Raw genomic sequence first — 230,686 nt, 5'->3', positions numbered from 1 at the left:
AAAAGTTTATTAATTGTCTTGTTCAACTAACGGATACAAGAGTTAAAGATGAAATCTGTGCGCCTATCGCTCGTTGGTTATTACAACTATTACTGCATCACTGATAACACGCAAAGCGTTAGCAACTTTAAAGAAAAAATCGAATACTTACTGTTTAAATGGCTCAATAGAAGAAGTCAAAGAAAATCCTTTACTTGGGATAAATTCAGCCTCTTTCTTCATAAATATCCATTACCTGCACCAAGAATTAAAGTGAATATATATGACTTAAGAAAAGAGATTAGCTACATTCTGTAAATGGTGACTAGGAGGAGCCGGGTGCATTAATAGTGCAAGCACGGTTCTGTGAGCGGGGAGGAATACAATCTACCGAAAGGTAGAGAGGTTCCCTTCTACTCGACTGATCCAATAAGGATTAACGCTTCTTTTTGTTGAACTTTATTGAAGTAACGGTGCAGATTAGCTGAACAAGAGTAACGAAAAGTCTTACTGTTTTATGTCGATGTTTGAACCATTTGCGACAAAAAAAGGAAGCGTCACTTAGACTCTTCAAAGAAGGAGAGCAACATATGAAAATCTATTGGTCTAGATAATATTATCCAAAATTTCAGCTAAAACAGGTAATGATTGATTCTTCATTCTTTAGCAGTAGCTTTTATTACCCGTTCAATGATTGGATTCCAAATCCATCCTGTCATCTTCACTACTATGCTTGTTAAACTTCCTAGTATCGAACTGCCTAAAATATCCATAGGGTAATGTTGTCCCATCCAAATTCGAGAGAATCCTGTTAGAATAGCGGCAAGGTACATCATACTACCTAAGAAACGCTTATAAAAAAAGACAGAAGTTGCCGCCGCAAATGCTAGAGTGGTGTGTTTACTTGGAAATGAAGAGCTCTTTTTTGATGGAAATGGGGGTAATAAATGTACCCAAAGATTCAAAAAAGGGCGAGGTTTAAAATAAAACAGTTTAATCAATTTATTTAAAACCAACGATAATCCAATGGAAATGATAGTAAATAAAGTGATTTTTTTGTGTGAGTTATTGCGAAACCACATGAAGATTAATATAAATAGAAACAAAAAACGAACTTTTTGAGAGAAGTTGACCACCAATGTATCCAAAAGCTGATAACGACCTGCATATTCATTAATCCTCTTAAATATCCTGTGGTCCATATAAATGTCTCCTTCTTCCCTATTCTTATATCAAGTGTAGTTTAGCTGTTTAAAAACGATTTATGTTCAACTCACCAAAACGGGTTAGGAAAGATGAGAAGTTTAAAGCCTAGCTCTATATAGATTGTGTCATCATAATGTTTTTTAATATATACCCTTACAAAAAAAAATATGTAGTTCATCCATCTGTGCAGATTTCCTAATAATCTTTTCCAGTTATACTTAATACCTTTTATACAGAGAATACACCTGTGGCTCACTATCTAAAAGGGGAGGAATGAAAAATGACAGTAGGAACTCAAGTAAGCCAAACTTTAGCTGGATTAAAAAGTGCACAAGCTAGCTTAGAAACATTTGCTTTAGGGACTGAGAATAAACAGGCAAAACAGTTGTACCAAAACGCTGCTCAACAAACTCAATCAATTATTGACAGCTTAGAGCCCCGTCTTCAACAGATTCAAAAAGAAGAACCTCAATACAATCAGTGATGTATTTTTCTTGGGGTTAGCATTATGCTAACCCTTATCAAATTAAATTTTCTATAAAATTCCCTTACTTCAATAAAAATTCTAATTTAAGGGGGATAAGGATGACTGTATATTCTAACGTAAAACAATGTTTAGCCTCGATTAATGGAATTGAAACACAACTATCAAATTTTGCATTAAATTCCCAGGATGAAAAAGCTCAACAAGCATTTCATCAGGCGATGTTATTAGTAGGAGAAGTTAAAAAGGAGCTACAAATTCGAGTTACAGAACTCGAATTTCAGGAACCTCAATATAAACCAACTTAAAGTTAAAGGTGATGAATGTGCCAGACTGGATTGATGTTTTAATAAGAGGAATTTTGTATATAGTCGTATTATTTATGATGACCAAACTATTAGGTTCAAAACAGATTGCTCAGCTTTCCTTTTTTGAATATATCTCAGGGATTACTATCGGGAGCGTAGCTGGTGAAGTTATTACTGGGTTAGACAAAAATATTTCACATGGAGTAATCGTAATTTTACTTTTTGGTGGTGTAACCTATGCTGTAGACTTTTTTTCCTTAAAAAGCAAAAAATTTAGAGATTTTGCTGAAGGAAAAGCAAATGTTTTTATTAAAGATGGAAAAGTTATGGAAGATAGTTTAAAAAAAGAACATTACACCATTGACGATTTAAATGCCTTACTTAGGAGAAAAAATGTATTTAAAGTTGCCGATGTAGAGTTCGCAGTCTTAGAACAAAACGGTGATTTAAATGTTCTTTTGAAAAAAGAAAACCAACCACTAACTCCCAAAGATTTAAATATAAAGGTTGGAAATGAAAAGGCACCTCAAACAGTCATTATGGATGGGAAAATTTTAGATAATTCTCTTGAACAAGCAAAACAGACCCGCCATTGGCTTAATATAGAATTAGAAAAACTCGGAGTAACACTTGATAATGTATTCTTGGGACAAGTAGATTCTTATGGACAATTAACAATTGATGTTTATGATGATAAAATCAATGTCCCATCGCCCCAACTACAACCATTATTAATGTCAATGTTAAAAAAGAGTCAGGCTGACTTGGAATCTTTTGCATTACAAACGGATGCTGAAAATACAAAAAAAATGTATACACAAACTTCCAAAAAGATACAAGAAGCAATCGATTTACTTACACCTTATCTGAAAGGGTAAAATTAAAAGGAGGGCTGAGGAATACTCACGCCCCTTACCCTTAAATAACTACTCGTTTTTAGATCCTTGATGTTGCCTGCATTACGGTTTTTAGCAGCGTTGTTATTGCCACCAACTTCCTCACCCACTTGGTTACCAAGTGTACCGCCAGCAAGGCCCCCTGCAACAGAGCCAAGTGGTCCAAAAGGAACCTACGGCGGCACCTGCAGCACCACCTCCAATAGTACCTATTGCTTCACCAATGTCACTGCCACCTTGGTTTGCATTTCCGCCATTTCGATTGCATTCGTTATTTTGAGTCATCGTAGTTCACTTCCTTGTTTGTAATCGGGAAGAATCACATCCTAAATGCAGCGTTTCCGCAACATATTTTACCCAAACCGAAATGTTTTACTCACTTATATGGGTCTCCTTAATTAACCTTCGTTAAGCTGCCTTTTTTTACTTTGGCTAGTATCCGTAATAGGGGTTATTACGGCACTTTTATGTTCTACAGTATTAAGTTATACATGTAAAGGAAACATAATCACACTTCATATGGAAGATTGTGAAATATTACACTTAAACTATAGGGTGCGATTGTTCAACAAGAACAGTCGCTTTTTCACTAACGGGGCAGTTTAGCTCAAGAAGGTGATATTCATTAATAGGACGAATTATATATGTAGAGCTCAATTTAAAGAGGTCTCAACCAAAATATGTTACCTTGCCAAAAAATCAAATGAGGTGGAGATTTGTCACACGTAAGAATACGATGTACAGGACTAATAGTCGAAAATAATTCTGTACTTTTAGTTGAGTACGATGATAATAATGGGATTCATTATAATTTACCTGGTGGAGGACTTGAGCCAGGTGAAACTATATTAGAGGGTGTTGCTAGAGAGGTGTTAGAAGAAACTACAGCACAAGTTGATGTTGGTCCGTTAGCATTAATTTATGAGTTTACCCCTCATAAACAGTCTGGAGATTATAACGTCAATGAGAAGCACGGATTGCACCTCATTTTTGAGTGTACAATAAAGAATAATTCAATACCACGATTACCTCAAAATCCAGATCCTCATCAATCGGCGGTTAAATGGGTCACTCTAGAAGAATTAGACTCCATTTTGCTGATACCGAATATTAATAAGCAAATAAAAGACTATTTTCAGAACCAAAGGAATATCGAATTAATTGAGGATTATAGGCTAGATAGACTCCAATTAGAATAGAAGTAATTCATACATAAGACAGTAATTGAAATTTTCCTTGATTGTAGTAATTTCCTTGCTATATTAACTGTGCTTGAGCTCAAGAATGATCGCTGCGGCGGTCTTTTTTCTTATTGAAGTAACGAGGTGGTTTAGTTCAAGAAGGAAACCGATAATGACGAGGAGTTATATTACTAACATTAATAAGATACGGTAAAAAGAAATACCTGCTGAAAGATCTGATGAAACTTTTTACCAATATTTTCGTATTTATATTGATAAAAAAATTGGGGAGATTGAGTTAATGATGAGAATCTTTTTAAGTTTATTCGTGTTCTTTTTTCTTGCAGCGTGTACAAATGAAGCATCGTTTGAAGATAGAAGTGCCCAATTACCAGATGATATTATTAGTGCTATCGAACCTTTACCAGATGATATTAAAGATGATATTCTTATTCCTTCAAAGTTGCTTTCTGATAAATATTCGGTGGACTTCGGGTACACATCTGAACCAGTAAATAATCCAAATGGAAAAATTGTTCTTAGTTATCTAATTTATGCCGATGAAAATAGTGATTGGAATATTACATTAAACACATTTCATAATCCTAGTTCTCCTAGTAACGAATATAAAAATAATGAAACTGTGAAACTTATAAATGGGGCAGAAGCCACATATAGTGAAACAAAGGATGGTTTACAAAGAGCAATTTTATGGACTGGTAACGAAATAACACACGAGATATCTTTGATAGAAAACCCAGAAAGAAGTAAACCAATATATACAAAAGAAGAATTTTTGGACGTGGTAAACTCATTGAAATGAAGATTGATTAGAAAAAAACAGTGTTAGGAATCGTCACTCCAAGTAAAGCATATTTTGATCCCCAACTAAATAAACGTGTAGTAGGACAGGGTGTTGTTACGGCAACATCTTTTTTTAATGCAATAAATTTCAAAATTATTGTATGTTTGTCCAAGGATTTTAATTTCCTTTTGAATTTAATGTAACCAAAAGGGAGGCGGAAAGTAATGAATAATAATGTTGTTTCAATTGGAGCAAATTGTGTAGTAAGAATTCGAACTCGATTTTTTCTATTGGTAGAAATTGAAGTGGAAGATATTGATTTAGAAGAAATTATTTTTATCCGAATTTCCGAGCGGGAGTTTAGAACATTAATAAGAGCCGGTGTCCAACGTTGTACAATCGCAGAGCGTATTCCACGTAACAAGGCAGAATTCAATTGTGTTTTAATAGAAAATGGTCAAGCATTTTTGGTTTTCGACGTGGAAAACAACCAAGACGAAGCTGTCCTTGTTAGAATTTCCTTAACAAGAGCAGAGGAGTTAATCCGTAATGGTGCAATGAGGTGTACGGTTATTAATCGATAGAGAAAAAGAATTTAGGGTTTACAAAGGAAGGTTAATTTAACCAAAAGCGTCGTGGAGACATCCCTTTAAAAAGGGATGTCTATTTCATATAAATAAAGGATATTACGCTCTTTTTCTACCCAATATTCATTTCATTTTCTCTTCTAAAGAAACTTATCATAATTCATCCCAATATAAAAAGACATACTCTGGTTCATGCTCTTTTTTCAACTCGTCAACACTTGCTATTTTATCTGAATTTTTCTGTTTATTCGTTCGTAAAGTATTACTAACGTTCTGTTTTAAACCCTTTTCATCCATGATATACACTCTCCTTTATAATATAGTTTGTGTCCTGACCTTCTTCCTATTCTTGTTTTTGCAACGAATGTATTCAGGTGAAATATTCAAAATAAAAGAAGAAATATGGAATGTCTAAAGAAGTGCTCAAAATTTTGAGTGCTTCTTTTATTTTCTTTTTCAACTTAAGAAGCAGGTTATCGAATAAAAGTTACCCGATTTAGGAAAAGATAAAAAAAATATTGGAGGTTTACTCAATGGGTCAGGTTATTTCCTGGATTGTAATGATAGTACCTTGGTTTTTACTTCTACCACTAAATTCAATTAGGGTAAGAAATTTTTTATCAGTTGCGTTTTTTACTGTTTTATTGAATACAATTTATTTCCAGATGGCGGAAGTTTGGAATTGGTGGACCGTAACAAAAAATGTATTTTTTCTAACAAATATTTCATCGTTTACATATGGGCTACTTCCTGTCACAACAATCCTTGTATTTTATTTTTTTTATCCCAACGTCTGGTTATTTTTCGGAGCTAATCTCATCTTGGATGCAATACAAGCATTTATCATTAGTCCTTTTGTTTTTGAAAAATTTGGACTTTATGAGTTGAACATTATGAGTAATTTGGGGCTCTATTTTGCGATTATTAGTCATTTACCAATAATTTATCTTTATCAAAGATGGTACGATTCTGTATTCAATCATAAAAAAGCTGATTAAATATTATGTTGAACATAACCTACCTACGCTCGGCATTGCCTCAAGGAGCAACGTAGCTTTTTACTGGAACAATATAAAAAAACACTCACAAATGTTGAATGACCAATGTATGGGAGTGTTTTTTTTTTGATAATGATTAGATTATTTGAAACAACGTTATTAGGAAGCCTGATTAGGCTGTTTTGTAAGCAAAATATCCAGTGTATTCACTGGATTTATCGTTACCTTACTTTGAAGATTTTGGTTTTTCTATGGCCTTTTGAAAACCATAGTTCAAAAGAGATAGTGAATAAGCAGTAAGAAAAATGGTTTTAGAGTTGAACTTTTTTAACTTATAGTGACCCATTTTTTGAAAAAGTGCATTTAAAGGATAGGCAAAAAGAAGATCCATGACTAAATTACATAATGCATATAAAGAAAATTTTCCATATGTAAAATGAAACACCCACAAATTCATGGTAAAAAACGGTCCGAATACAAAGGCTAATGTATCAAATATGGTGTATTTGATTCCTCCTTTTACCGTCCACCATTTAAAAATGAGGTTCGGCAGTGATTCACTTAACAAAATGCAGGAGCAAAATAGGGTAACTGGTAAAAATCTTTTAAAGGAATTCTTAGGAAGCAAGAATATGACAGTAGCCCACAAAACGATTGCATTAAAAATTCTAAAAAAATTAGCCAACATGTTCACCATCCTTGGTTATATTTTTTAGGATGCGGTAGCGGATAGATTTAATTCCATCAGAATAGTCCAAAACCCATATGTAAGTACAATCTAACTAATTTGCCTGCTTTCACCAAATTTGTATGTAGAATTTGCAAGCATGCTGAGTATATCCACTACTTATTATCATTTTCTAGATTCGTAAAAATTATGATTCCGTGTGTAACCAATCATAGTACATGACTTCGCCTGTTGCGAGTACATAGCGTGTCGGCTTACTCTCACTCACTTCTGTTACTTGATTGAGAATCAGTTCTTTAAATTTGTTGGTTACAATGCCGTAAAAGAAAGCTATTGGTTTTACTACTGATTTAGTTGATTTAAGTTTACGGATAAGCTGCTTAAAGGACTGAATACCAATACTGAGAATGTCATCTGAATGTTGATCACATTCAAATCGAAAAGCTGCGATTTGAACCATATGCCAGTATTCTTCAATTGTTTTTGCATCAGAAAAGAAGTATTTTACGGTTTGAACAAAGCTTTGAGGAACTTGATCACTGACAAAAGTGTGATCGAGTTCAATCGGCGCTTCCTTACGTTTATTAATCTTTTGATTATTTGTTTTTAAAAGATTATTAGTTTCTTTAGGGTGGTCCAATTTTTTCTCCTTGGGTGGTTCACTCGTTGGGAAACGATTAAAGCTGTAGAGGTTACTCGACTGTGAACCATTTTTCCGTTCGGTTTCATAGATAGTGAGGATTCCTAAATCCTTCGCTTTGAGGATCATCCGTTTAAAAGTAGAGCGGGAGATTCCATTACCTTGATACTCTTCATTGATCGCTTTTAACAGAGTTCCAATTTTCGCATTACAAACTCCAGGGACCTTGGCAGAAAAACGAACCAGACGTTTTAATCCGACGAGCTCACCCTTCGAGAACTCATCCTTCTTCACCGCTAACCACATCTCTATATGCGTATTAAACTCCTTCACACTTTTAAACTGAGAATACTCTTCAAACCCTTGAATTCTGCCAGATTTCAAATTCATAAAACTGCACCACCCTTTCTACCCTCTATATATGGAAATAGGGGGCAAAAGGACATGGTGGTTTGAAAGCAGTTGTTACAGTATTGTGAACGGTTAATATGAGTCCGGGAATAGCTATTACACCTTCAGTGTGGAAAATAGCCTTATACGCTTTAACCTATTCAGTCAGCACAAGCTCTTTTTTCATTCAGCTAGAAGATTTAAAATCAAGATCTAATTGATTGTTATACGATACGTGATAAATTTTTACACGATACGTTATACGATACGTGGGCAAAAAGAAAAAGAAAAAGAAAAAGAAAAACAACAACAAGTTCTTTCTAAAAAAATAGAGGAAAATCCAAATCAGTGCACCATCGTCATATCTTATCGCACAAGGTTTTCCAGAGCTTAACAAAGGAGTCATTGGAACATTCATGCATTTCACAAAATATTCACATCTAGATGAAATTCACCCTGTCGGTTTTAGGCTGTTTTTCATATATAACCTATGAAAGTAATTTTACTAGAAGAAAGGTTAGTGATGGAAAATGGAAAAGTATAGAATAGTTCCAACTGATTTTTGGAAGAATCCGATTGTTTTGGAAGAGATGACTACTGAGGACAAGTATTTTTACCTTTATCTACTTACCAATTCTCAGACCACTCCAATTGGTATCTATAAGATTACCAAAAAACAAATGGTTTTTGATTTAGGCTATTCGATTGAGCAGGTTGATTCATTAATAGAACGATTCATCAACCATCATAAGTTAATTCGTTACAATCCTGAGACGATGGAACTCGCCATTAAAAACTGGGGGGGAAATAACCTGTATAAAGCAGGAAACTCTGATATGGATTGTATTTATACTGAGGAAGACGAGGATACTTCATTTATTTTCGAAGCTCATTTAGAAACAGGAAATTGATAGGAAAAGACAATATCAAATGCCCTAAGGACTAGCCTGGATGGTCCGTTGATGTGTGAACTTAGCCAGATTCCAATAAAATGTTATTATCTTTGAGACGGTTCTCATGTTCTTACTGCCAACAAAGTTTCTCAATAAATGAGTCCAGAAGAACCGTCCCCATGGATAGCAGACAGTTCTCAAAGGTTATTCCAGAAAAAGGACGAAATCATGATAGCAATTTCGTCCTTCTCGTGGCTCCAATTGAAAAAGTAGACAAGGAGAACCGTCCCCATTGTTACTTGTACATTTCATTTTCTAAAATTATCACATTTTCATTGTAGGAGGTGTTCGCGACATGCTTCGTATTTTCCACCAAACGGTAGATATTGTCACAGCATTGTTTGGAGCCTAGAACTAATAAAGGGACGCCGATGACGTCAATATTCAGCCCTCTTGAAAACATTCCCCCAAGTGACATAGCCATTGGAACGGTTGGAGAGGTATTGGAAAAAATAAGCTTTTCTTTTATATGAAATTTTTCCTGAAAAAGTACCGCCAATTCTCTCATGGCAGGCACCGCATATTTGTCTCGTTTCCGTCCAATAGAATAAACGGAGTTCCCTTCCTTATCAATCCCGTGAAAGAGAAGTTTTCCAAAATCCTTTTTCGTTAACTTATTAAAATATTGGACATTAAGGATTTCTTCCTTGGTCAGCTTTCTTTCTGATTGAGGCAATTGTTCCAAATGGTAGGCCGCTGCCAAAGCAGTGGAGTGCGTCCCAGCAAAATCATTATAGATATATAACATCGGAAATCATCCTCTAAATATTCTCTTACCTTTAATATGGTTGTTTTTAGTATTAACATACAAAGAAGTAAATCTATATTGTTTTCTCCTTTGTAAGTACGCACCGGATCAAGGAAATAATTGAGCCCGAACATATAAAAATTCAAATGGGAAACTTTAAAAAAGAGTATCTTTGAAGGGGAAAAATATGGATATGTCTTTTATTTGGCAGTCATTTTTATTAATTTTAGCTGGAATATTGCTATTAAGATTGGCTGGAAGAAAATCAATATCCCAAATGACTCTAGCTCAAACCATCGTTATGATTTCTATCGGAACCATAATCGTGCAACCCATTGTTGAAAAAAGTGTGGAGAGTTCAAGAAACTTCTTGATTTGTATTTACCATTAATCCAAGGAGCAAAGGATGCAACACAAATCTCATCTCAAGAAAAAGGAAATATTTTTGAAGAAATTAAAGAAAGAAAACCCCAAGACGGTTCAGATTTCCTGATGTAAATGAGGTAAAAGACATACATATATAAGAATGGCCGCATCTGCGATTAGATAATAACAGATATTATCGCTTTTTTCAGAGCTATTTTTCTATTTTCTTCTTAATTTTTGTGTAAAATAGAATTGAAAATAAAAAAGAATAGGTGAGAACATGAGTCAATTATCCGATTTTGTATCCAAGCAACATCATGAAAGTGTCGAGGAATTAAAAGAATTATTACGCATTCCAAGCATAAGTTCCTTATCTGAGCATAAAGAGGACATTCAAAAAGCAGCTTCCTGGATTGCCAATAAGTTAGAAAGCATTGGAATGGAACACGTTGAAATCGTACAAACAAAAGGTCATCCGATTATATATGCCGACTGGCTCCATCAGGAAAATGCGCCGACTGTTTTAGTATACGGCCATTATGATGTACAGCCGGTTGACCCGATTCACTTATGGGAGACCCCGCCGTTTGAGCCAGACATTAGAGATGAAAAAATCTATGCGCGCGGTGCCACAGACGACAAAGGGCAGACATTCTTACATATCAAAGCTGTCGAATCACTACTGAAACTAGAAAATAAATTACCGGTAAACCTTAAATTTTGTATCGAAGGAGAAGAAGAAATCGGAAGTCCCAATCTTCCACAGTTTTTAGCAGAAAACAAAGAAAAACTAGCCTGTGATGTGGTGATCATATCTGATTCTGATATGTGGGATAGAGGAGTTCCTGCGATTACATATTCATTAAGAGGTCTGGCTGCTCTCGAGGTTTCACTTAAAACGGCGAATACCGATTTGCATTCAGGTATGTTCGGCGGAGGAGTTCAGAACGCTAACCATTTATTAGTGAAGCTGCTATCTACTCTTCATGATGCAAACGGAAAGGTAAATGTTGAAGGCTTCTATGATGATGTTTTAGAACTGTCAGAATTTGAGAAGGAACAAATTAAAGCACTGGGCTTTGACGAAGAAAAACTAAAAAAACAGTTGGGCTTAACGGAATTAACGGGAGGGGAAAATAATTATCCATATCCCGAGAAAATTAACTCTCGGCCAACATTAGAATTAAACGGCATATGGGGCGGATTTCAGGGGGAAGGGACAAAAACTGTTATTCCAAACGAGGCACATGCCAAAATCACCTGCCGTTTAGTCAACAATCAAAATCCTGAAAAAATCCAGGTGTTAATCAAAAAGCATTTGGAAGAAAAAGCACCAAAAGGATGCAGTGTAAAAGTAACACTTCAAGATACAGGTAATCCATTCTTAACGCCAATCGATGATCCAATGATTCAAAAAGCGGCTGAAGCCTATGAAAAGGTTTATGGAAAAGCACCTGTTTATAAGAGAGAAGGGGGTTCAATTCCGATTGTATCGGATTTCAATCATACCCTAAATACTCCTGTTGTCTTAATGGGATTCGGCTTGCCAGATGAAAATCTCCATGCTCCGAATGAACATTTTAATTTAGAAAACTTTGATAAAGGTATTTTGACGATCTGTTCGTTTTTGGAATTGATCTGATATAGATAGGCAAAGGAGGGGTGCATAGCATCCCTCTTTTTGTAAAAGTGTATGGGGAAGTTTAACAAATTAGTGAACAAAGCATGTAAAACGAATGGAAACTTTTGTTGAAAATATGGAGAAAATGTAATAATTAATCAATGAAAAAAGACAAGTGAATATTAACCTTGTCTTTTTCCTTGTCTATGCTGCTTTTTAGTAGGTAACGGCTTAGTTGCTTCTCTTTTCAATAAATGTTTTTCAAATTGGAGTAAAATACCAATAAGTTCAATTATTTGTGGCAATTCTTCATGTTCGAAGTTATCTAGACGATCCATAGTTGTAAATTCAATTAGTTTTGATAAATGTATGTGATAGGGATCGGAATCTGTTTGATATCTTTTGTCCCTTGTCTTAGATTGGTTATGGAACCCAAAAACTAATTGAGTATTACCATTATAATCTTTACCAGTAAAGTTATAATGGTATTGTTTAATTGAAAAATCATCGTTTAACAATTCTTCACAGGTCAAAATATAATCAGACTCATGGAATTTAATTGTTTTCCGTTGAGCAAAGCGCGAAGATCCAGCATCATCGATTATTCTAATTATTTTGATGAAATCTTGTTCGAGTACATTAAATTTGGTGGCGAAAATTTTCTTTTTAATCTGAAGCATTAAGTTCTTTTAACATTTTGGAAAAATGAAACCATGCACCGTAGTCACTTTCCTGCTCGAATGTTAATTCCTCTTTTAATAGTAGGTTTTCTTTTATGTTGCCATCATATTTTTGCTCTAAGGCATTTAACTCAATTAAAATTTCATCCATTGCATCTTCTTTTGATAATTCTGGAGGATTGTATTCATTAGAAAGATACTGTTCGATAATTTCTTTGACCTTTATTTTTGCTCCATTTGATGCAACCCACTCAACGTTTTCATTAATTTTCGTGTGTTTATTAGGTTCTCTGAAAATTCCAATAAATCTACCCTGGTTAATCCATTTGTTTATTGTGGTTTGACTCACCTGAAAAAATTGTGCTAATTCACTTGTCGTATAAACTAACCCCTCTGATAAATGACTATCATCGGAATTAATTAATGATTCAATCAGCTGAGGCACTGCAATAGATACAGCCTTGCTTTTAATGAGTTCTACAATTCGATCTAAATTCTTCAGATTCGGATTGAGATTGTTAACGACTAATTTAATAAATGTTGGACTAATGTCGGAGTTTTCAATCATTTTCGCGAATTCTTCTGCGTGTCTTTGAAATTCAATTAATTCCTCTTCTGTAACCACAATTCTCACCTCTTTCACCTCCTATTATATCATGTATATTCCAAACTGAAACCAAACTGAAACCTTCTTTTATCCATTTTATTCAAATTAAAATTTTTTAGTCCTTTTATTCAAGATAATATCTGATATAGTTTCTCCGAAAACCTCCTATTTGTCATATAGGCAAGGTGAGATTACGGAGTTTAAGAACCCCAATTGCTAGACAGTGCGATTAATAGACCTTTAGCAACAATGTTTGGAAAGTCATTAGATTAAGGTATTTTTGAAAAAGCGGTTGCTCTCTTTGAACCTCTTGCAAAAAATCATGTATTTCACAATGGAAATAAACGCACTGCATTTGCATACATGACTAATTTACTTTTTATTAATGATCATGTTTGTGTGATGAACGAAAGGAGAGCTGCTGATTTAACGTGGATTTTGTGAATGGTAAGATTCAATTTAAAGAGGTAGTATCGAAAATAAAGCAACATTCTTATAGAAAAAGTATAAAAAATTAAAAGACACCACAAGAAGTTAATATGGTGTCTATTTTTATTAAACAAATTTTCCCTGATGCGCATATTCTATAAATCGTTCTTTCATGAGGATAGTCAATTTATGTATGAACTTAAGAGGGTGAGATAATCCAAGTTAGTCCTTCATTTCTATCTATATTCATTTCCTATTAATCAATTAATTACTTTCATCCCTAGAGATTTTGAAATTTATTCAACGCTCTTAATCGTTTAATAAAATTTTCTAATGCTTCACCTTCAGTTTGGAATTCTTTCTCTGAGATTGGATTTGCCCGCTCGTCTGAAGTATAGACTTTCCATTTATTTGCTTTTTCTCTAATGCCAACTTCATTTGGTTTAATTTTATGATCATCGAACCAATTTAAATTCTGTAATTTCTCATTTTGGATGATTTCTAAAGCATTCTCTCTTGTCAATATAATCACACCTTATTTTATTTTTTCTATTAAGCCTAAACCTTCCAATAAATCAACTGGTTGAAGTGGAAGATATCGATTTAGAAGAAATTTTTTTTTCCCGTTTAGACGTCTCTTTTCTAGTAAACAAGTTTGTAAATATTGTACTTCAACAAAGGGGGTATGCAAAAAGCATATCCCCTCACATTTTTTATTAATGAAATCTACCGTATAATAATTTACCAATCCAAAGCGTAAGTAAAAGCCAAATCAAAATGAATAATATGGCAACAAACCAGTTTTTGGGTTTACCATTTTTCCTGATTTCTTCAGCCTTTTCTTTGTTTTCTTCAATAATGTAAGCAGGTATTAATTTGAGAGCAAGCGAAATGCCCAGAGGAACTATAATTAGGTCATCCAGATAACCTATTACAGGAATGAAATCAGGTATTAAATCTATAGGACTAAAAGCATACGCAACCACACAAATAGCGACCAATTTAGCATACCAAGGAACTCTATTATCTTTGTAGGATAAATAAAGTACGAATAAATTTTGTTTTAGTTTTCTTGCGTAGGTTTTTAACTTTGTCAAAGTGTTTTGTTGTTCCATAAAACTCCCCCATTTAGTAGTGATTATAAAGGAATTTAAGAAAGAACTAAATCTGTGACCATGGGGACGGTTCCGATGGCTTTTGTCTCTTCGGGTAATAGGGTGGGTAAGCTCTCAGTTATTGGATTAGTCCTGAACAAGGATTTTGAAACAATCAACAGGAAAAGAACCGTGAGAACCGTCCCCAAAGTACAAAGTACTCCCGTCTTTTATCCCGTATGTCAGCTAAATAAATGTGAGTATAGTTCCATTTTTTTGAATTTTGGAAATTTAAGGAGGTGAATAAAAGAAGTAAAGAGAATAAAATTTTAGCTTAACAAAAACGAAGGCAGTTATATTTTAATTAAATTAGAGAAGTACGCTGCCTTTAAAGTAAAGGATCTTATTGTCGTAAAAAGAGGAGGAAGCAGGTTTGGATGAGAAAATAAATGCAAACTATCGATTGGTCGACACCGTCAACTCGCATGAAGCTTTTAGTTACCACTCACACGAACAATATGAAATTTATTATTTCCATGGTGGTAACTGTAAATATTTAATTGGTGACCATATTTATCCTTTACAAGAAGACGATATTATTATCATGAATGGTTTAACATTGCACAGAGCATACCCAGAACCAGGTATCCCATATGAGAGAAGCGTAATTGAGTTTTCATCTGAATGGTTACGACCTATTTTAATCAACTTAAACGTTCCTGAATTATTAAATCCGTTTAACCAGCTCAGTAATACTTTATTTCGGGGAACAGACAAAGAGAAATTAGTAGAGATTAAGAAGTTAATAAGAAAAATCGCATGCAAAGATTCGAATACATTGCTTGATAAAGAAAATAGTGTAGAAAGTCGTTTGCGAAATGGTGAAATTTCCACTTTATTCGTACAACTTCTATTTAAGATCTATGAATTAAGCAAACAACAGCTCGTAAAAATACCTCCAGTCGAAACGGAAAAGAATACTCACGTAAAACGTATTATACCCTGGATTGAAAAGAATTTTAGCAGTTCGATTACTTTAGACTGTATTGCAGCCAATTTAAATTTAAGTAAATACCATATGGCTAGGATTTTTAAAGATGTAACAGGTTTTACCATCATGCAATACTTAATGACTTGTCGGATCAACCGTGCAAAATACCTGCTGGAGATCCACCCGGGAAAATCCATTCATGAAGTAGCCTTAGAATCCGGTTTTGAAGATTCATCTCATTTTAGTCGTTTTTTTCGAAAACAAATGAAAATTACTCCATCAGAATATCGCAATAGTAGAGCAATCAGGAAACCTTCAGCGTATTCAAAATAAATCATTTCCCCTAAAAAAAATAGCAAAACAGCAATATATGACAAATTAAAGTCAAAATAACACAATTATAAACAAGCGAAATATTCTAAATTTTTATACCATTTAATTAGAAATTGAAATGGTATCCGCTAGATTTACTAGAATGATTCTTAACAGAAACAGGAGGGCGTTGTCAAAAGGAGATAAAAAAGGCAGTAGTAAAAAGCAACGCCTACATATGAAAAAAATTTTTAGGTTTGTTTGAAAGCGTTGTCATTAAGGAACGGTTACATGACCAAAATCAAAACGGTGAAGGAATTCTAATCAAGAAAGGAGATATTTATGGCGAATAACAGCATGGAAGCGGCCAATACAGCCACTACAAGTGTGAATACAAACACTCACACAGAGTCTAAAACGATGAAACAGAAAAAAAGAAGTTCCCAATGGACATGGTATATTTTCTTAATCCCAAGTTTTGTAGGTATTTTACTGTTTATGGTCTATCCTATCGCAGAATCACTAAGATTGAGTTTTTTTAAATCAAATGGGACGATTGAGACCTTTACGGGACTGGCTAACTTTCGTACGGTATTAACTTCAGGTCCTTTTTGGAATTCCGTTTGGAATACCTTTTATATCGGAATCTTTCAAATCATTATCACTATCCCACTAGGGTTTATTTTTGCAACACTTATCAACTCTGTGTCAAAAGGGAAAAACTTTTTTAAGGTCTTATACTTTCTGCCAAATGTCACTTCCATTGTTGCGGCTGCCATGATCTTTCAATTTGTTTTACACCCTGAAATGGGGATACTCAATTATATTCTTGGTTCTTTAGGATTACCAACACCAGGCTGGTTTTCAGATCCTGCCACTTCTAAATGGGGTGTCATTTTGCTGGCGGTTTGGCATTGGATTGGTTTTGTTATTATTATCTGCCTTGCCAATCTTCAAGCCATTTCGGCGGAAATGTATGAAGCAGCTAAAATTGACGGGGCAAGTGGAATCCAACAATGGTTATTTATCACCATTCCAAATATGACTGGAACGTTTGCCTTCTTATTAATCACTGGTTGGATTGGTGCTCTTCAGCGTTTCAATGAGGTTTACGTCGTTGGCGGACCAAATGGAAGTCCCGCTCGTTCCATCCAAACCATGGGAGCCTTTATTTATGAGCGTGGTTTTACAGGATTTGAATTTGGTATCGCATCCGCTGCCACCTATATCATGTTTATCATCATCTTGATTTTTACCTTTATTAATCTCAAAGTCTCGAAAATGAAAATATAACTTAGAGAGGAGGGACTCTATTGAATAGCACAATGTCAATGAAGAAAATGGAACGGATTACATCTATTATTAAGTTTCTTATTCTATTAATTTTCGGTGTCGTGCTTATGGCTCCATTTATATGGATGGTTAGTGTAGGTTTTGATCGGACAGCCAATATTTCAATGCCGTTTCCGCCTCGATTAATACCAGAGGAACCTTCAAAATTCAACTATGGCATCGTATTTGAGAATGGAAGACTTATTAAATCGTATATAAACTCAACCATTGTTACGGTGAGTTCTGTGATTTTGGCAGTTTCTGCCTCCCTTCTGGCAGGATATGCGTTCTCCAAGGGGAAATTCAAAGGAAAGAAAATCTTGTTCATTGTTGTCCTTTGTACGCTCATGATTCCAATGGAGCCGAGGTTAATCCCCTTATATACCTTGTTTAATAAAATGAATCTATTGAACACGTATTATCCATTGGTTCTTCCCTCTATTATTAGCGGCATGTTGATTTTCCTTTGTAAACAGTTCTTTGATCAGCTGCCAGATACGCTTCGGGAGGCTGCCCAAATTGATGGAGCTGGTGAATTTAAAATTTTCTTCCGTGTCTATTTGCCACTTGCCGGACCGATCGCAGCAACAATGGTGATTTTAGCCTTTATTTGGAGCTGGAATGACTTTATGTGGCCATTAGTGGTGCTTAGCGATTTAGAATTACAAACCGTTCCTCTTTATTTAGCGAGTTTCTCGCTGGAGAATGGTTCAAGTTTAGGGGGCTTAACCATGGCTCTCGCAACCGTTAGTATTTTACCAATCGTCATCTTGTATCTTTTTTTACAACGATACATTATCCAAAGTATTGCCCTAAGCGGGGTAAAGGGAGAATAGTTTATTAGTTTTACTAAAAGAAATGAATAGGGGGTAAGGAAATGCGTAGAGGTATTTACAAGAAGGCAACCATTTTATTTTTTACGATTATGTTGTTAGTAAGTTTTGCACTTGTGGGCTGTGTTCCGAAATCAAATAGTTCTTCTTCAACCAGTAAAACAGAAGGAAAATGGGCAGGACAAAAGATTAAGGTCCAGATGATTGGTGACTTTGCGATGGATGACAAGACAGATCCCGTTTCTGGTGAGACAGCAAAAGGCATGAAAGTAATAAAAAAGGAGTTCGAAAAGCAGCATCCTGGAGCAACTGTTGATTTTGTTTTAATGCCATGGGAAGGATATACAGAGAAAACGCAGGCGATGATCACTTCTGGTGAAGCCGACGTGTACCAAATGCCTGGTGTCGCAGACTTTGCTCCACAAGGTGTACTAGAACCATTACAGCCGTGGATTGAAAAAGACAAAGAATTCAGTCTAGATATCTTCATTGATAACCAAGTTGATGGTTGGAAGGCTTTGGGACCAGACAGTAAGGAATTAGATATTTTTGGACTTCCGTTTTTGGGCGATACTCGTTTTATTGCTTACGATAAGAAGTTATTTGACGACTGGGGCGCAGAATATCCATCTAAAAACCCAACAATGGAAGAAATTGCAGAAAAAGCAAAACAAATGACAGGAAAGAATCCAAAAACGGGTGAACAAAACTATGGAATTTGGTTCCGTGGGGATTGGTCTTCTGCTTTCACACTTGTGGATCTTGCTGAAGGACAAAACGGTACATGGGGAACAGGTTTTGCATGGGATGAAGTTAAGTTTAGCTTTGATTCACCAGAAATGCTCAATGGGTTAAATTGGCTGCTGGAAATGCAAAAATATGCACCAAAGGGAATCGTTAGTAACCAAGGGAATGAAAAATGGTTGTCTAAGGATAACAATATTGCCATTATGTTAAACCAAGGCCCTGGGGATACCGTTAAACCAGCTTATGCCCAAGGACTTGGAGACCGAATCGGGATTGTTAATGAGTTTAAAAATGATGAAGGTCGTGGAGGATTATTTGCAGGTAGTCCGATTACCATTGCGAAAAATAGTAAAAATAAAGAATTGGCATGGGAATGGTTAAAATTTGCTACGAGCGATTTCGTCCAAAAATATGTTTTTGAAGAATATGGAGCAATCCCAGCAGTGAAATCCGCAACTGAATGGGATAGTGTGAAAGAAATGCCATTAATGCTTCCAGTATTTAACGCAATGGAAACACCGATGACTCCTAGATACCCATGGGGATCTTCACAGCCACGTTTTATCTTAACCTCTGAAATTGAGGCTGCATTAACTGGAAATAGAAGTGCGGAAGACGCACTTAAAAAAGCTCAAAAAGAGAGTACGGAATGGGTTGAAAACCGTTAATCTTTGGGGCATTAAAGTTGAGAAGTATACCAGATGATAAACTAGCAGATTGCTAGAGCGGTAGCAATGAAAAGAAGTAACTGTAGAGAAATAGTATACAGTTACTTCTTTTCATAATGGTTGTTCATTCTTTTCATAGATAGAAAGTATACTCTGTAAAATACGAAAAGGATAAGGGAGTGTGTCCTATGCTAAAGGTTGCCGTGATTGGACTTGGAGATGTTTCGAGCGTTCATCTATCCGCTATAAAGGGAAATACGCGTGCAGAGTTGGTGGCAGTTTGTGATATCGATGAAACAAGGAAAGATATCGTGCCAGGTGTGAACTTTTATACTGATTTTCAAGATATGCTGGAAAAAGAAGTGTTGGATTGCGTACATATTTGTTTGCCGCACTATCTTCATTATCCCGTAACAAAAGCGTGTGTTGAAAAGGGTGTTAACGTATTTCAGGAAAAGCCGCTGGCATTGAATTCTGAGGAAGGATATGCCCTCGTCAAACTAGAGGAAAAGTATAACGATTGTAAAATATGTGTTTGCTTCCAAAATCGTTTCAATGAGACCTTTGAAGTGCTGCAGAAAATAGTTGAAAGCGGACAAAATGGAAAGGTGATGGGAATCAAGGGTGTAGTTACATGGGCTAGACCAAAATCTTATTATGACAATAAACCATGGCGAGGGAAATTGGAATTTGCAGGTGGTGGAGTGATGATCAACCAATCCATTCATACGTTGGATCAAATGCAGCTGCTTGGCGGCGAGATTAAATCCATTCGAGGGTCCGTCGATCAGCTTCTAGATTATGGGGTAGAAATCGAAGATACTGCCACAGCGTCTATTCAATTTGAAAATGGGGTGAAAGGATTCTTTTTTGCGACCATTGCCAATGCAAATAATTCCAGTGTCGAGCTTCAGGTAGTTTTTGAGAAACAGAAATTCACCATTAAGGATAGTATTCTAACGAAGCTAGATGAAGAAGGTAAAAAAGTAGAATTGATCGAAGACACCAAGATGCCAGGCTCAAAATTCTATTACGGTGCAAGTCATATGAAATTAATTAATAAATTCTATGAGTGTATTGTAGAGAATACGGACGAGTATGTCCACGTCAAAGATGCCCTTCCGTCAATGAAAATGATTGACAGTATTGTTAAATCATCTGAACTAAAAAGAGAAGTCAAGATGCAAAGCTTAGAAGCTAGTATATAAAACGAGGAAAGTGGAATCAGCTGTAGGCAAAAAAATAGTTGAGGATAGCTGACCATAAATAAAGTAATGAAGTCCCGCTATTTAGATCATGTTTAATCATTGAGTACGAATAATCCTCTTAAAATAGCAATAGGGGTAAAAAAACTCCCTATATTAAACAACCTTAACCAAGTCTATTCTGAATATTCCGTTTAGTATAGACAGTAAGCTATTACACTGTAAAAGAAAAGGAGCTAGTGATATGAGAAATAAGTTTGCAGCCCAATTGTATACGCTACGAGAAGAATTAAAAAGGGGAATTGTACCAGTTTTTAAAGAATTGAAGGAAATGGGCTGGGCCGGAGTTCAGTTGTCGGCGTTACCGCCAGGCTATGATCCAGAAGAAGTCGCAGCAGCTCTAAAGGAAAATCAACTTGGTACGGCCGGGATACATATATCCATTGACCGGCTGGAAAACGATCTTGACAATCTTCTAGATGAAGTCGGCTTATATCAAACAAAAGATATTGTTTGTCCATTCCTTCCTGAGAATTTAAGAAACAGAGAAGGTTATCAAAAAGTAAAGACCCTCTTAAATGAAGTGGCTGAGAAAGCACCTGGATATCGGATTAGCTATCATAACCATGCGTTTGAATTTGACACTGAAATAGAAGGGAAATCTTCTTTAGAATACTTGTTAGAACCAACAGCAGAGAATAAAATTTTGGCTGAAATTGACGTGTTTTGGGTCAAAAAAGGCGGAAGAGATCCACTGCAATTTCTACAAGCCTATGCACAAAGAATGCCTATTATCCATTTAAAAGACATGACAAAGGATGAAAGAAAAACCTTTGCGGAAGTTGGAACCGGCTTGATTGATTTTGCTCCAATCCTAGATTGGTGTGAAAAATCAGGAGTTGAATGGTATGCAGTGGAACAAGATATCTGTCCTGGTAACCCAATGGATAGTCTTCAAACAAGTTTAGAAAACCTAAAAGTACTTGCAAAGCAATTTCAATAAAACAAAGCGGAAGCGCTTAAACCAATTATGAAATAAGGAGAGGGAAAATTTGGAGAAAGTCAAAATAGGAATTATCGGTATTGGCAATATGGGAAGTTCCCATTCACTCTATCTTAATAATGGTGAAGTACCAGGGGCAGTATTAACAGCTGTATGTGATCAGAACCCCGAGAGATTAAAATGGGCAAAAGAAACATTAGGTGAAAATATACAATTGTTTGACAATACGGAAAGCTTTTTCGAATTCGGTGATATTGATGCGGTGATTGTAGCAACCCCGCATTATGATCATCCGCCTTTAGCGATAAAAGCCCTTCAAAAAGGTCTACATGTTTTGGTAGAAAAGCCGGTTGGTGTTTTTACCAAAAACGTTCGTGAATTGAATGAGGTGGCTAAAAAAAGTGGAAAGGTTTTTGGAATTATGTTTAACCAACGAACCAATCCTTTATATCAAAAGCTAAGAGATCTTGTGCTAAGCGGAGAATTAGGGGAAATCAAACGAACCAATTGGATTATAACAGATTGGTATCGCTCTCAAAGCTATTATGATTCAGGCGGTTGGAGAGCAACATGGGCAGGTGAAGGCGGCGGGGTCCTCGCAAATCAAGATCCGCACCAGCTTGATTTATGGCAATGGACAAGCGGCTTAATGCCGAAACGAGTTCGGGCTTTTTGCGGGTTTGGTAAGTTTCATAATATTGAAGTAGAAGATGACGTAACGGCTTATGTTGAATACGAAAATGGTGCAACAGGTGTATTCGTTACTTCAACAGGTGATGCTCCTGGAACCAATCGCTACGAAATATCCGGGGATCGTGGAAAATTGGTAGTCGAAGATGGAAAATTGACATTTTGGAGATTAAGACAATCCGAAAGGGAATTTAACAGAGAATATAAAGGTGGATTTGGAGAACCAGAATGCTGGAAAATTGATATCCCAATTAAAGGAGTAGCAACACAGCATAAAGGAATTACCACCAACTGGGTGAATGCGATTCTTCATGGCACAGAATTATTAGGGCCAGGCGTAGAAGGAATCAAAGGGCTAGAAATTTCGAATGCTATGCATTTATCTGCCTGGACAGACGATTGGGTAGACCTTCCGATAAATGAAGATCTCTTCTATTCAAAATTGCAAGAGAGAATAAAAACTTCTACATTCAAAAAGGAAATCGTTGCTGATAGAACACTTAATATTCAAGGAACACATTAAAGGATTAGCTAAATAACACTTGAAAAGCAGAATATCCCCTATATTCTGCTTTCTTCTTACGATTTGAGAGGAGAAAAGCCTTGTTAGAAAAACCATTTCCGCTTGAAGCGGCAGTATCGAAGTATGTTGAACAATTTGATGAATCACAAATACGTGATTCACAGTACAAAAAAAGCTCATATCTAGACATCATTCAACCTCTTGTTCATTATTTTTATACCTGTATGGATGACGAAGGTCGAATTATCGACCCTTGTATGCATCGTGAGACACAATATTCTACCCCAGCTTTTGCTGCTAGCTCAGCACTTCTTTATACGCAGCAAAAGGAAAATTGGATGTTAGTAAGTGCTTGTAAAGCGTTAGATTCTTCGCTTAAACAAATGGTAGAAGAGAATTGTGCAGACGATCATAGTAATTTTTATACCACCATGGTCACTTTTGCTTATATGAAACTGAAACCTTATGTATCTGACACAAAAGCCAAACAATGGGAAATGTCATTTTCTAGAATGAATCCTGCAAGTTTATATCGAAAAACCATTAACAATTGGAAAGTGGTGGCACTTGCAGGAGAATACTTGCGGGGAGCACATGGGCTTGGAAATCCAATGGATTTAGAAGAAATTGATCAGGAATTAGGCCCCCAAATGGAGCTTTTAACAGAATATGGTCTCTATGTAGATCCAAATGGTCCAATGGCATATGCCATGTTTACACGAAACTATTTTCGATTAATGTTGCTTGCAGGCTATAACGGCAGGCACAAAGAGAGATTGGTAGAATGCTGTAAGCGTGGAGACTTAACGTCACTGTTTATGCAAAGTCCAACAGGCGAAATGCCAACAGGGGGCCGAAGCTCCCAGCATCAATGGAATGAAGCCCAACAAGCTTTTCAGTTTGAAGTGGCAGCAAATGAATATGCCAATAGTGGAGATTTTATAATGGCAGCGGCCTTTAAACGGGGAGCACGGTTATCGCTTGAATCAATCAAAAGATGGAAGAGGCCAACAGGCGAGCTGAATGTGGTCAGAAATTATGCTGACCCAATGACTCGTACTGGTTACGAAACCTACACCTATCATTCTCAATACAATTTGCTTGCCGCGTATTTTTTAGCGCTGGCATTCGAACAGGCTGACGATGAAATTGGAGAACTTCCATGTCCAGCACAAACAGGGGGATTCTATCTTTGGATGGAACCGTATTTCCACAAATTGATTATTAATGCAGGTGGACATTATATTGAGTATCAGACAAAAGGGGATAAAAACTACACTCCTACAGGAATTGTCCGTATCCAGCGAAAAAATGTATGGCCGACCATTGGTCCATCAGATGGAACACCATTAACAAGTAATAGAGCTCTATCATTTGCTCCAGCGTGGATCAATGTAAACAATGTGATGACACGATTAACTGAGATGACATCAAAAGAATCTCCCAATCTGGAAGTCTCTGTAATATCCTGTGACCGAAAAAAAGTCGAGGTGAAACTAGTTTTTAGAGGACCTATGAATGGGGCTTTCTTGATTGAGCAAACGCTTACAGTTACACCGGAAATCCTTCTTGTGCAAGACTCTATTATAGGTGAGATAGAAACGGTGGTACAGGAATTTCCTCTGTTTTTATCTGATGGCGAAACCAGTACTAAAATTAGCTGTACAGAAAACAGGATTGACGTTGATTACAAAGGAAATAAGGTTTGTATTAAAGTACTTGATGATAAGCCTTTTACTGGCATAAAAATGGGACCACAGGTTGTGCGATACCGTAATGGATTATTGACTAGTGCATCCTATCATACAAAGCAAACCGTTTCTCACTATATGGTTCATCTCTATCAAGATGAGGAATTTATTGAGGAGAATACTTTACTAGAGATGATGGGCGTCAGTAAATTTGATCGTTTAGTTGGAAGGAGTTAAAGGATGAAATTGGCTTTTACGACATTAGGTTGTCCCAATTGGGATTTAGATAAAATCATCTCAAATGCAGTGGAAAATGGCTATGATGGAGTTGATTTCCGAGGTTACCTTGGTGAATTGGATCTATTTAAATTTCCTGAGTTCTCAAGTAACGTACAGGAGACTGTTCGCAGATTTGTAGAAGCATCGATAGAAGTTCCCTGTTTTTCAAGCTCGGTAAGGCTGTTTACAAACTCAAAAGAAGAATTTGAAAATTATCGAGAAGAATTAAAGAATTATGCGGCGCTTTGTCAAGAATTTCACACTCCATACATTCGGGTATTTGGCGGCTCCATTGGGGATACAAGCAGAGAAGAAGCTATTTCAATTGTAGAACGAAACGTCTTAGAATATCTCAAAATTGCGGAAGAGTACGACGTTCATCTCCTTTTTGAAACACATGATGATTGGACCAACAGCAAATATATGAAAGAAATTTTTAAAAGAATTCACTCCTCCCATTTTTTTGTCTTATGGGATGTGCATCATCCATATCGAACGCTAGGAGAAGAACCTGTCTTCACTTGGGAGACACTTGGAGACTGGGTTAAATATACACACTGGAAGGATTCTTATGTAAAAGAAGGTACACAAAGAGGGTACCAGCTTTGTCTTCTTGGGGAGGGTGATGTCCCCTTAAAAGAAATATACACTCTTTTAATGAATAATGGATACGAAGGCTATTGCACTTTAGAATGGGAAAAAAAATGGTGTCCGGAGATAGAAGAACCTGAAATTGCATTTAAACAATATAGTTCTTTTATGAAAGATATTCTTAAATAAGGTGGGAGTTATATGAAACTAGGTTGTTGTGCAGGTATAGATAAAGCATCAATTCTCTATCAAGCAGGTTATGATTTTATCGAATGTACGGTTGTTTCATTGCAACCTGAAGCAAGCGAAGCGGAGTTTAAATCCATCCTAAGAACCTATGAAGAATCGCCCATTCCGGTTGAAGCCTGTAATATTCTTCTTCCCAGAGATTTAAAAATTGTCGGCGAACAGGTTAATACCGAACGGATAAAAAATTATTTGTCCTCTGCCTTAGAACGAGTAAAACGAATAGGTGCTGACACCATTGTGTTTGGAAGCGGTGGTGCTAGATCATTGCCAGATGGTTTTTCAAGGGTGAAAGGTGAAGAACAAGTTGTCCAGTTTTTGCATCTGGCAGCTGACGTTGCGGATCCACTTGATTTGACCATTGTCATTGAGCCTCTTAACCGAAAGGAATCAAATATTATTAACAGTGTTCCAGAAGCAGCACAATTTGCTAAAAAAGTAAACCGTAAATCCATTAAGGCTTTGGCAGATTTTTACCATATGGATGAGGATCGTGAGCCTCTGACCCATATTTACGAACATAAAGATTTTATTAAACATATCCACGTTGCAGATTCTGGCAGGTTCTCACCTGGTACAGGAAATTACCCCTATTCGGACTTTGTTAACTTGGTGCAGCAATCTAGTTATAAGGGACGGATTTCAATCGAATGTAAGTGGAATGACTTTGAAACAGAGGTTAAACAATCACTACTTTATTTAAAAGAGCAGTTTCGTATTGCATAGTAGTATCTTATAGGAAAGAAGGGAAAGCATGCTTCGAGGGATTTACTTACTAGATAATTTTGATCTCATATACGGAAAGGCATATAAAGAAATTAACAAACATGTACACATCTATGCAGAACCACAAACAAAGGTATCCATCAAAGAAAATCCTTCCATTTTGTCTGCTGCGGATATTATATTTTCTGGATGGGGTTGTCCAGTAATGGATCAATCATTTCTAGACTTAGCTCCTAATTTGAAAGCTGTATTTTATGGTGCAGGATCTATTAAGACAATTGTAACAGATGAGTTTTGGGATAAAAATATCGTCATAACAAGTGCGTATGAAGCAAATGCTGTACCTGTTGTGGAATTTACGTTATCTCAAATTCTCTTTTCATTGAAACGGGGCTGGTACTTTTTCCATCAAGTAAATAAGAAAGCTGCTTTTCCAGCTAGAGAAAATGTTCCAGGTGGCTATGGATCGACTGTTGGGCTTGTGTCCTTAGGAATGATTGGCCGGAAAGTCGCTGAGATGTTAAAGCAGTTTGATTGTAAAGTCATCGCATATGATCCTTTGGTTTCCGAAATGGAAGTCAAAGCTCTAAATGTTGAAATGTGTTCATTAGAGGATGTGTTTCGAAGAGCAGATGTCGTTTCCTTGCATACTCCTTGGATTAAAGAAACGGAAGGCTTCATTACCGGTGACCATATTTCTTCCATGAAACCGAATGCGACACTTATCAATACATCAAGAGGTGCTGTTATACGGGAGCAGGAGATGATTGAAACACTGCAGCAGCGTCAAGATCTCTATGCGATTTTAGATGTAACATACCCAGAACCGCCAGTAAAGGACTCACCATTATACTTATTAGAAAATGTCATATTGACTCCGCATATCGCTGGGTCCATGTCAGCTGAATGTCAGAGAATGGGTAAATACATGGCACAAGAGCTTGGACGTTATCTACGTGGTGAACCATTGAAATGGAATATAACCAAAGAAAAATCTATCATAATGGCATAGAAATAGATTACTAAAATAGATGTGTACAGGGATTGAGATAGAATCCTGAAGTATAGATTTGTAAATAAAGCTAAAGAACAATCAAGTCATTTAATGAATGGAGTTTTTTACGTGGAAAAACAAGATGGAATGAACTACGCACCAAAAGGACTGGTAAATCATGTTGTAGAGAAAGGAGAATTCCCTTTTGCTGCAATTGGATTAGATCATGGTCATATCTATGGAATGTGTAATGGATTAATAGAAGCTGGCGGCGAACTTGTTGCAGTGTATGATCCCGATCCAAAAAAGCTTGAAAGATTTTGCAATACTTATCCGAATGTAATCCCTGCTGAATCAGAAGAAGAGATCTTAAAAAATCCTTCCATCAAGCTAATTGCTGCAGCCAATATTCCTGTAGACCGTTGTGAACTAGGATTAAGAGTCCTTGATGCAGGTAAGCATTTTTTCGTTGATAAGCCAGGGTTTACAAACTTGAATCAAATAGAACAAGCAAAGAAGAAAACAACAGAAACCGGGTTGAAATGGGGAATTTATTATAGCGAACGTCTCCATGTGGAGAGTGCGGTCTTTGCTGGACAATTAATTGAAGAAGGAGCCATTGGCCGGGTTATTCAAGTGACTGGAATGGGGCCGCACCGTGCAAATCCTGATAGCAGACCAGATTGGTTCTTTGATCCAAAGTATTATGGTGGTATTTTGTGTGACATCGGAAGTCATCAGGTTGAACAATTTCTACATTATACCGGTGCAAAAGATGCAAAAGTTTTGCATAGTAAAGTAGCGAATTACAACTTCAAAAAATATCCGAAATTTGAGGATTACGGGGATGCCACACTTGTTGCCGACAATGGAGCTACGTTTTTCTTTCGTGTGGATTGGTTCACACCAGATGGGCTTGGTACATGGGGGGACGGTCGTGTATTTATTCTAGGAACAGATGGATACATCGAGATAAGAAAGTACATTGATATTGCCAGGGAAAATCAAGGAGACCATTTATATTTGGTAAATCATCATGGTGAAAAACAATATCAGCTATCAGGAAAGGTTGGCTGTCCTTTCTTTGGAGAATTTATCTTAGATTGCTTGAATGGAACGGAAAATGCCATGACACAAGAACATGCATTTAAGGCTGCATCGTTATGTATTGAAGCACAAGAAAAAGCAATTAAGATTGAGACTGCTGAAAGGCTATCGGTTAATTAGAAAAATGTAAGAGAAGAACCGTGGGGACGGTTCCGATGGCTTTTGTCTCTTTGGATAATATGGTAGGTAAGCTCTCAGTTATTGGATTAGTCCTGAAAAAGGTTTTGAAACAATCAACAGGAAAAGAACCGTGAGAACCGTCCCCAAGGTACCTTGGGAAGGTGCTTGTTGGATTAATATTTCAACCGGAACTCCAATTAGAAATGCTGAACAAGAACGTGATACTCATAATAAAAATACAATCCATGACAGTGGAGAAGAAGATAATAGGGAAGTTACCCCAGAAACAAAACATAATTATTCAGGTATTTATATGATTTACAGAGACAATTTCACTTCTGAAACCATGTTCCGATTTATATAGGACAAGCAAAAGACATACAAAAAAGATATAAAAAGCATTTTTCTGAAATTATTGCTTTAAATAGGCTTTCTTATGATGAGTATTATAATTATTTCTTTTCAAAATCTAGTTCCTTTTATGAAGGTAGTTTTAAAGCATGTAAGATTTTTAAATATATGCTAGAAAATAACTGTACTCTACAAGGACTTCCATATGGTTGTAATAGAAGAGGTGGAGGTGGAGGAAGAGTATTTAAATGAGAAATTAGATGAAAAGGAACAGGATTACTTTAAGAAATTATAGACGTTAAGGCTGGATCCAGCCGAAAAGCAAAAGAAGAAAGGAGCTCTTCAGCTCCTCTTTTTATCTTACTGGACTGCCATCCCATCCGAAGTAGTAAATAACATAACCACCCGTTGAACTACTGCCCCAGTTATCTTCGAAAGTAACTTGTTTACCTAATGAAACTGCGTAATCTACTAGTATTTTTATCTTCGACCAATCTTCAGATTTTGGATTATCAAACCTTAATACATGGTCAGCTACAACCATAACATCTGGTGTTAATTCTAATTCTAGTGCTTTCGCTTGCATTTTTTCTACGAATGTTAATTCTACTGGTACTGGTACGATTTCTTGGTGCTTTATCTGTCCGTAATGATTACCGTTATTGCCCTCTAGTTTTGGAGTCTTTACTGTTCCTTCCGCCTGTGTTAATGAACCACTGATTAATAAGCTTCCTGTTAATACGATTCCTATTACTAATTTTTTCATTTAGTTTTCCTCCTCAAATTGTTTTTACACCCCGAAGGGTTCAACCCCATATAAGATTAAGCAGCTTTGTTGATTTCTTCGATTAATTTTTTCTTCGCCCATCTTGTGCAACCTTTAAATCCTAATTCTTTACCAATAGCCCAAAGCTCTTAAATAGTCATTTCGCTTGTAACTCGTACTGTCTCAACTTCAATGTCGAACTCGTCATGGAAGTTTTCGTTTAAGTCCTCAAGATTAATTTCGCTATCTACTTCTTACTCGAAATTCTTCTCTACTGTTAGGGCTACTTCTTCGACGGCTTCTTGGCAGGGACTATAATACCATGAATAAAGGACTATTTGTTTGATGTGTTTGTGGCAAATTTGTAAGTTTGTGGGATATATTGTCGTAAATCTTATTGAACTAAGGGGTGCAATCGTATTATAAGGTTAACCAGTTTCTACTGTGACCTTTTTTAATAGATTCTATTATATCTGTAGGCAGTGTAGGACGTACGGGTGCGTGGGGCATTGATCCAGTCAACTAAACTGTCCGCCCCCTACTTGTAGAAACATGTTTGAGGCTGGTTGGGACGTAGATCTCGTATAACAAGCGAAGCTATGACACTTCAAGATGGAATAGGGGTTACTGGTATCACATACTACTGAGGAATTGACTACTTTACTTCATTTTTTAGAGGGGGGTGGAAAGGGAGGCTAAGGTTAAGCCGACAGTATATTTAGAATCCATAGGGCATAACCACACACCTGTAATTCAGTTTTAGATAAGCAGAATTTCTTATATATTTTGGTTAATTCGTTACTTTCATATAACGCTAAAAAGTCAGGTTTACGAGTAAAAACGGATGAAATTGATGCTTTTCGTTTATGTGAACTGTTTTATAAGGAAGACCTATTAGCTGGTTTAGTTCAACTAGACTAATGTCGTTTTTGACTCTTATCGTGTATTTAAATTAATACAAAAAGAGGCAGTCTACCTATCCCTTTTTATTCATGAAATTTAGTTTTAAAAAACCAATTGTTAAAAGCTTGTGATAAGTAATCTGTTATCCAAATTGTTATAAAGCTCCAATACCAAGTCCATTTTTTATATTTAATTAATTTTGTATATTTCACTGCAATAATTTCAAAGATGACTATTACTGAAGTACTAATAAAGTAATGTAGGGTTTTTAAAAGGTTAGATTTATTTTTTGGGTAGTACAAACTAAATAAAGCACACAGTCCAGGATATATAAAGTATTCGAATGAAAAATTAGCTTTATTTGCCTTTTTGAAAAATAATCGATATGGATAGGAAATTAAGTTTTTTTGTACCACTAGTAATCCAAAAATCCATGTTAGTGCTTGTTTAAATAAAAATATAACTATTGTTTCACGAATTTTATTTTTTGGTGTCAATTTTATTAATAATAGTGACACAATTAACCAGGATGAAATTTCAATCGTTTTCTCTGCTTTGTATTTCATTAATTATCCTCCTTTATTAAATAGTTTTTCCTCCTTGAATTGATTAATGCAATTCTAGTTTGAGAATAAAATTATAATTCGACCAAGGCACGAAAAACACAACAAAAACACAAAGAGTGTGTATTCACAATACGATGATTTTAAGCAATAAAAGTCTGTTGCTTATTCCAAGAATATCTATTTCATTGCTTTAACATCCTAAAACATTTCACTATTTAATAATAGGGTTTTCTCGACAGGTTGAAAGTATCAACCGATACTCTTTGATTTTTTTGGATTACTCGTTTATGTCCATCGTGATTAATTTTTTGGTTTCGGAATTAAATACCGCCCATTTAAAGGTCCAATTGATTATAATCAGAGGATATGCTGACTTCCAAGAGATTTGTCTGTGGTTTGCTTACATTATTTTGTAGCATACTATACAAAGCACTGAGATTTAACCAACGTATAAGAGGAAAAAGGGATGGTGTACGATGGAAAATCAGCTTCCACCTGGCCAATTCGAAACAGAAAAATGGCCAATACTGCATGCAGGTGATGTTCCCAAGTTTGATGAAATCATATGGAATTTCAGAATTTTTGGTGAGGTAAAAGAAGAAAAGTTCTTATCCTATAAGGAAATCATGGAGCTTCCAAAGACCATTTCAAACGTTAACATGCATTGTGTTACCACCTGGTCTAAATTTGATACAACTTTTGAAGGAATTGCACTTAGAGAGTTATTGAAATTTGTTGAAATTAATGAGGGTGTCAAATACATTAAAATATACGGTTACTACAATGGGGACAGATTTGGTTATTCTGCAAACCTGCCACTCGAGCCTTTATTAGGGGACGATTCTTTGTTTGTATACCGTTGGAAGGATAAAAATCATGATTGGCAGGATATTGATCCAAAACATGGTTATCCACTAAGGTTTATTCCGCCAGAAGTATTTTATCTATGGAAAGGCTCGAAGTGGGTGTCAGGGATTGAATTGATGAATGTAGACGAGGCTGGTTTTTGGGAAGAGCGGGGCTATTCGATGACAGCAAATCCATTTAAAGAAGAGCGGTACCGTTAACACAGATTAATCTAAGTAACAAAAAGGATGGTGAGAAATACTTAAACTTATGATGCTTTGTTTCATTATAGAAGCAAGGCATTTTTATGTAACGGGGAGGTAAGTTTAATAACAAGTTCATCTTTTATGAGAAATTCAAATTATTATTATCAATTTTATAATTATCTGAAGATTTCACCAATCAAATAAGGGTCACCTAACTGGAGGCTCTTATTTATGATTTCATTTTATCTTTAGTCTTCTATGTAGACCATGAAGCACTTGCAATCATTCGAAAATTTATTATTGCACCCTTATCCCCACCCAGGTCCTTAATTATACCGTATTCAAAAAAAGGTTGAGTAAGGAAGATTTGGCAAATGATAAGAAGAAGAAGGAGGTTTTGAGATGAAATTTACTATTCGTTGTTTCTTCAGGGAAAACTTTAATAATTCAATATTTGAAAGAGAGCTAAAAAAATCCTTAGAGGAAATTAGTGTATCTGTTTCAAGTATTAAGTTTAATCTATTTGAAGAAAAACACATACATAATAAAAGAAATATTATTGAGGTGAATGTTGAAGTTAAAGGGGACTTCATCGATTACAGAACTGTTTTCGGTTGTGTATTTTTAGTGATAGATGAACTTTCATTAGATTTATCTGGATTAGATATAAATGAATAATGGGCGTCCCTTAGTGCTTTTATATATTTAAATTTTTCCTAATAAAAAAATTTGTTTTTCAAGGAGGAAATTATCAGTAGTCCATGGAAGAAGGTTGAATAAATCCACAACTATTGTTCCAATTGAGAACGAAAATGTAAAGAGGAATATTATAAATTATTTTGATGATTCGTGGAAAGATATAATTTCAGTCAGTTAATAGTTTATATTAATCTATCGTCATTAGTATTTAATGGAACAATGTAGAATATGTGATCCTATATGGGGATAAATCCTTCTTCATGTTTAAAAATCAGTAACAAATGGAAAATATAGAAAGGAGGGATGAGTATGAAAGTACTTATTATTGGTGGAGATGCAGCAGGGATGAGTGCTGCAATGCAAATTGTACGAAACAGTTCTGGACATGAAATCACTGTTTTAGAAAAGGGTGGAGTGTATTCGTACGGACAATGTGGCCTACCTTATGTGATCAGTGGGAAAATTGAGTCAACAGATAAGTTAATAGCACGTACACAGTCTACTTTTAAAGAGAAATATGGCATTGATGCAAGAGTATATCATGAAGTCCAAAAGGTAGATACGGAAAATAAAATGGTAAGTGGAATAAACCATAGTAATGGTGAAACGTTTAGCTTTCCGTATGACCGCCTTCTTATTGCGACTGGCGTTGGCCCGGTCATTCCAAACTGGGAGGGTGTTAAACTTCCAGGTGTTTTCACATTAAAGACAATTCCTGATGCAAAGACAATCATGGATTATCTTGAGAAAGATATAAAAAATGTGACAGTTATTGGTGGCGGATACATAGGACTTGAAATGGCGGAAAGTTTTGTAGAGCTCGGCAAGAAGGTAACGATCATTGAAAGAAATGAGCAATTAGCAAAAATATTTGATAAAGAAATGGCAGAACTTATCCATGAAGAATCTCTGAAACATAACATTGTGTTAAAAATGGGTGAATCTGTTGAAGCATTTCGTGGTAGTGAGCATGTTAATTATGTGAAAACTGATAAAGGGGAGTATGAGACAGATTTAGTATTAGTCGCTATAGGTGTAAGGCCCAATATATTATTTTTAGAAGGGTCTGGAATCAAAACAAGTGTTAATGGTTCTATTCAAGTAAATGCGTATATGCAAACAAGTATTAAAGATATCTATGCTGCCGGAGATTGTGCAACACAATATCATCGAGTAAAAGAAATGGATGATCATATCCCATTGGGAACACATGCCAATAAGCAAGGTCAAATCGCCGGATTAAACATCGTTAATAAACATAAAACATTTAAAGGTGTTGTAGGCACTTCAATCATAAAATTTTTTGATTTAACTTTAGGGAGAACAGGAATAACAGAAACAGAGGCAAAAATGCTGAACATCCCATGTGGTTCAGTAACAATTAATTCAACAGATATCGCTGGTTATTATCCTAATAATAAAAAAATGAATTTGAAACTTGTCTATCATAAAGAAACATATAAAGTTCTTGGTGGGCAAATTATTGGGGAAAATGGGATCGACAAACGAATCGATGTTCTAGCAACTGCAATATTCCATTCGATGACAACCGACGAGCTGCTTGATTTAGATCTTGCGTACGCGCCACCATATAATGGTGTATGGGATCCTATTCAGCAAGCAGCTAGAAGAGTAAAGTAGCTTTAATACTAACTATTAACTATATAATGTACTATCGGGATGCTTCTCCTTAATAACAATGTTCAGCAATCAGGCACATTTGTTAATAAGGAATGTGTCTTTTTTTTCAGATTTAGAGGAAATTAAGTAGACCAGGAAGAACTACGACTAGAATTATGTGAAGTATTATATTTAAAGTAACGGTGCAGTTATCTACAGTATATTTTTTTATTTCATCGTATTTTAAGATACTAAAAATGTCTAAAATTTATCTTTGTGGAAGCATTATCTACAGTTATTATTTATCGTATTCAATGTACACAAACATAGGACTTTACTTGGAGAGGTGGGTATGATAGGCTCGTTTGCCTGAAACAACTGCTGTGTGACCATGGGGACGGTTCTAGTGGCTTACTTTTTGGTTATTTGATAACAAGACAGTAGAGTCCTATTATTGAAACTTTTTCCAATTTTAATCGTACGAATAGTTGAATGATACAAAGAAGTAAACAAAGAAAATTTTATTGGTTTAGGAGGAAGGTTATGATTAAGGAATTCATAAGCAGACAAAAAGTAGAATGCATTGGCGGATTTACTGCTGTATACGCTGATCCAATTATGGCACATGTAAGTCCTAGCGAACTTCACAAAAAAGATATTTTCATTATTATAAAAAGCGATAATACCATCTGTGCCACTATTGTGGACCATGAAGGCAAAAACAAAATAATCAGTGGATAGAAATCATTCGGGATGACGTTAAGAGAAGAGTAAGTCCAATTATGCCAAGGACCAATTACTTTGAAATTAAAAAGGGAGATTTATTTGGAACCTATGTGATTTCGAATGATATTATTTCAAATGAGTCCTTTTCCGACAGTAAAACCTATCTTAGTGCTTTAATAGATAACAATTGGTACCCTTTCCAGGTGTTGATCCTAGAAGGGGTGTTTTTTGTTTTTGTGGCAGTTTTGAACAAAGGTTAATTTATGTCATAGGAGGCACTAATTATTCTAATTAATATTATCGGATTCTTACTATTCGTATTTACAATACTGCTATTTCTCGTTTTTATCATCAATCTAATAATCTTCTTTACCAAAAAGAAACCATTTCCTAAAAAACTACTACTTGCTACTTTGACAAGTGTGATTCTATTTATTGGACTCTTTATATATAGGAACTATTTTTTTACTTTTGAAGCTATCAACAGAGAATATACTCAAAAAGGACCTGGACCTTTATCTTCACCCACAGAAAAATATACGGCAAATGCTTTATTTGAACCATATGGAGGTGCTGCTGGAGGAGTTAATGTTTGGGTTGAAATCACATACAATACTGAGGGAAATAAAGTAAAGACGGTTTATTATGGTGATGCAAATAGCAATTTCTCTATGGAATGGATGGATGACGATACCCTGTCTATTCTAAATAATGAACCTGAGTATCCAACTTCAAATAGAAGTATCGAATTAGAAATCGGAAAAGAAATTTATCATGAAAGTGGGTTAGCTTGTAAAAGTTTGTTAATGAAAGACGAATATGAGAAATGCTATCAAGACTAACAGGAAACAGAATCCGTTATTGTAAGCTAACCCTCTTTTTAAGTAAAAAAGTATTTTAGTTTCGAGTGTGGGTGGGGAATTGATTAGGCAGTGTATCAAGGGGATAAAGCTGAAGTTCTTCCAGAAAGAATGGTAACATTACGAAACTAGGTCATTAATTAATATAACCTATCATGGACATGTGCTTGAACAGTCCTTTGATGTATAATACGCAAGATAGTGCCAGGTATCACCCAAGAAATTGGGAGATGCGTGGCATCTTTTTTGAATGCTTGAAGACAGTTGTTAATTTTCTATTAATCAAACCTATCACTCACTAAGAGTGGATTATATAGAAAAGGCACATTTCTGCACTGACTGGATTGATTCTGTTTGCTGATTATGGGCATATGTGTGTGGGTAATGAATTCAGATTTTTTAAATAAAAATCTATCTCTATATCCTGCACATGGACAAATAATCCTAATATGGTATCCTTTTGGTGTATTTAAAGATTGAAAGGTTGAATGTGATGTACAAAAAACAAGACTTATTAAAGCACCTTAAAGAATTGGGAATCGAAGAAAATGGAACATTACTTGTTCATTCATCAATGAAAAGTATTGGACAAGTAGAGGTTGGGGCTGATACTGTCCTTGATGCACTTTCAGAATATATGAAGAATGGTCTTTTGGTTTTTCCCACCCATACATGGTCGTATATTAATGCGGAGAATCCACGATTTTATGTCAATGACTCACCATCTTGTGTTGGGTTATTAACGGAACTGTTTCGAAAACGTCCGGGTGTTGTTCGCTCATGGCATCCAACTCATTCGGTAGCTGCACTAGGAAAAGGAGCACATGAATTTATTTCGGGAAATGAACAATTCGACACACCTTGTGCACGCAAATCGAGTTGGGGGAAATTACTCGATCAGAAGGCAGCCATCTTGTTAATCGGAGTCGATTTACGAAGATGTACATATATACACGGAGTCGAGGAATGGCTTGATATACCAGGTCGATTGACCGATGAGCACCAAATGCTTTACACCATATTACCGGATAAAACGGAAATTTCGATACCGCAAAGAAGACATACTGGTCATACCTCTGAAAAATACAATCGAGTTGAAGATATTTTTCTAAAAAATCAAGTTATGTACAAAGGACAATTTGGCGATGCAACAGTAAGAGTATGTGACACAGTAAAAATGACAGACTTGCTAAATCACTTACTAAAAGAAAAACCAGATTTATTTTCTTGATTTATAGGGGACAACGGCAAAAAATTGGCATTTCACGAGTGATGGACCTTCAAGAGACATTGATTTATAAAATCTGTGTCTCTTTTTACTGAAGAAATTTTTCACCTCTAAAATATGTTATAATAGGAATGTACGTTCGTCTTGTATGAGGTATACATATTAAGGGAGGTACCGAATGGAGAAAATGAGCTATCCGAGAGTATGGAATTTGGATAATGTTTTTTTGGGGGGAGGCAAATCAAGTCAATTTTCAGATCATATTAATCGATTGGAAGATCTTGTGCGTGAACTAGAAAATAGTGTTAATTCACTTATTACCCCTCTTTCAGCAAGTGAAGTAATCAAATTGGTACATTTACTAGAGAACATCGGAAACATTCGTCTGTACCTATCACAAGCTACTTCGTTTATCACTTGCCTCCTTGCACAGAATCCAAAGGACCAAGATGCTGCGATTTTACGGGGAAAAGTTGCTCAAAAAGAATCCCGTTTTGAAAAAGAATTATCAAAAGTAAAAAGGCTATTAACATATACAAAGGAAGATGTTTGGGAAAGTATACTAGAATCTGAAAAATTACAAGAATATAGATTTATTCTAAATGAATGGCGTGAAAATGCTGATCTGAATTTGTCAGAACAGGAGCTAAATTTAATTTCTGATTTAATGGTTGATGGGTACCATGCTTGGGGACATTTCTATAATGATCTAATAAGTAGTATTAGCGTAAATATTCATATAAATGGAAAGAAAGAAAATCTATCAGTTGGACAATCCATAAACTTACGGTCGCACCCTAAGGAAGAAGTACGTAAGGAAGCTCATTATGTATTAGAATCTATATGGCAAGAAAAAGAAGAGCTATTCAGTAAGATAATCAATCATTTAGCTGGCTTTCGTATACAGGTAAATAACAAACGCGGGATAAAAAGTGCAATAGAAAATCCTTTGAAAAAGAACAGAATGAAGGAAGAAACACTGAATACGATGTGGACAGTAATCAGTAAATATAAACAACCTTTCTCAAATTACTTGAAGCGAAAAGCGGAATTGATTGGCGAATCTAGTATGAAGGCTTATAACTTTTGGGCTCCCGTTACAAATAGTAATCAAGAGATAAAATTCGATGAAGCTGCTGCACTAATTACGGAACATTTTGGTCAGTTTGGAACCGAATTAGAAGGATTCGTTAAGCAAGCTTTCGATGAAGGTTGGATAGAGGCGGAAGATCGTCCAAATAAGTCCGCTATTCCATTTTGTGCTGGTTTTCCACTCACAGGTGAGTCAAGAGTTTTTATGACATTTAGCGGTACTTTTTTAAATGTGTTAACGCTTGTGCATGAGCTGGGGCATGCTTTCCATAATCATGCCATGAAGTCAGTGAATGGGTTGAATAAGCGTTATCCATTAAGTATTGCTGAAACTGCTTCAACCTTCTCTGAAATGATAATTTTTGAAGGTGCTATGAAAAAGGCCAATTCGAAAGAGGAAAAATTATTTATACTGGATGAAAAACTAAAACGCAGTGTAATGAACTTTATGAATATTCATTCTAGGTTCTTATTCGAGCAGAGATTTTACAAGGAACGTAAAGAAGGTATTGTGTCAGCCCAGCGACTGAATCAATTAATGGAAGAATCAATAAATGAGGCATATGCTGAATCCCTAGAACAACCTTCCATTTATTCTTGGGTTTGGACGCCACACTATTATATTACTCAATCGCCTTTTTATAATTTTCCATATACTTTTGGGTATTTATTTGCATTGGGCATTTATGCAAAGGCAAAGGAGAAGGGGAAAGATTTTGAGAAAGATTATTTAGCCTTACTTCGTGATTCAGGAAGTATGACGGTGGAAGATTTAGTAATGAAACATTTAGGAGAAGATATTACTTCTGAAGAATTCTGGGAAAAAGGAATGGAATTATGTGTGAAAGATGCGGAAGAATTTATTAAATTAACTTCTTCTTAAGTTGTTGGATGAGTTATGGTTCAAGTTAATGGGAGCGATAAAGAGCTCAAAATAACTTCTAGGAAAAGCAAAAATTTAATTTTGCCTTGGATTCTAATTTTTAAAAAAGGTTGTACTGAATTCGCTTCCATGATATAGTAAGAAAAAGAAATTGTGAACAATTTGTGAAAGATAATATTCATTATAAATATTATGGAAGATTTAATACGAAACAGCGATCCTGTTAATCGGTTAAATCTAGAAACCTATCTTTTTATAAACAGTTGGTACTTAACAGCGCTCCTGTTAAAGGCGAACCGTTGTATTGATTTCTAGTTTTCTGTAACATTCAGAAAACTCATGGAATCTTACAACGGTTTTTTATTTTTGTTCACAAATTATTATAGAAATGATTTTTAAGGGGGAGATGAAAGAGAATGAAAACGAAAAAAAATCGGTGGTTAATTGCTTTATCTGCTGTTGGAATTCATATTTCCATCGGCTCTGTGTATGCATGGAGTAACTTTACCGCACCACTTAAAGAAATGTTTGGCTGGTCCGACTCACAGGTGGCCATGACCTTCAGTATTGCGATTCTTTTCTTAGGTTTATCGGCAGCATTTCTAGGACATTTTGTAGAGAAATACGGACCAAGGAAAGCTGGGCTATTGGCTGCAATCTTCTTCGGAGTGGGTATCACTGGATCAGGTCTTGCTGTAGCATTAGAATCAAGAACCTTATTATATGTTTTCTACGGGGTACTAGGCGGTATCGGTCTAGGTGTAGGTTATATTGCGCCTGTTTCAACACTTATTAAATGGTTCCCTGACCGAAGAGGCTTAGCAACTGGGCTTGCAATTATGGGCTTTGGCTTCGCAGCTGCAATCAGCAGTCCGATTATGAATATGTTGATTGAAGCGGTGGGGGTAGCCAATACATTTTATATTCTTGGTCTTTCCTATTTTGTGATTATGCTTCTTTCTTCCTTATATCTGGAAAAGCCAGAGGAAGGATGGCTGCCGGAAGGCTATCAAGACAAAATCAACAGTGGAAAAGCAAAGCCGAATATGGATTTATCACAATTGATGGCGAATGAAGCGGTTAAAACGAAGCGTTTCTGGTATTTATGGTTGATGTTGTTTATTAACATTACATGTGGTATTGCGATTTTAGCAGTAGCCAAGCCGCTTGCAATGGAGAGTATCGGAATTGACATGGCACAAGCAGCAGCACTGGTTGGAGCCATCGGAATTTTTAATGGGTTAGGAAGAATTGGCTGGGCTAGTTTTTCAGATATTATTGGACGACCAGCCACCTATACAACATTTTTCATTTTGCAAATGGTGATTTTCTTTGTATTGCCTGATGTATCGGTTAAATGGTTATTTATTGGACTGCTGATTGTAGTTTATACCTGCTACGGTGGAGGTTTTGCATCCATTCCTGCTTATATTGGCGACCTATTTGGAACGAAGCAATTAGGGGCAATTCACGGATACATCTTAACAGCGTGGGCTGCGGCAGGTCTTGTTGGACCATTATTTGCAGCATGGATTAAAGACACAACCGGCAGTTATTCTGGCAGCTTAACGTTCTTCTCTGGATTGTTTGTGGCTGCGTTTATTATCTCGTTGTTGATCCGCTTAGACATTAACAAACTAAAGAAAAATCAACTCCAAAATCAGACTGGATTACAAAATAAGGTAGGATAACTTCTCTTGCAATTTAATGACTAAACTTATAGAATTAACACTATGAACATAGTGAAAACCTTATGAATACAAGCGAGATGACGTAAGTGAATAAATATGAAGCAGAATTTAGTAATATCGTTCGCGCCTATAGAAAGCGCCATATGGGAAAAGGTCCTAGTCAAGTGAGAACAACCTTCTGCAAGAACTGGGCCATTTGTGAGTTAGAAGGAAATTTATCTCCAATCGAAAAATTTATTGCAACGGCTGAAGATGGAAAACAAATGCTGCGCTCGGCTCGTACCGAAATGGTAAAAGAGATTTATAAGAAAAATCATCCTCAGGAAATGGAAGAGCTTCTTGGTGCGAATTTTGTTTGTGTCTTTGTTGATATCGATATTGAAGAGGACAAAGGAATGTCAATCTTCGTGTTTGACCAAGATCTTGAGGAAAAGTTTAAAGTTTAATTGTAATCTAACCAACTATATCTCGTTGGCACTTGACAGCGAACCTGTTAAAGACTAACCACCATGGAGTAAACCGCCTTGTTTTATTAACTAGGCTCTCCTTGGTGGTTTTTTTATGGATTTTTTTGACTAGAGGAGGAAATGAGAATGGGAAAAACACTACATCCAGGACCACAGAAGAAATCAAAGCTACCAGCTCCCAAACATTGGGTAAGTCCAATTCCTTTTGGACTCGGAAAAATCAAACCAAAGCATATTCGCGATACGATGAAAATTGCTTGGGATAATAAAGATAATATCGGGTATGCCACCAATATCATTACAAAAGGAGTATGTGACGGGTGTGCCCTTGGGGTATCGGGATTACATGATCAAACACTTGATGGACCGCATCTTTGTACCACTCGCTTAAATGTTCTAAGGCTAAATACGATGCCTGCCATTAAGCCAGAAATCCTCCATGCTGATATTGATGAACTAAGAAAGTATGATAGCACAGAGCTTCGTAAGCTTGGGCGAATCCCGTACCCAATGATTCGCAAAAAAGGAGAGCGGAAATTCTCCCGCATCACATGGGATGATGCAATGGATATGATTGCAGCCAAGATGAAAACATTAGATCCGAAGCAATATGCTTTTTATCTAACAGCTCGCGGGATTACAAATGAAAGTTACTATGTAGCAGCGAAAGTGGCACGTTTCTTAGGGACCAATAACATCGATAATGCATCACGTATTTGTCATGCGCCAAGTAAAACCGGTTTAAAGCGTTCGATTGGCGTCGGTGCATCCACGTCTAACTATCTCGACTGGATCGGAACAGATGTATTATTGTTCTGGGGAAGCGTCGCCTCAAACGCATCACCTGTATCTTCAAAATACATGCTTGAAGCAAAGAAAAAAGGGACCAAGATCATCGTTGTCAATCCTTACCGTGAACCAGCAATGGATAAGTATTGGATCCCATCAAATCCAGAGTCTGCAATATTCGGAACAAAATTGGCTGATGATTTCTATCAAGTGAACATTGGTGGAGATATTGCCTTTATGCATGGAATTATGAAGCACTGGTTCGATATGGAAGAAAAAGCATTTGGTTCTGCTATAAATCATGAGTTCGTAGAGAAGCATGTGAATGGCTATGACGAGCTTAAGAAAAAAGTTCAAGAGCAATCCTGGCAAGAAATCGTTGAATCCTCAGGTGTAACGAGAGAACGAATTATTGAGCTGGCGGAGCTATTGGCAAACAGCAAGAATGCAGTTTATGCTTGGGCACTTGGTCTAACGATGCACTCTTTTGCAACAGATAATATATCTCAAGTTGCCAATCTTGCCCTTTTACGTGGACACCTCGGACGTAAATATTCCGGTCTTATGCCATTTCGTGGACATTCAAGTGTGCAGGGAAGTGGAGAAATGGGGGCGGACCCGTTCGTTCTTCCTGGCGGCGGATGGGATCCGAAAAATGTGGAACGTATTGAAAAGCTATGGGACTTTGAGCTTCCGAACTGGCAGGGTGATATTGTCGGTGTTACACTTGAGAACATTGTCCTTCCAGAAGATCATGACCGAAAAGTGAAATTGTACTATTTATCGGGCGGAAACTTCTTAGAAACGATGCCAGATCCGGACTTTATTGAAAAAGCATTATCTGAACTTGATATTCGCGTACACCAGGATATAATCTTAAACACTTCAACGTTAGTTGATGCAAAGGAAGCAGTCATTGTCTTGCCTGCAAAAACACGTTATGAGCAAGAAGGTGGCGGAACAAGTACCTCGACAGAGCGGATGGTCTATTTCTCCCCAGAAATTCCCGGGAACAAAAATGCGATAGCAGAAGCCCGTGCTGAGTGGAAGATTTATATTGATTTAGCAAAACGTGTAAAACCAGAAACCGCTCACTTAGTGGATTTCTCTGATGGACAGTCGATTCGTGATGAAATCGCTAAAGGGAACCAGGATTATGACGGCATTCAACATTTGAAAAATCAAGGAGATGTCTTCCAATGGGGCGGAGCATGGCTATGCGAAGACGGGATTTGCCCAACACCAGATGGCAGAGGCAGTTTAATCCCAGTCGACATTCCCGATTTAAATAAAAAACCTGAGCAATTTATTGTGACCTCACGCCGAGGTAAACAATTTAACTCTATGGTCTATAAGGAAGTCGATCCGTTGAATGGAGCCGGACGATATGATGTGTTAATGAGTCCAGTTGATGGGCAGAAATTAAGTATTGCAGAAGGCGAAGGAATTGTCGTCTACAATGGCTTTGGCGTTTTCCAAGGACGCGCCAAGTTTGTCGATATCGCACCAGGTAATATTGAAGTCCATTTTCCAGAAGGAAACTTCCTGTTACCGCGCGGACGCTATGAGAAATTTGCGGGTATTCCTGACTACAATATCACGGTCCATGTGGAAAAAGCAGAACGCTACAATGCGAGAAAAGATACAGAATATGTAGAAAGACCAATTCCAGACCTGGAAACAGAGGTCAGTTAATTTTTCCAAATGAAAGGAGCGACAGTGCCTGTGTCAAAGGAAATCACTACTTCTCAAAATATTGTCAGATATAATGGACAAAGCTTTATTGAGGAAGAGGATGATATCGCCGTCGAATCAGCCTTAACCATCATGTTAAATGGGGAAGAATTTGCCACGATGGTATGCACCCCCTCTGAGTTAGAAGAATTAGTCGTTGGTTTTCTGGCTTCCGAAGGAATGATCCGTACATTTCAAGATATTAAAAACCTTCACATTGATGCCGAAACAGGATTTGCCTATGTCGACCTAGTCAATCCGAACAAAGTGGAAAAGAATTTCCATTCGAAACGATTTATTGGTTCCTGTTGTGGCAAAGGAAGACAATTCTACTTTCAAAATGATGTCAAAACGGCGAAAACGATTATGACGAGGTTTACCATTACACCGGAACAATGCCATAAGCTAATGAAGCAAATGCAGGATGGTTCCTCCCATTTCCAACAAACGGGTGGTGTTCATAATGCTGCATTATGTTCAATTGATGGAGTCGTGATTTCACGAACCGATATTGGCCGACATAATGCTCTAGATAAATTATTTGGGTACTGCTTGATTCATCGAATTCCATTAAAGGATAAGATCATCGCCTTTAGCGGCCGGATCTCATCTGAGGTTTTACTTAAGGCAGCGAAGATTGGAGTCGGGATTATCCTTTCGAAATCTGCGCCAACCAATCTCGCGATCAATTTGGCAGAGGAACTTGGAATCACAGCCGTAGGGTTTATCCGTGGCAAGGGGTTCAATGTATATACTCATCAGGACCGAATCCAGGGACTTGAAAACAAGCCAATACAATCCTCATGTATGTAAGTTAGAGTGTAGAAAATAAAAGTGCCACAGGCACCATCCAATAACTGGTTGGTGCCTGTGGTTCTTTTTTAAATTTGCTATTACCATAATTTTCATTTTTAGTTAATTCTAATGTCGGTATAACATTACATCTGTATAATGACTGATTATATTGAGATTCGTCATGAGCGATATAAATAAATTCAATTGAATATTTACCCAAAATGCAAAAAACGCCTTCAAAAATCATTTTTGAAGGCGTTTTTTGACGTTTCGCGCTAAAAATGCCCTCAAAAGTAGAATAGTGCAGTTCGATTTACTCAGCCAATCCCGTTACTGTAGAAGTACCGACGTGAGCCTTCACATAAAGTTCTCACGAAGGAAAACATTAAACTTGGTGATGAGAGGGCGTTATTGAACATGAGTATAAAATCGGGTAATACGGAAGAATTTAAGCAGTTCTCGCAATTTAGTTCCCTTCAGGAATTTAATCAACATACCGAAATGTGGTTATTAGAACACAAGTATGATTTTACTAAGGGAGAGCTGGTCGGATTAAAAAGGCTCGTGCGATTTGCCGCCAAAGTTCCCGGCGTTTGCAATGCCAAAATCGGAACCATCTTAAAATCCATTCACGCACAATACGATGATAACGGCATTTCAAGATCTACCTTTAAACGAATGATCTTGAAAGCAATGGAATTTGGGATTATTACTGTCTTCGAAACAGAAAGGAAAAACGGTTCACAGTCTAGCAATTTATATCAGTTTAATCGTTTTCCATCGAATGAACTACCCAAAGAGGAAAAAATGAACCACCAATATAAAACTAGTAATCTTATTAAAACTAATAATCAAAAGATAAATAAACGTTACGAAGAACCGTCAACATTAGATTATTCCTATGTAAGCAGCACAGTACCACACCCTTTTGTCCAATTGGTAAAATGCTTTTTCAGCGATGCAAAAACCATTGAAGAATATTGGCATATGGTGCAGATTACTGCTTTTCGCTTTGAGTGTACGAATGACACAGAAGATATACTAGACATCTCCATCCAAGCCTTTAGACAACTGATAGGTAAAATAAAAAGGACCAATCTCGTAAAAAATACGATCGCCTACTTTTATGGCATCTTAAACAACAAATTCATGAAATACTATTTGGAACAGGTATCTGCAATGGAGACTACAACTCCTATATCCCATTCTTTTATAGATGGCATAGATGCAGAATGGGATTGGTTGCAGTTAAATGAATAAAGGATTTTATTGCCCTTGGAGGACATGAAAGGAAGCGATTCAGAAAAAAATGTCGCATCTTTGTCAATATGCACTTGAATTATGACGAATCCTGTTTGATAAAGTCTGAAGTAAAAAAGTCCTAATTAGCGTTTAATAGATTTATGGGGTAACCACATACATCTCTTTAATTAAGGAGTGGAGTATTATTATAATTAAAAATTTCTTTATTGATAAGAAAGTGATCCTTGTGATGGGTGAATATGATCAAAATGGAAAGCTGTTTTCCAGGATCATAGTAGAAAAAACGACTCTACTGGTGGACAGACCGCCACTACATTTATTGGACGATACATTAAAATACATTGGCTTTGATTTACGAGGAGCAATAGCCGGAGCAAAATACATTCTTAATAAGACGGTTATGTGTCCAATCATTGTAAATCCCTATCAAAGCGTTTGCCTTTTTCCGAGCAAATCTCCACAAAAACAAGACTGCATCTGGTTTAATCCCGACCATATTGTCAAGACAAAAGCAATCGGCAACAAGACCGAGGTAGAATTAAGCAACGGTCATTTCATGCTTTTCGATGCAAAATTAACTTCATTTAATAGTAAACTACAAAAAGCCAATCAATTAAAACGACTTTCTAAGGAAAGAGGGATTCAAGCTAGTTCCCTCCTCTTATATCTGGAACCGCCAAAAAAGCATCAGTTTCTTGAGAAAAAATCAGGCAAGTATAATTTTGACATTTTAGAAGAAGAAAAATGATCCCCCTTATTTGATTCCCACTATTTATAGGAGGACTTCCTTGGTGGAGGATGATTCGCACCTGGATTTTGGAAAGGCTTTAAAAAGACTGCGAAAGGACCAGAAATTATCGTAAGGGCAACCTGCTGGCCTGAGAGGGTTAGAACTATCCTATATTAGTATTCTTGAAAGAAAGCTTTTAAATTCTTCACCGTTAACGGTTGCAATCGAACAAATTCTTCTTGCATAAAGGAAATAAAGAGTCAGTCCCCAAGTGAGTTGATACTCTAACGCGATGAGGGACTGACCCCACTCCCCAAGTATCACCCGAGAAATTGGGAGGTGCCTGGCATCATTTTTTGAATGCTTGAAAACAGTTGTTAATTTCCTATTCATCAAACCTATCACTCACTAAGAGTGGATTATATAGAAAAGTCACATTTCTGCCCTGACAGGATTGATTCTGTTTGCTGGTTATATGGTCATATGTGTGTGGGTAATGAATTCAGAATTTTTATATAAGAAATCTATCTCTATATCCTGCACATGGACAAATAATCCTAATATGGTATTCTTTTGGTGTATTTAAAGATTGAAAGGTTGAATGTGATGTACAATAAACAAGACTTATTTAAGCACCTTAAAGAATTGGGAATCGACGAAAATGGAACATTACTTGTTCATTCATCAATGAAAAGTATTGGACAAGTAGAGGGTGGGGCGGATACGGTCCTTGATGCCCTTTCAGAATATATGAAAAATGGTCTTTTGGTTTTTCCCACCCATACATGGTCGTATATTAATGCGGAGAAGCCTCGATTTTATGTCAATGACTCACCATCTTGTGTTGGGTTATTAACGGAATTGTTTCGAAAACGTCCGGGTGTGGTTCGCTCATGGCATCCAACTCATTCGGTAGCTGCACTAGGAAAAGGAGCACATGAATTTATTGCGGGAAATGAACAATTCGACACACCTTGTGCACGCAAATCGAGTTGGGGGAAATTACTCGATCAGAAGGCAGCCATCTTGTTAATCGGAGTCGATTTACGAAGATGTACATATATACACGGAGTCGAGGAATGGCTTGATATACCAGGTCGATTGACCGATGAGCACCAAATGCTTTACACCATATTACCGGATAAAACGGAAATTTCGATACCGCAAAGAAGACATACTGGTCATACCTCTGAAAAATACAATCGAGTTGAAGATATTTTTCTAAAAAATCAAGTTATGTACAAAGGACAATATGGCGATGCAACAGTAAGAGTATGTGACACAGTAAAAATGACAGACTTGCTAAATCACTTACTAAAAGAAAAACCAGATTTATTTTCTTGATTTATAGGGGACAACGTCAAAGAATGGGCATTACTCGAGCGTTGGAAGGCATTACTGGAACCAGGAAACAAAAGAGGAAGAGCAAGCTGAAAAAATTCATTTTGTGATTACCACGGCGGTGGAATGGAAAATGCAAGCAGAGAGTTCAGTGAACGTAAAATCAAAACCATGATTCAACATCAAAAAGAGAACTATGGCTGGGAATTCAAAATTCTAGGTGGAATATCGATGCGGTTTCCGTAGCAGTGCAATTCGGGATAGACGAGGATTTTGCCGTCAACTACATGCTGAAAGAGAGGGAACTCAATAAAACTACCAAGCCGTAAATGAAGCAGTCATGAATTTCCGAAACGAAAAGAAAATCGATCGAAGCTTGAACAATGGATTGAAGAGATTACAAGAGCAGATGTAATCATAGGAATCTATGGGCAGGGTCTTGGTGATCCAAATAATAGAAGTCAAGGGGTACAGTGAGAACCGGACCCCTTGGCCTCTAAATAGTCGTTTGTTAATTTATCCCAATGTCATTCGAGAATTAGAATTATTGGTTAGTTAAGGATATCTAGAATCTGCAGGACCACAGATTTTTGGTTGGTCCCTGTCACTTTTACCGTATATTACACCTGAAGCTCAATGTATGGGTTTGTCGAAGGAACTGATGAACATAATGCTCTACTTCGCCAAGTAACATTATACATATTGTTATTTAGAAACAATGAAGAAACTCGAAACAGCTAATCTCCTTTACTGTAAATTAGGCTTCCAACAACTTGATCAACCAATAGATGGTTCAGTGCATAATGTTATGGATGCTTGGTATTTAAAAGAATTATGAGAAAAATAAATACAGTGTATAGCCTAGTTCATTGGAATAGGCTATTTTTTTAATGGTTGTATGGTTTCGGAAGGCGTTTAACTATCTAGTTAGACATCTTTGAAGAATTCAATGATTAATTAAAGGTCAGTCCTAAGAAAAAAAATCCTTAGCACAACGGGGGACTGACTTCAAATTTCGTAAATGTACTATTAATATTATCAGGAGTACCCTAGTTGTTCTGATAATTCCCGTGCTGTTATTATTAGTTCTCTTACCGCCGTTGATTCCTTTGAAATATCCAGTGCTTCTGTAAGTCCAACGATGTATAGGACAGCAATTAACTCTTTTTTATAATCAAACACAGGAGCCGCAATGGCTGAAATTCCTGATAGATATTCAGAGGTATAAGCATAATTCTCCTTTTTCACAAATGCTAGGATTGATTCCAATTTCACTTGGTCGATTAGTTTCTTTTCAAGTTCCTTTTGAATGATCGTTTCTGTCTTTTCTTCCGGCAAATAGGTTGCAAATATCCGTCCCGCTGCCGTTGTTGTTAATTCAACTAACGTACCAGGTCTTATATTCAAATTAATTGGCTTTTTACTTTCTTCCCATTCAACAATTAAAGGTCCCTCATCTTCAACCCAGATAGCCAAAGCTACTGTTTCGTTTAATCGCTCATTTAGTTTTTTTATATAAGGAAAGGCTTTTGCTGTGATATCTGTTTTTTGCATAGCGAAGACACCCATGGTAACCATTTCTTTTCCCAATGAATATCGTAAATCCGAGTCTTTTTCAAGGGCGCCAACCTTACATAAGCTAATAAGATACCTATACAACTGGCCTTTCGGCATATTACTTAATTTTGATATTTCGGTGATCGTTAATGGTTTATCTGCTCGTGAAACCTCTTTAAGTATAGAAAAACCAAGTTCAATTGATTGAATCCCCTTTTTTTCCTGCTCCATATGTAAACCTCATTTCCCAATTGATTATTATTTATTATTTTATCAGAGAATACTCATTTTTTTTATTTTTTAGAAATAATAGTCAGAAAAATCGAAATATATTGACGTGCTGTTTTGGTTTATACTATAATCATATTGTAAACGTTTGTTATACTGTGTCAACCATTGTTTAACAAAATAAATAAAGAGTTTCAATTTTACAGAAGGGTACCTCATTATCTGGGGGTGTGAGAAAAGATTGCAAACAAGAGTATGAATTGATTAAGTAAAAGAGAACGCTCTTATTTTAGTATGAAAAAAATACTGATTAAACATAGAAAGGAAGTATGCTTTATGGCAGGAAACATTAAACGTCATCAAGTTGTGATAGTAGGAGCTGGACTAGGAGGTTTGACTGCTGCAGCATTTTTACAGAGGTTTGGGATTGATGTGCATGTATACGAGAGAGCCGCAGAATTGAAAGAAATTGGAGCGGGTATTAACCTAGATTCAAATGCAATCAGAGTGCTGTTACGATTAGGGATTACGGAAGAAGAACTTATGGAGGTTGCGGTTCCACTTAAAGAAGTATGGGAGTTTCGAAATGGCAATGATGGTCGAGTCCTGTACAGCGAACCGTTTAAGAAGGAATTTGGAGCTCCACATGTAGTGATCCATCGTGGAGAACTGCACAGTCTGATAAAAAGCAAAGTATCCGAAGATGCGATCACTGTTAATCATGGCTGCTCCAACGTAGAACAAGATGATGAAGGTGTGGTAATCACTTTTGAAAACGGTGTCAAAGTTGAAGCTGACGTATTAATTGGTGCTGATGGCGGACGCTCGGTTGTTAGAAATGCTGTGGTTGATACTCCTCCAAAAATGCGTTTCTGGGCGGCTATGTATAGAAGTCTTGTTCCAATTGATCAAGTTCCGCCTTCTGAGCGTGTTCCAAATCGAACCGCATGGTTAGGATCAAGGCATTTCTTTATGCGTTATCCAGTTTCCGGGGGAAATTACTGAATATCGTAGGTGCGGTTCCCCGCAAGCAATGGGAGCATAATGGTCCAATAGATGCAAACGTAGAAGATTTTCTTTCTGAATTTACAGGCTGGGAAGAAAATATTCAAGCCATGATTGGAGCAGCGCAGGAAACGAAGCTTTGGCCATTATACGACATGGATCCACTTGAGCGCTGGAGCAAAAATAGGATTACGTTACTCGGGGATGCAGCTCATCTATTATTACCTTTCTTAGGGCAAGGAGCAGCGCAGGCAATTGAAGATGCAGAAGTGCTAGCAGGCAATTTGAAAAACTTAACAAAGGGTAGCGACTTATCCGAAATCTTTGCACGATACGAGGGATTGCGTAAACCTCGGGCATCAACGGTTCAATTTATGGCAAGGACCATTTGGCAGTTTATTGATCCGCCATACATTAGCTCAGAAGTTTCAAGTATACCAGGAGACGATATATTTAACCAGTATAAGAGTCTATTTAATATGCATGAATGGTTGAATGGATATGATCTTCAAAAAGACGTAGTTAATAGTTTTTAAGTCTCATAGTAACTCCAATGAGGGATATTGGGTGACTTTTCATTCAAACGATGGATACTCTGGTATTTCTTGGCAGGAAGAGTGAACAGCAGGAATTCCTACACGGTAAGGAGAAAGGTATTTAATATAGGGGGGATTCATAATGGAGGCTAGTATGGAAAATACAAAAAAAACGTCGCTTAATTCCGGAACAAAACTTGTTGTTTTATTATCCTGGTTATTTATGATTTTTGAAGGATACGACCTGTTGGTTTATGGGACCATCGTTCCTTCATTACTACAATATCAACAATGGGATATGACTCCTACCCAAGCAGGACGATATGGCAGTTATGTTGTAATAGGTATGTTAGTTGGAGCGATAGTGGCGGGGATGCTTGCGGACAGATTTGGTCGTAAAAAGGTTTTGATCATTGGTGCAACCATATGCGCTGTCTTCATGATAGGTTCCGCTATAGCACCGACCCCAGAAATTTTCGGACTAAGCCGTTTACTGACAGGCATCGGATTAGGAACGGTAATGCCTGTCGTAACGATATTAACCCTTGAATATGCTCCAACGAAAAGGCGCGCTTTTACGACGATTATCATGTATAGCGGGTACCAATTAGGTGGAGTCCTAGCAGCCCTATTGGGCATGTCATTAATTCCTAATATGGGGTGGCGTGCAATGTTTTGGGTAGGAGCTATTCCTTTGTTACTCGTTGTTCCACTAGCGATTCGTTTTCTTCCTGAATCTTTAGCGTTCCTAATAGCAAAAGGCAAGAAAAAAGAGGCAGTAAGGATTGCGGAGCGATTCGAAATTCCGATGGAAGAATTAGAAAAGGAACAAAAGGAAGAAAATAGCATGAAAAATGGAAAGGAAATGAATTCTATTGGTTCATTGCTATCAAAAGGACAACGTAAATCTACTCTGTTATTCTGGCTTGCTTCATTTTGTGGACTCTTTCTCGTTTTCGGCTTGGGAACATGGCTTCCTACGATTATGATGAAAAGTGGGTATTCAATCGGTTCTGCTTTATCGTTTTTACTGGTCCTAAATGTTGGAACTGTTATTGGTAGTTTTCTAGGAGCTACAGTATCGGATCGATGGGGTCATAAATTTTCGTGTACAATCTCCTTTGTAGTTGCTTTTACAGCATTCCTATTATTAAGCTTTAATCCTTCTTCTATGCTAGTAACCTATTTACTTATTGCTGCAGCAGGAATGGGCTCAATTGGGACACAATATTTAATTAATGCTTATGTTGGAGTTTACTATCCTGCTACTGTTCGTACGACTGCCCTTGGTTGGTCCCTTGGCATCGGAAGATTTGGTGGTATTGTCGGTCCGATTGCAGTGGGGCTGTTAGTTTCTATGTCTTTAGGAACATTCTGGCACTTTGGATTGTTTGCGCTTACAGGATTAATTGGGGCGATTTTTATATTATTCATTTCGAATTCGACAAAAAATGGAAAATCAGTAGATAGCTCGGTCATAGCAAATAAAGATATACCGACCACAAATTAATTGGATGGGATTAAACCCATTGAATGGAGGATTAAAATGGAAAACGAATTAAAAAAATTTGATGTGGCAGAGTTAACTCATATGGAAATCTACACACCGAATCCGGAAGCTACGGTATGGTTTTTTAAAGAAATCCTAGGAATGATAGAAACAGCAAGAGTGGGGCAATCTGTTTATCTCCGGGCTTATGAAGATACCTACCAGCATTCTCTTAAAATAACCGAGAGAAATGAGCCTGGTTTGGGGCATATGAGTTTTCGAGCAAGCTCGAAAAACGCTTTGGACAGACGTGTAAGAGATCTTGAAAAATCTGGTGCGGGTATAGGATGGATAGATGGTGACATTGGTCATGGCGCAGCTTACCAATTTGTAACATCAGATAACCATTTGATGGAAATTCTTTGGGAGATAGAAGAATATCAAGCTCCCGAAAGTGAAAGAACAGTATTAAAAAACCGACCACAAAAACGACCAACGAAAGGGTATCCCGTTCGTCGTTTAGATCATGCCATGTTGATGTCTAAAGATGTAACCGGTAACAAAAACTTATTTATGAATGAACTTGGTTTTAAGTTAAGTGAACACATTTTGAAAGACGATGGAACGGATCTTGGGATATGGTTAAGGGTTACCAATACCGTTAATGAGCTGGTGTTTACTGAAGATGATGGTACAGATGAAAAAGGTCTTGGAAGACTTCATCATTTTGCCTTCTTATATGGTAATACACAAAATTTATATGAGGTAGCAGAAATATTAACTGAAAATGGTTTAGAAATTGAAGCGGGTCCATTTAAACATGGGATAAGCCAAACAACGAGTCTCTATGTTTATGAGCCAGGCGGAAACCGTGTGGAACTTTATGGTGACCCTGGATACCTAATCTTTAATCCAGAATGGAAACCAGTTACGTGGACGAAAGAGGAAGTCGAGAAAGCAATCATGTTCTTTGGCTCTCCTTTACCAGAATCATTCTTTAAGAAGGGGACCCCAGCGGTTAAATCTTCATTATTATCAAAATGAAAATTCTAGTGTAAAAAGGATTCACACCATAAAAATGGGGTGGGTCTTTACACTGTTTCTATCAAGATTTGTCATTGAGAAGGAATTACATAATAGAAAGGAAGGTTTCTAGTGTCTAGTAAAATACAACATTTTGCCGCAAAGTTGGCGGAAGCGGAAGTTACCCGTGTCGGTATTGATCCTCTCACTTACACCGACCCAGACATTACGGTTAATGAAGCTTATCACATTCAATTGGAAAATATTAAAAAGAAGGTAAGTGAAGGAAGAAAAATTATCGGTAAAAAAATCGGTTTAACCTCTGTTGCTGTTCAAAACCTGTTAGGTGTAAATGAGCCGGACTATGGACACCTATTAGACACAATGATGATCGAAAACGGAGGTACTATTTTCTGTGAAACAATGATTCAACCAAAAGTAGAAGGTGAGATTGCCTTTATATTGAAAAATGATTTGAAAGGTCCGAATATTACCGTTCTTGATGTATTGCAAGCGACCGATTATGTGGTTCCAGCTTTGGAAATCGTTGATAGCCGAATACAGGATTGGAAAATAAAACTGCAAGACACCGTTGCAGATAATGCTTCATCTGGATTTTATGTAATAGGAGGCAAGCCTACAAAAATTTCAGAAATTAATCTAGAATTAATTGGCATGGCTTTATATCAAAATGGTGAAGTTGCCAACACGGGTGTCGGTGCTGCCGTGCTCGGAAATCCTGCTGGTTGTGTTGCATGGTTAGCCAACCGATTAGCTGACTATGATATTTCACTAAAAGCAGGGGAAGTGATCCTTTCTGGTGCACTTTCAGGTATGGTAGTGGCAAAACCGGGAGAAACGTTTACCGCAAGATTTGCCCATCTAGGACAAGTGAGCGTTAACTTTAAATAATGATGATCCATTTAATTGAGCAAGACTGGTGTTTCTAAGGAGGAAAAAAGTGATGGCTGTTGAAGTCTTTAAAGAAATTGCTGATTACTTGGTGGCAGCAGAAGTTGAAAAACGTGAAATTGTAAAGGTAACAAAGTCATTTAAACCTGATTTAACGGTTGAGGAAGCATATCAGGTACAGGAGTTGCTCGTACAAAGAAAAGTAGACGAAGGGCACAGAATGATTGGACCTAAAATGGGTTTAACAAGCAAGGCAAAATGGGATCAAATGGGCGTTTCTGAGCCTATCTACGGTTATGTATTCGATTATATGCTGGTCAATAATGGCGGTGTCCTACCTTTCTCAGATTTAATCCATCCAAAAGTAGAGGCAGAAATTGCATTTCTAATTGGGGAAGATATCCAGGGGCCAGGCATTACAGGTGCCCAGGTTCTGGCTAAAACACAGTATGTATTACCTGCTCTTGAGATCATTGATAGCCGTTACGAAAACTTTAACTTTACATTACCGGATGTGGTTGCAGATAATGCCTCTACATCTAGAGTGGTGTTTGGGACTGCACTTAGAAAACCAAGTGAGTTTGACTTGGAATTAATAGGTGCAACTTTATCAATTAATGGTCAATTGAAAGAACTGGGGGCTGGTGCAGCTGTTTTAGGGCATCCTGCCAACGCAATTGCGGTATTAGCTAATATGCTTGCTAGAAAAGGAGAGAAAATTAAAAAAGGGGATATTATCTTATCAGGTGCCTTAACAAGTGCTGTAATGTTGAGTATCGGAGATTTTGTTTCCGGTAAATTTGATGGTTTAGGTGAAGTGACTTTCTCTGTTGGAGAATAAAAACGGTACAAGATCGTTAGATCAATTTTAGAAAGGGGAATACCATTGCCAATTATCCAAGTTAATCTAATCGAAGGCAGACCGCCTGAAAAATTAAAAGCTCTGATCGAAAATATAACAGATACCGTTGTGGAGAGCTTAGATGCACCACGGGAAAGTGTAAGAGTATTAGTAACAGAACTCCCAAAAACCAATTGGGGAATCGCAGGAGTACCAGCTTCTGAAAGAAAATAGCGTAAAGCATTAACAAGCAGTTCCCAATAGAGTGGGAGCTGCTTGTTTGTTGCTTGGCAGTTTTTCGGCAAATGGGGAGATTACTTGATCCTTTTGAGGTCAGTCCTCTAGTGCATTAAAGCTTTACTTCGCCGAGGGACTGACCCCATTTTTGACCCCATTTGTCCAACGAAATCCATACCTTTTATCGTAAACGCTGTCCCAACATTCATTAGTTGTTTTTTAAAGATGGAAGAGTTCTTGTTCATGGTACGAAGGATATTTCCGAAGCGAAGGCGCATAATCATCGGTATCTGGGAAAGTTAGAATCATATGGAAATTACTTAATCTGCTATAATTATAAATAAATAGGAAAGGAGTGTATAGTGATGGGAATAGCTATTCCAGAGGTCATCCTAAATGATGGGCTTGGTATACCGGTGATTGGTTTAGGTACATATAAACTGAAGGGGAACGATGGGGTTTCTTCGATTCAAAGCGCAATAGACCACGGCTATCGGCTTATCGACACGGCTTATAATTATGAAAATGAAGGAACGGTAGGAGAAGCCGTCAAACGCAGTTCTGTATCGAGAGAAGAGTTACGAATTACCTCTAAGTTACCTGGCCGCTATCATACCTATGACAAGGCTGTGACAACTATTCAGGAATCGCTATATCGTGCCAATCTTGATTATTATGATCTTTACCTTATTCATTGGCCAAATCCAAAGCAAGATCAATTTGTGGAAGCATGGCAAGCCTTAATCGATGCTAAAAAAGGCGGGCTGATTCGATCGATTGGTGTTTGTAATTTTTTACCTGAGCATATAGAACGATTAGAAAAGGAAACAGGCGTGAAACCTAGCTTGAATCAAATCGAATTACATCCATTTTTTAATCAAGCATCACAGCGAAAATGGCACAAAGAGCATAATATTACATTAGAATCCTGGAGTCCGTTAGCAAGAGCACAGGACGTTTTACAAAATGCTACGATCAAACAAATCGCTGATCATCATAACAAATCGATTTCACAGACTATTTTACGTTGGCACTACCAACTAGGGGCCGTTTCCATTCCAAAATCGGCATCTCCTGCACGCCAGCTTGAGAATTTATCTATTTTTGACTTTTCGTTAGATGATACAGAGATGCAATTGATTTCAGGATTAACACGGCCTGATGGAAGAATTAACAATCAAGATCCTGCAATTTATGAAGAGTTTTAAATCGGTCAATAGCACTTCACTCTTCCCATGTAGAGAGGTGCTTTATTTTTGTGGTTTCACTCATGATCGAATAAAAGGACAAGAATTTTGGGGTCAGTCCCCCGATGCATTAAAGCTTCACCTTTGCCGGGGGACTGACGTGAATTAATGCTTTAAAGCGATGAGGGACTGAGCCCACATCCCACGCGGCATTCCGTTAATTTATTATTGATTCTACTTCTTTCTTTCATAAATTTCATTACTTCGTTATCATGAAAGAAAAATGTTACAAGGGAAGGGGGAATACCATGCCACTTGAAATCGTCCGTAATGATATAACCAAAATAAAAGTGGACGCGATTGTCAACGCTGCGAATCCACAGTTGAAAATGGGTGGAGGCGTGTGTGGTGCCATTTATAAAGCAGCAGGCAGTATAAAACTTCAACAGGCATGTGAGAGAATAGGGCATTGCCCTGTTGGCCATGCTGTAATCACGGAAGGATTTAATCTTCCTGCCAACTATATTATCCATACACCAGGTCCGATATGGGAGGGAGGCTCCGACCACGAAGCAGAGTTATTAAAGGATTCATACAAGAATTCCTTAGAACTTGCTAGCCGTTATCAGTGTGAATCAATTGCCTTTCCACTCATATCTACCGGCATTTATGGCTATCCAAATGAGAAAGCTTTGCATATAGCAGTTTCGACGATTAGCCAATTCTTACTCGAATCAGACATGAAGGTATATCTTGTAGTATTTGATAAAAAATCATTCGGTCTAAGTCAAAAGCTGTTTGCTACTATTAACGAATACATTGATGAGCATTATGTAGAGGAAACAGATATAATCTTCAACCGGAGATTTGAAGAAATCGAGGAATTGAAGAGTCTTAAAGAAGCTGAACCGTTTCTCAATCAATCATTAATAGACATGATGAATCATTTAGAAGAATCGTTTTCTGAGCGACTTCTTTCGTTTATTGATGAAAAGGGTATGACAGATGTAGAAACCTACAAACGTGCCAATATTGATCGTCGTTTGTTTTCAAAGATTAGAAATGAAGAAGGTTATAATCCCAAAAAGAAAACCGTGCTCGCGTTTGCGATTGCCTTGAAGCTCACTATAGATGAAACAAATGAATTGTTGTCTACTGCTGGTTATACTCTGTCTCGAAGCAGCAAGTTTGATGTTATCATTGAATATTTTATCAATGAACGCAACTACAACATCCATGGAATTAATGAAGCCTTGTTCAGCTTTGACCAACCATTGTTGGGTGCATAAATGTCGCTTGCCAAGTGACCAAACGAAATACGTTAATTGTTATCCTTAGTTTGTAAATGAAAATGAACGGAGGATAATAAGCGATGAAAGAAGAGTTAACTGAATTAGTATTTATTTTGGATAAGAGTGGTTCGATGGCTGGCCTTGAAGGGGATACAGTCGGCGGATATAATTCAATCTTGAAGAAACAGAAAAAAGGGAAAGGCGAGGCGATTGTCACGACCGTATTATTCGACCACGAATGTGAATTATTACATGACCGAATCAATATAAAAGGCATTTCTCCGATAACCGAAGAGGATTACGAAGTAGGTGGGACCACCGCATTATTGGATGCAATTGGTTTTGCGATCCAAAAAATAGTGAACGTTCAAAAGAAAACTATAGAGGAAGAACGAGCAGAAAAGATTCTCTTTGTCATTACAACGGACGGAATGGAAAATGCTAGCCGTGAATTCACTTCCGGTAAAATAAGAAAAATGATTCAACAGCAAAAAGAGCAGCATGGTTGGGAATTCATGTTCCTAGGTGCGAATATTGATGCCGTTTCCACAGCAGCCCAATTTGGGATTGATGAGGATTTTGCTGTAAATTATCACGCTGACAAGGAAGGGACTCAATTAAACTACGAAGTCCTAAATGAGGCAGTCATGAACTTTCGAAAAGAAAATAAAATCGATAGAAGCTGGAAAGAAGGAATTGAGCGAGATTATAATCGCCGGCAACGTGGGGAGGGTTCTCGTGGTTCCAATTAAGAAAGCAGGGGGGACAGGTATTCAGGTCCCCCCTGCTCTTTATATATTTTTAGTTATCTAGAATACTTGCCATACTTGCTGTTGTAACTCAATGTTTCAGCATCAAAACGGGTCGTATTAGGCCATTCTAGTATTTACTCTGTTGTTCCTTTTGCGTTTTTTGACACCTGATTTGTAACAGTCTAAGTGTAGTTTTAAGATTTTATATTGAGCCCTGTTTAATCAATTGGTAATGTAAAACCGATTCAACTAGCAAAACTGTTTCAAATGTCGACTTGTAATCTACTGTTTCCGTTTCTTTGTGCTCATTTTGATAGCCAGCTGATAGATTGACAGAGGGGATGCCGTACTCTGCGAAAACCATCGCATCACTTATACCACCAGGAGTGATTTTCCAATCGTCCATTCCAGCAATTTTGCCTGCCTCCTCAAATAATCTACCATACTCCTCAGGACAAAAGTGTACATAATTGCTCCAGGACGTAACAATATCCCGATTTCCACGGCGGTCAATCACAATGGCAGCATCAACATCCTCAATAAAATCCTGGTCGATGGCACGAGAGCCAAGGCAGCCAATTTCTTCTTCCACTGTAAAAGCTACTTTCAAGGTTCCGCTAAAATTAGTCCTTTTCACTCCAGATAGGATTTCGAGAATAGCCGCAACTCCTGCACGGTCATCGGCTCCAAGAATCCCTACGGAGCTTCTAAGAATGGAATTTTCTTCAATAATTTCTCTTCCTTCCACGATTTCTTCAACCATATCCAACTGTGCGGATAGAAGAACAGTGGGACCATTTCCAAGTTCCACAAACCCGAGAAGATTACCTTTCCGGTCGATAAAGGAGTGATCGATAAGAGAGGACAGTTTATTTCGCACTCTTGAACGAAATCTACTTTCATCGGTACTAGCACCCGGTATATTCAAGCACTCTAATAGCAAACCTTTAAAATGGGCTGCCTGAAGATCCTTTAGTAAACTCGGATTCTTCCAGACTTGGTACAGATTTTCAGCAAAATCAAGTAATAGTAACTGACCTCCTTTCTTGGGATAGATCACTCTGATAATTTTACCTTCAATTCTGATACGTAGACTTGTAGGTATGGCGGCCTTCAATAGCTCAAGGTGTTTCCCATTTGGGTATTTCTTTAGATAAATTCTCGCCTCGCCTCGACCATGCCCGTCACAGCTGCCATAGGTATAAATACCAAGTTCGTTCATCCAGCGGATCACCCCACGGATATAAGGGTCAAAATCAGTAATCGGCAAATCGCCAAGGACGGGATCAATTAGCATCCCTCTCCCAGGGGAATCAATGGTTTTAGCAGATTCTTGCAGGAAGGAAATGAAATCTTCATCGGTAATCTGGTCACCGACTTCATGAAACCATTGTTCTGTACCCATCAGTAGTTTGCCAGCATTGCATACTTCATCATGAAAAGAACGCATTAAATCTCCTTTTTGTAATCCATGTCTAGCCAACAAAATTTCTTTGTATTTCATATTTATCATCTCCTCTTTGTTTATAATCGAAGTATAGCAAGGCAGATGTGACTGACTGTCACAGCAAGAAAAGAAGGTACTTGACAAATAAAAAGGGAATTTTTAAAAAGAGGTGAAAAGAATTATGAGGGATCGTGATGATGAGTTCCATCCGATGATTGAAGAAACAAGATTAAAAGAATTACTGGAGGTGGCACGAAAACAAAGAGATAGAACTCTTGAGAAGGAAATAACCAAGAAGCTTGTGAAATTATATGTTTCCCAAGGGGAGTATTTTAAAATGGGTGATAAGCCTGACCTGAATATAGCTAAAAGATATTTAGAAAAGGCGCTGCAAATGCAAAAGGACCATCCAGTTGCTAATTATCGCTTGGGCTATCTTTATTACCGGAGAAGTGAATACACGAAAGCTGTTTCCTCTTTTGAAAGAGCATTGGACGGTTCAATGGAGGAAGAATTAAATGATACCCAAAGGATGCTGGCAAACATGTTTCTTGTTAATTGCGGCATTAAGATAGCAAAAGAAGCCATTCATGAGATTAACTTTACCGAGGATAATGTTTATACAGAACTGGAAATTGAAAGAATAGAGCGTTATAAAAATGAAATTCTCGTTCTAGATGAAGAAATCTTTAATAAGATGTTTTACCGAAAAATTGAAAATGGAACAGAAGAAAAGATTGGTGAATATGAATTTATCAACTTTAAACCTGATAAAAGCCAAATATTATTAAAAAGATCCGATCAGGGAATGGAAATTCATTTTCAAGATTTCGATCCAATCACGTTGAACCCAAAATTTTTTTATACTTTATATGGAATCGTAACGGCAAAAGGTTTTAGGACTTATAGGGAGTTACAAGAAATTGCTTCGAATGGAAGCGTGCAAGTGGTAAGTGATGATTATATCCGTCAGATTATACTTCGGCTCTCAAGAGATCTTCCTTACTGGGGACATATTATTGAAACGACATCTATCATACACTTAGAATCAAGGAGGCCTATAGCAGCTATTAAGCTGGCAGATGGGTATTCGGCTTGTATACTTTGTCGAGTTGAGGATTATTTACCTGATTATCAGTAGAGTTAGGTTATTACAAAGGAACATATAAGAGGTTCGGATGAGGAAAAACTTTAAAAGTATGAAAATGTTTAAAAGATTGAATGTTGTGGTAAACATCCATAAAGATAGGAGCTGATCGCATGGACGGACAAAAACAAAGTTACTATATCAATATTCAATCTAATGAAATTTTCAGAGGACCTTATGAGGGAGAATGGGATTTTAAAATTGAAGCGACAGAATCTCAAGTAAATTTCCTTGAACGACTTTTCAATCGAAATGATGAAACAGATTGGGAAAGTTATTTTCGATCACACATTCCCTATCTTGGATATCATCATCAGCCTCAAAATAGGGAATATGACCAGCGGATACTATGGATCTATACGACGCTTTATGATTTAGGTGATGAAAAAACCCGTGCACATATTAGAAAAATGGGAATTCTAAATGAAGATAGTGCAAACATGCAATACAAAAGTTATTAATCTTACTTGAACCTGGCAGAATATATTAAAGGTGATTTACTTACACAAGCATTAAACGCGGTCAGTCCCATGCCTTGGGAAACTGGCTGCATTTTTTTTGATAAAAACGCTTTGTTTGTAGCTTAAAGAATTCTGGGAAAAAGGCTTGGTCCTGCATCCGGTCTAAATATCCTTGATACTATCTTGTAGGGCCAGGCATTTATTATATATTCAAATAAACACTCTCCTTTTTTAGTGCTGGTTTTCTTATTATTTTCCTACTTTTGTGTAAAATAGAAATGAAAATAAAAAAGAATAGTTGAGAACATGAATCAATTATCCGATATTGTATCCAAGCAACATTATCAAAATGTTGAGGGTTTAAAAGAATTATTGCGCTTTCCAAGCATAAGTTCCTTGTCTGAGCATAAAGAGGACATTCAAAAATCAGCTTCCTGGATTGCCAATAAGTTAGAAAGCATTGGAATGGAACACGTTGAAATCGTACAAACAAAAGGTCATCCGATTATATATGCAGACTGGCTACGAAATGCGCCAACAGTATTAGAATACGGTCATTATTATGTACAGCCCGTTGATCCGCTTAACTTATGGGAAACCCCACCGTTTGAACCAGACATCCGCGATGAAAAAATCTATGCGCGAGGTGCCACAGACGACAAAGTGCAGACGTTCTTACACATTAAAGCAATTGAAGCACTACTGAAACTAGAAAATAAATTACCAGTATACCTATAATTTTGCATTGAAGGAGAAGAAGAAATCGGAAGTCCTCATCTTCCACAGTTTTTAGCTGACAATAAAGAAAGACTAGCCTGTGATGTGATGGTCATATCCGATTCTGATATGTGGGATAGAGGAGTTCCTGCGATTACATATTCTTTAAGAGGTCTGTGTGCGCTTAAAATATCCCTTAAAACGGTGAATACCGATTTGCATTCAGGCATGTTTGGCGGGGGAGTTCAGAACGCTAACCATTTATTACTGAAGCTGCTTTCTACTCTTCATGATGCAAACGGAAAGGTAAATGTGGAAGTCGAGGACTACCCAGAAAAATTAAAAGATAAAATCAACTATGACCGAATTTGTGACGTTGAATATCTCTATTGTGGTATAATTTATTACAGTCAACCTTATGACTTTGGAAAAGGCATAAATAAGGTAAAAAGATTATCCAATGAATAGACCTTGAAAAAAAGGTCTATTTTTTTTTCATTTATTCTTTCTTCTTGGCTTTTAATATAAAATTAGCAATTTTATCAATAGTACCTTCAAGATTATTCTTAACCTCATGCTCCCAGACCCGTAATATATACCAGCCTATTTTTTTATAATACTCCGTAACTTCCTTATCCCTCTCAATATTCCTCTTTAGCTTCTTTTCCCAATATTCAACATTGGAACTAGGTTTGTTTCCATGAAGGGGACAAGAATGGAAAAAACATGAGTCAAGAAAAATAACAATCCTATGCTTTTTTATTGCAATGTCTGGTTTGCCCATAAGTGTTTTAACATTTTTCCTAAATCTGAATCCTCTCCGCCATAATTCTGAAGTCACCCTTTTCTCCAATGTTGTTCCCGTAGAGCGAATTGCCTTCATATTTTTAGATCGCTGTTCTTTTGTAAACATGTCTGCCATAAAATCCCACTCCTATTTTTTAATATTTGTTACAGCATATCACCATAAGTGGTGATTGTAGAGAACTGTAATCCGATTATGATTAATCCAACGAATGAAATATCAAATTGGATTGGAGGTTAAAGTGATATGCCAAACGAAAATGAGATCTTGCAAAAGTTACTTTTAAAGATTTTGACTTACCGTATCACGCGGAATCTGGATAAAGAACTTGAAAGTCGTAAAATCACTCATCTTGAATTAAGCAGAAACACTGGTGGAAACACTAACTGGTTTAATCGAAGGTTTAATGAATTAAAGGATATAAAATTATCCACTTTCGTGAAGATCATTGTTGCCATTAACAAGATAATTAGCGAAAACAGCAAATTCGAACCAGTGGAAGTTAACTCTGTGCTTACACCAGAAGTGCTCTTAATGGCTTCAGTGAGCATTGATTTAGCAATAAACGACATTGATTACCTTCTCGCAAACGACGAGGATTTTAAAAAGTTTTTCCTTAGTATGCAATTCTATGTGAATAATATCAAGGCACTTAACAATGTAATCGCACAAGAAGAAATTGCTGTTTTTGAAAAAATCATGATTCAAATAAATGATTAAAGGAGCTGGAAGGCAATGTCAGAAAGAAAAATATGGTTCATTACACGTCCAGAACGTGACCCTAAATTCCACCGTGATGCACTTTTAGCGTTAAGGGACGCAACTAATGGATTTACAATTAAATGGTCGGGGAATCGCCAAGCTCACCTTAATTACGAACGATCATTAAATGCTCGTGGAGTAAAGCGAGAAAATGTAAGTAATGACGGTTCTGGCGGAAGAACCTGGGCGGCAATGTTAAAAACCTTTGCCTATATTTACACGGACGACAACGGCTTTTTGGTTCTAACTAAAGCTGGAAGTAAGATCTTAGACGGTGAAAAAGTACCAGAAAACGTGACTAAACAAATTTTAACTCTTCAAATACCCAATGCTTACTTTCTTGAAACTGGCTTCCGTCCGAAATTCGAATCGAACTTTCGAATCCGTCCAGCACGCTTTCTTATCAAGCTAACTAATCAGGAAGTGTTGAACTACTATGTAACCAAAGAAGAAATCACGTATTTTGTTTTAACCGCAAACAATGATAATCAATTGGCGACGGTTACAGACCATATACTTAAATTTAGAAATGCAAATCAAATAACAAAACAGCACATTAAGCAAGTAATCGCTGAAAACTTCGACCACCGTGAACGTTCCGATAAGGGGGCAAGAGATTTTGAAATAGCTCACGGAGACGTAGCCCATACATTTATGTTGATATCTGATTATACTGGTCTTGTCGAATACATCCGTGGTGAAGCACTTCGAGTTGACCCAGCAGTATCAAAGCGAGTCACCGGAGAAATTGACAAGTATGATATGAGGTATCCTTTTAATTCACGTTTCCTTATTTCACTTCAGCGTATGGCAGAAAACAACGGTTTGGATATTGACAGCTATAAGGCTAGTAGCTTTGGTGGGATCAAACCAGCGAGTAATAAACGGAAAACTGCAAATAAAATTAATGAGTTGCTTTCTGACTTTCCAGACTTAGATAATTTATCTCATGAAGAATTAAAAAAAAATCTAATGAATGAATTCCCAGCAAAAGAAGCAGAAAAACACGCAGACGAGCTGAAAAAGCAAAGCTTTAAGTCTCTAAATAATGACTTCGTTGAAGGTTACTTAAATGAATTAGATAATCTCGTATTTGAGGACAAAACTGGGGAAGTGTTCCGAGCTATCGGTTTTGAGGTTGAAATGCGTCCAAAACCACTCGCAGATGTTGAAACCGAAATTGAAATTCTTCTTAAATACCAAGGTAAAGAAATGGGTATTATTGACGCTAAAAATTATCGGTCTAAATTTGCTTTGTCTGCTCACTTATCCTCTCATATGGCTTCTGAATATTTACCGAATTATAATGGTTATGACGGACGAGAAGTATCATTTTTTGGGTACGTGACCGCCGCAAGTTGGAGTGGTGAAAAGAACCTTGAAAAAATTAGCAACCTTGTAAAACGTGCTATCCCAGACCGTGATATTAAGGGGATCATGTTAAGCGCTAATGTTTTACTTGGCTTTTTGGATTATTGTATAGACAATGATATTCCACAAGCTGATCGAATTGAATTATTTTTAAAAGCGATCAATAACCAAGCATATTCAACTATTGGAGAATTTTTACGTGAGGTTACTAACTTACGTGGAGTACTATAAATAAAAACGGAGCGACTGATTTAGTCGCTCCATTTCCTTTTTAGTCAACTAGAACAAGTTCTGGCTGTAAAATGAAATCTTCTGCATTCCATTTGGAATCAATGCTTTCATATTCAATTCCTGCGAAGGTTTTTAGTATGGCTTCAACAATTACTTTTGCACCTTCTGGAGGTACAGCCATTCCAACTTGCTGTCTAACTTTTTCTTTACCACCAATAAAGACAAAATTGTCGGGAAATGTTTGAATTCTCGCACGTTCTCTGTTTGTCAAAGCTCGTGGTTCATCCCAGTGATACATATGTGTACCACCACCGCCGCTACCGGTTACTGTATAGGACGGCTGGTCTGGGTCTAAACGTTTATAGATTTGGCTCATTCTAGCTCCTTTAACATTTAACCTCAAATGTTCTGGAATACCTTCATACCAAGCGTTTTGACCAGGAGGAATATTATTTAACATTTCAATAACTTTTCTAGTGTGCCTTGTCAATTCGTTATTTAAAGCATTTTCTGGAATAGGTGGATCGGTAAGTGCTTGTCCGGCTGTTCTGAAAGGTAATAAACCTTCACCATTTCCATGAGTAGGAGCAGGAACCCGAAATTCTAAGTTAAAATCGTTTCTAATACCAACAATTATTATTCTGTGTCTCGCTTGAGGAACGCCATAGTCTTGGAATTTATACAAATGAGGGGTAACTCTGTATCCAGCTTCACTTAAATCGCGAATAATCCTAGCGAAAGCCTGTCCTTCATTTGCACTTTGGAGTCCAGAAACATTTTCTGCAACAAAAAATCGAGGTTGAAACTCATTAAGAACACGAACACCATAAGTATATAAAGGACCATAGTCACCGTTAAGACCTCTTTGCTCTCCAACAATACTGTAATCATTACAAGGGAATCCGAATGTAAATGCGTCAATTGCACCTAGCTCTCTAAGTATATTGAAATCTAAAGTGCGGACGTCTTCGTGTATAACTGTTTGTGGTCTTGTACGACAAATATTGTGAATAAAAGTTTCACATGCGGATTCGTCAATATCATTTGCCCATGCATGTTCTACTCCCCATTCTTCACCATGTTCATCAATAAAACCTGCCATCTTCGCCCCGAGTGCAAGACCGCCGGGGCCGTTAAAAAACTCACCTTTTTGAAATATCAATATTCTCACCCCGTTTAAATGTGTACAACCCATTATACTCTATTATACTAAAAAATGCAGCAAAAGTTGTCTGAATTTGTCGGATGGCAGAAAATGCGTTCGTGAAAATTCGGTAAATTGAGTCAAAAAAGCTCTTTTGTTTTTAGTCACAGCTTCGTGTACACCTCGTTGGACTTACAAGAGGAAGGAGCTGTTTATATGTATCAAGTCGGAGACAGGGTGATAGTTACTGTGGAACTTTTTGGGCTGAAAGAAGGATTGGCAACAATAGTTTACATTGACTTTCCAACTCTTTTTGCTCATGAGTCTTGTCCAATACAAGTTGAGTTAGACGAACCTTATGACGGTTCAGGACAAATATTGAAAACCTTACTCAACGAGTCGCTGCTCTTGTTCAAGAAATGCTCTACTTTTTGCTCAAATAAAAACAATAGAGGAGCAAAAGAGTCAGCCAAAAGAGGAGGTTGAAAACAATGGATAATTTACGAGTTAAGGAAGTATTGGACTATCTGAATTTTTTTGAGTCAAGTTCAAGGTTCGGTCATTATGTGAATGAAGAAATAGAGGAAGTTGTGAAGGAAATTCGTCAGGAGATAGGTCTGGAGAAAAGAAAGGTTGACACATTGAAAGAGTTTCGTCGTCTAGTCTTTGTTGCTAAACTTGGAGGGGAAGTGAGCCTTGTTCAACACATGTTGTTTGAAGCTGTATTTGGACATTATGAACGAGCTGAAATAATACTAGAATATTCACAGCTTCAGGAAATGAAGAAAGCAATGGAAGTTCTCAAGGGAATGAAGGTGAAGAAAGCAATTGGGATAAATGAGGAAGTTGAGACAATTTCAGTCAACCGTGTTCAATTAATCTCGAAAAGCTTGACGCTTTTCTCGATTAATAGTCTTCCTATTGAAGACATTAACAATTGAAGGAGGTCACTTTGAATGTGACCTTGTTATTTCTCGGACTCCTTTTAAGTATTTCTTTTGTGAGCTTGGTTCACTTCATTGTTAGACCTTATGTGAAATTCACTTATTTAAAATATGAACAGCTTTGTTTTCATTACCTGTATAAGATCAGAAAACTACTAGAAAAAGTAAGTGAAAAGTTCATGAAAAGAGGGTAAAAGTACGGTGTTTTTATAGGTTCGTTGTCACTTTTCTGACACGAACGTTTTTCTTGTAGTTTTATCCAGTAACCCTTATTTTGCAAGGTTTATTTAACGAAATATTGAAGAAAGGAGAGTAAAAAGAATGTCAAAAATACTAAGGAGAAACTCGCTGACGGACACCCAGAAGAGTTGCGCTTAAACTTTAGCAAACAACGACATTCAAAAGAAAACACATGCCCAGATAGCAGAAGAATTTGGAGTCACAGAAAGAACCATTTACCGTGAAGAAGGACCCAGAGTTCATTGCTTACCAGAACTCTGTGCAGAGAGAGCAATGGAAGACTTCCTCACTGAAGCATAATCCAAACTCAAGCAATTATTAAGGGAAGGAAAGTCAGAAAAGACCCAGCTGACAGCTATTAAACAAACTGGTCTTACAGAACAGAGGAAAGCTCAAAGACTCTCATGAACATAATCATGAAATAAAGCAAAAGCAAACGCTTCAAGGCCTTGAGAGAGAAGTCATTGACATGGAGAACGAACTGTTGAATGTAACAAAATATAGATTGTGTGACATTGGAAAAGTCTCAAAACGTTGATAAAACACAGTTCCCTCCAGTCTTCCAAGCTCCTCGGAAAAGGGACTCAAACAAAAGAATGAAAAAGGTTTTATTTCAATCGAAAATTGTGTAAAGAAAAAATTCCTGACAGGGGTACACAAGGGGGGCTGGGGGTCTTTCTCTTACCCTTCTGTGTCCTACAATTTACATACAAAATTCTTAAAGTTCGGGGTCAACCTATAACACAAACATTTCCATTCGTGCTAGAATATTGCCTAGTAAGGAAATAGGAGGAACAAAGAAATGAAGGGGAAACTCAAGATATTATCTATCATTCTCACTTTCGGTCTTTTACTGGTTGGTTGCTCTGAGGAAACGACCGAGTCTGCTCCAAAGAAAGAAGAGCCAAAGACCGAAGCTGTTGAAAAAGAGGATTCAAAGAAGGAAGAACCAAAGCAAGAATAAACAACTCAAGAGGAAGCTTCTATCAAAACAAAAGTATTTGCTTATGCAAAAAAGGTTGATATTACTGACGCTATTGAAATAAACAATCATGTTACGGCAACGGTTTTTATGAATGAAGAACTCACTCCACAATTGGCTACTCAACACGTCCTCAACCAGTCCTATGACTTCTTACAACAAGAAGACCTTGCTGGGGCGAACACGGTTACTATTGGAGTAATGCACGGAGAGACAAGAGTCTTTCAATTTACGGTTGACAAAACAAAGTTCACTCCAAATGATTCCGAGCCAATGGTCAATGTAGTTCTCCAAGCTTCAAAGGTAGATAAGTCTACTCCAGAAATAGACGAGTACGCTACTGCTGTTGAATGGAACATAATTAAATAGATTAGTCACACTCAAGCCTTCTTGTCGTTGTTCAATGTAACAATGACAAGGAGGTTTTTTATTTGAAGAACGACAGAGAACAAGAGCTGTTAAAACAAATTGAAACGATCAAAGAAGAAGTCCTCAAACTGAAGCTCCAGAAAAGAAAACTGTAGAGGGAACTGTTAGAGGAAGAAAAATTTGATCTTTGGAAGGAGTGAAAACAATGGTAGTGGGACTGTCTAGTCTGAAAAAGCTTCAAGAAAAATATGAGCTGTTTCAAGGTCGTCGTTCAGTGAATGGCAACCTGTTCCAAGTCAACAAGCTGTGTTCGAGGTCATTCACGTTGACCGAATGAACGTAAAAGTTGAAAGAGTACAGAAAGGTTCAGGCTTAATTTTGACGCTTCCATTCAGCCGTTACAAGTTAATAGAAAAGAAATAAAAAGGGGCTTGGAATCATTCCAAGCCGATCAAAACTCCTGAAGATACTTTAGAATCATTCACACCCGATGAAGTTATGAGGATGTTGGATATTATTGATGATATTTAGACCTATCCTATGCCATTTATTACGCCATTTTTGGACCCTTCCAGGTCCAGCTGGCCATCTTCTTCAAGTTCATGGCAGCAAAAGTAAGCATCGCTTGCATGGACAATTTTTTTAAACCTCTTAAGGTTGTCCAACGCATACCATGCTTTTCCTTAGCATCCGCAAAGACACGTTCAATCGTTTCTTTACGTCTTGCGTAAATACTTTTATTCTCTTGTGTGTGACGAAGATGATCGGCTTCTTCTATGTAATGCTCCCACACATGCCGCTCAATCAATTTTTTATGGTTCTTTACTCTTGTGCATTGTAAAAGCAATGGACACTTTTGGCATTCAAGCGGATTAGAGAAGTATTGACGCTTTCCATTCTTCGTCGGCGTTTCATATTTCAGTATTTGTACTTGCGGACAAATATAACAATCGTAGAATTCATCATAAACATACTCATGTTTTTTCATATAACCGTCTTTCGGACGAGGGCGTGTATATGGTAAAGCAGGTGTCATATCATTTTCAAATATGTATTGAGCAATAGCAGGCGTTTGGTATCCAGCATCAGCAGCAACTGCTTCGGGTTTCCCGTGTTTTTCATTGACCTTCTCAAGTAGTGGCTCTAAAATGACACTATCATGAATATTCCTTGGAGGTACAATAGCACCCAAAACAAAACCATTTCGATCAGAAGCTGCATGAAATGAGTATGCGAACTGTTTCGTTCGCTCATCCTTTACGTAATAACCACTTTCTGGATCAGTGGTACTTTCTTTAATTTCCTTTAAATCTTCTTTTTCAAATTTATCTGGAGGAAAGGGCTTTTTTCCGTGATCTTCGCGGTCTTTATTAATCTCTTCTTGAAGACGTGTTTCATAAGCCTTAGATTGCTTTCGAACTACTTTCTTCTCGAATTTTCGCTTATTTGCACTAGCCTTAACATGTGTGGAATCAATAAAAACGTGCTCACTACTAATCAATTTCTTTTCTGAGGCTTCCTTTAAGATACGGTAGAAAATCTGTTCAAATAAATCAGTACCTTTAAAGCGCCGCTCGTAGTTTTTACCAAAGGTTGAAAGTGTGGTACCTTATCATAAAAACCAAAGCCGAGAAACCAGCGATATGCAATATTCGTTTCCATTTCTGCAATGGTTTGACGCATTGAGCGAATACCGAGGGTATATTGGATGAAAGCATTTTTATCAATACCACAGGGTCAATACTAGGACGTCCCCGTTCAGATGAATACATATCTTGAACAAGTGAATAGATAAATGAAAAATCAATAGCAGCTTCTATTTTTCGAACCAAATGGTTCGCAGGTACAAGTTGTTCTAAAGCTATCATTTCTATTTGATCACGATTCATCTGTGTATTTTTAGTTAGCTTTTCATCCACCCCAATTAAGTATCTGTATCTTAATTATACAAAAAAGACCGCCGGCAAATCCGATTTTTTTCGAATTTGTCGACAGTCTGAAAGGTTCTCCTTTAATTGAGGAGAACCTTTTTTTTTGAGATATAATTAGGAAAAATAAATATATTTAACAAGATTTTATATATAATTTACGAAAAAAAACTATATCTTTAATATATAGACTCTATTATTAAAATGTAGTTGAAAATAATAGAGTAATAGTTTAATATTTTAGTTAATGAATACAATTAGGGAGTGAATTACATGAACGAAAAACGCGATAAGTTCGAGCGATTAGCAGAAAAACGTGTTACTGATGTAATTAAAAAGGTAAGACTCATTGGTAATTTATCCAATAAAAACAACTACGATTACAATGATGAACATGTAAAGCAGATAATTGATACCCTTGAGTCGGAAGTAAGATTACTTAAAGGTAGATTTAAAGAAGAAAAGGTTAATGACAACCCAAGTTTTTCGTTTAAGAAATAAAAAATTTGGTGCGAGTAGAGGAAGAAAGATTACAGGTTGAATGTTACTAGAAATTGGTTATGGTACTGAGTATGGTAAGAATGATCCTAGGTATTGAAACTTTCAGAGGTGATCCTTATCCATCTCTTGCAAGGGAACCAATTTAGAACGCCTTTTTTACTATATTGATGTGTTAAAATATAGATTAGTATTATGTATGAAATAATGCAGTATTTTTAAAAGATAGAAAGGAAGGAACATAATAATGGCCATGAACATGATAAACGTGATAAATGATTTTTCTTCCCCAAAATATGATGAGCATCGAATGGCAATCGAAAAGTTGCGTAATAAAGGACGCAACTGGGATTTTATTAAATATTACGGCAAGCAGGATGAAGAAGGGCTGCAGAATAAACTCGAACAATTACAAGAAGATGATATGATTCCCGAAGATTTGAATGCACCAATCTGGTTAGCAATTGTAGAGTTTTTGCGGGAAACAGCAGAGCGTGAACAAATGATTGAAGAGAAAATTGCCAATAATCGCATTTTAAGTCTTCGGCAAGATAATGATTTGACAATCCCAAGTGGTGCAGCGAGTAGTTGGCAATTATATAAGAACAAGCTGATCAGACAAGGCTGGACTGATGAATCGGTAAAAGATATTGAAAATACAACAATAAGTATTTTAAGAAAGCTCCGAGTAGAGACTGATAATCCGATTAAAGGTTTAACTATTGGTCATGTACAGTCAGGTAAAACAGCAAGTATGGCAGCTTTAATGGCAATGGCTGCGGATTGGGAGTTTAATTTATTCATTGTTTTATCGGGGACAATCGAAAATTTGCGTAAACAAACAGAAGATCGTCTAATGAGTGATTTAAAAATATCAGGCAATCTTTCTTGGGAACGTTTAAGTAAGCTCTCATTAAAGTCAAATTCTTCGCATAAAGTAAGCAGCCTTTTATTAAATAAAGGGTCACGTGAACGTTACTTAAATGTATGCTTGAAAAATAAAACTCGTTTAAACGATTTAATCCTTTGGTTAAAACAAGATGGCAAAAAGCTTTCACAAATGCGCATTTTAATCATTGATGATGAATCAGACCAAGGTGGAATCAATACAAATGATGTAAATGATTCTTTAGCCGAACGTACCGCATTGAATAAAGCAATTGTAGAACTAGTAGATATTCAAGCAAATGATGGTGCAAAACCGTTAAGTATGAATTACATCAGTTACACAGCTACACCTTATGCTAACTTTTTGAATGAGGCATCAGAAAAGTCCCTATACCCCCGTGATTTTGTTGCGGTATTAAATCCAGCGAAAGAATATTTTGGTGCAAAACAAATTTTTGGATTAGAGAATAATGAATATTATCGCGGGCTACCCATCGTACGTGAAATAACAGAAGATGATCGTGATTTAGTCAATAGTGTTCATAAAGAAGAGGAATCATATTTACCGCAATCGTTTGAAGATGCACTCCATTGGTTTTTATTAGCGACTTCGATTATGCGCTATCGCAAATATAAAAAGCCGATTAGTATGCTTGTCCATACGAGTCAAAAGCAAATACATCATCAAATTTTTGCGAAATTAATTAACAGTTACTTCCGTAGTACACCGAAAACACAAATCATTGAATCATGTCGGGTACTGTATGAACAAGAGCAGAAAAAGTTTACAAAAGAAGACTTCGAAATGGAATTTGAGGTGTACCCAAATAAAGATGAGGTGAAGGATTATCCACCTTTTGAAAAAATCGAAGAAGAGCTAAAGCGTTTAATCCGTAATCAACCTTCGCACATCAATGTGTTAGAAGAGACAAAAAGCTTGGAATATCATGACGGTCTTCATTTATGTATCGATAACTGCGCAAATAATGGGATCACGGAAGATTTAGAGCATGTCCGTTTAGCCTATCCAGATCCCAAATCACCCAATTATCCAGCACCAGCACCAGCATTTATTGTTATTGGTGGGAGTACGTTATCGCGTGGTTTAACAATTGAAGGCTTAGTAAGCACCTATTTTCTCCGTACGACATCTCAGGCAGATACATTACTTCAAATGGGGCGTTTCTTTGGCTACCGTAAAGGTTATGAAATGTTACCGCGTATTTGGCTGACAACAGATACAGAGGCGAAGTTTAGGTTTATGGCGACCCTTGAGGAAGAATTACGTGAGGATATTGAAACCTATATTTTGGAAGGTATGGATGCCAACGATTACGGACCTAAAATTAAAAACTCACCAAAACTGTCATGGCTGCGTATTACAGCGAAAAATCGAATGCAAAGTGCAGAGGAAATCGATTTAGACTTCTCTGGCACATCGACTCAATCGATTCTATTTGAAGATGATGCAGTTATTCAACGACAAAATATTGAAATAACAGAGCACTTTTTACATCGCCTGGGCACACCAAACGAAACACGTAATGGTCGTGGTCTTTATTGGGAAGATGTGCCATTCCAACAAATTTTGGATGACTTCTTCCATAAATTCATGTTTAGTAAACAGAGCGAATTCTCCAATATGGAAACCTTTTATCAATGGTATCAAAAGAAAGAAGCCGAAGCCGGCTTTACGAATTGGAATGTGGTGCTATCTGGTACAGGTAAGTTAGATGATGATGCACATAAACAATGGTTAGTCGGTGGTCGTGGAGTGGGACTGATTACACGTAGTCGTCGTGGTTCGGCAACCGGCGAAAAAATTAATATTGGTGTGTTACGTACGCCATCGGATTTATATGCAGATATGACAAAAGAGATGTATGACTCAATTCCAGATGAATTTAAGTTAACGAAAGCTGGGAAAGAAGAGCGTGTACGTATAGAAGATCAATTAGATGAAATTGATCAAAAACAACCTAAGAAAAGTGTTGTCAATGAAATACGTAAAGCAGCGGGTATTGGGTCAACTCCGCAGCTACTTTTATATCGTATTGACCAAAATTCGAAATTTGAAGGAAAACAAAGCCCAAATACAAAAGAAGCCAATAGACGTTATGACTTAAATGCTTCAGAAGATCTAATTGGTGTTAGCTTATTTGTGCCGGGGTATCGTTCGGGCAAAAATTTAGCGACAAAATTGTCTATTCGTATTGAAAATCCAATGGGAGAGTCTGAAACGGAAGAAGGAAAAGAGTAATGAAAATCGAAATTGCAGAGTTTGGGAAAATGTCCCAATCAGGCAGTTCATTATTAAAACTTATTCAAAATAACGATTTACCGATTTTAGATTTACTTGTACGCGAATCTGTGCAAAATAGTCTAGATGCTGGTATTCGTGTAGAAGGTCATGATTCTGTTTATGTGGACATTGGCATCAAAGATGTCAATGTCCCAAACTTTGCTAAACATTTAGATGGAATTACAGATCGATTAAACGCAAAGTTTGGAGCCACGCCACAAAAGGCGATCTATATTGAAGATGCCAACACAACCGGCTTAACGGGGTCATTAGACTTTAAACATACGCCAAACGGCAATATTTTTAAACTAATTTATGGGATTAGTATGGCACAAGAAACACCAGGTGCCGGGGGGTCCTGGGGATTAGGGAAGACTGTCTATTTCCGTGTAGGCATTGGCTTGGTTGTTTACTATTCACATATTTTAAATGACCATGGTCATCACGAGCATCGTTTAGCTGTGACATTAGTAGAAAATGAGAAATTACCAAATCCAATTATTCCAAAATCTGCTGGAAAAGTCCCGAGCGGAATTGCCTGGTGGGGCCAACGTGTAGCACAAGATAGTAATGATACCATTCCAATTACAGATGAACCAATGATTCGGAATATTTTACAATCCTTATCTATTGACCCGTTTGAGGGAGAGCGATTAGGGACAAAAATCATTATTCCATTTATAGATGAACAGCAGTTGCTTATTAAGCATGACATCAATCCCGATGAAAACAAACCGTGGGAATCGAATGCAGTAGATTATATTCGTATGGCAATGCAACGTTGGTATGCACCGCGCTTGGCTAATAAAAAATATACTTATGGCAAATATTTAGATGGACATATCAATGGAAAGAGACTGGAAAAGGATGATTTTTTACCATTATTCCTTGAGCTACAAATGATGTACAACGCAGCTGTGCTCGGTGGTAAATCAAATCGTTATATCGTCAATGATATTCAAATCCGTAATTATTTTGAACGCAATAAAGTAAATAACGCAGGGAGGGTGGCATATAAAAAGTTCACGAAAAAGGAGTTGGATATGCTAGCGCCACTGAATGGTCCGAGCCCGTTTACATGTGTGAATGAAAAAAATCCGCTTGGCGAGCAAAATGCACCGTTGATGGCTTATGTGAGAAGACCAGGAATGGTTGTCAATTATGAAACAAATGGCGAATGGTGTAAAGGACTTGGAGCTACAGAAGGGCACGAATACTTAGTGGCTATTTTTGTGCCAAATTCCGATACAAAGTTACTGAATCCAGATAAAGATGTCATCGATTTAGAGGCGTATTTGCGGAAAAGTGAAATGGCTGACCATACCTCATGGACAGACATTATTTTACAAAGTAAGCCGCTTGATATTGTTGAGAAAATTCGCTCACAAGTTCGTCGTAAAATTAAAGCTGCATATGAAAATAAAGAAGAAGTAAAAGAAAAGCAAGGTATGAACACACTAGCACGTAATGTTGGAAAGTTGCTATTACCACCGACTGGATTTGGTCGTCGTGCTTCTAGTCGTAATCGGGCTGGAGGTAAGAAGCCTTCTACTATTAAAGGTAGTGGCGGCAATAGTTTTACGATTGTATCACAAAAATATTTAGATACTGGTGCTTTAGAAATTCATTTTCAAATGAAACTAGCGAAAAATGTCACTGTTTTTACAATAGAGTTATTTATTGCTTCTGAAGGTGGAAAAATCTCAGCAACAGACTGGGAATCAGCAGATAGTGTAGGGACACCATTCCCAGCACAAATTACACGCATTTCTTTCCCAGATACGGTTGGTCTATTTGGTCGATCCACGGCTCAAAAAAGCGAAAGCAAAGTGTTGCATGCTGTACGTATTGAGAAAAAAGACAAGACTGTGGAATGTACAGGCATTTTAGTATTCACTTGTACGGACCCTCATGTACAAGTCGAAATGTCGATGAAGCCAGAAGGAAGTGTAGACAATGGCTAATAAGGTTAGTATGAATCGACTTTATGATGAGGCGATGGAAGAGTTGTTAAATGTCTCGGTTGATTTGCAGTTCTTTTATAGAGATGAAGATGGTTCAAAGCATGACCTCATTCAAACAGAAGACTATGAGTATAAAACTTTATTGAGTAATGACGATGATAGCTGGGACTATGTAGAAAAAGGTTTTGGGCTTTCAGGCAATGTAACGTTGAGTAATCCGTCTAGTTTGTTTGGTCCTACGCAATTGGTCAATGCAGATGCAGAGTTAGGGTTAGCATTGCAATGGTTGTCAAAGCAATCTTCGCAGCGAGGTGTAATACCGCTTTCAACCATTACAAGTACAACTCCAAATGAAGTGAATATACCTATTGATTATTATTTCCTAAAGGATAAACTGTTTGGTGAAGTTCATATTTCGCTTGTTGTTTATCTGAAAAGGGCGAGCCGTAATAGTATGCGAGGCCAAGCACAATTAACAGGAACTATTTTAGGTAAGTTAGTAGAATGGGTTGTCATTTTAGATGGTTCTGGCTCGACGTTCCCGATTGTGATTGTTAATGAACCGGATAAACCTTTATGGTATGTCGATTTCAATTATTCGGAGCCGTTAGTCGAACCGTTTGATAAAGAATATATTACGATTTATTTAAATAAAGCGCATGGTGCATACACATCGATTCAAAAACCGAAAACGAAGCTTGATCAAACATTGTATGTTGAGTTTTTAGCAGGTGCCTTGCAGCTTATTTTTCAAAACTTGATGGAATGTCCGGATTGGCAGGATATTCAGGAAGGGAGAAACTGCGAGGAAGGTTCTATCGGGCAAGTCATGCATTATTTTAAAACAACACTAAATTGGGATTTCGATACGCCAGAAAAACTAGCGATGTCTCTACGAAAAGATTTAGAAACAAGAGTAAAGACAGGTGAAATGTAATGTGGGAAAATATAGTCTATACAAAAGCACAAGCAAAATTTAAGTTTCAACAAATTGAGGCCGAACCAGAAAACTGTGCACCTCGACAAGTCAAGGGACCTTTTGATCAGCTGCGTGAAATTATGTTGAACGAAAAGAAAAAATTTTTAATGGATGAAATGAAGAAAATTAATTCTTATGCATTTGATTTGCATATGGGTTTGATATTGTACCGTATGCTAAATGAAGACTACAGCTTTAATGAGAGATTAGCAGCTCAAGATGAGATATGGCGTTATTTATCATTGGAAGTATTTCCTGATTTAGTATACCAACGTTTTGGAATGAATGATCAACGTTTTTATAAAGGAACACGTCGTATCTGGTTGAAAAGTATTTGGTGGTATATTCATCTTTCCTGGCAGGGAACAGAGGAAGAAACATTCGATACATTAAAAGATAATTCGGCAGATGAAATCCTTCAGCTACTCGATCGTTCAGGTAGTGGTGGTTATCGTGTGGAACTAACACGGGAAATGATGCACCAGTATAGATCACATGCTAGTAGCAAAGTGCCACAATTATTTCGTCGTATGTTGAAATTAAACACAGCACGGTTAAATATGATTGAACCTAGTTTAGTAGAAGGTGGCATAAAAGCATATGTAACAGATTTGTATAAGTATTTTTTAAATGACTTTAGCAAAATTAGAGAAAAGAGTCTAGTATATGGAAACCATACAAAAAATTAGAGAAGGCTTCGCTTATTTTAGAACATCTGCAAAACATTCCACTACATTAAAAGAGCAGTATTATTGGATTGTAAAAATTGATGGTATGCAAGGTGTTGCCATTGAAATCCCGGCAGATAAACATGTAAATGAACAGTTCGCCAGTATTGCTTATTATACAAGAGAATATGTAATTGGTGGTGAAGAACGCCATTTATTAATGCTCGTATCAGATCATCCTAAGTTATATGATGATTTTGCGATTATTTGTGCTGGCTTTTTAGAGAAGGTACTCGATGCAGAATCGTATCAAGAAATCCTACAGAATCCAATTTCTTGGTGGCATGCGATGAAAGAATTGTTGGGCAATGCCAATATTGAAAAAGCAGCCTATAGCGTACTAGCTGAAATGTTAAGTTACTATTATTTGTTGAAACAAGAAAAAGAGGTTTCCTGGGTAGGGCCATTTGATGGTTCTGTTGATTTTTATTGTAATGACGGTGGCTATGAGGTTAAATCGACTGTAGCACGTTATGGTTCACAAATTACTATTAATAGTCAATATCAGTTAAAAGCAAATTATTTATTATTCTATCGTTTTGAGCCTGATGTATATGGTATTTCGATTCAAGATATTGTTACAAAATTAGTAGAATTGAACGTAGAAGAATCGGAAATCGAACGTGCACTTGAAAATCTAAAATACCCAATTGGCAGTGAAGTTCGTACAAAATCATATCGCCTGCTCGAAGTAATGAAATATGAAATCGATGAAAGCTTTCCAAAAATCGTACCAGAAAGTTTTATAGATGGCCAATTGCCTAAACATATTAGTGGACTGATTTACAAATTAGACTTAGATGGTTTAAATGGGGAAGTTATTGATTTAAAGGAATTCTAGTAGAAATAGTCGATGTTTTTATAATAGCATCGACTCGACTATCATTGATGCTTCCAACAAAACTCTTAATAACAACTCAAATACTGCGTTTAGTGGAATTGACAAATTAGCCTTGATAGAACTAATAAGGCTGCAATTGACTTTTGATTAGTTTTTTGATGTTTCCATCGGAGTATTTCGAGATATCTTAAATTCCTCTATTAGCTATTATAATGAAATAGTCTTGACTTGATAAAAAGTGCATTAAATTAAGATTTTTACGGCATTATGATAAAACTAAATGGAATCAAAAAAGATAACTTCCCTCAGCAAGTCGTTAATTGCTAGTTGGTGAAAGTCCTACCCCAAGTAAGTACAAGAGGCTGGGTAGCTGGCAGGCGACTTTTGAAGAAATCCTAAGGCTAATGCCCTGTGACAAAGAGATTCTCTTTGAGGATGCAATAATTCCACCAATGGTCATATAGCAAATAAAAAATCTCCATTTCTATCCTCCTCTAGAATAATAATGTTTTTACGATATATTTTTATGTTCATTTTTTCCCTGCATTATAAAACAAAAATCAAGAATATTAAAAGGAAATTAATGTTATATCTATTGATCAATCAACTGTAGCAAAATGAACATTTTTTTATGTTGGTGTTCATTAAACTAAGAGTTGTAGTAGGATATCTGCAAATAATTTAGTTAAGTTATTTTAGTATAAAACAAGACCATCGACGTGAAATGTGTATTAAAATATCCAAGATCCGAAAATGTACTCTGCTATTTCAATTTTAACCGGGAACGCTTTGAGGTTTCTATTTATTATAAGAAATAAGACCATATTCTGATAAATAATTAAATCAACCCACATAAATGTAAATAATTACATGATTAGCTATAATAAAGGTATATTCAATATTGGAGGTAACATTAAATGCCTATTTATAACAAATTAGTACGAGATCGTATCCCTGAAGTAATTGAAAAGACAGGAAAAAAGTTTATTACCAGAATATTAGATAGTGAAGAATACAAAAAAGAAATAAAATCAAAATGCTTTGAGGAACTAAATGAATACATAAATGCAAAAAATGATAAAGATGCAGTTGAAGAGTTAGCTGACCTATTGGAAATTATCCATGCTCTTGCTGAATGTCATGGAACGAACATTGAACAGGTGGAACAGGTACGGCAGGAAAAGGCAGAGAAGCGAGGTGGATTTAAAGAGAAAATCTTCCTAATAGAGGTTGAGGATGAGTAAGATTCAATTAATTACAAGAGACTTCGGTTCACATTTAAATGACAAAATAGAAGAAGCGAATACCATGTGTGTTTTGTCTTCATTTGTCATGAAATCAGGGGTTAAATTTATTAAAGATGCCTTGAAGAAAGCTGCACAAAATGGAGCGGATATTAAGATTTGTACTGGTGATTATTTATATATTACACAGCCGGAGGCTTTAGAAGAGCTGCTTTCAATTGATGAGCGTATTAGCATTCGACTATGGAAAAGTAATGGTACTTCATTTCACCCAAAAGCATATCTTTTTCAATCCAATGAACATGATGTTTTCTTTATTGGTTCTTCCAATCTTTCAAATTCTGCTTTGAATCGAGGCATTGAATGGAATATTTCTGTGAGTGACGAGAAAGAGGTTTTTGATGAAGCACTAATGGAGTTTCTTGATATTTTCTACTCTGATCAAACGGTCCCTTTAAATAAAGAAACCATCGAAGAATATCGAGCTAATTATGATGAGTATAAGCGGAAATATCCAAATCTGGTTCAAAAATGGACGGAACTTGAGGAACAAGAATTAATGCTTCTTGCAAAAAAGGATAGTCCTGAAAAGCCTGAAGTCGTATTAGAACCAAAGGTATCTTATGGTGAGATACTGCCTCGTTTTGCGCAAATTGAGGCTCTAGAAGAGTTAAATAAGACTTTAGAAGAAGAATACAACAAAGCTCTTGTTGTGATGGCTACTGGACTGGGTAAGACCTATTTGGCTGGATTTTTTGCACAAAGCTTTACCAAGATTCTCTTTATCGCTCATCGAGAAGAAATTCTCTATCAGGCAAGAGATTCTTTCAAAAGAATTATGCCTGAAAAGCAGTATGGTATATACAATGGCAAGATAAAAGAAGGTGGAGCAGATGCGATATTTGCTTCGATCTATACACTGAGCATTAAAAAACACCTTGAGCAGTTTAGAGCGGATGAATTTGATTTAATTATTGTGGATGAATTCCATCATGCTGCAGCGGATTCTTATAAACGTGCGTTAGATTATTTTCGGCCGAAATTTTTACTAGGGATAACAGCGACTCCTGATCGAAGCGACAATAAGGATGTATATGCGCTTTGTGATGGGAACGTTGCATTCAGATTAGATTTCTTGGAAGCGATTAACCGTCAATGGTTAGCACCCTTTACCTATTATGGTGTATATGACGATACAGACTATAGTCAAATAACATGGCTGGGAAATCGATATGCAGAAGAGGAATTACTGCAAGTTCAATTAAGAGAAGAATTAGCTCAAAAGATACTACATGCGTGGGAAGATAAGAGGCAGACTAGAACACTTGGATTTTGTTCTTCCATTAGACAAGCCGACTATTTATCAAAATATTTTAATACCCATGGCTATCATACTGTTAGTCTCCATTCTCAGCAAACTGGAATCAGTAGAAATCAAGCCATTTCGCAACTGGCAAAGGGTGAAATGGATATTATTTTCACGGTTGACCTTTTCAATGAAGGTGTAGATATTCCGGCCGTAGACACGCTTTTATTTGTCAGGCCGACGGAATCATTAACCGTATTTACTCAACAGATTGGCCGCGGACTGCGGCTGCATTCTCAAAAGGAAAAGTGTGTAATTATTGACTTTATCGGAAATTATCGTAATGCGGATATAAAATTAGGATTATTTGATACACAACTTAATGAGGGTAAACCTAGAAACATCCAACCAACATTACCGGGCTTTTGTGAAATTGATTTGGATATTAATGTCATCGACCTTGTTAAAGAAATGATCAGAAAGCGACAACCAAGAAGAGAGAAGCTGTTCCAAGATTATATGGATTTAAAGAGGGATATAGGAAGAAGACCTACATATTTGGAATTACATTTAAAGGGAGCTACGGATTCACCGCAATATCGACAGGAGTTTAATTCTTATTTTGGTTTTCTAAAATGGGCTGAAGAATTAACTGAGCGAGAAATTGAAATATTTGAAGGGTATGAAAATTGGTTAGTTGAGGTAGAAAAAACAGGGATGGCTAAAAGTTATAAAATGGTTGTTTTATTTGCCATGCTCGAACGCGGAAAATCGAACTGGTTCAAGCCTATTTTTTCAAAGGATGTAGCACCTTTCTTTCATCACTACCTTATGGAAAAAGAACATCGCAAAAGAATTGATTTTTCCGATAAAGGAGCCAAGAAATTATGGAATTATGATGAAAAAGGTGTCAGCAAACTGATTGCTACCATGCCGATGACAAAATGGAGTGGCAGTTCTAAGGGATTAATTTCCTATGAAAATGATGTTTTTCAATTAAACCTTGATGTAACAAAAGAACATGAGGATACTTTATTCCAATGGACAAAGGAAATTTGTGAATATCGTCTTCATTATCATTTCGAACGGAAAGCACGAACACCATTGAGGCTATAATATTATTAACAAAGGGCTGCTAAAAAAAGCGGCCCTTAGATATTTATATACTTCTATAACCTTACAGTAATTCTTACCAATAAATATGTCTATTATTTTAAATTGATGGGTGTTATGACTGTGGAAATGAGTATCGTAGAAACTCTCTTAATTTTTGTGTTTTGTTATTCCAAAATGAAAGATAGTTGACAGTACACCGTGTCTAAAATTGGTGGTGGACTACAGTGTACATGTTATGTATATATATTTGAACACTTTTATAAAATTAATTAAAATATAAAGAAAAATTTCAGCAGATTTATGCTGATTATTGAATTAGAATATTGTTTATAGCTTGAACTGCAGCCCTTTTTGGGTCATCGTCATCCCAACCATGTCCTATTGGGAACTCTTCTAAAATATGCTGTACTTTGTTAGCTCTTTTATTTGCGAACGCTTGGATGGTACCATCCGAATAATGGAAAATCTCTATGTAGTATTGTTGACCTTTATATTCATAATTTTTCCAGATGTCTAAATTAATAATCTCAATTGTCCTGTTATTCATAAGCCAACCCCATTTAATTAAGAATAATTTCAGTTAATGATTTTGGTATTGTGATCCTTTTTGCTCATTCAAAGTCATCTGTAATATCTTCTAGAAGTTGTAGGAAGTTACTTTGTTTTTCAATTTCTTTTAATAAATCACTAGGTAGCATATTTAGAGCATTAGCATATTTACCAAAGGTTATGATATTTGGAAAATGTTCATTTCTTTCAAGATTTGATAAGGTTTTTCTGCTCAAGTGGCACTTAAAGGCAACCCCTCTTGTGAAAGCTGTCTAACTTTTCTTAATTTCCCTAAGAGTGTTCCAAATTCAACGGTCTCATTATCCATTAAAGGTATTCTCCTTTTTAAGACCATTACATAATGAAGTGTTAATATGCACCACGTAGTAAACTTCTCAAAGTTTGCTCCGTGTTAAAAATTTTGGCCTTTGGAAAGTCGTTAATTGAAACCTTTGGATAAGAAAACTTTACACATAAAAGGATTTTAATAGGGGTATTCGAAAGTATTAGAAAAAAGAAAGGTTATTTAAACAAGAGTTTTAATATTAATTAATCTTTTGAATGGAGTGGTCATCATTAAACGAAGGTACTCTACGAACCTCTAGTATTTGGTTGAGGCAAAAGATAACATTGAAATGATGAGGTCCCGATGATAATTATTTCTCTAAAAATACGCAAAAAATCCTCTAGCCCTTATTTGGGGCCTAGGATTTTTTTGCTTTATTTCTTTTTAAGTACACCCTTTTTCACAAGATTAATAAGCGTTCCCATATTTTTATAGCGATTATAGGCAATTAATCTATTAAGGTCCTTTATGGTTAATCTAGTAGGTTCGATTGCCAGTTCAAATTCCTCTTTTACTTTTTCAATCAACAAAAGCGCATATTCGATCTGCTTTGCTGATAACGTGTATTCTTCATCCTGGTTGGAAACTTGATTTCCCTTTTCAGCGAGTGTAGTTTCTAATGCAGCAGCATGTTCCTTTAACTTTGATTCGACTAATGCCTCCACGTCCGCTTGACTTATTGATTGATTTTGAGGAGTACTAATAGGTTGATTTGATTTAAAAAACTTTTCTATTAAACCTTTTAACAATTCGTTCACTCTACTTTCTTTGTGTCCTAACATTTTTTGTCTGGTCTTATTTTCCCATAATACTATTAATAAAGTAATATAATGTAAAACACAATACTTTTGGGAGTCATTTGTTAATTTTGGTAGAAAGTAGTCATAGAATATCGATTAATTCTTAAGAAACTAGAAGTATTTTGTAATATTATGGGTGAAATGACCTAATTGTAGTATAATGGAGAAAATTGCAATTATTGGAGCGGTTGTTATGGCTATTACGATTCCCGAGACAATTCGATCATCTGCGACAACAGGGGAGAGGCTGTTTTTTCGAACGCTTAAGACCTTTTTACCAGACGATTACATAGTTTATTATGAACCTGATATACAAGGAAGAAGACCTGATTTTGTCATTATTGGGCCCGACCTTGGCATTGTTGTATTAGAAGTAAAAGATTATACGAAAAATACCCTTTTTCAGATTAACCATGATGAATGGCATATCGTTACTACCTCTGAAGATCAAGCGGTGATTAAAAGTCCAATGAAACAGGCAAGGGACAATATGTTTCATGTGGTTGATACATTGAAAAAGGATAAAAGTCTAATTCAATTAGACGGAAAATATAAGTTTCAATTAAAGTTCCCTTATGGTCATGGGGTTGTTTTTACGAGGCTGTATTCTAAGGATTTTGTCCAAGAGGGACTTTATTCAGTCATTGAGCCGAATCTTTGTTTTACCAGAGATGAAATTGACCCAGACAAAGAGGGATTTTCAGAAGAAGTATTAATGGAAAAGATCCTCAATATGTTTGTCGTTCCATTCCGTTTAAAGGAATCGCTATCCATAGAGGATATCAATGCGATTCGTTATCACTTATTTCCGGAAGTACGGATTAGTGCTGAATACAAGCCACCTGTACCATATCAGGACCAGCTTCTGTTATCCTTACATGATATTAAGACAATGGATCTTCATCAGGAGAATTTAGCGAAACAGATAGGGGATAAGAATCGCTTAATACGTGGAGTTGCTGGTAGTGGGAAAACGATTATCTTAGCAAGTCGAGCAAAGATGTTATCAAAACAGAATCCAGACTGGAAGATTCTCATTCTTTGTTACAATATTTCTCTGTCGAATGCGATCCAGCAAATGATCCATCATATGCTCAATGAGCCAGAGGATTTATTTGATTTTGATCCAAACGCTAAGTCTGTGAAAAATGAGAATATCATTGTGAGGAATTTTCACTCCTGGTTAAAGAATGATTTAAGGATAAGGGAGCAGCAGCTTCCAAATATCATAGAAAAACTAGAGAAAGATGAAGCGATTTTACCTACATATGATGCCGTATTGATTGATGAAGGACAAGACTTTGAAGCAGACTGGCTCCGATTAGTTAGTTTACTGATTAATGCAGATACACAGTCTCTATTATTAGTAGAAGACCGCGCTCAGACTATTTATCAGCGGAAGCGTTCTTACCTTGAAGATACAGGTCTAAGTTTTCGTGGAAGATCAAAGGTTCTTTCTATTAACTATCGGAACACCCAGCAGATTGTTAAATTTGCTTGGGAATTTTACCGCAATCATTCGATGTTTAAGAATAAAGTGGTCAATCGTGAACTAGAGGGTGAGATCATTGCCCCACAGAGTACCAAGCGGAGAGGTCCAGAGCCTGGTATCGTAAAGGCAGCTAATTTTTTTGAGGAAATGAGAATTGTAGCTCGCTCTATAAAGAAATTACATATGGATAAAAAAGTACCGCTAGAGGACATCTTAATTCTTTACCGTGTTAAACGGACTCATAAATATCCTATTATTGATATTATTAAGCGGTCCTTGAAGGATGAGGGATTAGCTTACTTTTGGATTACGGAAAACGACATCTCAAAACGCTCTTATGAAAAAGATGATGGTAAAGTTAAAATTAGTACGATTGATAGCAGTAAAGGATTGGATTTTAGAGCGGTTTTTATTGTTAATGTGGATTCTATGCCATTTCCGCTTGAGGAGAATAAGGAAAGGGAAGTTTCACTTCTTTACATTGGAATGACAAGAGCTAAAGAATACTTATGCCTCTCTTATTCAGGAGAATCAGAGTTCACTCTACATCTTGACAGTATTTTGGAAGATAGGAAACAGAAGAAGATTGATATTGGAAAAGTAAATTAATTTTTATACAAAAATGAGCCTATATATTTGTATAGACTCTTTTTGACGATATTAGAAAAGAGTTCTGCAGTAATTATTTTTCGCTTTTTTAAATGGATTAAAGGAACTTAAAAAAAGGAATTATAAAAGAAAGACAAAGGAAAATTAGTGGTTATTGGAAAAATGGAAAGAGGTCTTTTAATTGAAAGATAAGTTAATACATATGAGGGATAAACTTAATGATATTAGTAGGCGTAATCGTTCTATCCGATTATTGAAACTATATAATAAGTGGAGCTTTGATGTAACGGAACTGGATACCCTAGCCTTGTTATCAAAGGAGAAAGTAAGTTCACTTGTTGTTGAGCAAATTATTAATCAGTCTAAAAATGAAATTACTATACTTAAGCCCACCATTACAAATGAAAAGTCCATGATCATTTCTAAAAAGCTTACTGACTTGTATAGAAACATAAAAGCAATTGAAGAGGAAACAGGAATCCACGATTTTTATTTGGGTTTTCCTTTTTTGTCAGGGAAACTTTATGATGGTACGTTTTTTCAAGCTCCCTTATTTTTATATCCGATTAGACTAGAAAGAAACAATGTAAATTCACAAAAATGGGTATTAAAACTAGATGAAGGCAGTCCACAGATTAATCGCACTTTGTTTTTAGCATTCAAAAAGTTAAATAATCTGACGTTTGCCGAAGAATTTTTTGAAAAAGCCGCTGAAATTTCAACGAATTTCAATTATGATGAATGGCTATCCTTTATGAAGGAAAATGAAATGAATGTATCGTTTGTTCCAAAAGGAATAACGAAATTACGTGAATATAAAACAGATGAAGTTCCTGAAGTAGCGAATTTAACTTTATTGGAAAATGCCATTATCGGGAATTTCCCTCAAGGAGGTTCCTCATTAGTAAAAGATTATGAGGAACTAATCGAACTTTCAGAAGAAAGTGATTTGTCTCTCGCTGGAGAACTTATAGACCCACTAGATCATGATCTTGATAGAGATGGAGATCAAGTTGAAAACGAAAAAGACAAGATACCGGAAAAACTCGAGATTTTGAATCTCTTACAAGCCGATGGCTCTCAAGAGGAGATTTTGGTTGAGGCACGCTATAAAAAAGGTATTGTTGTCCATGGGCCACCAGGGACAGGGAAGTCGCAAGTAATTGTTAACTTAGTTTCCGATGCAATTAATCAAGAAAAGAAAGTATTAGTTGTATGTCAAAAACGAGCTGCTTTGGATGTGGTAAATCAACGATTAGAAAGTGTGGGATTAAGTAATCATGTTGCACTAGTCCATGATGAAAAAAATGACCGAAAAAAGCTCTATGCAAAAATTGGTGCCCTGCTTGAACAAAATCAAGTTGCATATGAAAACGCAATAAAAGATTTAGCTTCCACCTCCAAGAAATTATCTACTCAGGAAGATTTATTAAATAAAATTGCAAATGCTTTATATGAGTACCAGGACTTTGGATTAAGGCTTTACGATCTGTATGGATTAGCAAAACCTATTGAAAATACCAATCAAATCATTGATTTAACGGAATTATTATCAGCATTAAATAAAGATGTTTTAGAAGATGTGTCTGAAAAAGCCTATACCTATGCTGAATGGTTTGAACGGTACGGAGATGATGACTACCCATTAAAAGAAAGAAAGTCCTTTGGGAATTTTAATATGAAGGAGAAGTTAGAAGCGATTGAATTGCTGAACGAAATAATTGAAAAGGCAAAAAAGTCAGTTGAGTACCTGGATTCATTAGATCATGAAAAAATTACTCCAGCTTATACGTGGTTAATTGAAAATAAACTCGATAAAATTTATCCGGATATAGAAGATGGTACTAAAAAAACATTACAAGGGCTTAGACTATGGTGGTGGACCTCATTTTCCGGTAAGACGATTATAGAAGAATTATTGGAAGGACAAAAGTTCAAAGGCACGAGTTCGCCGGAATGGTTGAAAATTAAAAAATCTCTCATAATGATGAATCAATTGGGTAAAGTTACAAAAACAATGGCTGAAGAAATGGACAAGCTTAAAAAATATCTAAGTGATTCAACCATTGAGGGTTATAAAAATAGAATATCCGAAGGGGATATCCCTTTAATTGAATTAGATAAAATTGTTGAATATTTCCATCGGGATTTCGAAGATATACAGCAAATGGATGTCTATTGGAATCATTGTTCGGAACTAGAGAAAAAGGTCATTCTTTTACTACAAAAGAAAAAAACAACGAATGAATTAACCCTTTCTGACTATTGGGTTGAATTATTTAGAAACTCTGCGTATGTTCAATGGATTGACCAGACCGAAAAGAAATACCCAGAGGTGCAAAAAGTTTCAACCAATGAATTTTCAAGGATAAGAGAATCTTTCGCAACACTAGTTGAAGAGAAGAGAAAGATTGCCACACATTTTTTAATAAATAAACTAACAAAAAAAGTAGAATCAGCTCAATCCAACCACCCAAAAGGTATCAGGGAGTTAAAGCATCAGGTAGGTAAGAAGAGACAGGTTTGGTCGCTTCGAAAATTAGTCAATCATTTTGCCGGTAATGGACTAGTAGATATCATGCCTGTATGGTTGGCATCCCCTGAAATTGTTTCATCTATTTTTCCATTAAAGGAAGCGATATTTGACATCGTCATTTTCGATGAAGCCTCCCAATGTACAGTAGAAAGTGGCATTCCGGCGGTTTACCGTGCGAAACAAGTTATCATCGCTGGAGATGAAAAGCAGCTACCACCTTTTAATATGTTCCAATCCTCCATGGTATCGGATGATGAGGAGGAAGAACAATATGATACAGATGATTCACTTAGCTTATTAAACTTAGCTAAGAGAAGATTCCCGGAGAGGTTGCTGCAATGGCATTATCGTTCAAAATATGAAGAGTTAATCAATTATTCCAATCATGCCTTTTATAATGGGCATGTTCAAATTGCACCTAATGTTGTTCCTTTCAAAAATCCGCCAGCTATTACATGGAAAAAAGTGGAGGGTATATGGATTAATCAATCCAATGAAGTAGAAGCCATTGAGGTCGTAAACATATTAAAAGATCTTTTAATTAAGCAGCCTGGAAAATCAGTTGGGATTATTACCTTTAATGCAAAGCAGCAAACGAAAATACAGGATGTTATCGATAAAAAATTAATGGAAGATCCGGAATTCAATTCAGTTTATAATCAGGTCATGGCAAAAGAACTGGATGAAAGAGTCTTTATAAAAAATATCGAGAACGTTCAAGGTGATGAACGCGATATTATTCTTTTCTCAATCGGTTATGCCAAAAATGAGGAAGGTAAGGTCTATAACAGGTTTGGTATGTTAAATCAAAAAGGTGGAGAAAATCGGTTAAATGTTGCTGTTACAAGGGCAAAAGAGGGAATCATTGTGGTCTCTAGTATTGAACCCGAAGAACTTAATGTTGCAAACACCGCCCAAATGGGACCCAAATTACTTAAAGCATATTTAAAATATGTTAAAGCTGTATCAAACTCACTTGTTGACCAGATTAAGGCAGTTATTCAAGAAGTAAATGAAAATGTGAATACACATGTGCAAGATTTAGAATTACATTTTGATTCTCCATTTGAGGAACAGGTGTATAATCAATTGAAAAATTTAGGATATGAGGTGGCTACCCAAGTAGGCATGTCAGGTTATCGAATTGACTTAGCCGTTTTTCATCCGCATGACTCTTCCAGATACATCTTGGGAATAGAATGTGATGGAGCCATGTATCATAGTTCTGCGAATGCAAAGGAAAGAGATGTTTACCGACAACGGTTCCTTGAAAGTAGAGGATGGACCATTGAACGAATATGGAGTCGAAATTGGTGGAAGAACTCATCTACTGAGATAGAAAGAATCGATCAGAAAATAAAAGCATTAGTAAAAAGTCAAGATGTTCGAGATAGAGTGGTTCATAAATAATATAAACCGTAGTTCCTATAATAGTGATTTTAAATTGACAAGCCTATTTATGTTTTTATAGGCTTGTTTATTTTCTGACTAAATCGAGGTAAAAGACTATCAAATATTGAGTTATTAAGATATCGCTTAATTTATTACTTTCCATATTTCTCACCACTTAAGAAAATCTATAAGGAGTAAACTTGCATTTATTTTACTAACCGCTATTTTTTGTATAAAATAATACAGTTAATGGTTAACAGTTTCTACATACTAAATAATATTAAAAAGCAGACTTTCCCTATAAAACGTCCACACTAAAAATGAATGTGGGGAGATCAATGGCACACAAGATATAAAAGGTTAAATTGAGAGGGAATTTTTCGATGAATACATCATTAGAAATGCTGATACATTTGTTTGAACGAGCTGCTTTGCTGTTGATTAGTCTGTTTTTCATGATTCGGATTCCGAGATTTAAGGAATCTCTTCAAAAAGATCAACATTCTCTCATAGAGCGGCTTGTGATTACACTTATGTTTTGTTTATTTGCTATTTTTGGTACCTATTCTGGGATTAATGTCGAAGGTTCACTGGTGAATACCAGAATTATCGCCGTTGTTTCGGGAGGTATTTTGTTTGGTCCCTGGGTGGGGATTATTTCAGGTGTCGTCTCAGGCATCCATCGCTATTTGATTGATATTGGCGGAGTCACATCCGTCCCATGCTTATTCACCAGTATTATTGCCGGTATTGTTTCTGGATATATTAATCGTAAGGTGAAGAGGTCGTTGCGTTGGATCTACGGAATCATTGCTGGAATGCTTTGTGAAGTATTGACCATGCTATTGATTCTTGCCATATCAGAGCCATTTTCACTCGGTTTGGATATTGTTTCAAAGATTGCCTTTCCAATGATTGTCGGAGAGGTTAACATTGGTCTGATTATCTTACTTGTCATGAGTGTTGAGGGAGAAAAGGAAACAATTGCGGCACGACAAGCCAAGTTAGCATTGGATATCGCCAACAAGACACTCCCATATTTTCGCTCGATTAATACTGAGTCTCTAAGGAAGATATGTAGGATTATTAATAATGAAATTAAGGCAGATGCAGTGGCCATTACAGATAATCATAATGTGCTCGCGTATGTCGGCTTTGGAGAAGAGCGATATGTGACGGGTCAGGAAATTATTAGCGATTTGACAAAAGATGCGATTCGAACGGGGAAGTCAATCATTCGAAATCAAATTGCGGATGACCAAACGCCTCAAATTCACTCTCTGCTGATTGTCCCTTTTGAGGAACATGGAGAGGTGACAGGAACCCTAAAAATCTACTATCGCAAAGCCAATAAGATGACGTATTCACTTCAGACAATGGCGATTGGTTTATCACAGATTATTTCTACTCTCATGGAGGTTTCCCGAATCGAACAGATGAAGGAAGCAGCAAATAAGGCTGAGTTGAAGGCCCTTCAAACAAAGATCAATCCGCACTTTTTGTTTAATGCCCTCAATGCGATTGCCTCCACGACACGAAAGAATCCGGAAAAGGCCAGAGAGTTGATTATCAATCTATCTGGTTATATGCGCTACAATTTAGAGATCAGTGATCAATTGATTGACATCCATAAAGAATTGGAGCAGGTCCGCGATTATGTGGAAATTGAAAAAGCCCGTTTCGGCAACCGTCTGACTGTAGAATATGATGTTGATGAAGTAAATGTAAACATACCAAGCCTTCTTATCCAGCCGTTAGTAGAGAATGCCATTGTTCATGGCATCTTAAAGAATAAAGGTCCCGGAGTTGTAACCATATCAGTCAAGGATTTGGGAGACAAAATCAGGGTCACCGTCAAGGATACAGGTGCAGGGATCAGTGAAGATGTCATCTACGATTTGCAGCATGATACGGTGCCTGCGAACAAAATCGGCTTGTATAACGTTCATCAACGCGTCAAACTGATCTATGGAAATGGCCTGGTGATTCACCGACTGTTACCGGGAACAGAAGTTTTTTTTGAAATTGTAAAGGAGTAATTATGAAAGCGATCATTGTCGAAGACGAAATTCCAGCTCGAGAAGAATTGGAGTATTTAATAGAAGCCTATAGTGAAATCGAAGTGACTCATTTCTTTGATGATGGCTTAGATGTGTTGAAATTTCTACAAGAGCAAGAAACAGATGTCATCTTTTTGGATATTAATATACCATCCCTTAATGGTATGCTCTTGGCTAGTACCATTAGCAAATTTTCCAAAAGACCGTATATTGTCTTTACCACCGCCTATAAAGAACATGCGGTAGAAGCATTTGAGCTTGAGGCATTTGATTATGTTCTAAAGCCCTATGATGAGAAACGGATTGCTGCGATGTTAAATAGGCTTGAATCTGCTTATAAACGAGATCAAACCGAGGTGTTGATCCCAGAAAGAAGTCTGAATACAAGGGGGCAGGAAGAAAAGGCCCATACAAAGGCTTCTACCCGAATTAATTTAAAAAAGAACGAGAAAATCATCGTAACCGATGCAAATGACATTTATTATGCGGAAGCAAGTGAAAAGGTGACATTGGTTTATACACAGAATGAGGTGTATACGATGCAGATGAGTATCTCGGAATTTCATGCACATCTACCTGAGGATATGTTCCATCGCTGTCACCGATCTTACTGTGTTAACTTAACGAAAATCCGCGAAATTGTCCCATGGTTTAATCAAACCTACGTGCTCCGACTTAAAGATCTTAACGCGGAAATTCCTGTAAGCAGAAGTAAGGTGAAAGAGTTTCGACAAATCATGCAGCTATAATCTCCATTCATTCCGAATAATAAGCATTTCATTCTGAAACCGATTTCTTCCTCTTTTTTCAATGATATGATGATCACGTGAACAAGATAATTAAAAATTACTCATGATAAAATGATCATTTTAGTTGAAAGAAAAGAGGAGAATGTAATGAAAACAAGCTTGGATCGTCGATGGTTGATTGTTATCGGGACCATTATCGTACAAATGGGATTAGGTACTATTTATACCTGGAGTTTGTTTAATCAGCCATTGGTAGATCATTTTGGCTGGAAGCTTAATTCCGTATCATTTACTTTTTCTATAACCAGCCTAGCCTTGGCTTTATCTACGTTAGTGGCGGGCAAGCTACAAGATAAATGGGGGATACGCCGGCTACTTACAGGTGCTGGCATTGTGCTTGGAGCAGGATTAATCATTAGCTCCCAAGTATCATCCCTGTGGATGCTATATATTCTGGCTGGTGTCATTGTGGGTGCAGCGGATGGTACTGCCTATATCACTTCATTATCAAATTTAATTAAATGGTTTCCGGAACGTAAAGGATTGATATCTGGTATTTCGGTTGGAGCATACGGGACAGGCAGTTTGTTATTCAAATTTATTAATGGGTCATTCATCGAATCGGTCGGGGTTACACAAGCATTCTTTTTTTGGGGATTAATCGTCTTAGTTATGGTCGTAGGTGGTTCCTTTTTAGTAAAGGAAGCAAAAATTGCTCAAGAGTTGACCGTCCAAAATGGCATTGTTCAAAAGGATTACACCGTGAAAGAAATGCTGAAAACGAAGGAAGCGTATCTCTTATTTGTGATATTTTTCACAAGCTGTATGAGCGGATTATTTCTGATTGGAATTGTGAAGGATATCGGTGTTAAAATGGCGGGGCTTGATATTGCTACAGCAAGTAATGCCGTGGCATTGGTGGCAATATTTAATACAAGTGGACGGATCATTCTTGGAGCATTATCCGATAAAGTTGGTCGTCTCCGAGTGGTATCATGTGCCTTACTGGTTACATCAGCCGCAGTTACAGTATTAAGCTTTGTCCCTCTTAACTATGGATTGTTCTTTGCATGTGTTGCAGCGATTGCGTTTTGTTTTGGCGGTAATATTACCGTATTTCCAGCCATCGTAGCGGATTTCTTTGGTTTAAAAAATCAAAGTAAAAACTATGGAATTATTTATCAAGGATTCGGTATTGGTGCCATTTCTGGTTCTTTTATCGCCACTTCATTAGGCGGCGTAATCCCTACCTTTAAGCTGATTGCCGTTTTAAGTATTGTTTCGGTCATCATCGCTCTCATGATAAAAGCACCTGGCAATGGAAAACCAACTACGAAGGTTAAAAGGAATACTGGTAAAATCAATAGCCTCACACCGGATACACGTGCAAGTTAATAATGGAAAATTGTGTTGAAGTAAGAAAATATTTTGGTGAGGTTCTCTAAAAAAAAAATCTCTTTTGTGCAGACAGATAGGAAACTGTCTCACAGAAGGGATTTTATTTTTTAAATTATTTGTTAAAATTTACTTAGTTATTACTCTGGAAAAGTATAAGTATGGGAGACAATAATGAAAAAATTTTATGTTGCATCATTTTCAAAATGTAGAGGTAGTTCGAATTGTTAGCGAACAGTTAAAAAATAAGGGCTATGTTCAAACGTATGATTGGACAAAAAATAATAAAGCTTCGACAATCGAAGATTTAAAAGAAATTGGTCAAGAAGAGAAAAAAGCAGTAATGGAAGCAGATTTTTTAATAATGTTACTACCAGCAGGTAAAGGAAGTCATATTGAATTTGGTATTGCGTTAGGGCAAGGAAAAAAGATATATCTTTACTCTCAAAACAATGAGGTAAGTAACTTTGAAACAACAAGTACATTTTATCATTTATCTGAAGTTGAGATAGTGATTGGAACTATTGATGAGTTATTAACCAAAGTGACAAACAGTAAGGAAAAACAAAAAGCAATGGAGAGCTAAATCCATCGCTTTTTATTTTGTTAATTTAATGTTGAAACAATTACTTATTTTTATGCTAATTAGGTTACGAATTAAGATTTTCTACTCGAAAACTGAACCCGTTACTCGGAAGATAGACTCTATTATAATGTCTCAGCTGATATTTATTAACCTGCTATATTATTTGGTTGCTGCTTACCAACCATATCTTTACTCTTTTTCACATTGATTTTATTAATGGAAAGGGTAATGAGAAACGAACTGATTAAACTTCCAGCCATTGCGATGATAAAGCCACTCATATTATTGGATAAAAGTGGTGCCATAAAGGATGGAACATAGGCTGTTCCTCGGACATCAAACAGTCCCACGAGTAATCCGCCAAATCCGGATGAAAGAATGGCTCCCGCAAAGATATATTTGTTTGAAAACATAAACGGATAAGCGGCTTCGACAAATGTACCAAAGCCCATATTAATGGCAAATCCAGGTGCTGCCACCGCTGATTCGCCTTTATCTCGTGGAGAGACAATATTGGCTAGGGTAATGCCAGCTGACACCATTACTAGTCCTACCATGTCAACGGCACCTAAAAAGCTGTTCCCAGTCTGTTCCATTTCTAACAGCACAATGGGCAGGATTGCTGCGTGATAGATGCCGCCTATAATCGCTGGCCAAATTAACAGCCCTGCAATGAGACCAGCGATTATCCCGTTAGTAGAGACAAGCAGGTCCAGTAATGAGCGGATTCCTTCACCCAGCCATAAGGCGACAGGGGCGATGAGGAAGAACACAGCCAATCCAGAAATCAGCCCAGCAATTCCTCCTGCTGCGATATTGACGGTTGTTGCGGGAAACTTCCATTCAACACATTTTCTAAAAATGTATTGGACCAAAAGCCCTGCTAAAATACCACCGATAATACCTCCAATAATTCCGCCTTTCACCGATAATACACCTGCAACAATTCCTGCCACGATTGAAACATCATCAAGGTCTGCCACTTGTTTAGCTGCCACGACAGCAAGAATAACAGGTAGAGCATTAATCATCAGATCAAATACTTCTCCAAGCATCGTTAATCCAGGAATTTTACTCAACGCTAAAACTAGGGCCATGGCAATAAAACCTGGAAGAGAAGAAAGCATCATTCCACGAAGGTTGATCCGTTGAAATGACCGAACAGAGGATGTCTCCAGCTGATTGCTATCTATTGCTTTTCCGATGACAGGACGGTAAGGAACACCAAAATGTTTACTTAAGGAAGTAAGAAAGGTAACGGCACGTGTTCGATTGGTTGTTCCCGTTGTTCCTGATGTGGAGATGACATTTAAACCCTTTGAAGCGATCGCAGCCATGGAGGTTCCACCTGTTCCAGTTGCAGGCAATTTCTTGTCAGCAGCTGCTTCAACGGCGCTTTTATTGGCTCCATTTGGATCCGCACTCATGAAAATTACCGCATCGATTTCATTATTTGTAATCTTTGCTGCAATTTCGGAATCAAGATGGGAAGCAGCTTTGTTTATGTCAGCAATGGTTCCTCTTGCTATGACAGTTGGTTTATGAATACTATCATCCCAACTATACAATTCAGCCGTGGTATCTTCCTTCACGGAATCCATAGAAGCTTTTGCTGCTATGAACTGTAGTGACCCGCAAACCATACCGGCAGCATCGATTTGCAATAGAAGCTCTTCTAATAGTTTTTCAGGTTCTTTTCCTCCCAAATAAAACAGGTTACCGCCGCTGCTTCCCAGAATTGCGACTTTCTTTTTTGTGGATATTGTATCCATATCCATACATCCTTTCTGAAACAGTTCAACTAACTTTAACAAGTTTGATGAGTGTTTAATAGTTTAACTCAATAATAAAGTAAAGTTTTAGTTTATTAAAGTGTTAAATCAAAAAAGATAAAAACTTTGCGAAGTGGTAGAATAGGTGTATCAAAATTGGAGGAGATTTTGTGCCTGTCAGCACCTGACAAACTGTAGCGGCAATTTGGAGAAATTGAATTTTATTAAGATTTTTGTACCTCCCGAATTGCAGTTGTAGCTTTATATCTTTTTGAACAATAAATATTGATGGTTAGCCGAAATGAAATAAGTGAATTATAATGAAAACATGAAAGTACTAGAATATGGAGGAAAAACGAATGAAATTTCCAAATGATGCTGATGGAGATGCTTTACATAGTCTATATAAAGATGGAGTAGATTTTAAAAAACAACAATCAGTGGACTTTTTTGTTGCCGTGCCTAATAAAGCAACAGGTGAAGAATTATCGCAAGTACTAAAAAAAGAAGGATTCAATTGTTTCTTAGAGCAAGACGACGAAACTGAAGAGTGGGCATGTTGCTGCTCTAAAAGAATGATATTATATTATAATGAATTAATTAAAATACAGAATAAATTAAATAACTTAAGTAAACCACATGGTGGTTATACTGACGGTTGGGGTGTTTTTGTAGAATAAAATGATTGAGGGCTCTCTATTATTAGTAGAAGACCGCGCTCAGACTATTTATCCACGGAAACGTTCCTATTTACACATATAAAACCGAGAATAAAGAGTGTCAATACTATTCATTAGACAAGCCTATAACATTTCTTATAGGCTTGTTTTTTACGTTATTTAACTAGGTGTATGTAAATACCATGTACCTGATTATAAATGGCTAAAATGTCCTTATAAGGAAATGATAATGAATAATTATATTTTTTGATTTTGTATAATTAATAAACATTTCATTGAGGGTACAGAATGAAACAAGAAAAAATTAGTACGCTCCAACTTTTTTATGTGATTGTTGGTTTCGAGGTTGGTAATACAATGATTCTTCCATTTGGGGCAGGTGCAAAGCAGGACGCTTGGTTGGCAATTGCTTTAGGTATGATAAGCGGTATTTTCTTAATGTTACTATATAGTAAAATATCTGCATATTATCCTGGGGACACATTAATCCAGATGGTCCCTAAAATCATCGGCAAATATCTTGCATTTCCAATAAATTTATTTTATATCTTTTATTTCGTATTTCTTGCCTCCACTGCGTGCCGAAATTTTGGGGAATTGATAATCTCAACGATATTAACGAAAACTCCATTTGTTGTCATTATTGGGAGCTTTATGGTTTTGGTGATTTATTGCTTAAGGGGCGGTGTTGAACCATTTGGCCGTATGGGGGAATTAATCTTTCCTGTTTATATTATTGCGATTGTTCTGGTTTGGATTCTTTTATTTAGTGTTGAACATTTCAATTTGAATAATCTTACTCCTGTTGTAGGTAATGGTGTAAAACCAATAGTAAAAGAGGCTTTTCCCAATACACTTATCTCATTTGGTGAAACGATCATTATATTAATGTTTTGTCCAGTACTAAACAACAGCCATCACTCCAGAAAGATAGGCATTTCCGTAATTGTGATAGGTGGAATGTTATTAATGTTTAATGCAATGATGAATATAAGTGTATTAGGACCTGAAATATACTCGCTCGTAAAGTTTCCTCTACTAGAGACTACTAGGCAAGTTTCTATAGCAGACTTTCTTGAACGATTTGATGCATTAGTTATTTTGTTAATGGTTTCCGGGGTTTTTTTTAAAATTGGAGGTTGGACTTATGGTGCTGCTATTGGTATTGCGCATTTATTTCATCTAAAGGATCACCGTTCTATTTTGGTTGCACTCGGAACCATAATTGTTCCATTATCCCTATTACATGCATCGAGTGATGTTGAACATTTTTATGTAGTTGGTAGAGTATTTCTTAATATGTATTTTCATATCCTAATGCAAATCGTTTTTCCGCTTATTTTGTTCTTCATTGCATTTATTCGTAAAAGGTTAAATTCAGTAAATTTTACAGCCTAAAATCAAGCTTTTTTGTTGAATTTGTTTGCATAACCGTATCTAGAATCCAGAGAATCCGGACTTATGGGTTGAGGGATTAGGTTAAGCACGAGAACTGATAAATAAACGGAAAAATTCCGCTTAATAAGCAAATATTATTAAAAAGTGCTTAATTAGACGGAGAGATTCCGTCTATTGGCACAAAAAATTAGAAAATGAGAGACTTTGCTTTGAATAAGCGGAAATCCTCCGCTTATATTCCCCGAAATGAGCTCCATGATGAATTTAACCGGAAAATCTCCGCTTATAACACTTTTGCTGGTCAAAAAGATCTACTAGCTCGTACAGAAAACTTAGAAAAAGGCCAGCTGGAATTAATAAGCCGGACGGGAAATTTAGAAAAAGGTCAGAAAGAATTAATAAGTCGGACGGAGAATTTGGAAAAGGGTCAAGATTTATTAACAGCAGGTCAAAATGAAATAAAAGAATTAATTAAACAAACAGCCACACTAATGACTGAAAACTTCACGTATATTCGAGAAGATATGAAATCATTAGCATTGGATGTAAACTCAGATATTGAGCTTTTATTCAAAGAGATGGCTGATGTAAAGAGAAAAGTGAATAAACTGGAACAGAAATAATCATCCTTGAGTTTGGCAGACAGGTGGATTTTTTATCAGGAACCGGCTTTTACTAGACATGACATATAAATGTACTTAAATTATCGTGAGCGTTAATCCATGAAGGATTAACGCTTATTTTTGTTGAACTTAATTGAACAAACGGGACAGTCTAGAAATTCAAAAGAAGAACGAAAAAAATGTAAAAGTAAAACTTTTAATTGAGTTAAACGTCTAAACATCTAGTTAAAATATTGGGGGGAAGAATTTGTCTGATATAAGGGATAAAGAGGTTTTAGAGTGGTACGAACAGTTCCATGAATCAATATTTAAATATATCTATATGATGATTCAAGATTATCAATCTGCTGAGGATTTAAGACACGAAACTTTTTTGAAGGCTTACATTCATTTTAATTCATTTAGGGGAAATTCCAATCCTAAAACTTGGTTGTTTAGTATAGCTCACAATATAACGGTTGACTACATTAGGAAACGAAAGCCATTTACCATTTTACAAGATGTACTTTTGTTAAAAAAAGACCTTAAGCCATTGCCGGAAGAAATAGTAGAGATAAAAGAAAGTTCTCAGCAACTGTATAATGTTTTAGCAGAACTTAAGGATTCTTACCGAGAAGTAATCATACTTAGAAAAATAAAAGAGTTCTCTATCGAAGAAACCTCAATCATTTTGGGATGGTCTGAAAGTAAGGTAAAGTCAACGCTGTTTAGAGCAATCCAAGCTTTAGAAAAAAGGTTATTGAAGGAGAGGATTCTAAGTGAAGAAATTGTCTGAGCATAGCATATTAGATAATGAGCTGTATAAATTGGAGTCAGATATGATTTGGAAAAAAGCAAATAGCAATGAATTAAAGCAGAAACTTATTACTGACTTAAATAAACAATCATATAGGTCTAAATTCAACAGATTTATTGGGCACTCAGTTAGGATTGGGGCATTAGCTGCGGTATTATTCATTGGTTTCATATTTTTATCCGAAAACGTTAGCCATGTTCCATTTACGAATGGGGGCAATAATGAAGAAATAAATCAATCGGAGTTACAGATAAAGAATGGGGATGAAACAATTGCTTTTTCGGCAGAAGAACAAAATTTAATTGAAAGTTATCCTGCTGCCAAAATCCTAACTTTAACTGAAGAAGCAACCATTTCAATGGATTCAATTCATTCTTTTTTACCTAATAGTGGGAAACCGGAGATTATAGCAAAAAAGGAACAAGGAAAAGTTTTGGTCAATTTATTATATCCAGGAGATAAAGGTCTAACTATCCAACCAAAGATTAATGAACAAGATTCAGTAAGTCTTGCATTTGATTCGTTAATAAAGAATTATCCCAAATATATTCCAGTAACAAGCATCCATAATCATTCAGCTATTCTTACCGAATCAGAAAATCAAACAACCCATATATTTATGGTAACTGATAAATTTATTTATGAAATTTCTGGTAGTAATAATTCTGACGACCTAATTAAAATTGCCAAGCAGATAAAAATTAAGAATCCTGAAGGAGATAAAAGCAACCATATTAAAATTGTAAAATTGGGCGGACAAACTGTTTTAAGTGCAACTGTTTCAAGAGTTGGTGAAAGTCTGTTAGATGTCAAGAAACCACACCTTACTTATAAACAAGAAAACCCAAATGAACTTCAGACTCTAGTTGATGCTATCCAAAGAGCAGAAAAAAGAGTTGGTGTTTTTGATATGCTAGCTCCTGATTATCTTTTTATATTGACCTTTGAAGACAAAACAATATCAAAATACTCACTATGGATTGGGAATGATGGTGGGACTATTATGAATGAAAATGATACGCATACACTTTATATGCTACCAAAAGAATTAATCGATGATATAAACACAATCGCCCAATAAAACAGTAAGTGAAAAGGCAGCGGAGTTGATCCGTTGCCTTCTGTTATTTCAGAATTAGGAAACGAAAAGGTAGTTGAGAATTATATACAATACATAAAACAAATTAATCATTTTGTGTATTTTCTTGGTCAATAAGAATTTGCAAAAAAAATGGAAGTAAATATAACCACCAAGTCACCAACCAAAATTATTTTTCTAAATGGAAGGAAAATTAATTCTTAATAGAGAACGTATTACGGTATGTAATAAATTAAGTAGGGGGAGAGAGATTTATGAAAATAAGAAAAAGATTTGTAAGCGCTTTAATTATTGGTTCGCTATTCGTTTCAATCCCATTTACCGCTTCAGCAAAGAATATCAAAAAGGAACATTTTGATTATGTTGCTCTGGGTGATTCACTAGCAGCAGGACGAACACCATTTGGAGTTGATGCGGATGGTTATGTGGACTATCTTGCTAGCCGTTTTGAGCAATCTCAATACAATGTTGAACTCGACAATTACGGTGTGTCAGGGTATAGGACAACACATATTTTAGATGAACTCCTCAATCCTTTTAACAGCAAGAATGCTAGTCTTCAAGAATCTATTGGTAATGCAGAACTTGTTACCATCGATATTGGAGCGAATGATCTACTTGCAGAGTTACCTAGAATTCAAGCAAATCCAGCGTTGGCTCAAACGGTATTAAAAGTAATCGGAGAAAGACTTTTCGTTATCTTAAGTGAAATTGATAAAATCAATCCCGAAACTAAGGTATATGTAATGGGTTACTATAATCCATTCCCTCATTTACCAGAGGAACAGCAAGCCGCGTTACTTCCGTTATTGGATGCTTTCAATCAAACGATCCAAAGTATAGCTAGTAGGAATGGTGATATCTTCGTTCCAACCGCTACAGTGATTGAAAAACATGAGAAGGAATACATTCCAAATCCGCAAGATATTCACTTGGACATAGAAGGATATAAAGTGGTAGCGAAAGAGTTTTGGAAAGCGATTCAAGAAAATAAGTAAAGATTGTTTGTCATATTAAAAGCACACATCTTTCAGCCGATTTTTCTGAAGGAAATAAATGTCAACTGAACGAAGCCCCTTTGATTTTATCCAATCAGAGGGGCTTTGCTTTTGGTTTAGTGTAGTGATAATTACATTTGCATTGTTCAGCAAGATTAACATGTTGGTCAAATCAGGAATTATCCTGCCTGTTTTTGTAAATTACACTTGACTTGATGTATAGTTTACTTTACATTTAGTATAACAAGTTTAACTTATTGTAAAAATAATCATACACTAAAGAGGTGAATTATGACTTATCAAGAAAAGAAAAGTATCGTTTCGGTCATTAGTGCTATTCTCATTTTCGTCGCGTATTGTTTGTTCATGTATCCGCGCTACCCAGGAGAGGGTGTGGACTCGAGTGAGGTTTTTCATTATTGGGGTTCCTTCGTCCTTTACCTGACTTTATTTTCAATCGTCGCGCATATCATCATCAGCATTATTTTCAACATTGTATTTAGACTGACGACCAATGAGAAAGAACCAGCATTTGCGGATGAATTAGATAAGTTAATTGACTTGAAAGCGTTCCGAAATTCATTTTTTGTGTTTGTTGTTGGTTTTCTTTTTGCAATGGGATCGCTGGTCTTCTATCAACCGTTACATGTGATGTTCATTATTCTGATTTCTGGAGGTTTCATTTCAGATGTCACCGGTTCAGTTACAAAACTTTATCACTATCGGAGAGGAGTGTAAGAATGGGTAAAAATCTTGTCGGCAATCACATCCGTAAATTACGATTCAACCATGATGAAATGACACAGCAGCAGTTGGCTGACAAGGTGGGAGTAACCAGACAAACCATCGTAGCTCTTGAAAAGGGAAACTACTCCCCATCACTGGAACTCGCTTTTCGCATCGCTCATGCCTTCAACTTACCATTGGAAGAAGTATTCTTTTATGGGGATCAGACAAAGCAGTAAGAACGATTAATGTTTACAGTTTTTGAATTTATTACGTGAGGGGATAGAAAAATGAATTCAAACAGAAAAGCTGCAAAAATTGTGGGAGTCCTGTTTATCCTTGCTGCTGTAACAGCGGTAATAGGTCTAAACTTATACGATCCGGTCCTAAACGGTCCCGATTATCTAGTTAAAGGTTCCGAACACGCCAACCAAGTGATACTCGGAGCTGTAATGGAATTAATACTTGTCGTTTCAGCGGTTGGAACGGCCACAACCATGTTTCCATTGTTAAGACAGTATAATGAAACAATCGCCCTTTGGCATGTTTGCTTCAGGTTTCTGGAAGCAATTATTATTACAGTTGGTGTCATCAGTGTCTTATCCCTCTTAACCCTAAGCCGGGAATTCGTAGCAGCAGGAGCCCCAGATTCTTCATCTTTTCATTCTTCAGGAATAATCCTTAAAGCAATACATGACTGGACATTCATGCTAGGTCCACTTTTCATGCTTGGTATCAATACTGTGATGTATAGTTATATATTTTACAAAACCAAGCTTGTACCCAGATTTATATCAATCCTAGGTATGACAGGAGCAACTTGTGTTTTCGTTTGTTCCTTGTTCGTAATGTTTGGTGTATTCCCTCAAATTTCTTTTTGGGGTGCTGTATTGGCGGTGCCAGTCGCAGCGAATGAAATGATCTTAGCAGTATGGCTACTCGTAAAAGGATTTAACGAAAATGCGATTACAACCCTCACTCTAAAAAGTAAAAGGAAAGCGACCATATGAGAGCCATGATATGCACAAATTATGGTTCACCGGATGTTTTTAAGCTCCAAGAGGTAGAAACGCCAATCCCTAAAGATCATGAAGTCAGGATAAAAATTCACGCGGCTTCCGTCGGACCATCGGACTGTACCTTTCGAAAGGGCTCTCCCATCGTTAAGCTTGTATACGGGTTTAAAAGACCGAAGAACCCGATATTTGGTACGGAGCTGGCAGGCATAATTGATGCGGTTGGCAAAAAAGTAACATGATATAAGATATGCGACCAAGTATTTGGGTTAAGTGCTAAGACATTTGGCGCCCAAGCTGAATACAAATGTCTGAACGAAAACACCCCTATGGCAATCAAATCGGCAGCAATGTCCTATGAAGAAGCGGTCGCCATCTATTGTGTTAACTTTAAAGTAGTGTAGTCAGAAATATATGTCTCTATAAACAAAAAAAAGAAGTCAGATTACCTACCTGAGTAGTTAATTAACTTCTTTTTTTCTTTTATATGGATTTTTTTAGTGGCTTCTTACCTTCCCTTGGGAACCCCGCGAAACCATAAGAACCGTCCCTTTAGTCCTCCTTTGGTCCTCTATTTATTGAAAATTGAAACTTTTTTGTAAAATAGCCGTAATAAAGCTATAGCCTTATAGAAAGAGGGGGAGACAGCATGTGGACTATAAATAGAATCTATAAAACTGTTGGACTTATTTTTTTAGGCGCCATCCTGGTTATTGTTGGTTTTACCACGTGGTATACGGTCGATGAAAGTGAGCAAGCCGTTATTATTACCTTTGGAAAAGTTGAAGAAGGAGTAACCGAACCTGGGTTACATTTTAAGATGCCATGGCCAATACAATCGGTTGAAACGTTATCAAAGGAAACCTTTAGTCTGCAATTTGGATATGAAGAGAAAGATGGAAAAGTAAAAGAGTTCCCTGAGGAAACGAAAATGATTACAGGTGATGAAAATATTGTTTTAGCGGACTTAGTGGTCCAATGGAAAATAACCGACCCTGCTAAATATTTGTTTAATGCGGAGCACCCAGAAGAAATATTGTATAATTCTACCTCCGCCTCCTTAAGAAGTATAATCGGCAGCTCTAAAATTGATGATGCTTTAACCTCTGGAAAGGCTGAAATCGAAGCCGATGTCCGGGATTTGTTATCTACATTGGTAGAAAAATACGATATCGGGATTTCAATATTGGCCGTTAAGCTTCAGGACGTGGAACTGCCCAATGACGAGGTTAGAAAAGCCTTTACTAATGTAACAGATGCCCGTGAAACGATGAATACAAAGATTAATGAAGCTGGGAAATATCGAAACAAACGAACCAATGAAGCCAAAGGGGAAGAGGCTGCTCTAAAGTCTAAGGCACTAGGTGATAAAGCAGCAAGGATTGAAACCGCAAGAGGGGATGTTTCTGTATTCAATAAGCTGTATGATGAATACCGAACAAATCCTGACATTACTCGCCAGCGGTTAATGTTAGAGACGCTTGAACAAGTTCTCCCGAATGCTGAGATCTATATTATGAACGATAATGGAGATACGTTAAAATATTTCCCGATCAGACCTTTGGAAAACCAACAGCCAAAGACAACTGGGGAAGGAAGTGAAAAAAATGAGTAATGTAGTCAATATGGACGGTCGTGGCCCAAAAGGATTCAACTGGAAAAACTACACAAAAATAGGCAGCATTTTTGTCATCGTCATCATCCTCTTAGCAATACTCATTTCAAATCTCATTGTAGTTAAAGAAGGCGAATATAAAGTAATTCGCCAATTTGGAGAAGTAGTACGGATTGTGAAAACCCCTGGTCTAACCTATAAAGTTCCATTCATTCAAAGTGTAACGACTCTGCCAAAATATCAAATGACGTATGATGTTACCGAAGCTGAGATCAACACCAAGGATAAGAAACGGATGCTCATCGATAACTATGCTATTTGGAGAATAGAAGATCCTAAAAAAATGATCACCAATGCAAGGACCGTTGAAAAGGCAGAATCCCGAATGGAGGAATTTATTTACTCCGTCGTTCGTTCAGAGCTTGGGCAGTTAAACTATGATGAAATTATTAATGATGAAAAATCATCACGTGGTTCTTTAAATGACAGGATTACGGAAAAGGTAAATGATCTTCTCGGAAACGATAATTATGGCATCGTCGTTACAGATGTAAGGATGAAGCGAACAGATCTTCCTTCCGAGAATGAACAGTCCGTATTCACGAGAATGATTTCTGAACGAGAATCGAAGGCACAGGAATATTTGTCAATGGGTGATGCAGAAAAGAATAGAATTGAGGCTGATACCGATCGAGAAGTGCAGGAATTGCTAGCAAAGGCAAAAGCGGAAGCAGAATCCATCCGTGCTGAAGGGGAAGCGGAAGCAGCGAGAATCTATAATGAATCGTTCTCGAAAGATCCAACTTTTTATTCTATGTACCGTACGTTAGAATCATATAAAAAGACAATTAATGATCAGACAGTTATCGTCCTTCCTTCTGATTCTCCTTATGCACGTTTGTTGATGGGGTATACGGATTAAAAATTTTATCAAGAATTAAAATAAATGGAAGTGCCCTGCTAGTTGCTTTGGCATAGCAGGGTTTCTTCACTGTTAAATACTTATAGAGGTGAAACATGGATTACATTTTACCGAAAGAAGGGCAGTTAAAGCTTAAACAGTGGCCAAGAGATACCATTGCTGGGGGGCGTCGCCATACCGTTGGGCTTAACTCTGATGGAACCGTGACAGCTGTTGGTGATAATAAATATAGCCAATGTGATGTAAGCGGCTGGCGAGATATTATGGCGATCGCCGCGGGTTGTGCCCATACTATCGGTCTAAAATCGGATGGCACGGTGATTGCTGTGGGTGATAATGAATATGGCCAATGCGATATAAGCAGTTGGCACGGCATCAAACTGCCTGAAATTAATTTTTAATACTGGAGGTTCAATTAATTGAATGTAAGTATTTTAAGTAAAAGCGATTACGAGGAAATGAAAAAGTTATTCTTAGATGTATTTTCAAACGAACCTTGGTTTGATAAGTGGAATAAAGAGCAATTAGACCTATATATGAAAGATTTAACAGAGAATAATAACTCGCTCTCATTAGCTTTATTTAATGAAAAAGAAGAGCTAATTGGTTGTTCATTAGGATATATTTTTAACTGGTGGGAAGGTCGCGAATATTTTATTAAGGAATTCTTTATTTCAAGAAAAAATCAAAGTCAAGGTGTAGGTAGTACTTTTCTTACTCTAATAAAAGACAGATTAAGAGATGAAGATGTTCAGCATATAACGTTAGCTACTGAAAAGACAGTCCCAGCTTATCATTTTTATCAAAAAAATGGGTTCTCGGTGTTGGAAAATTCAGCGTTTTTAGTGAAAAAGGTTATAGAATGATTGACTAAATAAATGAATATTGATAGCAGTGTTATGTTATTCTCTCATTTTTTTGTATAATGAGAATACTATACAATTCTAATCATGAGGTAAAAGATGAAATTCCACTTCTCGTTTGGGGCTCCAGTTGTATCCCTAGAAAAACAAAAAATGCTGGAACAATTTTTGCTAAAGGAAAACATAATTCGCTGCAAATTATTTGCTAGAATTGTATTATTATTTGAAGCCATTCTAATAGGATTAAATTTAGCCACGACCTATCAAGGTTCCCATGGGATTAATATTTATTTAATTCTATATTTGACTTTGTTCCTAATGAGTATGTTCATGCTCATTTATATAAGGTTTTTTGGTAAAAAGGTTGCTTCTAGTGGGCAGGGAAAATGGTTTCGTGTTGGATTACTTTGTTTTGTTAATTTCTTTTTGGTATGGGGGTCCGTGGTTTCACTCGTTGACCAAAAGGATTACGGGCATATCATGGCATTTGTTGTTAACTTTATGTGTGTGTCTATTCTCTTTCACGCCTCCAATCGTACCATTTTACAGCTTTATATTACACCGATTGCCGTCTTGTTCATTGGGTTACCATATTTTCAACCTTCGTCTACGATTGTAATGGGGCATTATATTAATCTTTTTGTTTTTTTATTTTTTTGTTGGTTAGCTTCTAGAATGTTATATAAGAATGTTTCTACAAATTTTTATAACAAGCTTCTGTTAACAGAAACCAATCAAAGTCTTGCAGCGAAAATTGAAGAAAATGAAAAAATGAATTCTGAATTGGCCAGGGTGAATCAACAACTAAAGAAAATGGCCATTATGGATGAATTGACGAAGATCCCAAATAGAAGAGGATTCCAGCAATATATTCGGAAAGCCTTATCGACAACACATGGTAATCAGAAACTCTCTGTAATGATGCTTGATATTGACTCTTTTAAGTCATTCAATGATCATTATGGGCACTTTGAAGGGGATAAAGTCATCGAGTCCGTCGCTGCCACCATCCAACAATGTATGGATTCTACCAGCAGTATAACCGCTCGATTTGGTGGAGAAGAATTTGTTATTGCTGGATTTGAGTTGAATGAACAGGAGTTTAATAACCTTGCAGAGAGTATTCGGGCAGCCATAATGGAATTGAAGATTCCTCATGCGTTTTCCCCAGTGTCCAATCAAGTTACCATTAGTATTGGTCTTGCCACCGGAAATGTATCTGAAGAGGAAGAAATCACGCAGTTACTGGAGAATGCAGACATTGCGCTATACAAATCGAAAACAAATGGACGCAACCGAGTTGAATTTTTTGAAATACTCCATGCCCACCAAGTTTAATGAATTCGACTATACCATTCTTTCATAATAAACCCCGACATCCATCGGGGTTTACAGTTTATTATAAGGTTTATTAATTAATGGCCGGTTAGAGCTGGTCTTCTCCTGATTATCTTTGTAACTTATGAACATCCGAATATACATATAAGGAAGTGTAGAAGTTGAAAAATGTTTTTTCGGTTATATTAATTGTATCTTTGATGATTTTCACAGGTTGTTCTAATTCCAAAGGTGAAAGTGTTGAAACATCCAATGGTGCGTCGTCCACAAATAAAGAGGAAGTCTCTACTGACTCGCCTAATAAAGAAAATGACGATGAAAAAAACGTTCCTTCAGATGAATCCCCTAATACTAACTCGAATGATAACTCATCGGAAAGTAATTCCACAAATGCAGGCGGTCAGGAGGACAACGAACCACTTTCCCAGTATTCAAGTGAACAAATTGAATACGCACGGGTTTGGTTGCAACTTGGTCCGAATCAAGAAATAGAGGAATTGAATGTTTTACATATTCCGGCTGGTACACCAATCAATCCCGATGATGAAACAAGTGATAATTATCCAGAGAATGTGATTCAGTTAGCAGGTTCTCGCTTAGTAGATGGGTCTGTAACGTATAGTGGGAACGGAGATGGAACGATTAATGTCTACAATGTTCCTTTACGTTGGGATGGCAGTTATCCTGCTGGTGAAAACTTCTACAAAGATATAATTGAAAATACCAAGTTAATCAACGTTAAAAAAGGTGACGATGAAAAAATTATAGCGTTAATTAAATTGTTACATGATCCTTCTAGCACTTATTAATAACGGGTGAATTGGTTTGGTGTTTCATATATTTTATTCGTCTTATACACGTTGGTTGTTGGTTTATGTATATCAAAGGAAAGCATTCTCTTTAAAAAACGAATTACCTCGGTATTCTTTTGGCTTACTTTTATTGGTTCAAATTATGTAGTCTTTATCCCTTTTATCAAAGGGGAAAATCCATTCTAATGAAAAAATAAGAACAAGGCATAGAAACGAAAGTATAGTAAGTAAAATGATTGACTTTATTTTAAAACAATACTCTTTGGTTTTTGTTTTTGCTGAAACCGATAATGATGCAGTGAGTTTCTATAAAAAATATGGATTCGAAATAACAAGTTTAGGAGAAAAATATATTGGCGTTGAACGCTTTCAATGTATTTACAGGAATAATTAACAAGTGTCTTATTGAAGTAATGGGGGCGTTTCTTTAAAAAGGAAGGCTCTTTTCGTATCCAATTAAAAGGAAGTAAATGTTATTATTTTATTAAAGATGGTTGCTCTTCTATTATAGTTGGGGAAAGCTTTAATACGATATATACTACAATATTAACTTTGGAGGCACACCACTGCAATAAGACTTATAACGAAATTAAGTTCTTGATATATCCCGTAAAGGACATATTATGAAACAGTGCTTTAATAAAGGAGTTGTATAAAATGAATGAAAATAATGGTACAGAAATAAAACGCTTTTCAAAAGCAGAAAACATTCTACCTCAGATTAATAGTAAAACTAAACTAGGCGACTTGCGAAAAATCGCGAAGGACATTAAAAAAGATCACGAACTAGCTATGGAACTTTGGTCAACCGAAGAGTTTTTGCCCAGACTATTAGCAACCTTAATTATGGACAAAAAACTTCTTTCACAAGATGTGCTAAATAAGCTTGATAAGGATATGCAGACTCACACTTTTGATGAGCGAAATAACATAATGGATTGGTTAATGGCTAATCAACTCACCAAAGACAAGAAGAAAATTGCAATGATGGTGACATGGGAAAATAGTCCTTCTGCTCTTCAAAGACGAGCTTTCTGGTATTATCAAGGGCGATTGAGATGGACTGGACAAACACCGCCTGATGACACCGCATACTTGCTATCTGCATTAGAAGCTAATATTACGCAGGAAGAACCGGAAGTTCAATGGGCTATGAATTTCACTGCAGGCTGGATAGGCGTTTATGATGAAAAGAATCGTGCACGTTGTATTAAACTTGGTGAGGAAACGGGGCTTTACAAAGATGAAAAAGTAGCAAAGGGATGTACTCCCAGCTATTTACCGGAGTTTATTACAATTGAAGTTAACAAACGACATAATTATTAGTTACCTCTGAAAAATTTATTAGGGTTTAATGAAAAAAATAAAGGAATTTAAAGCCTCAATATGAAATTGTAATAGGCTTGGAACGAAAAATAAAGAAAACAACGAGTTATGGTAGCTAGTTAGTGAAATTGCAAGGAAGATGTAAAGGATTAACCCACTATCTCTTTTTGGTCTGTAGGACGCTTATCTTTAAGAAGAACAACTTTCCAGCTGCACAGTACAACGATACTGTTCAGCTGGAAATAAAAATGGACGATTTCCACATAAATGGTGATCGTCCTTCTTCAACTAATAGGGTCGTTGATCTAAATAGGATTTATGCATTCTCTCATATAGCTTTTTGAAAATTCTATTATTTGTTATGATATTCTTTGTAAGTAAAGTAATTAGAGTATACAGAGGGAGTGCTTAAGAATATGGATTACATAACACTTAATAATGGGTTAAAAATGCCAATTATTGGTACAGGTACAAATACTTATGGAAAAGAAAATAACGAGTATAACGGGGCGTTAACTAATGAAATTCCTGAACTTGTATCAGCACTTGAGTTGGGATACCGTTCAATAGACGCAGCCATCATTTATCGAAACGAAGAACTTGTAGGAAGAGTTTTAGCAGAAAGCACAGTGCCTCGAGAAGAGTTATTCATTACGACAAAAGTTCCAGGCAACGAAGAATATATTTCTTCAAAAGAAGCTACTCGAGCAGCTATCGATAACAGTCTAAAAAACTTCCAAACAGACTATCTCGACCTGCTTCTTATTCACTTCCCTATCGAAGACAAAGTACAACTTAAAAACACTTGGGAAGTCTTTGAAGAATATTACGAAGCGGGCAAACTAAAAGCAATCGGCGTTTCAAACTTTGGAAAAAATCATCTAGATGAATTGAAAGAATTCGCTAAAGTGAAGCCAGCTGTTAATCAAATACAAGTTAACTTAAAAGAACCTAACAAAGATCTCCTTGCCGTATTAAAAGACGAGGGAATTACACCTGTTGCATGGGGACCTATGAAAGCCGAAGCCCATCAAAAAGAAGTTTTGGATGAAATCGGTAAAGCCTATAAAAAATCTGGTGCACAAGTCTTATTAAATTACCAAATCCAACGCGGTGTGATTGTTATTCCAAAATCTCACAACCGTGAAAATCAAGCATCTAATATAGATCTTTTCGATTTCGTATTATCTACAGAAGATATAGAAAAAATTGAAAACTTATAATTAGTTAGTCTTTCATCCTAGTGATATGAATAATATCGCTAGGATTTTAATTTTTTCAAAACAATGAGATTGGAGTAGTACCTTTTTTTTATTGAACTAAAGGTGCAGTTTAGTTGAGGTGTGTTTCTAAAGTGGAGACGCTTTGTTATTAAAAATTAACATAATTTTACTTATGGTAAATATGTATAATAGTATATGCTTGTCTACTAGAAATTTTTAGGAGGTTTTAATATGAAAAGGAAATTAGTTTTAACTCTTGGTTTTGCAGGAGTTTTAGCTTTATCAGTTGTTGGTTTTGCGGAAAACTTCCATAGCACAAAGGTTTCAGCAGAAGAACAAAACAGGGCAGAAAACTCGTCAGCAAAAGAAGGGTTTGTACCACAAGGGAAGCTATTAACTAAAGGAAGTGATATTCCCACAGTTATTACAGTTGAAGAACAAAACAGGGCAGAGAAAATGCTAAAAAATATGCCAATTGGGGTTAAGGTATTTGTACCACAAGAAAATGGAACAGGATTCTACGTTTCAAAAACGAAATAGTTTTGTTCAACTAACTTGGTGCGTTTGTTCAACAGTGGGGGTTGCTGCGGCATTCAGCTAGAGGAGCGGTAAAGGTGGAAAAGGGATTACGTATCTAGTTGTCGAATTGTTTAATTTACATAATCAAGCTGTTCATTCCAAGTGCTTCGTTTGCGGTCCGAGTTGTTCATCTTAGTCGGAAACGACTAAAGTAAAAATTAAATTAATTGAAATGAAAGAAGTGAAGGTTTTGATTAAATATAAATGCCTCCATCATGTAAGTCTTACCGTCACAAATTTGAAAAGAGCAAAAGATTTCTATGGGAATACTTTATGTTTAAAAGAAATACCTCGTCCTGATTTTGATTTTGCGGGTGCCTGGTATGAAATAGAGGGAAAGCAAATCCACTTGATAGTCGATCCCTCTTCACAGACGATTCGGCAGGATAAAAGCTTATCCAGTAGAGAAGGTCACTTTGCTCTTAGAGTCGAGAACTACAATGACACTCTTACATGGTTAAAACAAAATGAAGTTGAAATCATTGAAAAACCGTATGGAAAAAGTGGATTCGCTCAAATTTTCTGTGCGGATCCAGATGGTAATTTGATTGAACTAAATGTTGACAAGAAAGATTTATAAATAAAAAGATAAAAGGCTTCCAATACTGGAGGCTTTTCTTATTGAAGTAACGGAGCAGGTTAGTTTAAAAAAGATATATCGAAAAGGTGCTTTAGTCCGAGTTGGATTAAGCACTTTTTTTAGTAGTAAACAACAAGTTACGTTAAAAAAGAATTGTTTGTTAATTAAAATGAAAAAATAATATTTGACTTGGCAAAAGTTAAGTGTTAAATTAACCTTACGACCGTTCGGGAGGATGAATAGAATGACATCAGATCAAATTAAGGAAGTATCTTTAAAACACTTTGCACAAAATGGGTACGAAGGAGCATCGTTAGCACATATCGCTGAAGATGTAGGGATAAAAAAACAATCAATTTATACTCATTTCAAAGGAAAAGATGAGCTGTTCCTTCAAATATGCAAGGATTCATTCGGGAATGAATTAACCAGCGTTATTAACTTTATAGGAAGGAATAAGGCTCAACCTACTAATGATTTCTTATTTAATTTTCTATTGCACTGTATAGAGCGATATGAAAAGCTCGATTCTACAAAATTTATGATTCGTACTTCTTTTTATCCGCCAATCCATCTCAATGAACACGTAATGATATTCGTTAACGAATACCTGGATAAATTAGAAGAACTTTTTCTCCCAATTATAGAAAGAGCAATAACAAAGGGTGAGATTTGTTCAACTATTGGTGGACATCGAGCCACAACGGCATTTATGGGGGTTTTAGATGGAATATTCGTTGAAATGATATATGGAGGTCCAGAGCGTTTACAAAAGAGATTGGATGCATCTTGGTATGTGTTTTGGCGTGGAATTTCTAATGATTAAAAACTCTAGGAGGGAATTTAAATGAATCGAAATTGGGTTTTTGTAATTATTGCTGGTATTATTGAGATTTTTTGGGCGATGGGGTTAAAGTATTCAACTAATTTGATTTCTTGGGCTGGAACATTTCTTCTTATCTATTTATCCTTTGTTGTATTGCTAAAGGCTACAAAAAAATTACCAGTTGCTACTGCTTATGCAGTATTTACAGGGATAGGTACAGCTGGAACAGTTTTAGTTGAAATGATTGTTTTTGGAGAACCCTTCAGTTGGACTAAAATTTTCTTTATTATTCTGCTTTTAGTTGGTGTAATTGGTCTAAAACTTGTTACTAAAGAATCTGGTGAGAAAGAAGGTGCAGTATAATGGCTTGGATATTTCTTATATTCGCTGCAATATTTGAAGTGGTTGGCGTAACTGGTATGAATTTGATTAATAGAGAAAAAAACTTCAAGTCGTATTTCATACTATTTGTGGGATTTGCTATTAGTTTTAGTTTATTATCTTTAGCTATGGAAAGCCTCTCGATGGGACTGTCTTATGCAGTATGGACAGGAATCGGGACAATAGGGGGAGCAATTGTCGGAATGATGTTTTATGGAGAACCGAAAGATTGGAAGAGAATCTTATTTATAGGACTTATCTTAGCCGCAGTAATTGGGTTGAAACTGACACATTAAATCCGAGTGCTAACCAAAACAAAAAACACCAACCCTATCAATCAATCGTTGGAACTAATAGAACATCTTTGTGTGGCAACTTAGAAAATACGGACACCGTTACTATTTGTTAGCGACAGAAAGAGAGGCATTTTCAATGGGAACATATGAAAATGGAACGGAATATGACACTATCATTGTAGGTGGAGGTTTAGCAGGTTTATCGGCTGCCGCATTACTTGCAAAAAAAGGTAAAAGAATACTCTTGCTGGAACGAGGTAATATAGGAGGAAGAGCAATAACGTTAAATATAAAAGACTTTAAATTTAATTTTGGTGCCCATGCTATTTATGGTCGTGATTCCTCTACACTAAAACAACTAGAGTACGAACTAGGAATTAAAATTGGTTGGCGTGACTTTAATCCCAACAAAGCCAAATATGATTTAGGTTTTACTCTAACCGATATTCCTGCTAACATTATTGGTTTATTCAGAACAAAAGTTATCGATAGTGCTAGCAAAGTAAAATTCACGTTTGAGATTTTGAAAACATTATTGGGTAGAGAAAAGGGTCACCCTCATATTTCAATTAAGAAGTGGATGGAAAATGAGCAATTAGACGAAAACGTTCGGGAAATGATGCTTACGCTTGCGTCTTCTAACTTTTTTACAAAAGAGCCAGAGAAAATACCTTCTGATGTATTTTTCTCTTATTATCATCGTTTATTTTCGACCAACAAACCTGTAGCTTATATTGAGGGCGGATGGCAGGCGTTAATAAATGAATTTGTTCATGTAATTGAGGAGCACGGGGGAGAAATCAGAATAAAAGAAAAAATAGTCAACATAGAAACGGAAAATGACCGTGTAGTATCTGTTGTGACATCAAGCGAAACATTCAAAGGAGATAACTTTGTCTTTTGTATTCCTCCTATAGAATTATCGAAGTTATTTGTTGACACCAAAATTAAACACTTAGTAAAACAATATGCTCAATACAAAAGTAGTTACGTTTTTGTTTATGATATTGGTCTAAAAGAAAGAATAGATACCCCTTACACTTACATTTACGATAAGCATAATAAAATGTTTATTACTGATATTTCCTATTATGACGAAACATGTGTCCCAAGAGGGGGGCAACTTCTCCAAGCAATTGCTTATTTAAATGAAGAAGACTTGGGAAATGTGAAAAAGTTAGACGAATACAAGCAACAAATTGAACAACTATATGACAAGCACTTTCCTGGATGGCGAGATCAATTAGTCGTTCCTCGAATATCAAAAAAAGCCTCTGCTCAAGAAATAAAATGGACAATGAATCAGCAAGCTATGCCAATTTCATTTCCTGATTATCGAAATTTATTTTTTGCAGGAGACTGGTGTCAAGGGAAGGGTCAATTGTCTGAATTATCGTTTTCAAGTGCTTATCATGCATGTAATTTAATTTTACAAAAGAAATAATTCAAAATTTATTAAAGGAAGGAATTAATGGTATGGGAGTATGGTTTACAGAAAAACAAACGAAAAATTTTGGTATCACTGCAGAAATATATAGAAGTCTGCATTCAGAACAAACAGAATTTCAGAAGTTGGATATGATTGAAACAAAGGAATTTGGCAATATGTTAGTATTAGACGGTATGGTGATGACAGCTGAAAGAGATGAATTTGTTTATCATGAGATGATTGTTCATGTTCCTTTATTTACACATCCAAATCCCAAAAAGGTATTAGTTGTTGGTGGTGGAGATGGTGGTACAATTCGGGAGGTATTAAAACATCCTAGTGTTGAAAAAGTAGTTCAGGTAGAAATAGACGAAAAAGTAGTTGAATATTCAAAGCAGTTTCTACCTGACATCTCTTGTGAGTATGGTAATCCACGTACCGAGTTAATCATCGGAGATGGGTTTATGCATATTTTAAATAGTGAAAATGAGTATGATGTTATTCTTGTTGATTCTACAGAACCAGTTGGTCCAGCCGCTGCCTTATTTACCAAAGGATTTTATGCGGGAATTGCTAAAGCATTAAAAGAGGATGGAATTTTCGTTGCTCAAACTGATAACCCATGGTTTAAGGGTGACCTGATTAAAAACGCTATTCGTGATACTATAGAAATCTTTCCAGTGGCTCGTTTATACACTTGTAACATCCCAACGTATCCAAGCGGAATGTGGACATTTACGATTGGTTCGAAATTATATGATCCGTTGCAGGTTGAAACTTCACGAAATATTGATTTTGAAACAAAGTATTATACACCTAAATTGCATGTAGCATCATTTAGTCTACCAAGATTTGTTGAAGATTTATGTAAATAAGTTGAGGTGACTAGAACCAACGTTATAGAAATTCTTATAGTTTGTGAAACTTATCACTTAAACTAACGGGTGCGTTAATCCAAGAAGGATTAGCGTTTTTTGTTATTGTACTAAAGAAGCAGGTTAGTGCAATAAAGGGTCCAAGGGTTATAATTAAGGATGCAGCTTTATTAAAAAACTAGCAAGGTGTTAGAGAAGAGGTTAACAATGAAAAATAGAGAGGAAGCTATCGGTTACTGTATGGGGATGGGTAATACATATGAAGATTATCCATTTCGGGATAAGAATTGGACGTTAATGCGACATATAGATAACAAGAAAGTATTTGCGTGGATATTTGAAAAAGATGGACATATTTGGATTAATGTGAAATGTGAACCCGGTTTTTTGGATTATTGGCGTCAGATTTACTATTCGGTAGTTCCTGCATTTCATCTTAATAAGGACCACTGGAATTCGATAATTCTTGACGGGACTGTTCCAAAGGAAGAAATTTACGAAATGATAAAACAAAGCTATATGTTAACTAAAAAAAGTAATAGTAAAGTTATTTTCAAAAAGTGAAGGCATTGATTAAGCAGGAGGGATTAATGCCTTTATCTGTGGAACTTACTATGATTATGAAATAATCTACTTAAAGTAAAGGTGCAATTTAGTTGTAGTAGGATTCTCTGTTCAGATGTTGAATAACATAAAAAGGGAAGAACTTTTATTCGAATTACTATTTTCAGCAGAAAGCTATAACCAAGCAAGTACAAAGGAGGAGTGACTAATGAAATTTATGATGGTTGTGAAGGCTTCGAAGGATTCTGAAGCAGGGACAATGCCAAAGGAGCAGATGGAGAAGATGTTTGCTGCAATGAAAAAATACAATGAAGAACTGAAGAAAGCAGGAGTTCTGGTATCAGTTGGTGGACTCCATCCAAGCTCCAACGGCATTCGTATTTCTTACCCTATTCCGGGAGAACCGCCGACCATAACAGAGGGTCCTTTCGCCGAAGTCAATGAGTTGATTGCAGGATACTGGTTCATAGATGTGAAATCTCGCGAAGAAGCCATTGAGTGGGCGATGCGTGCGCCAGATCCGCATGGTCTTGGAGAAGGACAGATCGAGCTTCGCCAAGTATTTGAATAGACAAATAAGCTGCACGTCGGATTAACAATGATTCTATTGAAGTGGTTCTAATCAATCATAAAGCTAGGAATTAAAGATATAGGATCAGTAACCATCATGGCTTGATATAAATGCAATGATTTATTTTTTATTTTTAGAATACTGATGTTTGTGAAGTGGTGTACTTAAACTAAAAGGTGCAAGAGTTGAAGAGCATGGCTGTCGTTGCGGCAGGTTTTTATTATTGTGCTAACGAAGCAGTTTAGTTTAACAAGGAATAGAAATGAATTTATAGAATATTTATAGATATTTAAAGGTTTAGGGGGAGGAGGGCAAATGGGACGTTATTTAAGTCTTTTTTTGCTTACGATATTGGTAGCGGTTGTTTTATTTTTTTCATTACCGTTGTTAATTAGCGGTGTCTTTGTAGAAATTGAAATTATTACAGGATTTATTTTAGTTTTATTGGGGGCATTTATTATAACCTAATTATTTTACATTATTGATTTATTAAAGAAAAATAGAAGATAGGTTATTGAAGTAATGGGGTGCTTGAGTTAAAGATGGAGTTGCGGCACGCAGCTCTTTTTTTCGTTGATCAACTAACGTGGCATGTTAGTTGAATAACGAAATGGTAAAATTATGTAAAAATAGGCAAAAAAAGGTAATAAATTTTAATATGTTAGAGTGAAAGTAGGAGATGGTGATATGTCAGAAGATGAATTATTCTTAAATAAGGCATCTAATGTTTATGAAATATATTCGATAATACTCGATTTATTAAAAGAAATTGGACCTTTTGAAATTGAGTTTAAAAAGACTTCTATACATCTTTTGAATAAATCTTCCTTTGGAGGAGTTCATCCAAAAAAGAAATGGTTAGATTTTAATTTAGTAACAAACCATCAAATTGAACACGAGAAGATTACTAAAATTGAACAAGTTTCAAAAAACAGATTTCACAATAACTTTAGATTTCATAGTAAAGACGAACTAAATCAAGAGTTTTTAGTTCTTTTAAAAGAATCATATCAATTAATGAGTTAGTTAGAGAAAGGATATTTATTACTAATGAACAGTATTTTCTTAGGAATTATATCTGGTATAATATTTGGTTTATTATCTGTACTACTTATGCTCCCGATGAAATTTGAAGATAAACGTATTGCTATTATTGGTTCATTTATTAATCGTTTTACAATTGGTTTCTTAATACCAGTAACTGTTCTTCCTATGTATGGTTGGACAAAAGGAATTTTGATAGGGTTGTTAATTAGCCTCCCAGACGCACTTATTACAAGTGCCTATATACCAATCATTGGCATAGGAGTAATCGGAGGAGCTATTATTGGAGGCTTTATTGGCTAAAGTAGATAGGTCAGTATCGTTAAGCTTATTGAACTAACGGGAGCACTAGTTAAAGGCAGCGGAGTATCCGTTGCCTTGAAGTAACGAAGCAGTTTAGTTGAAGAAGTAATGAAAGTCCTTGAACTAAGAAAAAAGCCTCTCTAAGTTCCTTATTTAAGGAATTTACGAGAGGCTTTTTAATATGTTGCTCTTCGAAAAATATTTCCGAGTATCTTCACGTATATGTTTGGGTAAGACACGATCAAGCTCTTCATTTAACCACGAAAGTGTTTTACTACGTAAATAATCACGCATTTTTTCTTCCGCAGAGAGCATAACTAAATTGATAGTACAAAAGGAGGGAGCTGTACAGCAACCTTCTCTATACAAATAACCATTATCTTTAATATTTTTACATTGAAAAATAGGCTTAGGACCTTCAACTGCTTCAACTACATCCCAAAAGGAAATATCTTCTGGAGATTTAGCAAGTTTATAACCACCCTTAACTCCGGGAACTGAACTTACAATACCAGCCTTTGATAATTTACCGAAAACTTTTGAAAGAAATGTCTCAGAAAGCCCTTGAAACTCTGCTAAATCCTTCGATTAAATTAGTCTTTAATTGTAAACCTATTAAGGAGGTAATTAAATTGGAACAACGAGTTGATTATTACAATGTAGCACCAGAAGCACTTAAAATAATGATTGAAATGGAGAAGTATACGAAAACTACAGGTATAGACCGTAAACTTCGTGAACTTATAAAAATTCGGGCTTCTCAAATAAATGGTTGTGCGTATTGCTTGAATATGCACACGGCAGATGCTAGAAAAATGGGAGAAACGGAACAACGTTTATATTGTATTAGTGCTTGGAGAGAGTGTACATTTTACACAGATGCAGAAAAAGTAGCTCTTGAGTTCACTGAGTACGTGACTTTAATCCCGTCAAAACGTGTGCCAGATGAGCTTTATCACCGAGTGCGTGAACATTATGACGAAAGACAATATGTTGACCTTGTTCTAATAATCAATCAAATCAACAGTTGGAATAGAATTTCTATTGCAATGGGGAATACAGCAACTGAAAAATAATAATTCTCAACGAATTTCTTATTGTTTACGTCTCAGTTTGTAGAAAAAAGCATCCAAATGAACCTGTTTGGATGCTTTTCCATTTTATTCTTATAGAGTAATTAACACCAGCTGGTTCTGCCTTAAATCATTTCGGGTCTTTCTATAAGTATGGAGTCGCTTTCTTTCTTAGATTGTGAAGTATCGTACTTAACCTATTGTGTGCTGTAACACAATAAGAAATAATAATAAAGAGCCAATGATATGTAAGTTTTTATGCACTGCTTGCGTATTTTGGCTCTTTTTACATTTATTAAAGATACTGCCATTCATAGCATTTTTTAATTGCCGAATACATCATGCATACAAAAAATGGGAGTTTCATGCAGAAAGTAATATGATATTCTATAGAAGTAAATACGCTCAAAATAGGGGAGAGAAAAACATTGTCTAAAGAAATATTATCCAAACAAACCGCAGGTGTTTTAAGCGCTGTCATTAACCAGCCCCATTGGAAAAAGGACGAGCTTTCACAAAGAATGATTCAAGTATTAAAAGAGATAAAACAGGGTGTGGCTTCGCAAGAAGATTATCTAGAGACACTACTTAAAAACGTGACCTTTTTGATTGAAAATACGAATCGAGCTTTAGCTTTTTTAAAGCATTGTATTAATGAAGAAAAGTTTGTTCCGCAGGAAACTTTTCATACGCTTATGTTGGATGTGCCTAGACAAGTGAGCGAGTCTAACTTCTTCGCCGAAAATATGCCTCGTTTTAAGGAAATGATGTACAAAGGTTCGACGATAGAAGAACAAGTAGCCAATGCTGAATTGGTTTATTACAATATCAGGCTAGTAAATGATCTGTTAATTGATTTTATAGGTACCTTCCTTCAACCAAATAACAAAGATTTTATGATTCACTTTATGGAATATGCTTCCGATGTAGTCGTGGATACCGTCATGCACCATTGCCAAAATATTTCGAACCTGATTGTAAAAGAAATAAACCAGAATATCAAAATTGAGAAATAGGAAACTATATAAAGCAGCCAACCGTAATTGCTAGACCGGACATGTTTCACCATGTCCGGTTTTTTTAATTTATCCTATAGATTCAAAATAAAGGTACTTATTTACTATCAATCCTAGGATTATAAACAGAACCGGATTGATTGTATTTGATTATTTCTAGTAATTGCTCTGTCATGTAACTTGAACTATATTTAAATCCACCATTAATCCATTCTATAATTAATCCAAAAATGGCATAGGCTTGATAACCTGCACTTAATTCAGTGTTAATTTTCGGATTTGGAAAATCTTTATAAAAATCGTTCAATGCTAGTTCTTTGAATATACTGCAAAACCTATGTTGAAATCCGGCCAACGTAGTCGTTTGAACCGTTAGGGAGTAGAAAACAGCAAATCTTTTAACATGATCAAACACCTTAATTGCGGAAGTCGTAAGTTTATTAAGCTCAAAGACTTCCATGTTTTATGCTGTAAAAATCTACCCTGGCGATTTGGGTACAAAAGGAGGGATTGTAGCAAACGAACACGGGCAAGCATTAAGAAATGGTCAGCCAATTGAAGGGTAATCAGCAGCTAACCGAATAAATATAAATACATAATACTAGATAATAATAGGTGTTATTTGAAATTGGAAATATATTACTTTATAATAAATTTATGGATAAACTATTAAATAGGTAAGAAGCCAAAAGTAATTAGGGGTATCAACTCAAACTATTCAAAATTGGGACAGAGCCGGAAAAATTGCTACCGTGCGCACACTAGGAGGACGCAGAAGAATTCCCTTAAGTGAAATTGAAGGATTACAAGGTAATGTGAAGAAAACTCAACGTAAAGTTGCTATTTATGCAAGAGTTTCTTCTAATGAACAAAAACAAAAAGGCGATTTAAAACGTTAAATCTCTTTTTTAGCAGAAAATATCCCACCTGATTTTTTAGTAGTTGAGACTTTGAGTGATGTGGGTTCAGGATTGAATGACCATCGGAAAGGTTTATTAAAATTAATGAACTTGGCTAAAGAACGAATCATCACAGATGTAGCGATTCGATATAAAGACCGTCTAACACGTTTTGGTTACGCATATTTGGATGAGTATTTTAAAAGTCATGGCGTAACTATTCATGTACTAGACTCCGAAGAAACTACTAAATCAGCACAGGAAGAACTGGCGGATGATTTAATTAGTATAATTACTAGTTTTTCTGGTAAATTGTATGGTCTACGCAGTAAAAAACATAAAGGACTACAAAAAACGGCGAAGGAGACGATTGTGTATGTTCAAAACCTATCAGACGAAAATCAAGAACAAAGCAATCGTTCTCAAAAATAAAGAATCAATTCCACTTTATCAATTTTTAGAAGAGACAGCACGTACCTTCGGTACGATAGAACGAAGACTGTTTGTCGATATGTATGTTAGAAAAATGCCAGAAAATGAGTTGAAAGTTTCTTATTGTGCAAAACACCAAATTACAGCTCGTCAATTCAATAGCATTAAGAAGCAATTAAAAGGGAGAATTTCTTCCAAAAACGAATTGAAGAATTTATATATTGAAGAAACCAAAATCAAAATTCAGAATACCTCAGACATCATTAAAAAGAAAGTGAAAAAAAAAGATAAAGCTCATATCTCTCTCCTTAAAATGAAAGGAAATGAGAAAACGTTCCTTAAAAAAGTTAGAAGCTATAGGAAATTGCGAAACGCACTTCACCAAAAAAAACGGAAACTATATGCTCTTACTCATAAACTTGAAAAACTTGAAAGCGACTTAGAACAAAAGGTAGTACGTATTTGTTTTGGTTCGAAGGATTGGTTTCACAAACAATTTAACTTGAAAGAAAATAACCTTACTTTCCAAGAATGGAAAAAGGAATGGCAAGCACGACGTGCAGCCCAATTTACCTTTGTCGGTTCCAAAGACGAAACATACGGAAATCAATCATGTACCTACGATTTGAATAACGACCTGCGCATTCGAGTTTATACAAAGGACGAGCCTGTGTATGGAAATTACGTCGTTATTCCTAACGTGATGTTTCCATACGGACAGGAACAAATTGATAAAGCTAAAATAGCGACTATAGGTTACACAAAAGGAAAAGGCAATAAAGCAAAATATTACAAGGCAACAACGTGGAAGTTCATTCGCAAGAGCGATACTTGGTAAGTAAACGCGTCAGTTGAAGTAGAATCACCACAAAAGACAACGCTTGATCATGTTGGTTCAGTAGGAATCGACTTCAATGCTGGATTTTTATCCATTACAGATGTGGACCGTTTCGGTAACTATCTTCAATCTTTAGAGGTTCGATACGCAAATCATCACACAACGAGTGAACAAATAGAACAAAGCTTAAGTGAAGCTTTAAAGGTAGCTGTAAATTACGCCAAAGAAAAGCAAAAACCAATTGGACATGAAAATCTCAATTTTAATAAGAAAAAACTAGTTTTAAAAGCACACTCTCCAGAACAAGCTAAATTAATTAGCGGTTTCGCTTATTCAACCTATCAAGCTTTGTTAAAGGATAAATGTGAAGTGGCAGGTGTACGATTAATTGGTGTCAGTCCTGCATTTACTAGCCAGATTGGTCATCATAAATTTATGAAAAAATATGGTTTAAACTCACATTCAAGTGCCGCAATGGTGATAGCAAGACGAAGTCTTAAATTTAACAAGATTGAAAGAATGCCTGTTAAACACTTACTAACAGGCAATCCATGCAAAATTGTTCAAATATGTAGGTGGAAGCAATGGAAAGAACTCACTAAACAATGGAAAAAATATACTTTTAAATCGAAGATTTACTTATTAAATCAACTATAATTTAGTTGCCTTTCGGCGGCAATGCCACAGTGAACCTGTAAGGAAGAAAATGTGCTCGTGAAGTCGAAATCAATAGGCAACAAATAGAAATACCAGCAGGTATTGGATTACCTATCAAGGCAGTAAGATACTGGTCCTCAGACGTTTCGATGTCTGCGTGATGTAGCTTTACACCTTTGGTGTGAGAGTGAAATTCTCTCTTGCGAATCCGTAAAGGGTACACCGTCCTTGCCTTTACGTGAGTACATTTACTATGTATTTGTACTTAAATTCGAACGGTTGTATGCGACTGGAAACTGTAGCGCTTCTGTCATGGGACGCGTTTATCCGGGTCCTGGATCCACCCTCGGTCCAACGACCGTATTTGGCTATATTTCTGCTAATCATATTCATCAGCATGTTGCAAGACCAACTAATCCAGAGTTACATGTCGTGTAATGTAAACATTCCTGATAAGGAATCGTGTAGAGTAATTTGGGATATTTCCTAATATTGCAAGGGTAAGAGAAACTTAATTTCGATTCGAACAATCAAGCACATTTCTTAATGAGATGTGCTTTTTAGATTTTTTTAGGGCGCGTTATCCGGATGCTTGATAAGATATATGTATAATGAATAGTAGGGGAAAACAATTTGATATTATTATAGAATCATCTTGGGATACCTATAGGAAATCATATAAAGGATGGTGCTTTGTTTGGAAACAATCCGATCTATGTTTCAGCATTTACATTGGGCTAATCTACGAATTCTAGAAACCTTACAAAACGGTGAAGAAAACAAGCAGGCGAATAATCTCTTTTCACATATTCTTCATGCGGTAAACGTTTGGTTTACTCGATTAAAAGGCGCAGATAGTTCACATTTACCAATTTGGTCAGAGGTTAGTTTAGAAACATGTGCGGAGATGGTAAATCAAAATAATCAAAACTATGGTGAATTCCTTTCAAGGTTATCCAATACCGATCTAGATCAACTAGTCTATTATAAAAATAGTAAAGGTACAGAGTTTCATCATTCCATTAGGGATATCTTAACTCATGTTGCTCTTCATGGTCAGTACCATCGAGGACAGATCAATCAACTTCTAAGGGCAGCAGACAAGGAACCCATAAGTGTTGACTATATTATGTTTAGAAGATGACGTAGGGGTTTTTATATATTTTTCAAGGCAATACTTCTTTAGGTAGGGAAACAACATAATTCTAGAAAAAGTGGGGGAGCAATTTGGGTAAAAAAGTAAATCAAGAGGTAATTCCTTTTGCCGCAAATAAAAAATGGCTGGCCATTCCTGCGGCTACACGAAAGGAACTTGAACGTAATGTCTGGTGTGTAAATTGTATTGATGTCGTACAAATTGTAGACTACGTCGTTCAAGACTCACCTCCTTCAATTGCATTAGCAGGAAAATGTAAAAATTGCGGAAATGATGTTGCAAGATTTATTGATTAAAAAGAGTGCCAGGCACCATTTAATTTGATGCCTGGCACCCAGACTGTCGAGGGGGATTGAGGACAAAACGTACTTTCTGCCAGAAGGGATTAGTCCTAAATCCGGGGTATTGAGGACAAAACGTCCTCTCTGCTGGAAGAGATTAGTCCCTAATCGGGGGTATTGAGGACAAAACGTACGCTCTGCCAGAAGGGATTTGTCTTTAATCCGGCCTCTTAAGGACAAATCGTACTCTCTGCCAGAAGGGATTTGTCTTTAATCCGGCCTCTTAAGGACAAATCGTACTCTCTGCCGGAAGGGATTTGTCTTTAATCCGGTCTCTTGAGGACAAAACGTACTCTCTGCCGGAAGGGATTTGTCTTTAATCCGGCCTCTTAAGGACAAAACGTACTCTCTGCTAGTTGGGATTAGTCCTTAATCCGGCCTCTTGAGGACAAATCGTACTCTCTGCCGGAAGGGATTTGTCTTTAATCCGGCCTCTTGAGGACAAATCGTACTCTCTGCAAGAAGGATTAGTCCTCAATCCGGCCTCTTGAGGACAAATCGTACTCTCTGCCGGAAGGGATTTGTCTTTAATCCGGCCTCTTAAGGACAAATCTTACTCTCTGCCGGAAGGATTAGTCCTCAATCATGGGTAGAGGATTATCATACGCGCCACCGATATTAGAAAAACGCTGAGCTACCAATTATTATATAAAAATACAGAAATTTACACTATTTCGATATACCCATCTGTTCCATTCACGCGTATTCGCTGACCGTCTTTTATAAGTTTAGTAGCGTTCTCGACTCCAACAACTGCTGGTAAGCCATATTCCCGTGCGATCACAGCCCCATGGGTCATCAGTCCGCCCACTTCGGTAACCAGCCCTTTTATCGCTACAAATAATGGTGTCCAGCCAGGGTCCGTAAAGGATGTGACTAATATATCTCCATCTTCGATAGTAGCATCTTCCATGTTTAAGATGACACGTGCTCGGCCCTCTATAACCCCGGATGAAACAGGCAGACCTACAATCGCTTGTGCCGGAAGATTTTCTCGTTTGTACTGACCTGTAATGATTTCACCATCCGACGTGATCACACGTGGGGGAGATAGTTTTTCATAAAATTTGTATTCATTTTTTCGTTTACTGATAATATTGTAATCCAGTTTGTTTGTTCGAACGACTTCGTGAAGTTCTTCAAAAGTAAGATAGTAGATATCTTCTTCTTGATGAATAACTCCGGTTTGTAAGAGTTGTTCAGCTTCTTTCAATAAAGCCTGCTTATAAACGAAGTAGCGATTCATCATGCCGTATTTTGGATATTCTCGGTAACCAATGAAATTCCGAAGGGTGCTGATCGTTCTTTTTGTCTCTTTGACTTTTGCTATACCATCCGGTAATTGCTCCAATCGCTCTACTAACTCTTGTTCTTTTTTCAAAGCAACCTGCAGCCCTTGCTCAAATTTTCGCTTGCCAGCACTAGGCTCATAATTTTTGATGTTACCCAGAATCAAGGGGACAAGTGTAGTTGGCTTTTCACTCCAACGTGGGTTCGTCGTATCAATTTCTCCTGCACATCGCATTCCGTATTTATTGAGATAGGCTTTTATTGCTTCCTGAGCTTCCTGTCCACCTTCAAATGTAACCAGTTCATCCAAAAAGGGATCCTCTTTTACCTGCTGTAAATAACTAATCACTTCTGGATAAGGACGAATCACATCTGCCACATCCAATAGCGCCAGGCCCATTTCCGAAGTAATATTGTTTGATACAGATAGAGAAAGCGTGTCTGCTGCGTTTTTTTCACCTAACCACTCGTTCATTTTTTCATTGATCCATGATGATGCATTCATAGCAGCTTGAATCACACGTGAACTTTGTGGGTCAAATAAAATCTTCTTTAATTGCTGAATATCTTCAAGAATAAAATCAAATAATTCAGATCCTGTTTTCTTTTCGATGTTTTGTTTTAACTCTTCAATAGATGTTTGACTATTCTTAATCAAATCAGAAACGATTACGTGATTGTTCTCGATTTCTGCCGGCATATTTGTATGGCTGCTGCCGGGACGGTGTGCTTTTTCAACATTCGGTAACGATTTTATAAAATCTCCTCGCTCTATAACGGACAGAAGTGCGTCTTTTGTAAGTGGATCATATTGTCCCAGGGTATTTACTATCATTTCAATCATAGGTGTGACATCCACAAACAACCTTCCGCCAGCTGTACGCATGGGTGCAGGAGTTGTTAATAGGTAAAAGGACAATCCCAATGGTTTTATTGGATCGGTCATCATTTGCTGATGGCCAACAGATACATAGACGCGATTTTCTTGATCAGTTGCTTGGGGAATGGGGAATAAAGTCGTGATGGGACGGCTCTGTACGATATAAAAGGTATCATCAACCAAACACCATTCGATATCTTGTGGGCAGCCAAAATAAGTTTCGATCTGTCTTCCGATGCGAGCTAGTTGTAAAATTTGTTGATTGTTAAGTGTTTGAGTCTTTTGCTGATCAGGATTGATTTGATTTGTCTCTGTTCCACCATCTTTTCGTCCATAGATAGCTACCTTTTTGGCAGCAATCAATTTCTCGACGATTTTATCTTCCTGTACCTTATAGGAATCAGGGGAGACTATGCCAGAGACCAAAGCTTCTCCAAGCCCAAAACTGGCATCAATGGACAGCAACTTTCGGTTCGACGTAATCGGGTCAGCGGTAAATAATACTCCTGATGCCTGTGGGAAAACCATTTTCTGAACGATAACGGATAACGAAACTTGCCTGTGGTCGAAGCCGTTTTGCATACGGTAGATTACCGCACGATCCGTAAAGAGGGAAGCCCAGCAATTGCTGATATGCTGCAAGATTGCTTTGTTTCCGATGATATTTAAGTATGTGTCTTGTTGACCAGCAAAAGAGGCATGTGGTAAATCTTCAGCAGTGGCACTAGAACGCACGGCATAAGCATGTTTCTCACCAAACTGAGAGAGATAATGAGTAACAGCTTTTACAACATCTGAAGGAATTTCTACTTCCAGAAGTTGTTCTCGAATCTTCCTGCTGATGACACTAATTTGATTCGATTTCACAACGGTTATTCTATTTAATTGTTCCAACAATGTGTGAAACGTTTCGTTTTGTTCTATAGCTTTCTGAAATCCTGCTGTTGTTACACAAAATCCTTCAGGTACATGTATGCCTGGTATTTTTGATAATTTCGCTAAATTTAATCCTTTGCCGCCAACGAGTGAAAGCTTTGCCTTTTCCATTTCCTGAAAACTGAGAACAAAAGAATTCAATCTACATCTCTCCTAAGTGATCATTTAACATAACTAGAAACGGTATTGCCTATACAAATCACATTTAAAGTTCTATTGCATTTTAGCAGGAGTATTGGAGAATAAACAGTCTATATTGCCCGTTTTTTATGTGTTATAATTAATGTAGGGAGAGTTCAAACTTCAAAAAATAGCATACCCCGTTCGTACCCGTGAAAGCAGTTCGCCCCCAATGATTATCGTTAAATTAACTTTTTTTATATAAAAATATGAGTAAGAAATATGTATGGACTTTACTATAGATGTATCAAACATTTTATCATTGTAATGTAACAGTAGAAGGGAGTTCCTATGCCATTCATCCCAGTACAACAGCGAGATCATGTCAGTACTTACAAAAGTCTTCGTTCATTATTCGAAAAAAATATAACCGTAAACAGTATTTCAGAGGTTTTAGCTACCTGCAATGTGGGAGATCAAGCCCTGCAAGTAAGAGAGCAAATGTTTTCTAAAGATTATGACGTCATCGGAGTAGAAGAGAATGGTATGGTGATCGGATATGTGTTAAGAGACGACTTGAGGGAGGGAAGCTGTAGAGACTTTTTCCGCAGTTTTAGCCCTACTGATCTTGTTTCAGATTCCACACCTCTGCTTCAGACGCTTTTTATTTTTAAAAACACCGAAAGACTTTTCGTTATTGAAGGGAACCGAATTACGAAAGTCGTAACACTAGCTGATCTCCAGAAACCACCGATTCGAATGCTTTTGTTCGGTGTCATTTCGTTAGTGGAAATGCATTTATATCAAATCATTCGTGATTATTTTAACGAGGATAGCTGGAAGAAGCACCTAGGTGAAAAAAGAATTCAACAGGCAGAGGAGTTATTTTTACAACGAAAAGCTCGAAATGAAGGCATTGAACTAAGTGATTGCCTGCAGCTGTGTGATAAAAGGGATATCGTATTAGGCGAACAGTCTTTACGTGAGTTTTTGGGGATTGAATCAAAAAGCAAAGGGAAGGATTTCTTCAAGAAATTAGAAAACCTTCGCAATAATCTAGCTCATTCACAGGATCTTAATACGGAAAATTCCTGGAATGAGATGTTTTCTTTAATTGAACAGACAGAGATTTTATTAGAGAAATGTGAAACTATATAAAAAATATCCCTTTTGTGGGATATTTTTTTTTAGCTTAAGCTATGCTCTTTACGAATTTTTTCTAGCAATGCCTGACAGCCATCTGTAACCAGCTGATAGGTTTCTTCAAAATCTCCTGTGTAATAAGGATCAGGAACATCTTTGTTATATTCCGTTAAATCGAGCAGACGGATGATTTTTGGATGTTGCGGCTTACCAGTGATATCGAAAATGTTTTTTACATTGCTCTCGTCCATCCCAATGATATAATCGAATTTTTCAAAGTCATCCTTGGTTAACTGGCGTCCGACAAGTCCTTCTGAGGAAATATTGTATTTTTTTAAGATTGCAAGGGTTCCTTTATGGGGAGGAGAACCGATATGCCAAGAGCTTGTTGCAGCGGAATCCACGCTTATCTTATTAGAAAAATTTTCTTTTAAAAGTAAGTCGCGAAACACTCCCTCAGCCATTGGTGAACGGCAAATGTTGCCTAAACAGACAAATAATACATGAATCATCTCATTATCTCCTTTAATCTTCTAAACTAGTTTCGTTTCTATAACGACCATTCTAAGGATTTTATCAGAGAATGTAAACAGAAAGGAATGGTTTAGAACTTGCAACCGTGAATTTATGTCAACGAGTAAACAAATGGCCAAGCAATTACTTGGATGGGCACCACGGTCGGCAGAAGAAGCAATTATAGCAACTGGTAAAAGCATGATAAAAATCATCAAAGGGCAGATGAATACAAAAATATAATATGCAGAATAGTTTAATAAGAACTTAAAGTCGTTAATGGAAAAGGAGTTGCTTCTACTCCTTTTTTTCTTTGTGTCAAAATAATATAAAAAAATCTTTTAATAATATTAAAATAGTGTTATTCGTTTAGAACTTGTCCAATTATTCCAGCATAACATGTTAGTGTAAGAGCTCTTTCAATAAGGTTGAAAGGGGGGAAAAAATGTCTATAAATCTAGTTACTGTAGTTCTTGTGTTGCTTCTCTTAGTAGCCCTGCTTGTTGCTGTTTTACTTGGTACTCCAGAACAACAACAAATCATTATTGCTGCTATTACAGCATTACTTGGTGGGTAATTTAATGTAGTGATATAGTTCCCCTCAGTATCAAGCCCCCTTTAATATCACTGCCTATTATGGGTAGTTGGTATTATTGGGGTTTATATTTTTTTAATGGATTATTATTTTATTGTAAAAATATGTTTTTAACCCATTTTTAAGACCTTATGGTTTTTAGCTAACACACATGTAACTTTTTTTCATAGAATGTAACAGCATAGGACAATCAGTCCAAAATATATAAAAGGTGGAGTTTACTACATGACTAATGAAAACGAATCCAAACCAGAGGTTAATAACCCTCTGACAGATATTAAATCAATAGATTTAAGTGGGATCATGAATATTGCAGGTTCATTACTTAAAAATCCAGAAGTATTGAATACCGTTTCAGACGTAATGAAACTTACTAATATCGGTCATGAAACCACAAAAAAACCAGAAGAACTCCAGGATAACACAATTTCAGCGTTGCAGAAACAAATAGCAGAAATGAATCAACAAATCATTGACTTACAAAATCAAATAATTAGAAATAATGAGGAACTAAAAGAATTGATTTTAAAATTGGTAAGCTCCCTTATAAAGCGAAAGTAGTGGTAATCATTTAAGGGATTTTCGTAATGGAAAAATATAAAGTAGTAATGCAACTATTCAATATCAGCATTCTCTAATTATAACGGGTTCTTATTGTAAAGAAGGGTTTCACATAAACTAAATGGGGCTTTAGTTTAAGAAAAGGACTGTCCATAGACGGTCTTCTTTTATTGATAAAGTGTCATAACTTAAAGTAGGGAAAATTTATTTATGTAGTAAGGTTATTGGTGTTTGTTAAAATAAGGTAAATGTCTTCAGTGAGGTGTGAACATGAGTATGGATAAGAAGAAACATAACATCACTAGCATTTTCATAGCATTGTTGTTCTCACTTTTTCCAACAATACCTTCGGAAGAGGGAGATCATTCCTTTGGTATCCCAGCAGAAACTTTAACCGTTTTTGAAGGTTGGTGGGGGTTTCACATTAATCCACTTGCTTTTGTTGTCAATTTCCTTGTTTTCTACTGGTTAACTAAATTCATCATGAAGAAGTGGACTAAGCACTCAATGAAAGAAAAATGATAAACTCCCTCCGGCATTCGCTGGATGTTTTTTTGTTTAATACCTCCTAAGTCCCAAACTGCATAATATAAATAATCTGGATATACGCTATAGTCAAAGTTTGAAATTGTTACTGTGTATTCTATAGTTGAGGGATCATATTTCATTTCATCATTTTTAAAATCTAAAACATTGTTAACATTATTTTGTGAAAATACTTTATTAGCGGAACATAGGAGGTATGAGATATGAAGATCAATAGAATAGATCATGTAAGTATAAACGTAAATGATCTTTCAGAGGCTAAAGCGTTTTTTCTTGATTTAGGACTTGAAGTGCAAGCGGAATGGGAATTGGATGGAGAACAGTTGGACAGAATAGTTGGGCTTAATGATGTTAAAACAGCATGTGTAGGATTGGGGATGCCAGATGGTCAGGCATGGATAGAGCTAGTCAAATTTTATACACCCTCAGATGAAAAAGATATTCAGCAACCTTTTGCAAATACGCTGGGTATCCGACATATTTGCTTTGCAGTTGAAGATATTGAATCTATTGTTGCAAAATTGAAAGAGAAGGGCACGGAAATCTTTAGTGAGATACAGCAATATGAAGAAAGTTATAAGTTATGCTACGTTCGTGGTCCAGAGGGAATTATTTTAGAACTGGCGGAGAAAATCAGATAAATATTGAATGGGACTTTAAATGATTTAGATATCCAACTTTAAAGATTTCTACTTAAACTATCGGGGGCAATAGTTGAAGATTAAAGCTGCAGGGCAGTTTAGTTTAATAAGGTACAAGCCAATTTTAAGGTTTGAGGGGTAAAGCAATGGAGGATGCTGAGGCGCCTCTTTTTTTATTGCAATAACAGTACAGGATTGAAGAAAACCTAAAACCTATTTGAACAGTCTTTATTAATTTAATGAATAAAAGCATAAAAGCATAAAGGCGTAAAAGCGTTAAATCGTTTCATTGCTAGAAAATTCTTAACAGTTTATAATCTCTTAAATGAAAGGAGAAGATTGTTGTGAATCAAGTTAAGTTTTATGCTTCTATGTTAGTAGGTACGTTTATCTTTTATACAAAGAAAATAGAGTTTTAAATGGAGGAACTTAGGTTGGGTAAAAATTATAAAAATGAGAATCTGCAACGAGGTTTAGATAACAGGCATATCCAGTTAATTGCACTTGGAGGTGCAATTGGAGTCGGACTGTTCTATGGTTCCAGTGCAGCCATTCAAATGGCTGGTCCTTCCATCTTGTTCTCATATTTAATCGGTGGCTTAGTTATTTTTATCATAATGAGAGCTCTAGGTGAACTAGCAGTCGATCAACCAGTTTCAGGTTCATTTAGTTCCTACGCAAATCGATATTTAGGGACGTTTGCAGGTTATTTTAGCGGCTGGACCTATTGGTTTATGTGGGTTGTCGTTGGAATGGCAGAAATAACTGTGGTTGGTGTTTATGTGAATTACTGGTTTCCAAATATTCCACAATGGCTCACAGCGCTCGCTGTGCTTGTTGTGATTACAATGATAAACCTTGCTAACGTAAAAGCATTTGGGGAGTTTGAATTCTGGTTTGCACTAATCAAAGTTGTTGCCATTATCGGGATGATCCTGCTTGGATTAGGAATCATCTTCCTGGGGATTGGGAACGGAGGTCAGCCAGTTGGTTTGGACAATCTTTGGAGTAATGGTGGATTTATGCCAAATGGAATTAAAGGAATTTTAATGTCTTTGGTTCTTGTGACGTTCTCATTTGGCGGAGTGGAATTGGTTGGAATTACGGCAGGAGAGGCAAAAAATCCTCAAAAATCAATTCCGTCAGCCATTAACAGTGTTGTATGGAGGATATTAATTTTTTATGTAGGTGCATTGGGAATTATGATGATTCTGTATCCTTGGAATGAAGTAGGCACGAATGGCAGCCCATTTGTATTAATTTTTGAGAAAGTTAGAATCCCTGGTGCCGCACATATCATTAACTTTGTTGTCCTAACAGCAGCATTATCTGCGTTTAATAGCGGGTTATTTAGTTCGGGAAGAATGCTATACAATTTATCACTTCAAAATAATGGTCCGAAATATTTTGGTAAACTTAACAAGAATGGTAGTCCGATACGTGGAATACTGTTCACGTCATCACTTTTATTGGTGGCAGTAGTTCTGAATTACATTGTTCCCGAAAAGGTGTTCATGTACATTTCTTCAGTTGCAACAATAGCGGTGATTACCAGCTGGACAATTATCCTGATTACGCAAATAAAGTTCAGGAAGTCAAAAACAAAACAAGAAATTGAAAAACTAGCATTTAAAGTGCCATTATATCCAGTTTCAACTTATATAGCATTGACCTTTTTAGCACTTGTTATTGTCTTAATGTCGTTTATTTCGGAAATGCGAATTGCATTAATTGTAGCACCCGTATGGTTCATCATTCTTTATTTAGCATATAATGTTAAAAAAAAGAATCGGACTGAAAGTTCCATTGATATGGAAAATGTTATTATACCTAGCAGTGATTGACAAGATATTCAAAAGTATGTGAATAACTACACTTAAAGTAACGGGAGCGTTGATCCAAGAAGGATTAACGCTTATTTTTGTTGATCTTTATTGAAGTATAGTGGCAGTTTAGTTTAAGCTACTGCAGTTATCAAAATATTATATTAAGTAAAATTAAAAGAGAGGCAATTCTTCAAAGGTATCGTAAAGAATTTTTAAATGAACTTGATTCAATTAAATAAGCAAATCAAGGACCTAGCATTGGTCCTTTTTTTATTTTCATTCATCATAGAACTCACGTTCGTGTATAATGTGATGGAGAAAATCGAAATGACAATACACGACCGTGGTAAAATTAAATGGCAGCCGGCTTCATTAATGCCGGAATCACTTGTCTAAACTTTTAAAGCTCTCAATCCTTGTAACCCAATAGGCAGTATAGTAAAAAGTTAAAAAGATTAAAAAATCATATAGAGTCGACCAATTTTTAGGGTTATAAAAATCAATTGCATTAAAGAAATTCATTCCTCCAAAAGCCGCAATGGAAGAAAATATGATTCCTTTTATCAGGTTATTCATTTTTGGTTTTATCTGCAGAGCGAACATTACCGCAACGGGTGCTAAAGAAAAGTGATAGGGTAAAAATAGAAAAGGTGCGAAAGGGATTATTACCATTGGGTATGACCATAACCCTAAAGATAATGCAACAAGATCTACTGAAAGAGATAATAGAATCGTTATGAATCCAGCTAAAAGGAGACGTCCTGTACTATCTTTTTTCCTTAATAAGAACCAAACAATCCATGGAACAATAAACAGTGCGACACCAAACCACCATTGCCAAGTGGATAGAAACTCCCCCTTTACTGTTTTTGCAAATAAAGAACTGACTTCTGTTAATTGGTTATATGCATTTTCTGATTGAATAAGCCCCTTTTGAAATGCCATCTTGATAACACCTCCCAAAAAATTAGTAATAATATATTTTTTTCAGTTAAGAAATAATTTATACAATAGTGTTTCTTAAGTAAACTACGATTTTCTCCCTATTTAGCAGAAAAAAGCACTATTCCAATACGGGAAAAGTACTGATAACTGAATAGAAACCTTTGTTTGTCTTTATGGATTTATTTAATCAGGAGTAAACCTTTTTGCTTTGAAGGTTCCGTTAGCAATGGCCGCAAACCACTCATTTCTCTGAACCATGTGCCAAAGATTTTCTGTCAATCGCTTCAGGTTGTTTTTCTAACCAACCATGTTTAACCATAATATTGTAAGACAATGCACCAGCCTCCATCGCATGGGTAAATACTTTAAAATATTACAAAATCCTTTGGCTTGTCCAATTGTATCCCTCTTTTTGAGGCTGGGAGGGAAAGGACATAAGGAAAAGCCCCTGTTTAAGTGACTCTTTTTATCGAACTAAATAATATACCTATTTTTGAGCATACTCTTTTTGAGGATATTTTTTCCTGTAATGTGATTGGTCGTCAAAACTTATGATACCAAGAGGGGGTAATTTTTTTTGAAATGCCCGCAATGTGTTTATTCTAATCCTGATGAAGTAAAGTTCTGCTTAAGCTGCGGCGAAAAGTTTTTAAAAAATAACGGTTCTGAAGATGAAAACAGCTTTTTTTATGAATTTGCCCATTATGTTGATTTGGTTCCAAATGTTGAACGGTCCATTGAGCCTAAATTTCAAAATATATTTTCCCGTGTTTTCCGAAAGCATAGTGAATTGGAAGCGGAACGGCTGTTTATAGTAGGAACAGCGCTTACGACACCGAAGATTTCGGAAGTTAAGGAGACATGGCCAAAACCTTGGCTTTTTGCCAGGGTGTTCATCATTGCTCTACTTATATTTGCAGGCTTTTACATAGGTGTTACCTATTTTGGAAATTGGAACTTTATACCTGGAGTTATTATTGTTGGAGCATTTGCTGTTCCGTTTTCAACGTTAATGTTCTTCTGGGAGATGAATGCACCGCAAAATATTGCTTTTTACCGAGTTATCTATTACGTGTTGACCGGCGGGATTCTTTCCATGTTAGCGGCTATCGTTTTTTTCGATATTCTCAAAAACAATATCAATGCGATTACGATTGGAATTGTTGAGGAGCTTGCTAAAGCAATAATGGTCATTGCGTTTGTTCGCTACAGAAAATATAAATATATACTAAACGGACTTCTCATTGGAGCTGCGGTTGGAGCAGGTTTTGCAGCGTTTGAAACCGCGGGGTATGCTCTAAGGTCTTTGCTTTCAGGGGATGGCGCAAATCTCTACAATACGATTATGATCCGAGGAATCTTTGCTCCTGGCGGACATGTTGCCTGGGCGGCTCTGACTGGTGCGGCATTCTGCAGAGTACAAGGGGACCATCCATTTCATCTAAGAATGCTATTCCATATTAAATTTTTACGTGTCTTTATCTTAGTAGTTGCGATTCATGCTTTATGGGACTCACCTATAAAAGGAATGTTCCCCTATGGACATATCTTTTTAATGATAGCTTCATGGATCGTTGTTTTTCTGCTCATCCGTGCCGGGCTTAAGGAGATAGGAGAAAGAAAAATTAACGGTCTAAGAATACCCCATATAGATTAGCATTTCTTCATTCATGAGAAATGCTGGTTTTTTTCTGGGGGGTGGCACCTATATTTAGAAAAAAGGCCTCTCTGCCAAAACATAAAATATGTCTTGGATTCATAGAGGCCTTTTCAACTAATCATTCAATGAACCTATAGTTGAAGAATTTCATTTGGCACATATCGGTTACATTGGACTTTGATTAGAAGTTTAATTGTTTAGGTTCACCAGGATTGGAAATATTCTTAAGGGCTTGTCCAGCTTTATCAGTCGACTGATTATTAACAGCTAGATCACCTAAAGAGACGATTCCAACCAATTTGTCATCTTCCACAATAGGAAGACGGCGAATTTGGTGCTGGGACCTAAGTCTTACCGCTTCCTCCACTGACATTTCTTTGCTTCCTTTTACAACATTGTCGGTTACTAATACAGAAATCGTGGAGTCACTCGAAAGATCATTGACAAATCCCTTTATAACAATGTCTCGGTCAGTTACGATTCCTACTAATTTTTCATTATCACAAATTGGAACTGCCCCTACATCCAGCTCTTTCATTTTCATAGCAACCTCTTTACACGTACTTTCCGGACTACAGCTATCAACATTGGTAGTCATTACTTCAGCGACATTCATGCTCATTCCTCCTTTATGATTTATCATTTTATTAACTACCCGCCAGAGCATATGGTTAAACGTGATTTCTGGCATTCTTCTTCTCTAATAACAAAATGAATAGTATTGAACACTTTAACAAAAACTGTTTGTTGAAGTTGTTTTTTCTTTATATAGCGAGTTTTATAATATATTTCATGAGTTTAATAATTTATTGAAGAATATGCCCTTACAATAAACAAAATGATTTATCGGTGTTTGGCACTATGTTGACAATCTAAACTTTTTTTATTATCCTTTAAAAAACGTTAATGAATTTAATAAAATTTCGTATAACTCCAATAATATGGTTTGGAGGTCTCTACCAGGAACCGAAATTCCTGATTACGAAGAAAGTACAAGATTTGTATTTTCTTCGTAGTCAGGAATTTTTTTTTCTGAATTTTAATTAAAAAATTTATTTCAGGAGGTCAAAAATGAACTTTTTAGCATTGCCAAAAATTGAACTTCACTGTCATCTGGATGGAAGCGTTAGGATAGAAACTGTTATCGATATTGCTCAGAAGGAAGGCATTCAGTTACCCACTTTTGATAAGAATGAACTGCAAAAGGAACTGATTGTCCCATTAGAATGTGAATCACTTGATGAGTATTTAAAAAGATTTTCTCTTCCAAATTTGGTTATGCAGTCCAAGGAAAGCTTAAGAAGAATTACTTTTGAGCTATTTGAGAATGCAGCAAGGGAAAATGTTAAATATATGGAAGTCAGATTTGCACCGTTACTTCACACATTAAAAGGGCTTAGTGTTGAAGAAGTTATTCAATCTGTTATAGAGGGGATGCGGGAAGCTGAAAGCTGTTACGAAATAAAAGGAAATATAATCTTGTCTTGCATGAGGACGATGCCTGTAGAAAGCGCATTTGAGGTGGTCGAAAAAGGGAAAAAGTTTCTGGGAAAAGGTGTAGTTGCAATTGACCTATGTGCATCAGAAGAAGAAGGTTTTTGTGAAAGATTCGTAGATCCGATTCTCTTAGCCAAAGAATATGGCTATAGAGTCACTATTCATGCCGGTGAAACGGGAATTGGTAAAAACGTTCTGGAAGCTATTGAACTGTTGGGTGCCCAAAGAGTAGGACATGGAGTATTTATTAAAGATTGTCCTGAGGCTTATAAGATCGTGAAAGAAAGACAGGTAGTGCTTGAAATGTGTCCAACAAGTAATGTCCAAACGAAAGCTGTTCATCATTATTCTGATCATCCGATTTATAACTTTCATAAAGATGGAGTAAAAGTGACAATTAATACAGATAACAGAACCGTATCTGATACTACAATGACAAAAGAAATCCATCTTGTTAACAATGAATTTAAGCTAAGCGAAGAAGATTATCGGCAAATTTATTTAAATAGTGTAGAAGCATCCTTTGCCGACCAAGAAACTAAAGAATGGTGCTTAGCAAAATATTAAAAGAAAATCAGACTTAGCGAAAAAACAGCCCCCGAACTCGAACATAACATTTAACTACCAATAGTAAGGATGATGATTGCTGGAGGTAAAGGTCACTATTCCAGAAATAAAGAAATAGACGTTTAAACACTCGAAAAATCAGTTGCTTATTCCAATTCCTGGATCATTCCCCAGGTTTATTCTGCTCTTCCATTTTCCTGAATTGAATATCATCACTTATTTTCTTTTCATCCAGGTTTTTCAATGCGAGTACTGCCGCCTTCCCGTCACTGGGCGACCCATTTGAAAAATACATAGGAAATAGTGAGAAAAAAAGAATATAAAATGAGAAATAGGTAAACTGAGACCAAAAAACTGACTTATCTAGAATTCCTTGAGAAAGGAGGGCCTGTACCAGAAAAATACTTATCAGGTTGAATAAAGACCCACCAAGGTATATTAAGGTGTTCGTGACACGATTATCATGCCTTAACGATTTAAACTCGCAGGCACCATTCCAGAAGTAGTATTTCCTTACCTCGATATTCAAAATGGAAAATACATTTGGCCCGCATCCGATTATGATTTTTTTCTCTAATCCTCTGAAAAGCGTAACGAAAAAAATATGCCCGCTTAAATGGATTAGAGTAACAAAGGGCAGGATTACGAAAAAAGAAATTAGAAATTTTATTATATCTGCGAATCCGAACATGATTATCCTCCTAAAATATTCTATTTAGAATATGTAATTTCGTAGAGTAAAGAACATTATTTATGTACCCAGTAACAAAGAATGTTAACTAGAAAAAATTTGCTGTATTAGTAGAGTGCTGGATACATTAAAGTTATATTAGAAGGGTTAATATAAAAAGGATTATTGATTGAAAGTGAAGAAGATTAAATAAATCCATCTAATATTTTCTTGTAACGACAAGGAGTTGAGATTATGAAATTACTACTTACATCTGCAGGCATCAATAACAAAAGCATACATGACGCGCTGGTTGATATGCTAGGAAAGCCAATTGCCGACTCCACCGCCCTGTGCATCCCCACAGCGATGTACGGACATCCCTGGGTCGGCCCCGGCGTCAAAGCCTGGCAGTTCATCAGTGGGAAAGAAGAGAATCCCATGGTCAACCTGGGCTGGAAGTCCGTCGGCGTGTTGGAGCTCACAGCGCTGCCAAGCATCAACGAAGACTGCTGGGTGCCGCTGGTCCGGGAGACTGACGTCCTGCTGGTGTCGGGCGGCGACGCCCTCTACCTGTGCCATTGGATGCAGCAATCCGGGCTGGCAGAGCTCTTGCCGTCGCTGCACGCAGTCTATGTGGGAATGAGTGCTGGGAGCATGGTGATGGCACCTAACATCGGGGACTTCTTCGTTGGCTGGACTCCACCCAACGGTGGGGATGAAACGCTGGGACTTGTCGATTTTGCAATGTTCCCGCATTTGGAACACGAGATGCTGCCGTATAACACGATGGCTAATGCAGAGAGATGGGCCGCCGGGATGCAGGGGTCGGCGTATGCAATTGATGATCAAACCGCCATCAAAGTGATCGACGGAGAGGTCGAGGTTGTCTCCGAAGGGCATTGGAAACTGTTTTCGAACTGATAATACTCCGCCGCTAAACATATCAAAAACCCAGGCGAGATTCTTGTGATGAAAATATGATTTCGCAAACTCGGCGTCAGTATATGATTATGGCTGCACGATTCATACGAATGGTACGATTGTAAACAAACACTTCGTGACAGAGAAACTTTCGAGGCGTATGGTAAAATATACTGTGGAACGTGTTACCAATGAAAGTAACCAGCAAAAAATGCTGGTTATTTTTTCTTATAAAGACGGCTTTCTTTGACTTGGGGTATTAATGTCTCATTTGAGTCTCTAGGAATTGTTTAAAGTGAGTTTAGTTAATAAAGATGCCATCTTTTTAAGACCAAATGATCTTAATCTGCTTTTTGTTGCACTTAATCCACCAAATGAGTGGGGGTTAGTTAATGCATTGGAACTCCTGTACCGTCAGAACGTAGATAAATCTTCGCTGAATTATTGTCAGAACCATATACAGTATAAGTCATTCCATAATGTTCTGTTAAAGGAGTTCTTAAGTCCATTAAATTATTTGAAAGGTCTACGTTAACAAGGTCTATAGAAAACTTGTTAATATCGTCATGCTTTGTGATTGTGTACTGGTAGTTTGTACCCAACTCTGCTTGTAAGTTCTCGAAAAACTGAGTAACCTCTGCTTGAGTATCGAATGCTGGAGGGACTGGTTCATTCTTCTTAACTTGTCCATATCCAGTTCCTTTACCACCATATTCTTTACCAACCGCTTTACCGTTGTTAGTTTTGTCAGATACATTAGAAACGTCATATGTTGTGTTTTCACTGATTTGTTGTTTTGTTGTGTCAGTTTGATTACATCCAGTAAGTGTTAGTGCTAATGTTAATAATAGTCCAAGTAGTTTCAATATTGATTACCTCCATTTAAGTTCGTACACATTTAGTTTTCTTAATCTCGTTGTTTGTATTCAGTAAAGAAGGTATCTAAGCTAATTTTTAGAGTGGCTTAATTGAGTGGCAACAATATTCACCGTTCCTAAAAACATAGACATTTGTAGATATTACTATCTATGTGTTCTAAATGGAGACTATCTATCCATTTAGCACGCAAAACGAACAGAGCTTTTTGCGAATCACGTTAGGGAATCTCGCCCTAATTCTAGAATGGAAACATCCGTCTTTAATAGTCTTTCGACTCTTACAAAACTTCAACACTTCCGTCGCAATGCCATGTTTTCCATCCATAGATGAAATTCACGACACAGGATACCATTCGATACTCTAGACTGGCTGTTAGCCACGCTCATTTTTACTTAAATAATAGTAAATTGAAGTACGTGGTCCTATTTTTCCTTTCAGGTAAATAGGAAGCGTTGCTCCAATTCCTCTAGGAAATTCGTTAAATATCTGCCTTTAATAGTTCAATCTTATCTTGAAAGGTATATAGATTCTTTAAATGATTGGTGATTGTCCGCCAATTACTAAAATTGGATTTTTGTTTATCAAAATTCTTTGGAAGAGATAGAATGGTATCATATTTTGGTTTTTCCGTTTTAAAATAATAGCCTCTTCTTGCAATCATACATGCAGCCGAACTATGGGAACTTAGTCCATATCGGGCCATAAATTTCATTTGCCCAATTTGGCTCGTATAAGCAGGGTTTACTTTTCTAATTCTGACTCCCTCTTTTTTTCCTTTAGATTGGATTATTTGATTAAAAGAGGAATAGGCAAAACCCGAAAGCATTCGTGCATATTTAGGTTGCATTTCTCGTAATTTGACTTTCTTCTGGGAGAAATCTAATTTTTCGATGACAACGTCTTTTTGTACCAGAACGGCATAACTAAGAATCTGTTTAATCGCATCACTCAATGAAGCTTTAACCTGTTCTGTTCGCCGATTGTACATTGGAACATCTATGCGCCAACTTTTTATTGGGTTACCGAATCGGTCTATTTCACAGATGGATAAAAAACCTGCATTGAGGTCGACTCCTATCAATCCATTTAAGTTTGATGTTCCTATTTTTGGAATATTTAACTCCACTGTTGCGTTTACATACCATCCTTTTTTCTGTTTTAAGAAACGATATGTGATGGCAGTGTAATATTTTTGAGGTTTACCCGTGCGGGTAACGCCCATATAAGAAACTTTTGCCTGATCAATCATTGCCTGACCGTAGGGGAACTTCAGCTCCGGAAAAGTGATATATTTCCCATATTTCGAAATATAGTGATCCGCAACACGTAGTCGTAACGTGTTTTGCAAATCGTATGTAGCTGTTTGATTCCCAAAAGTTTCATCCTTTGAACCAATGACTAAAAACTGGGAGCTTCTTGCCGCAAGCCATTCCTCTTTCCATTGATTATGATCGGTATATTTATTTTCTTCCAAGCGAAATTGTTTATGGAATAGCTTTTTCGAACCGAAACAGAGACGAATCTTTTTATTCACTTCATCTGATTTCAGCTTTTCTAATTTTTGCTGTAAATTTCTAAGTCTTCGTTTTTTCTGATGAAGATAAGATTTGTGATTTTGATATTTTTTTACTTGTTTGAGAAAAATATGACTCGCTTGAGGAATTCGTAGGAGTTTTTGGTGAAGTTGTTCTGTTTGTGTGGTTTTCTTTCTGATGATTTTCTTTAGGTATGCCGTTTTGGTTTCGAGTTCTTGAATTTCTTGTTTTCTTTTTTCTAAGATAGAAGAGACCTTTCCGTCCAATTGCATTCTTATAGAATTAAATTGCCGTGCCGTTAACCCATATTGTTTTGAGAAATTCTTTTTTAAATGGGAAGAGGAAATACCTTTTATATGGGTTAGAACAAATAATTTTCGCTCTATCATACCAAAAAACTTCCCATATTCTGAAAGATACATATCCGATGTACAATCCGTATTTAGATAATGATTACTAAGTTTGGTCTGGTAAGTTTGTAACATCTCTCCAAATCCCTTCGATTTTTAACTACAATGAAATATATAGGAACATATTAAAAATGGAATTAACGGGCGTAAAATTATCTTTTGCGCGAAACGCTTACCAAATAAATTATTTAGTAAGATAAGTAACAACACAAACATATGTTTCTATGTAAAGGTACCACATAAGTCCACTATTGTCTATCAATATATACTTTTTTGGAAACTGCTAGTAACCCTTTTTTTTATAATAATTCCAAAAAAGCATTGCACTTACACTATCGGGTAGCGTTACTTCAAAAATGAAGACCGCTTTTTTTATTCAGCTAATGGGCTAGGTTGATGCTATATGTATTTACCTTAAAACAAAATATAAATATATTAAAATGTGGAAAGGAGCTGGCTGTTATGAAAGAAAATAAGCCATTTAATGATGTAATAGACCATATGAATAAAATAGAAGGAAATTCAGCAAATGTAAGCAAGGATGCTATAAAAAAATTGCAAAACCGTTAAAATATTTGCGGTATTTTATAACTGGCTTCCTAACCATATCCATATTGCTAATAATTATTTTAAATTTATTACAATAACTGATATTGAATATATAGCAAGGGGACAGGATTTTAATAATAGGGTGTGGGGGAGGTTATGCAATTTAATTAATTTTAGAAAAGGATTTAGCTGAAGGAACTAAGAATTAAATTAACCTTTCAGTCTTTTCTGTTCCACTAACGGGGATGATTGTTGTAAGACATTCGTCATTGACCGCTATCATACTCACTGCCAACTTTAGGTTTAGTAAATATCTTCCCATTGTTTAACTCACACCAATTTTCTAATTCTTCATAAGTTTCCTTGATACCGTATTTTGCTAAAAATGCTTCTTTCGTTTCGAAAACTTCAATTAAACCATTTTCTATGAATGTTACCATTCGAAAAGGATTTAGTTCAAAAACCTCAGAGACAGCTATCAATTCACCTATATGAACAATATTGGCGATATTTTCCATTACTTCATCTCCTTTTACAGTTAGAAATATGCACTGTTCGTTCCATATTTTATAGAAAAGAAACGAAAATAATAACATTACCTCAGTAGTATTATTTTCAGTTTTCACTGTACTATGTATGACTTCACTAGTGGTGCAAGAGTGGGAAATTGGGCATTTATCCAAGGCAGCTTTTGTAATTGAACTAATGGAGAAGTTTAGTTGGAGAAGGAATTGATTAGGAATAAAGCCATTTGTGATGTTTTAGTAGATATCACAAATGGCTAGCTTTTTAGAAAAGTCCTGCTTCTTCTGCAGCTTCTATACTGATCCTAGCAAACTCAGCCGGACTCATTCCAACATTCTCCCAATGCATATACATTAACCTCGGTTCTTCAAAAAGCCAATGGTTATGAAATGCTGTTACGATAATACCTCTGCATCTTAATGCATCGAGCATTGGATTAACTTCTTTTTGAAGAAGTACAGTTTCACCTAGGTTAAGACCATTATTTTCAAAAGATAACATAAATGGAAGTGCTAGGGGAGAAAGAGTGCGACGGCCTAAAATAGTTGCTCGAATATCATCGCGAAGACGCATAACTACACAAACAGGAGTCGATTGAACAACCTCGCCACCGATAATATCTGCAAGTCTTTGACAAGTTGACATATTAAAACCTTCTTTCTATTAATATGTTATACCTTATGACGAATCAAAAAGGCTTGTATAGGTTTTTTCATTAACAAGGAAAAAAATAAATTATAAAAGAGATGCGGCAACACTAACGAAGTTTGCTAGTGGGATAAACTTTCGTAAAAGGCGTTTTTTTCTCTGCTGAGTCGAAGACAGTAGTTTCAAATATATTCAAGAATTATAGAATTTCTTATTCAACTACTGTGGTGCTAGAGTTGAAGATTGTGCTGCCATCAAAGGCAGCTTTTGTTATTGAATCTAAAGAGCAGGTTGGTGTTAGTGCAAAAAGGTAACCCTTCGTTTCATTAGAAATTTATATAAGGATAATCAGGCTGGCTGTTATTACTGTAGCGTGTTTATATTGAACTACTTAGCAAAAAAGTTTAAAAGCACCTGAATTTTCACAGACAAGACATTCGAACTAGTCATAGGTATGCACCTAATGATCCTTAATGAATAATTTGTAGGTAAAGCCATTTTGGGGGGATCGGTGTGGGTTACTATGTTACTGTCGAATCAGGCGTAAAATTATATGTAGAAGATATTCATCCAGAGAGAAGTAAGACGATTGTGTTTTTGCATGGTTGGCCGTTAAGCCATAAACAGTTTGAGTATCAATTTGATGTTCTTCCCATATTGGGATACCGCTGTATCGGAATTGATTGGAGAGGTTTTGGAAAGTCGGATAAGCCGATTAGTGGTTACAGTTTTGATCAATTGGCAGATGATATCCGTTCAATAGTGAGTGTACTTCAACTAGACATTTTCACTCTTGTAGGTCACTCCACAGGTGGAGCCATAGCGATTCGATATATGTCCCGTCATAATGGTTTCGGAGTATCCAACCTGGTCCTTATAGACGCTGCAGCTCCTGTAGGCTTTACGGCAGAAACTGCAACTAAATTCCTAACTCAAGCGTTAAATGACCGTCCAAAGATGATGAGAGAAGTAACAGAATCCTTTTTCTTTCAATATATAACGAGCTCATTCTCTGAGTGGTTTTCTCAATTGGGATTACAAGCAGCAGGTTGGTCAACGGCAGCGATCATCATTACACTAAGAGATGAGAAGCTTTATGGAGATTTGCAAAAAATACATGTCCCTACCTTAATCGTTCACGGTGTTCACGACAAAGTTATTCCATTTGCCCAAGCTCATGAACTTAATAAAAATATAAGAAATTCACAACTTGTTCCATTTCATTACAGCGGACATGGTTGTTTCTGGGAAGAACGTGATAAGTTTAATCAGTTATTAAAGCAATTTGTTGGTTGAATGTGAATATTAATACGACTATATTTTCAAAAAGGAATTTCTAGTTAAATGTTTAATAGAAGTTCGTTCCATCACATATGGATTTATGTCTAACGGAAGAAGTGTTCCTGTTTTAACTATAAATCGATGGATCAACCATACGTTTTCCTCACCCCTTCTTCATTTAAGTTAATTTTACATCTCTTATAATGGCTTTGTTTACGTCTAACTTAGATATTCTTACTGATATTAATTCTGTTATTTATGGATTATCTGCGTTAGGTGTAATTTTAGAGGAATACTTATGTATAAAAAAAGAAAGAAAATATGAAGTTTAGAGACTCTATAATTCACTAACGGATGCTCTTGTTAAGGATGATGATCGCTGCGGCGGTCATTTTTTCTTGTTGAACTAACGGGCAGTTTAACTTAAGAAGTCGAGTTAAGCAGGATTTTAAGCGAAAATTTTGTTACACAAACTCTAAAAAGAAAGAAAATTGCCGAGGTATAGTTTTTATTAAACATTTTCTAATAAATTTATGCGTTTAGACATTTAATAATTTGTCGAGAGGTTTAAGTGTTTCTCTAACTTCTGCTTACCGGTAGGATGCAATAAAATAAAATCAAGAAGTCAAACAAGCGGAGGTGAAAAAATGAAAAATAAAAGTTGGCTTTTTCTCGATTTTCTTAACGTAGATCTGGAAGACGATGAAAAAATCAAGAAGTTCTTAAAACGATGTGAAAGTTATGAAGAATTCTTTTATCCATCTGAACTTGTGGTAAGTATCTACCTGACTATGACGCTATTAAATTCTCCTGATATTCGTTTGAAAGGAAAAGATGCCACTGTTACTGAATTTATATTGAGCCATAAGGAAAAGCTTCTAGATTTACAGTTAGCGTTGAAGCTTTATGTGAGTGAAAACGCTGGTCAAAGTAGTATGGTTGATGAATTTAAAAAAAATGCGTCAAAACATTGGTTACATTATGGTATGGGGGTTCCTAAATATACAGGAATATATCTTCAGCTTAAAAAGTTAATAGAAGAACAAGAGGGAAAAGAACCGAAATATGAATATTTAGCAAATATCTTTGACTTGATTGTTCATAATGTAGCAGATTACAAAAGGACATTTGATACTTATTTACTTTGCTCCTATTGTGGGCAGTGGATTATTTCTCCTACTAAGACCCAAGTAAGTAATTCCAAAAAGGATCTCAACCAGATAAAAGAAGAAGTTCGGAGGTATACGAGTAATTACGTTTACTGTTGTACTAATTGTTCAATAGAAGGCAGAAAACAGAGGCGAGCAGAGAAAAGAAAGTAACAAAAAAGGAAGAAGGGGAGTAAATATAGCCCTTCTACGCCTAATTTGTTCTGTATTGAGAAATTTTGGTTCTCTATTGTTCTTGGTAAGAACAAAGTATCATTGAAAGGAGGTAAATAATTATTCGAGAACCCCACTAATTCTAGTATTTAAGTTTCAAAAACATTAAAAGGGAAAAGGGAGAGATATTGAAATGGAAAATAACTTCACAATAGAGAATGGTTCTATAAAAAAAATGTTATTGCTTGTAATTGCAAGTATTACTTTACTGTTGGCAAGTGTTTTTTCACCTTTTGGGGTTAATTCAGCTAGTGCTGCTACTACAGCAAGTAAAAAATACGAATATACCACTTCTTATGGTAACATTACATTTTTGCACGATGAATACTACGTTGGCGTTTCTGGTAACTATACTGGTAAGATAGAAATGCTTACCTATATCACGGTTAACGAAAAAGGGGTTACTATTAACAAGGTTACACAAAGTGCAAAAGCACTTTATCCATTAGTGATTAGTGGCGAGGGAACAAAGATTATTTATAAGAACTCAAACACATACAATCAAAAAGCTCAATCTTATGCTAAGTTCCGTGCATCTCTTTTTATTAAAGGGTTACCAGTTGGTCATCAAGATTATGAATTGAACACTGTTTTCAGAGTTAAAAAAATTGATAAAGTTAAGAAAAAAGTCACATTTGAAGTTCAAAATCTTACAGCTAATTAATTTTTTTAAATGAAGTAAAATTTAATTTAACCTCTTTCCTATTTATGTAGTAGATTAAACAGGAAAGAGGTTATTTTATGAAAACATCGTTTTCGTTATGCAGCGAATGCTATCGGAGAGGTTAAAGGAAGAGCTAATATAATTAATTGTTGTAAGGGAGAAAAGAAATCAGCTTACGGATTCAAATGGATGTACAAAGATGAATACGAGGTAAAGTACGGAAAAAAATAAAAAAGTTAAATAAATAAAAGGACAGTACAAATTTTATAGACTAATATGTATTGTCCTTTCATTTTGAGCTAACGGGAAGCTTTAGTTCAATCAGACTGCGATATGTAGCCTAAGTTAATATGAACTTGGGCTATTTTTTATAAACAAAAAGCACCGTTTGGAGAAAACGTTACATTCAAAACCGTGTTTTATCTAGCAATTAAAGGGGTGGAAAAAATGACTAAAGATGTTCAAGATGTGCAGCCAATTCGGAATTTGGAAAAACTGGAAGACATGAAGTGGAGTTTGAAGCGGCACTGTTCCGAACGTGATTACATTATGTTTTTACTGGGAATCAATACAGGTTTACGAGTTAGTGATCTTTTACAGCTGAAAGTGAAAGATGTAAAAGGGAAAAAGAAGGTCATCGTAAAGGAAGGAAAGACTGATAAACCAAGAATCATTCACTTGCACAACATTTATGAGGAATTGAATAACTACATAATAGGATTGGATAGTGAGTGGCTATTCCCAAGCAGGAAGGGCGATAAACCCATTACCAGGATCCAGGCTTACAGACAACTAAATAAAGCTGGTGGAATGTGTGATATTGAGGACGGAATCGGAACCCACACCATGAGAAAGACCTTTGGGTATTGGTATTATAAGCAATCAAAAGATATTGCAACGCTACAAAGCATATTAAATCACTCACACCCAGAAATAACATTGCGCTATATTGGGATCACTGATGAGGAAATTGAAAATAGCTTGCAATCATTTAAACTATGAGAGTGTAATCATCATGGAACAGGTGGTTACCTATTCTGCTAAATTGTTTGCAAAAACGGTTATGCAGCAGCTATAAGGCTTTAATTATGGGAAGCGGTACGGGAAATGGGAAGGAATATAATTATAGCGCGAAGATTTGGTGCAATTACAACCACTTGGGTGACAGCAACTAGAAACCGTATAGTGGTTGTAATTCAGGTTCCTAATGTAATTATAGGCGGGGATTTAGGAATCCAGTCGCCATCGCTGTTGTAGTCCTCGTTTTTGAACTAACGTGGCAGGATAGTTGAAGAAGGAATAAATAATAAAAGCATCGAATATATCCTGAATTACTTAATAATAGGAGTATGTCCGATGTTAAATTTATTTCGCAAACTAATGTTTAGTAAGTAAGATAAGTTTGCTAAGAACTAGGTTATCCCTCTTGGAAAGAAGCAGAAGAACATACCTTTTTTATTTTTCATATTCCGATAGATGCAGGATGGTATGCTACAGAATTACCTGATAATAATTGGGCGATTTGGAATGATGAGGGCAAACCTCCTTATTCTTTTAAAGTTATTGAAACGTGGGAAGAAACAATCCAATACTTAAGGGATTTATTTGATGGTAGTGAACTTCCTGAACATCACTGGTTTCCTGAAGGATTTGACCGAGAAGAAGATGTATATAAAACACCTCCTGATAAAGAAAAGAGACTATAACTGCAATAACTAATTGAAGTAACGGGCAGGATAGTTAAAAAAGGGGTAGCGTCAGGAAAACGCAGATTTACGCCGTAAGTAATTCTGAATTTAGGAGCTGTTGTACTTGCAGTTCCTTCTGAGAAGTAAGGTATTATTAATCGAATAAGTAGTATTATAAGCCATCTAACCCACATACAACATTCTGGAACAATCCGATAAGAGGTTGGTCCTTTTTCCATTTATACCTTAGATTATAGAAGGTCATAAAAATCCAATATTTTTTCAAACCAGATGAAGGTTAGCTACGTCTATTATATATGAGAGGGTGATAACAAGATGAATGGACTAAAACAACTGGCGGTGACAGATGAAAGTATGTTGCTTGAGAGAGAGGAAATAATCGATCAATTAATGCAAGAATATAGCGATGATATCCTGCATCTCGTATATACATATGTTAAAAATCGAACGACAGCAGAGGATTTAACGCAGGAGATATTTTTAAAATGTTATGAAAAGTTAAATCAGTTTAATCAGCAGGCAACACTAAAAACATGGGTATATCGTATTGCTAGTAATCATTGTAAGGACTACTTAAGAAGCTGGCATTATCGCAAAATAACGCTTAGCGATATAATTTTGGATTATATACCTTCGAAATCAAAACAGGTTGAAGAAGAGATTATCGCGAATAGTGAAGAAAACATCTTAACAAATGCTGTCATGAATTTACCTCTAAAGTACAGAGAAGTAGTATTTCTGCATTATTATGAAGAACTATCTTTAGCCGAAATAAGTAAGATTACGACAGTAAATATAAATACAATAAAAACTAGATTAAAGCGTGCAAAAGAATTATTAAAAGACAAGATGATCGAGGAGGTTTAGGAGATGAATGATCCATTTACTAACCTGAAGAGTTCGATGAAAAAATCAATTTTCAAGGATTTTTCTTTTTCCAATGAAAGAAAAAATGCGGTGAAAGAATCCATTCGTATGAGACAATCTCAATCACAATTTCATTCTTGGAAGATAGAAACCATCATAGCTATATTAGAATCGGTTCAGCATGAATCAAAGGATGGCTACAATATTTCTACCCAACTTTTTCAAAAAAATGAACGTACTTTCCAAAAAAATGAAGGGCAGCTTTATTCACTTCTACATCTACTAGAAAATAAAGAAATTCTTACTTCAAAATGGATAAACAAAAAGAAATATTACTCCTTAAATTCCAAAGGGGAAAAATACTTAGCTACCTATAAACAAGATAAATCAAAACAAGAGTTATCCCTTAAACACTTACTAGAGGAGGCGTCCTTATGAGTTCTCCCAAATTTGAAGAATTTTTAAGTAAAGTAACGTCCAAAGTGAAATCTAAGGAAGCCCACAACATGATAAAAAAAGAGCTTATTCATCATCTGCAAGAGTTAAGTCAATCTTACAAAAAGAGAGGGTTTTCTAAAGAGGATGCAGAGGAAAAGGCGATTCAAGAAATGGGAAATCCATTTACCATTGGGGAGAGATTAAATCCCCTACATAAGCCGAAAATGGATTGGGTTCTAATTGTTTTATTTGTTCTTTTTGCTGGTATTAGTTTTCTCCCGTTAGTTGATGGGATTCCTGAATTTTCCCTATCAGGTACCTATTTTATGGGGAGACAGGCGATTTGGTACACCCTGGCTATTCTTGTAATCATTGGATTCCTTTTCTTTGATTACCAAAAATTAAAGAACGGATGGATATACTTTTATGCGATAGGCCTATTGATCCATATATATCTTCATCTTTTTGGAATTATGACCAACGGAGCAAAGAAGTGGGTTTCCCTCCCAGGCCTGACGGTCGATGGAACCATGATGAGCTTATTTTTCTTTTTTCTTGCTTGGGCTGGTATTTTTAACAAAATAAATGAGTTTCGTAGTTGGAAAAAACAAGGTTTACTTTTTGTTTTATTTTGGATTCCCATCTCGCTCTACATGATGGTGCCAGACTTTATGGTTAGTATTATTTACTTCTTCTGCATACTTGGGATGTTTGCTTTCGCTCGAATCAATAAGAAATTAGCTGTAAATCTGACCCTAACAAATCTATTGGCTGGTATTATTTTCATTATTATGTTCTACATGACCTCACGTCAAAGTTATTTGTTAACTAGATTATCTGCTTTTATAAACCCTACTGCCGATTCAAATGGAGCAGGATATATGTATAAGGCGGTTAGGAATGTCCTTTCAGAAGCGGGATGGTTCGGTAACGGACTTTCCAACGAGTTGAATTTTCAATTGTTACCAGAAGCACATACAGATTTTGCTTTTCCCTTCCTCGTCTATTCTCTTGGTTGGGCTTTCGGATTCGTTCTTTGTTTGATCCTACTGATATTTATTTCAAGGATCTCAAAAAATGCGTTTAAAACAAAGGACCTCTATGGGAGATTGATCGTAATAGGTGGTGCTACATTGTTTGCGGTTCCTACTACCTGGAACATCTTGATGAGCTTTGGAGTCGTGCCTATAATGGGGGTTTCTCTGCCTTTTATTAGTTATGGAGGCAGTGCGATACTCTTTTACGCTGCTGTTTTAGGACTCATTTTAAATGTTTATCGAAGAAAAGATCTTGTAGAACCCACGATTGCAGATGAAATTAAAAGTTAAAGTCGAACATGTAATTGCTGATAAAAAGGGCGACAGCTAAAGTAATAGTTGTCGCCCTTCCCTTATTGAACTATCGGGTGCGTTAATCCAGGAAGGATTAACCGCCTTTTTTATTGAATTCCTTATTAAGCAAACGGGGCAGGTTAGTAAAATAAAAGAATCATAAATAGACCTATGTGAAGGCAGACTAACACCGAGGTGTTTATATGCAAAGACCATTAAGAATATTAATCTTATTATGTTTTATGGTATTTACTTCTCCCAATTTCTCAAAAGCAATTGAAATACCAGTTAAAGACAAAGAAATTAAATATAACCATAACAGTATGACAATTCCCGAAATTAAACACCACGTCGATTTTAATGTACTTGTACCTAAAAATGTACCTGATGATTGGACATTAGAAATCAAAACATACCCTTGGGAAGCAAAGACTAATTTCACCAACTTTAGATTGCATTATATGGATAAAAACGATGAAAAAATGATGGTTAGTATTGAACAAATAAAGGGTTCAATGAAACAAATTGAAGATAATAACCCAAATGCTAAGACAGTAACCATAAATGGGCATTCAGGCAAGTTAATAAATTGGGGAAATGATGGTGAAGTTGACTATAAAGGAGAAATTGTAACCGGTGGTTTACTTCAATGGACACAAGAAGGAACGTATATAGAAATATATAGTTCAACGACACCTATGGAGAAGATGTTAGAGATTGCACGGTCTATGGAATAGTCATTATAGAACCAACCAAGTGAAAGCGTTGGTCCCAAGGAAGGAACAAACGCCATTTTTTTGGTAATTCCATTTGAACAATATGGCAGGGTACTTAAAGAAGGATGGATCATAACTCTTTTCTATTTGGGGAAATTAGAAAAGAGGTGAATATATTTTGAAGACATGGGTTCTAATGCTCTTAATCATATCCTTTTTTACTTTGGGGTCATTTGAAGTTCATGCACAACCTAAAGAATGTCCTGTGTTACGTGAATTAGAGCAAACATCCAATAAGAATAGAAATGAGGTAATTGAAGCATTAAATACTTTAATACCAAAAACATATGGAACTGGAATAGATGATTTTCCCGACATTTACACTACATGGAAAGTAGTGATCGCCAAACCTTTTCCAAAAACAGTTGGTAATAAAGAAGAAGCCTATTATGGAATGGCAAAGACCTTTTGTGGCAAGCAAATTGCTGATAAGTCATGGCTTGTACGCTTAGATTTCCCAAAAGCACCTGGAACTAACTTAGCCCAAGGTCAAATATTTTTAGCGAAAAGTAAGGAAAAAGGATGGTTTGTTTGGTTTCGGTATCATTAAATTTATCTATTTCTTCTTATCATTACTAAAAAATCTAGCTGCCGACCAGGCAGCTTTTTCTTATTGAAGTAATGAAGCAGGTTAGTTGAACAAGTGGATGATCGATAAATTTCACTTTTGAACCAAATTGCGACGAAAGTAGATATAGTTACTACTCGAGGGCTTATCCCGACTGATGATTCAAAACAAGAAATAGGGCAAACATGAACGGTGATTCAGAACTAATCTGTGAAATAAAAAAGGTGCATCACTATTGTGGTAGCACCATTGGAGTGGATTAATCCCAGATACGGACTCTTGGAACACCTGCTGTTCTTAAATAATCCAATAACTGACCCGTATGAATAGATTCATGATAGCCAATACGTAATAACATGTCGCCTAAATCTCTTATGTAACCTGCATCAGAGCGGTCAATCTTTATATTTTCTAAGTCTTCTTCAGAAAATGACTTGATTGTATCTATGAACGCTTTTCTATAAGGTTGAGCATATTCCAATTCTGCATTTACTGAGGTAAATGGATGATTTTCGAAAGGAGAATTGAAAACGGACAAACTCCCTCTATTTTTAATTGCTAAGTGATAGTAATGTTCACTTTCTAGTACGTGTCTAATCATTTCTAGGCAATTCATTGCTTCACCATCTGGCTTCCAATGGAGTTTCTCATTAGGAATAGATGTCCAGACTTTAATGCTTCTTCTCCTAATTTCATTAATGTTTAAAATAATTAAATCAATAGAATTCATTAAAATTCCTCCTTTTATTAGAATATCTTAATTATACACGAATGAATGTTCGTGCAAATGAAAAAGGAGAAATATTTAGATATTTATTTCACAGATTCAATTATGTCGCATTTCGAATATTTTTTGAAGCAATGTACTTAAGCTAAAGAAGCAGGAAAGTTTAATAAGGGCTTATGATTTTAAATTTAATTAATCCTTTTGGGTCATAATAAAAATAAAAAGGAGTTACATTAAAATGGAACATAACCCAAAACTTGTTTCTTCGGAAGTTGCAGCCTTGTGGGGTGCTTATATGCAGAACTCAATGGCTTATTGTATCGTTCAGCATTTTGACAATATAAATGAAGATGCCGATAGTACAGCTCTTCTTCAAACTGCTCTAACAACTTGTAATTATGTCGTAAAAGAGGTTAAACAAATCTTTGAAAAAGAAAATCATGCAATACCTATTGGATTTACACAAGAAGATATAAACTTAAATGTAGGTCGAGTCTATTCAGACCTTTTTGCCTTGCGATATATTAAATACATGGCGGCAGCTGGAACAGCAGCAGCTGCAGCTTTACTTGAAGTATTGGCTCGAAAGGATGTTAGAGAATTTTTTTCTACAACTTCCGAAATGTTTATGAAACTTTACAATAATGCATGCGACCTATTACTGAAAAAAGGTGCTTTTATCCGTTCACCAACCATAGCACCAATGGAGAAAGCCGAATACCTTCAGAGTGAATCATTCCTATCGGGATTAATAGGCAAACATCGCCCTTTAACTGTTATTGAATTAGCCCATATTTCTAAAAATACGGAAACTAACTCAATTGGTAGAACGTTTGTAGCGGGTTTTTCCCAAACTGCTAAATCACCTGAAGTTAGAAAGTATATGGAAAGAGGCACGGAAATAGCAGCAAAGCATGAAACTGTTTTTAGAGAAATTTTAGTAGAAGATGGAGTGCCGTTGCCAAGTTCATGGGATTCAACCATTTCTCAATCAATTGATGCACCATTTTCAGATAAGCTAATGATGTTTCATATTTTAGGTCTAAATGAACTTAGTGTCGCTGGATACGGAGCTGCAATTGGTACGAGCCTAAGAATGGATTTAGGCGGACATTATAAAAGATTAGTGGCTGAAATACTTCAATATGGGAATGATGGAGTTAAAATGATGATTGAAAACAGGTGGTTGGAACAACCACCACAAAATGTAGATAGGGAAGCACTTAGGAACAGAAGTATTTAAATGTAAAAAAAATAGTGACGACAGCAGGGATGCAAAAGCATCGCTGCTAATTTTGTTATGTGTTATAAGTTAATCTCTTAAATAACATATTATAGTGAATGTTTTCACTTAAACTAAAGAGCAGGATAGTTGAAGAAGGAATAACTACTTTATGTTGGAATTATCCATTAAATTAAGAAGCTAATTAAAAATATACCCCTCACTAATGAGGGGTATATCCTATTTATCTTGTGCAAGTTCTTTTCTATTGGGAGCAAGTGGTGGCTGTTCTAACCACTTGTTTTTCACCATAATATCGAACCAGTTTTTGGTAATTCCTAATGTTTTTAGAATTGCTTTTTCATAAGCTACAGCTAGGTCTGTTCGCATGGATCCTGCTAGACCTGTCCCGTAATATACTTGTGCAGTTTGAGCCAAGAAACCCATATGATACAACATTAATTTATCTGAAAAAGGAGAGTCTTTTGACGTTGTAACCTCTGATTCCCACGACATTGGAACTGGCAAATTATCCTTGTGCATAATTTTTGAAAGGGCTTGTAGGTTTTCATCTGCCGCTTTTTCTAATTCCTCAAAAAACTTTCTTACTTCTTTCGATTCTGTGACTTGACTGAATCCGATTGAAAGAGCTTTTGCCATAATGCCCTTTTTAATGTTAAGAGAAATACTGATTATTTCTGAAGCAGATAAAAGTCTCCCTTTTCCGAAGAATCCATCAGTAAAATCTTTGGTAGAAATAAATTCAGGGCCCTCGTTAGGATAGAAATAGGGGTCTCTTTGGAATTTTCCTTTTTTAAGCAATAACTCAATGGTTAAATCGTACATACTTTTTGCATCATTATCACATGAATTGTAAAATTCCCGTATGTCCTTTCTGACAGAAACACTTAAAGCAGTTGTATGACCCAACAAACCATGTATAGTCATAATATGTAAATAATTCAAGCAGAATGTGTCAGAAAACAATCTCTCTGCACTTTTATTAAGGTCGGACTCAGTAAATCCAATGGGAACTGGAAATCCATCTTTCTCAATGAATGAAACAAGCTGCTTCTTTTGCTTTTCCCATGTTTCAATGGCTATTTCAAAAACTTTTTTTATTGATTCGTCTTCTAAAATAGAAATCATATACCTATTTACTATCTCGGTCATTGTTCCGTTTACATACTCCCCCCATAGTGTTCCTATTTCGGAAGATGTAAGTTTTAAATTATCATTTTCCATTTGTTCTCACCTCTTCAGTATTTTTTACCAATACAGAAATAGGTATGCATTTCTTTGGACTTAAACCTTTTAGATGATTAGTTGAGTAGTTTCTTGTTGAACTAACGGGTAGCTTGAGTTCAAGAAGGATTGCAGCGGCAATCCCCGTTGTTCTATACAAGCCCCCGTTAACTCTTTGCAATGTTACTTTGAATTCAGAAAGGACGGACCCTGTGGTCACGGTTCTTTTTTTTACACTTGGGAATAGTATTTTTCTAAGGGGTGTACCTTATGGAATTATTAATATTGATTATATTACTGTTATTAATATTTGTTATCTTTTTATTCACTCGAAAGGACAAGGATCAAGTAATAGAGAGTTTTTCCCTAGGAGACTTTTTACATCAAAGCTATTTTGAACACAAGGATACAACTATTATCACCAAGATCAATGATTACTTCGATTCTGATGATGATGGCAGTGGAGACGGGATCGATGATGGCGATGGTGGTGAGTAGTAATAAACCAATGAAGTAATCATTCTTTCCCACAACGGCTTAATCTTATCTGGGTTTGCTACTTCATTGAAGATCCATGGAGTTTCGGTGGATAAAATTTCACATATAAGTTTAACTGCCTGTTTGTGTTTTTGGGGTGTAATATTCTTATAGATTCGTTTAGTTAAACTGACTAGTTCAATGGGAAGTGAAGTTTCAATTGTTTTCATACCCAATTGTGCTCTGTTTGGATTGTATTTGTGCAGTAACACTCTTGAAAAATGCGTCATGACATGATGGAGCATAGTAACTGACCATAACTCATTACCTCGGGCAGATGATGTTTTATACTGAAAAAGGAACCACGCAATATCGTCCACAGCGTCTTGAAACTCAGCTTTTGATAGTTTTAGATTCTGTTTTTGTTTGAATTTATCTAATTTATTATATGGATCATAAAGGACTTTTATATAATCCTTCTCGATATATGTATGTTCTGTAACGGTAAAAAAGTCAACATGCACTAAATTCTCATAGACTGCTAGTATTTGCGGAGCCACAATAAATATATCATCGTGAAATAGTAGTTTGTTATAGGACGCTAAATGTTGGATCCTGCTTTGATTGAATTCTTCTACATCTTCTTCATTTACCAAACAATACATATCGATATCTGAAAACTCGTCCTGTTCACAGCGTCCTATCGAACCTTTTAAAAAAATCGACTGGACCCTTTTATCCTGTTGAAGGCTATTTGATATCGCCGCTATAGCATCCTCTAAGATCATAATCTGTCACCCTTCCTATTTTTGGTTATTAAAAAAGTTTATAATATTCAATTGTAAGTTGCAATCCTCATTTGAAAAAGTGGAATAATGTTTTTAAATGAAAAGTCGAAATTTGGAACCTTTCCATGTCTGTTCCGTATAATTGGCATAATAATATGACAGAGGTAGATAAATTAACAAATAATGGAGATAAAATTAATGAAAATCAAAATGATCATTTTTCTAACATCAACAAAAGAACAAATCGAAAATATTCGAACGGAAATCGTTATGAAAACGGTAGAATCATCGATTCGTCCTGTTAAAGGAGATATTATTGATGATCCAGGATTTGATTCAAGGTTTCATAATGGATATGAAGTTGTAAAAGTTACAATCAATTATGTTGAAAATAAATGCTATGTTTCTTTACATCCACTAGCAATAGAAATAGAGGAAATCAGTATCGGGGACTATATAAACAAACTTGTTGCAAATGAATGGCGAATTGTTTCAAAAGAATAATTATTGGTGTAGATGAATTTTTAATGAATATCAACAATATAGGAACAATACAAGATAGACTGGATTATTACATAAAGGAAACTATGGAGTTTTACAAATAAAATCCTATTACATTAGTAATGAAAAAGAGTAAAACTCAAAATAATTACAATGCAATTCTCGTTCCTTTCTTATCTGTTTCATATTTTCATTATGATGATTTTTCACGATACATGAATAGCAGCAGCGACACTTCATCAAGTTGTACAAGTTGTGGGTCGGCTAGCTCTTGTAGTAGTTCATCCTCGTCTTGTAATTCCTGCTCAAGCTGTGGCGGGGGTGGAGATTAATAGAAGATGCTTTTAAGGTTTAATTTCTTATACAGTATTAAATCAGACCTTCTTTTCGGAGGCGCCAAAACTAAATCCTGCGCGTACTTTGATTAAAGGTGTGCTCTGTGGTGTCCGAATCGAAGACATTGAGGAACCAACGATGAAGGAAATTCGCTATTTGGATAAGCTGATCGATGAGTTAGCAATAGGAAAAGCTTGGAGAAGATTTTGCGGACTTAATAAGTAAAAATGACGAAACACTGTATTTTAAAAGAATTTCTTTACATGCTCGTTAATAGTAAATTATAATTTGAATGGATAATTAAGATAATTAAAAAATCTCAGGAATAGGAGGTGTAAGGAAATGCTTAGTGGTTTACAATTTATAGTTAATTTTATAGTAGAAGTTCGTTCCATCACATATGTACTTTTGTTTAACGGGAGCAGTGTGCGCTGTTTTAATTATAAATTGATGGATCAACCATAAGTTTTCCTTACCCATTCTTTCATTTATTTTAAAAGCCGTGGGCAGGTTTAACTTGCTCACGGCTTTTTGTGCTCTTCTAATGCGTTGAAAAATAAGTCTGACAAAATTGATGTCAGTGAGAAATGAGGAAAACGAATTGAAAATGAGTTTACTTACCTTTCGAAACATGGATCGTAATATTTGGATTCGTTTTATCGGTGAATCGATTAATGGTATTGCGATGATGATGTTAATGCCCTTTTTCGCTTTATATATGAGTGATAAGGTGGATCATTTTTGGCAAGTGGGTGTTGTGATGGCGATGGGGCCAATTGCCGGAGTGCTTGGTTCCTTAATAGGTGGTAAGCTTGCAGATCAATATGGCAGGAAGCCCATTATGATTGTTTCAATGGTTGGAAATGGACTGGTTATGCTTGGCTTTATTTTTTTCGATGGCTTCTATCCTTTCTTAGTGATTTCGAGTTTTTTCGGCTTGTTTAATTCTCTTTTTCATCCTGCGGCATCAGCCATGGTGGCTGATGTGACGGATGAAGAGGGAAGGACGGAAGCATATGGTTTGCTGCGAATGGGACACAATATTGGAGCAGCAATCGGTCCATTGCTTGGAGCATCCGTTGTGTTTTTATCAAAATCAGTTATTTTTATGATTGCTGCTTCATCCGTTTTTGTTTACTCTCTATTTTTAGCACTCTTGCTTTCAGAAACTCTACCGAAAAATGAACGGAAAAAGAATACGAAAGATCTTGAGGAAGGGGAGAAACTTCCATCTATTTTTACGGTGCTCTTCAAAGATAAAATTTTATTTTTCTATATTATGACGGGAATTGTTATTTCGATGGGATTCTCACAAACGGAAGGGATGCTTCCACTTCATTTTAACCAACAATTGCCGGCACTTTCCGATGCCCAAAATCCATATCCTTATTTAATGGCTTTTAACGGAGCTCTGGTGGTTTTCTTCCAATTTGCGATATCGAGATGGGCTAGTAAGCGTAAACTTGGAAAGGTCATGTTATATGGATCAGTTTTATTTGGTTTTGGGCTGCTTGCAGTAGGATGGCTGCCAATCTTTTTTACAAAGCTCCAGTTTTCCTATTGGAGTATTCTTTTAGTTCTTATCATTATTTATGGAATTTACACACTAGGGGAAATGCTCTTATCCCCGGTACAAATGACATTTGTCGCGAATATTGCACCTGAACATTTACGTGGTACCTATATGGGGGCAGCAAGTCTTCAGTGGATCGTTGGTAGTGCAGTCGGTCCAATAGTTGCAGGATTTTTGCTTGATGATCATCTTGGTCAGGTTCTATTTACGTTTCTAGGAATAGGTTGTATGGTTGCCGGTATTATTTATTTATCACTTGATAGATGGGTATCCGAAGCGAAGGAAAAGAATCTGACCCTTCATGGTAAAAAGGAAGTTACAGCAAGTAGAACGAATTTAACATAGCTATATACCAGCTCTACTTGAGTATTTTTCTTTCCTGAAGAAGAGCGATTGTAAAGGAAGTGCAGTCGGTTCTTGTGTTAAGAAACAAAATGAGGTTGAACTTTCTTAGGTAATGGAGGGGCAATTATGATGATAATTAGAGCTGTTAAACAAGAAGAATATAGTTTTATCGAAGATTTTGTTTATGAAATATTCAAGAATACGAGCTATTCAGATGGTGTAGTTGAAAAATCTCTTGTAAGAGAGATTCGGGAGAAACAATATTACATCCCACAATTAGATTTAGTTGCTGAGGAGAACGGAGAAATTATAGGACACTTTATACTTTCAAAACTTCCAATAAGTAATAAATATGAAAACGATATTTTAATGTTATCCCCCGTCTCTGTGGCAATTAAAAAGCAACGGCAAGGTGTTGGCAAGTTTATGTTACAGGAAGGTTTTAAATTAGCTTCGGAAAGAGGATATAAGGGTATTATTGTTGAAGGAGATTTTAGATATTATCGACGCTTTGGATTTAGAACATCAACTGAGTTCGGTATTTATGCGTCCAATAAAAACTTACCGCCATCCAAGGAGAATTTAATGGCAATGGAGTTGTGTAAAGATGGGTTGAAAAACATCTCCGGTGAAGTTAACTATACAATTTATCATTCATTAACACATTGAAATTTATTTACCACTTCAAATACTAATGGGTGTGTTAATCTAGTCAAGATTAACCACCTTTTTTTTGTTGGGTTTCTTAATATTTTACTAACTGGCAGGTTGTTAAAAAAGGAAATTTCTTTTAGTTCTAGAATATAGATGTTAAATAACCTTAAATTTTTTCGGAAGTGGTGGGATTCATAAGTCAAAACTTTACTTTCTCTTTAGATAATAAAATGGAAATAGGTATAATCGACAGATTACGGAGCGAGGGTTGTATTTTTGCAGAAGCAGAAACACAGTTACTTATCTCACAGGCTGGCAGTATCGAGGATTTAATGAAAATGGTAGAAATACGAGCCAGTGGCGTACCACTTGAATACGTACTTGGATTTACAAAGTTTTGTGGGTTGCGGATAGAAGTAGAACAGGGAGTTTTTGTTCCACGTAAACGTACGGAGTTTCTGGTTCAGCAGGCAGAAGCATTGACCCACATTTGTGATATTGTTGTTGATTTATGTTGTGGGTCTGGTGCGGTTGGTGCTGCAATTGCAACTGACTTGAATAAGATTGTATTACACTCCGTTGACATTGATCCTGTCGCAGTAAAATGTTCTTCCCGCAACATATCTAACATTGGTGGTCACGCTTATCAAGGAGACTTGTATAAGGCATTACCCCATACATTAAGAGGTCGTGTGAACATAATAGTTGCAAACGCACCTTATGTTCCTACTGATGCAATAAATCTACTTCCTCAGGAGGCACGATTATATGAACCAAAAGTGGCACTTGACGGAGGAAAGGACGGACTAGACCTACAGCGTAAGGTAGCGGAGGAAGCTCCTCAATGGCTTGCCTCTGGAGGGTATCTATTGGTAGAGACGAGCAAAATGCAGGCAGCTCAAACCTTTGAAATTTTTGCTAAAGCTGGATTAACTACCAGAATAGTAAGAAATGAAGAATTGGATGCAACAGTAGTTATTGGAAAAAATTAAGCAAAGAGTAACTAAATAAGTTCCTTCGTCAGCTAAAAGGGGCTAGAGTTGAAGAACGGGGATTGCTTCTGCATCCCTTTTTTTGTTAATAAGCTAAAAGAACAAGAGGTAAAGGGATAGGGCAACAAATCATTAAGGAAATCCTAAAAAATCGCATTTGAAGAACTTCAACTACATAGAGTTAGTCTTGGCGTATTTGATTTTAATCTTTCTGCAATCACCTGTTACGAAAAAGCAGGATTTATAAAAGAGGGTTTACTTCGAGATTCAAGAAAAAATGATGGGAAATAGGCAAATTAGAAAACGAATGGTTGAAAACCAATAAAGTATAGTCTTAAATAACTGAACGGGTACAAGGGGTTGCTGGGGTAATTACTTGCCTTATTAAATTAACGAAACAGTTTACTTCAAGAAGGTAGAACTTTTTGTTAAAATATGGATATAAAAGAGGCAGGAGAGGATACATTTTGGGAAAAGTTATTTTAATATTATTGCTATTGATCAATATTTCCTACTTAGTAAGTTTTCTGGCTTTCTTTGGGGCGTCATTATTAAATAACTTTTGGCTGGGTACTTTTATAGTTAGTTTAATATTATCTATTTATTATTTAATGCGTACTAAACAAAAGGCCTACACCACTTATTTATCAATTACAGTAATAAGTTTTAGTATGGGTTCGTTGGGACTTTACGTTTTTATGTACTATCTCTCCAATCTATTGGGATAGATATTCTATTTAAGTAAGACATTATTTTCAGTTAATTATACTATTAAGCGGGAAAGTATTAGCAAAATTTCTTCCATTACCTGCTTCTTTAGCTCAAAACAAAAAGGCGTCGTAACAGCAGCTCCCTAAACTATAATATGGGGTTGATTTCTTTGGGTGAATTGAAAAAAGTCGTAATTAGATTGATTGAAATTATTGCAATCTTATCTATTGGTTTACTTTTCACGGTATATATTTTAAAACCTATTTACGAGAAATTCGGAGTTCTATTTATTGGAAACGTATGGGTTAATTGGTTTGGAGTTTCTTATATATTTTTCGTCATATACACGTTGATTGTTAGTTTGTGTTTTTCTAAGGAAAGTATTCTCTTTAAAAAGCGACGAACTTCGATAATCTTTTGGCTTATTTTTATTGGTTCAATTATTGTAGTCTTTACCCCTTTTATAAAAGGTGAAAATCCATTCTAAGATGTTAGTACAAAAAGATTAATGAAACTTTGTGGGAACGGTGATAAAAAGTGGGTAGACGGGGAACTGGTGTTGCATTTATAGCTATATCTGCTTTTCTAATTTCAACTAAATATATTAGTGCAGCTATTTTTGGTTCAGGAGTTCTTAGTTGGGATGAGCAGTTGTTTAATGGAATGTTAGAGTATGTTGGAAACCTTCTAAGTAACTTCAGTTTATGGACATTGATAATTGGAATAGGATATATAATTTGGGGGGAATATGACGAATTTAATACGAAAAAGAAAAATATAGATGAATAATATCTATTGAAGTAACGGGCATTACTGGAACATCGTAATGCTTTTTTCTTATTCAACGGGTAGGTTACTATAATTAGAGGAATTGGTAGTTTCTTACCCAAATCAAGGAATATGATTACTTGGAGGACCTCTTACGAGTAACTATTAATTTAATCACGGCGTAATTCTAGTTATTTAAATCCATTAATAATTTATGGACTATGTGTTGTTCAAAATCTTTTGGCTTAACTAATAAATTCCTCTTCTTGACGCAGCTGCAATTATTAGTCCTAATTCATAGAGATAGTACCAATTTGAACTGAATTTGAAAAGGGTTTTTCGCCATATTCATAAATTTATTATTTAATTAATGATACAAATTGACATTACAGTTTAATTTTTATTGAATTAACCAGTAGTTTAGTGAAAAAAGGATTTATTTTGAGTGGTGTAGAATAAAACCTCTTAAAGGAAAATATTGGGGGTGAATTTGTGAGTAAATGCTGTGGGTAATGTAATCTATGCAAATTTAAGTTATGGGGGGGAGAAATTTGTTTAATAACGGTGGCACACTGTTTGCATCGGAGAGTGTATTTGTTCTTTTAACTTTTTTACCTATTATTTTATCTTTAGTTCTTACTGGTTTTGGAATATATTTTTTTATTAAAGTTATTAAGTTCATGAATGCCAAGACAAAATCAGATCAAGAAAGAAATGAGAAGATTGATGAATTAATTAAGGTTGTTAATCAAGGAAGGAATATTGAATAATTTTCGTGTGTTTTTGAACTTGGCGGGGAGCTAGAGCTCAATAACTTTTGGCTACTTAGGTAGCCTTTATTTGTTGTTGCACGATCGTGGCAGTTTAGTTTGAGTGCAATCCTTCACAATTAACATGATTATGTTCGTTACGAAAATATTCATGGTGTTGCTTCTCCCTATAAAATTATCCTTTCCTTTAACGAAAAAAAGACTCCTCCAAATATCAGGAGGAAGCCAAGCTTTTTAACTGACTGTGATAAAAAATTTCTCCGTCAAACTTTTTCAATCACTCTTTCTATATGATAAATATTCTAAAAATCTCTTGGAGGCAAGCGATAGTGATTTTTGTTCTCTCATAGCAACACCAATATTTCTAAAAGCAGGAACTTCAAGCTCTTTCGCTATAATTTTGTGAGGAATACGCTGTAATATCAATTCTGGTAATATACTGATACCTAGCCCATTTTCCACCATAGACATAATGGCATAGTCATCCCATGTTGTAAAATTAACATTCGGTGAAATATAGTGTCTCTCAAAAATTTCGGAGATTTCTGCTTTTGCGCCCTTTTCCAACAGCATAAACGGACTGTTCTGTAAGTCGTTGATGGGAAACTTTTCGCAATTAGCAAGAGGATGATTTAGTGGAATCACTACCAGCAAACGGTCTTGTTCCAAAAAGATTGTTTCAAGTTCTGATTTTATCGGGAGACGCAAAAATCCAAAGTCAACACGCCCATTTAGGATCCAACTCTCAATTTCTGTATAATCACCAAGCAGAAATTCAAAATCTATCATTGGGTAATCCTTCTTAAAAATTTTAATAATGTTAGGGAGCCAATGAGATGCCACGCTGGAAAATGTCCCAATACGAATTATCCCAGATTCCATATTATTTAATTCTTCGATCTGCTTCATTAAGATTTCATACTCATTGCAAATTCGCTTTAATTGGGGCAGTAACTTTAAACCATCCGAGGTTAAATTGATACCGGCACGTCCTCTTTCAAAAAGGAAAATCCCCCACTCCTTTTCTAAATCGTTAATCATACGGCTAATCCCAGACTGTGAATAGTCCAATATTTCGGCAGCTTTTGTAAAACTACCCAATTCTACTGCTTTGACAAATGCCATGTATTTTTGGATATTCATATCTCTTTCCTCATCCCATCTGATTTTGTCATGCATATCATGATAAACATTCGTTTTTGTAATGTATGTGATTATGATATATTTTTACTATTAATTATTCAAGATAGGAAAGAAAAGGGTGAAAACTGATGTTATTTGTGAAAAATATTATGGAAAAAGCTCCAGACAGCTACAAGTCTGATCTACAAGAAACGATCTATGAATCATTGACTAAGTTACTGGTTCCAATTGACCGAGTTAATACAGATGAAGCAATTTCAATTAAGAATCTACGAATTATAAGCTGTTTCACGGATTGATAGGGGGAGATGATGAAATCTAAAATTCAGTTTATATTATCAATGATTATTTTCGGTACAATTGGTTTAGTTGTTCGAAATATTAATCTATCTTCGAGTGAAAGAGCGTTACTAAGCAGTTTCATAGGATGCTTATTTTTACTATTAATATTCTTCATGATTAAGATAAAAATATCATGGAATTTAGTTAGATCTAATGCTTTATTTTTGATTCTTTCAGGTATTGCATTGGGAGGAAATTGGATTTTTCTTTATCAATCGTACGAACTTACGACAATTGCCAATGCAACGCTAGGTTATTACTTTGCACCTGTATTTGTTATGATTCTTTCTCCCGTTATACTTCGGGAACAATTATCCATCAAGAAAATTATGTGTAGTGGTGTAGCAATCATAGGGATGTTAATGATTATAGGAGAAGGCGTGAGAGCATCAAGCTCAGACGATTTTCTTGGACTTACCTTTGGATTAATCGCAGCTGCATTTTATGCTGCGTTATTGCTTCTAAATAAATTTATTAAAGATATGGGGAAGTTAGAGCTGACCATAATCCAGCTTGGGACAACCACTATACTTCTAATGCCATATGTTTTCCTTACCGAAGGCTTAGGTATCTTTGAAGTATCACGCTCTTCCATTCCTTTTATTTTAATTTTAGGGATTATCAATACAGGGATTGGTTTTTGGTTATTTTTCTCTGGCATGGAAGGATTAAAGGGGCAGAGTATAGCTATGCTAAGTTATGTAGACCCATTTGTTGCAATTTTGATTTCTTCAATTATCCTCAAAGAACAAATGACTATTATTCAAATGCTGGGTGGTACACTCCTGTTGGGTTCTACATTTGTTTGTGAAACTAAATTTATTAGAATATCCAAACAGAGCACAAAAATTTTATCGAAATAGTCACCATTAAGTAAATCCATAAATGAAGTAAAGAAATGGTAGTTGAAGATCAAAGAGGAAAGACATTCCTATGGAATGCCTTATCAACAGCTATTTTCTTTAGTAGCAATGTCTCTCACAACATCTTCTAAAGTAACATTTCTTAATACCTTCTCCATTGCCAATTGTGCTGCTGAGAATAATGGTTCAATTGTATTTTGGATGTTCCTACCAACTGGACAATCAGGGTGTGGACTTTCATGTATGCTAAACAACTCTTTCTCCTGTACCACATTGACTGCCTTATATACGTCGAACAGAGTGATACTAGATAATTCCTTTGCGAGTTTAGCACCTGCAATTCCTGGGTGTACCTCTATCAAACCAGCTTTTTTTAGCATTCCCATTAGTTTTCTTATAACGGCTGGGTTTGTGTTAACACTCGTAGCTAAAAATTCAGAAGATGTTACTCCTTCATTATTTAATTCAATTAGAGCCAATATATGAATTCCTACTGCAAATCGGCTGCTGATAGACATGTTCAGTCACCACCTCTATTATAACGATTTCTTATATAATTTTATTTCTTATCATGTAATTGTTTTGATTACAAGTTTATTATACCAAAATACAAACAAAATAATATATGGTATTTTACCTGTTGACAAAATAATTACATGTAACTAAAATGAATACATGTAATCAGTTTTGTTACAGATAAGATTCGACTGGGAGGGAATATTAATGAAAATTTTAGTAACAGGAGCAACAGGAAAATTAGGTTCAAAGGTTGTAGAATCATTATTGAAATCAGTACCTGCAAGTAATCTGGTGGTGAGTGTTCGAAATCCTGAGAAAGCAGAAGGACTACGAAATCTTGGAGTGGAAGTTCGTCAAGGAGATTTTGACCATCCGCAAAACTTAGATCATACTTTTAAAGGGATTGACCGATTATTAATTATTTCTGCCGATGGTGACAATGAAACAAGAATCCAACAACATACTAATGCTGTCCAAGCAGCTGAACGTGCAGGTGTTAAATTTATTGCTTACACAAGTTTAGCCAATGCAACTGAAAGCAAAAATTTAATGGCTCCACCTCATGTTGCGACAGAAGCAGCCATCATTAAGACGGGTATCCCATATTCTTTCTTGCGTAACAATTGGTATTTGGAAAACGAAATCGGAAGCATTCAAGGTGCTATTGCAGGAGCTCCATGGGTAACTTCTGCTGGAGAAGGTAAAGTAGGCTGGGCACTGCAACAAGATTACGCAGATGCAGCGGCAGCAGTTCTAGTTGGAAACGGTCACGAAAATACAGTGTATGAACTTTCTGGTCCTCTTTTAACTCAAGAAGAATTGGCATCTGCTCTTGGTAATGTATTGGGTAAAGAAATACCAGTACAACAAGTTAGTGACGAAAAATATGCAGAGATTATGAAAGGCATAGGTTTACCAGATTTTGTGATTCCAATTGTAGTAGGAATACAAGAAAGTATTCGAAACGGTTCACTAGAAGTTGAAAGCAATGATTTTGAGCAAGTTCTTGGTCGTCCAGTTACACCAATTAACGAAGCACTCAAACAACTAGTTAATGTAATTTCTTAACTAGATATAATTCACTAAAAAAAACCGGCATAAAGTCGGTTTTTTTTTGGATTTATTAATGGAAATTAATTATAAGCTACGCATTGATATAGCAAAAAAAAAATATTTGAAGCAGAATATATTTTGTTAGGTGGTGGCGCAGGGTTAACTGCCGCTGCTGGGATTTATACATAAAGGAAATAAAGAGAAGGTTAGTTTGAGTAAGATTAGAAAGGGTAAACCCAAACTTTGTTGAATTATATGGTAGTAGAACATTTCAAGGGGTGTTATGTATGGGTTTCTTCAATGCAACTAAAGAATTTATTGATAGTCATTATAAAACGCCCAAAGGAATTATTGGTACATATATTGGTGAAAAAATGGTGAGGCAGCACAAGACTGAAACAAATTGGTCATTAGAGCTAATGAATGTTCAACAAGGTGACAGGATTTTAGAGTTAGGGTGTGGGGCAGGATATGCAATTAAATTAATTGTAAAAAAGGAGTTAGCTGAAGTAATCGTCGGTCTGGACATTTCTCCAACCATTATTCAATCAGCAGGAATTAGAAACAAAAAGGCAATAAACGAAAAAACAGTAAAACTAGTACAAGCAAATTTCAAAAAGTTGCCCTTTTATAATGATAGTTTCAATACCGTCTTCAGTATCCAAACTATTTATTTTTGGACGGATATAACTGCGACAGTATCAGAAATTTTTAGAGTTCTAAAGCCAAAAGGAGTGGTAATCCTTACCTTTTCTGACGGGAAAGGAGATGAAGCTTGGGATGGCATAAGAAGTATTACTGAAAATCAAGTCATTCCGTCTATGAAGAATGCAGGATTTAGTGACGTTTCTTTTGTCAGAGGTCCAGATTCAAGAGGATATCATACCGTTGCGGTTAGGGGAACTAAGCAATAAATTTACATTTCAGTATTTTTTTTCACTAACTGGGCGAGTCAAATTTAGTTAAATTTCTTAAAAACTGTACGCTATAAAACTAACCATTCTTATTATATAAACAATGACATGAATGTAGGCATTTTTTCATACTATATTTTTGAGAGGTGATGAAATGCCAAGAGTAAGGGCTAGAAGTCATGAAGTAGATGAAATGGCAAGAATGATGAGAGCAGAAGCAGAAGGCGAAGGGCAGCAAGGAATGTTATATGTTGGAAATGTAATAATAAATCGTGTTGTAGCAGAATGCTTAGATTTCAAAAGTGTAAACAATATTCATGATGTGATATTTCAAGTACAAGGAGGAAACTTTTCTTTTGAAGCAGTGCAAAAAGGGAATGTATTTTATCAAAGATCAAGAACTGCTGAAAGAAGATTAGCACAACAAAATATAAATAGTTGGAGAGATCATCCTGCGAAATTTGCTCTTTGGTATTTTAATCCAACGTCGCCAGGGTGTCCTCCTACATGGTACGATCAACCTCATACTGGTGCATTTAAAGAACATTGTTTTTATGAACCAAAACCTGGAACATGTGATAGTGTTTATAGAGGTTAGGCTTACTCTTTGAGTAAGCTTTTTTACATAATTAGAACATTTGTAATGAACTGGTATTATTTCTATGGGTACTTTCCTGAAGATTCACAATATCAAGGACTGGTACCGATTTTGGTCATAATCTGCTCATCTAAATAGTAAAAATGGTATAAGGATTGTTTTTTCCATATCAATGATTTGGTTAAAAATTCTTCTAAATTTTACAACCTAGATAATTAGCTTACTAAGGAGGCGTGTTTCGTGAAATCGATTGGAATCTTGGGCGTCGGTCAAGCAGGTGGAAATATAGCGGAAATTGCATCAGCCTTGAATTTTCCAACAGCTCTCATTAATACAAATCAACGTGATGGTATTGTAAACACCCGGGTAGAAAAAAAGTTATTTGTTCCAGGATACAATGGAGCAGGTCAAGATCGTTCTTTAGGATTACGGGCACTTCAAGAGCACTATAAGGAAATTATTGATTTTGTTAACAGCTCCTTTAAAAACATTAAGCTTTTGCTAGTGGCTTTTTCAACGGACGGTGGCACGGGGTCCGGGATGAGTCCGATGTTAATTGATCTGTTAATCGATCAGCTGCCTGGAATCAAGGTGGGGGCGATCGCGATTATCCCTGAACGAAATGTATTGGCGGGGAATCGCATTAATACCGCGGAGTGTATCGAAGAACTTTCCAATATTGAAGGTATTTCTTCAGTATTCCTCGTCGACAATGACCAAATGCGTAAACAGAAACCACAATCAAGTAAACACGAAATTTACCTATCTGCTAATCTTCAAGCCATAGAGGCTATAAATCATCTTCTGAAAATCACAAAGAAAAGCTCATTCTTTGGCAATTTTGATGAAACAGATTTAATGAATATCCTTGGTTCTAGAGGCGTAACGATTATCTCTTCCGCTCCCATTACGGATGCGAAAAATACTTCTGAAGTCTCAAAGAAAGTCCAGGTTTCTTGGGAGAACTCAATTTTCTGTCCTGTTGAATCACAAGGCGTGATTCGAGCTGGTCTTATCTATGAGGGGCCAGAGAACATTTCAAAGCTGATTAATGTACCCTCGATCTTTGAAAGAGTGGGGGAACCGCTGCAATTATTTGAAGGAACATACATCACAGAATCTGATCCTACGATCACAACCGTTCTTGCTGGACTATCCTTCCCAACACGCCGGATGCTCTCCGTAGAAGAATCGATTGAGAAAAATAAAGAACGACTACAGAACCTTGTAAAAAAGGAAAATACACAAAATTACGAATCTGGAATTAGATGGGCTTCCAACTTAAAGCTGATGAAACAGGAAAGAAAGCCAGTATCTATCACTTCTAAATTAAGTAAGTATCAGAAGTAATTAGGATCTTATTCCGTACTTAAAATGAATGTTGAGTAAAAGGAAACACATGTGGAAGAACCAATCCGATGTGTTTCTTTTTTTTATATTAATAGATATGAATGTATCATTATTTTTGATGTACAAGCCGTATTCGGAGCTCTCAAAATATTTTTGTTAATATTCAGAATATTGTTGACATAAATAAATAATAGAAATATACTTTAGTTAATCGATTAACTAAAAGTTGGTGAGCAATTTGAAGAATCCTACATTAAAAGAAGTGGCAAGTCTGGCTCAGGTTTCGACTGCAACAGTATCAAATGTTATTAACAACACAAAACATGTAAGTGCAAGTGTAAGGAAACAAGTTTTTGATGCAATGGAAGCGCTTAATTATAAACCAAACGAGATTGCAAAAAGTCTAAGAGTGCAACAATCTCGTTTAATCGGGATATTAATTTCTGATATTTCCAATGATTTCATATCCAAAGTTGTAAAAGGCATCGAGAACACATTATCCGAAATAGGATATAACGTACTTCTATGTAGCACTGATTCTGATTTTGAGAAGGAAAAAGAATACCTTAATGTATTCATGGGGAAAAGGATTGATGGTTTAATCATCTCATCCTCCGGAACAGGAGATTATGAGCATTATGAGGATTTATTAAAAGCCAAGGTACCTGTTGTATTTTTAAATCGCTGTCCAGATCATTTTCCTTCCAATATGGTCATGACGAATAACATTAAGGGTGCCTATATTGCTACTGAACACCTTATCAAACATGGTCATAAAAAAATTGGCATTATTACAGGTCCACTCCATTTTAGTACTGGACGTGATCGCTTTAAAGGATATCAAAGAGCACTTGATGATTATGGTATTCCTTTTAGAAAAGAGCTTGTATTTGAAGGTCATTTCAATATTGAAAGCGGTTACGAATTAACTAAAAAATTATTTGAAGAAAATATGGAAGTAGAAGCCTTATTTATTTCTAATAATTCAATGTCACTAGGAGCGTATAAGTATATTAAAGAACAGGGTATTAAAATACCAGAAGAAATCGCCATTTATGGTTACGATGACCCGGAGTGGGCGGATATTGTTGATCCACCACTATCAGGGATTAAACAACCAGCGTTTGAGTTAGGGGTATATGCAGCAAATAAAATCATAAACACCATTCAAGGTAATTGTGCCGAGTCTGGTAGCATCAAGTACTTGGATCCAGAAATGATAGTTAGAAAATCATGTGGGTGTTGATTTTTGTTTTTAATCGTTTAACTTATTTTTTAAAATTTTCTTGTTAAACGATTAACTATAAATTTTAAAAAAAACTAAAAGGATGGGTTAACAGATGAAGATTGCAGTCGGAGGAGATCACGCAGGTTTTCCATTGAAGGGGTATGTGATTGAGGTATTAAAAGAGTTAGGACATGAAGTAACAGACTGTGGCAGTTTTGACCCCAATCCAATCGACTTCCCGGATATTACTAAAGTTGTTTGTGAAATGGTTCGAAGAAATGAAGCGGAAAAGGGAATTCTTGTATGCGGAACGGGAGTAGGAGCTTCCATTGCAGCAAATAAAATTCCTGGGATTCGTGCTTCTGTTTGTCATGATATCTATTCATCACACCAATGTGTAGAGCATGATGATGTGAATGTGATGTGTATAGGTGCTCAAATTATTGGTCCTGCGTTAGTGAGAGAATTAGTGGATTCTTTTCTAACGGCGGAGTTCAGCACAGCTGTAGAATTTAGAAGAAGAGTTGAGAAGCTTGCAATCATGGAAAAGGAATATGCCAAACAGTTAATAGAAGTTAATAAAAAATAGGGGGATGGAATGATGAAGATGAAGAAGGCGCTTACTGTTTTTTCAAGTTTACTTTTGACAGCTAGTTTGGCCGCGTGTGGTGGATCACAGGATACTTCAAAACAATCAAACTCAAATACTAGTAATGAAGAAGTAATGAACATTAAACTTGGGCACGTTACCAATGACCAATCTGCAATACATAAAGGCTCCATTAAATTTAAAGAATTGGTTGAGGAAAAATCGGATGGGAAAATGATCGTAGAAGTTATCCCTGGCGGGCAGCTTGGAAGTGAAAAAGACTTGATTGAAAGTACACAAATTGGAACGATACAAATTACGATTCCTTCCGCAGCCGTTCTTTCAAACTTTGTTCCTAAAGCATCCGTTCTAACTTTACCTTATGTAATCGAAGGGAAAAATGAACGTGAGAAATACAAAACGTTTGTAGAGCTTGCCAAAACAGATGCATATAAAGAAATTGGAGCACAGGCAGAAACCGTTAATTTGGTAGCGTTTCCCGAAGCTGTTTGGTGGGTGGGGGATCGTCATTTAACTACTGCCGAAAATCCTGTAAAGAAACCAGAAGATATGAAGGGCTTGAAGGTTAGGACACCTGATGCTAAGGCCCATACAGAACCTTTTAGAATTATGGATGCTAACGTTACTCCTATGAATATTGCTGAAGTTTATATGTCTCTGAAAACTGGAACAATTGAAGCTCAAGAAAATTCGGTTAATCAAATTTATACCAATAAGTTCTATGAAGTACAAAAGTATGTTAATCTTACTGGTCATATGACACAGAACGAACTACCCGTTGTAAGCAAACAATGGTTTGATAGTTTAAATGATGAACAGAAGAAAATTATCACCGATGCCATGAATGAATCTGGAGAATATATGTCCGAGCTTCAGTTAACCGCTAACGAAAAAGAATTAGAGATTTTAAAAGAAAATGGAATGGAAGTTGTAGAGGTTGATATCGAGGCATTTAAAAAAGCAACAGCTGATACGTATAAATCTTTTGAGGATCAAGTAGGAAAAGATTATTACGAAAAAATCATCGCTGCTCAAAAGTAAAAGACATTCACTATTTGGAGTGATGACCTGATGAAAAATATGAAGTTTTTATTAAATGTTGAGGAAATTTTTAGTTGTATCTTCTTTATCATTATGTGTATTTCCGTCGCTCTCGGAGTTTTTGCCCGATTTTTTGAAATTGCTTTAGTATGGACCGATGAATTGGCAAGGTATACGTTTATTTGGTCAGTACTCCTGGGCACTGTCGTAGCTTATAAACACAAAAAGCATATTGTCATTGATTTAGTAGGAAATTTTTTCCCTAAGACCATTCGTCTAATCATGCATATACTCATCCACGTCGCGTTACTCGCTTTATTTTTCACCCTAGTCAGATATGGATGGAATTTAACTCTACAAACCTGGAATGTACCAACTACCAGTTTACAGATTCCAACAGGACTTGTTTATCTGTCCGTTCCATTATCTAGCTTTCTACTAATTATTTATACTTTAAAAGAACTATATCTGACCACAATCAAAGGGATTAGCAATCCATTATAGGAAGGAGAACAATATTATGCTGATTATCCTTATCATTTCTTTATTGGTTCTCCTTCTAATAGGTGTTCCAGTTGGATTTTCGTTAGTCGGCTCATCTTTAATCGCGATATTGGTACAAGACACCATACCATTACAGGCGATTCCGCAAAGACTTGCTCTAGGATTAGATTCATTTCCGATGCTGGCGATTCCCCTGTTTATTTTGGCTGGGACTGTTATGGAGGCCGGTGGAATTACGAAACGCCTGATCCATTTATCGGAAGTACTAGTCGGACATATAAGAGGAAGCTTAGCTCATGTGTCCGTTGTATCTAATGTGTTTATGAGCGGGGTTTCAGGGTCAGGGGTAGCGGATGCAGCTGCAACTGGTTCTGCCTTGATTCCTACTATGGTTAAAAGAGGATATGGGAAGGGGTTTGCGGCTGCCATTTTAGGTGCTAGTGCAACGGTAGGTCCTATCATCCCCCCAAGTATTCCGATGATTATCTATGGCAGTCTTGCAGGTGTATCAATAGGTAAACTGTTTATTGGAGGAGCCATCCCTGGTTTAATGATGAGCACTTCCTTAATGATCGTTTCTTATTTTATAGCCAAAAAAAGAGGATTCGAAAAAAGACAACGAGCTCGATTTAGTGAGATTATCGCAGCATTTAAAGAAGCATTCTGGGCGCTTCTTATGCCAGTTATTATCGTTGGCGGTATTTTTTCAGGCTTATTTACAGCGACGGAATCAGCAGTCATTGCTGTTATTTATTCTTTGATCATTGGACTATTTGTTTATAAGGATTTAAAGATTAAGGAGTTACCAAAGAAAATTCTAGAAACGGTAACGATGTCTTCTTCAATCGGTATCATTATTGCAGCTTCTGCACCGTTTGCTTGGGTGCTGGCTTATGCGCAAGGTCCTGCAAAAGTATTGGCCATGTTCCAGGATATTGCCAGTTCTACCATAGTAGCTATGTTGTTACTGATGTTTATTTTATTAGTTTTGGGATGCTTTTTGGATGGAATGGCCATTATCATCATAACCACTCCAGTTATCATGCCTATACTAGCTCAATTTGGTATAGATCCCTTGCACTTTGGAGTAATTTTAGCGATTAATGTTATGATAGGAACCATTACACCACCTGTTGGGACGATTATGTATGTAGCGTTAAGCATCGCGAAGTGTTCAGTTGTTGAATTTACAAGAGAAATATGGCCGTTTCTATTAGTGCTAATCGCACTACTTGTAACCTTTGCATTAGTTCCAGAAATTGTTCTCTATTTACCAAATTTATTGATGAAATGAAAAAGGGACCGTATTGGTCCTTTTTCTTATCATATTTAAAAGGATAGGTGAATTTAATTGAAAAAGCCAAGAATTACAGTTTTAGGGAGTTTAAACATGGATCTAGTGACTGTCACTGAAAAAATGCCTTTACAAGGTGAAACTATTATAGGTCAAGCATTTTCAACCTTTCCTGGCGGGAAGGGAGCGAATCAAGCAGTTGCTGCAGCGAGGCTGGGAGCAGAGGTTTATATGCTTGGAAAAGTTGGGAATGATCTATTTGGAATTAAATTAAAAGAAATATTAACTGAAGAAAATGTGAATGTCGATTTCGTTGATGTAGCAACGAATACAGAAACAGGAACAGCTTCTATTATTATTTCCGATGATGATAATAGAATTATTGTGGTACCTGGAGCAAATAAAGAAGTGACACCAGAATGGGTTACCTCACATGAAGAACAAATTAGAAAAAGTGATATATTGCTGCTGCAATTAGAAATACCATTAGAATCGGTTAAAGTAGCAGCACAAATTGCAAAGAAGCATAAGATTCCAGTTATTTTAAATCCAGCCCCCTATCAAATATTACCAACTGTTCTTCTAAAGGATGTTACATATCTGACACCAAATGAACATGAGTTTAAACAACTTTTAGAGGAAGCAACAAAAGAGGAGTTTGATATTATTCGGGCAAAAAGTATTATAACAAGAGGTGGAGAGGGGGTAGAATTTTTCCTGAATACTGAAAAAATTCTAGTAAATGCTCAAAAAGTAGATGTAGTTGATACAACTGGTGCTGGAGACACTTTTAATGGGGCGTTTGCAGTTGAACTAGGTAAAAAACGAGATATAAAAGAAGCCGTTTTGTTCGCATCCATTGCAGGGTCCTTATCGGTAACCAAATTGGGAGCTCAATCAGGTATGCCTTCGTTAAATGCTGTAAAAGAAATTTATGAATTACAAAAATGTTAAAACAATAGAGATAGGCTGCCAATGAGATATGGTAGCCTTTTTTATAAGAAAGATAGGCTGACTTATACTAGTCGTTTTGTAACGACTATGCTAAGTCAGCCCATTTAAAATTATTTAAGTGATATTTTGTTTACTTTTCATAAGTTAGACCAAAATCAAACCCATATGCATTACCATTCTTATCACGATATACATAGGAAGGATCTTCATCGTAACCAGGAACATCGCCATTGTTGTTATTAATTGCTTCTTGATCAGCAGGGATGGTAAATGGAAGTTTTCCTGTTGGAGCAAATTTTCCGCGTATCACATCAACTAGCGCTTCTGCTTTCACTCCGAATACCGCTAATGTTGCTGCCGCGTTTTCCTCAATCTCTCCAATTAGCCAAGGACTGGTCATATTGACTGTCAGGATGGTAGGAACGGCTTCTTCAATTTCTTTGATTCTTTCCACATTTATTCCTGTTTCTGCACCTAGCGCCACAGAAAGTGGAATATCCGGACGATCAGGTACTGTGTTTGGAATGGCATAAACTAGTGCGTGAGTAGCATCCTCTAAGTTGTCAACTACTTGGATAGCTGGATCATACTGTGTTATCGACTTTTTCAAATCAGCAGTTCTAGTTTGTGCGCTGTTTCCTGAGGAGAATACCTCAACATAAAGTTTAATAGCCTCGACTTTATTATCGTTTAGAGGTAATGTGTTATCATCATTGCGCAGCAAGACAATCGATTTACGATGTGCTTCATCTGCTTTTACCTGTGAAGCTGGTTCATCGGCAATCTGTTGTGCTTGAACCGGATCAACATATGGATTTTCAAATAATCCTAATTCCATCATTTCAGTTATAAGTCTTGATACCGCTTCGTCGATTCGCTTCTCGGTAATTAAGCCATCCTTGACTGCTTTGATAAGGTCAGCAGGATCGGCTTCACCGGAAACAATATCAGTTCCAGCATTAATGGCCTTTGCATAACGTTCAGGTTTTGTCAGGTTTTCAACACCCCATGGCATTGCATAAATAATCGAAGTATCGCTATTTACGTAACCTTCAAATTTAAGTTCTTTGCGTAACAAATCTGTGATCAGCCTCTTGTTGTAAGCAAAGCCGACTTCTTCAAATTCTTCGCCGTTCTTTAATTGGGGCACGCTGTATTCATTACTTGGGTATGCATAATAAGGCATAATAGATGTGGTTCCGGCTGCGATTGCTGCTTTAAAAGATGGAAGATGGTACTTATACAAGCTTCCTTCCGTTGGATATGGATTGAATTTAGACCACTCATAATGTGGATCATGACCATCTTGACGTGCACCGCCGCCAGGGAAGTGTTTTGTCGTTAACGAAACGCTATGTGTACCAAGCTCATCACCTTGGAATCCTTTAACCACTGCATAGATCATATCTGATGCGAGGTCTGGATGTTCACCAAAAGTACCATTGATTCGATTCCATAAGGGGTCTGTCACGACATCCGCCATGTACATGTAACCTTTACGGATACCTGTAGATGTCCATTCCTTCGCAGCAATTTCACCAAATTCTTTTACTAGTTCAGCATCACGTGTAGCTGCTAAACCTAATTCACCTGGCCAAACAGAAAACTGACCTGATGCTTCGCTAAAACCAAAAGCCAAATTCCCTGCATGATTTCGAGGATTAGAGGTCATGACGACAGGAATTCCAAGTCTGGTATCCTCTGCAATTTTTTGTAGCTCATTAATCCAAGTTGCTAAATCTTTTGCAGATGGATTGTCACGAATAATTAAGTAACGTAAATTACGTTCTTGAATTCCTTTGGTAGCAGCTGATGCTTCTACAATAGGTGGATCAAACGTATGGAATTGTTGACCAGGTACCGACCAGCGGTTTGTTGTAGATACTGTATCTTGCTCACAGGTAATAAAGTCTCCCGTGTCCGGACATGTTCTGCTGTTACCCATATAATGAGAGGAGATTAACATCATTCCGGCTTTTTCCTCAAGGGTCATCTGTTTAACAAGATCCTTTACACGTACATTTACTGGGAGGGCCCAGTTTTCATATTTGTCTAGTTTGCCATTTTCATTTAAATCTTTGTACTCTTTACCGTTAACGGTAAGAATATCCTTTGAAGTTACACTAAGTTGAGGGACTGTTTTAACCTCTGCTTTGTTATCATTTCCACGGTCAGCCGAGGCATAAGGAATCACTAGTGATGATAACATCAGTGCTCCTGCTGATAATACAGCTGCTTTTTTTATCTTTTTCAGTAAACCCACCTTTTTTTCCTCCCTCATTTTTACTAGGCTTTAATTATAGGCTGTGCATCATAGCCGAATAAAAAAGTTATACATTATTCTTATACAATCACCCCCAATAACCTAAGCAAGCGCTTTCTTTTCAAGTTAAGTTTACGAGAGGGAGGGACATACGAATTAGGGATTTTTTTTAGATAAATTTGTGATTTTTTTAATATTCCGAAAAACGGTTAATAGTACCTATTACTTAATCACTACCAAACTAAAGGGCAAAACTAAGACCCTTGACTTAGGAAATCAAGGGCCTTACCTTATAAAAATAGTAAACACTAATTATGAGTCTTTTCTAATGCTAGTTTAATACCAAAACCTATTAGTATACTACCTGTGATTCCTTCAATTATATTTTGTGCTTTAGGTTTTTTCATAAAATCACTAACCTGATTAATTAAATATACATAGAGTAAAAACCAAACGGCAGTCAATACAGTATACGTGATACCCATTAGAAGAAACGGTATAAAGGTATTACTTCCGGCGTCAACGAATTGAGGCAAAAAGGTTAAGAAAAAGACAGCAACTTTGGGATTTAGGATATTTGTAAGGAATCCTTGTTTAAAACAATATTTGTTTGTAAACTTGCTTTTTGTGTTGATCACAACGCTTTCTGCTTCTTTCTTTTTCCTCAAAGACCATAATGTTTTAATACCCAGATAGATTAAATAAACAGCACCAACGTATTTGAAGACAGAAAATAATAACGCAGATTTCACAATAATGGCTGAAAGTCCTAATACAGCAGCTGATGTATGAATCAGAAGGGCACAACAAGTACCTAACGCTGTTTTAAGACCTCCGATTCTTCCAACGGTGACCGTATTTTTTGTAGCAATTGCCGTATCAGGGCCAGGTAAAATGATTAGAAAAATACACATAAGGACAAACAGGTAAAAGTTTTCCATTTTATAACATCCTTTCTGATTATGATAAGTTCTGCATATGCAATTCTTATTTTGTATTATAAATTAATTTTGTTATATGGTTAGCATTAATATACTTTATCTAGTTATTTAAGCTATCTACATATTGGGTATGCATTTAACAAATAATAACAAAAAATCAAAAGGAATGAGAGAAATGATGGGTTTTTTAAACGATCTACCTACCTTACCTTATTTTTTTAAGGCATTGTTAATTTTTTTGGCTGCAATTATGCTTTTGCGTATCGCAGGAAAGAGATCGCTTGCAGAAACGACGGTTTCGGAAGCGGTGTTGAGGATTTCGATCGGTGCTGTACTAATCCAACCTTTAGCATTAAGAAATGAATGGGAAGCAATATATGCTGGGACTTTGCTTATTATAGGAATTGTAATATTAGCGAAAATACAAATATGGATACCAAAATCCAGAAAGTTTATTAATGGAGTACCATCAGTACTAATTAATGATGGTCAGATGAAATTAGAAGAGCTAAAAAAAGCAAGACTTACAACAGATGAGCTACAGAGTGCACTTCGCCTAAAAAACATAGGCAATGTCGAAGATGTAGAATTGGCGGTATTAGAGTCCAATGGTAAAATATCGACTACCCTAAAGCCAAACAAAGCACCTGCAACCAAAGAAGATATTCAAAAAATTTTAGATATCTTAGCTCAAAATGGTATTCATCCCTCATCACAAAATCAGTCTGAACCGAAAACTCCACCATTATTTAAAGAAGCATATGACGAGGGAGACATTGTGAACAATATGACTCAGTTACATTAAATAAACATCTTTTTTTGTCGTTGGTACAACTCATACATTATAAAAATGTCTAAACCCTGGGTACATATGGGATTAGACGTTTTTTTATTTTATATCATAATAAACGTTAAGAAGGATTAACGCTCTTTTTGTTGAAGTTGTTATATGATTATTGGCTGTTTCATTTTTTTATCGATAAAAGATTTCAAAGAATTGGATTGGGCTCAAAAGCGTTAAATGAATTAAAGGGTTAAATGACGAGCGGGAAAGGGTCGACAACTTCAATTGCTTACCTATGGTAATATTAGAAGGACTAACGTTCTTTTGTGGATTAATTGAACGAACGAGTAGTTTAGTACTTATACAATTATGAGTAAAATTTAGGAGGAAGAAACGATATGACAATCAGTACGAAGGAGTTGTCACTAGAACAACGTGACCAACTTCTCAAAACATTAAAAGCTCGGTTTGAGAAAAACATGAACCGACATGAAGGACTTGAGTGGGATAATGTATTAGCTAAGCTTGAAGCAAATCCTGATAAACTGTGGTCACTGAATGAAATGGAAGCTACTGGTGGTGAACCAGATGTGGTTGGCCAAGGAAAGGAGACGGACGAATACATTTTTTTTGATTGTTCAGCTGAAAGCCCTAAAGGCCGCAGGAGTCTTTGTTTCGACCGTAAAGCGCTGGATTCAAGGAAAAATCACAAACCAGAAAATAGCGTGATGGATTTGGCTGCCACGATCGGCATCGACCTATTAACGGAAGAACAATACCGAGGGCTGCAGGAACTAGGAAATTTTGATTTGAAAACCTCGAGCTGGGTGCAAACTCCAGATAATATCAGGAAACTTGGCGGAGCACTTTTTTGTGACCGTCGCTACGACACGGTCTTTGTATACCACAATGGAGCAGATTCCTACTATGCTGCAAGAGGGTTTCGCGGCTCGCTAAGGGTTTAATTTTTATTTATAAAAGGCACCTCTGCTGGATCACTGTCCATCTAAGGTGCCTTTCTCTTAGATTGAATTAATATCACTGTTCTCCAAATAGGGGCTATGATATCCAGATTTGGTGACACTTATCATCGCTTGACCAACTTGTTCGGTTGTTGTGACGTTTTTTAACTTTCTTAGAAGAGGATAGATGGGACTTAAGAATTGATACATGACTCGATACAATTTGGTTTTTGATTTCACGCCATGAAGCGGAAGAATGACTCCTGGACGGAACATATACGCAGCTTTAAACGGCAGTTTTAATAAATCATTTTCAGTTTTACCTTTCACTCTAGCCCACATAATTTTCCCTGTTTCCGTACTGTCTGTCCCAGTTCCTGAAACATAAATGAAGGTCATACTTGGATTTAATTTCACTAAGGTTTGTGCCAAGGACAGTGTGAAATCATATGAGATTTTTCGATAGTGTTCCTCTGACATCCCAACAGACGAAACACCAAGACAGAAAAAACATGCGTCAAAACCAGTTAAGGCGTTTTCAATTGTTCCTAAGTTCATAAAATCATCATGTTTAAGTTCATTTAGTTTATGGTGGTTCTGCCCGGTAACACTTCTGCCAACAGACAGAACATGCTGGACGCTTTCATCACGCAAACATTCGCGCAGCACACCTTGCCCAACCATCCCTGTTGCCCCAAAAAGAAGGACCTTCATTTTTACATGCCTCCTATTATAACAGTGCGTTTTTTGTTTCACTCTAATATCGTATAGGCATTGCCCGGATAAGTAAAATTTGAAATAGATTTAGGCAAGAACAAACTTTTTTCAGGGAATGATTAACCGATCGTTATCATAAAAAACAGTAGGGGAGTATGATACCTCTAGTGTTTTTTAATCCTTTCAAAAGAAAGGAAGGAGAGGATGGGATGGGCGGTCCAAGCAGCGGTAAACGCAGATATATGCCCGGAATAGATGGTCTAAGAGCTATCGCTGTTATAGGCGTTATTCTTTATCATCTGAATATCCCTTGGTTTCAGGGTGGATTTTCAGGTGTAACGGTTTTCTTTGTTTTATCTGGATACTTGATTACAGACATCCTTATTGATGAATGGAACAGAAACAATAAAATTGACTACTTTCGCTTTATGATTCGGCGGTTTCGCAGACTGGCTCCTGCATTATTGAGTATGATTTTTATTGTGACCTTCATGGTGATTTTTACGAATCATCCTGCGTTTGAAAAACTACGTTCAGATTTTTTTCCTTCACTTCTGTATGTTACAAATTGGTGGTACATTTTTCATGAAGTCTCCTATTTTGATAGCTTCGGTCCTGCCTCACCCTTTACTCATATATGGTCACTGGGTATTGAGGAGCAATTTTATCTTATATGGCCGCTGCTGATGATTCTTGGTTTTACTTTTATAAAAAGAAAAAGGTTTCAAGTTTTGGTTATCCTGGCAGGGGTTGTCATTTCTGCATGTTTAATGGCATTCCTTTATTCACCGGGAGAAGATCCTTCTCGCGTTTATTATGGAACGGATACTAGAGCTTTTTCACTACTGCTGGGTGCGGCACTTTCATTTGTTTGGCCAAGTCAAAAATTATCTAAGACCTTACCAAGGCACGCTAGTTGGGTTTTAGAAATTGTCGGCATAACGGGATTATTGCTGCTAATTATCATGTTTATGGTTACATCAGAATTTGACACTTTTCATTATCAAGGGGGCATGCTTTTATTATCCGTAATTACCACTTTAATGGTAGCAGCATTATCCCATCCTGCTAGTATGCTAGCGAAATGGCTAAGTGCGAAGCCTTTGCGATGGATTGGAGTTCGTTCTTATGGTATTTATTTATGGCATTATCCGATTATCATTCTAACAACACCGATTATTAACACCGATGGAATAAATGTTTGGAGAATAACATTACAAATAGCTGCAACACTCGCTGTTTCGGCCTTTTCCTATCATTTTGTGGAAACCCCAATTAGAAAAGGGCAAATTAAATTTACCATAACAGCCTTTAGAAAAATGACAAAGATACAGCAGAGGATTTTTATAGGAAGCAGTGCTGGACTTTTGGCATTATTAGTCGGAATAGGAGTGGTATTTGGTACGAAAACAACCGTTGTGGTTACAACTAAAGCCCCTTTAACAGTAGATACTTTCAATGAGATAGATTTCCCTGATGATCCAATCATAGAGCCTGTACCTGAACCAGCCCCCAATTTAACATCCATTACGGTGATTGGTGATTCGATTCTCTATGATGTTGCTCCATTCTTTAAAAACCATTACCCGGATGCGGTTATCGATTACCGTGTTGGTCGGCAAATGTCAGAGGTGCCAGAGGTGATTAAGCAGTTAGAGAGCAGTGGGCAATTAGGTGAGAAAGTGATTATACAACTTGGCACAAATGGACCTTTTGTAAAAACCGACTTAATAAATTTACTTAAAAGTCTGGAAAATAAACAAGTGTATTTAGTAAACTGTCGGGTACCACGTGCCTGGGAATCTACTGTGAATCGTACGTTAGAGGAGGTCGTTAGTAGTATACCGAATACCGTTCTCGTAGATTGGTACAGTGCTAGTACCGGCCATCCGGAGTTTTTTGCAAATGATGGTGTTCATTTATCGAGGGTTGGCGGCGAAACGTATGCCAACCTAATCGCGGATAAGGTAGCAGAGTGATTCGATTCTGAATTTGCTCTGCATTTTTTTTTACTGGGAATGATGAGACGGTCGTAAAATGTCGATATTTGTAACTTTTTATTACGTTTTATTTCCAAATAATTGGAAAGTATAATAAACACTTCCATAAAACGGAATAAGCAACCCAGCACAAAGGAGAATTTCATGAGGAATCTTGCTGCTTTATTTTCTATGCTCATGCCTGGATTTGGACAACTTTACAATCGACAATTTATAAAAAGTGTATTTCTTTTAATTGTTGAACATTATGATAATGTATTGGGGAGAATCAATACGGCCATTCATCTGGATTTTAACGGCTTCCACCAAAAAGCGTTAGAGGCAGCCAATTTTCAATATGTGTTATTTTATCCTGGATTTTATGCCTATACCGTTTGGGATGCCTGGTATTATGCAAAGCCAAATGCAAATAAAACCAAATCCGCCATCCCTTTTTTGATAGGTGGGTTTCTTGGTGAATTTGGTGCAATCTTCTCTAGTCGATTGTCCATTCCTACTCTAACGGTCGGACTGCTAATGGTTGTACCTATGATCGTGGGAATGATTATACTAAGAAACCAATAAAAAAAGCTTTACCTTTTTGTATGGTAAAGCAATTCAATTTAAGAAGATTGGGACATAGTGGGATCATCTTTAATATTTTCTTTTACATACTCTAGATGGCTAAGTTCTGTGGGCAAGGTGATTGTTACGGTTGTAGCGATGTTCGGCACACTTTTTATTTCAAACTTCCCATTGTGATTTTGAATGATTTTCTTGCTCACCATAAGCCCCAAGCCGGTTCCCTCTGTTTTGGTTGTATAAAAGGGGGTGCCTAATAAATGAAGATTTTCCCTCGATATCCCCACGCCGTTATCGATGACTGAAATGACTAAATTGGCGTTTTGATGTTCCACTCTTATGTGAATTTTTCCTCCTTGCGGCATGGCCTCTATTGAATTTTTAATCAGATTGGCAATTACTTGTTTTATTTGATTTTCTTCGCACTTAATTAAAAATCGCTCTCCAATAAACTCCGGAATGATTTCTATTGTTTTCATGATCGCCTGTGTATTTAAGAGGGTAATCACATTTTTTATACTTTGCGAAATATCAGTTAAGGAATACTGAACCATATGTGGCTTAGAAAGAACCATAAATTCACTCACGATAAAATTGATTCTGTTTATTTCATCAATCATAATCTTGGAATATCGTTTATTTGCTTCGGGATCGGTATTTTCATTCATCATTTGCGTAAATCCTTTTAATGTCGTTAAAGGATTTCTAATTTCATGTGCTACGCCAGCTGCAAGTTCTCCTACTAGCGATAGTTTCTCAGATTCTCTTAACTTTTTCTCATGTTTATTTAAATCCTTCATTTGAGCAATTAGCTTTTTATCCAGGAAGGCACTGGATAATAACATAATCAACACGACGAAAATGGCAGGGACAGAGATAAAAGAACTCAAGGTACTGGAACTAACTGAGTAATAAGCATCTGAAGGCAGGTGGGAAGGTTGATCGTGAAGATTTGTACCCCACATCCCAATATAATGCATTCCTGCGATTCCAATGCCCATTAGGATACTGCTCAATACCCGGCAATTAAATTTCATCGAGCGCTGATGATTAAAAAAGAAAAGTACCCATAAAGAGCCAAATGCACTCGTAAAAGCAATACATAACGACAAAAGCACAATGGCAGGGTTATAGGTGATGGAGAAGTTCAGATGCATGGCTTCCATCCCTAAATAATGCATTCCCACGATTCCTCCGCCCATAAACAGACTCGAGAAAAGGAGTCTACTATAATTCATTTTCATCATAAAGAAGGCGAGCCCAGTACCTGCTATTGAGATCAACAGAGATAGCAATACTATTCTAGCGTCATACTGACTATCCCTTGGCATATCCATCGCGAACATACCAACAAAGTGCATGGTCCAAATTCCGATCCCCATTGCAACCGCACAACCTAGTAACCAAAGATTGTATTTTAAATTTTTAAAAATGATCATTTTCCAGCGAAGATCTAACGCTATATATGAAAAAAGAATTCCAAGAAGAATGGAAAAAACAAACCAGTAATCGTTATAAGTCCCGGTCATACTATGCTCCATAGTTAACACTTCCAAATAGTTTATATTTTTACCATGATTCACATCATAGTAGGATATTATAACGAAATAACAAAAAAATGGTAAATTCGACCCAAATAGCTATAACAAGTTAAAAGGACTATACTTAGTAAATTAATAAAGACATGGGGGATATTTGATTTGGAATTACGACAATTACGAACTTTTGTTGAAGTAGCGAAGCATAAAAGTATAACAAAAGCTGCTGAGCATCTGCATGTTTCACAGCCAGCACTGAGCAAATCGATCATGGCACTGGAAGAAGAGCTGGGCATGTTGTTAATCATTAGAAGTAATAAAACAAGTGAGATTACCGATGCTGGCAAAGTCGTGTTGGAATATGCACAGAAAATGACACTTTTGCTTGATGAGATGACAGATACGTTGAATGATATGACAAACCTGACAAGAGGGCAGATTAATGTTGGCTTGCCGCCGTTTATTGGCAGTTTATTTTTTCCACGAGTGATGGCTAAGTTCCATCATACATTTCCGAATATTGGTTTGAACATAACGGAGTATGGAGGGGCTAGGGTGGTAAAAAGTGTCGAAGAGGGTGAATTTGAACTCGGAGTAGCCGTTCTTCCCATTGACGAGAAGCAGTTTAATGTCTACCCGATTGTAGAAGAGGAAATGAAATTGCTCGTTTACAAAGACCACCATTTATCCTTTAAAAATGAGGTAGATATTAAAGAATTAAAGGACGAGGAGTTTATTTTCTATCATGAGGAATTTGCGCTACATCATATTATGAGGAACCATATCATCGCTGCTGGCTTTGAGCCGAAAATCTTATTTAAAAGCTCTCAATGGGACCTGATGTCCGAAATGGTGGCTGCGAATCTCGGAATCACTATTCTTCCGCAATCCATTTGTAATAGGGTTTTTACTAAGGACATTAAAATTATTAACCTAAAACAAGAAATTTTATGGAAACTGGCCGTGATTACGAAAAAAGATCGTTACATCTCTAATGCAGGGAAAACCTTTATAGATTTCATTTTAAATGAACGATTATAACTTTTAGTTATGAAACTCATTCTGAATATGTATTTTACGAATGGTGGATTTCATCGTACCATTATCCTATTGTAAAAACAGGAACGAAATGGAGTTAAACAAACTCTTTTTTCAATAGAAAGGATATAACGATGAAATTAGCTGTTATTGTCTTACAGGTTTTGTTCATTCATGTTTTTTTATTTTTAGGTGCTGCGCTGAAAGCAGTTATCCCACTCCCGATTCCAGGATCGATGTTTGGATTGATTCTTCTTTTTCTCGCACTATATTTTAGAATTGTAAAGCTGGATTGGGTGGAAAAAGGAGCAAAATGGCTGATGGCCGAGCTGTTATTGTTCTTTGTTCCATCAGCAGTTGGAATTGTAAATTATGACGATATTTTAAGTCTGCAGGGAGCAGAAATTGTGCTATTGATTGGAATCAGCACCGTGATTGTTTTAGGGATGACAGCTCTTGTAGCAGAAACAATTACAGGCAGAAAAAGTGGTGAGCAGCATTGATGATGATTTTGTTTACTGTAATTACCTTTATTATTTACCGGTTAGCGAAAATGGTATATTCCAAATTTGCCTTAGCAGTCTTTCATCCGTTGTTGCTTGCACCAATTCTATTAATACTGCTGATTAAAGGTATGAATGTTTCAGCAAATCAATATCTGGATGCGACCAAGTGGCTCACCCATTTATTAGGACCCGCTACAGTTGCATTTGCTGTTCCTATTTATAAGCATTTACCTACAATAAAAAAATATATGGGAACGATTATGATTAGTGTAACGACAGGAACGTTGGTGGCTATTTTTTCAACATTTGCCTTATCAAAGATGATTCATTTAAAATCTGATTTTTTGACTTCCATCCTTCCAAGATCAATTACGACACCAATTGCGATTGAGGTTTCGAAAGAAATTGGCGGCCTGCCAACTCTGACGACAGTCTTTGTCATTATAACAGGGGTAATGGGTGGGGTAATGGGACCATCCGTCATCAAGTGGTTGTCGATTAAAACCCCTATCGCAAAAGGGCTCGCTCTCGGAATGGCCGCACATGGTGCAGGGACCAATAAGGCATTGGAATATGGGGAACAAGAAGCTACTTTTTCGTCACTAGCCATGATTTTTGCCGCATGGATTACGCTCCTGTGGGGAGTCCTATTAATTCCAGCTTTAATCCATATGAAGCCTTTATTTTAGATGATGCTCAAAATAGCAAAGCCATCCTCAAATGAGAATGGCTGCTTTTTTGTTAATGTCTAAGAGTAAGTTTCGACTCTGATACCTGCTACATTATTTCTTTTCCACTTTTACTAACCCTTTTCCAAAATTATCTTTCTCAAAATAACATATGACCACATCACCGACTTGAATTTTTTCACTCGAAGTGACGCTTTCAGCGGAAAATTCAATCTTGGTTCCAGCTTCACTTTCACCATAAAACTGATCATCTTTAATTTGGCTAATTTTGTATTCAACCGTTTTGTATTCCGAAGTTTCATTGTCTTGATTGGTAACAGGAGTGCTGGTTTGGGATTTTATGATCATTAGCACGGTTAAGATAGATACGAGTATTCCAAGGATGATTATTTTTTTTAACATACGACTAACCTCCCATTAGTATTTTAAGAGATGTTGGAGGAAAGTAAATCCTACTATTTTCCTTTAGTCTTTTTACCTATTACTATAATAAAAGAGTAAAGGCGAACGAAATAATATTCTTTTTTTATAATTAACGGTAAAAGACGAACGATGATTAAACTTATCGAAATATTGTTCACATCTTATTGATTAACGACTATGATGTTGTTATACTAATCTAAGTAATAAGCTATTGTAATATATCTAAAAATTCACTATAATTCTATTTGTTAGAATTTAAGAGACAGGGTAACGTATTGTTTCTATTCCAGTGCAATTTAATTAATACATGTAGGAGGGATACATCTATGAAAAACTTATTGAAAAAGTGGAATCAAATCAGTCTGGTAAAGCAAATATCTATTGGTTTACTAATTGGTATTATCCTTGCTGTCGCAATTCCTGAAGCAGCAAAACCTGTTGTCATTTTAGGATCGTTATTTGTTGGAGCATTAAAGGCTATTGCCCCAGTATTGGTCCTATTCCTAGTTATGTCTGCCATCGCGCAGCACAAGAGTGGTCAGCAGACAAATATGAAATCAATTATTTTCCTATATCTATTAGGAACATTTCTTGCTGGATTAATTGCCGTAATTGTAAGCTTTATTTTCCCAGTAAGCATTACTCTTACAAAGGGCGCAGAGGATGTGACAGCTCCAGGTGGTGTAGTAGAGGTTCTGAAAGCATTACTGATGAACGTTGTCGATAACCCGGTAAACGCGATTGCAAATGCAAATTATATTGGTATTTTAGCTTGGGCGATTGTTCTAGGGATGGCTTTAAAAAATGCCCCAGAATCAACTAAAACATTGATTAGTAATTTTTCAGACGCGGTATCGAAAATGGTGACATGGGTCATCAAGCTGGCACCGCTAGGAATCATGGGTCTAGTGATTGATTCCATTACAACAAATGGACTTGAGTCACTCTTAAGCTATGGAAAATTACTTGTCATCCTGATTGGATGTATGCTTTTTGTGGCGTTCGTTGTCAATCCACTGATTGTATTTGTGAACGTACGTCAGAATCCTTATCCACTGGTTTTCAAGTGTATAAAGGAAAGTGGTATTACCGCATTCTTTACTCGCAGCTCTGCTGCAAATATTCCGGTAAATATGAAGTTATGTGAAAACCTGGATTTAGATAAAGATACTTATTCTGTATCGATTCCATTAGGTGCCACCGTCAATATGGCTGGTGCAGCGGTTACGATTTCGGTTTTAACTCTTGCAGCCGTTCATACACTTGGGATTCAAGTGGATATTCCTACAGCCATCATCCTAAGCGTATTATCCGCAGTATGCGCGTGCGGTGCTTCAGGGGTTGCCGGCGGCTCACTATTATTGATCCCGCTTGCTTGTAGCTTATTCGGAATTCCTAATGAAGTAGCGATGCAAGTAGTTGGAGTAGGCTTTGTCATCGGTGTTTTACAGGATTCCTTTGAAACGGCACTTAACTCCTCAACAGACGTCCTTTTCACAGCAACAGCTGATTATAAGAAGAGAATAAAAGAAGGAAAAAAAGTCGATATCAAAAAAGTTGCATAATAACAGATAATCCCTTTTGTGTAGACGGGCAGGACCTTCTCACAAAAGGGATTTTTTATCAATTGGAACAAAGTTGTCACTATCTCATGGCCACAAGTAAGCAACACAGAAGTATAATAGAAGTATAAGATATAGTTTTTTTATGAGAGGATGATAGAAATGTTAACGGATTATTCAAGAATCGTTGTTGCATATGATCATTCGGAATTAAGTAAAAAAGCATTGAAGATGGCCATGAATTTAGCAAAACAGGATAATCAGATTGAATTGTTAGTTGTGATGGTCACACAACCTGATAGACCTATGGTTTACTCATATGGTTATGCATTTGAAGCCTACCATGAGAAGCAACGTGAGGAAGTAAAGGCTATCCGCGGTGAACTTGAGCAGGAATTAGAGTCGCTGCCTAATAAAACAAGAACATTTGCAATAGAGGGCAATCCAGGTCATATGATTGTGGAATTTGTGAAACAAAATGATGTGGATCTTGTTGTGATGGGAAGCAGAGGATTAAGTGGATTGAAGGAACTATTCTTAGGAAGTGTCAGCCACTATGTCGTACAAAAGGCACACTGTCCCGTTTTTATTGTGAAATAACTAAATGCAAAAAGCTTGTAGAAAAAGACCCCTTAGACACACTCTAAAGGGTCCAACTTTCTAGTGCTTTCTTAATAAATAAAACAAGAGTTGACGTATGCATTGGCATACGTCTTTTCTCATTTTGTCGAGAAAGTGTATTCTTCTTTGCAATTTGTAATTTTCACTGAATCTTACATACCGTTTATTCATTAATCTTGTAACTGTTACTATTTGATGACATATCATACTCGCTTCCTGAAAGTTAGTCTTAAATTGGAGGTCTTGAGGACAAATCCTATGTGCTGCCAAGGAGGAATGGTCCTTAATCGGGGGTCTTGAGGACAAATCCTTTGCGCTGCCAAGGGAGATTAGTCCTTAATCGGGGGTCTTGAGGACAAATCCTTTGCGCTGCCAAGGGAGATTAGTCCTTAATCGGGGGTCTTGAGGACAAATCTTATGCGCTGCCAAGGAGGATTAGTCCTTAATAGATGGTCTTAAAGATAAATCCTACGCTGCCAAGAGGGATTAAGCCTTATTCATGGGTCTTGGGAACAATCGTAAGCTCCCCTTATAATGCTAGAATAAGTTATCTTAATATTGGAATTATTCTTGACACTCGAAAACTATGATGATATCATTCTTTTAAACCAAAGACGAGGGAGTAAAACTGTTAAACGATCTCTTTAGCGAATCCGGGATGGTGGAAGCCGGACAGATACGAGACAGTAAATGGGCCTCCGAGGGCGAAGCGAAAGAAATTATTTTTAGTAGCTTAGACGCAAGAGCCAGCGTTATAGGGCTAAGGGTGTGAAAGCACTCTGCGAAAGAGGGTATGTTGATACATATCAAGCAAGGTGGTACCGCAGGTTAACACTTGTCCTTGAATTTTTATTTAAGGCAGGTGTTTTTTGTTTTTTATGGACTTATATTAATTGCAAATGAGGAAAGGAAAAGTTGCTATGGATGATAAATTTACGCTATTTAACTTAAAGGTAGAGATTGTAGGTACAGATAAACCAATGGTGTGCAGTCATAAGGAAGGGGACTATTTCTTAGTTGAAGGGGAAAACCTGATCTTTCCGGAAACGAATTCATTTTCCATGTATGCCTTAAGCGCTATTTTGCCACTACTGCCTGCAAAGCAGCGACCATTACATACTAATGACTGGATGTTGTCTGATAGTTTGATAGCCTGCCCAGATCCAAACTGCGGGGCACGATTTAAGATAACTCGTACCGAAACGCAAGAATTTAGTCATGCTGAATGCACAATTGAACCCATACATAAAGGAGAGTAATAAGAATGGCAGAACGATTACAATTAGCAAAAGATTATAGTATTAGCAGAGTGATCAACGGTTGCTGGCAGTTATCGGAAGGTCATAGCTTACAAGCAAAGTTAGATATGCAAGATGTCATGAAGGCCTTCCATATGCTGGCTGAAAGAGGATTTACGACATTTGATTGTGCAGATATCTATACGGGTACTGAAGAACTCCTCGGTGAATTTTTAACGGAACTAAAAGGAGGGAGCACACTTTCGCCTCATGATATTCAAATTCATACTAAATATGTACCGGATATCAATTTGCTTAGTGAGGTCGATTACAACTACACAGAAAAGATAATTGATAGAAGCCTCAAACGTCAAAAACGAGATGTATTGGATCTTGTTCAGTTTCATTGGTGGGATTACAGTGTGCCTGGATTTGTTGAGACAGCGGGGGATCTGTTGAGACTTAAAGAAAAAGGAAAAATCCGTAATATTGCGGTTACAAACTTTGATACGAAGCATTTGCGCGAAATCGTTGATGCCGGTATCCCTGTTGTGTCTTGTCAAAATCAATACTCGGTTTTTGATAGACGTCCAGAAAAAGAATTAATCGATTTTTGTAAAAGCAAAGGTATTTCCCTGCTGTGCTACGGTACATTATCAGGAGGATTGTTAGCGGAAAAATGGATTGGCCAAGCTTCGATTCAACCCGAAACGCGCTCTCACGTTAAATATTTGCAGGTGATTGAAGATACGTTGGGCTGGGATGGCTATCAGGCATTGTTGGTATTGCTGCAAAGAATCGCTAAAAAGCATTCAGTCAAGGTCTCACAGATTGCTACAAAATATATATTAAGTCAGCAAGGTGTTGGTGCCTCTATTATTGGAGTTAGAAATAGCAGGCATGTTGAATCAAATACGCAAATATTTGCTTTCGAACTTGATCGTACCGATATCGAAGAAATTAAACAATTCTTAGACAACTATCCAATAGTAGACGGCGAACCATTTGAGTTAGAGCGTACTGTTGATTCGAAATATCGCAATATTATGAAGATGAATTTAAACGAAGAATAAATGAAAGTGGATGTTTAGTTTAGAATAGAAAGTTTAGATTAGAAGAGGAGAGTTCTGGTATGAATAAAAAACTTGAATTTAGAGGTGGCTGGGGTACTGCGTTTATCCCAGTCGTGATATTTCTGTTTTTCTGTATATTGTATTTTATCGTGTTTAAAGCGTTTGAAATGTATGCACTAGCGATGGGTGCTTTCGTCGCATTGATGGTGGGTTCCGTTTTAGTGAAAAAGGGTAATTACGATCGTTTCTGGGATTCAGTCTATGAAGGCGTTAAGGAAGCTGTACCGATTACCATTCTGCTGTTTGTGATCGGGATGTTCTCGGCACTGATAAAAGCGACGAATATTTCGGCAGGGTTCGTATGGCTTGCTGATTTGCTGGGCGTGGACGGGGGATTATTCACCGCGTTTACGTTCTTAGCCGTTTGTGTCATTTCTACTGCTACGGGATCATCGATTGGAACCATGTTTACCTGCTTCCCTATTTTCTATCCAGCAGGTGTATTGTTGGGATGCGACCCTGCTATGCTTGCGGGCGCTATCGTTAGTGCTTCAATTTTTGGGGATAACTTGGCACCAATATCAGATACCACCATCATCTCTGCAGGAACGCAAGAATATACAAAAAAACAAGGCTTTGCTGACATTGGCGGCTGTGTTGCCACCCGACTGAAGTATTCCTTGGTTGCAGGGATTATCTCGTTTGTATTGTTCTGGATTTTCGGTGGCGGCGGCACGCCAGGAACGGGCGCTGCAGATATCCTCGAGAAGAACATGAATCCAACTACACTGGTTATGCTGGTTCCGGTAGCAATCATGTTAATAGTGGCAATTAAAACCCGCAATATCTATAAAGCTATAACCATAGGTATCGTTTTAGGAACTATAACAGGTTTAGCATTTAATCTCTTAACTTTTGACAATGTTATTTCTGTTGCAGATGGCGCTCCGGCAGGATTCCTAACGGGCGGTATCAGCTCCATGATGGCAACGGTGACGCTGGTCATTTCCGTTTACGGTATCATGGGTGTGCTCAATGGTGCGGGTGTGCTTGAAAAAGTCACAAATGGCATCCTTAACAGCAAAATGGGCAAAAGTGTACGTGGTGCTGAGTTTGCTATGATGCTAGGTATTTCGTTTACCACTTTGATCTTCGGGGGTGTGACCAGTGCTTCGATGACCACTTTTGGAAAAGTACAGAATGAGATTGGCAAACGTGTTGGTCTCCATCCATACCGACGTGCCAATCTACTTGATGGTTTTGCGAATGCCATCGTGTTAGTCATTCCGTTCTTAAGTGTTTTTGTATTCCTCGGTGCTTTATTGTCGGATGGGTATGATTTTATTGCGCAGCTATCACTAACACAGGTGAGCAGCGGTATGATTTATTGCATGATGCTTTTCCTGGTTCTATTGTTCTCAATCATAACAGGGTGGGGCCGTCAATTTGAAGGCTCAGAAGGGAAACCGGTTAGCAGTCCGCAAGAAAATACAAACCAAAGTGTAGTAATGTAGAGGGGCGCACTAGCACCTTATATGTTGCCAAATACACTCTGGAAGCGTAGAAAAAGTCATACTTCTGAAGTAAACAAAAAGAGCTCATTCGTGTGAGCTCTTTTTGTTATAGACTTAGATGGACGATTCTACAGGCTTTTATTATTTTAGTACTAAAGGAATGAATTCAGCATAGTTATCAAGGTGAAAATCTGCTTCGATGTTACGATTTTGAAAAGAAACTGTTTTAATTCCAAGTTGTCTAGCCGGAAGTAAATCCAATTTCCGATCACCCACGACCAAGTCGATGTCATATTTTTTCAATACAAATTCATAAGAAGAGGGATGAGGTTTTCTGTTGAATCCTTGTTCTTCAACAGAAACAATCTCTGTAAAGTATTTGGATAATCCAAATTTCCCAAGCAGATAGTCGGCCGACTCTCTATCACGATGGGTTACAATAATATTATTATCAACCGCTGCTAAAACCTCAATTAAATGGTCAAAAGGCTTACTCTCTTTTGAGTATTGAATATCTAACTGCTTATACTCGGCCCGTCTGTCTTCATCAATCCCATAATGTTTAAAAGCCGTTTTCGAATCAATTTTCAGCCATCGCAACACCTCATCGCGATCAAGGTCACGCTGACTTAACGTAACAAAACCCTCTACCAGTGCAGGATATGTATCAAAAAGTGTGCCATCAAAATCCCATAATATGTTCAACATTTGTCCCTCATTTCAAAAAATAATCTTTAAAAGTATTACTTTATCATTTTATTAACTATAAAACCAGGGAAGTCCTGTAGCGTTGGCTGGAAATTAAAGGTTGAAGTAGAAAATTATGGGTATAAGGTAGGTAGAACAAATAAGGAGAATGACATATTTACAGATAATTCTAAAAATAATAACATTAAAATGTAATCGATTTCAAAAAGTTTGCTATCTTTATACCTTTGACTACAGGTAACCTCTGTTATTAAAAATTTCTTTAATAATGAAGTGCTGCAACTAAATGTAATCGATTACATTTTTAGCAAGATACTTAAAGTGGAGAAGTTAAATAGTTTTGAAGGGAGGAGTACATAACACTAGAGTTGGTACAAAGTTTATGAAGTGATTGTAGTAGTTTTTAGACAATGAGGAGGAGTATATGGCTATGAAGAGAATATTATGTGTTTTCATTTCGACGGTTTTATTGACAGTACTTATTGCAGGTACTATTAATCCTGATGTGCCTTCTGCAGCACAAAATAATACAAAAGTACGTCTTGCGCTTGTGGGCGCTTGGCATGTACATACAAAAATGTTTATTGAAAAAATAGCTAAACAATCGGCTGGAAAAGTTGAATGGGTAGCGGTTTGGGACCATGATGCTGAACGTGGTAAGAAATATGCAGAAATGCTAGGTGTTCCTTATGAAGCTGATTATCAAAATATCCTGGATAATGAAAACATAGATGCGGTTATGATTGAAGCCGAAACTAATTTACACAAAGATCTTATCGTTCGCGCTGCAAATGCAAATAAGCATGTTTTCACAGACAAGGTAGTAACCCCTACTGTTAAAGATGGTTTAAGTGTAAAAAAGGCAATAGAAGAAAATGGTGTAAAACTAGTAGTCTCACATGAATCCTTGCCTATTGGATCCTATCAATATGCAAAGAAATTGGTTGACGAAGGAAGTCTTGGTGATATTGTTGCCATTAATTTTAGGCGCGCACATGGCATGGCCAAAACGAATAATCTGCCTGAAACCTGGTATGACAAAGATGTAGCAGGAGGCGGGGCCTTAATTGACCTAGGGGTACATGGTATGTCTATGCTTACTTATCTGGCAGGAACACCAACGAAAGTTTCGTCTTTTATGGAAAACTGGACAGATAGAGAAGTGGAAGATAGTGCAACAATCATGCTGGAGTTTGAAAATAATGCTATCGGTACGGCGCATACGAATATGGTTACAAGCATAATGGAAAATTCATTAGAAGTAATCGGAACAGATGGTATCCTAGTAGTCTTAGGAGTGGAAGGTAAAGAATCTGTTTATCTAAATTCAAAACATATTTCGGGGATGGAAACAGGAATGAATTTAATTGATCCGACTGTGTATGCATCGGATGGTTTAGTTCCAATAAACTTATTTATTGACTTTGTTCTAGATGAGTCCAACAAGGATCAGTATTTACCTGGATTTGATATTGATACTGCCCTAACGGTTGTCGGAATTGCAGAAGCTGCATATAAGTCCGCCAAAACAGGTGGAAGCGCAGTGAAATTTAAAAAATCTTGGTAAAAGCTTATTAAAAGACACAAGAATTGACGTATGAATTGGCATACGTCTTTTTCTTTATTTATTAGGATCCGCACTTATCGGTTGGGTGATCAGGTTATGCACCCGAACTGATAAATAAACGGAAATATTCCGCTTATTTTACTTTTGCTGGTTACTCGATCAAGGACACAACATCTTATTTAAAGATTCTAGCTAAATAATATCGGTATAAAATACTTTACATATGGTAACCAGTAGACTAACATAGAAAATAACTTAATACGATTTAACTACTAGGGGTGCTCTGAATTTGGGGCTGAGAGAAAAACTTTACGTTTTTTAACCCTTCGGACCTGATCTGGATTATACCAGCGTAGGAAAGTAGCCATGTGAAATTACCTTTTTCTCTAACTATTACGCCAGGTCCTATTTTGATGGATCTGGCTTTTTTATGTTTAGAAGACTAATAGGGTCATTGAATAAAGATGGGGGTGTTGTGATGAATCATCACGATTTTAGTTCTATTTTACAAAGGGTAAGAGAAGAAAATCCGCTCGTACATAATATTACAAATGTGGTCGTCACCAATTTTACCGCAAATGGTCTTTTAGCACTTGGGGCTTCACCCGTAATGGCTTATGCTCCAGAAGAAGTAGCGGATATGGTAAGAATTTCACGTGCTCTTGTTCTGAATATCGGAACATTAAACAAGGACGTGGTGAGCTCGATGATCTTAGCTGGAAAAACAGCTAATGAGCTAGGGATCCCGGTGATCTTTGACCCAGTTGGAGCCGGTGCTACGCTGTTCCGCACGGAAATGGCACAAAAAATAATCGAAGAAGTAAAAGTATCTGTTATTCGCGGAAATGCTGCTGAAGTCGCCAATGTTCTGGGGGAAAAGTGGGAGATTAAGGGAGTGGATGGTGGTGGACATCAAGGAAGTAATGTCACATTGGCCGTAACCGCGGCACAAAAGTTGAATACCACAATTGTGATTACTGGAAAAGACGATGTGCTGACAGATGGGAAGACGACGTACTTGGTTTCGAATGGTCATCCTCTGTTAACAAAAGTAACAGGAACTGGCTGTCTCCTAACCTCTGTAATTGGAGCCTTCGCAGGAGTGGAAAAGGACCTACTGCTTGCTGGATTATCGGCGTTAACCTTTTATGGTATTGCAGCAGAAAAAGCATTCGAAAAGGTCGGTGAAATGGGACCTGGCAGTTTTCAAATTGATTTTTTAAATCAACTATCACTCGTTTCTTCTGAGGATATACATCAATTCGCGTTATACAAACAACTATAGGGAGTGGGCATAATGAAAAAAGCATTAACGATTGCTGGTTCTGATAGCGGCGGTGGTGCAGGTATTCAGGCGGATTTAAAGACTTTTCAAGAGTTAGATGTTTTCGGAATGTCAGCACTGACAGCAGTTACGGCACAAAATACTTTGGGGGTTCAAGCCGTATATCCGATGTCAGCAGAAGCAGTTAGCACACAAATCGAATCGATTGGTGAAGATATGGGTACAGACGCTGTTAAGACAGGAATGCTGTTTAATGCAGAAATCATCAAAGCCGTTTCTGAAAAAATAGAATTCTACAACTTGAAAAATGTCGTGGTTGATCCCGTGATGATTGCAAAGGGCGGGGCGTCACTGTTGCAATTAGAGGCTATTTCGGCATTGAAAAAGTATTTGTTACCGCAGGCGATGGTGATTACACCGAATATTCCTGAGGCGGAAGTTTTAACAGGAATGTCGATTCGAACAGATGAGGATAAAGAGGAAGCGGCTAAACGTCTTTTTGACTTAGGAGTTAAACATGTGGTCGTAAAAGGCGGGCATGATGAATACCGTGATGTGTCGGTAGATCTTTTATATGATGGGAACGAATTTAAAACCTTTACAAGTAAAAGAGTGCTGACAAAGAATACTCACGGAACAGGATGTACATTTTCAGCGGCTGTAACGGCAGAATTAGCCAAAGGTTTAAGTGTTTATGAAGCTGTATCAAAAGCGAAGCATTTTATCCAGGCTGCGATCGAAGATCAACTGCTGATTGGTCAAGGTCATGGACCAACCAATCATTGGGCATATCGAAAAAGAATTGTAGCAATAGGAAGGTGACCAGCATGAATATTCACAATAGTGATTCATTACGAAATACATTGAAAGTTTACTTTATTATGGGCAGTCCCAACTGCAAGGACAATCCAGCACAGGTTTTGCAGGAAGCGATTAAAGGGGGAATAACTCTTTTTCAATTCCGTGAAAAAGGTATCGGGGCTTTAACAGGGGATGCAAAGGTTGAACTGGCCAAGGAACTTCAGCAAATTTGCAGGGAGCAGCAAATATCCTTTATTATCAATGACGATATTAATTTGGCTATTGCACTCAACTCGGACGGAGTTCATATCGGGCAGGAAGATGATCCGGTAGGGGAAGTCAGAAAGAAGGTTGGCCATGATAAAATCATTGGAGTTTCAGTACATAGTTACGAAGAGGCAATGACTGCATTAGAGGGAGGAGCCGATTATTTTGGAATCGGACCCGTTTTTCCGACAAAAACAAAAGAAGACGCCAAACCTTCAAACGGGACCAAGTTAATTGAGGAATTGCGAGACAGAGAAGTATATATTCCGATTGTGGGAATTGGCGGAATAACTGCGGAAAACGCAGGATCTGTTATCCAAGCTGGAGCGGATGGAGTATCAGTCATTACCGCGATTAGCCATGCAGAATCTGTTACAAAAGCAGCTGAACATTTAAGAAAAAGTGTCTTAAATCAAAGGTCTTGATCTATCAAGATTCATGGATTTATGTTGGTAAAGTTGAAAAAACTTTATTCGTGCCCTAAAGCAAATATATGTGGTTTGCGGTAACGATAAGCAATACTCGAAACCGTATCGTGTAAGAATTAAGTAATTTAACATCGGAACAATTTCTATTAAAATTTCATACTAGCACTGGGGGAGCCGAAACTGGCTGAGATTAGACTTGTAAAGGTCTTAAACCCCTGAACCTGATCTGGGTAGTACCAGCGTAGGGAAGTGAATGATACATCCATTAACTGTGAACCATAATGGTAGTATTTAAAACGGTAATCCCCCAGTGCTCATTAAAAACTTGGAGGGCTTTTTTTTATGAGAAAAACACACAAACTCACATTAACAGCGATGATGATTGCGATTGGCACACTCTCGAGTAATTTATTGTTTATTCCGGTTGGGTTCACTAAAGTGTTTCCGATTCAGCATTTCTTGAATGTTTTGTCTGCCGTCCTACTTGGACCTGTTTATGCTGTTGCGCAGGCACTTTGTGTCTCAATCCTGCGCAATATCATGGGAACTGGATCAGTCTTTGCATTTCCAGGCAGTATGGTGGGTGCCTTGTTGGCCGGGCTTCTTTTTATGAAAACAAGAAAGATTTATATGGCCTTTTTCGGTGAGGTTATTGGAACGGGCATTCTTGGCGCGATTCTCTGCTACCCAATCGCCACTCTATTAATGGGGCAGGAAGCAGCAGTGTTTGGCTTTATTCCGTTATTTATATTCAGCTCGATTGCGGGTGCACTGATTGGGGCCATTATCCTATCAGTCTTTTTAAAAAAGAAGGTTGCTGTATTTACTCCAAACGGAACAACATTGAAATAGAAAGGAAGTATCACCATGGAACAGCAGCAAATCATAGACCAACTACTTACTATTCTGCAATCAGATTCACTTTCAGAAGGTGAATTTAATCAAAATGCCTTGCAATTATTTGCCTATCAGTTCACAAATAACCTTCCATATCGGAAGTACTGTCAGCAAAAAGGCAAAACCATCCGGACTGTGAAATCATGGAAGGATATTCCCGCGGTGCCAATTAACGCTTTTAAGGAAGTAGCATTAACCTGTACGCCTCCAGAACAAGCAGAAAGGTATTTTATGACAAGCGGTACCACACAAGGTGTCAAGGGGAAGCACTATCATCCGACCTTACAAGTATGGAATCTATCAATGAAAACCTATTTTAAACAGCGGTTTATGAAAGAAACGGAAAAAATCCGCATGGGCATTCTGTTCCCGACTGAGGAAGAAATGCCTAATTCCTCATTGGCTCGTTATTTAAACCTTGCTAAACAGGAGTTTGGTACAGAGGAGAGTCACTATCTATTAGGTGAAAATGGGATTGACATTAAAAGGTTGATTCAAGAATTGGAACATGCTGAACATTCAGGTGAGCCTTATGCATTGTTAGGGGCTTCATTTAGTTTTGTTCATCTGTTTACAGAACTAGAAAAAGCGGGTCGCCGCTTTCAATTGCCGCCTAGAAGTAAGATCTTAGATACTGGTGGATTTAAGAATCAGTCAAAAGAATGGGAACTGGATGATTTTTACCAGGAGTTATCGAGCGTACTAGGTGTTCCAAGAAAGGATTGTATCAACATGTATGGTATGACGGAGTTAAGTTCACAGCTCTATGATTCTGGTAATGAACAGGTTCCATCTGTTAAGTCCGGACCACATTGGCTAAAAACGAGAATTATACATCCGTTTACAGGTGAGGAAGTGGCTGAGGGGGAACGTGGGGTTATTGTCCATTGTGATCTCGCAAACTTCAATTCTGTCACGACTATTTTGACCGAAGACTTAGGCGTGAAAGTTGGTGAGGGGTTCCTTCTTTTAGGCAGGGTGCAAGGAACAGAGGCAAAGGGCTGTTCACTTGCGGTTGAGGAATTTATCCATGCTGCAACGGGACCAAGAGTATGAGAGAAAGAGTTGGATACCTTCCCAATGTCGAGGAAGAAATCATAGAAACCAAGATACTTAGCTTTGCCAGAAAAGGTGAGACACTTGAATTAGAGGCGCCACTTCTTACTATAAAGCAAATGCAACAGGTAACAGAAAAGGTTAAAAGAGCCAGTGCAGAAGTATTAAAAAACATGAGTATTACAGAGATTATTTCAATCATCGACACCGCCATTGAAGTGTTGCTCGACCGAAATTCTAATTACCGGAAAAAAGCCGAAAGGTTACTGCCAATTGTAACTGGGTACGATGAAGAAATGATTCGACTGGGACTTACATCTTTTTTAAAAAAGTTCCGCAAACATGAGCTGCAGCGCTTCGTGGTTGAGGACTTAGGAAATCCTCTGCTGCTCGATGATTTTCAGCCCCGTGTAAAAAAAGGTTATTCGAAAGCAGTGGGACCGGAATTGATTCTCCATGTATGGGCTGGAAATGTACCCGCGCTCCCCTTATGGAGTCTCATTTCAGGGTTATTGGTTAAGTCTGGCAACATTGGCAAAGTATCGAGTGCAGAGCCGCTGTTTGCAGGCTGGTTTGCACAGGTACTTGTCGAGGTGGCTCCGCAATTAAAAGACTGCCTAGCGGTTGTCTGGTGGAAGGGTGGAGATGAGGCACGAGAAAAGGAGATTTTTAGATATTCAGATGTAGTGGTCGGCTATGGAAGTAATCAGTCGCTAGAATCCATGAGTCATAGAATTCCAGCCACAACTCGCTTTCTGCCATTCGGTCATAAAGTCAGTTTCGGGTTGATTAGCAATTCGGCTCTGGACTCACGGAAAGCATTAACCAGTGCTCATCATGCGGCATTTGATATCATCCAATTTGACCAGCAGGGTTGTTATTCCCCACATATCTTTTATGTTCAAAAAGGTGGAAATGTATCACCATTTGAGTTCGCGCAGTATCTAGCGCAGGAACTGGAAAGTTTTCAAAAACGATTCCCTAGGCGCACTCTTTCATTAGATGAAATGACGGCAAGCATCCATTGGCGTAACAAAGAAGAAGTATCTTCTTTTACAAATACTACTAAACATGTATTTGGTCAAACTGACAATCATTGGACCGTTGTTTATGAAGAGGGTGCGGTGTTCTCCCCAACTTGTTCGAATCGTGCAGTCAAAGTCATTGCTTTTGAGGAGATAAGAGAAATCTTGCCAGATATTCAACCCTATCGAAATTACTTACAAAGTGTAGGTGTGGCAGCTGCTCCAAAGGAACTTTTTCGGTGGGCTGAATTGTTGGGGAATGTTGGTGTAACAAGAGTAACTGCTCTAGGCAAGATGACTTCGCCTGAATCAGGCTGGCATCATGATGGTCGATTTAATTTACTATACCTCATTCAAATGGTTGATATTGAGCATTCAGCGGAAGAGAATGCAGAGTATTTTGCAGCTTATATGTATTAGGAGGCAGAAATGGCATATTTGAGTTTACAAGATGTTACTTACAGCTATGCAAAAAATAACCTGATTGTCGATTCCGTAAGTTTCGATGTAGGAAAAGGAAAGTTTCACAGTTTACTGGGTAAAAGCGGCTGTGGAAAAACCACATTATTAAAGCTGGCAGCTGGATTATTACCACCAGACGAAGGTTGTATTCTGTTACAAGGTGAAAGGATTGAACCTTCAGAAAAGATTGGCTTTGTATTTCAAGCACCAACCCTATTGGAATGGAAAACAGTAATGGATAATGTTCTTTTACCAGTATCGCTTAAACGTAAAGTAACAAAAGAACAAGTAGAAAAAGCGGAATCTCTCTTGGATCTAATGGGTCTATCCCATTTAAAAAAGGAATATCCAACTCGTTTATCCGGAGGTCAGCAAAGTCGTGTTTCGATTGCAAGAGCGCTGATAGGATCGCCCACGCTGCTTTATATGGATGAGCCTTTCTCAGCACTCGATGCGATCACAAGAGAGGAACTTCAAGATGATCTTCTCCGGCTTTGTGAACTCCATCAAATGACGGTGTTATTTGTTACCCATGATATTTCAGAAGCGGTCTATTTATCAGACAGGATTGCGGTTATGGATAAAGGGAGAATCATCAATGACTTCTCTGTAGATTTACAGGATCGGCACACACCAGACAGTCGATATTCCGGTCAGTTTAGTCAGCTTTGCCTGGAAATCCGGAGTGCCATTAGCGGGGTACAACAATGAAAAAAGTATCAATTTATTCCTGGTTGTTATTCATCTTGATTCTATTACTCTGGGAAATACTGGCTAAGCAAATGTCGGAACTAGTCCTCCCAGCACCGTCTGTGGTCGTCGCAACACTTTTAGAAGGATTAACGAGTGGATATTACACGCCCCATATTCTTCAAACCAGTTTGGAGATTGTCATTGGACTGTTTATAGGAAGTTTGTTAGGAATACTTACTGGAATCTGGATGGGTGAAGTTGAGTTTATCCGAAAGCTATTATTTCCTTATGTGATAGCAAGTCAAGCTGTTCCTAAACTGGCCCTGGCACCATTATTTATTCTCTGGTTTGGTTTTGGAATGACATCCAAAATTGTGATCACGGCATTAATTTGCTTTTTCCCGTTAATGGAAAATACGGTCACAGCGATCCAATACACTGATCCCCAAAAGGTAGAACTGTTTCGAGTGTTAGGGGCAAACCGATGGCAGACATTGTTTAAATTAAAAATACCTGCCGGGCTGCCAAGTATAATGGCTGGCTTTCGGGTTGCGGTTGTTCTAGCAGTTGTTGGTGCAGTAGTTGGTGAATTTATCGGTGGCAGTGAGGGATTAGGAGCTTTGATTATTGCCTCGCAAGGAATGATGGACACACCGTTAATGTTTTCAGTGCTTATTTTAATTACGATTCTTGGAACTGTTCTCTATCAACTCGTTTATTTTATAGAACGTCGCTTATTTCAATATAAAAACCAATAAGGAGTTTATTACAAATGAATTTGAAACGAAGTATTACATCTGTAGCAATTATTCTCACATTATTGTTAACGGCTTGTGGATCAAAAAATAATCAGCAGGTATCTTCAGTAAAAGAGGAAGATACAATAAAAATCGCAAGCTGGAGTCAACCAATCTCAGAACAAACAAATCTGCTTGTAAGTGAGGATAAAGATTTTTTTAAAAAAGAGAGTTTAGATGTTGAATTTATTCCGGGTGCTGGGGGAGGAGATGCGATTAAAAATATCCTTTCAGGTAAAGCGGATATTGCCTTTACCGATCCAGGATCGCTCTATTTTGCCTTAAATCAAGGTGAGAAATTAAAAGTAATCTATACTATTTACCCACAGAACGTATTCAATGTCGTTTCTTTAAAGGATAGCAACATCACGAAACCTGAGGATTTGAAGGGGAAAAAGATTGGTGTGTATAGCCTTTCCAGTGGAACTAGGCAAAATCTTCTTGTTCTGCTAAACCAAGCAGGTCTTACCGAAAAGGACGTTACCATTGTTGAAACAGGTCTTTTGAATTTTGCACCGTTAATGCAAGGTCAGGTTGATGCCACAGCTGCAACGGATACTGGTTTAGTGACAGCAAAGGAAAAGGGATTGGTGGATGTCAACGTACTTGAGGTGAAAGATTATCTTAATGTCCCAAGTGATATTTTTGTGGTGACAGAAAAAACGTACAATGAAAAAAAGGATCTGCTGAATAAGTTTGTTGAAGCCTATCAGAATAGTGCAGAGTGGATGATCGACGAACCAGAAGAAGCTGCTGCCTTAGCTGTAAAACATGCCATTGATGGCAAGGATGAAAAACATAATTTAGATATTATTAAACTGCGAAACGAAGCCAGTGTTTCAAAAGCAACAAGCGAAAGAGGTTTAGGTTCAATCGAAGTAGATGTCCTACAACAGGGTGCTGATATCTATAAAAAGTTGGGTCTGATTGATCAGGATTTACATATGTCAGAAGTAATTGTTGAAGACTTTACGAAATAGGGGGAGCATGTGAGAAAATTTGAGAATAAAACAGTCCTAGTAACTGGTTCAAGCAGAGGAATTGGTGCAGCTATCGCGAAAGGTTTTGCAGCAGAAGGGGCAACGGTTATCGTTAACTATGTTCAAAATGAACAAGCCGCAGAAAGTACAGTGGCAACTTGTCTTGAGCTTGGTGGTGATGCATGGGCGATTCAAGCAGATGTATCGTCGGAATCGGACGTTAAAAGAATGATGGAGCAAATTGAACTCGAGGTAGGCAAATTAGATATTGTCGTTAATAATGCCTTTAAACCCTATGTGTTTAATCCCGATACACGAAAAATGTTCTCGCAACTGAAATGGGAAGACTATCAAGAACAAATCGATGGAGCAGTCAAATCTACTTATTATGTATGTCAACAAGCCATTCCCATAATGAAAAAACAAACAAAGGGATGCATTGTTAATATCGTAACAAACTTAGTGGACAGGCCACTTATTCCTTATCATGATTATACTACCGCTAAATCCGCATTAGTAGGGTTTAGCCGCAATCTTGCCGTTGAATTAGGGGCATTTGGGATTCGTGTGAATTGTGTGGCACCAGGTTTGGTGTACCCAACCGATGCAAGCCGAGAAACAAAAGAAGAAGTAAAGGAAATGATTATAGCCCAAACCCCATTAAGAAGGATTGCCCAACCGGAGGATATTGTTGGACCTGTCTTGTTCTTATCCTCCGATTGGAGTCAGTTTATGACAGGGCAGACATTGTTTGTTGATGGCGGGCTTGTCATGAGTTAAGTAAGTCTATGCAAAATCAAATGTAAATCATTATATAAAAATAGGGGCCCCATAGCTGGGCCTCTTTTCCTATTTATTCTGAAATCATTAAATCTGGGTCCTGAAGGTTTGAAACAATAAAATAGGCTTATGTATTAGTAGCAATACCCAACTTTTGTACATATTTTGTTTGGGAAGGTATAGCGGTATTAACCTAATTTTTGTTTTTTCTGTGCCCGTTTCAAGTTGCTGCTGCCCTTTTTTAAATATATAAGGAGGTAATGAAAATGAATGATTTCCACAGTCAACTCCAGGGGTTAAGTCTTGGGGATTTCCAAGCGACCCAGGCAGTTCCCTATGACCAAAACCAATACTATGGTGAACAAGATCGGATTTTCCTAGGTGTCGGTGGTTTTGGCCGATGTTCTAGCTGTTTTAGTTGCTTTAGCTGTTTTAACTGTTTCAATTGCTTTAATTGCTTCCATAATTGCTTCCATAATTGCGGAGGTCATCGTTGCCATAATTGTGGCGGCGGGCATCGCTGCGGTGGACACAATTGCGGTGGTGGTCATCGTTGTGGTGGCGGAGGCCATCGTTGCGGCGGTTGATCGCTTTCGATTTGTAAGAAATCTAAACTTAAAAACGGAAGGTGAAAAGCCCCAACAATTGTTGTTGGGGCTTTTCTCTACAGAATTAACATAAGGGACAAATTAAGATACATAGGATGATAGTGATGATAAATATGAGGAAAAAGCTACGGCTAAGGAGGAGCGAAATGACAAATATGAACCCTTCTATGCGTCTGAAGGTCAAAAGGGATACGTTTTTTCTCCCTAACCCAAACAGAGGTGTGTATTTTAGGAATAATGTAAGCTCATTCCGTATGGAAGGCAGTATGATCGATCAATGGGTTGAAAAGCTGATACCGATGTTTAACGGAGAGAACACCTTGGAGAATCTGACAAACGGGTTGCAGGGGCCGTACCGGGACAGAGTCTATGAAATTGCGGAGTCACTATATCGAAATGGGTTTGTTCGAGATGTCAGCCAAGACCGTTCACATCAATTAAAGGAACAGGTTTTAAAAAAATATTCTTCTCAAATTGAATTTGTAGATAATTTGGTGGGTTCAGGGGCTTTCCATTTTCAGACCTATCGTCAGGCGAAAGTATTGGCAATAGGATCTGGTCCTTTTTTTGTATCATTGGTTTCTTCCCTACTTGATTCTGGATTGCCGAAGTTCCATATTCTGATCAATGACAGTATTCAAACTAAAAGAAGGCGATTGATGGAACTCATAGAACATGTCCGTAAAACAGACGCTGAAGTAGAAATCGAGGAGGTCATACGAAACAATCAAAGTACATGGCAGGAGATTATAAAACCGTTTGATTATATTTTGTATGTGTCAGAAAAGGACGATGTAGAGGAACTCCAGCTTCTACATAGGGTTTGCAAAGAAGAAGAGAAAGTATTTCTCCCAGCGATTTGTATAGAGCAGGCGGGTTTAGCAGGTCCGGTGGTATATCCAGACTCCGAGGGAGACTGGGAATCTGCATGGCGCCGTATTCACCAATCGGCCATCGTCAAAGACCAGCCATTTTCTACCATCTCTTCCACAGCGAGTGCCATGCTGGCTAATATTATCGTATTTGAATTATTTAAAGACATTACGGGTGTGTCCCAAAAGGAACAAAGGAATCAATTCTTTCTCCTTGATTTGGAAACGTTAGAAGGAAACTGGCATTCGTTTCTGCCTCATCCACTGGTGACAGGACAAACATCTTCTAGATTGGTTGAAGATATTGATATGCGACTAGCTCAAGGAACCGAAAGAGGAGATCCGGGCAAATTACTCCTTTCCTTTAACCAATTAACATCTAAGGTATCGGGAATTTTTCACATTTGGGAGGAAGGGGATTTAAAGCAGCTGCCGTTGGCTCAGTGTCGAGTTCAGTCAGTCTACCCGTTGACATATAGGCCAGCAGACCTATTGGGTGAAATTGTCTGTACAGGTCTGACACATGAGGAGGCAAGAAGGGAGGCTGGTTTGTCCGGAATTGAAGCGTATGTATCACAACTAGTCGGATCGCTCGATCTACCTCCGGAAGTGGAGGTGGGAGCAGGAGAAACATTCGCAGAAAGTGTTTGCCGAGGATTGCAAAAATGTTTGGACGAGGAGTTGATCATACAAAGCCTTGAACAGAATTATTCAGTCTTCCCAGTCCAGTTAAGTACGGTTGACGATGAACGCTGTCGTTTTTATATGCAGGCACTGACGACGTTACGGGGAGCACCGACTATAGGGATTGGCGAGGACGTGTTTGGTTTCCCGGTTGTGTGGGTTGGTACAATTGATGGATGGTATGGCAGTGTCGATTTAAATAGAACAAAGGCATTACGAAATGCGTTGCAACAGGCAATAATCACTGCGCAAAATGAAGAGGAATTCGTTATGGCACGATCATTGGAGGTTTCGTCCATGATTCTTGATGAAAAAGTGCCGCAAATCATTGCAATTCCTGCGTGTGAAGAGCGATTACAAACCAAGGACTTGCTGAAGGCTATGGAAATCCTGGAACAGAACGGAAAACAGTTATTTGTATATGAATTAGATCTAGAACCCTTTTTGAAAGAGGGGTTAGCAGGGGTATTCGCGGTATTGGTTCAAGAGGAGGGATTAACGTGAGTGCTGTCATTTTGGTTGTAGGAGAAGGGCTGCTGGCAGACCACATGAGTGAAGAACTTTCATCTCAATACTTGGTCTTTCGCCAAACTGATTTCGGGGCAATCGTACCTGGAAGTATTGATTTGGCATTGGTTCTACATGATGTATGGAATCCCTCCGTTCATCAAAAAGCAGAAGAAATTTTTCATCGAACCAATACTCCCTGGCTGAGAGGTTTTGTTTCTTTTGGAGAAGGCGTAATAGGACCACTTGTTCATCCAGGGACGCCAGGGTGTTCACAATGTACAGATATAAGGCGTCTTATGACAGGTAACGACCGAAACGAGATGTGGGAATTACAAAAAAGGTTGGAATTAACAGCAGGAGTCCAGCAGGAAGCCTGGGCAACACGCACAGGTCTCTTACACATGGCTCATCTGGCGGCGGAGGAGGTCCATAGAACTATCCAAGGTAATCAGGCCAGATCTGAAGGAAAGGTATGTTTTATCAATCTGAAAACATTGAAGAGCTCCTGGCATAGGTTTCTGCCTGTCGCCTTGTGTCAGGTATGTAGTCAGTTACCTGACGATTCACCAGACTTGGCTCGAATTGCGTTAAACCAAAGTCCGAAGGTTACCAGCGACAGTTATCGCAGTCGTTCTTTAGATGATCTGAATAACGTTCTCGTTAAAGACTATCTTGATCAGCGAACAGGCCTTTTGAATAATAAAATGGTTAACCTCGTGCATACTTTTGCTGATGTAAGTGTTAATTTGCCTTTGTTCGAAGGGGATGAGGGAACAGCAGGACGGACTAACTCCTACGCGGTAAGTGAATTAACGGCCATTTTGGAAGGATTGGAGCGGTACTGTGGACTTGAGCCCCGTGGCAAAAAGACAGTGGTCCATGACAGTTATAACCATTTAAAACATCAAGCACTCAATCCGATTGAGGTTGGTGTACACGCCCAAGAACAGTATGAGAGACCTGGTTTTCCATTTACAGAATTTGATCCAGACCGCTCGATTGATTGGGTGTGGGGATATTCGTTTTTACAGGAGCGTCCGATTTTAGTTCCAGAGCTACTTGCCTATTATAGTTTGGGCTGCGGATCCAGAGGGTTTGTCTATGAAACTTCCAATGGATGTGCGTTGGGCGGAAGTCTGGAGGAGGCTATTTTCTACGGAATCTTGGAAGTGGTGGAACGTGATTCGTTTCTTATGACTTGGTACGCGCAGATGTCCCTCCCGCGTATTGATCCTAACACCATAGAAGACCAAGAGGCTTTGTTAATGATTGAACGGATGCGTGCAGTCGCGGGATACGACCTATATTTATATAACTCTACAATGGAGCACGGAATTCCAAGTATTTTGGCCATCGCAAAAAATAGAAAGGAAAAAGGGATGAACCTTATCTGTGCGGCCGGTTCTCATTTGGACCCAGTACGGGCGGTGAAAACGGCGGTTCACGAGTTAGCGGGTATGATGCTGTCATTGGACGAGAAATTAGAGGCGAACCAGGAGGAGTATGTCCGAATGTTGCATGATTCTTCTTTGGTGCAACAAATGGATGATCATGGAATGCTGTACGGTCTGCCGCAAGCAGAAGAGCGCCTGCAGTTTTTGCTGGAGGATAATCGTCCATTGCGATCATTTAACGAAGAATTCAAGTGTAAGTCAACACATTTAGATCTTACCGATGATCTTCAGGACATAGTTCAAGTGTTTCGCCAATTAAATCTCGATGTAATTGTGGTTGACCAGACGACTTCGGAAACGGCGAGAAACGGACTTTATTGTGTAAAGGTGCTGATTCCGGGGATGCTTCCGATGACATTTGGACATCACCTTACACGAGTAACAGGGCTGGAAAGGGTGTTCAAGGTACCAATGGAGCTAGGATATTCAAAAGAACCACTGACAGACGAACAGCTTAATCCACATCCTCATCCGTTTCCATAAGCGCATCACTAGGGGGATAAAGTATGATTCTAGATGAGTTTCTGCACAATTTGCATTTTGATATTGAGAAGGCTAGCATCCCAAATTGGGAAGTGGATTGGGAAGATAAACCACTTCCTTATAAATTATACCGTGGATTGCCTGTTATCCCGTTATCTCTAGAAGTACCACTGACACTTGAAGGACAGAACCAACCCGCAACGCCTGACCTATGTAAAATCGGTCATTTTCTTTGGTATGTTTACGGCCTTACTCAATTTAGCCAATCGGTCATTAGCATGGATTCTACAGAGCTAACAACAGAACTAATGCAATCAAAAAGGAGGTTTGCTCCCTCGGGTGGAGCGCTGTATCCAAGTGAATTATACGTCTATTTGAAAATCGAGGATTTACCAGTTGGGGTGTATCACTATGATGTGGCACACCATTGCTTAGTATTGCTGAGAGAAGGAAATTTCGATTCCTATATTGCCAGGGCACTTGGTAATCGTTGCGAGATTCCAGCATGTTTTACGACGGTTTTTGTTTCGACTATGTTTTGGAAAAATTTTTTTAAATATAATAACTTTGCCTACCGGTTGCAGGGATTGGATGCAGGAGTCTTGATTGGTCAATTATTGGAAGTATCAAAACGGTTTGGCTACGAATCTGGGGTTTACTTCCAATTTCTTGATTCCTCCATGAATCATTTGCTTGGATTATCTGAACATGAGGAGAGTGTGTATGCGGTAATCCCGCTTTCGGTAGAACCTACCATATGGTCAGCCAATGGGCCTGAATTAGACAGAATGGTTACTGCAGATAAGTTATCCCGAGAGTTGACTTTGATTCAGCCAAATCATTTTATACGGTCACAGAGGGTTAAAGAGTATCCGATGTTAACCAAGTTAAATGAAGTGTCCATGTTGGATTCCACAACAAAGTTTTCATCGATCGAGCCGGTGGAAAATGTAAGTATTGATGGGCAAGCTGTTGCTCTGCCTCAGACGGAAAGGCTGTCGTATGATCTGGGATCTGTTTGCCGAAACCGATTTTCACCAGATATGGATTTCATTTTGGGAAAGGTAAGTCAAGTCGAATTGGCGAATCTTCTACATGAGACAACAAATTCCTTTTTGTATCGAAATGATCTGGAGGCTGTCCATCAGAAGCATGAACCGCGTGTCTCGCTGAACGTCTGTTTGTATAATGTTGAAGGAATTCCTAATGGCGCGTATCAATATGACAGCACTGCTCATGCATTACGTCAGATTCATCTCGGAGATCATCGACTCCTGCTGCAATCGGGTATGTCGTTATATAATGTAAATTTACTCCAAGTTCCACTCTGCATACATGTCACAGGAAATAAGGATTACTATCAAACAACATTCGGATACAGGGGATATCGAATCCAACAAATGGAGGCAGGTATGCTCGTGCAACGATTACTCTTATCGGCAGGAGCTAGTGGAATGGGAGGGCACCCGCTACTCGGCTATGATTCGAAGCTCTGTGATGAACTTTATAGGATGGAGCCACAAGGAAAAACCAGCTTAATTCAAATTCCGATTGGTCCCTATCGAAATCGTCCTTGGTTAATGGGAGGTTTATGTACTTAATAACGAAAAGAGAGTGATTCTTTTAATTACTCTCCTTTCGTTTTGAATAATATTTCATTTGTTAAATATTCCAAATACAAATCGGAGATAAAAGTAGATATTTAATGAGATTTAGGTATATATTGGAAACATATATGAATGGAGGAGGTCTTATGAATGGACCAGTATCCAACGCTAATTAAAATCTCAGAGGATATCAATCAACTAGTTGTTCGGTATCCGTTTGGAATGTATGAAATGAATAGTTACTTATTCCGAGGAGAAAACGGCTTTACCATCGTCGATACAGGTAGTGAAGCAAAAGAATCCATCGAACTATGGGAGAAAACATTAGCATCAGGAATCACAGTCGAAAAATTGGTGTTAACACATGCCCATCCAGATCATTGTGGACTTGCTAGATGGTTTCAAGACCATCATCACGTTCCAGTCTTTATTTCAAGTTTAGGTTATCAAGAATTACAGAAAAAACAAAAACCTCATAGGGTCAATTGGCTACATAATTTCTTAAAATCACATGATTGTCCTGAAATCTCTCAAAATATGGGTAATTCAGAAGCTGCTGCCTATGGATTTGAACCTGATGGAATTTTTGAAAACCAGCAATCTATCAAGCTAGGAAACGAAACATATGAAACCATTTGGACTCCAGGACACTCTTATGACCATTTCTGTTTTTATAATCAAAATCAGCAGGTGATGTTGACAGGCGACCATGTGTTAGCCGGATTTTCCCCAATCGTAGCTCTTTGGTCAGAGAGTGATGAGAATCCAATTAAAGATAACTTTTCCTCGTTGGAAAAATTAAAAGCATATTCTACCAAGCTTGCACTCCCTGGTCATGGTGAACTTATTTACAACCTGAATACTCGGATAGACGAGATGATACAGAGTCACAACTATCGGTTACAGCAAATCTTAAATTTAGTTGGAAACGAAGAAAAGACAGCATGGCAAGTTTGTCAGGACATTTACGGGTCTCTTAGTAATACCAAATTCTTTGCTCCGCTAATGGCCACAATTGCACGACTGATTTACCTTGAAAAAAATGGGGAAGTACATAGTAAGTTGAGGAACGGGAAATTGTTCTATAGTCGCGGCATTTAGAATTCATACCCATGAACAGGACATCCTATTACCAGGAGGGATTGATCATGGGTTTTAAGGTGTTACTACTATTGATCTTCATCAGCTTTCATTTTTCATCAATGGTCAGTGCTGAAGTTTCACTTACCGCTGCATTTATCCGCGACCACCAACTTTGGATCAAAAAGGGAGATCAAGAAGTCCAACTCACAAAAGGACAATATGTGCATTCCCCAAAATGGTCATATGATGGTCGTTTTATTGCGTATATTGATGGTGATGAACAAGGGGAGAAATCAAATTTATTTATATATGATACAAAGGAAAAAGAAAGCTATCAGCCTTATGTAACCATTCAAACATCAGATTTTAAGTGGTCCCCGCTAAAAAATCAACTAGCCTACAATTCCGGCGGTGTATTAAATGTTACGAAAGAAAAGAATGACCGACCTCATGGATTTGAAAATGTCTCTTTAGGTGTCAGTGATTTTGAATGGTTTCCGAACGGGAAAGAATTTATTGTTTCCTCCCAGGCAAATTTACTTCCTACTGGATGGGGACCTGTCCAACTGTTTAAAATTCCTGTCGATGCCAATCTTAACACAGAGAAAATGAAACCTTTTTACACAATTCAAACGGACGACTCGGATTTGTTTACGATTTCTGCAGACTATTTTAAATGGAGTTTTGATGGAAAGTGGGTTAGTTTTTTAGCGATGCCTACTGCTTCCTGGTCTAATGATAGTAACACATTATGTGTTTTATCCACTAAAGGAGAACAATTTCAAGTGGTAGGTAAAATGCTGTGGCATAAAGACTGGATGAAGTGGTCAGCTTCGGCGAATCAACTAGCGTATATTTCAGGAGAAGGACGATTTTTTGTAGAAAACAAGAAAACGAAAATTGCCGATATGCCAAGTTCGATTCAACAAAAGGAATATACTCCTAAAGGCTTCGTTGACCTTGATTTAGAATGGTTCTCTCCAGATAAAGTGATTGAAGCTCGTTCAAAAGAGAATAAACAGTGGCACGAAGGACCAGTCCCAACAATGTTTACCGCACTTTATGCAATTAATATTAAATCAGAAGAACAACAGCAGATTTCCTTTCCTAGGGAGAATGATCTGGATGTTGATCCTCAGGTTGTTGAGTCTCATATTACTTGGTTCCGCAAAAAGGGTAAGGAATTAAAAGGTGATGTATGGCTGAAGGATGCTTTAAATGGACAAGAAACTATTTGGCTGAAAAATGTGGATTACGCTCCAGTGTTTTTTACACTGAAGTAAACGTTCGCGAAAATGTATTAGTCATTCAGCTAAACGCATACTAATTAGTATTAATCGACCCTGTGGCTTTACCTTAGGGGTGTAGGTGGAATCATTCATGTATATGCTATTTTATTTATTATTAGCCATCATTGGCGGGACTTGTATTGGGTTACAAGCCGGAATAAATGGTGTCTTGGGAAAAAGGATTGGAGTAATAGAGGCTTCTTTTGTTTCTTTCTTTATAGGAACAATTATTCTCTTATTAATTGTTATTTTTGCTGGAAAAGGGGATTTATTAAAAGTAACAAACGTATCGAAATGGCAGTTGCTCGGTGGTTTGCTAGGAGTCGCTTATGTTTCGATAATGGTTGCCATTGTGCCAAAAATTGGCGTAGCATCTGCTATTACAGCAGTAATAGTTGGACAGTTATTTATCAGTGTTGCACTTGATCATTTTGGAATCTTTACTACTCAACGTATCCCGATTGATTGGTATCGTATTTCAGGTTTGTGCTTATTACTAGTCTCTTTATTATTAATATTTAAAGGTAACATTAAATGGTTTTAAATTAATATGAATTGACCAAAAAGTGTCCCGCACCGATGGAGTACGAATGTTCATCCAAAGTGCGGGATGCTTTTTTATGCATAGGGATTTTTCCCCAATTGATCACTGATTAAATAGGTATCTAGATTTGTTTTAGTTTGTTTCAATTAAATTTTGGTATTATAGCTTTATAGTTTTAGTTCATATTTGTAAAATAGAATTGTATAGAAAAAATTAGATAATAGAAACCGATATTGTCAGCTAAAGGGAAGTGTTAGAATCATGCTTTATATTAGGAATATTGAGAAAATCATTGAAGATACTTTAGAACAGCACAAATTAGATATTAATTATGAAATTAACAATAAACTCACTGTACCTATGAGTTATAACGTTTCGACAAACACGATAAAATTTAATTATCTACAAGTTAATAGTTATATAAATAAAATTAGAATAAAAGAGACAGATGAAAACTTTGTTAAAATAATTCTTTATCATGTGATTGGATATTATTTAGATTTTAAGAAAAACAGACATGATTTGAGAACCTTAAAGTATGGAGAAGACTACGAAATCGCAAAGCTTAAAAGGGAAATTGAAACAAATGCATGGGTGTATGGGAGAACATTAGTGCCTGAACAATTGTTAAACTCGTATGATCAAGTCCGTGAATTAGATAAGAACCTAGTACATGGTCAACTTACAAATATATAATCAACATTTTACTCCATGATGAAAAACTTTAACAAAAGTAATCTAGCATATTAAAATTTAACGTGAGGTGTAGATCGTTGAAGGCAGATGCTGTTTTTGAAGGCGGTGGAGCAAGGGGAATTGCTTTTGTCGGAGCCATTCAGGCAATGGAAGAGGAAAAGGTAGAATGGCAAAGAATTGCGGGAACCTCAGCTGGGGCGGTAATCGCTGCGCTTTTGGCAAGCGGCTATAAAAGCTATGAGATTAGAAAACTTCTAAGTGAACTGGATTTTTCTAAGCTTCGTGGCAGGACGTTCATAAACCGAATCCCCATTATCGGCAGTTTACTTGAACTAATGTTTAATCTTGGGATATATAAAAATGATTATTTGGAATCCTGGGTTGATGCCCTTCTTTTAGAAAAAGGGATTAAAACTTTTGCAGATCTTCCAGATGGAAAGTTAAAAATCATCGCTTCTGATGTTTCCAATGGCCAAATGCTTATTTTGCCGGATGATTTAGAGCGCTATAGAATGACTCCGGCAGATTTGAAGGTTTCAACTGCGGTAATGATGAGCGCATCAATCCCATTTTTCTTCCGTCCGGTTATTGGAAATCAAAAGATCGTAACACATCCTACATATTAGATGGCGGTTTACTGAGTAACTTCCCAATTTGGATTTTTGATGCGCCAGACCCTAAGTTTCCAACGTTCGGCTTCCGTTTTGTAAAAGATGAAGTTAGTATTGACCCAGTAATACCAACGCCGCTGCATCTTTTCAAAAATATTTTTAAAACGATGCTGCAAGCACATGATCTACGACATATGAACGAAGAAACACTTGAGCGCACAATAAAAATTCCGATAGGGGACATTAACGCTACTGATTTTAAACTGAATAAAGATGAAATCGATTTTCTTTTTAAATCAGGATATAATTCAACAAAAAAGTTTTTATCAACGTGGGATTTTGAACAACATAAGCTCAATAGATTACAACGAATAAAGAAGGAAAGGTAGATAAAAAACGTCATTCCATAATGAATGACGTTTTTTTATTTCCACCATTGCCACCATTTCTTTTGTTGTGCTGCCGCGATCTGATTTCTTGTTTCTTCCAAAATTACTTGACTTCGTTCCTCCATCAGCTGCTCCGTTCGTTCCACATACTTTAAGATTTGGTTCATCTTATCTTCTAGATAGGCTTCCCGTACCGCTTTCTCCTTAAGTAAATTGATCAAATCCATGTTGATTCTCTCTAAATTTTCTATCCGTTCCATTAAATCTTCAAAATCACCATGCTGTGATTTTTCCGTATCAGGAAAAGTATGTAACGGTTCAGTTTCTTTAACCGCGACTGTCTTATTTTCTTCAGAAATCCACGTTATAACGGCTTGTGCTGAGAGTTCCAGCGTCAATCCCTCTTGTTTGCCAAAATCGATGAATTTACGAAGCGTGTTAATATCCTTTTCGAAATAACTCCGATGTCCTCTGCTATTACGGTGAATAGGATATCCGTGACCTTCTAATAGAGTGGCATACTTTCGTAATGTATTGCTATCAATACCAAGCAATTCTTGTACATGACTAGGGGAATATAGTTCTGTCATAACAATGCCTCCTCCATTAATATCAATTTAATTTATGATTAATTAAGAATTATGTATATAAGGTATTATACCAAGTAATAATTAAGAATTTGTCGAACCAAGGGTTAGTTAACAATTTGTAATTAGACTGTTAAATCGTTGAAACATCTAATCAAAAAAGATTCAATTTAATCTTATTTTTCGTGATGTATATCACATCAGATGGGAGATAAATCCCTTAAAATAACATTAAGACGATAACAAAGGGGGAAATAAAATGTTTCTTACTTGGTTGATGTGTATCAGTTATTTTATTGGTTCTTATTATATTTGCGTTGTTATTTTTGATCGCCTTAAGGAGAAAGATCAAGCTGATTTAGCTCTATTAGAATCACAACTTAAAAACATGGCTGTAAAGCCTTCACAATCTATGAAACAAGCGGTTTAATTTAACAAAGTTAAAATTCGTATAAAATAAAAGCCAAAAGGCATCTGACTATTTCAGGTGTCTTTTGGCTTTTATAATAAGAATTGTAACCGTTTTTACTATAACTAACGTATTAACTCGTAGGTATGCTATTATTAATGATGAAATTCCAGAGAGTGGAGAGGGTATCCATTGAAAATTAATTCATTAATAGCCAACAATATCAACAAATTAGATGCCTCCATACCGGTAGATCAAACACTAGGAATTGCCGGTCTGTCTGGATCTGGTAAAACCACATTTTGTCAAACCATTGGTGAAGAATCCAAGAAGCGTCTTGTTTCCCTTTTACCCAAGGCTGAATATCAATATCTGTTTTCCAATATTATGGAAACCAACTTCAGTGCGATTAAGATGGAAGACATGCCGTTGGTCCTTTTTCTCGGAAAATCATCGATATCCTCCAATCCACGTTCGACTATTGGAACGCATACAGGAGTTTTTAGAGAGGTAAGGGAATGTTTTGCCGATAAATATCATCTTTCCCCAGAAGTTTTTTCCTTTAATAATGCATTAGGCTGGTGTCCAGATTGTAAAGGTCGCGGCACGACCAAAAATGTCGAATGTCCAAAATGTAGGGGCAGGCGCTATAGCAAAGAAGTAGAGCAATATAAGCTTGAATTATCTGGTCAGCTACATAGTATTTCTGATGCAAACAACTTAAGCATCGAATCTATTTTTTCTCTAGCAGAAGAATTACATATCAGTGAAGGTAAACTACATATACTTCAAAACATAATCAATATGAATATCGGTTACTTAACCTTAAATCGAATTATGGGTACCTTGTCGGGCGGAGAATTAACTCGGCTTTACCTGGCAGAATTCATGGCTGCAAGTGAAAATACCGTGATTATTATCGATGAAATCTCCGTCGGTCTTGATCATCAGACCCTACTGAAAATCTTAGAACAGATTCGAAAATTAGGCTTTAAAAATCAAATTTGGCTTATTGATCATTCAGATACCGTTCTCGATTCAACGGAGGATCAATTATTCTTTGGACCCGGCAGCGGGAAATATGGTGGTAAGATTGTCGACGAATCACCTCGCCCAAAACCAATCATTTGGGAACGAAATCCTGCACCTCTAACAGAATATTATCAATTCAGGGACCTATACTGCCGTAATATTCAAATGGCTGAAATAGAAATTCCTAAAAATAGACTTATTACCTTTACAGGTGAGTCTGGTAGTGGAAAATCCACGCTGGTTAACGAGTGTATTGCTAAAGATTTTTTGAAGCGATATTCAAAAGATAAACTGGTGATCGTTGGGCAGGATCGAAACCAATCAATCACAAGTCGCTCTACGGTCGCTACTTTTCTTGATATCAAAAGAAAACTCACCAAATATAGTGATGATATTGATGATATTTTTCAGCGTTCGATTGAAGATATTATTGAAGAGCTGCCAAAAGAAGATATTGTACATAAACGCTTGAGCTTATTGATCAAACTTGGGCTGGGTTATTTGACATTAGAACGAAAGACACAAACTTTATCCACGGGTGAGTTTCAGTGTGTTCATTTAGTATCTGAGCTGTTTGCTAACAGCAAGTACCCTCATACGCTGTTTATTTTTGACGAGCCATCAAAAGGGTTGTCACAAAATATCTTAAATCAATTCATCGATAGTATTAGAGTGATTCTACAAGACGAATCTGTCTCGATAATCATGATTGAACATAATGCCTATATGCTTGAAAGCTCTGATTATATCGTTGATTTTGGTAAAAGACAGATTGAGCCAGTCACACAATTAGATGTTCTAAGTCATGAAGAATATTATCGTCATATTGTGCGTGAAGAAAACGATACACCAATTCAAATTTCCTCAATGCTTGGGTTGCAAAATGGCATTCGGTATCAACAAGAAAACCATATTGCTTATTTTAAAAATGCGGAAAACATCTATAAAGGTGGCATTTTAAAAAGTTTGTCATCCATGGCACGTTTGATCTATGGAGAATATGAATCAGAAGCAATCGCACCTGTTATCGCCATTGATTTTGAACGCCACCTGTATAGTCAGTATAGTTTTCTCTATGAAATTGGCGGGCTGATCAACCATATTGTGGCGTCTCATAAGACAAATAAAGATACACGAAGCTTCGATTTCTATTATCAACCCAATCATTGTCCATGTTGCTCTGGCCGACGTGTTATTGAAAAGTTTGATTTTGATGTAGTCGTACAAGACAAAACCGTGCCATTCTGGGATGGGCAATTATATCCAGATGTGATGGAGGTTTTGAAATGGTATCAATATGCAAAATTGCAATTCCTTTTTGATGAAATCAAGAATGAACTTGGTCAAGATATTAGTAAAAGCTACAATGAGATGACTGAAGCAGAAAAGCATACCTTCTTATATGGTTATTGGGAAAAGTCATTTTACGATAAAGCAGGTAAGGCACAGAGAACATGGGAAGGCTTTAATATGATCCTAGGGCGTTACATGTTCATCTCGAAATCAATTATTAAAGAGCAAATGAAAGAATCAAAAGAGATGATAACCTGCCCAGTCTGCCAAGGTACCGTGTTAAACCACCATAAAAAGCTATATTTTGGTGATCGTGATATTCGAGAGATCCTCCAAATGCCTCTTAATCAGGTCATCGAGACCGTAGGCAGCTTACCGGAACTTGAAAAACTGATAAGTATAATAGGCGGTGAAATGGTACTCACTGAGGATGTATCTCTATTGCCTCTGGAAATACAAGTAAGTTTAAAAATGCTGGAACTAGACCTGGCAAGCTTCGCTGGATATGAAGTGGTTTTGCAAAATGCCTTACCATTCTGGGGCAATATTAAAGGTAATATCGAAGCCATAAGCAGTAAAAATCTAATAACCATCTGCGATTTTGCCAATATTACGGAAACGCGAGAAACCATAATTGATAAATATTTCACGAATGGAAAATACAAAAAACTAACGTACGTCTATGAAGCATTCGGCTATAAGAAACTTGTTACCCAAATAAATAAGATAAAAGCAGCTCAGCCATGTCCTTTTTGTAAAGGGAAAAAGGTTATTTCAGAAGATAACCTCCATGAAGGCGTACATAAATTATCGGTACCATGTGTGACCTGTCACGCGAGCGGCATTAATGAGGAAGGGCGGAAGGAAACTGTCGAGGGCATTGAGGTGCAAATTTGGCTTACTGGCAAAGTAAGTGATGTTGTAGCACTGAGCCAGATAACTGAGGATGTTGCAGATATCCCAATTTTCAATCGCATACGTGAGTTGAATAAACGAGATATGATGGCAGTATATCAAAACCTTGAGCAAAATAAGTAAACAATGCTAAAGAGAACTCATTTGCAATTCGTCATTGCAAATGAGTTTTTTTATGTTTTAGTTTACGAAGGAAAGCAGGTTGTTTGTTATAATTTCTTTTTTATTTTACAAAAAGATCAAAACCGATTGTAATCAACCAGCCAACAGCAAGAGTAACGGTGAGATATGTACCCAGATAAAGCAATATTTCCGCCATGTTTCCTCCTTTACTTCCTTCTTCTAAGATATAAAGCCATCATAACAGCGGGCTTTTTCAAAATTTGTCGAACCAAAGGATATTAACCAATTTGTAACCAGACTGTTAACTATCCTTAACAATAGAAATACCCTCAATATAAACAGGACCAAACTCCCCCAATTAGGAAAAATATGACTGCTTTTCTAATGCCAGAAGGGTGTGCTTTTTCCCATTTACCCCTGATAAATAATAGGTAACACTTAACTAGACAATAAAATCAATGTTCCGTAGACTAAAGACTATATTATTTTTCTAGTAATTTACTTTGGGGTAAAAAGTAACACTTGATAACGAAAAATAGATTTCTTGCAGAATAATAGTGAGTATTGAAAAGTGTAGGATTTCGGGGAAATGGGAGGAGTATCCATGTTAGATTTTGATACAAGTATGGATCAATTAGCTACGATTAAAGTAATCGGTGTAGGCGGCGGCGGAAACAATGCTGTAAACCGAATGATTGAGGATGGAGTTGGCGGTGTAGAATTTATTGCCGTTAATACGGATTCACAAGCAATCAAGCAATCAGGCGCAGCGATTAAAATGCAAATAGGGTCCAATTTGACACGGGGTTTAGGTGCAGGGGCTAATCCGGAAATAGGAAGAAAAGCGGTAGAAGAAAGTAAACATCAGATCGAAGAAGTGTTAAAGGGTGCCGACATGGTTTTCGTTACCGCTGGAATGGGCGGTGGCACAGGAACAGGTGCTGCACCTGAGATTGCGAAAATTGCTCGAAAGCTTGGTGCATTGACAATCGGAGTGGTAACGCGCCCTTTCAAATTCGAAGGACACAAACGTGCCGTGAATGCAGAAAATGGAATAAGCGCTATGAGGGAAGCAGTAGATACCTTAATTATTATTCCAAATGATCGCTTATTGGAGATTGTAGATAAAAAAACACCGATGATTGAGGCTTTCCGGGAAGCGGATAATGTTCTTCGCCAGGGTGTTCAAGGGATTTCTGATTTAATTGCTGTGCCTGGTTTAATTAACCTTGATTTTGCAGATGTGAAAACAGTCATGTCCCATAAAGGAACGGCACTAATGGGAATTGGAATCGCGAAAGGGAATAATCGTGCAATAGAAGCAGCGGAAAAAGCTTTAAATAGTCCATTATTGGAAACCTCGATCAATGGAGCTCATGGAGTCATTATGAACATAACGGGCGGCAATAATTTAAGTTTATTTGAAGTACAGGAGGCAGCTGAAATCGTTGCTGCATCAGCAAACGAGGATTTAAATATGATTTTTGGTTCCGTCATTAATGAAAACCTAGAAGATGAAATTATCGTAACGGTTATTGCAACGGGTTTCTCTGAGAAAGAGGAAATTCCAATACATAAGCCTTCTCAGCCTGCAATAGAGGAAACACAGCGATCTTATCAAAGAGAAGAACCTGAGCCGATTATCCATTTCGAAGAAGTGCTTGAATATGAGCCACAACCAGAAGAATCCTCAGATATCCCAGCGTTTTTACGAAATCGTAAAAGACGAATGGATAAACATAGAATATGAATGCAGTCGTTTCATGCAAAAAAACCGTTAAGATTTAATCTTAGCGGTTTTTTCTAGAATTCTTTTAGGTACATTCCCTGAAGTAGAGAATATGATAACGGGATAAATCTTCGAAGGGAATGAGCAATATGTACTATGTTCCTTATATGTACCCTTATCCATACCAAAATCCTTATTATGACAACAATGCAATCTCTAACCATGAAACACAGACCTTGTATCAAGAATATACTGACGAGTTTGACTATGCCCATCCATATCGCCGTTGGCATCCCATCATTGAGGTACGAAACGTAGACATACAAGATTACGGAAAACAACCGTTTGCTGTGAATATTAATGAAGCGTCTAAACAAAACAATACCTTTCGTACCGCCTTATGGACTGGAAGTCATCTTCAAGTGACTTTGATGAGTATAGCCGTTGGGGAAGATATCGGTATAGAGGTGCACCCACATTTGGATCAATTCCTCCGTATTGAAGATGGCAATGGAATCGTTCAAATGGGTGATTCTAAGGATAACCTAACCTTCCAGAAGAGAGTTTCTGACGACTTTGCCATCATGGTGCCTGCTGGCAAATGGCACAATGTAACCAACACAGGGAATAAACCACTCAAACTATATTCCATCTATGCACCACCACAGCACCCATTTGGAACGGTCCATAAAACAAAAGCAGCGGCCATGGCTGCTGAAGAACATCATGAATAAGTATAATAAAAAAATTAGTCCCAATAAATAGCCTATTTGTTTATTGGGGCTTTATTTGATTCAATAAATACAAGCGTTTACATACGATTATTCTTGGAATGAAATGGTATAATTTTTAATGCCAGATAAAACTAAAGGAGATTAAAATAGGATGGAATTCTGGGAATCAAGTTTTATAGAAAAACAAACGATGTGGGGATTTGAACCTTCAGACTCCGCAATCTTGGCAAAGGACTTTTTTATTGAAAGGAATTTTAAGGACATACTGGTACCGGGTATTGGCTATGGTAGAAATGCAAAGATTTTTATCGACAATGGAATAAATGTCACCGGTATTGAGGTTTCAAAAACTGCGATTGATTTGGCAAGAAAGAACGGGCTTGATATACCTATTTTTCATGGATCAGTAAGTGATATGCCTTTTGACAATAAACTTTATGACGGTATATTTTGCTATGCACTTCTTCATTTATTGAATGAACGTGAGAGAGAGAAATTTATTAAAGATTGCTACAATCAGTTAAAACCAAATGGGTATATGATTTTTACAACTGTTTCAAAAAAAGCCCCAATGTTTGGAAAGGGCAAACAATTGGGTCAAGATTATTTCGAAATCATGGAAGGCGTGAAAATGTTTTTTTATGATGCTGGCTCGGTAAAACGTGACTTTGAAAAATATGGGCTGGTAGAGTTTTCAGAAATTGATGAACCCAATAAGAACATGGAAAATAAACCTTCGATAAATTTTATAATGTTAAAGTGTAAGAAGGAACAATAAAGTAATAAATAAACCATTATTAAAAAGATACGATTGTCATTGGGGGAGGTAAAATGAAGATTGTTATCGCTGGCGGTACAGGATTTATCGGTAAAAAACTAACAGACTTGTTGCTAGCAGAAGGGCATACTGTTGTCATTTTAACAAGAGGTGATCGTGAACCTTCTGGGAAAGTCCAATTTGTAAAGTGGCTAGACAAAGGTACTTCACCTGAAAAGGAAATCAGACAAGCGGATGCCTTTATTAACTTAGCGGGTGTTTCCATTAACGACGGCAGATGGAGTGAAACGCATCAGGAACAAATCTATGAAAGTCGTATGACTGCAACAGATGAGTTACTAAGAATCATTTCCTCACTACCTGAAAAACCTTCAGTTCTGGTCAATGCCAGTGCAATCGGCATTTATCCTGCCTCATTAAAAACGGTCTATACAGAAGATTCAACGGATAGAGCAAATGATTTTTTAGGGAAGACGGTCCGAGATTGGGAAAACAAAGCGAAACGAGTAGAAGAACATTCTGTTCGTACGGTTATCATGAGATTTGGTGTTGTGCTTGGTAAAGAGGGTGGTGCACTGCCACTTATGGCACTGCCATATCGTTTATTTGTGGGCGGAAAAGTAGGGTCCGGAGAACAATGGGTGTCCTGGGTGCATGTTACGGACGTTGTCCGTGCGATTGTATTTGCACTTAAAAACGATCGGTTGTGCGGTCCAGTGAATGTTACATCACCATCACCAGTTCAAATGAACGATTTCGGAGAAACCATTGGATCCGTTTTACATCGTCCACACTGGATGCCTGTTCCTTCTTTCGCTATGAAAATGGTCCTTGGGCAAAAAAGTGCACTCGTTTTGGAGGGGCAGCATGTAGTACCTCAAAGGTTAATAGACCATGGTTTTGAATTCACGTTCCCAATACTAAAACTTGCTCTAGACGATTTGCTTACATAGTTTTAGCTAATTTTAAAAAGTTGTCTTTTCGTTTTTACGAAAGACAGCTTTTTTTTATATAGTTAAGCTTTGTTTAAGGTTACCCTCTTAGAATCAAAATCATAACAAAGCAATTGACAATCTACTTTAGCGAAAAAAAATAAAGGAGGATAAAACTTTGGAAGTTCAAAAAGTACAACCCCGTAAAAAGAAAATAGTCATGATTATTACTCTCAGCGTGTTGGTACTAGGTATTATCTTATATCAATTAGCAAATCGTTATTTGATAAAACACGTGGAAATGACAAACGCATTAAGCAATACACCGAGCACGGTGCAATCCACTGAATTATCGACAACAGAAGAAGATTACAATGCTGACGACTGGAGTTATACCAGTGACACAAAGTCTATTCAGATTAAAAAAGTTGAAGCTGGTACCTCAGCCAATCCTATTGTTTATTATGTAGCAGATGTTGAACTTAAAGTAGCAAGCAGTCTAAAATCTGCTTTTGCAAACAATCAATTTGGTAATAACATTACTGAAAATACATCTGTGATAGCAAGTGAAAATAATGCAATTTTTGCGATAAATGGTGATTATTATGGATTTCGGGAGGATGGGATTACCATTCGAAATGGAGAGGTCTTTCGAGACAATCCAGCACGCACGGGGCTTGCTTTATATGAAGGTGGATCAATGAAAATTTATGATGAGACCGAAACGAGCGCAGACGAATTACTTGAACAAGGTGTAACACAGACATTATCATTTGGACCTCCATTAGTTGAAAACTCTACAGCTATTACTAATTTTGGGAATGTAAGTATCGATAGCAATTTTGGAAATCGGTCAATCGAAAACTCCAATCCAAGAACTGGAATTGGAATAATTTCACCAAATCATTATGTATTTGTAGTCGTCGATGGGCGAAGCGAAGAAAGTGATGGCATGACATTGACAGAGTTTGCTCAAGTGTTTGAAGACCTAGGCTGTACAGAGGCATATAACCTTGATGGAGGCGGTTCTTCTACTATGTATTTTATGGGAAGAGTGGTTAATAATCCTCAAGGAAAAGGTCAAGAACGTGGTGTAAGTGATATTTTATACATTAATTAAAAGAGGTGATTCCAATGATCGTGATTATTCCTGCTTATCAACCAGATGAAAAGATGCTGCGACTCATCGATGAAATTCAAAAAAACTCTAACTATAGTATTTTAGTTGTTAATGATGGCAGTACTGAAAGCTGTCGTCCAATCTTTTCACAAGCTAAAATGAAAGGCTCCATGGTATTGTCTCATGAGAGCAACCAAGGAAAAGGAGCTGCACTTAAAACAGCTTTTTCCAATATCGGCAATCATCATCCAGATGAAGATGGGGTGGTCTGCGCCGATTGTGATGGACAGCATAGCTGGGAA

The 230,686-nt window shown here is 36.8% G+C and carries 229 protein-coding genes, 9 pseudogenes and 3 riboswitches (1 of these 241 running past the window's edge); of the genes and pseudogenes, 194 read left to right on the top strand and 44 right to left on the bottom strand.

The genetic code is table 11. The features are described from left to right. Positions 1 to 635: 635 nt before the first annotated feature. Positions 636 to 1,181, bottom strand: coding sequence for a phosphatase PAP2 family protein (locus tag ABC255_RS17245; protein WP_412995364.1), 546 nt, complete (start codon positions 1,179 to 1,181; stop codon positions 636 to 638). A gap of 284 nt (positions 1,182 to 1,465) precedes the next feature. Between ABC255_RS17245 and ABC255_RS17240 the strand changes: the two genes are divergently transcribed. The 3 genes from ABC255_RS17240 (at position 1,466) to ABC255_RS17230 (ending at position 2,855) form a co-directional block, all read left to right on the top strand. After that, entirely contained in the window at positions 1,466 to 1,669 is a 204-nt protein-coding gene (locus tag ABC255_RS17240; protein ID WP_283860264.1) for a DUF1657 domain-containing protein, read from the top strand. A gap of 101 nt (positions 1,670 to 1,770) precedes the next feature. Continuing rightward, positions 1,771 to 1,977 carry a DUF1657 domain-containing protein gene (locus ABC255_RS17235; protein WP_283860265.1) on the top strand — a complete coding sequence of 69 codons (207 nt, stop codon included), beginning with the start codon at positions 1,771 to 1,773 and terminating at the stop codon, positions 1,975 to 1,977. A gap of 17 nt (positions 1,978 to 1,994) precedes the next feature. Then, complete coding sequence (locus ABC255_RS17230) at positions 1,995 to 2,855, top strand: DUF421 domain-containing protein (RefSeq protein ID WP_412995361.1); 861 nt, start codon at positions 1,995 to 1,997, stop codon at positions 2,853 to 2,855. A gap of 132 nt (positions 2,856 to 2,987) precedes the next feature. Here ABC255_RS17230 and ABC255_RS17225 read toward each other — a convergent pair whose 3' ends face one another. Beyond that, positions 2,988 to 3,158: a hypothetical protein gene (locus ABC255_RS17225; RefSeq protein ID WP_412995359.1), complete on the bottom strand. Its 171-nt coding sequence runs from the start codon at positions 3,156 to 3,158 to the stop codon at positions 2,988 to 2,990. 431 nt (positions 3,159 to 3,589) lie between these two features. On the opposite strand from ABC255_RS17225, the gene ABC255_RS17220 reads away from it, so the two are divergent. The 3 genes from ABC255_RS17220 to ABC255_RS17210 all read left to right on the top strand — a co-directional run bounded on the left by ABC255_RS17220 (position 3,590) and on the right by ABC255_RS17210 (position 5,443). After that, positions 3,590 to 4,072, top strand: coding sequence for an NUDIX domain-containing protein (locus ABC255_RS17220; protein WP_412995358.1), 483 nt, complete (start codon positions 3,590 to 3,592; stop codon positions 4,070 to 4,072). Positions 4,073 to 4,355: 283 nt separating this feature from the next. Next, positions 4,356 to 4,877, top strand: a complete 522-nt coding sequence (locus tag ABC255_RS17215; protein WP_412995356.1) for a hypothetical protein — start codon at positions 4,356 to 4,358, stop codon at positions 4,875 to 4,877. 206 nt (positions 4,878 to 5,083) lie between these two features. Next, complete coding sequence (locus ABC255_RS17210) at positions 5,084 to 5,443, top strand: hypothetical protein (RefSeq protein ID WP_412995354.1); 360 nt, start codon at positions 5,084 to 5,086, stop codon at positions 5,441 to 5,443. Positions 5,444 to 5,599: 156 nt separating this feature from the next. Here the strand turns inward: ABC255_RS17210 and ABC255_RS17205 are convergent, their stop codons facing one another. After that, entirely contained in the window at positions 5,600 to 5,743 is a 144-nt protein-coding gene (locus ABC255_RS17205; protein ID WP_412995353.1) for a hypothetical protein, read from the bottom strand. A gap of 236 nt (positions 5,744 to 5,979) precedes the next feature. Here ABC255_RS17205 and ABC255_RS17200 point away from each other — a divergent pair, with 236 nt between their 5' ends. Next, positions 5,980 to 6,444, top strand: coding sequence for a hypothetical protein (locus ABC255_RS17200; protein WP_412995351.1), 465 nt, complete (start codon positions 5,980 to 5,982; stop codon positions 6,442 to 6,444). Between the two features lie 455 nt (positions 6,445 to 6,899). After that, the gene (locus tag ABC255_RS17195; RefSeq protein WP_412995350.1) at positions 6,900 to 7,160 is read left to right on the top strand and encodes a hypothetical protein; all 261 of its coding nucleotides are present in this window, start codon (positions 6,900 to 6,902) and stop codon (positions 7,158 to 7,160) included. Between the two features lie 159 nt (positions 7,161 to 7,319). On the opposite strand, the gene ABC255_RS17190 is transcribed toward ABC255_RS17195, so the two are convergent. Then, positions 7,320 to 8,162 (bottom strand): hypothetical protein, encoded by an 843-nt coding sequence (locus ABC255_RS17190; RefSeq protein WP_412995348.1) that lies wholly within the window; start codon positions 8,160 to 8,162, stop codon positions 7,320 to 7,322. A gap of 530 nt (positions 8,163 to 8,692) precedes the next feature. Between ABC255_RS17190 and ABC255_RS17185 the strand changes: the two genes are divergently transcribed. After that, positions 8,693 to 9,073, top strand: a complete 381-nt coding sequence (locus ABC255_RS17185) for a replication protein (RefSeq protein ID WP_412995346.1) — start codon at positions 8,693 to 8,695, stop codon at positions 9,071 to 9,073. A gap of 277 nt (positions 9,074 to 9,350) precedes the next feature. Here the strand turns inward: ABC255_RS17185 and ABC255_RS17180 are convergent, their stop codons facing one another. Continuing rightward, positions 9,351 to 9,863 carry a DUF3189 family protein gene (locus tag ABC255_RS17180; RefSeq protein ID WP_412995344.1) on the bottom strand — a complete coding sequence of 171 codons (513 nt, stop codon included), beginning with the start codon at positions 9,861 to 9,863 and terminating at the stop codon, positions 9,351 to 9,353. Between the two features lie 193 nt (positions 9,864 to 10,056). Here ABC255_RS17180 and ABC255_RS17175 point away from each other — a divergent pair. Further along, a pseudogene (locus ABC255_RS17175) lies at positions 10,057 to 10,215 on the top strand (DUF421 domain-containing protein); the annotation flags it as partial. Between the two features lie 294 nt (positions 10,216 to 10,509). Next, complete coding sequence (locus ABC255_RS17170) at positions 10,510 to 11,871, top strand: dipeptidase (RefSeq protein ID WP_412995342.1); 1,362 nt, start codon at positions 10,510 to 10,512, stop codon at positions 11,869 to 11,871. Between the two features lie 161 nt (positions 11,872 to 12,032). Here ABC255_RS17170 and ABC255_RS17165 read toward each other — a convergent pair whose 3' ends face one another. Further along, on the bottom strand, positions 12,033 to 12,530 hold the full coding sequence (locus tag ABC255_RS17165) for a hypothetical protein (RefSeq protein ID WP_412995341.1): 498 nt from the start codon (positions 12,528 to 12,530) through the stop codon (positions 12,033 to 12,035). Further along, complete coding sequence (locus ABC255_RS17160; protein ID WP_412995339.1) at positions 12,517 to 13,164, bottom strand: MerR family transcriptional regulator; 648 nt, start codon at positions 13,162 to 13,164, stop codon at positions 12,517 to 12,519. The genes ABC255_RS17165 and ABC255_RS17160 overlap by 14 nt, the downstream gene beginning before the upstream one ends. A 249-nt stretch (positions 13,165 to 13,413) precedes the next feature. On the opposite strand from ABC255_RS17160, the gene ABC255_RS17155 reads away from it, so the two are divergent. Continuing rightward, on the top strand, positions 13,414 to 13,581 hold the full coding sequence (locus ABC255_RS17155; RefSeq protein ID WP_412998577.1) for a Fic family protein: 168 nt from the start codon (positions 13,414 to 13,416) through the stop codon (positions 13,579 to 13,581). A gap of 265 nt (positions 13,582 to 13,846) precedes the next feature. On the opposite strand, the gene ABC255_RS17150 is transcribed toward ABC255_RS17155, so the two are convergent. Further along, positions 13,847 to 14,089 carry an Imm59 family immunity protein gene (locus ABC255_RS17150; RefSeq protein ID WP_412995337.1) on the bottom strand — a complete coding sequence of 81 codons (243 nt, stop codon included), beginning with the start codon at positions 14,087 to 14,089 and terminating at the stop codon, positions 13,847 to 13,849. Positions 14,090 to 14,282: 193 nt separating this feature from the next. Next, on the bottom strand, positions 14,283 to 14,681 hold the full coding sequence (locus tag ABC255_RS17145) for a YkvA family protein (RefSeq protein ID WP_412995336.1): 399 nt from the start codon (positions 14,679 to 14,681) through the stop codon (positions 14,283 to 14,285). A 412-nt stretch (positions 14,682 to 15,093) separates the two neighbouring features. Between ABC255_RS17145 and ABC255_RS17140 the strand changes: the two genes are divergently transcribed. The 13 genes from ABC255_RS17140 to ABC255_RS17080 all read left to right on the top strand — a co-directional run bounded on the left by ABC255_RS17140 (position 15,094) and on the right by ABC255_RS17080 (position 29,082). Then, positions 15,094 to 15,984, top strand: a complete 891-nt coding sequence (locus ABC255_RS17140) for a helix-turn-helix domain-containing protein (RefSeq protein ID WP_412995334.1) — start codon at positions 15,094 to 15,096, stop codon at positions 15,982 to 15,984. A 321-nt stretch (positions 15,985 to 16,305) separates the two neighbouring features. Then, positions 16,306 to 17,256, top strand: coding sequence for a carbohydrate ABC transporter permease (locus ABC255_RS17135; RefSeq protein ID WP_412995332.1), 951 nt, complete (start codon positions 16,306 to 16,308; stop codon positions 17,254 to 17,256). 20 nt (positions 17,257 to 17,276) lie between these two features. Further along, positions 17,277 to 18,131, top strand: coding sequence for a carbohydrate ABC transporter permease (locus tag ABC255_RS17130; protein ID WP_412995330.1), 855 nt, complete (start codon positions 17,277 to 17,279; stop codon positions 18,129 to 18,131). A gap of 41 nt (positions 18,132 to 18,172) precedes the next feature. Next, entirely contained in the window at positions 18,173 to 19,543 is a 1,371-nt protein-coding gene (locus ABC255_RS17125) for an extracellular solute-binding protein (protein WP_412995328.1), read from the top strand. A gap of 188 nt (positions 19,544 to 19,731) precedes the next feature. Beyond that, a complete protein-coding gene (locus ABC255_RS17120) occupies positions 19,732 to 20,751 on the top strand; it encodes a Gfo/Idh/MocA family protein (RefSeq protein WP_412995327.1) in 1,020 nt (339 codons plus the stop codon). A 241-nt stretch (positions 20,752 to 20,992) separates the two neighbouring features. Then, positions 20,993 to 21,751 (top strand): sugar phosphate isomerase/epimerase family protein, encoded by a 759-nt coding sequence (locus ABC255_RS17115; protein ID WP_412995325.1) that lies wholly within the window; start codon positions 20,993 to 20,995, stop codon positions 21,749 to 21,751. 49 nt (positions 21,752 to 21,800) lie between these two features. Next, positions 21,801 to 22,964, top strand: coding sequence for a Gfo/Idh/MocA family protein (locus ABC255_RS17110; RefSeq protein WP_412995323.1), 1,164 nt, complete (start codon positions 21,801 to 21,803; stop codon positions 22,962 to 22,964). A gap of 80 nt (positions 22,965 to 23,044) precedes the next feature. Beyond that, the gene (locus ABC255_RS17105) at positions 23,045 to 24,892 is read left to right on the top strand and encodes a hypothetical protein (RefSeq protein ID WP_412995321.1); all 1,848 of its coding nucleotides are present in this window, start codon (positions 23,045 to 23,047) and stop codon (positions 24,890 to 24,892) included. A gap of 3 nt (positions 24,893 to 24,895) precedes the next feature. Next, entirely contained in the window at positions 24,896 to 25,714 is an 819-nt protein-coding gene (locus ABC255_RS17100) for a sugar phosphate isomerase/epimerase family protein (protein WP_412995319.1), read from the top strand. 12 nt (positions 25,715 to 25,726) lie between these two features. After that, positions 25,727 to 26,497: a sugar phosphate isomerase/epimerase family protein gene (locus tag ABC255_RS17095; protein ID WP_412995317.1), complete on the top strand. Its 771-nt coding sequence runs from the start codon at positions 25,727 to 25,729 to the stop codon at positions 26,495 to 26,497. A gap of 28 nt (positions 26,498 to 26,525) precedes the next feature. Then, positions 26,526 to 27,509 (top strand): hydroxyacid dehydrogenase, encoded by a 984-nt coding sequence (locus tag ABC255_RS17090; RefSeq protein WP_412995315.1) that lies wholly within the window; start codon positions 26,526 to 26,528, stop codon positions 27,507 to 27,509. 111 nt (positions 27,510 to 27,620) lie between these two features. Further along, positions 27,621 to 28,718, top strand: a complete 1,098-nt coding sequence (locus ABC255_RS17085; protein ID WP_412995313.1) for a Gfo/Idh/MocA family protein — start codon at positions 27,621 to 27,623, stop codon at positions 28,716 to 28,718. Between the two features lie 130 nt (positions 28,719 to 28,848). After that, positions 28,849 to 29,082 (top strand): hypothetical protein, encoded by a 234-nt coding sequence (locus ABC255_RS17080; RefSeq protein WP_412995311.1) that lies wholly within the window; start codon positions 28,849 to 28,851, stop codon positions 29,080 to 29,082. 342 nt (positions 29,083 to 29,424) lie between these two features. On the opposite strand, the gene ABC255_RS17075 is transcribed toward ABC255_RS17080, so the two are convergent. Both ABC255_RS17075 and ABC255_RS17070 read right to left on the bottom strand, forming a co-directional pair. Next, a complete protein-coding gene (locus ABC255_RS17075) occupies positions 29,425 to 29,835 on the bottom strand; it encodes a hypothetical protein (protein WP_412995309.1) in 411 nt (136 codons plus the stop codon). A gap of 986 nt (positions 29,836 to 30,821) precedes the next feature. Beyond that, the gene (locus tag ABC255_RS17070) at positions 30,822 to 31,304 is read right to left on the bottom strand and encodes a CBO0543 family protein (protein WP_412995307.1); all 483 of its coding nucleotides are present in this window, start codon (positions 31,302 to 31,304) and stop codon (positions 30,822 to 30,824) included. 476 nt (positions 31,305 to 31,780) lie between these two features. Between ABC255_RS17070 and ABC255_RS17065 the strand changes: the two genes are divergently transcribed. The 12 genes from ABC255_RS17065 to fdhD all read left to right on the top strand — a co-directional run bounded on the left by ABC255_RS17065 (position 31,781) and on the right by fdhD (position 44,958). Beyond that, positions 31,781 to 32,371, top strand: a complete 591-nt coding sequence (locus tag ABC255_RS17065) for a molybdopterin-dependent oxidoreductase (protein ID WP_412995305.1) — start codon at positions 31,781 to 31,783, stop codon at positions 32,369 to 32,371. A 387-nt stretch (positions 32,372 to 32,758) separates the two neighbouring features. Next, complete coding sequence (locus tag ABC255_RS17060; RefSeq protein ID WP_412995303.1) at positions 32,759 to 33,034, top strand: hypothetical protein; 276 nt, start codon at positions 32,759 to 32,761, stop codon at positions 33,032 to 33,034. Positions 33,035 to 33,364: 330 nt separating this feature from the next. After that, positions 33,365 to 34,696, top strand: coding sequence for a CoA-disulfide reductase (locus ABC255_RS17055; protein ID WP_412995302.1), 1,332 nt, complete (start codon positions 33,365 to 33,367; stop codon positions 34,694 to 34,696). A gap of 522 nt (positions 34,697 to 35,218) precedes the next feature. Then, positions 35,219 to 35,416 (top strand): hypothetical protein, encoded by a 198-nt coding sequence (locus ABC255_RS17050; RefSeq protein ID WP_412995300.1) that lies wholly within the window; start codon positions 35,219 to 35,221, stop codon positions 35,414 to 35,416. Positions 35,417 to 35,457: 41 nt separating this feature from the next. Then, positions 35,458 to 35,661, top strand: coding sequence for a hypothetical protein (locus ABC255_RS17045; protein WP_412995299.1), 204 nt, complete (start codon positions 35,458 to 35,460; stop codon positions 35,659 to 35,661). A gap of 21 nt (positions 35,662 to 35,682) precedes the next feature. Beyond that, the gene (locus tag ABC255_RS17040; RefSeq protein WP_412998576.1) at positions 35,683 to 36,243 is read left to right on the top strand and encodes a DUF5412 family protein; all 561 of its coding nucleotides are present in this window, start codon (positions 35,683 to 35,685) and stop codon (positions 36,241 to 36,243) included. A 511-nt stretch (positions 36,244 to 36,754) separates the two neighbouring features. After that, positions 36,755 to 37,492 carry an AAC(3) family N-acetyltransferase gene (locus tag ABC255_RS17035; RefSeq protein ID WP_412995297.1) on the top strand — a complete coding sequence of 246 codons (738 nt, stop codon included), beginning with the start codon at positions 36,755 to 36,757 and terminating at the stop codon, positions 37,490 to 37,492. Between the two features lie 175 nt (positions 37,493 to 37,667). Then, positions 37,668 to 39,464, top strand: a complete 1,797-nt coding sequence (locus ABC255_RS17030; protein WP_412995295.1) for a M3 family oligoendopeptidase — start codon at positions 37,668 to 37,670, stop codon at positions 39,462 to 39,464. 416 nt (positions 39,465 to 39,880) lie between these two features. Next, positions 39,881 to 41,155 carry an L-lactate MFS transporter gene (locus tag ABC255_RS17025; protein ID WP_412995294.1) on the top strand — a complete coding sequence of 425 codons (1,275 nt, stop codon included), beginning with the start codon at positions 39,881 to 39,883 and terminating at the stop codon, positions 41,153 to 41,155. Between the two features lie 86 nt (positions 41,156 to 41,241). After that, positions 41,242 to 41,601, top strand: a complete 360-nt coding sequence (locus ABC255_RS17020; protein WP_412995292.1) for a Na-translocating system protein MpsC family protein — start codon at positions 41,242 to 41,244, stop codon at positions 41,599 to 41,601. Positions 41,602 to 41,748: 147 nt separating this feature from the next. Beyond that, on the top strand, positions 41,749 to 44,106 hold the full coding sequence (locus tag ABC255_RS17015; protein WP_412995290.1) for an FdhF/YdeP family oxidoreductase: 2,358 nt from the start codon (positions 41,749 to 41,751) through the stop codon (positions 44,104 to 44,106). A 30-nt stretch (positions 44,107 to 44,136) separates the two neighbouring features. Then, entirely contained in the window at positions 44,137 to 44,958 is an 822-nt protein-coding gene (gene fdhD, locus ABC255_RS17010) for a formate dehydrogenase accessory sulfurtransferase FdhD (protein ID WP_412998575.1), read from the top strand. 1 nt (position 44,959) lies between these two features. On the opposite strand, the gene ABC255_RS17005 is transcribed toward fdhD, so the two are convergent. Further along, positions 44,960 to 45,187: a hypothetical protein gene (locus ABC255_RS17005; protein ID WP_412995289.1), complete on the bottom strand. Its 228-nt coding sequence runs from the start codon at positions 45,185 to 45,187 to the stop codon at positions 44,960 to 44,962. Positions 45,188 to 45,357: 170 nt separating this feature from the next. Here ABC255_RS17005 and ABC255_RS17000 point away from each other — a divergent pair, with 170 nt between their 5' ends. Further along, positions 45,358 to 46,200, top strand: a complete 843-nt coding sequence (locus tag ABC255_RS17000; RefSeq protein ID WP_412995287.1) for a hypothetical protein — start codon at positions 45,358 to 45,360, stop codon at positions 46,198 to 46,200. 139 nt (positions 46,201 to 46,339) lie between these two features. Beyond that, positions 46,340 to 46,951 carry a competence protein ComK gene (locus ABC255_RS16995; RefSeq protein ID WP_412998574.1) on the top strand — a complete coding sequence of 204 codons (612 nt, stop codon included), beginning with the start codon at positions 46,340 to 46,342 and terminating at the stop codon, positions 46,949 to 46,951. A gap of 150 nt (positions 46,952 to 47,101) precedes the next feature. On the opposite strand, the gene ABC255_RS16990 is transcribed toward ABC255_RS16995, so the two are convergent. Continuing rightward, positions 47,102 to 47,326 carry a hypothetical protein gene (locus ABC255_RS16990; protein ID WP_412995285.1) on the bottom strand — a complete coding sequence of 75 codons (225 nt, stop codon included), beginning with the start codon at positions 47,324 to 47,326 and terminating at the stop codon, positions 47,102 to 47,104. Between the two features lie 213 nt (positions 47,327 to 47,539). On the opposite strand from ABC255_RS16990, the gene ABC255_RS16985 reads away from it, so the two are divergent. Next, the gene (locus tag ABC255_RS16985; RefSeq protein WP_412995283.1) at positions 47,540 to 48,277 is read left to right on the top strand and encodes an AAC(3) family N-acetyltransferase; all 738 of its coding nucleotides are present in this window, start codon (positions 47,540 to 47,542) and stop codon (positions 48,275 to 48,277) included. A 1,035-nt stretch (positions 48,278 to 49,312) separates the two neighbouring features. Here ABC255_RS16985 and ABC255_RS16980 read toward each other — a convergent pair. Continuing rightward, entirely contained in the window at positions 49,313 to 50,062 is a 750-nt protein-coding gene (locus tag ABC255_RS16980; protein WP_412995281.1) for an IclR family transcriptional regulator, read from the bottom strand. Between the two features lie 333 nt (positions 50,063 to 50,395). On the opposite strand from ABC255_RS16980, the gene ABC255_RS16975 reads away from it, so the two are divergent. From ABC255_RS16975 to ABC255_RS16930, 10 genes are all read left to right on the top strand, one after another. After that, positions 50,396 to 51,064 (top strand): FAD-dependent oxidoreductase, encoded by a 669-nt coding sequence (locus ABC255_RS16975; protein ID WP_412995280.1) that lies wholly within the window; start codon positions 50,396 to 50,398, stop codon positions 51,062 to 51,064. Then, the gene (locus ABC255_RS16970) at positions 51,007 to 51,600 is read left to right on the top strand and encodes an FAD-dependent oxidoreductase (protein ID WP_412995278.1); all 594 of its coding nucleotides are present in this window, start codon (positions 51,007 to 51,009) and stop codon (positions 51,598 to 51,600) included. The genes ABC255_RS16975 and ABC255_RS16970 overlap by 58 nt, the downstream gene beginning before the upstream one ends. Positions 51,601 to 51,742: 142 nt before the next feature. Further along, positions 51,743 to 53,110, top strand: a complete 1,368-nt coding sequence (locus ABC255_RS16965; RefSeq protein ID WP_412995276.1) for an MFS transporter — start codon at positions 51,743 to 51,745, stop codon at positions 53,108 to 53,110. A 36-nt stretch (positions 53,111 to 53,146) separates the two neighbouring features. Next, a complete protein-coding gene (locus tag ABC255_RS16960) occupies positions 53,147 to 54,133 on the top strand; it encodes a VOC family protein (RefSeq protein WP_412995275.1) in 987 nt (328 codons plus the stop codon). Between the two features lie 111 nt (positions 54,134 to 54,244). After that, positions 54,245 to 55,024: a 2-keto-4-pentenoate hydratase gene (locus tag ABC255_RS16955; protein ID WP_412995273.1), complete on the top strand. Its 780-nt coding sequence runs from the start codon at positions 54,245 to 54,247 to the stop codon at positions 55,022 to 55,024. 52 nt (positions 55,025 to 55,076) lie between these two features. Then, positions 55,077 to 55,865, top strand: a complete 789-nt coding sequence (locus ABC255_RS16950; protein ID WP_412995271.1) for a 2-keto-4-pentenoate hydratase — start codon at positions 55,077 to 55,079, stop codon at positions 55,863 to 55,865. Positions 55,866 to 55,877: 12 nt separating this feature from the next. Further along, complete coding sequence (locus tag ABC255_RS16945; RefSeq protein WP_487247431.1) at positions 55,878 to 56,099, top strand: 4-oxalocrotonate tautomerase; 222 nt, start codon at positions 55,878 to 55,880, stop codon at positions 56,097 to 56,099. A gap of 368 nt (positions 56,100 to 56,467) precedes the next feature. Beyond that, a complete protein-coding gene (locus tag ABC255_RS16940; protein ID WP_412995267.1) occupies positions 56,468 to 57,310 on the top strand; it encodes an aldo/keto reductase in 843 nt (280 codons plus the stop codon). Between the two features lie 287 nt (positions 57,311 to 57,597). Next, a complete protein-coding gene (locus tag ABC255_RS16935) occupies positions 57,598 to 58,578 on the top strand; it encodes a macro domain-containing protein (protein WP_412995265.1) in 981 nt (326 codons plus the stop codon). A gap of 83 nt (positions 58,579 to 58,661) precedes the next feature. Continuing rightward, positions 58,662 to 59,333 (top strand): vWA domain-containing protein, encoded by a 672-nt coding sequence (locus ABC255_RS16930; protein ID WP_335535415.1) that lies wholly within the window; start codon positions 58,662 to 58,664, stop codon positions 59,331 to 59,333. Positions 59,334 to 59,535: 202 nt separating this feature from the next. Here ABC255_RS16930 and ABC255_RS16925 read toward each other — a convergent pair whose 3' ends face one another. Continuing rightward, positions 59,536 to 60,837 (bottom strand): M20/M25/M40 family metallo-hydrolase, encoded by a 1,302-nt coding sequence (locus ABC255_RS16925; protein WP_412995263.1) that lies wholly within the window; start codon positions 60,835 to 60,837, stop codon positions 59,536 to 59,538. Positions 60,838 to 60,961: 124 nt separating this feature from the next. On the opposite strand from ABC255_RS16925, the gene ABC255_RS16920 reads away from it, so the two are divergent. The 3 genes and pseudogenes from ABC255_RS16920 to ABC255_RS16910 all read left to right on the top strand — a co-directional run. Next, a complete protein-coding gene (locus ABC255_RS16920; RefSeq protein ID WP_412995261.1) occupies positions 60,962 to 61,921 on the top strand; it encodes a tetratricopeptide repeat protein in 960 nt (319 codons plus the stop codon). A gap of 119 nt (positions 61,922 to 62,040) precedes the next feature. Next, on the top strand, positions 62,041 to 62,388 hold the full coding sequence (locus ABC255_RS16915) for a hydrolase (protein WP_412995260.1): 348 nt from the start codon (positions 62,041 to 62,043) through the stop codon (positions 62,386 to 62,388). Positions 62,389 to 62,694: 306 nt separating this feature from the next. Then, positions 62,695 to 63,423 (top strand): annotated as a pseudogene (locus ABC255_RS16910) (M20/M25/M40 family metallo-hydrolase); the annotation flags it as partial. Between the two features lie 181 nt (positions 63,424 to 63,604). Here the strand turns inward: ABC255_RS16910 and ABC255_RS16905 are convergent. Then, entirely contained in the window at positions 63,605 to 64,027 is a 423-nt protein-coding gene (locus ABC255_RS16905; RefSeq protein WP_412995258.1) for a very short patch repair endonuclease, read from the bottom strand. A 129-nt stretch (positions 64,028 to 64,156) separates the two neighbouring features. Here ABC255_RS16905 and ABC255_RS16900 point away from each other — a divergent pair, with 129 nt between their 5' ends. Both ABC255_RS16900 and ABC255_RS16895 read left to right on the top strand, forming a co-directional pair. Next, positions 64,157 to 64,630 (top strand): hypothetical protein, encoded by a 474-nt coding sequence (locus ABC255_RS16900; protein ID WP_412995256.1) that lies wholly within the window; start codon positions 64,157 to 64,159, stop codon positions 64,628 to 64,630. Positions 64,631 to 64,645: 15 nt separating this feature from the next. After that, positions 64,646 to 66,274: an AlwI family type II restriction endonuclease gene (locus ABC255_RS16895; RefSeq protein ID WP_412995255.1), complete on the top strand. Its 1,629-nt coding sequence runs from the start codon at positions 64,646 to 64,648 to the stop codon at positions 66,272 to 66,274. 40 nt (positions 66,275 to 66,314) lie between these two features. Here the strand turns inward: ABC255_RS16895 and ABC255_RS16890 are convergent, their stop codons facing one another. Continuing rightward, positions 66,315 to 67,436 (bottom strand): DNA cytosine methyltransferase, encoded by a 1,122-nt coding sequence (locus ABC255_RS16890; RefSeq protein ID WP_412995253.1) that lies wholly within the window; start codon positions 67,434 to 67,436, stop codon positions 66,315 to 66,317. Between the two features lie 198 nt (positions 67,437 to 67,634). Here ABC255_RS16890 and ABC255_RS16885 point away from each other — a divergent pair, with 198 nt between their 5' ends. The 4 genes from ABC255_RS16885 (at position 67,635) to ABC255_RS16870 (ending at position 69,953) form a co-directional block, all read left to right on the top strand. After that, positions 67,635 to 67,904, top strand: coding sequence for a hypothetical protein (locus ABC255_RS16885; RefSeq protein WP_412995251.1), 270 nt, complete (start codon positions 67,635 to 67,637; stop codon positions 67,902 to 67,904). Positions 67,905 to 67,909: 5 nt separating this feature from the next. After that, entirely contained in the window at positions 67,910 to 68,359 is a 450-nt protein-coding gene (locus tag ABC255_RS16880) for a hypothetical protein (RefSeq protein ID WP_412995250.1), read from the top strand. Between the two features lie 1,045 nt (positions 68,360 to 69,404). Further along, complete coding sequence (locus tag ABC255_RS16875; RefSeq protein WP_412995248.1) at positions 69,405 to 69,566, top strand: hypothetical protein; 162 nt, start codon at positions 69,405 to 69,407, stop codon at positions 69,564 to 69,566. Positions 69,567 to 69,674: 108 nt separating this feature from the next. Continuing rightward, positions 69,675 to 69,953 (top strand): hypothetical protein, encoded by a 279-nt coding sequence (locus tag ABC255_RS16870; protein WP_412995246.1) that lies wholly within the window; start codon positions 69,675 to 69,677, stop codon positions 69,951 to 69,953. Positions 69,954 to 70,503: 550 nt separating this feature from the next. On the opposite strand, the pseudogene ABC255_RS16865 reads toward ABC255_RS16870, so the two are convergent. Further along, positions 70,504 to 71,842: pseudogene (locus ABC255_RS16865) on the bottom strand (IS1182 family transposase). Between the two features lie 312 nt (positions 71,843 to 72,154). On the opposite strand from ABC255_RS16865, the gene ABC255_RS16860 reads away from it, so the two are divergent. The 8 genes from ABC255_RS16860 to ABC255_RS16825 all read left to right on the top strand — a co-directional run bounded on the left by ABC255_RS16860 (position 72,155) and on the right by ABC255_RS16825 (position 83,747). After that, positions 72,155 to 72,382 carry a hypothetical protein gene (locus tag ABC255_RS16860; protein WP_412995245.1) on the top strand — a complete coding sequence of 76 codons (228 nt, stop codon included), beginning with the start codon at positions 72,155 to 72,157 and terminating at the stop codon, positions 72,380 to 72,382. 244 nt (positions 72,383 to 72,626) lie between these two features. Further along, positions 72,627 to 75,527 carry a Z1 domain-containing protein gene (locus ABC255_RS16855; RefSeq protein ID WP_412995243.1) on the top strand — a complete coding sequence of 967 codons (2,901 nt, stop codon included), beginning with the start codon at positions 72,627 to 72,629 and terminating at the stop codon, positions 75,525 to 75,527. Next, complete coding sequence (locus ABC255_RS16850; RefSeq protein ID WP_412995241.1) at positions 75,527 to 77,533, top strand: hypothetical protein; 2,007 nt, start codon at positions 75,527 to 75,529, stop codon at positions 77,531 to 77,533. Before ABC255_RS16855 ends, ABC255_RS16850 begins: the two co-directional genes overlap by 1 nt. Then, positions 77,526 to 78,470 (top strand): hypothetical protein, encoded by a 945-nt coding sequence (locus tag ABC255_RS16845; RefSeq protein ID WP_412995240.1) that lies wholly within the window; start codon positions 77,526 to 77,528, stop codon positions 78,468 to 78,470. The genes ABC255_RS16850 and ABC255_RS16845 overlap by 8 nt, the downstream gene beginning before the upstream one ends. Further along, positions 78,470 to 79,201 carry a DUF6339 family protein gene (locus ABC255_RS16840; protein ID WP_412995238.1) on the top strand — a complete coding sequence of 244 codons (732 nt, stop codon included), beginning with the start codon at positions 78,470 to 78,472 and terminating at the stop codon, positions 79,199 to 79,201. The genes ABC255_RS16845 and ABC255_RS16840 overlap by 1 nt, the downstream gene beginning before the upstream one ends. Then, on the top strand, positions 79,179 to 80,081 hold the full coding sequence (locus ABC255_RS16835) for a PD-(D/E)XK motif protein (protein WP_412995236.1): 903 nt from the start codon (positions 79,179 to 79,181) through the stop codon (positions 80,079 to 80,081). The genes ABC255_RS16840 and ABC255_RS16835 overlap by 23 nt, the downstream gene beginning before the upstream one ends. A 917-nt stretch (positions 80,082 to 80,998) precedes the next feature. Beyond that, positions 80,999 to 81,325, top strand: coding sequence for a phosphoribosyl-ATP pyrophosphohydrolase (locus ABC255_RS16830; RefSeq protein WP_412995235.1), 327 nt, complete (start codon positions 80,999 to 81,001; stop codon positions 81,323 to 81,325). Then, positions 81,318 to 83,747 carry a DEAD/DEAH box helicase family protein gene (locus ABC255_RS16825; protein ID WP_412995233.1) on the top strand — a complete coding sequence of 810 codons (2,430 nt, stop codon included), beginning with the start codon at positions 81,318 to 81,320 and terminating at the stop codon, positions 83,745 to 83,747. Before ABC255_RS16830 ends, ABC255_RS16825 begins: the two co-directional genes overlap by 8 nt. A gap of 307 nt (positions 83,748 to 84,054) precedes the next feature. Here ABC255_RS16825 and ABC255_RS16820 read toward each other — a convergent pair whose 3' ends face one another. From ABC255_RS16820 to ABC255_RS16810, 3 genes are all read right to left on the bottom strand, one after another. Beyond that, positions 84,055 to 84,294 (bottom strand): hypothetical protein, encoded by a 240-nt coding sequence (locus tag ABC255_RS16820; RefSeq protein WP_412995231.1) that lies wholly within the window; start codon positions 84,292 to 84,294, stop codon positions 84,055 to 84,057. A gap of 64 nt (positions 84,295 to 84,358) precedes the next feature. Then, positions 84,359 to 84,532: a hypothetical protein gene (locus ABC255_RS16815; protein WP_412995229.1), complete on the bottom strand. Its 174-nt coding sequence runs from the start codon at positions 84,530 to 84,532 to the stop codon at positions 84,359 to 84,361. A gap of 484 nt (positions 84,533 to 85,016) precedes the next feature. Continuing rightward, positions 85,017 to 85,400: an ABC transporter ATP-binding protein gene (locus ABC255_RS16810; RefSeq protein WP_412995227.1), complete on the bottom strand. Its 384-nt coding sequence runs from the start codon at positions 85,398 to 85,400 to the stop codon at positions 85,017 to 85,019. Between the two features lie 235 nt (positions 85,401 to 85,635). Between ABC255_RS16810 and ABC255_RS16805 the strand changes: the two genes are divergently transcribed. The 6 genes from ABC255_RS16805 (at position 85,636) to ABC255_RS16780 (ending at position 96,261) form a co-directional block, all read left to right on the top strand. Beyond that, a complete protein-coding gene (locus tag ABC255_RS16805) occupies positions 85,636 to 87,543 on the top strand; it encodes a 3'-5' exonuclease (protein WP_412998573.1) in 1,908 nt (635 codons plus the stop codon). Positions 87,544 to 87,745: 202 nt separating this feature from the next. Continuing rightward, a complete protein-coding gene (locus ABC255_RS16800) occupies positions 87,746 to 91,489 on the top strand; it encodes an AAA domain-containing protein (RefSeq protein WP_412995226.1) in 3,744 nt (1,247 codons plus the stop codon). A 365-nt stretch (positions 91,490 to 91,854) separates the two neighbouring features. Next, positions 91,855 to 93,510: a LytS/YhcK type 5TM receptor domain-containing protein gene (locus ABC255_RS16795; protein WP_412995224.1), complete on the top strand. Its 1,656-nt coding sequence runs from the start codon at positions 91,855 to 91,857 to the stop codon at positions 93,508 to 93,510. 2 nt (positions 93,511 to 93,512) lie between these two features. Beyond that, on the top strand, positions 93,513 to 94,280 hold the full coding sequence (locus ABC255_RS16790; protein ID WP_412995222.1) for a LytR/AlgR family response regulator transcription factor: 768 nt from the start codon (positions 93,513 to 93,515) through the stop codon (positions 94,278 to 94,280). A 147-nt stretch (positions 94,281 to 94,427) separates the two neighbouring features. Further along, positions 94,428 to 95,675 carry an L-lactate MFS transporter gene (locus ABC255_RS16785; protein WP_412995220.1) on the top strand — a complete coding sequence of 416 codons (1,248 nt, stop codon included), beginning with the start codon at positions 94,428 to 94,430 and terminating at the stop codon, positions 95,673 to 95,675. A 187-nt stretch (positions 95,676 to 95,862) separates the two neighbouring features. After that, entirely contained in the window at positions 95,863 to 96,261 is a 399-nt protein-coding gene (locus ABC255_RS16780) for a group-specific protein (protein WP_412995218.1), read from the top strand. 146 nt (positions 96,262 to 96,407) lie between these two features. On the opposite strand, the gene ABC255_RS16775 is transcribed toward ABC255_RS16780, so the two are convergent. Then, the gene (locus tag ABC255_RS16775) at positions 96,408 to 98,033 is read right to left on the bottom strand and encodes a PTS sugar transporter (protein ID WP_412995216.1); all 1,626 of its coding nucleotides are present in this window, start codon (positions 98,031 to 98,033) and stop codon (positions 96,408 to 96,410) included. 359 nt (positions 98,034 to 98,392) lie between these two features. On the opposite strand from ABC255_RS16775, the gene ABC255_RS16770 reads away from it, so the two are divergent. The 30 genes and pseudogenes from ABC255_RS16770 to ABC255_RS16625 all read left to right on the top strand — a co-directional run bounded on the left by ABC255_RS16770 (position 98,393) and on the right by ABC255_RS16625 (position 120,916). Further along, positions 98,393 to 98,713 (top strand): ribonuclease E inhibitor RraB, encoded by a 321-nt coding sequence (locus tag ABC255_RS16770; protein ID WP_412995214.1) that lies wholly within the window; start codon positions 98,393 to 98,395, stop codon positions 98,711 to 98,713. 288 nt (positions 98,714 to 99,001) lie between these two features. Next, entirely contained in the window at positions 99,002 to 100,111 is a 1,110-nt protein-coding gene (locus ABC255_RS16765) for a GerAB/ArcD/ProY family transporter (protein WP_412995213.1), read from the top strand. Between the two features lie 209 nt (positions 100,112 to 100,320). Continuing rightward, complete coding sequence (locus tag ABC255_RS16760) at positions 100,321 to 100,734, top strand: hypothetical protein (RefSeq protein WP_412995211.1); 414 nt, start codon at positions 100,321 to 100,323, stop codon at positions 100,732 to 100,734. Between the two features lie 247 nt (positions 100,735 to 100,981). Then, entirely contained in the window at positions 100,982 to 101,509 is a 528-nt protein-coding gene (locus ABC255_RS16755) for an RNA polymerase sigma factor (protein ID WP_412995209.1), read from the top strand. After that, positions 101,493 to 102,611, top strand: coding sequence for a YhfM domain-containing protein (locus ABC255_RS16750; RefSeq protein WP_412995208.1), 1,119 nt, complete (start codon positions 101,493 to 101,495; stop codon positions 102,609 to 102,611). The genes ABC255_RS16755 and ABC255_RS16750 overlap by 17 nt, the downstream gene beginning before the upstream one ends. Before the next feature lie 272 nt (positions 102,612 to 102,883). Continuing rightward, positions 102,884 to 103,627, top strand: a complete 744-nt coding sequence (locus ABC255_RS16745; RefSeq protein WP_412995206.1) for a GDSL-type esterase/lipase family protein — start codon at positions 102,884 to 102,886, stop codon at positions 103,625 to 103,627. A gap of 291 nt (positions 103,628 to 103,918) precedes the next feature. Then, entirely contained in the window at positions 103,919 to 104,365 is a 447-nt protein-coding gene (locus ABC255_RS16740) for a hypothetical protein (RefSeq protein ID WP_412995204.1), read from the top strand. 2 nt (positions 104,366 to 104,367) lie between these two features. Next, on the top strand, positions 104,368 to 104,592 hold the full coding sequence (locus ABC255_RS16735) for a helix-turn-helix transcriptional regulator (RefSeq protein WP_307301605.1): 225 nt from the start codon (positions 104,368 to 104,370) through the stop codon (positions 104,590 to 104,592). 51 nt (positions 104,593 to 104,643) lie between these two features. Beyond that, a complete protein-coding gene (locus ABC255_RS16730; protein ID WP_412995202.1) occupies positions 104,644 to 105,363 on the top strand; it encodes a DUF4386 domain-containing protein in 720 nt (239 codons plus the stop codon). Further along, positions 105,360 to 105,611: an alcohol dehydrogenase catalytic domain-containing protein gene (locus ABC255_RS16725; RefSeq protein ID WP_412995200.1), complete on the top strand. Its 252-nt coding sequence runs from the start codon at positions 105,360 to 105,362 to the stop codon at positions 105,609 to 105,611. The genes ABC255_RS16730 and ABC255_RS16725 overlap by 4 nt, the downstream gene beginning before the upstream one ends. A gap of 407 nt (positions 105,612 to 106,018) precedes the next feature. After that, a complete protein-coding gene (hflK, locus tag ABC255_RS16720) occupies positions 106,019 to 106,984 on the top strand; it encodes an FtsH protease activity modulator HflK (protein WP_412995199.1) in 966 nt (321 codons plus the stop codon). After that, a complete protein-coding gene (gene hflC / locus ABC255_RS16715) occupies positions 106,977 to 107,906 on the top strand; it encodes a protease modulator HflC (protein WP_412995197.1) in 930 nt (309 codons plus the stop codon). Before hflK ends, hflC begins: the two co-directional genes overlap by 8 nt. A 146-nt stretch (positions 107,907 to 108,052) precedes the next feature. Beyond that, a pseudogene (locus ABC255_RS16710) lies at positions 108,053 to 108,307 on the top strand (chromosome condensation regulator); the annotation flags it as partial. 18 nt (positions 108,308 to 108,325) lie between these two features. After that, on the top strand, positions 108,326 to 108,772 hold the full coding sequence (locus tag ABC255_RS16705; protein ID WP_412995195.1) for a GNAT family N-acetyltransferase: 447 nt from the start codon (positions 108,326 to 108,328) through the stop codon (positions 108,770 to 108,772). 96 nt (positions 108,773 to 108,868) lie between these two features. Continuing rightward, entirely contained in the window at positions 108,869 to 110,107 is a 1,239-nt protein-coding gene (locus ABC255_RS16700; protein WP_412995193.1) for a GGDEF domain-containing protein, read from the top strand. A gap of 161 nt (positions 110,108 to 110,268) precedes the next feature. Next, on the top strand, positions 110,269 to 110,916 hold the full coding sequence (locus ABC255_RS16695; protein ID WP_412995191.1) for a hypothetical protein: 648 nt from the start codon (positions 110,269 to 110,271) through the stop codon (positions 110,914 to 110,916). Positions 110,917 to 111,576: 660 nt separating this feature from the next. Beyond that, complete coding sequence (locus ABC255_RS16690; RefSeq protein WP_412995189.1) at positions 111,577 to 112,245, top strand: DNA alkylation repair protein; 669 nt, start codon at positions 111,577 to 111,579, stop codon at positions 112,243 to 112,245. Between the two features lie 416 nt (positions 112,246 to 112,661). Next, positions 112,662 to 113,468 (top strand): aldo/keto reductase, encoded by an 807-nt coding sequence (locus tag ABC255_RS16685; RefSeq protein WP_412995188.1) that lies wholly within the window; start codon positions 112,662 to 112,664, stop codon positions 113,466 to 113,468. Between the two features lie 231 nt (positions 113,469 to 113,699). Beyond that, positions 113,700 to 114,008 (top strand): hypothetical protein, encoded by a 309-nt coding sequence (locus ABC255_RS16680; RefSeq protein WP_412995186.1) that lies wholly within the window; start codon positions 113,700 to 113,702, stop codon positions 114,006 to 114,008. 229 nt (positions 114,009 to 114,237) lie between these two features. Next, complete coding sequence (locus ABC255_RS16675; protein ID WP_412998572.1) at positions 114,238 to 114,627, top strand: VOC family protein; 390 nt, start codon at positions 114,238 to 114,240, stop codon at positions 114,625 to 114,627. Between the two features lie 244 nt (positions 114,628 to 114,871). Then, positions 114,872 to 115,453 (top strand): TetR/AcrR family transcriptional regulator, encoded by a 582-nt coding sequence (locus tag ABC255_RS16670; protein WP_412995184.1) that lies wholly within the window; start codon positions 114,872 to 114,874, stop codon positions 115,451 to 115,453. Between the two features lie 21 nt (positions 115,454 to 115,474). Further along, a complete protein-coding gene (locus ABC255_RS16665) occupies positions 115,475 to 115,816 on the top strand; it encodes a DMT family transporter (protein ID WP_412995182.1) in 342 nt (113 codons plus the stop codon). Next, entirely contained in the window at positions 115,816 to 116,130 is a 315-nt protein-coding gene (locus tag ABC255_RS16660) for a DMT family transporter (RefSeq protein WP_412995180.1), read from the top strand. Before ABC255_RS16665 ends, ABC255_RS16660 begins: the two co-directional genes overlap by 1 nt. Before the next feature lie 136 nt (positions 116,131 to 116,266). Beyond that, positions 116,267 to 117,574, top strand: coding sequence for a phytoene desaturase family protein (locus ABC255_RS16655; RefSeq protein WP_412995179.1), 1,308 nt, complete (start codon positions 116,267 to 116,269; stop codon positions 117,572 to 117,574). Positions 117,575 to 117,606: 32 nt separating this feature from the next. Continuing rightward, positions 117,607 to 118,434 carry a polyamine aminopropyltransferase gene (gene speE, locus ABC255_RS16650; RefSeq protein WP_412995177.1) on the top strand — a complete coding sequence of 276 codons (828 nt, stop codon included), beginning with the start codon at positions 117,607 to 117,609 and terminating at the stop codon, positions 118,432 to 118,434. A gap of 207 nt (positions 118,435 to 118,641) precedes the next feature. Further along, a complete protein-coding gene (locus ABC255_RS16645; protein ID WP_412995176.1) occupies positions 118,642 to 118,998 on the top strand; it encodes an MmcQ/YjbR family DNA-binding protein in 357 nt (118 codons plus the stop codon). Between the two features lie 208 nt (positions 118,999 to 119,206). Beyond that, positions 119,207 to 119,569, top strand: coding sequence for a YciI family protein (locus ABC255_RS16640; RefSeq protein WP_412995175.1), 363 nt, complete (start codon positions 119,207 to 119,209; stop codon positions 119,567 to 119,569). A gap of 315 nt (positions 119,570 to 119,884) precedes the next feature. After that, positions 119,885 to 120,037: a hypothetical protein gene (locus tag ABC255_RS16635; RefSeq protein ID WP_412995173.1), complete on the top strand. Its 153-nt coding sequence runs from the start codon at positions 119,885 to 119,887 to the stop codon at positions 120,035 to 120,037. A gap of 219 nt (positions 120,038 to 120,256) precedes the next feature. Then, complete coding sequence (locus ABC255_RS16630) at positions 120,257 to 120,595, top strand: DUF5655 domain-containing protein (RefSeq protein WP_412995171.1); 339 nt, start codon at positions 120,257 to 120,259, stop codon at positions 120,593 to 120,595. A 24-nt stretch (positions 120,596 to 120,619) separates the two neighbouring features. Continuing rightward, positions 120,620 to 120,916, top strand: a complete 297-nt coding sequence (locus tag ABC255_RS16625) for a hypothetical protein (RefSeq protein WP_412995169.1) — start codon at positions 120,620 to 120,622, stop codon at positions 120,914 to 120,916. 162 nt (positions 120,917 to 121,078) lie between these two features. Here ABC255_RS16625 and ABC255_RS16620 read toward each other — a convergent pair. Beyond that, positions 121,079 to 121,501, bottom strand: a pseudogene (locus ABC255_RS16620) (RrF2 family transcriptional regulator); the annotation flags it as partial. Between the two features lie 47 nt (positions 121,502 to 121,548). Between ABC255_RS16620 and ABC255_RS16615 the strand changes: the two are divergent. Then, the gene (locus tag ABC255_RS16615) at positions 121,549 to 121,992 is read left to right on the top strand and encodes a carboxymuconolactone decarboxylase family protein (protein WP_412995167.1); all 444 of its coding nucleotides are present in this window, start codon (positions 121,549 to 121,551) and stop codon (positions 121,990 to 121,992) included. A gap of 425 nt (positions 121,993 to 122,417) precedes the next feature. Further along, entirely contained in the window at positions 122,418 to 123,005 is a 588-nt protein-coding gene (locus ABC255_RS16610; protein WP_412995166.1) for a hypothetical protein, read from the top strand. A gap of 97 nt (positions 123,006 to 123,102) precedes the next feature. Here ABC255_RS16610 and ABC255_RS16605 read toward each other — a convergent pair whose 3' ends face one another. Next, positions 123,103 to 123,465, bottom strand: coding sequence for a TetR-like C-terminal domain-containing protein (locus ABC255_RS16605; RefSeq protein ID WP_412995164.1), 363 nt, complete (start codon positions 123,463 to 123,465; stop codon positions 123,103 to 123,105). Between ABC255_RS16605 and ABC255_RS16600 the strand changes: the two genes are divergently transcribed. The 8 genes and pseudogenes from ABC255_RS16600 (at position 123,464) to ABC255_RS16565 (ending at position 127,283) form a co-directional block, all read left to right on the top strand. Further along, a complete protein-coding gene (locus tag ABC255_RS16600; RefSeq protein WP_412995162.1) occupies positions 123,464 to 123,571 on the top strand; it encodes an FAD-binding protein in 108 nt (35 codons plus the stop codon). The genes ABC255_RS16605 and ABC255_RS16600 overlap by 2 nt on opposite strands. Positions 123,572 to 123,712: 141 nt before the next feature. Next, positions 123,713 to 123,904 (top strand): annotated as a pseudogene (locus ABC255_RS16595) (IS607 family transposase); the annotation flags it as partial. Beyond that, entirely contained in the window at positions 123,905 to 124,336 is a 432-nt protein-coding gene (locus ABC255_RS16590; RefSeq protein WP_487247430.1) for an IS607 family transposase, read from the top strand. After that, positions 124,281 to 125,174: a hypothetical protein gene (locus ABC255_RS16585; protein ID WP_412995159.1), complete on the top strand. Its 894-nt coding sequence runs from the start codon at positions 124,281 to 124,283 to the stop codon at positions 125,172 to 125,174. The genes ABC255_RS16590 and ABC255_RS16585 overlap by 56 nt, the downstream gene beginning before the upstream one ends. A gap of 102 nt (positions 125,175 to 125,276) precedes the next feature. Further along, entirely contained in the window at positions 125,277 to 125,831 is a 555-nt protein-coding gene (locus ABC255_RS16580) for a hypothetical protein (protein ID WP_412995157.1), read from the top strand. 228 nt (positions 125,832 to 126,059) lie between these two features. Beyond that, entirely contained in the window at positions 126,060 to 126,269 is a 210-nt protein-coding gene (locus ABC255_RS16575; RefSeq protein WP_412995156.1) for a hypothetical protein, read from the top strand. A 259-nt stretch (positions 126,270 to 126,528) separates the two neighbouring features. Then, on the top strand, positions 126,529 to 126,975 hold the full coding sequence (locus tag ABC255_RS16570; RefSeq protein WP_412995154.1) for a DinB family protein: 447 nt from the start codon (positions 126,529 to 126,531) through the stop codon (positions 126,973 to 126,975). Between the two features lie 83 nt (positions 126,976 to 127,058). After that, the gene (locus ABC255_RS16565) at positions 127,059 to 127,283 is read left to right on the top strand and encodes a hypothetical protein (RefSeq protein ID WP_412995152.1); all 225 of its coding nucleotides are present in this window, start codon (positions 127,059 to 127,061) and stop codon (positions 127,281 to 127,283) included. Between the two features lie 709 nt (positions 127,284 to 127,992). On the opposite strand, the gene ppsA is transcribed toward ABC255_RS16565, so the two are convergent. After that, on the bottom strand, positions 127,993 to 130,575 hold the full coding sequence (ppsA, locus tag ABC255_RS16560) for a phosphoenolpyruvate synthase (protein ID WP_412995150.1): 2,583 nt from the start codon (positions 130,573 to 130,575) through the stop codon (positions 127,993 to 127,995). A 330-nt stretch (positions 130,576 to 130,905) separates the two neighbouring features. On the opposite strand from ppsA, the gene ABC255_RS16555 reads away from it, so the two are divergent. Beyond that, positions 130,906 to 131,712 (top strand): CBS domain-containing protein, encoded by an 807-nt coding sequence (locus ABC255_RS16555; RefSeq protein WP_412995148.1) that lies wholly within the window; start codon positions 130,906 to 130,908, stop codon positions 131,710 to 131,712. Positions 131,713 to 131,741: 29 nt separating this feature from the next. On the opposite strand, the gene ABC255_RS16550 is transcribed toward ABC255_RS16555, so the two are convergent. Next, a complete protein-coding gene (locus tag ABC255_RS16550) occupies positions 131,742 to 132,209 on the bottom strand; it encodes a low molecular weight protein-tyrosine-phosphatase (RefSeq protein ID WP_412995146.1) in 468 nt (155 codons plus the stop codon). A gap of 115 nt (positions 132,210 to 132,324) precedes the next feature. Between ABC255_RS16550 and ABC255_RS16545 the strand changes: the two genes are divergently transcribed. The 7 genes from ABC255_RS16545 (at position 132,325) to ABC255_RS16515 (ending at position 136,775) form a co-directional block, all read left to right on the top strand. Further along, a complete protein-coding gene (locus tag ABC255_RS16545; protein WP_412995144.1) occupies positions 132,325 to 132,453 on the top strand; it encodes a hypothetical protein in 129 nt (42 codons plus the stop codon). Positions 132,454 to 132,655: 202 nt separating this feature from the next. Then, complete coding sequence (locus ABC255_RS16540) at positions 132,656 to 132,787, top strand: hypothetical protein (protein WP_412995142.1); 132 nt, start codon at positions 132,656 to 132,658, stop codon at positions 132,785 to 132,787. A 243-nt stretch (positions 132,788 to 133,030) separates the two neighbouring features. Beyond that, positions 133,031 to 133,366, top strand: a complete 336-nt coding sequence (locus tag ABC255_RS16535) for a hypothetical protein (protein ID WP_412995140.1) — start codon at positions 133,031 to 133,033, stop codon at positions 133,364 to 133,366. 270 nt (positions 133,367 to 133,636) lie between these two features. After that, positions 133,637 to 133,888 (top strand): hypothetical protein, encoded by a 252-nt coding sequence (locus ABC255_RS16530; protein WP_412995138.1) that lies wholly within the window; start codon positions 133,637 to 133,639, stop codon positions 133,886 to 133,888. 227 nt (positions 133,889 to 134,115) lie between these two features. Next, positions 134,116 to 134,553 (top strand): VOC family protein, encoded by a 438-nt coding sequence (locus ABC255_RS16525; RefSeq protein WP_412995137.1) that lies wholly within the window; start codon positions 134,116 to 134,118, stop codon positions 134,551 to 134,553. A 434-nt stretch (positions 134,554 to 134,987) separates the two neighbouring features. Continuing rightward, positions 134,988 to 136,397 (top strand): amino acid permease, encoded by a 1,410-nt coding sequence (locus ABC255_RS16520; protein WP_412995135.1) that lies wholly within the window; start codon positions 134,988 to 134,990, stop codon positions 136,395 to 136,397. A 198-nt stretch (positions 136,398 to 136,595) separates the two neighbouring features. After that, positions 136,596 to 136,775 carry a hypothetical protein gene (locus ABC255_RS16515; RefSeq protein WP_412995133.1) on the top strand — a complete coding sequence of 60 codons (180 nt, stop codon included), beginning with the start codon at positions 136,596 to 136,598 and terminating at the stop codon, positions 136,773 to 136,775. Here the strand turns inward: ABC255_RS16515 and ABC255_RS16510 are convergent. Then, positions 136,764 to 137,324 carry a CBO0543 family protein gene (locus ABC255_RS16510; RefSeq protein ID WP_412995131.1) on the bottom strand — a complete coding sequence of 187 codons (561 nt, stop codon included), beginning with the start codon at positions 137,322 to 137,324 and terminating at the stop codon, positions 136,764 to 136,766. The genes ABC255_RS16515 and ABC255_RS16510 overlap by 12 nt on opposite strands. A gap of 577 nt (positions 137,325 to 137,901) precedes the next feature. On the opposite strand from ABC255_RS16510, the gene ABC255_RS16505 reads away from it, so the two are divergent. Next, complete coding sequence (locus ABC255_RS16505) at positions 137,902 to 138,981, top strand: PrsW family intramembrane metalloprotease (RefSeq protein WP_412995130.1); 1,080 nt, start codon at positions 137,902 to 137,904, stop codon at positions 138,979 to 138,981. 184 nt (positions 138,982 to 139,165) lie between these two features. Here the strand turns inward: ABC255_RS16505 and ABC255_RS16500 are convergent, their stop codons facing one another. Next, the gene (locus ABC255_RS16500; protein ID WP_412995129.1) at positions 139,166 to 139,600 is read right to left on the bottom strand and encodes a CBS domain-containing protein; all 435 of its coding nucleotides are present in this window, start codon (positions 139,598 to 139,600) and stop codon (positions 139,166 to 139,168) included. A 287-nt stretch (positions 139,601 to 139,887) separates the two neighbouring features. Beyond that, positions 139,888 to 139,986: riboswitch (purine riboswitch) on the top strand. A gap of 69 nt (positions 139,987 to 140,055) precedes the next feature. On the opposite strand from ABC255_RS16500, the gene add reads away from it, so the two are divergent. Both add and ABC255_RS16490 read left to right on the top strand, forming a co-directional pair. After that, on the top strand, positions 140,056 to 141,048 hold the full coding sequence (gene add, locus ABC255_RS16495; RefSeq protein WP_412995127.1) for an adenosine deaminase: 993 nt from the start codon (positions 140,056 to 140,058) through the stop codon (positions 141,046 to 141,048). A 925-nt stretch (positions 141,049 to 141,973) separates the two neighbouring features. After that, positions 141,974 to 142,642: a Type 1 glutamine amidotransferase-like domain-containing protein gene (locus tag ABC255_RS16490; RefSeq protein ID WP_412995125.1), complete on the top strand. Its 669-nt coding sequence runs from the start codon at positions 141,974 to 141,976 to the stop codon at positions 142,640 to 142,642. 389 nt (positions 142,643 to 143,031) lie between these two features. Here ABC255_RS16490 and ABC255_RS16485 read toward each other — a convergent pair whose 3' ends face one another. From ABC255_RS16485 to ABC255_RS16470, 4 genes are all read right to left on the bottom strand, one after another. Continuing rightward, complete coding sequence (locus ABC255_RS16485; protein ID WP_412995124.1) at positions 143,032 to 143,508, bottom strand: hypothetical protein; 477 nt, start codon at positions 143,506 to 143,508, stop codon at positions 143,032 to 143,034. 491 nt (positions 143,509 to 143,999) lie between these two features. Beyond that, a complete protein-coding gene (locus tag ABC255_RS16480) occupies positions 144,000 to 145,541 on the bottom strand; it encodes an IS200/IS605 family accessory protein TnpB-related protein (RefSeq protein ID WP_412995123.1) in 1,542 nt (513 codons plus the stop codon). Positions 145,542 to 146,281: 740 nt separating this feature from the next. Next, positions 146,282 to 146,533, bottom strand: coding sequence for a hypothetical protein (locus tag ABC255_RS16475; RefSeq protein ID WP_412995122.1), 252 nt, complete (start codon positions 146,531 to 146,533; stop codon positions 146,282 to 146,284). 271 nt (positions 146,534 to 146,804) lie between these two features. After that, positions 146,805 to 147,185, bottom strand: a complete 381-nt coding sequence (locus tag ABC255_RS16470; protein WP_412995120.1) for a DUF1259 domain-containing protein — start codon at positions 147,183 to 147,185, stop codon at positions 146,805 to 146,807. Between the two features lie 516 nt (positions 147,186 to 147,701). Between ABC255_RS16470 and ABC255_RS16465 the strand changes: the two genes are divergently transcribed. From ABC255_RS16465 to ABC255_RS16425, 9 genes are all read left to right on the top strand, one after another. Beyond that, positions 147,702 to 148,484: an alpha/beta fold hydrolase gene (locus ABC255_RS16465; RefSeq protein WP_412995119.1), complete on the top strand. Its 783-nt coding sequence runs from the start codon at positions 147,702 to 147,704 to the stop codon at positions 148,482 to 148,484. Positions 148,485 to 149,116: 632 nt separating this feature from the next. Further along, the gene (locus ABC255_RS16460; RefSeq protein ID WP_412995117.1) at positions 149,117 to 149,791 is read left to right on the top strand and encodes a hypothetical protein; all 675 of its coding nucleotides are present in this window, start codon (positions 149,117 to 149,119) and stop codon (positions 149,789 to 149,791) included. 193 nt (positions 149,792 to 149,984) lie between these two features. Next, a complete protein-coding gene (locus tag ABC255_RS16455) occupies positions 149,985 to 150,515 on the top strand; it encodes a hypothetical protein (RefSeq protein ID WP_412995115.1) in 531 nt (176 codons plus the stop codon). A gap of 447 nt (positions 150,516 to 150,962) precedes the next feature. After that, positions 150,963 to 151,517, top strand: coding sequence for a tyrosine-type recombinase/integrase (locus ABC255_RS16450; RefSeq protein ID WP_412995113.1), 555 nt, complete (start codon positions 150,963 to 150,965; stop codon positions 151,515 to 151,517). Positions 151,518 to 152,578: 1,061 nt separating this feature from the next. Further along, the gene (locus ABC255_RS16445) at positions 152,579 to 153,091 is read left to right on the top strand and encodes a sigma-70 family RNA polymerase sigma factor (protein ID WP_412995111.1); all 513 of its coding nucleotides are present in this window, start codon (positions 152,579 to 152,581) and stop codon (positions 153,089 to 153,091) included. A 3-nt stretch (positions 153,092 to 153,094) separates the two neighbouring features. After that, complete coding sequence (locus tag ABC255_RS16440) at positions 153,095 to 153,529, top strand: PadR family transcriptional regulator (protein ID WP_063255096.1); 435 nt, start codon at positions 153,095 to 153,097, stop codon at positions 153,527 to 153,529. After that, the gene (locus tag ABC255_RS16435; RefSeq protein WP_412995109.1) at positions 153,526 to 154,857 is read left to right on the top strand and encodes an FtsW/RodA/SpoVE family cell cycle protein; all 1,332 of its coding nucleotides are present in this window, start codon (positions 153,526 to 153,528) and stop codon (positions 154,855 to 154,857) included. Before ABC255_RS16440 ends, ABC255_RS16435 begins: the two co-directional genes overlap by 4 nt. 245 nt (positions 154,858 to 155,102) lie before the next feature. Next, positions 155,103 to 155,597, top strand: coding sequence for a DUF4367 domain-containing protein (locus ABC255_RS16430; protein ID WP_412995107.1), 495 nt, complete (start codon positions 155,103 to 155,105; stop codon positions 155,595 to 155,597). Positions 155,598 to 155,754: 157 nt separating this feature from the next. Beyond that, positions 155,755 to 156,186, top strand: a complete 432-nt coding sequence (locus ABC255_RS16425) for a hypothetical protein (protein ID WP_412995105.1) — start codon at positions 155,755 to 155,757, stop codon at positions 156,184 to 156,186. Positions 156,187 to 156,463: 277 nt separating this feature from the next. On the opposite strand, the gene ABC255_RS16420 is transcribed toward ABC255_RS16425, so the two are convergent. Next, complete coding sequence (locus ABC255_RS16420; protein WP_412995104.1) at positions 156,464 to 156,934, bottom strand: DinB family protein; 471 nt, start codon at positions 156,932 to 156,934, stop codon at positions 156,464 to 156,466. Between the two features lie 235 nt (positions 156,935 to 157,169). On the opposite strand from ABC255_RS16420, the gene ABC255_RS16415 reads away from it, so the two are divergent. Beyond that, entirely contained in the window at positions 157,170 to 158,174 is a 1,005-nt protein-coding gene (locus tag ABC255_RS16415) for a DUF3231 family protein (protein WP_412995103.1), read from the top strand. Between the two features lie 219 nt (positions 158,175 to 158,393). Here the strand turns inward: ABC255_RS16415 and ABC255_RS16410 are convergent, their stop codons facing one another. Next, positions 158,394 to 159,398 (bottom strand): DUF3231 family protein, encoded by a 1,005-nt coding sequence (locus tag ABC255_RS16410; protein ID WP_412995102.1) that lies wholly within the window; start codon positions 159,396 to 159,398, stop codon positions 158,394 to 158,396. A gap of 434 nt (positions 159,399 to 159,832) precedes the next feature. After that, entirely contained in the window at positions 159,833 to 160,663 is an 831-nt protein-coding gene (locus ABC255_RS16405; protein ID WP_412995100.1) for a nucleotidyltransferase domain-containing protein, read from the bottom strand. A gap of 198 nt (positions 160,664 to 160,861) precedes the next feature. Between ABC255_RS16405 and ABC255_RS16400 the strand changes: the two genes are divergently transcribed. The 8 genes and pseudogenes from ABC255_RS16400 (at position 160,862) to ABC255_RS16365 (ending at position 167,313) form a co-directional block, all read left to right on the top strand. Continuing rightward, positions 160,862 to 161,167, top strand: a complete 306-nt coding sequence (locus tag ABC255_RS16400; RefSeq protein ID WP_412995098.1) for a hypothetical protein — start codon at positions 160,862 to 160,864, stop codon at positions 161,165 to 161,167. Between the two features lie 372 nt (positions 161,168 to 161,539). Continuing rightward, positions 161,540 to 161,718: pseudogene (locus ABC255_RS16395) on the top strand (DUF2200 family protein); the annotation flags it as partial. Between the two features lie 383 nt (positions 161,719 to 162,101). Then, complete coding sequence (locus ABC255_RS16390; protein WP_412995096.1) at positions 162,102 to 163,418, top strand: MDR family MFS transporter; 1,317 nt, start codon at positions 162,102 to 162,104, stop codon at positions 163,416 to 163,418. 126 nt (positions 163,419 to 163,544) lie between these two features. Next, positions 163,545 to 164,087, top strand: a complete 543-nt coding sequence (locus ABC255_RS16385) for a GNAT family N-acetyltransferase (RefSeq protein ID WP_412995095.1) — start codon at positions 163,545 to 163,547, stop codon at positions 164,085 to 164,087. Between the two features lie 215 nt (positions 164,088 to 164,302). Beyond that, positions 164,303 to 165,064: a putative protein N(5)-glutamine methyltransferase gene (locus ABC255_RS16380; RefSeq protein WP_412995094.1), complete on the top strand. Its 762-nt coding sequence runs from the start codon at positions 164,303 to 164,305 to the stop codon at positions 165,062 to 165,064. Positions 165,065 to 165,162: 98 nt separating this feature from the next. Further along, positions 165,163 to 165,396 (top strand): annotated as a pseudogene (locus tag ABC255_RS16375) (GNAT family N-acetyltransferase); the annotation flags it as partial. A 916-nt stretch (positions 165,397 to 166,312) separates the two neighbouring features. Continuing rightward, positions 166,313 to 166,564 (top strand): hypothetical protein, encoded by a 252-nt coding sequence (locus ABC255_RS16370; RefSeq protein WP_412995093.1) that lies wholly within the window; start codon positions 166,313 to 166,315, stop codon positions 166,562 to 166,564. 530 nt (positions 166,565 to 167,094) lie between these two features. Next, complete coding sequence (locus ABC255_RS16365; RefSeq protein WP_412995091.1) at positions 167,095 to 167,313, top strand: hypothetical protein; 219 nt, start codon at positions 167,095 to 167,097, stop codon at positions 167,311 to 167,313. Between the two features lie 273 nt (positions 167,314 to 167,586). On the opposite strand, the gene ABC255_RS16360 is transcribed toward ABC255_RS16365, so the two are convergent. Next, a complete protein-coding gene (locus tag ABC255_RS16360; RefSeq protein ID WP_412995090.1) occupies positions 167,587 to 168,456 on the bottom strand; it encodes a LysR family transcriptional regulator in 870 nt (289 codons plus the stop codon). Between the two features lie 128 nt (positions 168,457 to 168,584). Between ABC255_RS16360 and ABC255_RS16355 the strand changes: the two genes are divergently transcribed. Both ABC255_RS16355 and ABC255_RS16350 read left to right on the top strand, forming a co-directional pair. Further along, a complete protein-coding gene (locus tag ABC255_RS16355) occupies positions 168,585 to 168,755 on the top strand; it encodes a hypothetical protein (RefSeq protein ID WP_412995088.1) in 171 nt (56 codons plus the stop codon). Between the two features lie 12 nt (positions 168,756 to 168,767). After that, positions 168,768 to 169,661, top strand: a complete 894-nt coding sequence (locus tag ABC255_RS16350; RefSeq protein WP_412995086.1) for a DMT family transporter — start codon at positions 168,768 to 168,770, stop codon at positions 169,659 to 169,661. Between the two features lie 83 nt (positions 169,662 to 169,744). Here ABC255_RS16350 and ABC255_RS16345 read toward each other — a convergent pair whose 3' ends face one another. Continuing rightward, on the bottom strand, positions 169,745 to 170,179 hold the full coding sequence (locus ABC255_RS16345; protein ID WP_412995085.1) for an Rrf2 family transcriptional regulator: 435 nt from the start codon (positions 170,177 to 170,179) through the stop codon (positions 169,745 to 169,747). Positions 170,180 to 170,384: 205 nt separating this feature from the next. Here ABC255_RS16345 and ABC255_RS16340 point away from each other — a divergent pair, with 205 nt between their 5' ends. The 10 genes from ABC255_RS16340 to rbsK all read left to right on the top strand — a co-directional run bounded on the left by ABC255_RS16340 (position 170,385) and on the right by rbsK (position 179,726). Further along, entirely contained in the window at positions 170,385 to 171,248 is an 864-nt protein-coding gene (locus tag ABC255_RS16340) for an SDR family oxidoreductase (RefSeq protein ID WP_412995083.1), read from the top strand. Positions 171,249 to 171,520: 272 nt separating this feature from the next. After that, a complete protein-coding gene (locus tag ABC255_RS16335) occupies positions 171,521 to 172,147 on the top strand; it encodes a class I SAM-dependent methyltransferase (protein WP_412995082.1) in 627 nt (208 codons plus the stop codon). A gap of 154 nt (positions 172,148 to 172,301) precedes the next feature. Further along, complete coding sequence (locus ABC255_RS16330; protein WP_412995080.1) at positions 172,302 to 172,745, top strand: cell wall hydrolase; 444 nt, start codon at positions 172,302 to 172,304, stop codon at positions 172,743 to 172,745. A 240-nt stretch (positions 172,746 to 172,985) separates the two neighbouring features. Continuing rightward, positions 172,986 to 174,095, top strand: coding sequence for an FtsZ/tubulin family protein (locus tag ABC255_RS16325; protein WP_412995078.1), 1,110 nt, complete (start codon positions 172,986 to 172,988; stop codon positions 174,093 to 174,095). Positions 174,096 to 174,333: 238 nt separating this feature from the next. After that, on the top strand, positions 174,334 to 175,341 hold the full coding sequence (locus ABC255_RS16320; protein WP_412995077.1) for a LacI family DNA-binding transcriptional regulator: 1,008 nt from the start codon (positions 174,334 to 174,336) through the stop codon (positions 175,339 to 175,341). 94 nt (positions 175,342 to 175,435) lie between these two features. Continuing rightward, positions 175,436 to 175,912, top strand: coding sequence for a ribose 5-phosphate isomerase B (rpiB, locus tag ABC255_RS16315; RefSeq protein ID WP_412995075.1), 477 nt, complete (start codon positions 175,436 to 175,438; stop codon positions 175,910 to 175,912). 12 nt (positions 175,913 to 175,924) lie between these two features. Further along, a complete protein-coding gene (locus ABC255_RS16310) occupies positions 175,925 to 176,974 on the top strand; it encodes a TRAP transporter substrate-binding protein (RefSeq protein ID WP_412995074.1) in 1,050 nt (349 codons plus the stop codon). Positions 176,975 to 177,004: 30 nt separating this feature from the next. Further along, positions 177,005 to 177,478: a TRAP transporter small permease gene (locus tag ABC255_RS16305; RefSeq protein WP_412995072.1), complete on the top strand. Its 474-nt coding sequence runs from the start codon at positions 177,005 to 177,007 to the stop codon at positions 177,476 to 177,478. 16 nt (positions 177,479 to 177,494) lie between these two features. Then, a complete protein-coding gene (locus ABC255_RS16300; RefSeq protein WP_412995071.1) occupies positions 177,495 to 178,772 on the top strand; it encodes a TRAP transporter large permease in 1,278 nt (425 codons plus the stop codon). Between the two features lie 57 nt (positions 178,773 to 178,829). Continuing rightward, the gene (rbsK, locus tag ABC255_RS16295) at positions 178,830 to 179,726 is read left to right on the top strand and encodes a ribokinase (protein ID WP_412995069.1); all 897 of its coding nucleotides are present in this window, start codon (positions 178,830 to 178,832) and stop codon (positions 179,724 to 179,726) included. A 130-nt stretch (positions 179,727 to 179,856) separates the two neighbouring features. On the opposite strand, the gene ABC255_RS16290 is transcribed toward rbsK, so the two are convergent. Both ABC255_RS16290 and ABC255_RS16285 read right to left on the bottom strand, forming a co-directional pair. Then, the gene (locus ABC255_RS16290; protein WP_412995067.1) at positions 179,857 to 181,989 is read right to left on the bottom strand and encodes a glycoside hydrolase family 3 protein; all 2,133 of its coding nucleotides are present in this window, start codon (positions 181,987 to 181,989) and stop codon (positions 179,857 to 179,859) included. 308 nt (positions 181,990 to 182,297) lie between these two features. Continuing rightward, the gene (locus ABC255_RS16285) at positions 182,298 to 182,930 is read right to left on the bottom strand and encodes a LysE family translocator (protein WP_412995066.1); all 633 of its coding nucleotides are present in this window, start codon (positions 182,928 to 182,930) and stop codon (positions 182,298 to 182,300) included. Positions 182,931 to 183,096: 166 nt separating this feature from the next. On the opposite strand from ABC255_RS16285, the gene ABC255_RS16280 reads away from it, so the two are divergent. Then, positions 183,097 to 183,735: a DUF421 domain-containing protein gene (locus ABC255_RS16280; protein ID WP_412995064.1), complete on the top strand. Its 639-nt coding sequence runs from the start codon at positions 183,097 to 183,099 to the stop codon at positions 183,733 to 183,735. 377 nt (positions 183,736 to 184,112) lie between these two features. Next, on the top strand, positions 184,113 to 184,679 hold the full coding sequence (locus ABC255_RS16275; RefSeq protein ID WP_412995062.1) for a DUF4256 domain-containing protein: 567 nt from the start codon (positions 184,113 to 184,115) through the stop codon (positions 184,677 to 184,679). Between the two features lie 57 nt (positions 184,680 to 184,736). Here the strand turns inward: ABC255_RS16275 and ABC255_RS16270 are convergent, their stop codons facing one another. Continuing rightward, positions 184,737 to 185,390: an NAD-dependent epimerase/dehydratase family protein gene (locus tag ABC255_RS16270; RefSeq protein ID WP_412995061.1), complete on the bottom strand. Its 654-nt coding sequence runs from the start codon at positions 185,388 to 185,390 to the stop codon at positions 184,737 to 184,739. A gap of 212 nt (positions 185,391 to 185,602) precedes the next feature. Here ABC255_RS16270 and ABC255_RS16265 point away from each other — a divergent pair, with 212 nt between their 5' ends. After that, complete coding sequence (locus ABC255_RS16265; RefSeq protein ID WP_412995059.1) at positions 185,603 to 187,372, top strand: acyltransferase family protein; 1,770 nt, start codon at positions 185,603 to 185,605, stop codon at positions 187,370 to 187,372. 165 nt (positions 187,373 to 187,537) lie between these two features. Further along, the gene (locus tag ABC255_RS16260) at positions 187,538 to 187,957 is read left to right on the top strand and encodes a hypothetical protein (RefSeq protein ID WP_412995058.1); all 420 of its coding nucleotides are present in this window, start codon (positions 187,538 to 187,540) and stop codon (positions 187,955 to 187,957) included. A gap of 38 nt (positions 187,958 to 187,995) precedes the next feature. On the opposite strand, the gene ABC255_RS16255 is transcribed toward ABC255_RS16260, so the two are convergent. Continuing rightward, positions 187,996 to 189,495, bottom strand: coding sequence for an MHYT domain-containing protein (locus ABC255_RS16255; RefSeq protein ID WP_412995056.1), 1,500 nt, complete (start codon positions 189,493 to 189,495; stop codon positions 187,996 to 187,998). Between the two features lie 159 nt (positions 189,496 to 189,654). On the opposite strand from ABC255_RS16255, the gene ABC255_RS16250 reads away from it, so the two are divergent. The 3 genes from ABC255_RS16250 (at position 189,655) to ABC255_RS16240 (ending at position 191,725) form a co-directional block, all read left to right on the top strand. After that, positions 189,655 to 190,533, top strand: coding sequence for a LysR family transcriptional regulator (locus ABC255_RS16250; protein WP_412995054.1), 879 nt, complete (start codon positions 189,655 to 189,657; stop codon positions 190,531 to 190,533). Positions 190,534 to 190,664: 131 nt separating this feature from the next. Next, positions 190,665 to 191,033, top strand: coding sequence for a CidA/LrgA family protein (locus ABC255_RS16245; RefSeq protein ID WP_412995053.1), 369 nt, complete (start codon positions 190,665 to 190,667; stop codon positions 191,031 to 191,033). Further along, positions 191,033 to 191,725, top strand: a complete 693-nt coding sequence (locus ABC255_RS16240; RefSeq protein ID WP_412995052.1) for an LrgB family protein — start codon at positions 191,033 to 191,035, stop codon at positions 191,723 to 191,725. The genes ABC255_RS16245 and ABC255_RS16240 overlap by 1 nt, the downstream gene beginning before the upstream one ends. Positions 191,726 to 191,818: 93 nt before the next feature. Here the strand turns inward: ABC255_RS16240 and ABC255_RS16235 are convergent, their stop codons facing one another. Continuing rightward, positions 191,819 to 192,127, bottom strand: coding sequence for a hypothetical protein (locus ABC255_RS16235; protein WP_412995050.1), 309 nt, complete (start codon positions 192,125 to 192,127; stop codon positions 191,819 to 191,821). Positions 192,128 to 192,474: 347 nt separating this feature from the next. Here ABC255_RS16235 and sstT point away from each other — a divergent pair, with 347 nt between their 5' ends. From sstT to ABC255_RS16210, 5 genes are all read left to right on the top strand, one after another. Further along, positions 192,475 to 193,713: a serine/threonine transporter SstT gene (gene sstT / locus ABC255_RS16230; protein WP_412995048.1), complete on the top strand. Its 1,239-nt coding sequence runs from the start codon at positions 192,475 to 192,477 to the stop codon at positions 193,711 to 193,713. A gap of 159 nt (positions 193,714 to 193,872) precedes the next feature. After that, complete coding sequence (locus ABC255_RS16225) at positions 193,873 to 194,310, top strand: universal stress protein (protein ID WP_412995047.1); 438 nt, start codon at positions 193,873 to 193,875, stop codon at positions 194,308 to 194,310. Positions 194,311 to 195,230: 920 nt separating this feature from the next. Further along, on the top strand, positions 195,231 to 195,590 hold the full coding sequence (locus ABC255_RS16220) for a TIGR04076 family protein (protein ID WP_412995045.1): 360 nt from the start codon (positions 195,231 to 195,233) through the stop codon (positions 195,588 to 195,590). A 5-nt stretch (positions 195,591 to 195,595) separates the two neighbouring features. Beyond that, entirely contained in the window at positions 195,596 to 196,642 is a 1,047-nt protein-coding gene (locus tag ABC255_RS16215) for an aldo/keto reductase (protein ID WP_412995043.1), read from the top strand. A 59-nt stretch (positions 196,643 to 196,701) separates the two neighbouring features. Next, the gene (locus ABC255_RS16210; protein ID WP_412995041.1) at positions 196,702 to 198,156 is read left to right on the top strand and encodes a Na+/H+ antiporter NhaC family protein; all 1,455 of its coding nucleotides are present in this window, start codon (positions 196,702 to 196,704) and stop codon (positions 198,154 to 198,156) included. Positions 198,157 to 198,297: 141 nt separating this feature from the next. On the opposite strand, the gene ABC255_RS16205 is transcribed toward ABC255_RS16210, so the two are convergent. Continuing rightward, positions 198,298 to 198,864: an HAD-IA family hydrolase gene (locus ABC255_RS16205; protein WP_412995040.1), complete on the bottom strand. Its 567-nt coding sequence runs from the start codon at positions 198,862 to 198,864 to the stop codon at positions 198,298 to 198,300. 430 nt (positions 198,865 to 199,294) lie between these two features. Here ABC255_RS16205 and ABC255_RS16200 point away from each other — a divergent pair, with 430 nt between their 5' ends. From ABC255_RS16200 to ABC255_RS16105, 20 genes and pseudogenes are all read left to right on the top strand, one after another. Further along, complete coding sequence (locus tag ABC255_RS16200) at positions 199,295 to 200,431, top strand: Gfo/Idh/MocA family protein (protein ID WP_412995038.1); 1,137 nt, start codon at positions 199,295 to 199,297, stop codon at positions 200,429 to 200,431. 264 nt (positions 200,432 to 200,695) lie between these two features. Then, a riboswitch (TPP riboswitch) is annotated at positions 200,696 to 200,807 on the top strand. 102 nt (positions 200,808 to 200,909) lie between these two features. Further along, entirely contained in the window at positions 200,910 to 201,716 is an 807-nt protein-coding gene (gene thiM / locus ABC255_RS16195; protein WP_412995036.1) for a hydroxyethylthiazole kinase, read from the top strand. A gap of 12 nt (positions 201,717 to 201,728) precedes the next feature. Continuing rightward, positions 201,729 to 202,538, top strand: a complete 810-nt coding sequence (gene thiD, locus ABC255_RS16190) for a bifunctional hydroxymethylpyrimidine kinase/phosphomethylpyrimidine kinase (RefSeq protein ID WP_412995034.1) — start codon at positions 201,729 to 201,731, stop codon at positions 202,536 to 202,538. Between the two features lie 5 nt (positions 202,539 to 202,543). Next, positions 202,544 to 203,209: a thiamine phosphate synthase gene (gene thiE, locus ABC255_RS16185; protein ID WP_412995033.1), complete on the top strand. Its 666-nt coding sequence runs from the start codon at positions 202,544 to 202,546 to the stop codon at positions 203,207 to 203,209. A gap of 160 nt (positions 203,210 to 203,369) precedes the next feature. After that, a riboswitch (TPP riboswitch) is annotated at positions 203,370 to 203,477 on the top strand. Positions 203,478 to 203,554: 77 nt separating this feature from the next. Next, positions 203,555 to 204,064 (top strand): energy coupling factor transporter S component ThiW, encoded by a 510-nt coding sequence (gene thiW, locus ABC255_RS16180; protein ID WP_412995031.1) that lies wholly within the window; start codon positions 203,555 to 203,557, stop codon positions 204,062 to 204,064. 15 nt (positions 204,065 to 204,079) lie between these two features. After that, positions 204,080 to 205,165, top strand: coding sequence for a LuxE/PaaK family acyltransferase (locus ABC255_RS16175; RefSeq protein WP_412995029.1), 1,086 nt, complete (start codon positions 204,080 to 204,082; stop codon positions 205,163 to 205,165). Further along, on the top strand, positions 205,162 to 206,610 hold the full coding sequence (locus ABC255_RS16170; protein ID WP_412995027.1) for an acyl-CoA reductase: 1,449 nt from the start codon (positions 205,162 to 205,164) through the stop codon (positions 206,608 to 206,610). The genes ABC255_RS16175 and ABC255_RS16170 overlap by 4 nt, the downstream gene beginning before the upstream one ends. A 9-nt stretch (positions 206,611 to 206,619) precedes the next feature. Continuing rightward, the gene (locus ABC255_RS16165; RefSeq protein ID WP_412995025.1) at positions 206,620 to 207,363 is read left to right on the top strand and encodes an ABC transporter ATP-binding protein; all 744 of its coding nucleotides are present in this window, start codon (positions 206,620 to 206,622) and stop codon (positions 207,361 to 207,363) included. Then, on the top strand, positions 207,360 to 208,103 hold the full coding sequence (locus tag ABC255_RS16160) for an ABC transporter permease (RefSeq protein WP_412995023.1): 744 nt from the start codon (positions 207,360 to 207,362) through the stop codon (positions 208,101 to 208,103). The genes ABC255_RS16165 and ABC255_RS16160 overlap by 4 nt, the downstream gene beginning before the upstream one ends. A gap of 14 nt (positions 208,104 to 208,117) precedes the next feature. Next, on the top strand, positions 208,118 to 209,122 hold the full coding sequence (locus ABC255_RS16155; RefSeq protein WP_412995021.1) for an ABC transporter substrate-binding protein: 1,005 nt from the start codon (positions 208,118 to 208,120) through the stop codon (positions 209,120 to 209,122). Positions 209,123 to 209,131: 9 nt separating this feature from the next. Next, on the top strand, positions 209,132 to 209,902 hold the full coding sequence (locus ABC255_RS16150; protein ID WP_412995019.1) for a 3-oxoacyl-ACP reductase: 771 nt from the start codon (positions 209,132 to 209,134) through the stop codon (positions 209,900 to 209,902). Positions 209,903 to 210,162: 260 nt separating this feature from the next. After that, entirely contained in the window at positions 210,163 to 210,489 is a 327-nt protein-coding gene (locus ABC255_RS16145) for a heterocycloanthracin/sonorensin family bacteriocin (protein ID WP_412995018.1), read from the top strand. A gap of 167 nt (positions 210,490 to 210,656) precedes the next feature. Then, positions 210,657 to 212,570: a putative thiazole-containing bacteriocin maturation protein gene (locus ABC255_RS16140; protein ID WP_412995016.1), complete on the top strand. Its 1,914-nt coding sequence runs from the start codon at positions 210,657 to 210,659 to the stop codon at positions 212,568 to 212,570. Further along, positions 212,567 to 214,513, top strand: coding sequence for a TOMM precursor leader peptide-binding protein (locus ABC255_RS16135; RefSeq protein WP_412995014.1), 1,947 nt, complete (start codon positions 212,567 to 212,569; stop codon positions 214,511 to 214,513). The genes ABC255_RS16140 and ABC255_RS16135 overlap by 4 nt, the downstream gene beginning before the upstream one ends. A gap of 23 nt (positions 214,514 to 214,536) precedes the next feature. Continuing rightward, entirely contained in the window at positions 214,537 to 216,114 is a 1,578-nt protein-coding gene (locus tag ABC255_RS16130; protein WP_412995012.1) for a SagB family peptide dehydrogenase, read from the top strand. A gap of 156 nt (positions 216,115 to 216,270) precedes the next feature. Further along, on the top strand, positions 216,271 to 217,221 hold the full coding sequence (locus ABC255_RS16125) for an MBL fold metallo-hydrolase (RefSeq protein ID WP_412995010.1): 951 nt from the start codon (positions 216,271 to 216,273) through the stop codon (positions 217,219 to 217,221). A 47-nt stretch (positions 217,222 to 217,268) separates the two neighbouring features. Beyond that, positions 217,269 to 218,486, top strand: coding sequence for an eIF2A family protein (locus ABC255_RS16120; protein ID WP_412995008.1), 1,218 nt, complete (start codon positions 217,269 to 217,271; stop codon positions 218,484 to 218,486). A gap of 97 nt (positions 218,487 to 218,583) precedes the next feature. After that, the gene (locus ABC255_RS16115) at positions 218,584 to 219,036 is read left to right on the top strand and encodes a DMT family transporter (RefSeq protein ID WP_412995006.1); all 453 of its coding nucleotides are present in this window, start codon (positions 218,584 to 218,586) and stop codon (positions 219,034 to 219,036) included. A gap of 261 nt (positions 219,037 to 219,297) precedes the next feature. Continuing rightward, a complete protein-coding gene (locus ABC255_RS16110) occupies positions 219,298 to 219,732 on the top strand; it encodes a hypothetical protein (protein ID WP_412995004.1) in 435 nt (144 codons plus the stop codon). 77 nt (positions 219,733 to 219,809) lie between these two features. After that, positions 219,810 to 220,732: pseudogene (locus tag ABC255_RS16105) on the top strand (patatin-like phospholipase family protein). Positions 220,733 to 220,767: 35 nt separating this feature from the next. On the opposite strand, the gene ABC255_RS16100 reads toward ABC255_RS16105, so the two are convergent. Further along, positions 220,768 to 221,322 (bottom strand): MerR family transcriptional regulator, encoded by a 555-nt coding sequence (locus tag ABC255_RS16100; protein ID WP_412995003.1) that lies wholly within the window; start codon positions 221,320 to 221,322, stop codon positions 220,768 to 220,770. A 256-nt stretch (positions 221,323 to 221,578) separates the two neighbouring features. Between ABC255_RS16100 and ABC255_RS16095 the strand changes: the two genes are divergently transcribed. From ABC255_RS16095 to ABC255_RS16060, 8 genes are all read left to right on the top strand, one after another. Then, positions 221,579 to 221,749 (top strand): hypothetical protein, encoded by a 171-nt coding sequence (locus tag ABC255_RS16095; RefSeq protein ID WP_412995001.1) that lies wholly within the window; start codon positions 221,579 to 221,581, stop codon positions 221,747 to 221,749. A 171-nt stretch (positions 221,750 to 221,920) separates the two neighbouring features. After that, positions 221,921 to 225,091, top strand: a complete 3,171-nt coding sequence (locus ABC255_RS16090) for an ATP-binding cassette domain-containing protein (RefSeq protein WP_412994999.1) — start codon at positions 221,921 to 221,923, stop codon at positions 225,089 to 225,091. A gap of 604 nt (positions 225,092 to 225,695) precedes the next feature. Next, on the top strand, positions 225,696 to 226,841 hold the full coding sequence (gene ftsZ / locus ABC255_RS16085; RefSeq protein WP_412994997.1) for a cell division protein FtsZ: 1,146 nt from the start codon (positions 225,696 to 225,698) through the stop codon (positions 226,839 to 226,841). 119 nt (positions 226,842 to 226,960) lie between these two features. After that, a complete protein-coding gene (locus ABC255_RS16080) occupies positions 226,961 to 227,554 on the top strand; it encodes a cupin domain-containing protein (protein ID WP_412994995.1) in 594 nt (197 codons plus the stop codon). Between the two features lie 151 nt (positions 227,555 to 227,705). After that, the gene (locus ABC255_RS16075) at positions 227,706 to 228,332 is read left to right on the top strand and encodes a class I SAM-dependent methyltransferase (RefSeq protein ID WP_412994993.1); all 627 of its coding nucleotides are present in this window, start codon (positions 227,706 to 227,708) and stop codon (positions 228,330 to 228,332) included. A gap of 53 nt (positions 228,333 to 228,385) precedes the next feature. Next, positions 228,386 to 229,285, top strand: a complete 900-nt coding sequence (locus ABC255_RS16070) for a TIGR01777 family oxidoreductase (protein ID WP_412994991.1) — start codon at positions 228,386 to 228,388, stop codon at positions 229,283 to 229,285. Between the two features lie 157 nt (positions 229,286 to 229,442). Next, complete coding sequence (locus ABC255_RS16065; RefSeq protein ID WP_412994989.1) at positions 229,443 to 230,384, top strand: phosphodiester glycosidase family protein; 942 nt, start codon at positions 229,443 to 229,445, stop codon at positions 230,382 to 230,384. 14 nt (positions 230,385 to 230,398) lie between these two features. Then, positions 230,399 to 230,686: the 5' portion of a glycosyltransferase family 2 protein gene (locus ABC255_RS16060; protein WP_412994987.1), read on the top strand. It continues 183 nt past the right edge of the window; 288 of the gene's 471 nt are visible here — the first part of the coding sequence; the start codon lies at positions 230,399 to 230,401; its stop codon lies off the right edge, out of view.

It is taken from the genome of Neobacillus canaveralius (genome assembly GCF_047237705.1).
Lineage (GTDB): Bacteria > Bacillota > Bacilli > Bacillales > Cytobacillaceae > Neobacillus > Neobacillus niacini_K.
The sequence above is the reverse complement of the archived record's forward strand: the minus strand, read 5'-3'. Positions and strand labels throughout refer to the sequence as shown.

Coding starts and splice junctions, on each gene's coding strand:
- ABC255_RS17055 (WP_412995302.1), top strand. CDS start 33,365: ATGAAAGTACTTATTATTGGTGGAGATGCAGCAGGGATGAGTGCTGCA.
- ABC255_RS16665 (WP_412995182.1), top strand. CDS start 115,475: ATGAATCGAAATTGGGTTTTTGTAATTATTGCTGGTATTATTGAGATT.
- thiW (WP_412995031.1), top strand. CDS start 203,555: ATGAGAAAAACACACAAACTCACATTAACAGCGATGATGATTGCGATT.
- thiE (WP_412995033.1), top strand. CDS start 202,544: ATGAATATTCACAATAGTGATTCATTACGAAATACATTGAAAGTTTAC.
- ABC255_RS16875 (WP_412995248.1), top strand. CDS start 69,405: ATGAAGGGGAAACTCAAGATATTATCTATCATTCTCACTTTCGGTCTT.
- ABC255_RS16700 (WP_412995193.1), top strand. CDS start 108,869: ATGAAATTCCACTTCTCGTTTGGGGCTCCAGTTGTATCCCTAGAAAAA.
- rpiB (WP_412995075.1), top strand. CDS start 175,436: ATGAAGATTGCAGTCGGAGGAGATCACGCAGGTTTTCCATTGAAGGGG.
- ABC255_RS16275 (WP_412995062.1), top strand. CDS start 184,113: ATGACAATCAGTACGAAGGAGTTGTCACTAGAACAACGTGACCAACTT.
- ABC255_RS16285 (WP_412995066.1), bottom strand. CDS start 182,930: ATGGAAAACTTTTACCTGTTTGTCCTTATGTGTATTTTTCTAATCATT.
- ABC255_RS17170 (WP_412995342.1), top strand. CDS start 10,510: ATGAGTCAATTATCCGATTTTGTATCCAAGCAACATCATGAAAGTGTC.
- ABC255_RS16930 (WP_335535415.1), top strand. CDS start 58,662: ATGAAAGAAGAGTTAACTGAATTAGTATTTATTTTGGATAAGAGTGGT.
- ABC255_RS16155 (WP_412995021.1), top strand. CDS start 208,118: ATGAATTTGAAACGAAGTATTACATCTGTAGCAATTATTCTCACATTA.
- ABC255_RS16415 (WP_412995103.1), top strand. CDS start 157,170: ATGGAACATAACCCAAAACTTGTTTCTTCGGAAGTTGCAGCCTTGTGG.
- ABC255_RS16410 (WP_412995102.1), bottom strand. CDS start 159,398: ATGGAAAATGATAATTTAAAACTTACATCTTCCGAAATAGGAACACTA.
- ABC255_RS16350 (WP_412995086.1), top strand. CDS start 168,768: ATGAAATCTAAAATTCAGTTTATATTATCAATGATTATTTTCGGTACA.
- ABC255_RS16980 (WP_412995281.1), bottom strand. CDS start 50,062: ATGGAGCAGGAAAAAAAGGGGATTCAATCAATTGAACTTGGTTTTTCT.
- ABC255_RS16160 (WP_412995023.1), top strand. CDS start 207,360: ATGAAAAAAGTATCAATTTATTCCTGGTTGTTATTCATCTTGATTCTA.
- ABC255_RS17185 (WP_412995346.1), top strand. CDS start 8,693: ATGGAAAAGTATAGAATAGTTCCAACTGATTTTTGGAAGAATCCGATT.
- ABC255_RS16685 (WP_412995188.1), top strand. CDS start 112,662: ATGGATTACATAACACTTAATAATGGGTTAAAAATGCCAATTATTGGT.
- ABC255_RS16235 (WP_412995050.1), bottom strand. CDS start 192,127: ATGTTAAAAAAAATAATCATCCTTGGAATACTCGTATCTATCTTAACC.
- ABC255_RS16730 (WP_412995202.1), top strand. CDS start 104,644: ATGAATTCAAACAGAAAAGCTGCAAAAATTGTGGGAGTCCTGTTTATC.
- speE (WP_412995177.1), top strand. CDS start 117,607: ATGGGAGTATGGTTTACAGAAAAACAAACGAAAAATTTTGGTATCACT.
- ABC255_RS16405 (WP_412995100.1), bottom strand. CDS start 160,663: ATGATCTTAGAGGATGCTATAGCGGCGATATCAAATAGCCTTCAACAG.
- ABC255_RS16785 (WP_412995220.1), top strand. CDS start 94,428: ATGAAAACAAGCTTGGATCGTCGATGGTTGATTGTTATCGGGACCATT.
- ABC255_RS16765 (WP_412995213.1), top strand. CDS start 99,002: ATGAAACAAGAAAAAATTAGTACGCTCCAACTTTTTTATGTGATTGTT.
- hflC (WP_412995197.1), top strand. CDS start 106,977: ATGAGTAATGTAGTCAATATGGACGGTCGTGGCCCAAAAGGATTCAAC.
- ABC255_RS16330 (WP_412995080.1), top strand. CDS start 172,302: ATGCCAAGAGTAAGGGCTAGAAGTCATGAAGTAGATGAAATGGCAAGA.
- ABC255_RS16975 (WP_412995280.1), top strand. CDS start 50,396: ATGGCAGGAAACATTAAACGTCATCAAGTTGTGATAGTAGGAGCTGGA.
- ABC255_RS16220 (WP_412995045.1), top strand. CDS start 195,231: ATGAGGAAAGGAAAAGTTGCTATGGATGATAAATTTACGCTATTTAAC.
- ABC255_RS17070 (WP_412995307.1), bottom strand. CDS start 31,304: ATGAAATACAAAGCAGAGAAAACGATTGAAATTTCATCCTGGTTAATT.
- ABC255_RS16825 (WP_412995233.1), top strand. CDS start 81,318: ATGAGTAAGATTCAATTAATTACAAGAGACTTCGGTTCACATTTAAAT.
- ABC255_RS16225 (WP_412995047.1), top strand. CDS start 193,873: ATGTTAACGGATTATTCAAGAATCGTTGTTGCATATGATCATTCGGAA.
- ABC255_RS16680 (WP_412995186.1), top strand. CDS start 113,700: ATGAAAAGGAAATTAGTTTTAACTCTTGGTTTTGCAGGAGTTTTAGCT.
- ABC255_RS16925 (WP_412995263.1), bottom strand. CDS start 60,837: ATGAAATACAAAGAAATTTTGTTGGCTAGACATGGATTACAAAAAGGA.
- hflK (WP_412995199.1), top strand. CDS start 106,019: ATGTGGACTATAAATAGAATCTATAAAACTGTTGGACTTATTTTTTTA.
- ABC255_RS16830 (WP_412995235.1), top strand. CDS start 80,999: ATGCCTATTTATAACAAATTAGTACGAGATCGTATCCCTGAAGTAATT.
- ABC255_RS16245 (WP_412995053.1), top strand. CDS start 190,665: ATGAAATTAGCTGTTATTGTCTTACAGGTTTTGTTCATTCATGTTTTT.
- ABC255_RS16500 (WP_412995129.1), bottom strand. CDS start 139,600: ATGAATGTCGCTGAAGTAATGACTACCAATGTTGATAGCTGTAGTCCG.
- sstT (WP_412995048.1), top strand. CDS start 192,475: ATGAAAAACTTATTGAAAAAGTGGAATCAAATCAGTCTGGTAAAGCAA.
- ABC255_RS16535 (WP_412995140.1), top strand. CDS start 133,031: ATGACTAATGAAAACGAATCCAAACCAGAGGTTAATAACCCTCTGACA.
- ABC255_RS16515 (WP_412995133.1), top strand. CDS start 136,596: ATGAACTTGATTCAATTAAATAAGCAAATCAAGGACCTAGCATTGGTC.
- ABC255_RS16140 (WP_412995016.1), top strand. CDS start 210,657: ATGACAAATATGAACCCTTCTATGCGTCTGAAGGTCAAAAGGGATACG.
- ABC255_RS16530 (WP_412995138.1), top strand. CDS start 133,637: ATGAGTATGGATAAGAAGAAACATAACATCACTAGCATTTTCATAGCA.
- ABC255_RS17200 (WP_412995351.1), top strand. CDS start 5,980: ATGGGTCAGGTTATTTCCTGGATTGTAATGATAGTACCTTGGTTTTTA.
- ABC255_RS17195 (WP_412995350.1), top strand. CDS start 6,900: ATGGTAAAAAACGGTCCGAATACAAAGGCTAATGTATCAAATATGGTG.
- thiM (WP_412995036.1), top strand. CDS start 200,910: ATGAATCATCACGATTTTAGTTCTATTTTACAAAGGGTAAGAGAAGAA.
- add (WP_412995127.1), top strand. CDS start 140,056: ATGAACTTTTTAGCATTGCCAAAAATTGAACTTCACTGTCATCTGGAT.
- ABC255_RS16670 (WP_412995184.1), top strand. CDS start 114,872: ATGACATCAGATCAAATTAAGGAAGTATCTTTAAAACACTTTGCACAA.
- ABC255_RS16385 (WP_412995095.1), top strand. CDS start 163,545: ATGATGATAATTAGAGCTGTTAAACAAGAAGAATATAGTTTTATCGAA.
- ABC255_RS16125 (WP_412995010.1), top strand. CDS start 216,271: ATGGACCAGTATCCAACGCTAATTAAAATCTCAGAGGATATCAATCAA.
- ABC255_RS16340 (WP_412995083.1), top strand. CDS start 170,385: ATGAAAATTTTAGTAACAGGAGCAACAGGAAAATTAGGTTCAAAGGTT.
- ABC255_RS16950 (WP_412995271.1), top strand. CDS start 55,077: ATGGCTGTTGAAGTCTTTAAAGAAATTGCTGATTACTTGGTGGCAGCA.
- ABC255_RS17050 (WP_412995300.1), top strand. CDS start 35,219: ATGATTAAGGAATTCATAAGCAGACAAAAAGTAGAATGCATTGGCGGA.
- ABC255_RS16080 (WP_412994995.1), top strand. CDS start 226,961: ATGAGCAATATGTACTATGTTCCTTATATGTACCCTTATCCATACCAA.
- ABC255_RS17115 (WP_412995325.1), top strand. CDS start 20,993: ATGAGAAATAAGTTTGCAGCCCAATTGTATACGCTACGAGAAGAATTA.
- ABC255_RS16120 (WP_412995008.1), top strand. CDS start 217,269: ATGGGTTTTAAGGTGTTACTACTATTGATCTTCATCAGCTTTCATTTT.
- ABC255_RS16075 (WP_412994993.1), top strand. CDS start 227,706: ATGGAATTCTGGGAATCAAGTTTTATAGAAAAACAAACGATGTGGGGA.
- ABC255_RS16400 (WP_412995098.1), top strand. CDS start 160,862: ATGAAAATCAAAATGATCATTTTTCTAACATCAACAAAAGAACAAATC.
- ABC255_RS16145 (WP_412995018.1), top strand. CDS start 210,163: ATGAAAATGAATGATTTCCACAGTCAACTCCAGGGGTTAAGTCTTGGG.
- ABC255_RS16905 (WP_412995258.1), bottom strand. CDS start 64,027: ATGGCAGACATGTTTACAAAAGAACAGCGATCTAAAAATATGAAGGCA.
- ABC255_RS16635 (WP_412995173.1), top strand. CDS start 119,885: ATGGGACGTTATTTAAGTCTTTTTTTGCTTACGATATTGGTAGCGGTT.
- ABC255_RS16745 (WP_412995206.1), top strand. CDS start 102,884: ATGAAAATAAGAAAAAGATTTGTAAGCGCTTTAATTATTGGTTCGCTA.
- ABC255_RS16860 (WP_412995245.1), top strand. CDS start 72,155: ATGAACGAAAAACGCGATAAGTTCGAGCGATTAGCAGAAAAACGTGTT.
- ABC255_RS16360 (WP_412995090.1), bottom strand. CDS start 168,456: ATGAATATCCAAAAATACATGGCATTTGTCAAAGCAGTAGAATTGGGT.
- ABC255_RS16660 (WP_412995180.1), top strand. CDS start 115,816: ATGGCTTGGATATTTCTTATATTCGCTGCAATATTTGAAGTGGTTGGC.
- ABC255_RS16935 (WP_412995265.1), top strand. CDS start 57,598: ATGCCACTTGAAATCGTCCGTAATGATATAACCAAAATAAAAGTGGAC.
- ABC255_RS16770 (WP_412995214.1), top strand. CDS start 98,393: ATGAAATTTCCAAATGATGCTGATGGAGATGCTTTACATAGTCTATAT.
- ABC255_RS16455 (WP_412995115.1), top strand. CDS start 149,985: ATGGAAAATAACTTCACAATAGAGAATGGTTCTATAAAAAAAATGTTA.
- ABC255_RS16795 (WP_412995224.1), top strand. CDS start 91,855: ATGAATACATCATTAGAAATGCTGATACATTTGTTTGAACGAGCTGCT.
- ABC255_RS16735 (WP_307301605.1), top strand. CDS start 104,368: ATGGGTAAAAATCTTGTCGGCAATCACATCCGTAAATTACGATTCAAC.
- ABC255_RS17235 (WP_283860265.1), top strand. CDS start 1,771: ATGACTGTATATTCTAACGTAAAACAATGTTTAGCCTCGATTAATGGA.
- ABC255_RS16435 (WP_412995109.1), top strand. CDS start 153,526: ATGAGTTCTCCCAAATTTGAAGAATTTTTAAGTAAAGTAACGTCCAAA.
- ABC255_RS16440 (WP_063255096.1), top strand. CDS start 153,095: ATGAATGATCCATTTACTAACCTGAAGAGTTCGATGAAAAAATCAATT.
- ABC255_RS16210 (WP_412995041.1), top strand. CDS start 196,702: ATGAATAAAAAACTTGAATTTAGAGGTGGCTGGGGTACTGCGTTTATC.
- ABC255_RS16835 (WP_412995236.1), top strand. CDS start 79,179: ATGGAAACCATACAAAAAATTAGAGAAGGCTTCGCTTATTTTAGAACA.
- ABC255_RS16885 (WP_412995251.1), top strand. CDS start 67,635: ATGTATCAAGTCGGAGACAGGGTGATAGTTACTGTGGAACTTTTTGGG.
- ABC255_RS16205 (WP_412995040.1), bottom strand. CDS start 198,864: ATGTTGAACATATTATGGGATTTTGATGGCACACTTTTTGATACATAT.
- ABC255_RS16990 (WP_412995285.1), bottom strand. CDS start 47,326: ATGAATAGGAAATTAACAACTGTTTTCAAGCATTCAAAAAATGATGCC.
- ABC255_RS16305 (WP_412995072.1), top strand. CDS start 177,005: ATGAAAAATATGAAGTTTTTATTAAATGTTGAGGAAATTTTTAGTTGT.
- ABC255_RS17190 (WP_412995348.1), bottom strand. CDS start 8,162: ATGAATTTGAAATCTGGCAGAATTCAAGGGTTTGAAGAGTATTCTCAG.
- ABC255_RS16165 (WP_412995025.1), top strand. CDS start 206,620: ATGGCATATTTGAGTTTACAAGATGTTACTTACAGCTATGCAAAAAAT.
- ABC255_RS16265 (WP_412995059.1), top strand. CDS start 185,603: ATGGGCGGTCCAAGCAGCGGTAAACGCAGATATATGCCCGGAATAGAT.
- ABC255_RS16310 (WP_412995074.1), top strand. CDS start 175,925: ATGAAGATGAAGAAGGCGCTTACTGTTTTTTCAAGTTTACTTTTGACA.
- ABC255_RS17145 (WP_412995336.1), bottom strand. CDS start 14,681: ATGGAACAACAAAACACTTTGACAAAGTTAAAAACCTACGCAAGAAAA.
- ABC255_RS16740 (WP_412995204.1), top strand. CDS start 103,919: ATGACTTATCAAGAAAAGAAAAGTATCGTTTCGGTCATTAGTGCTATT.
- ABC255_RS16070 (WP_412994991.1), top strand. CDS start 228,386: ATGAAGATTGTTATCGCTGGCGGTACAGGATTTATCGGTAAAAAACTA.
- ABC255_RS16525 (WP_412995137.1), top strand. CDS start 134,116: ATGAAGATCAATAGAATAGATCATGTAAGTATAAACGTAAATGATCTT.
- ABC255_RS16420 (WP_412995104.1), bottom strand. CDS start 156,934: ATGAATTCTATTGATTTAATTATTTTAAACATTAATGAAATTAGGAGA.
- ABC255_RS17005 (WP_412995289.1), bottom strand. CDS start 45,187: ATGATTTTTGAAGGCGTTTTTTGCATTTTGGGTAAATATTCAATTGAA.
- ABC255_RS16545 (WP_412995144.1), top strand. CDS start 132,325: ATGTCAACGAGTAAACAAATGGCCAAGCAATTACTTGGATGGGCACCA.
- ABC255_RS17025 (WP_412995294.1), top strand. CDS start 39,881: ATGAAAACGAAAAAAAATCGGTGGTTAATTGCTTTATCTGCTGTTGGA.
- ABC255_RS16600 (WP_412995162.1), top strand. CDS start 123,464: ATGTTTTATGCTGTAAAAATCTACCCTGGCGATTTGGGTACAAAAGGA.
- ABC255_RS17245 (WP_412995364.1), bottom strand. CDS start 1,181: ATGGACCACAGGATATTTAAGAGGATTAATGAATATGCAGGTCGTTAT.
- ABC255_RS17045 (WP_412995299.1), top strand. CDS start 35,458: ATGCCAAGGACCAATTACTTTGAAATTAAAAAGGGAGATTTATTTGGA.
- ABC255_RS16470 (WP_412995120.1), bottom strand. CDS start 147,185: ATGTCAACTTGTCAAAGACTTGCAGATATTATCGGTGGCGAGGTTGTT.
- ftsZ (WP_412994997.1), top strand. CDS start 225,696: ATGTTAGATTTTGATACAAGTATGGATCAATTAGCTACGATTAAAGTA.
- ABC255_RS16335 (WP_412995082.1), top strand. CDS start 171,521: ATGGGTTTCTTCAATGCAACTAAAGAATTTATTGATAGTCATTATAAA.
- ABC255_RS16960 (WP_412995275.1), top strand. CDS start 53,147: ATGGAAAACGAATTAAAAAAATTTGATGTGGCAGAGTTAACTCATATG.
- ABC255_RS17095 (WP_412995317.1), top strand. CDS start 25,727: ATGAAACTAGGTTGTTGTGCAGGTATAGATAAAGCATCAATTCTCTAT.
- ABC255_RS17075 (WP_412995309.1), bottom strand. CDS start 29,835: ATGAAAAAATTAGTAATAGGAATCGTATTAACAGGAAGCTTATTAATC.
- ABC255_RS16130 (WP_412995012.1), top strand. CDS start 214,537: ATGATTCTAGATGAGTTTCTGCACAATTTGCATTTTGATATTGAGAAG.
- ABC255_RS16510 (WP_412995131.1), bottom strand. CDS start 137,324: ATGGCATTTCAAAAGGGGCTTATTCAATCAGAAAATGCATATAACCAA.
- ABC255_RS16270 (WP_412995061.1), bottom strand. CDS start 185,390: ATGAAGGTCCTTCTTTTTGGGGCAACAGGGATGGTTGGGCAAGGTGTG.
- ABC255_RS17065 (WP_412995305.1), top strand. CDS start 31,781: ATGGAAAATCAGCTTCCACCTGGCCAATTCGAAACAGAAAAATGGCCA.
- ABC255_RS16450 (WP_412995113.1), top strand. CDS start 150,963: ATGACTAAAGATGTTCAAGATGTGCAGCCAATTCGGAATTTGGAAAAA.
- ABC255_RS16880 (WP_412995250.1), top strand. CDS start 67,910: ATGGATAATTTACGAGTTAAGGAAGTATTGGACTATCTGAATTTTTTT.
- ABC255_RS17060 (WP_412995303.1), top strand. CDS start 32,759: ATGAAATTTACTATTCGTTGTTTCTTCAGGGAAAACTTTAATAATTCA.
- ABC255_RS17180 (WP_412995344.1), bottom strand. CDS start 9,863: ATGTTATATATCTATAATGATTTTGCTGGGACGCACTCCACTGCTTTG.
- ABC255_RS17210 (WP_412995354.1), top strand. CDS start 5,084: ATGAATAATAATGTTGTTTCAATTGGAGCAAATTGTGTAGTAAGAATT.
- ABC255_RS16845 (WP_412995240.1), top strand. CDS start 77,526: ATGGCTAATAAGGTTAGTATGAATCGACTTTATGATGAGGCGATGGAA.
- ABC255_RS16940 (WP_412995267.1), top strand. CDS start 56,468: ATGGGAATAGCTATTCCAGAGGTCATCCTAAATGATGGGCTTGGTATA.
- ABC255_RS16820 (WP_412995231.1), bottom strand. CDS start 84,294: ATGAATAACAGGACAATTGAGATTATTAATTTAGACATCTGGAAAAAT.
- ABC255_RS16215 (WP_412995043.1), top strand. CDS start 195,596: ATGGCAGAACGATTACAATTAGCAAAAGATTATAGTATTAGCAGAGTG.
- ABC255_RS17035 (WP_412995297.1), top strand. CDS start 36,755: ATGTACAAAAAACAAGACTTATTAAAGCACCTTAAAGAATTGGGAATC.
- ABC255_RS16170 (WP_412995027.1), top strand. CDS start 205,162: ATGAGAGAAAGAGTTGGATACCTTCCCAATGTCGAGGAAGAAATCATA.
- ABC255_RS17215 (WP_412995356.1), top strand. CDS start 4,356: ATGATGAGAATCTTTTTAAGTTTATTCGTGTTCTTTTTTCTTGCAGCG.
- ABC255_RS16800 (WP_412995226.1), top strand. CDS start 87,746: ATGAGGGATAAACTTAATGATATTAGTAGGCGTAATCGTTCTATCCGA.
- ABC255_RS16625 (WP_412995169.1), top strand. CDS start 120,620: ATGAACAGTATTTTCTTAGGAATTATATCTGGTATAATATTTGGTTTA.
- ABC255_RS16550 (WP_412995146.1), bottom strand. CDS start 132,209: ATGATTCATGTATTATTTGTCTGTTTAGGCAACATTTGCCGTTCACCA.
- ABC255_RS16380 (WP_412995094.1), top strand. CDS start 164,303: ATGGAAATAGGTATAATCGACAGATTACGGAGCGAGGGTTGTATTTTT.
- ABC255_RS16475 (WP_412995122.1), bottom strand. CDS start 146,533: ATGGAAAATATCGCCAATATTGTTCATATAGGTGAATTGATAGCTGTC.
- ABC255_RS16630 (WP_412995171.1), top strand. CDS start 120,257: ATGTCAGAAGATGAATTATTCTTAAATAAGGCATCTAATGTTTATGAA.
- ABC255_RS17135 (WP_412995332.1), top strand. CDS start 16,306: ATGGCGAATAACAGCATGGAAGCGGCCAATACAGCCACTACAAGTGTG.
- ABC255_RS16640 (WP_412995175.1), top strand. CDS start 119,207: ATGAAATTTATGATGGTTGTGAAGGCTTCGAAGGATTCTGAAGCAGGG.
- ABC255_RS17030 (WP_412995295.1), top strand. CDS start 37,668: ATGGAGAAAATGAGCTATCCGAGAGTATGGAATTTGGATAATGTTTTT.
- ABC255_RS16445 (WP_412995111.1), top strand. CDS start 152,579: ATGTTGCTTGAGAGAGAGGAAATAATCGATCAATTAATGCAAGAATAT.
- ABC255_RS16460 (WP_412995117.1), top strand. CDS start 149,117: ATGAAAAATAAAAGTTGGCTTTTTCTCGATTTTCTTAACGTAGATCTG.
- ABC255_RS16805 (WP_412998573.1), top strand. CDS start 85,636: ATGGCTATTACGATTCCCGAGACAATTCGATCATCTGCGACAACAGGG.
- ABC255_RS16280 (WP_412995064.1), top strand. CDS start 183,097: ATGAGAGAAATGATGGGTTTTTTAAACGATCTACCTACCTTACCTTAT.
- ABC255_RS16115 (WP_412995006.1), top strand. CDS start 218,584: ATGTATATGCTATTTTATTTATTATTAGCCATCATTGGCGGGACTTGT.
- ABC255_RS17205 (WP_412995353.1), bottom strand. CDS start 5,743: ATGGATGAAAAGGGTTTAAAACAGAACGTTAGTAATACTTTACGAACG.
- ABC255_RS16240 (WP_412995052.1), top strand. CDS start 191,033: ATGATGATTTTGTTTACTGTAATTACCTTTATTATTTACCGGTTAGCG.
- ABC255_RS16870 (WP_412995246.1), top strand. CDS start 69,675: ATGAATGAAGAACTCACTCCACAATTGGCTACTCAACACGTCCTCAAC.
- ABC255_RS16900 (WP_412995256.1), top strand. CDS start 64,157: ATGCCAAACGAAAATGAGATCTTGCAAAAGTTACTTTTAAAGATTTTG.
- ABC255_RS16260 (WP_412995058.1), top strand. CDS start 187,538: ATGAGGAATCTTGCTGCTTTATTTTCTATGCTCATGCCTGGATTTGGA.
- ABC255_RS16555 (WP_412995148.1), top strand. CDS start 130,906: ATGCCATTCATCCCAGTACAACAGCGAGATCATGTCAGTACTTACAAA.
- ABC255_RS16175 (WP_412995029.1), top strand. CDS start 204,080: ATGGAACAGCAGCAAATCATAGACCAACTACTTACTATTCTGCAATCA.
- ABC255_RS17015 (WP_412995290.1), top strand. CDS start 41,749: ATGGGAAAAACACTACATCCAGGACCACAGAAGAAATCAAAGCTACCA.
- ABC255_RS16840 (WP_412995238.1), top strand. CDS start 78,470: ATGTGGGAAAATATAGTCTATACAAAAGCACAAGCAAAATTTAAGTTT.
- ABC255_RS17000 (WP_412995287.1), top strand. CDS start 45,358: ATGAGTATAAAATCGGGTAATACGGAAGAATTTAAGCAGTTCTCGCAA.
- ABC255_RS16985 (WP_412995283.1), top strand. CDS start 47,540: ATGTACAATAAACAAGACTTATTTAAGCACCTTAAAGAATTGGGAATC.
- ABC255_RS17165 (WP_412995341.1), bottom strand. CDS start 12,530: ATGCTTCAGATTAAAAAGAAAATTTTCGCCACCAAATTTAATGTACTC.
- ABC255_RS16850 (WP_412995241.1), top strand. CDS start 75,527: ATGAAAATCGAAATTGCAGAGTTTGGGAAAATGTCCCAATCAGGCAGT.
- ABC255_RS17090 (WP_412995315.1), top strand. CDS start 26,526: ATGCTTCGAGGGATTTACTTACTAGATAATTTTGATCTCATATACGGA.
- ABC255_RS17120 (WP_412995327.1), top strand. CDS start 19,732: ATGCTAAAGGTTGCCGTGATTGGACTTGGAGATGTTTCGAGCGTTCAT.
- ABC255_RS16200 (WP_412995038.1), top strand. CDS start 199,295: ATGAAGAGAATATTATGTGTTTTCATTTCGACGGTTTTATTGACAGTA.
- thiD (WP_412995034.1), top strand. CDS start 201,729: ATGAAAAAAGCATTAACGATTGCTGGTTCTGATAGCGGCGGTGGTGCA.
- ABC255_RS16540 (WP_412995142.1), top strand. CDS start 132,656: ATGTCTATAAATCTAGTTACTGTAGTTCTTGTGTTGCTTCTCTTAGTA.
- ABC255_RS16780 (WP_412995218.1), top strand. CDS start 95,863: ATGTTGCATCATTTTCAAAATGTAGAGGTAGTTCGAATTGTTAGCGAA.
- ABC255_RS16430 (WP_412995107.1), top strand. CDS start 155,103: ATGGTATTTACTTCTCCCAATTTCTCAAAAGCAATTGAAATACCAGTT.
- ABC255_RS16970 (WP_412995278.1), top strand. CDS start 51,007: ATGGTTAGGATCAAGGCATTTCTTTATGCGTTATCCAGTTTCCGGGGG.
- ABC255_RS17100 (WP_412995319.1), top strand. CDS start 24,896: ATGAAATTGGCTTTTACGACATTAGGTTGTCCCAATTGGGATTTAGAT.
- ABC255_RS16915 (WP_412995260.1), top strand. CDS start 62,041: ATGGACGGACAAAAACAAAGTTACTATATCAATATTCAATCTAATGAA.
- ABC255_RS16345 (WP_412995085.1), bottom strand. CDS start 170,179: ATGTCTATCAGCAGCCGATTTGCAGTAGGAATTCATATATTGGCTCTA.
- ABC255_RS16645 (WP_412995176.1), top strand. CDS start 118,642: ATGAAAAATAGAGAGGAAGCTATCGGTTACTGTATGGGGATGGGTAAT.
- ABC255_RS16300 (WP_412995071.1), top strand. CDS start 177,495: ATGCTGATTATCCTTATCATTTCTTTATTGGTTCTCCTTCTAATAGGT.
- ABC255_RS16605 (WP_412995164.1), bottom strand. CDS start 123,465: ATGGAAGTCTTTGAGCTTAATAAACTTACGACTTCCGCAATTAAGGTG.
- ABC255_RS17225 (WP_412995359.1), bottom strand. CDS start 3,158: ATGACTCAAAATAACGAATGCAATCGAAATGGCGGAAATGCAAACCAA.
- ABC255_RS16920 (WP_412995261.1), top strand. CDS start 60,962: ATGAGGGATCGTGATGATGAGTTCCATCCGATGATTGAAGAAACAAGA.
- ABC255_RS16585 (WP_412995159.1), top strand. CDS start 124,281: ATGTTCAAAACCTATCAGACGAAAATCAAGAACAAAGCAATCGTTCTC.
- ABC255_RS16355 (WP_412995088.1), top strand. CDS start 168,585: ATGTTATTTGTGAAAAATATTATGGAAAAAGCTCCAGACAGCTACAAG.
- ABC255_RS17125 (WP_412995328.1), top strand. CDS start 18,173: ATGCGTAGAGGTATTTACAAGAAGGCAACCATTTTATTTTTTACGATT.
- ABC255_RS16490 (WP_412995125.1), top strand. CDS start 141,974: ATGAAATTACTACTTACATCTGCAGGCATCAATAACAAAAGCATACAT.
- ABC255_RS16655 (WP_412995179.1), top strand. CDS start 116,267: ATGGGAACATATGAAAATGGAACGGAATATGACACTATCATTGTAGGT.
- ABC255_RS16095 (WP_412995001.1), top strand. CDS start 221,579: ATGTTTCTTACTTGGTTGATGTGTATCAGTTATTTTATTGGTTCTTAT.
- ABC255_RS16480 (WP_412995123.1), bottom strand. CDS start 145,541: ATGTTACAAACTTACCAGACCAAACTTAGTAATCATTATCTAAATACG.
- ABC255_RS16965 (WP_412995276.1), top strand. CDS start 51,743: ATGGAGGCTAGTATGGAAAATACAAAAAAAACGTCGCTTAATTCCGGA.
- ABC255_RS16255 (WP_412995056.1), bottom strand. CDS start 189,495: ATGGAGCATAGTATGACCGGGACTTATAACGATTACTGGTTTGTTTTT.
- ABC255_RS16775 (WP_412995216.1), bottom strand. CDS start 98,033: ATGGATACAATATCCACAAAAAAGAAAGTCGCAATTCTGGGAAGCAGC.
- ABC255_RS16100 (WP_412995003.1), bottom strand. CDS start 221,322: ATGACAGAACTATATTCCCCTAGTCATGTACAAGAATTGCTTGGTATT.
- ABC255_RS17240 (WP_283860264.1), top strand. CDS start 1,466: ATGACAGTAGGAACTCAAGTAAGCCAAACTTTAGCTGGATTAAAAAGT.
- ABC255_RS16690 (WP_412995189.1), top strand. CDS start 111,577: ATGAATGAAAATAATGGTACAGAAATAAAACGCTTTTCAAAAGCAGAA.
- ABC255_RS16110 (WP_412995004.1), top strand. CDS start 219,298: ATGCTTTATATTAGGAATATTGAGAAAATCATTGAAGATACTTTAGAA.
- ABC255_RS16790 (WP_412995222.1), top strand. CDS start 93,513: ATGAAAGCGATCATTGTCGAAGACGAAATTCCAGCTCGAGAAGAATTG.
- ABC255_RS16725 (WP_412995200.1), top strand. CDS start 105,360: ATGAGAGCCATGATATGCACAAATTATGGTTCACCGGATGTTTTTAAG.
- ABC255_RS16855 (WP_412995243.1), top strand. CDS start 72,627: ATGGCCATGAACATGATAAACGTGATAAATGATTTTTCTTCCCCAAAA.
- ABC255_RS16895 (WP_412995255.1), top strand. CDS start 64,646: ATGTCAGAAAGAAAAATATGGTTCATTACACGTCCAGAACGTGACCCT.